195 protein-coding genes, 1 pseudogene and 1 riboswitch (1 of these 197 cut by a window edge) are annotated in these 230,686 nt (G+C 46.6%); of the genes and pseudogenes, 145 read left to right on the forward strand and 51 right to left on the reverse strand.

Annotation, left to right across the window (positions count from 1 at the left end; genetic code table 11):
- Nucleotides 1–13,482, forward strand: a 13,482-nt coding sequence (locus tag NLX73_RS18940) for an amino acid adenylation domain-containing protein (RefSeq protein ID WP_483311709.1), incomplete at its 5' end; no start/stop codon positions are given.
- Nucleotides 13,483–15,163: 1,681 nt separating this feature from the next.
- Here the strand turns inward: NLX73_RS18940 and NLX73_RS18945 are convergent.
- Nucleotides 15,164–16,174 carry an NADP-dependent oxidoreductase gene (locus NLX73_RS18945; RefSeq protein WP_254327009.1) on the reverse strand — a complete coding sequence of 337 codons (1,011 nt, stop codon included), beginning with the start codon at nt 16,172–16,174 and terminating at the stop codon, nt 15,164–15,166.
- Nucleotides 16,175–16,293: 119 nt separating this feature from the next.
- Between NLX73_RS18945 and NLX73_RS18950 the strand changes: the two genes are divergently transcribed.
- Both NLX73_RS18950 and NLX73_RS25175 read left to right on the forward strand, forming a co-directional pair.
- Nucleotides 16,294–16,875 carry a TetR/AcrR family transcriptional regulator gene (locus tag NLX73_RS18950; protein WP_254327010.1) on the forward strand — a complete coding sequence of 194 codons (582 nt, stop codon included), beginning with the start codon at nt 16,294–16,296 and terminating at the stop codon, nt 16,873–16,875.
- Between the two features lie 14 nt (nt 16,876–16,889).
- Nucleotides 16,890–16,985: a TetR family transcriptional regulator gene (locus NLX73_RS25175; protein WP_367997117.1), complete on the forward strand. Its 96-nt coding sequence runs from the start codon at nt 16,890–16,892 to the stop codon at nt 16,983–16,985.
- A 716-nt stretch (nt 16,986–17,701) separates the two neighbouring features.
- On the opposite strand, the gene bglS is transcribed toward NLX73_RS25175, so the two are convergent.
- Nucleotides 17,702–18,415 carry a beta-glucanase gene (bglS, locus tag NLX73_RS18955; protein ID WP_414126420.1) on the reverse strand — a complete coding sequence of 238 codons (714 nt, stop codon included), beginning with the start codon at nt 18,413–18,415 and terminating at the stop codon, nt 17,702–17,704.
- Nucleotides 18,416–18,799: 384 nt separating this feature from the next.
- On the opposite strand from bglS, the gene NLX73_RS18960 reads away from it, so the two are divergent.
- From NLX73_RS18960 to NLX73_RS18985, 6 genes are all read left to right on the forward strand, one after another.
- Nucleotides 18,800–20,140: a cellulase family glycosylhydrolase gene (locus tag NLX73_RS18960; protein WP_254327011.1), complete on the forward strand. Its 1,341-nt coding sequence runs from the start codon at nt 18,800–18,802 to the stop codon at nt 20,138–20,140.
- A 314-nt stretch (nt 20,141–20,454) separates the two neighbouring features.
- A complete protein-coding gene (locus tag NLX73_RS18965; protein WP_254327012.1) occupies nt 20,455–21,432 on the forward strand; it encodes a LacI family DNA-binding transcriptional regulator in 978 nt (325 codons plus the stop codon).
- A gap of 164 nt (nt 21,433–21,596) precedes the next feature.
- Nucleotides 21,597–22,922 carry an ABC transporter substrate-binding protein gene (locus NLX73_RS18970; protein ID WP_254327013.1) on the forward strand — a complete coding sequence of 442 codons (1,326 nt, stop codon included), beginning with the start codon at nt 21,597–21,599 and terminating at the stop codon, nt 22,920–22,922.
- Between the two features lie 59 nt (nt 22,923–22,981).
- Nucleotides 22,982–23,866, forward strand: coding sequence for a carbohydrate ABC transporter permease (locus tag NLX73_RS18975; RefSeq protein WP_254327014.1), 885 nt, complete (start codon nt 22,982–22,984; stop codon nt 23,864–23,866).
- Nucleotides 23,866–24,693 (forward strand): carbohydrate ABC transporter permease, encoded by an 828-nt coding sequence (locus tag NLX73_RS18980; RefSeq protein ID WP_023990432.1) that lies wholly within the window; start codon nt 23,866–23,868, stop codon nt 24,691–24,693. The genes NLX73_RS18975 and NLX73_RS18980 overlap by 1 nt, the downstream gene beginning before the upstream one ends.
- Nucleotides 24,694–24,776: 83 nt before the next feature.
- Complete coding sequence (locus NLX73_RS18985; protein WP_254327015.1) at nt 24,777–26,192, forward strand: glycoside hydrolase family 32 protein; 1,416 nt, start codon at nt 24,777–24,779, stop codon at nt 26,190–26,192.
- Nucleotides 26,193–26,267: 75 nt separating this feature from the next.
- On the opposite strand, the gene NLX73_RS18990 is transcribed toward NLX73_RS18985, so the two are convergent.
- Nucleotides 26,268–27,467: a macrolide family glycosyltransferase gene (locus tag NLX73_RS18990; protein WP_254327016.1), complete on the reverse strand. Its 1,200-nt coding sequence runs from the start codon at nt 27,465–27,467 to the stop codon at nt 26,268–26,270.
- A 199-nt stretch (nt 27,468–27,666) separates the two neighbouring features.
- Between NLX73_RS18990 and NLX73_RS18995 the strand changes: the two genes are divergently transcribed.
- From NLX73_RS18995 to NLX73_RS19075, 17 genes are all read left to right on the forward strand, one after another.
- Complete coding sequence (locus tag NLX73_RS18995) at nt 27,667–27,861, forward strand: H-type small acid-soluble spore protein (protein ID WP_254327017.1); 195 nt, start codon at nt 27,667–27,669, stop codon at nt 27,859–27,861.
- Between the two features lie 18 nt (nt 27,862–27,879).
- Nucleotides 27,880–28,050: a hypothetical protein gene (locus NLX73_RS19000; protein WP_176716844.1), complete on the forward strand. Its 171-nt coding sequence runs from the start codon at nt 27,880–27,882 to the stop codon at nt 28,048–28,050.
- A 246-nt stretch (nt 28,051–28,296) separates the two neighbouring features.
- Complete coding sequence (locus tag NLX73_RS19005) at nt 28,297–29,022, forward strand: FadR/GntR family transcriptional regulator (RefSeq protein ID WP_254327018.1); 726 nt, start codon at nt 28,297–28,299, stop codon at nt 29,020–29,022.
- A gap of 48 nt (nt 29,023–29,070) precedes the next feature.
- Nucleotides 29,071–30,255: a M20 metallopeptidase family protein gene (locus NLX73_RS19010; protein ID WP_254327019.1), complete on the forward strand. Its 1,185-nt coding sequence runs from the start codon at nt 29,071–29,073 to the stop codon at nt 30,253–30,255.
- Nucleotides 30,256–30,324: 69 nt separating this feature from the next.
- Entirely contained in the window at nt 30,325–31,872 is a 1,548-nt protein-coding gene (locus tag NLX73_RS19015) for an ABC transporter substrate-binding protein (protein WP_254327020.1), read from the forward strand.
- Between the two features lie 85 nt (nt 31,873–31,957).
- Nucleotides 31,958–32,875, forward strand: a complete 918-nt coding sequence (locus NLX73_RS19020; RefSeq protein WP_023990423.1) for an ABC transporter permease — start codon at nt 31,958–31,960, stop codon at nt 32,873–32,875.
- 15 nt (nt 32,876–32,890) lie between these two features.
- Nucleotides 32,891–33,823 (forward strand): ABC transporter permease, encoded by a 933-nt coding sequence (locus NLX73_RS19025; RefSeq protein WP_103048341.1) that lies wholly within the window; start codon nt 32,891–32,893, stop codon nt 33,821–33,823.
- 23 nt (nt 33,824–33,846) lie between these two features.
- The gene (locus NLX73_RS19030) at nt 33,847–34,824 is read left to right on the forward strand and encodes an ABC transporter ATP-binding protein (RefSeq protein ID WP_254327021.1); all 978 of its coding nucleotides are present in this window, start codon (nt 33,847–33,849) and stop codon (nt 34,822–34,824) included.
- Nucleotides 34,821–35,825 (forward strand): ABC transporter ATP-binding protein, encoded by a 1,005-nt coding sequence (locus NLX73_RS19035; RefSeq protein WP_254327022.1) that lies wholly within the window; start codon nt 34,821–34,823, stop codon nt 35,823–35,825. The genes NLX73_RS19030 and NLX73_RS19035 overlap by 4 nt, the downstream gene beginning before the upstream one ends.
- 44 nt (nt 35,826–35,869) lie before the next feature.
- Nucleotides 35,870–37,894, forward strand: a complete 2,025-nt coding sequence (locus tag NLX73_RS19040; protein ID WP_254327023.1) for a S9 family peptidase — start codon at nt 35,870–35,872, stop codon at nt 37,892–37,894.
- Nucleotides 37,887–38,354 carry a hypothetical protein gene (locus tag NLX73_RS19045; protein ID WP_254327024.1) on the forward strand — a complete coding sequence of 156 codons (468 nt, stop codon included), beginning with the start codon at nt 37,887–37,889 and terminating at the stop codon, nt 38,352–38,354. Before NLX73_RS19040 ends, NLX73_RS19045 begins: the two co-directional genes overlap by 8 nt.
- A gap of 184 nt (nt 38,355–38,538) precedes the next feature.
- Complete coding sequence (locus tag NLX73_RS19050) at nt 38,539–39,771, forward strand: sensor histidine kinase (protein ID WP_254327025.1); 1,233 nt, start codon at nt 38,539–38,541, stop codon at nt 39,769–39,771.
- A complete protein-coding gene (locus NLX73_RS19055) occupies nt 39,768–40,418 on the forward strand; it encodes a response regulator (RefSeq protein ID WP_254327026.1) in 651 nt (216 codons plus the stop codon). The genes NLX73_RS19050 and NLX73_RS19055 overlap by 4 nt, the downstream gene beginning before the upstream one ends.
- 201 nt (nt 40,419–40,619) lie before the next feature.
- On the forward strand, nt 40,620–42,011 hold the full coding sequence (locus NLX73_RS19060) for an efflux RND transporter periplasmic adaptor subunit (protein ID WP_367997119.1): 1,392 nt from the start codon (nt 40,620–40,622) through the stop codon (nt 42,009–42,011).
- Entirely contained in the window at nt 42,008–45,118 is a 3,111-nt protein-coding gene (locus NLX73_RS19065) for an efflux RND transporter permease subunit (protein ID WP_254327028.1), read from the forward strand. Before NLX73_RS19060 ends, NLX73_RS19065 begins: the two co-directional genes overlap by 4 nt.
- Before the next feature lie 141 nt (nt 45,119–45,259).
- Complete coding sequence (locus NLX73_RS19070; protein ID WP_025718002.1) at nt 45,260–45,721, forward strand: MarR family winged helix-turn-helix transcriptional regulator; 462 nt, start codon at nt 45,260–45,262, stop codon at nt 45,719–45,721.
- Nucleotides 45,708–46,745, forward strand: a complete 1,038-nt coding sequence (locus NLX73_RS19075; RefSeq protein WP_254327029.1) for a threonine aldolase family protein — start codon at nt 45,708–45,710, stop codon at nt 46,743–46,745. The genes NLX73_RS19070 and NLX73_RS19075 overlap by 14 nt, the downstream gene beginning before the upstream one ends.
- A gap of 223 nt (nt 46,746–46,968) precedes the next feature.
- Here NLX73_RS19075 and NLX73_RS19080 read toward each other — a convergent pair whose 3' ends face one another.
- Nucleotides 46,969–47,808 (reverse strand): helix-turn-helix transcriptional regulator, encoded by an 840-nt coding sequence (locus NLX73_RS19080; RefSeq protein WP_254327030.1) that lies wholly within the window; start codon nt 47,806–47,808, stop codon nt 46,969–46,971.
- A 188-nt stretch (nt 47,809–47,996) separates the two neighbouring features.
- Between NLX73_RS19080 and NLX73_RS19085 the strand changes: the two genes are divergently transcribed.
- On the forward strand, nt 47,997–51,305 hold the full coding sequence (locus tag NLX73_RS19085; protein ID WP_254327031.1) for a pectinesterase family protein: 3,309 nt from the start codon (nt 47,997–47,999) through the stop codon (nt 51,303–51,305).
- 189 nt (nt 51,306–51,494) lie between these two features.
- A complete protein-coding gene (locus NLX73_RS19090) occupies nt 51,495–52,712 on the forward strand; it encodes a macrolide family glycosyltransferase (RefSeq protein ID WP_165179267.1) in 1,218 nt (405 codons plus the stop codon).
- A 7-nt stretch (nt 52,713–52,719) separates the two neighbouring features.
- Here the strand turns inward: NLX73_RS19090 and NLX73_RS19095 are convergent, their stop codons facing one another.
- The 3 genes from NLX73_RS19095 to NLX73_RS19105 form a co-directional block, all read right to left on the reverse strand.
- Nucleotides 52,720–53,946, reverse strand: a complete 1,227-nt coding sequence (locus tag NLX73_RS19095) for a sugar efflux transporter (RefSeq protein ID WP_165179268.1) — start codon at nt 53,944–53,946, stop codon at nt 52,720–52,722.
- A 309-nt stretch (nt 53,947–54,255) separates the two neighbouring features.
- A complete protein-coding gene (locus tag NLX73_RS19100) occupies nt 54,256–54,429 on the reverse strand; it encodes a helix-turn-helix domain-containing protein (protein WP_231109398.1) in 174 nt (57 codons plus the stop codon).
- 88 nt (nt 54,430–54,517) lie between these two features.
- Nucleotides 54,518–56,023, reverse strand: a complete 1,506-nt coding sequence (locus tag NLX73_RS19105; protein ID WP_165179269.1) for an alpha/beta hydrolase family protein — start codon at nt 56,021–56,023, stop codon at nt 54,518–54,520.
- Nucleotides 56,024–56,136: 113 nt separating this feature from the next.
- On the opposite strand from NLX73_RS19105, the gene NLX73_RS25020 reads away from it, so the two are divergent.
- Nucleotides 56,137–56,265: a hypothetical protein gene (locus NLX73_RS25020; RefSeq protein WP_274597351.1), complete on the forward strand. Its 129-nt coding sequence runs from the start codon at nt 56,137–56,139 to the stop codon at nt 56,263–56,265.
- 54 nt (nt 56,266–56,319) lie between these two features.
- On the opposite strand, the gene NLX73_RS19110 is transcribed toward NLX73_RS25020, so the two are convergent.
- Nucleotides 56,320–57,093, reverse strand: a complete 774-nt coding sequence (locus NLX73_RS19110; protein WP_069290455.1) for an alpha/beta fold hydrolase — start codon at nt 57,091–57,093, stop codon at nt 56,320–56,322.
- A 185-nt stretch (nt 57,094–57,278) separates the two neighbouring features.
- Between NLX73_RS19110 and NLX73_RS19115 the strand changes: the two genes are divergently transcribed.
- The 4 genes from NLX73_RS19115 (at nt 57,279) to arsC (ending at nt 61,127) form a co-directional block, all read left to right on the forward strand.
- The gene (locus NLX73_RS19115) at nt 57,279–58,871 is read left to right on the forward strand and encodes an alkaline phosphatase family protein (RefSeq protein ID WP_165179270.1); all 1,593 of its coding nucleotides are present in this window, start codon (nt 57,279–57,281) and stop codon (nt 58,869–58,871) included.
- A gap of 79 nt (nt 58,872–58,950) precedes the next feature.
- Nucleotides 58,951–59,304: an ArsR/SmtB family transcription factor gene (locus NLX73_RS19120; protein ID WP_165179271.1), complete on the forward strand. Its 354-nt coding sequence runs from the start codon at nt 58,951–58,953 to the stop codon at nt 59,302–59,304.
- 88 nt (nt 59,305–59,392) lie between these two features.
- Nucleotides 59,393–60,682 (forward strand): arsenic transporter, encoded by a 1,290-nt coding sequence (locus NLX73_RS19125; RefSeq protein WP_302055486.1) that lies wholly within the window; start codon nt 59,393–59,395, stop codon nt 60,680–60,682.
- Between the two features lie 25 nt (nt 60,683–60,707).
- Nucleotides 60,708–61,127: an arsenate reductase (thioredoxin) gene (gene arsC / locus NLX73_RS19130; RefSeq protein ID WP_134902902.1), complete on the forward strand. Its 420-nt coding sequence runs from the start codon at nt 60,708–60,710 to the stop codon at nt 61,125–61,127.
- 41 nt (nt 61,128–61,168) lie between these two features.
- On the opposite strand, the gene NLX73_RS19135 is transcribed toward arsC, so the two are convergent.
- Nucleotides 61,169–61,564, reverse strand: a complete 396-nt coding sequence (locus NLX73_RS19135) for a winged helix-turn-helix transcriptional regulator (RefSeq protein ID WP_254327032.1) — start codon at nt 61,562–61,564, stop codon at nt 61,169–61,171.
- Nucleotides 61,565–61,723: 159 nt separating this feature from the next.
- Here NLX73_RS19135 and NLX73_RS19140 point away from each other — a divergent pair, with 159 nt between their 5' ends.
- Nucleotides 61,724–62,284 (forward strand): NAD(P)H oxidoreductase, encoded by a 561-nt coding sequence (locus NLX73_RS19140; RefSeq protein WP_254327033.1) that lies wholly within the window; start codon nt 61,724–61,726, stop codon nt 62,282–62,284.
- A gap of 96 nt (nt 62,285–62,380) precedes the next feature.
- Here the strand turns inward: NLX73_RS19140 and NLX73_RS19145 are convergent, their stop codons facing one another.
- From NLX73_RS19145 to NLX73_RS19155, 3 genes are all read right to left on the reverse strand, one after another.
- Nucleotides 62,381–63,631 carry an ABC transporter permease gene (locus NLX73_RS19145; RefSeq protein WP_254327034.1) on the reverse strand — a complete coding sequence of 417 codons (1,251 nt, stop codon included), beginning with the start codon at nt 63,629–63,631 and terminating at the stop codon, nt 62,381–62,383.
- Nucleotides 63,615–64,934: an HlyD family secretion protein gene (locus NLX73_RS19150; RefSeq protein WP_254327035.1), complete on the reverse strand. Its 1,320-nt coding sequence runs from the start codon at nt 64,932–64,934 to the stop codon at nt 63,615–63,617. Before NLX73_RS19150 ends, NLX73_RS19145 begins: the two co-directional genes overlap by 17 nt.
- Nucleotides 64,935–65,068: 134 nt before the next feature.
- On the reverse strand, nt 65,069–65,602 hold the full coding sequence (locus NLX73_RS19155; RefSeq protein ID WP_254327036.1) for a MarR family winged helix-turn-helix transcriptional regulator: 534 nt from the start codon (nt 65,600–65,602) through the stop codon (nt 65,069–65,071).
- A gap of 335 nt (nt 65,603–65,937) precedes the next feature.
- On the opposite strand from NLX73_RS19155, the gene NLX73_RS19160 reads away from it, so the two are divergent.
- The 4 genes from NLX73_RS19160 (at nt 65,938) to NLX73_RS19175 (ending at nt 69,932) form a co-directional block, all read left to right on the forward strand.
- On the forward strand, nt 65,938–66,504 hold the full coding sequence (locus NLX73_RS19160; RefSeq protein ID WP_023990398.1) for a helix-turn-helix domain-containing protein: 567 nt from the start codon (nt 65,938–65,940) through the stop codon (nt 66,502–66,504).
- Nucleotides 66,505–66,755: 251 nt separating this feature from the next.
- A complete protein-coding gene (locus NLX73_RS19165; protein WP_028541778.1) occupies nt 66,756–67,991 on the forward strand; it encodes a CynX/NimT family MFS transporter in 1,236 nt (411 codons plus the stop codon).
- Nucleotides 67,992–67,993: 2 nt separating this feature from the next.
- Entirely contained in the window at nt 67,994–68,425 is a 432-nt protein-coding gene (locus tag NLX73_RS19170) for a universal stress protein (protein WP_023990396.1), read from the forward strand.
- 331 nt (nt 68,426–68,756) lie between these two features.
- Nucleotides 68,757–69,932 (forward strand): alanyl-tRNA editing protein, encoded by a 1,176-nt coding sequence (locus NLX73_RS19175; RefSeq protein ID WP_254327037.1) that lies wholly within the window; start codon nt 68,757–68,759, stop codon nt 69,930–69,932.
- A 12-nt stretch (nt 69,933–69,944) separates the two neighbouring features.
- On the opposite strand, the gene NLX73_RS19180 is transcribed toward NLX73_RS19175, so the two are convergent.
- Nucleotides 69,945–70,646, reverse strand: a complete 702-nt coding sequence (locus tag NLX73_RS19180; protein WP_134904075.1) for a YoaK family protein — start codon at nt 70,644–70,646, stop codon at nt 69,945–69,947.
- A 196-nt stretch (nt 70,647–70,842) separates the two neighbouring features.
- Nucleotides 70,843–71,361, reverse strand: a complete 519-nt coding sequence (locus tag NLX73_RS19185) for a DJ-1/PfpI family protein (protein WP_165179278.1) — start codon at nt 71,359–71,361, stop codon at nt 70,843–70,845.
- A gap of 149 nt (nt 71,362–71,510) precedes the next feature.
- Between NLX73_RS19185 and NLX73_RS19190 the strand changes: the two genes are divergently transcribed.
- Nucleotides 71,511–71,903: a winged helix-turn-helix transcriptional regulator gene (locus NLX73_RS19190; RefSeq protein ID WP_039273904.1), complete on the forward strand. Its 393-nt coding sequence runs from the start codon at nt 71,511–71,513 to the stop codon at nt 71,901–71,903.
- A 138-nt stretch (nt 71,904–72,041) separates the two neighbouring features.
- On the opposite strand, the gene NLX73_RS19195 is transcribed toward NLX73_RS19190, so the two are convergent.
- Nucleotides 72,042–72,377, reverse strand: coding sequence for a winged helix-turn-helix transcriptional regulator (locus NLX73_RS19195; RefSeq protein ID WP_069290443.1), 336 nt, complete (start codon nt 72,375–72,377; stop codon nt 72,042–72,044).
- A gap of 256 nt (nt 72,378–72,633) precedes the next feature.
- Here NLX73_RS19195 and NLX73_RS19200 point away from each other — a divergent pair, with 256 nt between their 5' ends.
- The 6 genes from NLX73_RS19200 to NLX73_RS19225 all read left to right on the forward strand — a co-directional run bounded on the left by NLX73_RS19200 (nt 72,634) and on the right by NLX73_RS19225 (nt 80,946).
- Nucleotides 72,634–73,731 carry an FAD-dependent monooxygenase gene (locus tag NLX73_RS19200; protein ID WP_254327038.1) on the forward strand — a complete coding sequence of 366 codons (1,098 nt, stop codon included), beginning with the start codon at nt 72,634–72,636 and terminating at the stop codon, nt 73,729–73,731.
- 81 nt (nt 73,732–73,812) lie between these two features.
- On the forward strand, nt 73,813–74,577 hold the full coding sequence (locus tag NLX73_RS19205; protein WP_165179281.1) for a GTP cyclohydrolase II: 765 nt from the start codon (nt 73,813–73,815) through the stop codon (nt 74,575–74,577).
- On the forward strand, nt 74,574–75,674 hold the full coding sequence (ribD, locus tag NLX73_RS19210; protein ID WP_254327039.1) for a bifunctional diaminohydroxyphosphoribosylaminopyrimidine deaminase/5-amino-6-(5-phosphoribosylamino)uracil reductase RibD: 1,101 nt from the start codon (nt 74,574–74,576) through the stop codon (nt 75,672–75,674). The genes NLX73_RS19205 and ribD overlap by 4 nt, the downstream gene beginning before the upstream one ends.
- Nucleotides 75,675–76,180: 506 nt before the next feature.
- A complete protein-coding gene (locus tag NLX73_RS19215; RefSeq protein ID WP_254327040.1) occupies nt 76,181–79,099 on the forward strand; it encodes a glycosyl hydrolase in 2,919 nt (972 codons plus the stop codon).
- Nucleotides 79,100–79,444: 345 nt separating this feature from the next.
- Nucleotides 79,445–79,582, forward strand: coding sequence for a hypothetical protein (locus NLX73_RS19220; protein ID WP_254327041.1), 138 nt, complete (start codon nt 79,445–79,447; stop codon nt 79,580–79,582).
- Between the two features lie 245 nt (nt 79,583–79,827).
- The gene (locus NLX73_RS19225; protein WP_254327042.1) at nt 79,828–80,946 is read left to right on the forward strand and encodes a slipin family protein; all 1,119 of its coding nucleotides are present in this window, start codon (nt 79,828–79,830) and stop codon (nt 80,944–80,946) included.
- A gap of 60 nt (nt 80,947–81,006) precedes the next feature.
- Here NLX73_RS19225 and NLX73_RS19230 read toward each other — a convergent pair whose 3' ends face one another.
- On the reverse strand, nt 81,007–81,420 hold the full coding sequence (locus NLX73_RS19230) for a chemotaxis protein CheW (RefSeq protein WP_029519325.1): 414 nt from the start codon (nt 81,418–81,420) through the stop codon (nt 81,007–81,009).
- Nucleotides 81,421–81,695: 275 nt separating this feature from the next.
- Between NLX73_RS19230 and NLX73_RS19235 the strand changes: the two genes are divergently transcribed.
- From NLX73_RS19235 to NLX73_RS19300, 14 genes are all read left to right on the forward strand, one after another.
- Entirely contained in the window at nt 81,696–82,631 is a 936-nt protein-coding gene (locus NLX73_RS19235) for a DNA-binding transcriptional repressor DeoR (protein WP_039273918.1), read from the forward strand.
- A gap of 208 nt (nt 82,632–82,839) precedes the next feature.
- Nucleotides 82,840–83,502: a deoxyribose-phosphate aldolase gene (gene deoC, locus NLX73_RS19240; RefSeq protein WP_134903747.1), complete on the forward strand. Its 663-nt coding sequence runs from the start codon at nt 82,840–82,842 to the stop codon at nt 83,500–83,502.
- 31 nt (nt 83,503–83,533) lie between these two features.
- Nucleotides 83,534–83,929: a cytidine deaminase gene (locus tag NLX73_RS19245; protein ID WP_254327043.1), complete on the forward strand. Its 396-nt coding sequence runs from the start codon at nt 83,534–83,536 to the stop codon at nt 83,927–83,929.
- 74 nt (nt 83,930–84,003) lie between these two features.
- On the forward strand, nt 84,004–85,182 hold the full coding sequence (locus tag NLX73_RS19250) for a NupC/NupG family nucleoside CNT transporter (protein ID WP_254327044.1): 1,179 nt from the start codon (nt 84,004–84,006) through the stop codon (nt 85,180–85,182).
- Nucleotides 85,183–85,211: 29 nt separating this feature from the next.
- Nucleotides 85,212–86,396 (forward strand): phosphopentomutase, encoded by a 1,185-nt coding sequence (gene deoB, locus NLX73_RS19255; RefSeq protein ID WP_254327045.1) that lies wholly within the window; start codon nt 85,212–85,214, stop codon nt 86,394–86,396.
- An 88-nt stretch (nt 86,397–86,484) separates the two neighbouring features.
- Nucleotides 86,485–87,192, forward strand: coding sequence for a purine-nucleoside phosphorylase (deoD, locus tag NLX73_RS19260; RefSeq protein ID WP_013312036.1), 708 nt, complete (start codon nt 86,485–86,487; stop codon nt 87,190–87,192).
- Between the two features lie 32 nt (nt 87,193–87,224).
- Nucleotides 87,225–88,526 carry a pyrimidine-nucleoside phosphorylase gene (locus NLX73_RS19265; protein WP_254327046.1) on the forward strand — a complete coding sequence of 434 codons (1,302 nt, stop codon included), beginning with the start codon at nt 87,225–87,227 and terminating at the stop codon, nt 88,524–88,526.
- Nucleotides 88,527–88,655: 129 nt separating this feature from the next.
- Nucleotides 88,656–89,705: a leucine-rich repeat domain-containing protein gene (locus tag NLX73_RS19270; protein ID WP_254327047.1), complete on the forward strand. Its 1,050-nt coding sequence runs from the start codon at nt 88,656–88,658 to the stop codon at nt 89,703–89,705.
- 28 nt (nt 89,706–89,733) lie between these two features.
- Nucleotides 89,734–90,111 (forward strand): hypothetical protein, encoded by a 378-nt coding sequence (locus tag NLX73_RS19275; protein ID WP_254327048.1) that lies wholly within the window; start codon nt 89,734–89,736, stop codon nt 90,109–90,111.
- Nucleotides 90,112–90,343: 232 nt separating this feature from the next.
- Nucleotides 90,344–91,027, forward strand: a complete 684-nt coding sequence (locus NLX73_RS19280) for a hypothetical protein (protein WP_235306378.1) — start codon at nt 90,344–90,346, stop codon at nt 91,025–91,027.
- 354 nt (nt 91,028–91,381) lie between these two features.
- Complete coding sequence (locus NLX73_RS19285) at nt 91,382–92,446, forward strand: sulfate ABC transporter substrate-binding protein (protein ID WP_250260385.1); 1,065 nt, start codon at nt 91,382–91,384, stop codon at nt 92,444–92,446.
- Between the two features lie 78 nt (nt 92,447–92,524).
- Complete coding sequence (gene cysT / locus NLX73_RS19290; RefSeq protein WP_235306376.1) at nt 92,525–93,358, forward strand: sulfate ABC transporter permease subunit CysT; 834 nt, start codon at nt 92,525–92,527, stop codon at nt 93,356–93,358.
- A gap of 92 nt (nt 93,359–93,450) precedes the next feature.
- Entirely contained in the window at nt 93,451–94,326 is an 876-nt protein-coding gene (gene cysW / locus NLX73_RS19295; protein WP_069290433.1) for a sulfate ABC transporter permease subunit CysW, read from the forward strand.
- Between the two features lie 162 nt (nt 94,327–94,488).
- Nucleotides 94,489–95,619: an aminotransferase class V-fold PLP-dependent enzyme gene (locus NLX73_RS19300; RefSeq protein ID WP_254327049.1), complete on the forward strand. Its 1,131-nt coding sequence runs from the start codon at nt 94,489–94,491 to the stop codon at nt 95,617–95,619.
- 87 nt (nt 95,620–95,706) lie between these two features.
- On the opposite strand, the gene phnE (NLX73_RS19305) is transcribed toward NLX73_RS19300, so the two are convergent.
- The 4 genes from phnE (NLX73_RS19305) to NLX73_RS19320 form a co-directional block, all read right to left on the reverse strand.
- Entirely contained in the window at nt 95,707–96,504 is a 798-nt protein-coding gene (phnE, locus tag NLX73_RS19305; protein ID WP_013312028.1) for a phosphonate ABC transporter, permease protein PhnE, read from the reverse strand.
- A complete protein-coding gene (gene phnE, locus NLX73_RS19310) occupies nt 96,501–97,355 on the reverse strand; it encodes a phosphonate ABC transporter, permease protein PhnE (protein WP_254327050.1) in 855 nt (284 codons plus the stop codon). Before phnE (NLX73_RS19310) ends, phnE (NLX73_RS19305) begins: the two co-directional genes overlap by 4 nt.
- Nucleotides 97,352–98,122 carry a phosphonate ABC transporter ATP-binding protein gene (gene phnC, locus NLX73_RS19315; protein WP_039273947.1) on the reverse strand — a complete coding sequence of 257 codons (771 nt, stop codon included), beginning with the start codon at nt 98,120–98,122 and terminating at the stop codon, nt 97,352–97,354. Before phnC ends, phnE (NLX73_RS19310) begins: the two co-directional genes overlap by 4 nt.
- Before the next feature lie 133 nt (nt 98,123–98,255).
- A complete protein-coding gene (locus NLX73_RS19320; protein ID WP_025722520.1) occupies nt 98,256–99,224 on the reverse strand; it encodes a phosphate/phosphite/phosphonate ABC transporter substrate-binding protein in 969 nt (322 codons plus the stop codon).
- A 257-nt stretch (nt 99,225–99,481) separates the two neighbouring features.
- Here NLX73_RS19320 and NLX73_RS19325 point away from each other — a divergent pair, with 257 nt between their 5' ends.
- The 6 genes from NLX73_RS19325 to NLX73_RS19350 all read left to right on the forward strand — a co-directional run bounded on the left by NLX73_RS19325 (nt 99,482) and on the right by NLX73_RS19350 (nt 107,404).
- The gene (locus NLX73_RS19325; protein ID WP_254327051.1) at nt 99,482–101,392 is read left to right on the forward strand and encodes a bifunctional 2',3'-cyclic-nucleotide 2'-phosphodiesterase/3'-nucleotidase; all 1,911 of its coding nucleotides are present in this window, start codon (nt 99,482–99,484) and stop codon (nt 101,390–101,392) included.
- A gap of 246 nt (nt 101,393–101,638) precedes the next feature.
- Nucleotides 101,639–103,045: a DNA-binding protein gene (locus tag NLX73_RS19330; protein ID WP_165179296.1), complete on the forward strand. Its 1,407-nt coding sequence runs from the start codon at nt 101,639–101,641 to the stop codon at nt 103,043–103,045.
- Between the two features lie 197 nt (nt 103,046–103,242).
- Complete coding sequence (gene thiD / locus NLX73_RS19335) at nt 103,243–104,052, forward strand: bifunctional hydroxymethylpyrimidine kinase/phosphomethylpyrimidine kinase (protein WP_061828938.1); 810 nt, start codon at nt 103,243–103,245, stop codon at nt 104,050–104,052.
- A gap of 237 nt (nt 104,053–104,289) precedes the next feature.
- Nucleotides 104,290–105,987 carry a M3 family oligoendopeptidase gene (locus NLX73_RS19340; RefSeq protein WP_254327052.1) on the forward strand — a complete coding sequence of 566 codons (1,698 nt, stop codon included), beginning with the start codon at nt 104,290–104,292 and terminating at the stop codon, nt 105,985–105,987.
- Between the two features lie 76 nt (nt 105,988–106,063).
- A complete protein-coding gene (locus NLX73_RS19345; protein WP_254327053.1) occupies nt 106,064–106,267 on the forward strand; it encodes a hypothetical protein in 204 nt (67 codons plus the stop codon).
- A 459-nt stretch (nt 106,268–106,726) separates the two neighbouring features.
- Complete coding sequence (locus tag NLX73_RS19350; RefSeq protein WP_254327054.1) at nt 106,727–107,404, forward strand: hypothetical protein; 678 nt, start codon at nt 106,727–106,729, stop codon at nt 107,402–107,404.
- Nucleotides 107,405–107,669: 265 nt separating this feature from the next.
- Here NLX73_RS19350 and NLX73_RS19355 read toward each other — a convergent pair whose 3' ends face one another.
- Nucleotides 107,670–108,641, reverse strand: a complete 972-nt coding sequence (locus NLX73_RS19355) for a ring-cleaving dioxygenase (RefSeq protein WP_076295667.1) — start codon at nt 108,639–108,641, stop codon at nt 107,670–107,672.
- A gap of 249 nt (nt 108,642–108,890) precedes the next feature.
- Between NLX73_RS19355 and NLX73_RS19360 the strand changes: the two genes are divergently transcribed.
- Nucleotides 108,891–109,421 (forward strand): GNAT family N-acetyltransferase, encoded by a 531-nt coding sequence (locus tag NLX73_RS19360; RefSeq protein WP_254327055.1) that lies wholly within the window; start codon nt 108,891–108,893, stop codon nt 109,419–109,421.
- A 111-nt stretch (nt 109,422–109,532) separates the two neighbouring features.
- On the opposite strand, the gene NLX73_RS19365 is transcribed toward NLX73_RS19360, so the two are convergent.
- From NLX73_RS19365 to NLX73_RS19380, 4 genes are all read right to left on the reverse strand, one after another.
- Nucleotides 109,533–112,079 (reverse strand): ABC transporter permease, encoded by a 2,547-nt coding sequence (locus tag NLX73_RS19365; RefSeq protein ID WP_254327056.1) that lies wholly within the window; start codon nt 112,077–112,079, stop codon nt 109,533–109,535.
- Nucleotides 112,076–112,753: an ABC transporter ATP-binding protein gene (locus NLX73_RS19370; protein ID WP_254327057.1), complete on the reverse strand. Its 678-nt coding sequence runs from the start codon at nt 112,751–112,753 to the stop codon at nt 112,076–112,078. The genes NLX73_RS19365 and NLX73_RS19370 overlap by 4 nt, the downstream gene beginning before the upstream one ends.
- A gap of 108 nt (nt 112,754–112,861) precedes the next feature.
- Nucleotides 112,862–113,779, reverse strand: a complete 918-nt coding sequence (locus NLX73_RS19375; RefSeq protein ID WP_254327058.1) for a sensor histidine kinase — start codon at nt 113,777–113,779, stop codon at nt 112,862–112,864.
- Between the two features lies 1 nt (nt 113,780).
- Nucleotides 113,781–114,458 (reverse strand): response regulator transcription factor, encoded by a 678-nt coding sequence (locus NLX73_RS19380; RefSeq protein WP_254327059.1) that lies wholly within the window; start codon nt 114,456–114,458, stop codon nt 113,781–113,783.
- A gap of 327 nt (nt 114,459–114,785) precedes the next feature.
- Between NLX73_RS19380 and NLX73_RS19385 the strand changes: the two genes are divergently transcribed.
- From NLX73_RS19385 to NLX73_RS19415, 7 genes and pseudogenes are all read left to right on the forward strand, one after another.
- Nucleotides 114,786–115,739, forward strand: coding sequence for an ABC transporter permease (locus NLX73_RS19385; RefSeq protein ID WP_235309909.1), 954 nt, complete (start codon nt 114,786–114,788; stop codon nt 115,737–115,739).
- A pseudogene (locus tag NLX73_RS19390) lies at nt 115,729–116,680 on the forward strand (iron chelate uptake ABC transporter family permease subunit). The gene NLX73_RS19385 and the pseudogene NLX73_RS19390 overlap by 11 nt, the downstream one beginning before the upstream one ends.
- Nucleotides 116,674–117,432 (forward strand): iron ABC transporter ATP-binding protein, encoded by a 759-nt coding sequence (locus NLX73_RS19395; RefSeq protein WP_254327060.1) that lies wholly within the window; start codon nt 116,674–116,676, stop codon nt 117,430–117,432. The pseudogene NLX73_RS19390 and the gene NLX73_RS19395 overlap by 7 nt, the downstream one beginning before the upstream one ends.
- Before the next feature lie 12 nt (nt 117,433–117,444).
- On the forward strand, nt 117,445–118,425 hold the full coding sequence (locus NLX73_RS19400) for a siderophore ABC transporter substrate-binding protein (protein WP_061828929.1): 981 nt from the start codon (nt 117,445–117,447) through the stop codon (nt 118,423–118,425).
- Between the two features lie 33 nt (nt 118,426–118,458).
- Nucleotides 118,459–119,202 (forward strand): alpha/beta hydrolase, encoded by a 744-nt coding sequence (locus NLX73_RS19405; RefSeq protein ID WP_254327061.1) that lies wholly within the window; start codon nt 118,459–118,461, stop codon nt 119,200–119,202.
- A 157-nt stretch (nt 119,203–119,359) separates the two neighbouring features.
- The gene (locus NLX73_RS19410; protein WP_254327062.1) at nt 119,360–120,271 is read left to right on the forward strand and encodes an aldo/keto reductase; all 912 of its coding nucleotides are present in this window, start codon (nt 119,360–119,362) and stop codon (nt 120,269–120,271) included.
- Between the two features lie 210 nt (nt 120,272–120,481).
- On the forward strand, nt 120,482–120,808 hold the full coding sequence (locus NLX73_RS19415) for a thioredoxin family protein (RefSeq protein WP_013312008.1): 327 nt from the start codon (nt 120,482–120,484) through the stop codon (nt 120,806–120,808).
- Between the two features lie 134 nt (nt 120,809–120,942).
- Here the strand turns inward: NLX73_RS19415 and bacA are convergent, their stop codons facing one another.
- Complete coding sequence (bacA, locus tag NLX73_RS19420) at nt 120,943–121,740, reverse strand: undecaprenyl-diphosphate phosphatase (protein ID WP_081112421.1); 798 nt, start codon at nt 121,738–121,740, stop codon at nt 120,943–120,945.
- Nucleotides 121,741–121,867: 127 nt separating this feature from the next.
- Nucleotides 121,868–123,238 carry a hemolysin family protein gene (locus NLX73_RS19425; protein WP_061828973.1) on the reverse strand — a complete coding sequence of 457 codons (1,371 nt, stop codon included), beginning with the start codon at nt 123,236–123,238 and terminating at the stop codon, nt 121,868–121,870.
- Nucleotides 123,239–123,462: 224 nt separating this feature from the next.
- Between NLX73_RS19425 and NLX73_RS19430 the strand changes: the two genes are divergently transcribed.
- The 28 genes from NLX73_RS19430 (at nt 123,463) to NLX73_RS19565 (ending at nt 161,478) form a co-directional block, all read left to right on the forward strand.
- The gene (locus NLX73_RS19430; RefSeq protein WP_103048283.1) at nt 123,463–124,263 is read left to right on the forward strand and encodes a DUF1836 domain-containing protein; all 801 of its coding nucleotides are present in this window, start codon (nt 123,463–123,465) and stop codon (nt 124,261–124,263) included.
- Nucleotides 124,264–124,467: 204 nt separating this feature from the next.
- The gene (locus NLX73_RS19435) at nt 124,468–125,409 is read left to right on the forward strand and encodes a glycosyltransferase family 2 protein (RefSeq protein WP_235309915.1); all 942 of its coding nucleotides are present in this window, start codon (nt 124,468–124,470) and stop codon (nt 125,407–125,409) included.
- Nucleotides 125,410–125,448: 39 nt separating this feature from the next.
- Nucleotides 125,449–126,402, forward strand: a complete 954-nt coding sequence (locus NLX73_RS19440) for a glycosyltransferase family 2 protein (RefSeq protein WP_254329508.1) — start codon at nt 125,449–125,451, stop codon at nt 126,400–126,402.
- A 72-nt stretch (nt 126,403–126,474) separates the two neighbouring features.
- Complete coding sequence (locus tag NLX73_RS19445) at nt 126,475–127,854, forward strand: lipopolysaccharide biosynthesis protein (protein ID WP_023990346.1); 1,380 nt, start codon at nt 126,475–126,477, stop codon at nt 127,852–127,854.
- Nucleotides 127,829–128,803, forward strand: coding sequence for a polysaccharide pyruvyl transferase family protein (locus tag NLX73_RS19450; protein WP_250260397.1), 975 nt, complete (start codon nt 127,829–127,831; stop codon nt 128,801–128,803). Before NLX73_RS19445 ends, NLX73_RS19450 begins: the two co-directional genes overlap by 26 nt.
- Nucleotides 128,804–129,102: 299 nt before the next feature.
- Nucleotides 129,103–129,684: a peptide deformylase gene (gene def / locus NLX73_RS19455; protein ID WP_254327063.1), complete on the forward strand. Its 582-nt coding sequence runs from the start codon at nt 129,103–129,105 to the stop codon at nt 129,682–129,684.
- Between the two features lie 162 nt (nt 129,685–129,846).
- Complete coding sequence (locus tag NLX73_RS19460; protein WP_254327064.1) at nt 129,847–131,637, forward strand: cache domain-containing sensor histidine kinase; 1,791 nt, start codon at nt 129,847–129,849, stop codon at nt 131,635–131,637.
- On the forward strand, nt 131,630–133,288 hold the full coding sequence (locus NLX73_RS19465; protein WP_254327065.1) for a response regulator transcription factor: 1,659 nt from the start codon (nt 131,630–131,632) through the stop codon (nt 133,286–133,288). Before NLX73_RS19460 ends, NLX73_RS19465 begins: the two co-directional genes overlap by 8 nt.
- A 402-nt stretch (nt 133,289–133,690) precedes the next feature.
- The gene (locus NLX73_RS19470; protein WP_069290415.1) at nt 133,691–135,097 is read left to right on the forward strand and encodes a cytochrome ubiquinol oxidase subunit I; all 1,407 of its coding nucleotides are present in this window, start codon (nt 133,691–133,693) and stop codon (nt 135,095–135,097) included.
- The gene (cydB, locus tag NLX73_RS19475; RefSeq protein ID WP_061828918.1) at nt 135,084–136,097 is read left to right on the forward strand and encodes a cytochrome d ubiquinol oxidase subunit II; all 1,014 of its coding nucleotides are present in this window, start codon (nt 135,084–135,086) and stop codon (nt 136,095–136,097) included. The genes NLX73_RS19470 and cydB overlap by 14 nt, the downstream gene beginning before the upstream one ends.
- Nucleotides 136,097–137,857 carry a thiol reductant ABC exporter subunit CydD gene (cydD, locus tag NLX73_RS19480; protein WP_254327066.1) on the forward strand — a complete coding sequence of 587 codons (1,761 nt, stop codon included), beginning with the start codon at nt 136,097–136,099 and terminating at the stop codon, nt 137,855–137,857. Before cydB ends, cydD begins: the two co-directional genes overlap by 1 nt.
- Complete coding sequence (gene cydC, locus NLX73_RS19485; protein ID WP_254327067.1) at nt 137,838–139,604, forward strand: thiol reductant ABC exporter subunit CydC; 1,767 nt, start codon at nt 137,838–137,840, stop codon at nt 139,602–139,604. The genes cydD and cydC overlap by 20 nt, the downstream gene beginning before the upstream one ends.
- Nucleotides 139,605–139,708: 104 nt before the next feature.
- The gene (locus NLX73_RS19490) at nt 139,709–140,125 is read left to right on the forward strand and encodes a cupredoxin domain-containing protein (protein WP_235309924.1); all 417 of its coding nucleotides are present in this window, start codon (nt 139,709–139,711) and stop codon (nt 140,123–140,125) included.
- 446 nt (nt 140,126–140,571) lie between these two features.
- Nucleotides 140,572–141,585: an ABC transporter permease gene (locus NLX73_RS19495; protein ID WP_254327068.1), complete on the forward strand. Its 1,014-nt coding sequence runs from the start codon at nt 140,572–140,574 to the stop codon at nt 141,583–141,585.
- Nucleotides 141,586–141,600: 15 nt separating this feature from the next.
- Nucleotides 141,601–142,503: a carbohydrate ABC transporter permease gene (locus NLX73_RS19500; protein WP_254327069.1), complete on the forward strand. Its 903-nt coding sequence runs from the start codon at nt 141,601–141,603 to the stop codon at nt 142,501–142,503.
- Between the two features lie 74 nt (nt 142,504–142,577).
- Nucleotides 142,578–144,272: an ABC transporter substrate-binding protein gene (locus tag NLX73_RS19505; RefSeq protein WP_254327070.1), complete on the forward strand. Its 1,695-nt coding sequence runs from the start codon at nt 142,578–142,580 to the stop codon at nt 144,270–144,272.
- A gap of 106 nt (nt 144,273–144,378) precedes the next feature.
- Nucleotides 144,379–146,856 (forward strand): glycoside hydrolase family 95 protein, encoded by a 2,478-nt coding sequence (locus NLX73_RS19510; RefSeq protein WP_254327071.1) that lies wholly within the window; start codon nt 144,379–144,381, stop codon nt 146,854–146,856.
- A complete protein-coding gene (locus NLX73_RS19515; RefSeq protein ID WP_254327072.1) occupies nt 146,853–148,199 on the forward strand; it encodes a GH1 family beta-glucosidase in 1,347 nt (448 codons plus the stop codon). The genes NLX73_RS19510 and NLX73_RS19515 overlap by 4 nt, the downstream gene beginning before the upstream one ends.
- Nucleotides 148,200–148,422: 223 nt before the next feature.
- Nucleotides 148,423–148,671, forward strand: a complete 249-nt coding sequence (locus NLX73_RS19520) for a hypothetical protein (protein WP_061828909.1) — start codon at nt 148,423–148,425, stop codon at nt 148,669–148,671.
- Nucleotides 148,672–149,017: 346 nt separating this feature from the next.
- Complete coding sequence (cyoA, locus tag NLX73_RS19525; protein WP_061828908.1) at nt 149,018–150,001, forward strand: ubiquinol oxidase subunit II; 984 nt, start codon at nt 149,018–149,020, stop codon at nt 149,999–150,001.
- Nucleotides 150,002–150,026: 25 nt separating this feature from the next.
- Nucleotides 150,027–152,003, forward strand: a complete 1,977-nt coding sequence (locus tag NLX73_RS19530) for a cbb3-type cytochrome c oxidase subunit I (RefSeq protein ID WP_013311982.1) — start codon at nt 150,027–150,029, stop codon at nt 152,001–152,003.
- On the forward strand, nt 152,003–152,611 hold the full coding sequence (cyoC, locus tag NLX73_RS19535; protein ID WP_071643004.1) for a cytochrome o ubiquinol oxidase subunit III: 609 nt from the start codon (nt 152,003–152,005) through the stop codon (nt 152,609–152,611). Before NLX73_RS19530 ends, cyoC begins: the two co-directional genes overlap by 1 nt.
- Nucleotides 152,612–152,947 carry a cytochrome o ubiquinol oxidase subunit IV gene (gene cyoD, locus NLX73_RS19540; RefSeq protein WP_013311980.1) on the forward strand — a complete coding sequence of 112 codons (336 nt, stop codon included), beginning with the start codon at nt 152,612–152,614 and terminating at the stop codon, nt 152,945–152,947.
- Between the two features lie 203 nt (nt 152,948–153,150).
- Nucleotides 153,151–154,272: an NADH:flavin oxidoreductase gene (locus tag NLX73_RS19545; protein ID WP_254327073.1), complete on the forward strand. Its 1,122-nt coding sequence runs from the start codon at nt 153,151–153,153 to the stop codon at nt 154,270–154,272.
- 159 nt (nt 154,273–154,431) lie between these two features.
- Entirely contained in the window at nt 154,432–154,800 is a 369-nt protein-coding gene (locus NLX73_RS19550; RefSeq protein ID WP_007432172.1) for an ArsR/SmtB family transcription factor, read from the forward strand.
- 186 nt (nt 154,801–154,986) lie between these two features.
- On the forward strand, nt 154,987–157,428 hold the full coding sequence (locus tag NLX73_RS19555; protein WP_254327074.1) for a heavy metal translocating P-type ATPase: 2,442 nt from the start codon (nt 154,987–154,989) through the stop codon (nt 157,426–157,428).
- A 306-nt stretch (nt 157,429–157,734) separates the two neighbouring features.
- Entirely contained in the window at nt 157,735–159,186 is a 1,452-nt protein-coding gene (locus tag NLX73_RS19560) for a PEP-utilizing protein (RefSeq protein ID WP_250266690.1), read from the forward strand.
- Nucleotides 159,187–159,495: 309 nt separating this feature from the next.
- Nucleotides 159,496–161,478 carry a heavy metal translocating P-type ATPase gene (locus tag NLX73_RS19565; RefSeq protein WP_302055493.1) on the forward strand — a complete coding sequence of 661 codons (1,983 nt, stop codon included), beginning with the start codon at nt 159,496–159,498 and terminating at the stop codon, nt 161,476–161,478.
- 101 nt (nt 161,479–161,579) lie between these two features.
- Here the strand turns inward: NLX73_RS19565 and NLX73_RS19570 are convergent, their stop codons facing one another.
- Entirely contained in the window at nt 161,580–163,103 is a 1,524-nt protein-coding gene (locus tag NLX73_RS19570; RefSeq protein WP_061828902.1) for a DHA2 family efflux MFS transporter permease subunit, read from the reverse strand.
- Nucleotides 163,104–163,112: 9 nt separating this feature from the next.
- Nucleotides 163,113–163,748 (reverse strand): HlyD family secretion protein, encoded by a 636-nt coding sequence (locus tag NLX73_RS19575; protein ID WP_254327076.1) that lies wholly within the window; start codon nt 163,746–163,748, stop codon nt 163,113–163,115.
- A gap of 132 nt (nt 163,749–163,880) precedes the next feature.
- On the opposite strand from NLX73_RS19575, the gene NLX73_RS19580 reads away from it, so the two are divergent.
- Entirely contained in the window at nt 163,881–164,435 is a 555-nt protein-coding gene (locus NLX73_RS19580; RefSeq protein ID WP_061828901.1) for an NAD(P)H-dependent oxidoreductase, read from the forward strand.
- A 10-nt stretch (nt 164,436–164,445) separates the two neighbouring features.
- Nucleotides 164,446–164,907, forward strand: coding sequence for a hypothetical protein (locus tag NLX73_RS19585; RefSeq protein WP_254327077.1), 462 nt, complete (start codon nt 164,446–164,448; stop codon nt 164,905–164,907).
- An 81-nt stretch (nt 164,908–164,988) separates the two neighbouring features.
- On the opposite strand, the gene NLX73_RS19590 is transcribed toward NLX73_RS19585, so the two are convergent.
- Complete coding sequence (locus tag NLX73_RS19590; RefSeq protein ID WP_061828899.1) at nt 164,989–165,720, reverse strand: ZIP family metal transporter; 732 nt, start codon at nt 165,718–165,720, stop codon at nt 164,989–164,991.
- A gap of 281 nt (nt 165,721–166,001) precedes the next feature.
- Between NLX73_RS19590 and trxB the strand changes: the two genes are divergently transcribed.
- The 5 genes from trxB to NLX73_RS19615 all read left to right on the forward strand — a co-directional run bounded on the left by trxB (nt 166,002) and on the right by NLX73_RS19615 (nt 171,857).
- Nucleotides 166,002–166,943, forward strand: coding sequence for a thioredoxin-disulfide reductase (gene trxB, locus NLX73_RS19595; protein WP_023990316.1), 942 nt, complete (start codon nt 166,002–166,004; stop codon nt 166,941–166,943).
- A 58-nt stretch (nt 166,944–167,001) separates the two neighbouring features.
- The gene (locus tag NLX73_RS19600) at nt 167,002–167,232 is read left to right on the forward strand and encodes a glutaredoxin family protein (protein ID WP_007432162.1); all 231 of its coding nucleotides are present in this window, start codon (nt 167,002–167,004) and stop codon (nt 167,230–167,232) included.
- Nucleotides 167,233–167,605: 373 nt separating this feature from the next.
- Nucleotides 167,606–169,495, forward strand: coding sequence for a beta-glucoside-specific PTS transporter subunit IIABC (locus tag NLX73_RS19605; RefSeq protein WP_254327078.1), 1,890 nt, complete (start codon nt 167,606–167,608; stop codon nt 169,493–169,495).
- 51 nt (nt 169,496–169,546) lie between these two features.
- Nucleotides 169,547–170,383 carry a BglG family transcription antiterminator LicT gene (gene licT / locus NLX73_RS19610; protein ID WP_254327079.1) on the forward strand — a complete coding sequence of 279 codons (837 nt, stop codon included), beginning with the start codon at nt 169,547–169,549 and terminating at the stop codon, nt 170,381–170,383.
- Between the two features lie 16 nt (nt 170,384–170,399).
- Nucleotides 170,400–171,857, forward strand: coding sequence for a glycoside hydrolase family 1 protein (locus NLX73_RS19615; protein ID WP_254327080.1), 1,458 nt, complete (start codon nt 170,400–170,402; stop codon nt 171,855–171,857).
- A 72-nt stretch (nt 171,858–171,929) separates the two neighbouring features.
- Here the strand turns inward: NLX73_RS19615 and NLX73_RS19620 are convergent, their stop codons facing one another.
- Entirely contained in the window at nt 171,930–173,102 is a 1,173-nt protein-coding gene (locus tag NLX73_RS19620) for an ROK family transcriptional regulator (RefSeq protein ID WP_254327081.1), read from the reverse strand.
- A gap of 134 nt (nt 173,103–173,236) precedes the next feature.
- Here NLX73_RS19620 and xylA point away from each other — a divergent pair, with 134 nt between their 5' ends.
- Both xylA and xylB read left to right on the forward strand, forming a co-directional pair.
- On the forward strand, nt 173,237–174,553 hold the full coding sequence (xylA, locus tag NLX73_RS19625) for a xylose isomerase (RefSeq protein WP_254327082.1): 1,317 nt from the start codon (nt 173,237–173,239) through the stop codon (nt 174,551–174,553).
- A 57-nt stretch (nt 174,554–174,610) separates the two neighbouring features.
- Nucleotides 174,611–176,134 carry a xylulokinase gene (xylB, locus tag NLX73_RS19630; RefSeq protein WP_254327083.1) on the forward strand — a complete coding sequence of 508 codons (1,524 nt, stop codon included), beginning with the start codon at nt 174,611–174,613 and terminating at the stop codon, nt 176,132–176,134.
- Nucleotides 176,135–176,222: 88 nt separating this feature from the next.
- Here the strand turns inward: xylB and NLX73_RS19635 are convergent, their stop codons facing one another.
- Genes NLX73_RS19635 through NLX73_RS19645 form a run of 3 tightly spaced genes read right to left on the reverse strand, consistent with a single transcriptional unit; the run spans nt 176,223 to nt 178,681 of the window.
- Nucleotides 176,223–176,399: a FeoB-associated Cys-rich membrane protein gene (locus NLX73_RS19635; RefSeq protein WP_081112420.1), complete on the reverse strand. Its 177-nt coding sequence runs from the start codon at nt 176,397–176,399 to the stop codon at nt 176,223–176,225.
- A 36-nt stretch (nt 176,400–176,435) separates the two neighbouring features.
- Entirely contained in the window at nt 176,436–178,445 is a 2,010-nt protein-coding gene (feoB, locus tag NLX73_RS19640; protein ID WP_254327084.1) for a ferrous iron transport protein B, read from the reverse strand.
- Nucleotides 178,436–178,681 carry a FeoA family protein gene (locus NLX73_RS19645; protein ID WP_016820309.1) on the reverse strand — a complete coding sequence of 82 codons (246 nt, stop codon included), beginning with the start codon at nt 178,679–178,681 and terminating at the stop codon, nt 178,436–178,438. Before NLX73_RS19645 ends, feoB begins: the two co-directional genes overlap by 10 nt.
- 280 nt (nt 178,682–178,961) lie before the next feature.
- Here NLX73_RS19645 and NLX73_RS19650 point away from each other — a divergent pair, with 280 nt between their 5' ends.
- The gene (locus tag NLX73_RS19650; RefSeq protein WP_165179339.1) at nt 178,962–180,089 is read left to right on the forward strand and encodes a transglutaminase domain-containing protein; all 1,128 of its coding nucleotides are present in this window, start codon (nt 178,962–178,964) and stop codon (nt 180,087–180,089) included.
- Between the two features lie 47 nt (nt 180,090–180,136).
- Nucleotides 180,137–181,513 (forward strand): MFS transporter, encoded by a 1,377-nt coding sequence (locus tag NLX73_RS19655; RefSeq protein WP_254327085.1) that lies wholly within the window; start codon nt 180,137–180,139, stop codon nt 181,511–181,513.
- 118 nt (nt 181,514–181,631) lie between these two features.
- Here the strand turns inward: NLX73_RS19655 and NLX73_RS19660 are convergent, their stop codons facing one another.
- From NLX73_RS19660 to NLX73_RS19675, 4 genes are all read right to left on the reverse strand, one after another.
- Nucleotides 181,632–183,098 (reverse strand): amino acid permease, encoded by a 1,467-nt coding sequence (locus tag NLX73_RS19660; RefSeq protein ID WP_069290395.1) that lies wholly within the window; start codon nt 183,096–183,098, stop codon nt 181,632–181,634.
- Nucleotides 183,099–183,232: 134 nt separating this feature from the next.
- Nucleotides 183,233–183,435: riboswitch (Lysine riboswitch) on the reverse strand.
- A 121-nt stretch (nt 183,436–183,556) separates the two neighbouring features.
- Nucleotides 183,557–184,690 carry a virulence factor gene (locus tag NLX73_RS19665; RefSeq protein ID WP_254327086.1) on the reverse strand — a complete coding sequence of 378 codons (1,134 nt, stop codon included), beginning with the start codon at nt 184,688–184,690 and terminating at the stop codon, nt 183,557–183,559.
- A 392-nt stretch (nt 184,691–185,082) separates the two neighbouring features.
- Entirely contained in the window at nt 185,083–186,315 is a 1,233-nt protein-coding gene (locus NLX73_RS19670; protein ID WP_254327087.1) for an MFS transporter, read from the reverse strand.
- Between the two features lie 90 nt (nt 186,316–186,405).
- Nucleotides 186,406–186,960 (reverse strand): MarR family winged helix-turn-helix transcriptional regulator, encoded by a 555-nt coding sequence (locus NLX73_RS19675; protein WP_254327088.1) that lies wholly within the window; start codon nt 186,958–186,960, stop codon nt 186,406–186,408.
- A 351-nt stretch (nt 186,961–187,311) separates the two neighbouring features.
- Between NLX73_RS19675 and NLX73_RS19680 the strand changes: the two genes are divergently transcribed.
- From NLX73_RS19680 to NLX73_RS19690, 4 genes are all read left to right on the forward strand, one after another.
- A complete protein-coding gene (locus NLX73_RS19680) occupies nt 187,312–188,658 on the forward strand; it encodes a cytochrome ubiquinol oxidase subunit I (RefSeq protein WP_013373071.1) in 1,347 nt (448 codons plus the stop codon).
- Nucleotides 188,655–189,686, forward strand: a complete 1,032-nt coding sequence (locus tag NLX73_RS19685; RefSeq protein WP_254327089.1) for a cytochrome d ubiquinol oxidase subunit II — start codon at nt 188,655–188,657, stop codon at nt 189,684–189,686. The genes NLX73_RS19680 and NLX73_RS19685 overlap by 4 nt, the downstream gene beginning before the upstream one ends.
- A gap of 6 nt (nt 189,687–189,692) precedes the next feature.
- On the forward strand, nt 189,693–189,803 hold the full coding sequence (cydS, locus tag NLX73_RS25245; RefSeq protein ID WP_007432143.1) for a cytochrome bd oxidase small subunit CydS family protein: 111 nt from the start codon (nt 189,693–189,695) through the stop codon (nt 189,801–189,803).
- A 211-nt stretch (nt 189,804–190,014) separates the two neighbouring features.
- Nucleotides 190,015–191,025, forward strand: coding sequence for an MBL fold metallo-hydrolase (locus tag NLX73_RS19690; RefSeq protein ID WP_254327090.1), 1,011 nt, complete (start codon nt 190,015–190,017; stop codon nt 191,023–191,025).
- Nucleotides 191,026–191,244: 219 nt separating this feature from the next.
- On the opposite strand, the gene isdG is transcribed toward NLX73_RS19690, so the two are convergent.
- From isdG to NLX73_RS19710, 4 genes are read right to left on the reverse strand one after another with little or no spacing between them, the layout of a single operon-like run.
- Nucleotides 191,245–191,595: a heme oxygenase gene (isdG, locus tag NLX73_RS19695; protein WP_061831483.1), complete on the reverse strand. Its 351-nt coding sequence runs from the start codon at nt 191,593–191,595 to the stop codon at nt 191,245–191,247.
- Nucleotide 191,596: 1 nt separating this feature from the next.
- Nucleotides 191,597–192,388 (reverse strand): ABC transporter ATP-binding protein, encoded by a 792-nt coding sequence (locus NLX73_RS19700; RefSeq protein WP_254327091.1) that lies wholly within the window; start codon nt 192,386–192,388, stop codon nt 191,597–191,599.
- Nucleotides 192,385–193,383, reverse strand: coding sequence for a FecCD family ABC transporter permease (locus NLX73_RS19705; RefSeq protein WP_254327092.1), 999 nt, complete (start codon nt 193,381–193,383; stop codon nt 192,385–192,387). Before NLX73_RS19705 ends, NLX73_RS19700 begins: the two co-directional genes overlap by 4 nt.
- A 9-nt stretch (nt 193,384–193,392) precedes the next feature.
- The gene (locus NLX73_RS19710) at nt 193,393–194,373 is read right to left on the reverse strand and encodes an ABC transporter substrate-binding protein (protein WP_254327093.1); all 981 of its coding nucleotides are present in this window, start codon (nt 194,371–194,373) and stop codon (nt 193,393–193,395) included.
- Nucleotides 194,374–194,771: 398 nt separating this feature from the next.
- Between NLX73_RS19710 and isdC the strand changes: the two genes are divergently transcribed.
- The 8 genes from isdC (at nt 194,772) to NLX73_RS19750 (ending at nt 205,236) form a co-directional block, all read left to right on the forward strand.
- Entirely contained in the window at nt 194,772–195,287 is a 516-nt protein-coding gene (isdC, locus tag NLX73_RS19715) for a heme uptake protein IsdC (RefSeq protein WP_028541839.1), read from the forward strand.
- A 72-nt stretch (nt 195,288–195,359) separates the two neighbouring features.
- Entirely contained in the window at nt 195,360–195,827 is a 468-nt protein-coding gene (locus tag NLX73_RS19720; protein ID WP_025718712.1) for an NEAT domain-containing protein, read from the forward strand.
- Nucleotides 195,828–195,859: 32 nt separating this feature from the next.
- Nucleotides 195,860–196,357: an NEAT domain-containing protein gene (locus tag NLX73_RS19725; RefSeq protein WP_025718714.1), complete on the forward strand. Its 498-nt coding sequence runs from the start codon at nt 195,860–195,862 to the stop codon at nt 196,355–196,357.
- 89 nt (nt 196,358–196,446) lie between these two features.
- Nucleotides 196,447–200,439, forward strand: a complete 3,993-nt coding sequence (locus NLX73_RS19730; protein ID WP_254327094.1) for an NEAT domain-containing protein — start codon at nt 196,447–196,449, stop codon at nt 200,437–200,439.
- 158 nt (nt 200,440–200,597) lie between these two features.
- Nucleotides 200,598–201,557 (forward strand): heme ABC transporter substrate-binding protein IsdE, encoded by a 960-nt coding sequence (isdE, locus tag NLX73_RS19735; protein ID WP_254327095.1) that lies wholly within the window; start codon nt 200,598–200,600, stop codon nt 201,555–201,557.
- Nucleotides 201,558–201,571: 14 nt separating this feature from the next.
- Nucleotides 201,572–202,555: a FecCD family ABC transporter permease gene (locus NLX73_RS19740; RefSeq protein ID WP_069290386.1), complete on the forward strand. Its 984-nt coding sequence runs from the start codon at nt 201,572–201,574 to the stop codon at nt 202,553–202,555.
- Nucleotides 202,545–203,324, forward strand: coding sequence for an ABC transporter ATP-binding protein (locus NLX73_RS19745; protein ID WP_025718721.1), 780 nt, complete (start codon nt 202,545–202,547; stop codon nt 203,322–203,324). The genes NLX73_RS19740 and NLX73_RS19745 overlap by 11 nt, the downstream gene beginning before the upstream one ends.
- A gap of 283 nt (nt 203,325–203,607) precedes the next feature.
- On the forward strand, nt 203,608–205,236 hold the full coding sequence (locus NLX73_RS19750; protein WP_235309950.1) for an ABC-F family ATP-binding cassette domain-containing protein: 1,629 nt from the start codon (nt 203,608–203,610) through the stop codon (nt 205,234–205,236).
- 156 nt (nt 205,237–205,392) lie between these two features.
- Here the strand turns inward: NLX73_RS19750 and NLX73_RS19755 are convergent, their stop codons facing one another.
- Nucleotides 205,393–205,578 (reverse strand): hypothetical protein, encoded by a 186-nt coding sequence (locus NLX73_RS19755; protein WP_029517162.1) that lies wholly within the window; start codon nt 205,576–205,578, stop codon nt 205,393–205,395.
- A gap of 410 nt (nt 205,579–205,988) precedes the next feature.
- Between NLX73_RS19755 and NLX73_RS19760 the strand changes: the two genes are divergently transcribed.
- Together NLX73_RS19760 and NLX73_RS19765 are read left to right on the forward strand one after the other, a co-directional pair.
- On the forward strand, nt 205,989–206,858 hold the full coding sequence (locus NLX73_RS19760; RefSeq protein ID WP_254327096.1) for a cation diffusion facilitator family transporter: 870 nt from the start codon (nt 205,989–205,991) through the stop codon (nt 206,856–206,858).
- Nucleotides 206,859–207,049: 191 nt separating this feature from the next.
- Nucleotides 207,050–208,216, forward strand: coding sequence for a C40 family peptidase (locus NLX73_RS19765; RefSeq protein WP_254327097.1), 1,167 nt, complete (start codon nt 207,050–207,052; stop codon nt 208,214–208,216).
- A gap of 125 nt (nt 208,217–208,341) precedes the next feature.
- Here NLX73_RS19765 and NLX73_RS19770 read toward each other — a convergent pair whose 3' ends face one another.
- Nucleotides 208,342–208,509 carry a DUF1328 domain-containing protein gene (locus tag NLX73_RS19770; protein ID WP_028541846.1) on the reverse strand — a complete coding sequence of 56 codons (168 nt, stop codon included), beginning with the start codon at nt 208,507–208,509 and terminating at the stop codon, nt 208,342–208,344.
- 260 nt (nt 208,510–208,769) lie between these two features.
- On the opposite strand from NLX73_RS19770, the gene NLX73_RS19775 reads away from it, so the two are divergent.
- The 11 genes from NLX73_RS19775 to NLX73_RS19825 all read left to right on the forward strand — a co-directional run bounded on the left by NLX73_RS19775 (nt 208,770) and on the right by NLX73_RS19825 (nt 220,817).
- Nucleotides 208,770–209,291, forward strand: coding sequence for a DUF948 domain-containing protein (locus tag NLX73_RS19775; RefSeq protein WP_069290384.1), 522 nt, complete (start codon nt 208,770–208,772; stop codon nt 209,289–209,291).
- Between the two features lie 51 nt (nt 209,292–209,342).
- On the forward strand, nt 209,343–209,861 hold the full coding sequence (locus tag NLX73_RS19780) for a hypothetical protein (RefSeq protein WP_254327098.1): 519 nt from the start codon (nt 209,343–209,345) through the stop codon (nt 209,859–209,861).
- Nucleotides 209,862–209,957: 96 nt separating this feature from the next.
- Nucleotides 209,958–210,299 (forward strand): YflT domain-containing protein, encoded by a 342-nt coding sequence (locus NLX73_RS19785; protein ID WP_023990277.1) that lies wholly within the window; start codon nt 209,958–209,960, stop codon nt 210,297–210,299.
- A gap of 235 nt (nt 210,300–210,534) precedes the next feature.
- On the forward strand, nt 210,535–211,716 hold the full coding sequence (locus NLX73_RS19790) for a PP2C family protein-serine/threonine phosphatase (protein ID WP_190297954.1): 1,182 nt from the start codon (nt 210,535–210,537) through the stop codon (nt 211,714–211,716).
- On the forward strand, nt 211,700–215,419 hold the full coding sequence (locus tag NLX73_RS19795; RefSeq protein WP_254327099.1) for a response regulator: 3,720 nt from the start codon (nt 211,700–211,702) through the stop codon (nt 215,417–215,419). The genes NLX73_RS19790 and NLX73_RS19795 overlap by 17 nt, the downstream gene beginning before the upstream one ends.
- 79 nt (nt 215,420–215,498) lie before the next feature.
- A complete protein-coding gene (locus NLX73_RS19800; RefSeq protein ID WP_254327100.1) occupies nt 215,499–216,368 on the forward strand; it encodes a CheR family methyltransferase in 870 nt (289 codons plus the stop codon).
- 19 nt (nt 216,369–216,387) lie between these two features.
- Nucleotides 216,388–218,058 carry a response regulator gene (locus NLX73_RS19805; protein WP_254327101.1) on the forward strand — a complete coding sequence of 557 codons (1,671 nt, stop codon included), beginning with the start codon at nt 216,388–216,390 and terminating at the stop codon, nt 218,056–218,058.
- Nucleotides 218,059–218,157: 99 nt separating this feature from the next.
- Nucleotides 218,158–218,496, forward strand: coding sequence for an STAS domain-containing protein (locus NLX73_RS19810; RefSeq protein ID WP_023990272.1), 339 nt, complete (start codon nt 218,158–218,160; stop codon nt 218,494–218,496).
- A gap of 18 nt (nt 218,497–218,514) precedes the next feature.
- Complete coding sequence (rsbW, locus tag NLX73_RS19815) at nt 218,515–218,967, forward strand: anti-sigma B factor RsbW (protein WP_061831463.1); 453 nt, start codon at nt 218,515–218,517, stop codon at nt 218,965–218,967.
- Nucleotides 218,964–219,737 carry a sigma-70 family RNA polymerase sigma factor gene (locus NLX73_RS19820; RefSeq protein ID WP_013311929.1) on the forward strand — a complete coding sequence of 258 codons (774 nt, stop codon included), beginning with the start codon at nt 218,964–218,966 and terminating at the stop codon, nt 219,735–219,737. The genes rsbW and NLX73_RS19820 overlap by 4 nt, the downstream gene beginning before the upstream one ends.
- A gap of 120 nt (nt 219,738–219,857) precedes the next feature.
- Complete coding sequence (locus tag NLX73_RS19825; RefSeq protein WP_254327102.1) at nt 219,858–220,817, forward strand: magnesium transporter CorA family protein; 960 nt, start codon at nt 219,858–219,860, stop codon at nt 220,815–220,817.
- A gap of 115 nt (nt 220,818–220,932) precedes the next feature.
- Here the strand turns inward: NLX73_RS19825 and NLX73_RS19830 are convergent, their stop codons facing one another.
- The 4 genes from NLX73_RS19830 to NLX73_RS19845 form a co-directional block, all read right to left on the reverse strand.
- The gene (locus NLX73_RS19830; RefSeq protein ID WP_165179367.1) at nt 220,933–221,409 is read right to left on the reverse strand and encodes a DUF5665 domain-containing protein; all 477 of its coding nucleotides are present in this window, start codon (nt 221,407–221,409) and stop codon (nt 220,933–220,935) included.
- A gap of 92 nt (nt 221,410–221,501) precedes the next feature.
- Nucleotides 221,502–221,903 carry a YtxH domain-containing protein gene (locus NLX73_RS19835; RefSeq protein ID WP_023990268.1) on the reverse strand — a complete coding sequence of 134 codons (402 nt, stop codon included), beginning with the start codon at nt 221,901–221,903 and terminating at the stop codon, nt 221,502–221,504.
- 50 nt (nt 221,904–221,953) lie between these two features.
- Nucleotides 221,954–222,211, reverse strand: coding sequence for a GlsB/YeaQ/YmgE family stress response membrane protein (locus tag NLX73_RS19840; protein ID WP_013311925.1), 258 nt, complete (start codon nt 222,209–222,211; stop codon nt 221,954–221,956).
- 137 nt (nt 222,212–222,348) lie between these two features.
- Nucleotides 222,349–223,053 (reverse strand): phosphatase PAP2 family protein, encoded by a 705-nt coding sequence (locus NLX73_RS19845; RefSeq protein ID WP_254327103.1) that lies wholly within the window; start codon nt 223,051–223,053, stop codon nt 222,349–222,351.
- 231 nt (nt 223,054–223,284) lie between these two features.
- Here NLX73_RS19845 and NLX73_RS19850 point away from each other — a divergent pair, with 231 nt between their 5' ends.
- Complete coding sequence (locus tag NLX73_RS19850) at nt 223,285–224,004, forward strand: pirin family protein (protein ID WP_254327104.1); 720 nt, start codon at nt 223,285–223,287, stop codon at nt 224,002–224,004.
- A gap of 196 nt (nt 224,005–224,200) precedes the next feature.
- Here NLX73_RS19850 and NLX73_RS19855 read toward each other — a convergent pair whose 3' ends face one another.
- Nucleotides 224,201–224,428 carry a DUF1128 domain-containing protein gene (locus NLX73_RS19855; protein WP_254327105.1) on the reverse strand — a complete coding sequence of 76 codons (228 nt, stop codon included), beginning with the start codon at nt 224,426–224,428 and terminating at the stop codon, nt 224,201–224,203.
- A 126-nt stretch (nt 224,429–224,554) separates the two neighbouring features.
- Between NLX73_RS19855 and yyaC the strand changes: the two genes are divergently transcribed.
- Nucleotides 224,555–225,139 (forward strand): spore protease YyaC, encoded by a 585-nt coding sequence (gene yyaC, locus NLX73_RS19860; RefSeq protein ID WP_254327118.1) that lies wholly within the window; start codon nt 224,555–224,557, stop codon nt 225,137–225,139.
- Nucleotides 225,140–225,227: 88 nt separating this feature from the next.
- Entirely contained in the window at nt 225,228–226,022 is a 795-nt protein-coding gene (locus NLX73_RS19865; protein ID WP_254327106.1) for an alpha/beta fold hydrolase, read from the forward strand.
- 93 nt (nt 226,023–226,115) lie between these two features.
- Here the strand turns inward: NLX73_RS19865 and NLX73_RS19870 are convergent, their stop codons facing one another.
- Nucleotides 226,116–226,682 (reverse strand): pyridoxamine 5'-phosphate oxidase family protein, encoded by a 567-nt coding sequence (locus tag NLX73_RS19870; RefSeq protein WP_061831457.1) that lies wholly within the window; start codon nt 226,680–226,682, stop codon nt 226,116–226,118.
- A 394-nt stretch (nt 226,683–227,076) separates the two neighbouring features.
- Between NLX73_RS19870 and NLX73_RS19875 the strand changes: the two genes are divergently transcribed.
- Together NLX73_RS19875 and NLX73_RS19880 are read left to right on the forward strand one after the other, a co-directional pair.
- Nucleotides 227,077–227,733, forward strand: coding sequence for a DUF6483 family protein (locus NLX73_RS19875; RefSeq protein WP_254327107.1), 657 nt, complete (start codon nt 227,077–227,079; stop codon nt 227,731–227,733).
- Complete coding sequence (locus tag NLX73_RS19880; RefSeq protein WP_254327108.1) at nt 227,720–228,934, forward strand: class I SAM-dependent methyltransferase; 1,215 nt, start codon at nt 227,720–227,722, stop codon at nt 228,932–228,934. Before NLX73_RS19875 ends, NLX73_RS19880 begins: the two co-directional genes overlap by 14 nt.
- A gap of 80 nt (nt 228,935–229,014) precedes the next feature.
- Here the strand turns inward: NLX73_RS19880 and NLX73_RS19885 are convergent, their stop codons facing one another.
- Nucleotides 229,015–229,338 carry a dehydrogenase gene (locus tag NLX73_RS19885; RefSeq protein ID WP_254327109.1) on the reverse strand — a complete coding sequence of 108 codons (324 nt, stop codon included), beginning with the start codon at nt 229,336–229,338 and terminating at the stop codon, nt 229,015–229,017.
- A gap of 144 nt (nt 229,339–229,482) precedes the next feature.
- Here NLX73_RS19885 and uptA point away from each other — a divergent pair, with 144 nt between their 5' ends.
- The 3 genes in view from uptA to NLX73_RS19900 are tightly spaced (at most 3 nt apart) and all read left to right on the forward strand, a layout consistent with a single transcriptional unit that may run on beyond the window.
- A complete protein-coding gene (gene uptA / locus NLX73_RS19890) occupies nt 229,483–230,097 on the forward strand; it encodes an undecaprenyl phosphate transporter UptA (protein WP_013311915.1) in 615 nt (204 codons plus the stop codon).
- 1 nt (nt 230,098) lies between these two features.
- The gene (locus NLX73_RS19895; protein ID WP_061831455.1) at nt 230,099–230,668 is read left to right on the forward strand and encodes a thioredoxin family protein; all 570 of its coding nucleotides are present in this window, start codon (nt 230,099–230,101) and stop codon (nt 230,666–230,668) included.
- A gap of 3 nt (nt 230,669–230,671) precedes the next feature.
- Nucleotides 230,672–230,686, forward strand: the beginning of a protein-coding gene (locus NLX73_RS19900; RefSeq protein ID WP_061831454.1) for an MBL fold metallo-hydrolase. Its footprint extends 615 nt past the window's final position; the window shows 15 of its 630 coding nt (coding positions 1–15); it begins with the start codon at nt 230,672–230,674; the stop codon falls past the right edge of the window.

Here is a 230,686-nt window from a genome sequence, read left to right on the forward strand (position 1 = left end):
GCCGATTTCCTGGCGCTGCTGGGCCGCGAACAGGTCACGATTTTGAACCAGACGCCAACGTACTTCTACCAGCTGCTACGTGAGGTCTTGGCGGACCATCCGTACGATCTGCGGATTCGCAACGTCATCTTCGGGGGCGAAGCGCTCAGTCCGCTGCTGCTCAAGGGCTTCAAGACGAAGTACCCGGAGACGAAGCTGATTAATATGTACGGCATTACCGAGACGACGGTTCACGTTACGTATAAGGAAATTACGTGGGTCGAGATTGAGGCGGCGAAGAGCAATATCGGCAAGCCGATCCCGACGCTGAGCGTGTACGTCCTTGATGAAAACCGCCGCCCTGTGCCGATCGGCGTAGCGGGCGAAATGTACGTGGCCGGGGAAGGCCTTGCGAGAGGATACCTGAACCGTCCAGATCTGACGGCGGAGAAGTTCGTCGATTCCCCGTTTGTGGAGGGGGAGAAACTGTACCGCTCGGGCGACTTGGCGGCTTGGCTGCCGGACGGCAACATCGAATACCTGGGCCGGATCGACCACCAGGTCAAAATCCGCGGCTACCGGATCGAGCTGGACGAAATCGAGACGCAGCTACTGAACGTCGAGGGAGTGGAAGAAGCGGTGGTGCTCGCCCGTCAGGACGGCGGGGGCGAGAAGGCGCTTGTCGCCTACTTTGTGGCGGACCGGACGCTGACGGTCAGCGAAATGAGAACCTCGCTGGCCCAGGAAATGCCGGGGTACATGATCCCGTCGTACTTCGTGCAGCTGGAGCGCATGCCGCTGACGTCCAACGGAAAAGTGGACCGCAAAGCGCTGCCGGAGCCGCAAGGCGGCTTGCAAACGGGCGTCGAATACGTAGCGCCGCGTAACCGGACGGAGTCCCAGCTTGTGAAGATCTGGGAGGAAGTGCTGGGCTACTCCGGCATTGGAGTCCTGGACAATTTCTTCGAGCTCGGAGGCCACTCCTTGCGGGCGACGAACCTTGTCAGCAAGATTCAGAAGGAAATGAACGTCGAACTTCCGCTGCGCGATGTGTTCCGCTATACGACGATAGAGTCGATGGCCGGGGCTATTGCCAGCTTGGAAGAAACGCGGCACAGCTCGATTCCGAAAGCGGAAGATAAAGCGTACTATCCGGTTTCCTCCGCGCAAAAAAGGCTGTACGTCCTGCACCAGCTGGATGGCTCGGAGCTGAATTACAACCTCCCAAGTGCCTTGCAGTTGGAAGGGGCTTTGAACGAGGCCAAAGTGGAAAAGGCGCTGACAACTTTGGTGGCCCGGCATGATATGCTGCGCACCGGTTTTGAAATCGTGAATGGGGAGCCGGTTCAGCGTATTCATCCGCTCGTAGCTTTCAAGGTCGAGAAGCTTCAAGCAAGCGAAGATCAGGTTGCGGCCATTCTTGAAGGCTTCATTCAGCCTTTTGACTTGACCCAGCCGCCTTTGCTGCGCGCCCTGCTGATCGAACTGGAGAAAGAGAAATTCCTGCTCGCGCTGGATATTCATCATATTGGTTCCGACGGCCTTTCCATGGACGTGCTGCTGCGCGAATTCGTGCGGCTTTACAATGGGGAAGAATTGCCGGAGCTGCGGATTCAATATAAGGATTACGCCGTTTGGCAGCAATCCGAGGAGCAGCGCCAGCGCATCAAACGGCAGGAGGAATACTGGCGCGGGGTATTCAGCTCCGAGCTTCCGGTTCTTGAGCTGCCTCTCGACTTCTCCCGCCCGGCCGTCCAGCAGTTTGACGGTCAAACGCTCACGTTTACGCTGGATGCGGAGAAAAGCGAAGCTCTCAAACGGCTTGCCGGCGATTCGGGGGCGACGCTGTACATGCTTCTGCTGGCTGCGTACTCCGTATTGCTTCATAAATACGCGGGACAGGAAGATATAGTGGTCGGCACCCCGATTGCCGCCCGTTCTCACGCCGACCTGCAGCCGATTATCGGCATGTTCGTCAATACGCTGGCCCTTCGCTTGGGTCCGGCGGCGGAGCGGACGTTCCTGGATTACTTGCAGGAAGTGAAGGAAACGACGCTTGGAGCCTACGAGCACCAGGACTATCCGTTCGAGGAGCTGGTGGAAGCTCTTCAGGTGAGCCGGGATTTAAGCCGGAATCCTCTGTTTGACACCATGTTTTCTTTGCAAAAACACGAAAGCTTGGATTTAACCATGGAAGGCTTGCAATGGTCGCTGTTCGACATCGAGGAAAAGACGGCAAAGTTTGATCTTAGCCTTGATATCGTGGAAGCCGATAACGAGCTGGTTTGCAAGATCGAGTACGCTACCTCGTTGTTTAGACAGGAAACGATGGTACGGCTGGCGGGTCATTACGAGCAGCTATTGGCGTCGATCCTGGCTCAGCCGGGTGCGCGGATTTCGGATTTGGATATCTTGACGGGCAGCGAAAAGCATGATTTGCTGGTCGGGTTTGACGTGTCGTCTTCGGCTCTTGCGAAGCAACCCGCCGCAGAGGGTACAGCTTTGGAAGCGGATGAGTCGTGGAGAGAGAGAACGTTCCACGAGCTGTTCGAGGAGCAGGCGGAGCGCACTCCGGGAGCACTGGCGGTTGTCTACGAAGACAGCAAGCTGACGTATGCGGAGCTGAACGCCAAAGCGAATCGTCTGGCGTATGCACTGCGGGCGCGCGGGGTGAAGCCGGAGCAGGTGGTCGGCATTCTGGCCGGCCGTTCGGCGGAGCTGTTGATCGGGGTGCTCGCCGTATGGAAAGCGGGCGGCGCTTATGTGCCGCTCGACCCGGACTATCCGGCGGAGCGGATTGAGTATATGCTCGCGGACAGCGGGGCGTCGGTGCTGCTCACACAGACCCGCCTGCTGGAGCAGGCGGAAGCTTGGCGCAGCGACGGAGCTCTAGTTCTGCAAACGGTGCTTGCGCTTGACGACGCCGCGACGTACAGCCTCGGAGCGGCGGAAGCGGCTGCTGCCGAAACGTCCGCCACGGCAGAAGCCGAGAAGACCGTACTAGCGGCGGATCTCGCATCGAATCCGGCGAATGTGAACAAGCCACGCGATTTGGCTTACGTCATCTACACCTCCGGTACGACGGGCAAGCCGAAGGGCGTGATGATCGAGCACCGCAGCCTGGTGAACACGGCGGTGAGCTACCGGCGGGAATACCGCCTGGATCAGTTCCCGATCCGGCTGCTGCAGCTCGCCAGCTTCTCGTTCGACGTGTTCGTCGGCGACATTGCGCGGACGCTGTACAACGGCGGCACCATGGTCATCGTGCCGAAGGACGACCGGATTGATCCAACCCGCCTCTACGGCTGGATTCGCGACTACGCCGTGACGGTGTTCGAATCGACTCCGGCGCTGATCGTGCCGTTCATGGAGCATGTGCATGCCGAGGGTCTGGACCTCAGCTCGATGCAGCTGCTGATCACAAGCTCGGATGCGTGCAGCGTAGCGGATTACCGCACCTTGCAGGAGCGCTTCGGCTCGCAGTTCCGTATTATTAACAGCTACGGCGTAACGGAAGCGGCGATTGACTCCAGCTTCTATGACGAGCCGCTGGAGAAGCTGCCGAAGACGGGCAGCGTGCCGATCGGGAAAGCGTGGCTGAACGCCAAGTTCTACATCGTGGATGCGAATCTGAAGCCGGTGCCGATCGGGGTGTTGGGCGAGCTGGTTATCGGCGGAGCGGGTGTGGCCCGCGGTTACTTGAACCGCCCGGATTTGACGGCAGAGAAATTCGTAGACAGCCCGTTCGCCGCTGGGGAGCGGCTATACCGGACGGGCGACCTGGCGCGCTGGATGCCGGACGGCAATGTGGACTTCATCGGCCGGATCGACAACCAGGTGAAAATTCGCGGCTATCGGATCGAGCTTGGTGAAATTGAAGCGGCCATGAAAAATTTTGCCGGCGTGCGTCAAGCGCTTGTCATCGACCGGACGGACGAGCGGGGGCAGAAATATTTGTGCGGGTATGTCGTAGCGGATTCCAGCTTCGATCTGGAAGGGCTTGTGGCCCATCTGGACGCCGCGCTGCCTTCCCATATGGTGCCTTCGCGCATCATGCGCCTGGATCAAATGCCGCTTACGCCGAACGGGAAGATCGACCGTAAAGCGCTGCCTGTACCGGAAGGAAGCATTCGTGCCGAGGCTGCATACACGGCGCCTCGTACTCCTGCCGAGCAAGCACTTGCGTCGGTCTGGCAGTCGGTGCTGGGCGTGGATCAGGTCGGCACGATGGACAATTTCTTTGCGCTCGGCGGCGATTCGATCAAGGCCTTGCAGGTATCGTCCCGTCTTTTGCAAACGGGGTACAAGCTGGTCATGAAAGATTTGTTCCATTACCCGACGATTTCCGCCCTTAGTTTGCAGCTGCAAACGGCGGAGAGAACGGCAAGCCAGGCCGAAGTGACGGGAGAGGTCATCTTGACCCCGATTCAGCGCTGGTTCTTTGAACAAAATCCGGCCGACGTGCATCACAGCAACCAGGCGTTCATGCAGTTCTCCAAGCAAGGCTTTGACGAAGAAGCTTTACGCCAAGCGGTGCGTCAGCTTGTCGTGCATCACGATGCTCTCCGTACGGTTTACCGCCAAACCGAGAACGGCTATACCGCCTGGAACCGCGGCGCCGGGGAGAACGAAGCGCTGTTCGATCTGGAAGTTGTCGATTTCAAGGGAGTCGGCGACGTGAAAGAAGCGGTAGAGGCTAAGGCGAATGACATTCAAGCGAGCATCGATCTGGAAAACGGTCCGCTGGTGAAGCTCGGCTTGTTCCGCTGCGACGACGGCGACCACCTGCTCATCGCGATCCATCACTTGGTCGTAGACGGCGTATCCTGGCGGATTCTGCTTGAGGATTTTGCTGCCGGCTATGAGCAGGCGCTGCAAGGGCAGCCGATCCGTCTGCCGCTCAAAACGGATTCATTCCAAACGTGGGCGAAACAGCTCGCTGATTATGCGAACGGTCCGGCGATGGAAAGCGAGAGAGAATATTGGCAGCATATCGAGCAATTGACCTATGAGCCGCTTCCGAAAGATTTTGAACAAGGCAGATCCAAGCTGAAGGACAGCGGGCTCGTGACCGTTCGCTGGACGGCGGAGGAAACCGAACAGCTGCTGAAGCAGGCACACCGTGCTTACCATACGGAAATGAACGATTTGCTGCTTGCCGCGCTTGGCCTCGCGGTACAAGCTTGGAGCGGCCGGGAACGCGTGCTGGTGAATCTCGAAGGCCACGGCCGGGAAGATATTTTGCCAGATGTGGACATTACGCGCACGGTAGGCTGGTTTACAAGCCAGTTCCCTGTCGTTCTGGAGCCGGGTCACGCCCAGGCGCTCGGTCATCAGGTGAAACAGGTTAAAGAAAGCTTGCGCCGCATTCCGAACAAAGGAATCGGCTACGGCATCCTGCGTTATTTGTCGGCGCCGCGTGACGGCGAGCGCTTCGCTTTGGAGCCGGAGATAAGCTTTAACTATTTGGGGCAGTTCGACCAGGATTACGAAAGCAGCGGCTCGAGGCCGTCTCCGTTCAGCCCGGGCTCCGATTCAAGCCCGAATGCAGTGATGGATTATGTCCTCGATATCAACGGTATGGTGTCGGAAGGAGTGCAGGAACTCACGATCCGTTATGGGGAAACCCAGTATAAACGGGAAACGGTAGAGCGCCTGGGCACCCTGCTTCATTCGAGCTTGCGTGAAGTCATCAGCCATTGCGTATCGAAAGAGCGGCCGGAGCTTACGCCTAGCGACGTACTGCTTCAAGATGTGACGGTGGAGGAACTGGAGCGGCTGTCCGAACATACGGCGGCACTCGGCGAACTGGAGAATGTATACACCCTGACTCCACTGCAAAAAGGGATGTTGTTCCACAGCTTGCTGGATGCCGATTCGGAAGCTTACTTCGAACAGGTGACCTTTGATCTGTACGGAAGCCTGAATGTGGAAGCCTTCACCCGAGGATTGGATACGCTGGTGCAGCGGAATGAGGCGCTGCGGACCAACTTTATTACCGGCTGGAGAGACGAGCCGATTCAAGTGGTATTCCGCGAGCGGAAGTGTGAAGTGTACTTCGAAGATATTCGTTCGGCAAGCGATGAACACCCGGAGAATACGATAGCCGATTTTGTCAGCGCGGATAAAGCGAACAAGTTCGATCTGGCCCGAGGTCCTCTTATGCGTGTGACCGTTGTGCGCACAGGCGACGAGTCCTACCATGTGATCTGGAGTCATCATCACATTTTGATGGACGGCTGGTGTATGTCCTTCATGATCAAGGAAGTGTTCGACACTTACTTTGCGTTTCAGGAGAAGCGAGCGCTAGAGCTTCCTCCGGTTACCTCGTACTCCCGGTATATCGAATGGTTGGAAGCTCAAGATGCAACGAAAGCTTCGGGTTACTGGTCGGAGTATTTGACGGGTTACGATCAGCAGACCAAGCTGCCGCAGGAGAAAACGCAGCTGAAGCAGGGCGCTTTTGAAACGGCTGAAATCGATGTGGAACTCAGCAAGGAACTGACCGGGCAAATCGAGCGGGTGGCGCGCCAGCAGCAGGTGACGCTCAATACGTTCATGCAGACCGTATGGGGACTGGTTCTGCAGGTATATAACAACAGCGAGGATGTCGTATTCGGCTCCGTCGTATCCGGGCGTCCGGCGGAAATTCCGGGCATCGAAAGCATGATCGGCCTGTTTATTAATACGATCCCGGTCCGTATTCAAGGCAAAGCCGAGGAGACGGTAGCCGATATCTTGAGAAAAACCCAGGATCAAGCGCTGGCATCGGGAGCTTACGAAACGTTCCCGCTGTTCGAAATTCAGTCGCTGAGCGAGCAAAAGCGCGACTTGATCAACCATATCATGGTCTTTGAAAATTATCCGATGGAAGAACAGATTGAGCAGGTCGTCGGTGGAGACAAAGAAGCGCTGAAAATCGCTAATATCCAGTCGCCGGAGCAAACGAACTACGACCTGGACATTACCGTCATTCCGGAAGAGCATATTTTGCTGCGGTTTACGTACAACGCGCTGACGTTCAGAGAGGAAGACATCAGGCTGATCCACGGTCATTTTGCCCGGGCACTGGAGAAGGTTGCGGCTAACCCGAACATCCGCGTGAATCAGTTGGAGCTTTTGACGTCGGCGGAAAAAGAGCAAATTCTCGGCGCGTTTAACCCGGCGCAGCCGGAAGCGGCTCCTGCGGCCGCGTTCCACCAGCTGTTTGAGGAACAGGCGGAGCGCACGCCGGAAGCGGCGGCCGTCGTGTACGAGAACGACCGGCTGACGTATGCGGAGCTGAACGAGCGGGCGAACCGCTTGGCGGCTACGCTGCGCGCAAGCGGCATCGGCCGGGAGTCGATCGTCGGCATTCTCGCCGAGCGTTCGGTGGACTTGCTGGTGGCCGTGCTGGCCGTCTGGAAAGCGGGCGGGGCGTATGTGCCGCTCGACCCGGATTACCCGGCGGAGCGCGTGCGGTTCATGCTCGAAGACAGCGGAGCGAAGGTGCTGCTGACGCAAACGCCGCTGCGAGAGCGTGCCGAAGCCTGGCTCGGCGAAGAGGAGCTGGCGCTGGCGGCGGTGCTGTACCTGGACGACGAAGCGTCGTACAGCGAGGAGCGGGCGAATGCCAACAGCTTCCATGAAGCCCGTCCGGAGGATCTGGCGTACGTGATCTATACGTCGGGAACGACGGGCAAGCCGAAGGGCGTGATGATCGAGCACCGCAGCCTGGTGAACACGGCGGCGGGCTACCGGCGGGAATACCGGTTGGATCAGTTCCCGGTGCGGCTGCTGCAGCTCGCAAGCTTCTCGTTCGACGTGTTCGTGGGAGATATCGCGCGGACGTTGTACAACGGAGGCACGATGGTGATTGTGCCGAAGGACGACCGGATCGATCCGTCTCGTCTGCACCACTGGATTGAGCGGGAGCGGGTCACCATCTTCGAATCGACGCCGGCGCTGATCGTGCCGTTCCTGGAGTACGTGCACGAGCAGGGGCTGGATATGAGCTGGATGGAGCTGTTGATCACGAGCTCGGACAGCTGCAGCGTGGCGGATTACCGGACCTTGCAGGAGCGCTTCGGCTCGCAGTTCCGTATTATTAACAGCTACGGCGTAACGGAAGCGGCGATCGACTCCAGCTTCTACGACGAGGAGCTGGTGAAGCTGCCGCAGACAGGCAATGTGCCGATCGGTAAAGCGTGGCTGAATGCGAAATTCTACATCGTGGATGCGCATCTGAACCCGGTGCCGGTCGGGGTGCTGGGCGAGCTGGTCATCGGCGGAGTCGGAGTGGCGCGCGGGTACTTGAACCGTCCGGAGCTGACAGAAGAGAAGTTCGTAGACAGCCCGTTCGCCGCGGGCGAGCGGCTGTACCGCACAGGAGACTTGGCGCGGTGGATGGAGGACGGGAACGTGGACTTCATCGGCCGGATCGACAACCAGGCGAAAATCCGGGGGTACCGGATTGAGACGGGCGAAGTCGAAGCGAAGCTGCTGAGTGTAGGTGGCGTGAAGGAAGCGGTCGTCGTCGTCAGGGAAGATCAAGAAGGTCAGAAAGCTTTGTGCGCTTATTATACAGCGGAAGAAGGCTTGACGGCGGCGGACCTGAAGCGGGCGATTGCCAGCGAGCTGCCGGGGTACATGATCCCGTCGTACTTCGTGGAGCTGGAGCGCCTGCCTCTGACGCCGAACGGGAAAATCGACCGGAAGGCGCTGCCGGCACCGGAAGGGGGAGCAGGCGGAGGCCGCGAATACGTGGCGCCGCGCACCGAACTGGAGGCGAAGCTGGCCGCCATTTGGCAGGATGTGCTTGTTCGGGAGAAGGCGGTAGGCGTAACGGACAACTTCTTCGACCTCGGCGGACACTCCCTGCGGGCGACGACGCTTGTCAGCAAAATGCATAAGGAGCTAGGCGTTGAATTCCCGCTTCGCGACGTATTCCGCTACTCGACGGTTGAGGAAATGGCCGCGGCTATGGAGCGGCTGGAGATCGGCTCGTTCACGGCTATTCCGGCTGCGGAACCTAGCGAGTATTATCCGCTCTCTTCCGCTCAGAAACGTCTCTATATCTTGAACCAGCTGGAAGGAGCCGAGCTGAGCTACAACATACCGGGAGCTATGCTGCTCGAAGGGGAGCTCGACCGGCAGCGGTTTGAAGAAGCGTTCCGCGGGCTCGTAGCTCGTCATGAAACGCTGCGTACCGGTTTTGAGATGGTAAAAGGCGAAGCGGTTCAGCGGATTTACGAAGAAGCCGCCTTCCAGGTGGAATATGTGCAGATCAGCGGGGAGCAGGCGGAAGAAACGGTGCGCCAATTCGTTCGTCCGTTTGATCTAGCGAAGCCGCCACTTCTGCGGGTAGGCCTTGCCGAACTGGCGCCGGACCGGCACATTCTAATGTTCGATACGCATCATATCGTATCTGACGGCGTTTCGATTGACGTACTGATCGAAGAGTTCGTCCGCTTGTACAGCGGGGAGCAGTTGGAGCCGCTCCGCATTCAGTACAAAGATTATGCGGTATGGCAGCAATCGGACGAGCAGAAAGCTCAGCTTGCCAAGCAGGAAGCCTACTGGCTCGACATGTTCCGCGGAGAGCTGCCGGTTTTGGAATTGCCGACGGACTATCCGCGCCCGGCTATGCAGAGCTACGAGGGCCGCACGCTGCAATTGTTTATGCATAGCGAGAAAAGTGAGGGTCTGAAACGGCTTGCAGCCGAGAACGGCGCAACGCTTTACATGGTTCTGCTTGCTAGTTATACAATATTATTGCATAAATATACAGGACAAGAAGACGTGGTGGTGGGTACGCCGATTGCGGGAAGAAATCACAGCGACGTTCAGCCGCTGATCGGGATGTTCGTCAATACCCTGGCCATCCGCAGTTATCCGGCTGCCGGTAAGACGTTCCTTGACTACTTGAAGGAAATCAAGGAGACGACACTGGGCGCTTTTGAACATCAGAATTATCCGTTTGAGGAACTGGTGGATAAGGTGAACGTGGCTCGCGATTTAAGCCGCAATCCGCTGTTCGATACGATGTTTGCTTTGCAGAATACAGAGAATTTGGAAATCCAGCTTCCCGGACTCCATTTGTCGACGTATGCCAGCGAAGAAATTGTTTCTAAATTCGATCTCAGCTTGGACGTCACGGAGATCGAGGAAGGCTTGGAATATCTGTTTGAATACGCCACTGCTCTTTATAAAACCGAAACGGTGGAGAAATTGGCCGCTCACTACTTGCAGCTGCTTGAATCCATTCTTCGCAACCCGTCGGCGACTATTGCCGAGCTGGGCATTTTGACACCGGCGGAAAAAGAACAAATTCTCGGCGCGTTCCACCCGGCGCAGCCGGAAGCGGCTCCTGCGGCCGCGTTCCACCGGCTGTTCGAGGAACAGGCGGAGCGCACGCCGGAAGAGGCGGCCGTCGTGTACGAGAACGAGCGGCTGACGTATGTGGAGCTGAACGAGCGGGCGAACCGCTTGGCGGCTACGCTGCGCGCAAGCGGCATCGGCCGGGAGACGATCGTCGGCATTCTCGCCGAGCGTTCGGTGGACTTGCTGGTGGCCGTGCTGGCTGTCTGGAAAGCGGGCGGGGCGTATGTACCCCTCGACCCGGATTACCCGGCGGAGCGCGTGCGGTTCATGCTCGAAGATAGCGGAGCGAAGGTACTGCTGACGCAAACGGCGCTGCGAGAGCGTGCCGAAGCCTGGCTCGGCGAAGAGGAGCTGGCGCTGGCAGCGGTGCTGTACCTGGACGACGAAGCGTCGTTCAGCGAGGAGCGGACGAATGCCAACAGCTTCCATGAAGCCCGTCCGGAGGATCTGGCGTACGTGATCTATACGTCGGGAACGACGGGCAAGCCGAAGGGCGTGATGATCGAGCACCGCAGCCTGGTGAACACGGCGGCGGGCTACCGGCGGGAATACGGGTTGAATCAGTTCCCGGTGCGGCTGCTGCAGCTCGCAAGCTTCTCGTTTGACGTGTTCGTGGGAGATATCGCGCGGACGCTGTACAACGGAGGCACGATGGTGATTGTGCCGAAGGACGACCGGATCGATCCGTCTCGTCTGCACCACTGGATTGAGCGGGAGCGGGTCACCATCTTCGAATCGACGCCGGCGCTGATCGTGCCGTTCCTGGAGTACGTGCACGAGCAGGGGCTGGATATGAGCTGGATGGAGCTGTTGATCACGAGCTCGGACAGCTGCAGCGTGGCGGATTACCGGACCTTGCAGGAACGCTTCGGCTCGTTGTTCCGGATCATCAACGCATACGGCGTGACGGAAGCGGCGATCGACTCTAGCTTCTACGACGAGGAGCTGACGAAGCTGCCGCAGACAGGCAATGTGCCGATCGGCAAAGCGTGGCTAAATGCGAGATTCTACATCGTGGACGCGCATCTGAACCCGGTGCCGGTCGGGGTGCTGGGCGAGCTGGTCATCGGCGGAGTCGGAGTGGCGCGCGGGTACTTGAACCGTCCGGAGCTGACGGAAGAGAAGTTCGTAGACAGCCCGTTCGCCGCGGGCGAGCGGCTGTACCGCACGGGAGACTTGGCGCGGTGGATGGAAGACGGCAACGTGGACTTCATCGGCCGGATCGACAATCAGGCGAAAATCCGGGGCTACCGGATCGAGACGGGCGAGATCGAGTCGCAGCTGCTGCGGGTGGAAGGCGTGCGCGAAGCGGTGGTGCTGGTTCGAAGTGACGCGAACGGGCAGAAAGCGCTGTGCGCGTACTACACAACGGATGGCGAACTGACGGCGGCGGACCTGAAACGGGCGATCTCCAACGAGCTGCCGGGGTACATGATCCCGTCGTACTTCGTCGAGCTGGAGCGCCTGCCTCTGACGCCGAACGGGAAAATCGACCGGAAGGCGCTGCCGGCGCCGGAAGGGGGAGCAAGCGCAGGCCGCGAATACGTGGCGCCGCGCACCGAACTGGAGGCGAAACTGGTCGCCATCTGGCAGGACGTGCTCGGACCGGTCACGATTGGCGTGACGGACAACTTCTTCGACCTCGGCGGGCATTCCCTGCGGGCGACGACGCTGGTCAGCAAGGTGCACAAGGAGCTGAGCGTGGACCTGCCGCTGCGCGATGTGTTCCGGCACTCGACCATCGAAGCGATGGCCGAAGCGATCAGCCAATTGGAGCGGCAGGAACACCTCTCCATTCCGGTTCTGGATAAGAGGGATTACTATCCGCTTTCCTCCGTGCAAAAACGGCTGTACATCCAGCAGCAGATGGAAGGCGCCGAGCTTAGCTACAACATGTCCGGCATGACGGTTCTCGTCGGGCGCTTGGAACGGAATCAATTCGAGGCGGCGCTCAAAGGATTGATAGCTCGTCACGAAATTTTGCGAACCGGCTTCGAAATGGTCGACGGCGAACCGGTACAACGGATTTATCCGGACTTGAAGTTTGCCGTCGAGTATACGAAAGCGACGGAAAGTGAAACGAAGAGCATCGTAGACGGCTTTGTGCGCGTATTTGATTTGGAACGGCCGCCGCTGTTGCGTGTGGGCTTAGTCGAATGGGAAGCGGAACGGCATCTGCTCATGCTGGACATTCATCATATCGTCACGGATGGCATGTCGATGGGCATCTTCGTCGAAGAGCTGCTGCGCTTGTATAACGGCGAGACTCTGGAACCGCTTCGGATTCAATACAAGGAATTCGCCGCTTGGCAGCAGTCCGAACCTGTAAAAGAGCGGTTGAAACGTCAGGAAGCCTACTGGCTGGACGTGCTGGAAGGCGAACTGCCGACGCTTGAACTGCCTACGGACTTTGTCAGACCTGCCGCTCGCAGCTTTGAGGGAGATGTGCTGCCTTTCAGCATCGACAAGCAGATGACCGACAGCTTGCAGCGCATCGCCGATGAGAACGGTGCCACCCTTTATATGGTGTTATTGGCGGCCTATTCAATCCTGCTCAGCAAGTACTCGGGACAAGAAGACTTCATTGTAGGCATACCGGTTTCGGGCCGCACACATGCCGACCTGGAGCCGCTCATCGGAATGTTTGTCAACACTTTGGCGATTCGCCATTATCCGTCCGGGGAGAAGATGTTCCTCGCTTACTTGAACGAAGTCAAAGAAACGATGCTGGGGGCCTACGACCACCAGGATTATCCGTTCGAGGAGCTTGTGAAAAAGCTGCAGGCGCCGCGAGATCAAAGCCGCAATCCTGTATTCGATGTCATGTTTGCTCTGGAAACCAAGGAAGATAACGTTCAAAGCTTCGGGGATATCAAGATCGAATCTTATCCGGAAACTCATACGGTTTCCCAATTTGATCTTACCTTAGTCATTTCGTTGCTGGATGAGGGAATGAACGGGCAGTTTGAATATGCCACCAAGTTGTTTACGCTCAATCTGATCGACAATTTCGCTCAGGACCTGCTCGTGATCATCACCCAAATTTGCGAACAGCCTTCGGTGCTGTTGAAGGATATTCACCTGAACGGGCAATCCGAACAGGAGCAAGATGTGCTAGAGGCTATTGATATTATTTTCTAATCCCTTACCCGGCTTGGGTGTATGCCGTATTTCTCTCGGTACGCATCCTGCCGGGTGTTTTTTTCCAAATGAAAGGGAAAAATCCACCACAGGAATCTGACATCAAGTGCCGCTGAGTAACGATTTCAATTTATTGGAAAATCGACAAAACACAACAGAAATCGTAGTTTACCTTTGGTATACTAAGAATCAAACATCAAGCTATCATTCGAACAAAAAAAGAGAATTAATAAACTAGCTAGAGATATAATGGCACAGCACTTCTTGAACTCTCACGAACTACAGGGCGGTTAGTTCAAATATATGGACAATGGACTAAAGATGGACAGATTATTAGAGATAATTCTTTGAAAAAGAAAATTGATCATTTAAGCACGTTATATGCGACATTTAAGCACGTTATATGCGACATTCAGTATATTGAGGAAATGGTTATGAAAATTATATTATCGTAATAGTACAAGTTTCCAACTTTCTTTTTATGGTAATTTGTGGTGGTTTCAGACTTTTTATTTTTCGTGTTTATCACGTGCTCTGGCAAACGCAGTAAAATCAACAAAATTGGTTCACGACTTTTTTATCACCTGACACTTTTTTGCCATTATAAATACAACACCATTCTTAATTTGAAATATTACCTACAAGAAAATACAGTACCTTAACTCAAACAGTCTCGATGGAAAGTTTTTATATCGGGACTGTTTTTATTTTTTATAGATAAGTAGGTGGAACAATGAAGATATAGGAGAAAAAATAAAGTGTATTCGGAAAACGAATAAACTCAATCCAATTCGGTTCTCACAGATTATTGGCGTATCGCAAGGAATTGTATTGGTAGTTCAACAAGTGAAAGCACAGTCTACCGGACAACTGGAATGGAGAAACGCAATGTACTCGGCGTACTTAAAAACCTTAACGAAAATTTATGAGTAATCTATGCATATAGTTCTAAAGAAAGTTTAAAAAATGGGGAATTGAAATAAGAGGTTTAGGAAGCGGAGCTTCTCCGCATTCCATAGAAGTCTTTAGAAAAACTTTAATTGACACGGTTAGCTACTTGGGCTATTTTCAAAAGGCAATTTCAATTGGAAGCATAGTGGTTAATTAGATTTATTAAGTTATTACTGACCATTTTGAACTTCTCTCTTTTTCTTTCAGAAAGCATAGTAAAAAAACTAAGGAATTAATGAGTATATTTCTAAAGAAAATCTAAAGAATTTGTATAACTAAGTAATAACTTGAAATGGAATTCTTTCACTAACACTCTCCATCGTACCATGCTATTTAAAGTTGAACAGGACTTCCTACGCGAGTGCTCCAGTTGTAAGCTCCATGATTAAGCTTCAGCGCCCCCCATCTCGGATAAAATACGAAATTCAGTGTGAAAGCTTTAACTACGCATGAAGAGTTGAATATATTCTTGACTGAATCGTATTCAATTTATTGTTACTCGGATATTTTATTACTTTATGAATATAAAAAAATCCCATTTCCAATAAATGTAGTTATAAGTATAACCCGATGAGTAAGTATCATCGGGTTTTTATTTTCGTTAATGGATATCTATACGAGGGGGGTACAATTATTTCTCGAAGTTCGTCATTGCTCAGCCAAAAGAGTCCTGATATACGTAAATCTCACAATTGCCAGATGGATGAAGTTCAAGTATAAGGCCTTGTCCTTACACGACCGTGAGCACAATCTTGCCTTGAATGTGCCCACCGGCGGCTCGTTCATGCGCCTTGCGAGCATCGGCAAGTGGAAACGTGCTGTCGATGGCAACACGAACCGTCCCGGCATCGAGCAGGCGTCCGAATTCCGCCAGCTGCGGGCCGTTCGAGCGCACTTGGGTCATTGAGACCGTAACGCCCAGCTTCGCGGCCTCCTCGGCGTCGGAGAAGCCTAAGAACACCGGGAATAAAGCGCCGCCGCGCTTGAGCGTACGCAAGAAACGACCAGTGGTGGAACCGCCGAGAGTATCGAGGACGAGATCAACGTCATGGGCGATGTCCTCGGGAGGGCTCTTGGTGTAGTCGATGAATTCGTCGGAACCGAGCTCACGCAGGAACGACTCATGCTTGCCTGATGCCACCGCGATGACGTGCGCACCCTTCCATTTAGCCAGTTGCACCGCTAAGTGCCCCACGCCGCCCGCGGCACCATTGACGAGTACCGTCTTGCCGCTCAGCGGCACCGAGCGATGCGACTCCGGTTGAAACGGATTCGCTTCATTGTGGCCCAGCTCAATCAGGAACTGCCATCCAGTGAGACCTGCCATCGGCGCCCCTGCGGCGTGCACGTGATCGATGCCAGCCGGTTTGAGTGCAAGATCCGACGCTGGCGCGGCGACGTACTCGGCATAAGCAGCGCTTTCCCCCATGCTAGGAAAGCGAACCATGCCGAAAACTTCATCGCCGACGGAGAAGCGTTGCACATCCGTGGCTACCGCCTCGACGACCCCCGACACGTCCGACCCCAGAATGAAGGGAAAGGACACCGCCGGTTGCCACTCAGGAGGAAGATCCTTATACCCCTCGCGCAGGTACCAGTCGGGGGGATTGATGCCAACCGCGTGAACGCGGACAAGCACCTCACCTGGCTTCAACTCGGGAAGCGGCGCCTCCTCGTAACGCAGTACCTCAGGGCCGCCGAATTCATGCAGACGAATCGCCTTCATTGTATCTGTAGACATCTTGCTTTCTCCTTTCATGCAGATGAGTTATACTTACCAGAGCAGTGCTCCACATAAACGGATCATTGTTCCGTTTGTGATTATACGGAGCACCGCTCCAATTGTCAAGGAGGAAGCATATGCGAGTCGATGCGAAGAAAAACTATGAGCACATACTGGCAGTCGCAAACGTCGTTGTAACCCAGCACGGCGCCGATGCATCGCTACGCGATATCGCTCGCAGAGCTGGAGTCGGGCTCGGCACATTGTATCGTCATTTCCCGACCAGAGAGGCGCTGCTTGATGCATTACTCCGCGTAGGCTTTGACGAGCTGACGGCAAAGGCGTGTGAGCTCGAAACTGCGAGTTCACCCGATGATGCACTTGTGTCGTGGCTACGCGACGTCGTTACATTCACGGGCATCTATCAAGGTGTTGTGGCAGCTATGATTGCAGCTATGGAGGACACGGAGTCCGCACTCCATGCTTCGTGCGTCACGTTGCGCACGGCAGGCACGCGGCTTCTCACTCGCGCTCAAGCCGAGGGTCTAGCTCGTACCGACATGGATGGTGAAGACCTGTTCTCGCTAGCTGCTGCGCTCGCGTGGCTCGGCGACCAGCCCTCGTCCGCGCCACGAGCTGAGCATCACTTCAATATTATCGCGAGCGCGATCTTGACGAATCGAGCGAGCAGCGATTTCAGAGCTCAGCCGCCACTTTAGAGCAGGTCGCACGCGTGGCGGAGGTCGGCATCGGCACTATCTACCGTCACTTCCCGACGCGCAACGCACTGATCGAGGCGGTGTACCGAAAGGAGAGAGCGATACGCTGATTGATGCGGCCGTACAACTGATGATGGAGCGGGAGCTGGTGGTGGCGCTCCGCGAATGGCTGCTGCTATTCGTGGATTTTCTTGACGCCAAGAAGGCATGGCAGAGGCACTGAGTACGATGATCGGCGGCCCAGATGTCCTCTACAGCCGAACTCCGGCCCGCCTCGCCGCTCCTGTCACAGCGTTGACCGACCGCGCAGTCAAAATGGGCCCCCAAATTGCATTAGTAACTTACACGTTTAACTTACTGTTTTATCCGCAATAACGATAACGCTTTCACATATTTTTAATAACACTTTCACGACTTCTTCAGGTCGTCAGATCTGCGATGTTTAGTATGGTACCGCATATCCGTAGCTTTCGAGCTTACCGTCTACATCTGTGTCAAACAACAGCTTAGCGGACGTAGGTTCTCCAAGTGCTGAGAAATTACCCACAACAACTGGCTCCTACTTTACATGCAAAGAGCTTTCGATTCACTAAACTTCGAAAAACCATGTTTGATTTTTTAGATAGAAATAAAATTGAACACACCCGTTCTTTTTATGCAAATAGCTATGTATTCAAAATTTCTCAGTCGCTTTGGCAAAGAAATGATGTCGCGAATTGGATTTTTAGATCAGGAAATTATGTTTCTTTTCTTTATGTCCGGAACATGGCTGAATCAGTGCATCATCAAAAAAACAGCCCCTACAGGGCTGCTTTTGTACTACGGGCTAATTGCTCGTGTATTTTACCCAATCATATTCAGCGTATAGCGGATTCACTCCATTATACGAACCCAGCCAGTCGTCAACGCCAGTGCCATTCCATAAATTCATCATAATCTTGCCTGGCGTGCTTGGTAAGTTTGTAGTTGCCGTATGCTTTAAAACCCCGTCAACATACCACTTAATGTACCCTGGCTGCCAATCGAAAGCATAGGTGTGGAATCCTCTTGATGCATCAAAGCCCAGATCAACAATCTTCTCGTGACCACCGACCCCGTTTGTATAATAGTTGAATTGCACTTTTGTCGTGTCTTTGCCTAAAAATTCAATATCTATTTCGTCCCATTGCGTGCCATCAGTAGGTCCCGTATACGTAAAAAAGGAAGATACGATCCCTGTATTTTTAGCAGGCTTCATGCTGACCTCGTATAAGCCGTATCTGTAAGTGTTCGTCGATCGATACTCTCCACAGTCAAATTTATTGTACGCAGAACTTGTTAAGCCAAGCTTCATTTTGCCATCGTTCGTAAAATTGACATTATTGGCACGCCAAGTGCAATTAAACATGTTCCCATTGGAATATCCATCCGCCTTTTGCCATGCACCAGAATTGAAACCATTAAGTGGTTCCCAAAAAACATTCCCCGCATAAACGCTTACCGAAAAAAACAGAGAGACAATACCCGTGACCATTAAAGTGAACCAAGATTTCTTCTTCATTTTACACCTCCATAAAAGATTGACCAAACATGAAAGAAACGGCTGGCAATGATACATTATTTCAAGTATTGACTGGCTTATCAAAAAATATAAAGCGCTTCCATATTTGGCATCTTCATTGTAGCTTGAAATTGAGGCGTAGACTATAGCAAACTTAACGATTGAAAAATAATTTCAAAAAAACTGAATTTTATCAAGTTGTGGTTTGGAAATGTAAGTTATACAATTAGATGCAAGAAATACAAATAAACGTTATAATTTTCCATTAAGGGAGGTGATGATTTTGCAATAGGATAGACTCAGGAAGCGGAGCCACTACATGTTTATACCATTTTATTCTTTTGGCATAATAGTCAATTAAATTTTTGAGGAGGAGGCCTTTCTTTGAAAAAATTAGGTATGGTATGTAAAATAGTTCTGATACTTGTATTCATATTGCCTTTAAAACCGGTGTTTGACCAACATATAGATGCATGGTCAGGTATGCCCATGGGAGAGCTCCATGTCAGGGGCAATCAATTGGTGAACAGCAGCGGAAAACCTGTTGTTTTGAGTGGCTGGCATCAGCCGTCGGGAGCATACTGGACCTATCAAAACAGTAATTATTATCTCAAATTGAATGGTAACAATCGTCATGCAGCAATTTTGGCTTATTTGAAGGATATCACCGACACCTTTACGGACACCAGACCGAAGTATGGAAGCAACCACGGTTGGTATATGAATCAGGTCCGATTGTTTATTGACCGCCAGGATATGGGAGATGTGGCCGCAGGGTCATACAACTTCGCCGGTTTACAGGCAGTTACACAAAATGTGATTATTCCATACATCAATTATGCGAAAACAAAGGGCGTTTATGTTACCCTTGGTCTTGATTTCACTTTGGCTAACGACCAGGCTACAACACAATCCAATTTGGACAAATTTAATCAAATCTGGGGGTATCTTGCCTCGCAGCCGGCTATTAATAGCGCGGATAACGTCATGTTTGAACTGATCAACGAGCCAATTAAGTCGTATGCGAATGGGCATTGGGGAGGCTATCCCGGCGAGAATGATTTTCTTGACCATTGGAATGATCTGAGAAGATTCCAGAACTCTATCATTTCCACGATTCGAAGTAAAGGAGCGGATAATGTCATCTGGGCTGCAGGACTTGGATACAACCAATTTTACAGCCCGGTGGCAAAACACCCGCTGACAGACCCCTTGAACAACTACGGCTATGCTGTCCACTGGTATCCGGGCTACGGAGCTTATGATAACAAGGACAAGCTGCAATCGCAATGGGATTCCAACATTAAGGCGGCAGCTCAAGCCTATCCAATAAATGTTACAGAATTTACCTGGTTCAAAACACAACCCGGCGATTCAGAGTACTGGAATTTGTTTAACGGCTCTAATGATGGATTTGGGAAAAACACGAAGTCCATTTTTACAGCAGCCGGTAATGTCAGCATGACCGCACATATGAATGGCTTTCTGCTGGAATCTGGAGCAAGGAGTTCATTTGCGGACCCAACAGCAGGGTTAAAGTGGGATGGCGATACCCGACGTCAGGCGATGGCCCGCTTTTTGTTTGGCTGGTACTATGAGCGTGCACAGGCCTATCCGAGAGCACTACTCCAGAACAGTGAATCAGCAACGGATAATGTGCCTGCGGATGCACCGACTGATGTGCTTACAGATACATACATTAATGCACCGACTGACGCACAATAAGAATGATGTTAATACTTTCAGCTACCGACAGCCTGTCCAATTGGATAGGCTGTTGTATTATTTTATAGAAATGAGAACTCAAAATCACTTAGCAGGCGGTGAACAAATGGAAGAAGAAAGCTCTTCGCGAATTATGTATGATGATCAGTTTATATGAAGTTAGTAGAACTTGCTGTAACCTCTAATTTGGGATTCACAAAGTTCCGTCACCTAACATTTACGTCCATTTTTAGGCTTCCGTTATGTAAGGTTGTTGAAATGATGAGGAGAGAGTATAGTTTGTATGTATTTATTTTGTGCGGGAAGAGGTTAATATGGCGACAATTCATGATGTAGCATTAAAAGCGGGCGTGTCGGTCACAACAGTATCCCGTGTAATGAACAACCGGGGATATATCAGCGAAACTACACGCAAAAAAGTGTTCGACGCAATGGAGGAACTTAATTATCAACCGAATGAAATAGCACGATCCCTATTGCGCAAGCAGTCTAATATTATTGGCCTGATTATTCCCGATGTCTCGCATCCTTTCTTCAGTGAGCTTGCCAATCAGGTCGAGTTCTATGCCTATCAGCAAAACTGCAAGGTCCTGCTGTGCAATTCCCATATGGATCCCGTGAAGGAAAAAGTGTATATTGATATGTTGAAGCGGAACCGGGTGGATGGCATCATTATGGGTAGCCATACATTAGAAGTAGAAGAGTACCGACATTTGAATTCACCGATTGTGACATTTGATAGACAGATTGACCCGTGTATTCCTTACATATCCTCGGATAATTATCGCGGAGGCGAGCTGGCTACGGAGCTGCTCATCAGCAAAGGCTGCCAGAAAATTGCGCATATATGCGGAAATCTGGAGCTGAACATGCTGTCCAATGAGCGGACCAAAGCATTCCGGGATGTCGTGGGCAGGGATGGTGTCCAGCATGTGATCGTTCAAACAGACTTGAATGTGTTCGACCAGAAGGAGTACGAGCGAATCATTTCAAAACTCGTTCATGAACATCCCGATGTTGATGGAGTGTTCGCAACAAGTGATATTATTGCGGCTTTTGCGCTGAAAGAATATATTCGCGCTGGAAGGCATGTGCCAAAGAATGTGCGCATTGTAGGCTTCGATGATGTAAGCGTTGCTTCCTGGCTGACGCCGGAACTTACATCGGTAAGACAGCCGATTGCAGACATCGGCAGACTGGCGGTCGAGCTGATCCGCAGGCAGGCGGAAGGGGAGCAGGTACAACCTGTCAATCTGCTGCCTGTTGAACTAATTGAGCGTGCAACGACCTGAATGAAAATCTGTTCCTCTAACAAGGGGAACAGATTTTTTTTAGTACATGTTAAAAATTCAACATGTCAAACGATTGACACAAATTAAACCTTTGACATATAATCCGTTTGTAAGCGTTTTATTTAAGTGTTCAGAGCCATTATATAAATAAGGGGATGACAACAATGAGGAAATTCAAAAGAGTTCAATGGATGGTAATGCTGCTTCTTTTGGTTATGGTGGTGTCTGCATGCAGTGGCTCCGGAGGAGAAGGTAATTCGGCTTCTGGAGGGGGATCAGGGGATTCGAAAAATGTGAAAATTACGCTTTTGAACTCCAAAGGCGAAATCCTTCCACAGCTGGAGGAAGCCGCGAAGGCGTTCCAGAAAGACAATCCGGGCATTACTGTTGAAATCCAGCCGGTTCCGACTGGTGGATCTCCTTTTGAGCGTGCCTCTGCCTTGTATGCATCAGGAAACCCGCCGACCATGATCATGCTAGATACAGGCGATGTTGAGAAATTTAAGGACCGTATCCTCGATCTAAGCGGGGAAAAGTGGAATGCGGACACTGTTGAAAGCGCTACCACCGCTACGACAGTTGATGGTAAAAATTACGCGTTTCCACTGGCTGTTGAAGGCTACGGATTCATTTACAACAAAGCCGTTGTAGATAAAGCGGTAGGCGGAAGCTTTGATCCCACCACAATTAAAACCCGAAATGACCTTGAAAAACTGTTTCAGCAAATCGAGACATCCGGAAAGAAAGCACTGGTGATTTCATCAATGGACTGGTCCCTGGGCGCTCATTATTTGCCTCTTGCTTATGCAGGCCAGAACAAAGACATGGCTGAAGTGGACAAATTCATGGCGTCACTAAAAGCGGGCCAGGCGGACTTGGCTAATAATCCTGTATTTAACGGACTTATGGATACATTCGACGTCATGATGAAATACAATATCGATCAGGCTTCTCCGCTAGCAGGAACTTATGAACGCGGACCGGAACTGCTCGGCAAAGGTGAAGTTGGCATTTGGTTCATGGGCAACTGGGCATGGCCGCAAATCAACAGTTTTGATACCGCTAACAAAGAATATGGTTTTCTGCCTGTACCCATCAGCAACAATGCCGATGACTACGGCAATCAGGAGATTTCGTCTGCTGTATCCAAGCGCATTGTTATTGACAAGGAGAAGGCTACTCCAGAACAGCAAGAGGCGGCGAAGAAGTTCCTGAACTGGATCGTCTATGAAGAGAAAGGCCAGGATTTCCTCGTGAACCAAGCAAACATCATCCCGGCGTTCAAAAATATTACACTGCCTGCGGCCGATCCGCTTGGCAAGTCCATCCAGGATTATATCGCAAAAGGCAAGTCAGAGCAGTCGATGAGTATGCTGCCTGCCGACCACTGGTCCAAGACAGGATCTTCCATGCAAAAGTATCTGGCGAAACAGGGCGATCGAGCAACACTGGTTAAAGAAATCGAAAACTACTGGAAAACGGTTAAATAAGGTTGTTTTCAAATTACCTGGAATAGAGAGAGAAACCCGGAACAAAGGGAGGGATCATCATGATTACGGAAAAAGGAGTATGGAACCGGCTGCGGACGCGGCTACTGTTTACCGGCCCAACCTTGTTTGCCTTCATAACGGTAATGATTATTCCATTTTTGTATGGCATCTATCTGACGTTCACAAACTGGGATGGTATTTCCACCACACTATCGCTGGTTGGTATCCAAAACTATCTGGCTGTTTTTAGAGATATTGAGTTTTGGAAATCGTTCAGCTTGACGCTCAAGTATGTGTTTTATACCGTTGTTCTTATCAATGTGATCGCTTTTATGCTGGCTTATGTGCTGACAAAGGGGCTAAAAGGACAGAGTATTTTCCGGGCGGGATTTTTCCTGCCCAACCTTGTCGGCGGCATTGTACTCGGTTTTATATGGCAGTTTATATTCAACAACGTGCTTGTCTATTTGGGACAACATGCCAGCATACAGTCGCTCAGCACGACTTGGCTGGCTGATCCCGACAAAGCGTTCTGGGCACTCGTGATTGTAACCGTGTGGCAGAACGCGGGTTACATGATGGTCATTTACATCGCAGGGTTGACTGGTGTCCCGAATGATATTATGGAGGCCGCAAGCATTGATGGGGCAAACAGCTGGACCAGACTGCGGAAAATGGTGCTGCCCTTGATGGTTCCTTCTTTCATCGTATGTATATTCTTGTCCCTGCAGCGCGGATTTATGGTCTATGACGTGAACCTTGCGCTCACGAAAGGTGGGCCGTTCAGCAGTACTCAAATGGTGTCGATGCATGTGTATGAAAAGGCATTCCTTTCCCGTGATTATGGTGTGGGGCAGGCAGAAGCATTCGTGTTGTTCCTGATGGTTGCTCTCATCACTCTGCTTCAGGTTTATTTTAGCAAGAAGTTGGAGGTGGAGGCGTAATGACAAGAAAAAGAATTGCTTCCTCCGTGATCAAATTCATTGTGCTGACAGTCATACTCATATTGTTCATCGTACCTTTCGTCTTTTTGCTGATCAATTCGTTCAAGGAAAACATGGCCATCACCTCAAATCCGTTATCGCTTCCAGAGAGCTTCAGTATGGTCAATTATATGAATGCATTTGATAAAATGAATTACATCGCTGCCTTCACCAACTCATTGGTCATAACGGTGTTAAGTGTTCTGTTTATCTCACTGTTCGCGGCGATGACGGCTCATTATTTTGTCAGAAACAACACCAAGTTCAACCAATATACATTTATGCTGATGGTTGCATCCATGATCATTCCATTCCAGGCTATCATGATTCCATTGGTGAAAATCTACGGGTCACTTGATCTGCTGAACAGCAAGTGGTCGCTGATTTACATGTATATCGGTTTTGGCAGCTCGCTGGCCGTTTTCATTTATCATGGTTTTGTAAAGAGTATTCCAAAGGAACTGGAGGAAGCGGCGCTAATTGACGGCTGCACGCGGTTTCAGACATTCTTCCGGATTGTGTTTCCGGTACTGATGCCCACGACTGCCACCATTTCCATTCTCAATGTACTGTGGATCTGGAATGATTTTCTGTTGCCTTCCCTTATTTTGGTCGATCCGGAGCAAAGGACACTTCCGTTGTCCACGTACAACTTTTATGGAACCTATACAGTGGATTATGGTCCATTGATGGCAAGTTTGGTACTGACGATATTTCCGATCATTATCATCTATCTGTTCGCCCAGAAGTATATTATTCAGGGTGTTATGCAAGGCTCGATTAAATAACTGCAGGGGGAGGATGCTTTATCAAACAGACTAGAACGTATACGAGAGAGCGTGCAGATCAATTTATTTCCCAATCGAAGCATATGCTTCGGCCAGATTATCGGCTGCACTACCATTTAATGGCTGAATTGGGCTGGATGAATGATCCGAATGGCTTCATTCAATATAACGGGCAATATCACTTGTTCTATCAACATTACCCGTATAAATCAGTATGGGGACCGATGCACTGGGGACATGCAGTCAGCCGCGATCTTATGAAGTGGGATTATCTGCCGATCGCTTTGGCACCGGACGGTGAGTTCGACCAGGATGGCTGCTTCTCTGGCAGTGCGATTGAGCAGGACGGAAAGCTTGTCCTGATGTATACCGGACATGTTGTAACCGGGCCTGACAAAGATCAGGATTACAAGCAGTCGCAGGGAATTGCAGTATCAGAAGACGGAATAACGTTCGAAAAGTGGGAGGGCAACCCGGTCATCGGTTATGACGCTATACCGGACACGATCAGCCGTAAAGACTTCCGTGACCCTAAGGTGTTTAGGCACGAAGATCAATATTACGCCGTTCTCGGCTCTAATGATGCGAAAGGGAACGGACTTGTACTGCTTTACCGTTCTGAAGACCTGAAAAGCTGGACGTATGTCAATGTACTAGCCGTGAGTGACGGACGCTTCGGCGATAATTGGGAGTGTCCAGATCTGTTCCCGCTCGGTGGTCGGCACGTATTTATGCTATCCCCGCAGCGCATGCCTACACAGGGGGAGGCTTACCGCAATCTGCATTCAACCATGTACGGTATAGGTGATTTCAATTCCGCTGCCGGAACATTTACGGCAGAGCGGTATGCACAGGTGGATCACGGATTCGATTTCTATGCCCCACAGTCAACCTTGGATGATAAAGGGCGGCGTATCGTCATCGGATGGATGGATATGTGGGAATCGGAGATGCCGACTCAGGAGGGGCACCATTGGGCTGGTGCGATGAGTCTTCCGCGGGAAGCGGTGATCGACCACGACAGATTGCTGTTCCGTCCACTTGAAGAGGTAAAGAATTACCGATGCAATCTGTTCGAGCAGCGAGGTATCTTACTGACAGGTGAGCAGATTATGGACACGCGCGGAGATAGCTACGAACTGAAGGTCGTATTTGAGTTTGAGTCCAGTAACACCGATGAATTCGGTTTGAAACTGCGGGTGGGCGACGAAGAGGAGACTGTACTCTCGTACCGTCCCGATGATGGTCTGTTCCGTTTTAACCGTGAGCGTGCCGGTATCGGACCGGGCGGAGAGAGAAGAGTACCCTTGGAATTACAAGAGGGGCGTCTGGAGCTTCGGATTTTCGTCGATAAAAGCTCTGTGGAGATATTCATCGGCGACGGCGAATACGTTCTCACAGGAAGAGTGTATCCCGGAATGGAATCAACAGGTATTCGTGCATTTGCGAACGGAAACTGTACGATTGCCTCGTTCCAGAAGTGGGATATCCTCGCATAGAATCGCATACAAACAGGAACCTGACCGTGGATGGTCAGATTCCTGTTTTTTTGTGGCCATTTTGCTCGTGTGATTTTAGGCGCGCTTATGTTGCAGATAAGCATCAAGATAAGCATCAATTTTTGCGAGAGCTTCTTTTGTACCGCCGGATTGCTGGAAGCTGTCATTTATTTTTTGTACGCCCTCTTTATACGCTGCGTTTGACACTACCTCATGTACGGCATCTCTTAACGTTTGTGTATTGATTTGATCCTTAGTTATTCGATAGCCCGCTTGAAGTTCCGTTAACCGCTGTGCGACCATGGGCTGATCCTTGTCCTGAGGCAGTACGACCAAGGGTACATTAAAGTGAATTCCTTCATTTACACTGTTCATTCCACCATGAGTAATAAATACATCTGAATGACGTAATACCTCCAATTGAGGAACATAAGACGAGATGATAAAGTGCTCTGGAGCCGGGTTAATTTTGGTAAAGTCAGCTTTCTCGCCAGCTGCAATCACGACGATGCCTTCAAAATCGGAAAAAGCCTCAATGCAGGTGTTAAAAAAGTCTTCAGTGTGGTCCAGCACAGTTCCCATCGAAATATATAAAACCTTTTTACCCTGTAGTCTGTCCAGCGGGAATGAATTTTCTCCTTTGCGCTCCGGGAAGCTGGGGCCAATAAAAAGATGCTCCTCCCCAAATTGTTCACCATTCGGTTGAAAATATCTGCTCGTATATACAACATTCAAAGCTCCTGAATTGTTCATAAATTGAACCAGATCTTTGGGAGCAACACCGAACCTTTCTTTCATGAGATGCAGTGAAGACGTGACTTGTTCATCAGGCTGAAACGGTACTTTAGCGTCGGAGCGGAAGAGATTGGCAGCCATCAGATGATTTGAAATGAGAAAAGATGGGGATGAAGAAATGCCTGGAATATTCAAATAATCTCTTACTAATTCACCAGCTCCGAATCGATCATAGAACACCAAGTCAAATTGAATACGCTCGGACAGCTCCTGAGTGATGGCTAAGATGTCCATCGAAGTCTGGATATGAATATTCATAAATGCGTTCAGTCCTGCCGGAGTGTTGGTATCAATGGAAGCAGTCCTGACCAGATCAGGATGCAGGTGAACCTTCGCTCCAACTGCTTCGAGTCTATTCTTGTATTTCTCAGTTGTAATGTAATGTACTTGGTCCCCTCGTGCTGCAAAGGCTTGCGTGATCCCAAGCGTGGGGTTTACATGTCCTTCTGCCGGAAAGTTAACCATTAATACGTTTAACATTCATCATTACTCCTTTTCTCTACAATTAAGATCGCAGTTTTCACTGAATCTCTCAATCCATAATAACAATAATATTTATTTTTTCAAATGATATCCTTTCATGATCGTGAAACACATGTTGGCATGAAATGTGTATAACAAATATTTAACTCGTGCATAGTAAAGGCGAACTCTACTTAGCAAGGGAGGTTTTTTCTAAGTGAATGTTCAAAGAGCGCAAGAAATAGCGTCCTCTTCCATTATGGCGAATGTGTTGTGTGATGGGTTACCCATTTATATTCAGCATGTGAACGAGCAGAGTGAGACGGCACGCATTTATGCGCTGAGCAATCCAGAAGAGGAACGGGAAGTACCTTTATACACGTTAACAGAACGAGATCAAATCCTTGAATAGAAAGGAGCGACATGAAAAGTGAAACCGAATCAACAGAAAGAGATTGAGGCAGACCGCTTGAATTTTCGTGACCAGACGGATGATGTGGTTAGAGAAGTGCCGGCCACGACGGATGCCAGCGAAGCAGTCGCAGCAATGACCTCACATATCAATAAATACGATGTACCGGATGAGTTAGAGGAAAAATAGAGAATGACCAAGCGCGCACAGGGGAACCTGCTGCGTGCTTTTTATATGATGCATAATGAGTAACCAAAGATTTAGCAGCTCTGTAAGGGGCTGCTTCTTTTTTGGTTTCAAAATCATCATTAATGTTACAAAAAAAGTATTGCATATAGGTTTACTAGGTATTATGATAACAACAGATTTATATTTTTTTGTTTTTCACAAAGGTATAAGGTTTAGACCTTAAAGATTTATGATCGGAGTGTTCATATGTTAATCCAAACTCCTCTGCGCTTTGAAAAAGTATCGGCTAAAAAAGTGAGTGATTTTATTAGGGAGCAGTTGGAAGAGGCTATTATTTTAAAGGAATTGCTTAGCGAGGAGCAACTACCGACAGAGCGGGAACTCGCAGAAATATTTAATGCCAGTAGAATTACAGTCCGTGAGGCGTTATCCCAATTGGAATCCAAGGGACTCATTGAGAAGAGAGTAGGTGCCAAGGGAGGGACCTTTGTTCTTCCAGTGACAGCAAACTCTCATAAACGTACCCGAGAAGAAATTGCAAAAGATTGGGAAGCTATGCTGAAGGTCTTTGAATATCGGATGATTGTGGAGCCGGAGGGTGCTTTTTTAGCGGCTGCGCGGATCACCACGGATGAACTGGACCTGCTTCAGCATTACCTGGAACAGAGCATTGAAGCGGACTGTACCCGAGAATGGTTTCGGGCCTTGGATGTTAAATTCCATCTGGCCATTGCCAAAGCATCCGGTAATCCATTTTGTGAAAATGCGGTTAGGCAGATTCGGACCAAGATTAACCCAGCACTTGATCTCATGCCCTATGATGATCAGATTCGGACGGTGAATTACGACGTCCATACAGAAATTCTGAGTGCACTTCGGGCACGAGATGCTGAGAAGTCGCGGGAAATGATGAAGCATCATATCGGACATTCCGCAGATGCCATTTATGCAAGAGTGGTTGCAAAAGGCTAACGATATCATACAGAAAAAGAATACGATTCGAGTGGGGAGGGTGAAAACATGAACATACATGAGCTTTTGGCTTTATCTAGACCGCTTCAAGAGCAATTGATCACATGGCGAAGGGATTTTCATCGCCATCCTGAAACGGGTTATGAAGAGATTCGTACATCAGGCATTGTAGCTGAGCACTTGCGTAGTCTCGGGTTGGAGGTGACAACCCAGGTAGGGAAAACCGGGGTTGTGGGTCTGTTACGGGGAAAAAGCCCAGGGCCTACCATCGGTCTAAGGGCAGATATGGATGCATTACCGATTCAGGATCAAAAAACGGTTTCCTATCGTTCGGAGATCCCAGGTAAGGCCCATTTATGTGGGCATGATGCCCATACAGCCATACTGATGGGAACTGCACAGTTACTTGCTCATTTGGAGCGACCTGAAAGAGGAAACATCAAATTTGTCTTTCAGCCGGCTGAAGAAGGTTTGGCAGGAGCCAAGGCTATGATCGATGACGGTGTATTGGAGAATCCAAAAGTGGATGCGATGGCAGGACTACATATGTTCCCGGGTCTGAAGACAGGAACACTGGGGGTCAGCAAAGGGGTCGCTTTTGCATCGGCAGACAGCTTAACCATTAAGATTCTAGGCAAAGGCGGTCATGCTGCCCGTCCACATGAGGGAATAGATGCCATTGCCGTGTCCGCGCAGGTTATTTCTGCCCTGCAAAACATTTCAAGTCGTATGGTTGATCCCCTTGAAACCATTGTCATTACGATTGGCAAAATTAGTGGCGGGTATATGGGAGCGGCCATTGCACCGGAAGTAGAGATGATCGGTACCGTGCGCACCCTATCTGCGGAACTGCGTAACCGGATGCCTGAGCTGATCGAGCGGGTGGTCCGTGGGGTGTGTGAGTCGTTCGGGGCTGGATATGAGCTGAGCTATCAGCAGGGCTACCCGGTTGTGCAGAACGACCCGGATATGGTCGATCTGATGACGGAAACGAGTGAGCAATTGTTTGGCTCCAAGGAGTGGGACTACATCAAACCGTCAACAGGCGGGGAGGATTTTGCTTTTTATTGTGAACAGATACCCGGCGTGTTTTTCCGGTTGGGATGTGGGAGAGGTGATGAAGATACTAGCTATCCATTACATCATCCCAGATTTGATTTAGATGAAGTGGTACTGCCTTATGGGGTAGCCATGATGTCGGCCATCGCGCTGAATTTTTTGAAGACAACATAAAATCGGGATTAAGACGCTCAAATGCAGCTGTGTGGCAATATACAACCTTAATGGAGTGGAGTGGACAAGATGAAAAGACATAAGTGGTTTAGAGGCGGGATTACGTTACTGATTGCTGCGATGATCCTGGCAGGCTGCGGTACCCAATCCACAGGCGGTAGTAAAGACAGCGAAACGTCGACCGACAGTAAAGTATTGACAATTGCTAATGCTACGGATATTGAAAGTTTTGATCCACATAACAATAACAATACGGCGAGTGAAGCTGTTCTGGTTAACGTATTTGACTACTTATTGAAAAATGATAGTCAGCAGAAGAAAGTGCCTGGACTCGCTACTTCCTGGGAAAAGGTAGATGATACCACTTGGCGTTTTCATCTGCGCGAAGGGGTAACCTTCCATAACGGTGATCCGTTCACAGCGGAAGATGTGAAATACACGATAGAAAGAGTAGCGAAGGATAACACACTCAAACAAAATTCCTACTTTAAAAATATCAAAGAAGTGAAAGTGGTAGATGAACATACGGCAGACATCATAACAGATGGACCTGATCCGTTACTGTTGAATCGTTTATCCAAAATGGGAGCTGGCATCTTACCTTCCAAGTATATTGAGAAAAATGGGATAGAGGCATTCCTTAAAAATCCGATAGGTACAGGCCCTTATAAATTTAGCCAATGGATCAAGGATGACCGGGTGGTACTCGTTAAAAACGATAAGTATTACGAAGGTCAGCCCAAATGGGATCAAGTTGTCTTCCGCTCCATTCCAGAAGCCTCTACGCGTGTATCTGAACTGCTCGCAGGCTCGATTGACATTGCATCTGGTATCCCTTCCACGGATATAGAACGTGTTCAAGGCGAAGAGGGTAAAAAAATCGTCAAGGCTCCGATCCAGCGTGTACTGCAATTGATTTTACGTCAAAGTCAGGGCAGTGTTACGGCTGACTCCAAAGTGAGAGAAGCGATAGATCTCGCGATTGATAAAAAAGGAATCGTAGACAGCATCGCAGGCGGTGCTGGGATTGTAACCCGTACTTCCGTTACACCAGGTAACTTTGGTGCCGATCCTTCCTTATATGAGAAAACATTATATGATCCGGCTAAAGCCAAGGAACTGCTGAAGCAGGCCGGTTATGCTGGCGCAGGCCCGACATTGACCCTTTCAGTATCCTCAATATACAAAGAGTATGCCGAGGTCGTAGCCGCCATGTTAAATAAAGAAGGATTCAACATTAAATTGGACGTGCTGGAGCCAAGTGCTTTCAGTGAGCGTTACAGTTCCAAATCTTTCAAAGAAATGTTTATGATCGGCATTGGTAATTCTCTATTTGATGCTTCCAACAACTATAATCGCTATCTGGTAGAAGAGGCAAAAGGCGAAACGGATTATAACAATCCGAAGGTAGAGAAGCTGCTGCAGCATGCGCTGACGAATCTGGATACAGCCTCGCGTGAAAAAGAGTATCAGCAAGTGCAACAGATTTTAGCTGAAGATCGTCCAGCCGTATATTTGTTCCAAATGGAAGGGATTTATGGCACTGGTAACGGTGTGAACTTCCAACCGAGAAGCGATGAAATGTTCTATGCAGAGGATATTACACCTGCTAAATAAAGAAGAGAATTGAACGGGCGGGGACCTCAATGAAGGTTCCTGCCCGTCCTTTTAAAAAAAGCCTGCTGGTTACGGAGGTGACAGATTGAAAACGTATATCGCTAAATCACTGCTTCAGGTTATTCCTGTACTGCTGATTGTCTCCCTTATTGTATTCATCCTGGTGAGGGTAACCGGGGACCCTGTGGCCCTTATGCTGCCGGAGACCGCTACAGCTGAGGATCGTGCAGTGTTAACGCAGGCGCTCGGGCTAGATCAGCCCTTATATACGCAATACATTAAATTTATTGGCAGTGCCTTACAAGGAGATTTTGGTACCTCCTTTCGCTATGGTGAATCGGCTTTGCCGTTAGTATTGGAACGGCTGCCTGCCAGTTTTGAATTGGCAGTAGCCGCCATGATTTTTGCGGTCATCATTGCTGTGCCGTTGGGCGTCATCTCAGCAGTCAAACGGAATACCTTTACCGATTTAATCATTTCCAGTTTATCCGTAGTCGGCAAGGCCATGCCTAACTTTTGGATGGGGATTATGCTCATCTTATTATTTTCCGTCATGTTAGGGATGCTTCCGGTGTCCGGCCGGGGCGGGATGGATCATTTAATACTTCCGGCCTTTACACTGGGTGTCGGACTTTCTGCACAGATGACCCGACTCATTCGCTCCAGTATGCTGGACATTTTGAACCAGGACTATATTCGAACAGCCCGAAGTAAAGGGATTCTCGAAATCGTGGTTATCGGAAAACACGCTTTCCGCAATGGATTGATTCCGGTCGTTACGATTATGAGCTTGCAATTTACGAGCTTGATCGGCGGTACACTGATTACAGAGACGGTATTTGCATGGCCGGGTTTGGGACAGTTACTTGTCGTCGCTGTGAATACGCACGACATGGCTATCGTTCAGGCTGCTGTATTTGTGATTGCCTTTATTGTGGTGGTCAGCAATATTTTAACCGATGTCGTTTACCGACTGCTTGATCCAAGGATTAAATACAACTAGAGAGGGGGGGGAAGCGTGGCAGGCATTCATGATGTACAAGCCCTTGGTCCAGATCTAAACCTGGATGGCAAAAAGCAGACACAACCGTCTGGTATCGGACGTATATGGAAGCAACTGTTACGAAGTAAAACCGGAACGGTCGGTGCAGTGATCTTACTGCTCGTTTGTTTAACGGCATTATGTGCCCCTATGCTGGCCAGTCACAATCCTGCGGAAATTGACCCGCTTAACCGTCTGAAGCCGCCTATGTGGCTGGATGGTGGATTGCCGGAACATTGGCTTGGTACAGATAACCTAGGACGAGATATGTGGAGTCGTATCGTATATGGAGCGAGAGTTTCGCTTATCGTCGGTATTGGTGCAGTTCTGGTCTCAGGTACGATTGGCGCAATCCTCGGCCTCCTCGCCGGGTTTTATGGTAAATGGGTGGATGCCACCATAATGAGAGTTGCCGACGCCTTTTTGGCTATTCCGGCTATTCTGCTGATGCTGGTTGTCTTGGCCGTTGTAGGGCCTGGCATGACTACGCTCATTTTCGTCATTGGCGTTACAAATTGGGTTTCTTATACGAGGGTTGTCCGGGGCGAGGTATTGAGTATCAAGGAACGAGACTTTGTTAAAGCAGCCAAGGCGATTGGCTCTAAAAATAGTAGGATTTTGTTGAAGCACATTTTACCGAATGTCCTGTCTTCGTTTATCGTCATTTCCGGTATGAATGTAGCAACGACGATTATTATGGAAGCTTCTCTTAGTTTTCTCGGATTAGGGATTACACCGCCGGCAGTGTCCTGGGGTGGCATGCTGAGCGATGGGAGGCAGTATATAGCCACGAGCTGGTGGGTGGCAACGTTTCCCGGCCTGGCGATTACCATCACAGTCCTGGGCGTCATTTTTCTCGGTGACTGGCTTCGCGACGTGTTAGATCCCCATATGAAAGCGAAAGAATAACAGAAAGCGGGGGATCGGAAAAGATGACCACGAAATTGCTTGAAGTGAATCATTTGAAAACCTACTTTAAAACGGAGGATGGCATCGTTCCTTCGGTCAACGGTGTCAGCTTCACTGTGAATCCAGGTGAAACAGTAGCTATTGTTGGAGAGTCCGGTTCCGGTAAAAGTGTAACCTCCTTGTCTATTATGGGTTTAGTGGCTGCACCAGGTAAAGTCGTGGGCGGGGAGATTCTGCTTGAAGGACGAGACTTGCTCAAATTGTCCAAGGGAGAAATGCGCAAATATCGGGGAAACGAGGTATCCATGATTTTTCAGGAGCCAATGAGTTCGTTGAATCCTGTATTTACGATTGGCAACCAAATCAGTGAGGTCATCCGGCAGCATCAGAAGCTGAGCAAACCCGAAGCACGGCAGAAAAGTATAGAGATGCTGGAAAGGGTAGGTATACCTGGTGCGTCGAAAGTGGTAGGTTATTTCCCACATCAGTTGTCCGGAGGAATGCGTCAGCGGGTGATGATCGCAATAGCCTTGGCCTGCCAGCCAAAACTGCTCATCGCTGATGAGCCGACGACGGCCCTGGATGTAACGATACAGGCTCAAATTTTGAATTTAATCCACAAGCTGAGCAAGGAAGAGAATACAGGCATCATTCTCATTACCCACGATTTAGGTGTCGTCGCGGAAATGGCTGACCGGGTAGTCGTGATGTATGCCGGGGAAGTGGTCGAGGAAGCGGACGTATTTGAATTGTTCGAAAAGCCGGGCCATCCCTATACGATCGGACTGCTAGGATCACTCCCTAAGCTTACGGAACAGAGAGAATGGCTGGATTCCATTCCCGGTACCGTTCCTAATATGATGCAAATGCCGAATGGTTGTCCATTTCATCCCCGCTGTCCTTATGCCCAGGAACAGTGCACAAGGATTCATCCTGAAATACAGGCCAAGAATCCAGGACACTATGTCAGATGTTTACGGATGGAGGAGGTGTCAGTATGAACGAGACAGCAGAGAAAACACCGCTTCTCGAAGTGAATGGGCTTAAGAAATATTTTCCGATGAACAAGGGCTGGTTTTCCAGAAAGAGCGGTTATGTACGGGCGGTTGATGATTTGAGCTTTAAGGTGATGCCAGGGGAAACCTTAGGTATTGTAGGGGAATCGGGGTGCGGCAAATCAACAACAGGACAAATGATTACACAACTGCTAGAACCCACGGCAGGCGAAATTCGTTTTCAAGGACAAAGCCTGTCTGATTTAACGGACGAAGAAGTCCGCAAAGTCAGACGAGATTTGCAATTTGTATTTCAAGATCCATACTCTTCTTTGAATCCAAGAATGAAGGTTTTTGATATCGTCGCGGAACCGCTTCAGGTACACGGGATTGCTAGAGGCAAGGAGCTTAAAGCTGAAGTTTTTCGACTGTTGGAAACGGTAGGGTTAGGCGCGCATTTAGCGGATCGGCATCCCCATGAATTCAGTGGCGGGCAGCGGCAACGGATTGGTATAGCGAGAGCACTGGCTATGAAACCGAAGCTCATTGTTTGTGATGAACCTGTATCCGCGCTGGATGTGTCAATTCAGGCTCAAATTTTGAATTTGTTAAAGGAGCTTCAGCAGCAGTTCCAGCTTACCTACATTTTCATTGCCCACGGGTTGCCCTCCGTCAAGCATATTAGCGACCGCATCGCGGTGATGTACTTGGGTAAAATCGTGGAGCTTGCAGATCGTGATGAATTGTTTGCAAGACCGCAGCATCCGTATACAAAAGCATTGCTAGAGGCAGTGCCTGTTCCTGATCCGAGGCTGCGTAAAGAACGGATAACATTGACGGGGGAAATCCCCAATCCCGCCAATCCTCCTTCGGGCTGTACTTTTCACACGCGTTGCCCCTATGCACAAGAGATATGCCGACTACAGAGTCCATTGCTCGAAGAGCATACTCCAGGGCATATTGCTGCTTGTCATTTTCCTATGCATAAGCAGGTAGCTCACGAATAGATGAACTTTTGGAAGTAGGCGTTAACCAAAAAAGGAGGCTACTCATGAATAAACGATCAATTGTACCGGAGGATTTGTACGGATATCAGTGGATCAGTGATCCCACAATAAGCCCCGATGGAACGATTGCCTACGTAAATAAAAGCATAAATCGCCCAAAGAATGACTACCAAACACACATCCGTGTCGTATCCCTTCTTGAGAACGATGATCAGCCATTGACCGATGGTCATAAGGATTCGGCTCCTGCTTGGTCACCTGACGGATCGCAGCTTGCTTTTTTACGTGTGGCGAATGGAGGCAAACAGCTATGGACGATTCCGGCTGAAGGTGGAGAGGGGCAGCGGCAGACGGAGGTGAAGCGTGGAGTAAGTGCATTCGTCTGGTCGCCGGACGGGAAGTATATTGTATTCACAAGTATGGTGAGTATAAACGCCGAGCGGGAAGCCATGGAGCTTGAGGAATATAGCAAGCAATCCGGTGAGCGGGGACGTATAGTGGATCGTACCACTCCCAAAGCTGAAGGATCGGGCTGGTGGAACGGTCTATTTAGTCATTTATATGTATTGGAGCTTGAAAACGGCCGGATCACGCCAATAACGTCGGGACCTTGGAATGCATCTTACCCTGTATGGTCCACGGACAGCAAGCAGATTTCCTTCTTGTCCAAACGTGTAGACGACGACATGAAAGATGCGGACATGCTTTCGTTTTCGGATGTGTATACGATCGATTGCGACGGCGGTAATCTGGTGAAAGTTACGGATTCCAGCTTGGCGATTAGCCAATTTTCGTATGCCCCAGACGGAAAATCATTGACTCTGATCGCCAGTGATCGCATTTATGGAAGTGGTAGCCAGAATCGACTATATACCGTGCCTGTTACGGGGGGAGCCCCGGAACTATTGGTTCCTGAATTAGACATGCAAATCGGCAACTTCGCCTTAAGCGATATGAAATCATTTGGTCCGTCTCCATCTCCGTTATATGCTCCTGCGCGATTGAAGCCAGAAATGTATGTGCTTGGGACGTTACAGGGTGCTGTTCATATATACCGCATCACAATGGACGGGAATGTTCAAGCGGTGACTGGCGGAAGTGCTAGAGATATCTATCAGTACACGCTATCTGCTGACGGCCGCTATTTGGTTTTTGCTGCACTTGATGCGGACCGGCCTGGCGAGCTGTATCAAATGAATCTGGAGACAGGGGAAGAGAAACGACTTACGCACCATAACGACGAACATATGGCTTCCTTGCAAGTGAGTTCACCAGAGATGTTTTGGTTCGAGGCTTCGGATGGCTTCAAGATACAAGGATGGATTTTCAAACCAGCCGGAATGGTTCCGGGGGATCAAGTTCCTTTGATCTTACAAATTCACGGCGGACCCCATGCGATGTATACCGGCACGTATAGTCATGAAATGCAGACGCTTCTGGCACAGGGATATGCCGTGCTCATGACCAATCCGCGTGGTAGCTTTGGTTATGGTCAGGATTTTGCTCAGGCCTGCCGGGGGGACTTTGGGGGAGGAGATTATCGTGATCTGCTGGACGCCTTGGACTTTGCGCTGAGCCAGTTTGATTGTATAGATGAAACCAGGCTCGGGGTGGCTGGGGGCAGTTATGGCGGGCTGATGACCAACTGGATCATTTCTCACACGAACCGATTTCGAGCTGCCGTTACGCAACGTTGCATCTCCAACTGGCTCTCCTTCTATGGCTTGAGCGATATTGGTATTTCCTATACGGAGGGAATCGTTGGGGCTAACCCGTGGGAAGATCCTGATCTACTCTGGTCCAAATCCCCACTGGCACATGTAAATAGCATTGAAACTCCGTTGCTGATTTTACACGGCGAGGAAGACCTGCGCTGCCCTGTTAGCCAAGGGGATGAGTTGTTTACGGCTCTTAAGCGGTTGGGTAAAATAACACGCCTCATTCGATATCCCGGGTCGAATCATTCATTGCTAAAGAGCGGTAAACCGTCCCTTCGTGTGGATAACTTTGAACAAGTGGTGGCTTGGTTCAATTCCTACTTGAGTAAAGGAGTATACTCTAATGAGTAAAGTGAAATTGTCCATCCCAGTGGCATTTCTGATCGAGAACTTACTTACGAGTGGTGAACCGAAAGACGTCATCATTGAATGTATCAAAAAACAGGATTTCACTCCTTTGCTCGACAAGGTTAAAGAAAAAACAATGGATTTCAAAGAACGTTGTCAAACGGCAGAAGACATAGGAGACGAGTGGGAAGAAGCGATCCTTAGTGGTTATGAATTTAAGTTTTTACACATCAATGGATTGAAAAGGCTGCTTTATTTTCGTTTTGATCGAGCCATAGATCGCGATTATGAGCAGGATGGAATCACGTTGAAAAATCTGTATCTTGATCCTATCGAAATTGATACTTTACAAGGGCTCATCGGCAGACAGTGGCAGGTGATTACTGATGACAATGAAGCAGTAGGTAACGTGCAGAGGAGCGTATGCATTAAGCTTTTATACCAAAATGAAGATGATTCTTAAAAAGCAAATAGTATTTAATGCCCAAACGTACAAATGATATTGCCCATGTGTACGTTTTTTTCTGTTTGTTTTTTTGTAAAATAATATATAAATGATTTCTATTCAAACTAAATTGACCAGGTCGTCATAGCGGCGTTGTCTCTAATAAGTTGAAAAGCCGAATTCAGAATTGTAGGAGGGAATTATGAACGATGTATTCAATGAACAGATTCAAAATCTAGATCCGGAAATAAGTGAAGGTGAATTTGAGAAGAAAGATATTTCAAAAGTATTAACTATAATATGGATTTTTATAATTTATAGTGAGTCTGTAATTCTTCAACATTTGTCTAGTGGTCTAAATCTGCTGCAAAGTGTCTTATTCACTGTAATCATCATATTGCACATCCTCTTGTACTTGCATGCTCATAGAGTTGCAAAATATTTTTCATGGGCTTATTTTGTTGTGCAAGGGGGATTGATCTTTTCAAGTGCATTTCTTCTACCTGACAGTTTTTCGATTGTACTGGTTGGGTTAATGCCAATTTTGGTGGGTCAGAGTATAGGTATTTATTACAAGCCGTTTAAGGTCATTCTTGTATTTTTGATCTCCTATGTACTTTTTTGTGTGGCTGTGGTCTGGCATAATGATGGCAGGCAGTTTGTGTTGTTCATCCCGCTATTTTTTCTAATTGCAGTTGTTATAGTAGCTTATGCCGTTCTTTTTCTCAAACAAGTCAAAGCACGAATCCGAACGCAAAACGTTCTTAAAGAACTTGAAATCGCACATCAAAAGGTCGAAGAACTTACAATTGCTAACGAACGACAACGTATGGCCCGTGATCTTCATGATACGCTGGCTCAAGGGCTTGCTGGGCTAATCATGCAACTTGAAGCCATTGATGCCCATCTAACAAAAGGGAGTACGCAAAGAGCTCAGGAGATCGTCCAACAATCGATGTCACAAGTGCGAAGAACATTGTCTGATTCAAGGCGAGCTATAGACAATCTGCGTTCGAAAACCATCTCGGAAGTTGATTTTGCAGAAGCAGTGGAGGAAGAAATACAGCGATTTACAATGGCTACGAGCATTCGTGTAATACGCAATATCAAAATTAAAGCTTCCGTCCCCAGACTGTTGTTCGAACATGGATTGTTTATTATAAGCGAGTGTTTAACCAACGTAGCGAAACATTCACATGCTAATACCGTATGGATTCATATTTTAGATAATGAAGGCAAGATTGAAATTCAGGTTCGCGATGATGGAAAAGGATTTGATACAGATATTATTGCCAAGCAAACAGGGCATTACGGAATAATAGGCATACATGAACGTGTACGGATGCTGGGTGGAAAAATCAATATCAGCAGTATATTTCAAGAAGGTACAGCTATAAAAATAGAGGCGCCTCTTACTAAAGGAGACCTATCATGAAATACAAGATTTTAATCGTCGACGATCATTGGGTAGTTAGAGAAGGATTAAAGCTGGTGCTGGAGACCAATGACAGTTATGAAGTTATTGGTGAAGCTGGAGAAGGTGTAACGGCTCTTAAATTGATCGAAGAACTTCAGCCGCATGTCATATTATTGGATTTATATATGCCACAAATGAGTGGTTTGGAAACCATGAAAGCCCTCAGAGAAAAACAAAATGACACACCAGTCATTATCCTGACGACCTATAACGAAGATGATTTAATGATTAAGGGACTCTCTTTGGGGGCAAAAGGATATTTACTAAAAGATACCAGTCGAGAAAACTTATTTCGCACTATTGAGTCTGCGCTAAGGGGTGAAACGCTGCTTCAGCCAGAAATAACAGCAAGGGTATTTGCTGCTACGAATAAGAGAGAAGCTGAGATAGAATCACACGAAAGAAGCTTAGTTCTGACTGATAAGGAAAGACACATATTAAAGTCTGTTGCACATGGTTTTAAAAGTAAGGAAATTGCGTTTGATATGGGAATTTCCGAGCGTACCGTAAAGGCACATTTAACGAATATTTATAACAAGCTTGGTGTTGATTCCAGATCCGAAGCCGTTGCCGTTTCGTTGGAACGTGGTATTTTACAGCTTTAGAAATAATAACTGAAAATATGTTATTTATTTGCCCAGTCGTACATAAGGTGCTTGCCCCTTTGTACGATTTTTTTGTTTGTTCATTGTTATAACATGAAAAAAGAATGAAAAAGTTTACTTGACCCACGGGTTGCTGATAGCACCTTTAGAAGAGAGAATCAGAGAGGATGACATTAGTTGAAGAGAAAAGAAATCAGGATAATGATTGCAGGGGTTGCATTAGCCTTAGTAACTTCCGGTTGCTCCAGTGCATCGGAGAACTCTGTAACAGAAGCCAGTCACCCGGTAAAAATTGAGAAACTTGCAATGAAACCTTTGGCCAATGATTTTAATTTGGCGGGAACATTGCAGGCAAGTAATGAGGCCAATGTTTCCTTTGAAGCGGATGGACGTATATTGAACACTATGGTCGAAGTTGGGGATTCAGTAGAAAAAGGGAGTGTCCTTGCGAAGCTAGATACATCTGCTTACCAGTTACAGCTGGATCGGGCAAAGGCAACCATGGAAAAGGCAAAGGCTGGTGTTAGCCAAGCGGAGGCTACTGTCCAATCGGCCCAGGCGGGCATTCATAGTTCACAATCCCAGGTCAACGCGGCCCAATCCAAATTGCAGGAATTGAACAATGGCGCCAAAAAGCAGGAGATTGCACAGTCTCAAAATGCGGTTACTGTAGCAACTAATAATTATAACAAGAAGAAAGCGGATGCCGCACGGTCCCAAAGTCTATTCCAGGCAGGTGCAGTATCATTAACGGAAAATGAGAATGCGCAGCTGGAATTAGCAAACGCACAAAAAAGCTTAAGTGATGCGCAAGAGAAATTGTCTCTTTTGCTTGCAGGGGCATCCCAGGAACAGCGTGCCCAAGCTTCGGCCGGGGTAGATCAGGCCAGGGCAGGGCTGGAATCGGCTAGGGCTACTATACAACAAGGGCTAGCCAGTAAAGCTCAGGCGCAGGCTACCTATGAGGATGCATTGGCTGCTTATGAACAGTCATCCTTGTCACTGAAAAAAGCAACTTTAACTTCCCCGATCACGGGTGTTGTGATTGAAAAAAAGATATCTGATGGTCAACTGGGCTCCAGCGGGAGTGAGGCATTTGTTGTCGGAAATATCGAGACTTTAAAAGTACTCCTCCCCGTACCGGACAGTGAAATCTTATCGTGGAAGAAAAACCAAAAAGTAAATATCTCTCTCTATGATGAAATTAGAACAGGGACTGTTACCCAGATCTATCCATCGACTAACTCCAAAACGGGGAGCATCAATGTGGAAGTTAGCATTCCCAATCCCGAACTGAATTGGAAGCCTGGCCAAGTCATAAGCGCATCTAAAAGCATGAATCAAAACGAAGCGCTTTTAGTGCCCGTAGAGGCCGTAATTAGTACGGGAAATGACCCTTATGTCTTTAAAGCAGTAAACGGAAAAGCCGTCAAAACACCGATTAAACTGGGGAAAGTGACTAATAATCAGCTCGAAGTGGTCTCTGGATTACAGGCAGGCGATCAAATCGTTACACAAGGAGCAGGAACCTTATTTAATGGTGATTTAATTGGGAATGACGTACTTGAGAAATCGGAGGAGTCGTCCGAATGATTAAATATATCGTTAAAAAACAAAAAATTACACTCATTTTCTTTGGCATGTGCATTGTGCTAGGGCTCTACAATTTTACATCGTTACCTAAACAAGAGCAGCCCGATGTTATTCCCTTGTCAGCCAGTGTTACAACCATCTATCCGGGCGCCTCACCCGAAAGAATCGAGCAAACCATTACTAAGGTCATGGAACAGAAAATTAAAGCCGTACAAGGTGTCAAAACGATTTCTTCCACTTCATCTAAAGGCCAATCCAGTATAACTGTAGAAGCTTTTGAAGATGCAGACCCGACAAAGGTATGGGCTGATCTTCGTACAAAGGTACAGGATGCACAGTCCGAGCTTCCAGTTGATGCGATGCAGCCGGTTATCAACGATAGCATGACAAGCTCTTTCATTGGTTCATATGCGATTACTTCTGATAAAATTGAGAATTTATACTCGTTGAATGAATTGATGAACAAATGGAAAGATCAATTAAAAACGGTCTCGGGTGTTTCGCAAGTTAATATTCAAGGAATACCAGATCAAGAAGTACGAATCAGTTTAGACACACAAAAGATGCAACAATATAACATCTCCTGGGAGCAGGTTGTTCAAGCAATCAAAAATGAGAATGAAAGAGTTCCTACAGGTAGTATGGATTTCAATGAGCGTACTTATCAGCTGACGGTAAATGCCTCTACCGATCCATCCATTCTAAATAACGTCCAGATTTCAAGCAATGACGATGGATTCCCGATATCTCTGAAAGATGTAGGGACAGCCTCACTTGTTTTTAAAAAAGCAGCTAGTTATACGTATGTGAATAACAAGCCTGCTATTTCGATCAGTGTGAGTGGAGATACAGGCACAGACGTGCCAACGGTATCTAAAGCGACTACAGCCAAAATCAATGAACTTGTGAGCAGTTTGCCGAAGAATGTACATTTTGAGCCGCTTTTTGCGCAAAATGATCGAGTAGATGAAATGTTTGGAAACCTAACCAAAGAGATGATCATCGCTATTATATCGGTCATTGTTATATGTACATTAGGTTTGAATTTGCTGACTTCTGCATTTGTGGCCTTGGCCATTCCTGTTTCCATCGCCATCGGCTTTATTTTCTTGCCCACAACAGGAATCACGCTGAATCAAATTTCAGTCATCGGATTAATCATCGTGCTAGGGATATTGGTTGATGATGCCGTCGTGGTCAATGACAATATTGAACGCCGACGCACTGAATTTGGGGAAGATGCTACGGAGGCAGCCATTAAAGGAACGAAAGAGGTATCCTTATCAATCATTACAGCTACACTAGCTACGGTTGCAGCATTTGCCCCGCTTTTATTCCTGCCGGGCACCATTGGTGACTTTATTAAACCGATACCTACCGTTATTTCGTTAACGATGCTGGCTTCCATGATTATGTCATTAACGATCATTCCTATTTTCCGTCAATGGTATGATCAACGTCGTAAAGGAAAAGAGAATAATAGGACAGTTAAGCCACCTGGACTTCTGGGGAATCAAATCCAGTCTCTATCCAATGTGTACTCTAAAAACTGGATGCCAAGAATACTGCGACGCCCACTTTTAACAGCGCTTATTGGTCTTATGATGGGTACAGCAGCTTATGGACTACTTGCTGTTGTTCCTATTGAATTATTTCCGGATTCCGATCAAGCGGATGCCACGATCAGTGTAACGATGCCAGAAGGAACATCGTTGCAGGCAACCAATCAGGTTATTAACGAGATTGGCATGTGGGTCAAAAAACAGCCAGAAACAGAGCGGCTGGCGGCAACGGCAGGTGGAGGAGCGCCTCAGCTGTACAGCGATGTTGCAGGTGGTCACGGCTCTGGGGGAGCGGTAAACGGCCAAATTGCTGTCGTTGGAAAAGAGGGGCTATTTGATCTCAAAAAAACAGTGGATAACTGGACCCATACGCTACAAGCTAAATATCCATCTGCATTAATCAGCATTCGTGTTCCCCAATTAGGTATTCCGGTCGGCAGTGCGGTGTCTATCCGTATAAAAGGAGAAGACATGGATAAGCTGCAAAACATGACAACTAAAGTCAAAGAAATTGTTGCGGGAACCCCCGGAGCTGTAGATGTGACCGATAATATGGGTATGCAAAGCTATAATCTGAATTTCCAAATTAATCAGCAAGCCTTGGATAAATATCAGGTTAGCTATTCCGATTTAACGCGTACTTTGCTATTAATGGGTGACGGGGTGAACGTAACGGATTTTGATACGGGTAAGGAATTGCTTGATGTCAATATATACATGAACAAACCAAACCATGATCCTGAGGTATTATTCCAACAATTAAGTGTGAACAATGCGGCAAGGGAGCAAATCCCCTTATCCCAATTAGCCACGATGAAACCGGACTTTTCCATCCAACAAATCCACCGCTATGATCTGGAACGGACGGTAACGATCTCAGCCAATGGAAATGGGCGTACAGCTACAGAACTCACTAATGATATCCGTAGCAAACTTACAAATACCCAGTTTGAACCAGGCTACAGCTGGGAGATGGGAGGGGAAACATCCGCGCAGTCTGATATGTTTAAGGATTTGGGCAAATTAGCTGTGATTGTTATTTTTCTTATTCTCCTCTTAATCACCATGCAGTTTTACTCGGTTTCCACACCGCTCATTATTATGACCACTGTTTATCTGGCAGCGGCAGGGGGAATCCTTGGAAGTTTTATTTCAGGGATGCCAATTGGATTCATGAGTATTATGGGTATCATTTCACTTGCTGGTATCGTCGTGCGTAACGGTATCGTGTTGATAGAGTTTATTGAAGATGCGCGGCGTGAAGGCGCTGATTTAACAGACGCCATTCTAATGGCATGCTCTGCCCGTTTCCGTCCGATCTTGCTTACTTCGCTAACTGCGATTGTGGGTATGATCCCTATTGCCACAATAGGCGAGATCTTGTTCAAACCGTTGGCAACGACCATTATTTTCGGACTAATTTTTTCAACTATTTTAACATTGTTTGTAGTTCCGACGCTGTATATGGTCGTAGCTCATCTGAAGCTGAAACGGAAGCATAAGAAGGAAAAGGCTATAAATAGCGATAGCTCATTGACCTTGTAGGTAAATATATGAAATCGTGCATTAGACGAGTGTCTTAATGTACGATTTTTTCTTTTGTCGATATTGATTATTATTTCATTGACAGAGTCCACAAAAATCATTACTATAATTGTTGCAAAAGTCCACTAAATTGGGGGAGTTATGATCAATATAGATGCTAATATGATAGCGGATATGAGGCGTTTTAATCGGTTCTATACGAATATACTGGGTGTTTTAGATAGACATGTGTTGGATAGCGGATATTCCTTTACTGAGGCCCGTGTCATTATAGAGATCGGGTTGATCGAGCCATGTATTGCGAATACTCTAGTCGAATCTCTTAAAATTGATCGCAGCTATATGAGTAGGATCATTGCTAAATTTTGCAAAGAGGGCTTTCTTGTTAAGGAAAATTCAACGTTGGATAATAGAACAAATCTGATTCGTTTGACTCCTAAAGGAAAGGAGTTCTATAACCAACTGAATGAAAGGTCTGATGAACAAATTCTAAAATTAGTTCAAGGACTTTCAGAAGAAGAGATAAAGGAATTACATGCTTCTATGTTGTTAATTCAGAAGAAATTGGATAATTTGGAGAGGATACAGAATGATACGATTTGAATGCGACTATACCGAAGGTGCTCATGAGCGCATATTAAAGCGACTACTGGAGACTAATGATGAACAAACTCCAGGTTATGGTGTCGACGATCATTGTGAAAAAGCCAGAGCATATATTAAAGAAGCATGTGACTCCCCAAATGCGGATGTACACTTTTTGGTTGGAGGTACACAGACCAATACCACCGTCATTTCTTCTATTCTGCGTCCGCATCAAGGCGTCGTTGCTGCAGTTTCTGGACATATTGCCGTACATGAGACCGGAGCGATTGAAGCTATTGGGCATAAAGTACTTACTTTGCCAAGTGATGATGGGAAAATCCGGGCTGAGCAGGTAAAGGAGCTATATGACGCTCACTGGAATGATGCCGCTCCTGAGCATAGTGTACAGCCCGGGATGGTTTATATTTCCCAACCTACTGAAAATGGAACGATTTATAGCAAATCAGAGCTGGAAGCATTAAGTAGAGTCTGTCAAGAGTGTGGTTTACCACTGTTTATAGATGGAGCCCGATTAGGCTATGGCTTGGTGGCCGAAGATAGCGACGTATCTTTAGCAGATATAGCAAAGCTATGCGATGTATTTTATATTGGCGGGACCAAAATTGGAGCCTTGATGGGAGAAGCAGTAGTCATTCTAAATGATACATTGAAAAAAGATTTTCGATATATGATCAAGCAAAAAGGAGGACTGCTGGCTAAGGGAAGAATGTTGGGCATTCAATTCGAAACTTTGTTTGAAGACGGTTTATACGTTGAAATTTCCAAACACGCTATAGATATGGCAATGCTGCTTCAAAACGGATTATCTGAGCAAGGTTTTTCTTTTCAATACCGTTCTACAACTAATCAGCAGTTTCCGATTTTACCAGATCGTATACTAAAGGCATTGAGTGAAAAATATACTTACTCCTTTTGGGAAAAGGTTGATGATACACATAGTGCAGTTCGATTCTGTACCAGTTGGGCTACGAAGAAAGAAAATGTTGAATTGCTGATTCAGGATATTAAAGCATTGCGATAAAGGTCATAGCAAGATTAATTTATAATTTTAAAGATGTAAAATGACTATGGAATAGCCATACTTCGTTGCATGCATTGCAGCGAAGTATGGTTTTTTTTGTGCATTTTACTTATTCCAAAGCGGCTTGTCTTTAGTTCCATGAAAGAGCAAGTGGATATAAAAATGGAAAAACAAGACAAGAGCGGAGGTATAAAATCGGCGTCTAATTCTTTACACTGAATATCTACCGAACCTGCTTTCGGTACTGAAGAGGGGAGAGCCCAGTTATTTTTTTAAAGATTTTATTAAAGTGGGAAGTATGACCGAACCCCACTTCCTCTGCAATATGCTGGATTTTGTCTTTGGTGGTTCGAAGTCTTGTTTGGGCCGCTCTGACCCTCACTACGCGGATGTATTCGCTGAAATGAAAACCAGTCAACTTTAGAAAGATACGGCTTAGGTAAGCTGGACTGATGAAAAAGCACGCGGCCACTTGTTCGAGAGTTAACGGTTCATTGTAATGATCCTGAATAAAAGAAGAAATTTCCGTGATTTTCTGATGCATGGGATGAGAGGAAACAGGTTCACTTCGCTCGATCGCTTCCGATCGGTGCACCAGAATAAGCATTTCCAGCAGTAAATGCTGTACGCAACGGTCATGCAGAGGCTGCTTATTCCTGCATTCGGTATTCATCTGTAGGAATAAACGTTCAACCTCCACTTGCTCTCTCGCAGGTAAGCGAAGCAACGCGGATTGCTGATACGGAGGCAGGTCAAGAATGTCATGATCCTGCTGTGGGAGAAACGTCGGAGAAAAATGAATCAAAATGCGCTCCGTTTCCTGCAATTGCGTACTGGCGGTAGAGTGCAAGTCATGAGGAAGGATGAATATCAGATCCCCCTTGCGAGCGGTGTATACCTTGCCATTCATAAAATAGATGCGTTCGCCTCGCAGTAAGAGATACAGCTCATAGTTCTCGTGGACATGAGGCCGGGGCATAACTGTGAAACCGGTACGATAGATGTGATGAATGGAGAATTGTTGTTCTCCAATGACATATTTATCTTCTTTCATTTCATTCATGTGCTTCTTCCTTTGCAAATTAAGATAAGTAAGCGCATTCATATACCACCAGTATATATGACAACCTGCCAATGATAAAAGCAGAAAAGATTGATGAAAGGAGGTGAAGGCGCTTCTGAACGTCTCGGATCGTGTTTTTATAAAAATATGCGCTAATGTGGAAGAAAATCTTAGGGAGGAAACAGAATATGAGCAAGCAGCGTACATGGAAAAAGGTGCTATGTAATGTGGTTGTGGGTTCATTGTTGTTGACCTTGTGCCCACCACTAATCCAAGCGGAAACTGCGGTAGGAACAGAGAATGCAAAGGTGTCAAAAGTGGCGACGGATATTCCGGCGTTTCCGGGGGCTGAGGGTGGCGGTAAATATGTTACCGGTGGACGCGGAGGTGAAGTGTATGAGGTTACCACGCTGGCAGACTACGGCAAAGGGGAACAGATAATCCCCGGATCTCTTCGCGCAGCGGTCAGCTCCGATAATCGGACGGTCGTATTCCGGGTGGGTGGAACGATTCATCTCAAGGAGCCACTTAAAATCTTGGGAAACAACCTGACGGTTGCGGGTCAGACAGCTCCTGGCGATGGCATAACTGTAAGCGATTACACAACAGGGATTGATGCAGATAACGTCATTCTCCGTTACCTGCGTTTCCGATTGACCGACCGTTACCCCAGTGAGGATGACGCGTTAGGAGCCAGATACCATAAAAACATAATGATTGATCACTGTTCCTTTAGCTGGTCGGTGGATGAGGTACTGAGCCTGTATGACAACGTCAATACAACAGTACAATGGTCCATTGCGTCCGAAAGTATGCTAATGACCACGCATCAGAAAGGTCGCCACGGCTATGGCGGCATATGGGGCGGACGAAATTCCACCTATCATCATAATTTGTTGGCTCACAATGCAAGTCGTAATCCGCGTTTTCCAACCGATAAAAAACAAATCGACGCTGTGGAAATGACCAATAATGTCATTTATAACTGGGGATTTTTCTCTTCATACGGTGGCGGTGAAGGATCGTATAATGTGCTGAATAACTATTATAAGTATGGCCCCAACACATATGAGGACGTTCGCGGTCAAATTTTTGTAGACGTAGGTAGTAAAAAATATAAAACACGCATCTTTATTGGTGGTAACTACATGTACGGCAATGACTCGGTTACGAAAGACAACTGGCAGCTTGGCACATCCATTGGGTCAATTATTGATCCTTCCACCCGTTTGGCGGAGCCGATTGAAGTCAGAGGGGAATACGACAACGGAATTTCACCGGATGCGTATGGTCCATATCAAGCGACAGATGCACAAACCGCATATACGGAGGTGCTTGCCAGCTCAGGAGCCACGCTGCCAAGAAGAGATGCGGTGGACGCCCGAATTATGAATGATGTGAAGAATGGAACGGGTGCATTTATTAACTCTCCGCGTGAAGCAGGGTGGATTTACGACGATTCTAACGTAACGACGACGGAGCTTTCTGACAGTGACCATGATGGAATGCCGGATGAATGGGAACGTGCCCATGGGCTGGACCCCAAAAATGCAGATGACCGTAACGGTCAGGGGCTTGCCGGCACAGGGACGTATACTCATTTTGTCAAGGGATATACCAATTTGGAGGTCTATTTAAATGATCTTATTGAGAAGCTGTCGAATGGAAATGAGGTGGATAATCCAGAGGCCGTCGTTCAGGTGTCGGATGCAAACGGACGTTCACTAAAGCATAACGATATTTTAGAAGCAGGCAGTGATGCGACCATAACAGCAACAGCCAAGGACAAAGATGGTATTGCTCATGTTGAATTTATCATTGACGGCAAACTTGTTGGTAAAGTAGAGACCGCGCCTTATCATCTCGATTGGAATCATGTAACAGACGGTACCCATAATATTATTGTACGGGTGACCGACCGCAAGGGGACTGCTGCATTTTCCAATCCTGTTACCATTCACGTCAATACGACTGCGCCATCGGGAAGTTGGCTCAGCGAAGAAATTGGCTCTGAGGGCAACGATGGTTATATAAAAGGGCATACTCAGGTCTTAAAAGAAGATGCAAGCGGCAGCAGTATAAGACTGAAGTCAGCGGGAGACGTTGACGGTAAGGCAGATATTTTCCATTATGCTTATCAAAAATGGGAAGGTGACACTGAAATTACAGCCCGTGTGGAACAAATTACCCCGGTGGATGATAATGCCGAAGCGGGTGTAATGATTCGTGAATCGCTGAAGCCTGGATCAAAAATGGCTTTTATGTCTTTAGCATTTGTTAAATATGGCAAACAGGGTATTCTTATCAGTCGTGATCAAACGGATGGTAAGACGAAACGTGCTTCAATGGAGACTTTTATTGCAACGCCATATTCGGTTCGTCTGGTACGACAAGGACAAAAGGTTACCGGCTGGGTATCCGCAGATGGTGTGACGAACTGGGAGAAGGTTGGTGAAACTGTTATAGATGTGCCGAATAATCAGCCGCTATTGATCGGGTTGGCTACCGATGCATCCAAACAACAAAACGATGTATGGAATTACAATACGTCGGAATTCAGCAATGTCACCATCCGCAACCTGACAGACTCAGGAGGGACTCATCCCACTAGTGTGGTGGTAGCGACCTATGGCCCTGCTGACTTTAGATCTCTTCAGGCAGCGATTGACGCAGTCCCTGACGACAGCAACACAAGGACAGTTATCCATCTCAAAAATGGTACGTATCGTGAAAAAATAAAGGTGAATTCCTCCAAAAAAAATCTGAGCATTATCGGAGAAGATCGCGACAAAACGATCATTTCTTTTGATGATACGGCCAAAACCGTGGTGGACGGAAAAGAATTAGGAACAAGCAACAGCTATACAATGCGTGTGCAAAGTCCCGATTTTGTGTTGGAGAATGTCACGGTTGCCAATACAGAAGGAACCGGGCAGGTGCAGGCTGTAGCGTTATATGCCGAAGGCGATCGTGGTAAGTATCACAATGTCAAAATTACTGGCCTACAGGATACGTTGCTTGTGAACCGTGGCAGACAGTATTTCAAGGACAGCTACATCAGTGGCAGTGTAGATTTTATATTTGGCAATGCACCTGCCGTGTTTGATAATTCGATCATACACAGCCTGCGTGCTGGATATGTGACAGCAGCTTCAACAGAAGAGAACAAGCCGGGCTTTGTATTTATTCAATGTCGTCTGACAACAGAAAGTGGTTTGACAGGCAAGGTGGATCTCGGACGGCCATGGCGCCCTTACGCTCATGTTACTTTTTTGAAGACCTATATGGATGAACATATCAAGCCGGGCGGCTGGAATAATTGGGGCAAGGAATCCAATGAGCAGACCGCAAGATTTGGAGAGTTTGACAACTTTGGGCCAGGTGCAGAAAGTAGCGGGCGTGTACCTTGGGCCAAACAGCTTACCGCCGATGAAGCAAGCCAGTACACCGTTGAAGCTGTTCTGAGCGGGACAGATCATTGGGATTGGCGTCTTTAAATTTGATGTTCAATGGTTAAGCGGGGCAAGCGCTTCTAGCGTTCAGCCTCGCTTATTTCTATAGTTTGAGTAGAGGATACATACTTAATTTTCGGCATTGAAGAAACTTGTTTATATGGTAAATGTTTGCTATGTTAAAAGTGCATTTATTTCAAATTGTAATTTATTATTGATTTGGAGGTGTAAGGTATGGCACGTGTGTTAGTAGTGATCACGCCTGCTGAAGGCCATGTTAATCCGACATTAGGATTAGTGAAAAGGTTGGTAGACAGTGGGGAGTATGTTGACTATGTGTGTACGGAAGAATATCGTACGAGAATTCAACAGACAGGAGCACAGATGATAACCTACCCTTTTGTTGATGATGCTTTTTCTAAAGACTCTGATTTAAAGCCAGCAGAATACAAACATCATTATCAATTTGTGTACATGATGGTAAAAGGTATGATTCTTCCGATTATTCCAGAGGTTTTGAGAGTTATTGAAAACAGAACCTATGATTATTTAATCTATGATTCTTTGATGGGCTGGGGAGGCACGATTATTGCTGAGAAGCTAGGAATCCCTGCTGTGTGCTCTATCGCTTCTTTTGCTTTCGTAGAGCCATTGGGATCGGGGCAAGGCATGAATGACAATGATCCGGAGGTAAAGAAGTTGTACACGGCTACGATGCAAATAACGCATCAACTAGCTAATGAACTTCAGGTTGAGGCTCCAGCTATAGAAAAGATTGCTCCTCATGGCGGGCGCTTAAGAATCGTTTATACAAGCCGCTATTTTCAACCGCAAGCTGAAAAACTGGATCACAGTTTTATTTTTACAGGTCCTTCTATTGTACCGCGTAAAGATGCTCCATCTTTCCCGTTCGAACAACTTCGTGTTCTGCATCCACAGGCGGTTTACATTTCGATGGGTACTATTTTGAATAAAGACTTGGAATTTTATAAGCTTTGTTTTGCAGCATTTCGCGATTTGCCTGTGCAGTTTGTGCTGTCTTCAGGCAATTATACAGACATGGAGCCATTGGCCCCGTGTATCCCTGACAATTTTATAATCAAGCCTTATATTCCGCAATTGGAAATGCTTCAGCATGTGGATGCTTTTGTTACACATGCGGGGATGAACAGTACAAGTGAAGCCTTATATTACAATGTACCGCAGGTCATGATTCCTTTAACATCGGATCAGCCAATCGTAGCCAGTCGGGTGCAGGAACTGGGAGCGGGTGTTGTTGTGGATAAAAATAAGCTTACACCCGCTAGTTTGAGAGTAGCCTTATTAGAGGTATTGAGTCATCCAACCTATAAAGAACAGGCTTATGTGATCGGCGAATCATTACGTCAGGCTGGTGGGTATAGACATGCGGCAGATACAATTATGAGTCATTTCTCCACCATAGAAAAATAAGCGCAGTCTATATACTGTGATTCCTTTCTTTTAAAGCAGCAGATTTTTCAAACTCTAATTTCTTCGAAATTGCCAGGAGACCCAGGGAGCAGATGATTAGGGCCAAACATACCCAATAGGTGTTTCGGTAACCCATCCATTGAGCGGTTAATCCGCCCATTAAGCTCCCCACCAGTCTTCCGATAGTTGTCGCATTGGAATATAGCGTCGATGCGTACCCTGGAAGAGAGGGCAACAAATCCTGCATGTAACTAATGCCAATGGCAGAAATCACTGCAACAAAGAAGGCTAGAAGAAGTTGCCCCACGAATAGCTGCCACATCTCCGTAGACATAAGGACAAGGATATAATAGACAACTCCTGTTAATGCCCCTAAAAATACAAGCAAACGGTTGGAGTATTTAGCTGCTAGTACGCCTAGCATAAGCATCAAAGGTATTTCTAAAATGGCGCAAATACTGGATACTAGAGCAACGTCACTCGTGTCACCTTTTAAATTGTGAATGATGAACAAGGAAATATTTAAACTATTCATCCAGTGAGACGTATAGAGCAGAGTAAGAACTGAGAAAGGGATCAGAATCTCAATATTTTTATGTAATGTAATGTTATGAAGTGAAAGTTGATTTTTATGTTTAAGCTGAGCGGGAGGCTGCTGGATAAAAAAGAATAAAAGAACAGCAATGAGAACAAAAATAGAGGTCGTTCCCATAAAGATACCTTTAAAGCCCGTATGTGCAATCAAAAAGGAACCCAAAAGCGGCCCGGTAATAAAGCCGAGAGAAAACATAGACCGAAGCGTTGAATTAGCAAAGGCGTGATCCGCAGATTTACTGCGATCTACTGCTTCACGTGCACTGGCAAATAACTGCGGCATCCCAGGAGCACCAATGGCCGTAAAGATCGTCATATAAACAAAAAGTACATAAAAATTTTGGATTACAAGATATCCTGCAAAGGCTATGGCATTAAATAACGTACAAATCACCAAAATTTGTTTACGATCTAATCCGGTATCAGAACGTTTGGCAATCAGAGAGCTTATCCATATGCCACAAATCAAAGTTACCGCTGTAAACACACCAAAGGTTCCCACAGATACGCCAAGTGTACTTGTAAAATATACAGCTAAAAAAGGTGCGCTGATGGATATAGCCATGCCTTGCAATAACATGCAGATCATGAACAATGGGTAGTTAGGGATAACAAAAAGATTCTGAATACGCTTTAGCATTTCATTTTTACACTCCTTCCGAATACATACCTATCCCAACCAAACTATATATGACTTTAGCATAATTTGTATATTTACATGGTATAAAATATTATATATTATTTTTCACTTTGATGAGCAGGTCAATATACAGGCAAAGATACAGTAACAGGCTAAGCGTCAAACTCTCCACACCTTCAACTACTAACCTAGCTGTGAGATCATGAGATTAACCTGACTGTTCCGCTGTCTTCCGGTAGTCATGATCGTGGGCAAGACAGTGAAGAACAACGTCTATTCGTTCCTGATGATTGGTAGACCGCCCCTTGCTCATAGCTTTCGCTTCCCCATTCCGTACAACTCATAGCGATGTCGCCATTTCACTAAGGTGGTAACGCTGATGTTATGTTTTTTTGCTACTTCCACACGGCTGCTCTGTCCTGCTTTTAACTCCTGTATGATGGCTAGTTTCTCAATCGCATTGTATTCGTTCTTCTTAGACAAAGGAAAACTCCCCTTCAAGTAGCGGTTTATTTATTAAACCTGCCTACTTGAAGGGGAGCATATCAAAATCGGTAGCCTGTTCCGTAATTTATAATAGCGAGGTTACGAACTTCACCTCCGGAAAGCGGCTATCCGGTCCTTTCATTAAGATTCCGCCTTGATTTTTCAGATACCTATCGAAGAAATCCAGCATATAGGCATTGATAACGGAGTTCGCTCTTTCGGGCGCAATCTTTCCTGTAATGCCCAGCATTTTGAAAATCGGAGAAATGAACTGTACGTCGGCAAAATTCAAGTGCTCCGTATTTTCGATATAGAGGACTTGTCCCCCTTCGTTGACCGCTTCGCGCATCCGTTCAAGCTCCAACTTTTTATCTTCCGTTACTTGATCCTCCCACTCTCTTGTTGAGCCCATACGGTTAAGCTCTGCATCCGTGTAGACCCGGTTATCCATCACCATTTTTAATTTTTCGAAATAGCTTTCCGAGTTGATGAACAAAAACGGCTTTCGCAGACCCTCTCTGTCACGCAGTCGATAAAGCCCTCCATCAAGGTCTATTCCAACCGCGATTCGGGGATCGTAAGAAGCGTCATAGGCCGTCGCTCCGCCGATGGAATGACCGAACACCCCGACATGACCGAGATCAATCCTCCCTTTTAGATGACTTGTAATCTGCCCCGATTGGATGAGCTCGAATTGGTCCAGCGCAAACGCCACATCGCCGGTTAAAACTTTTCCCAACTTGTCGCGATTTCCTCTACTCGTCTGGTAATCATGGGCGGGCGAGAATAAGTCGTTGGTTGTGCTGGTCGTGATTCGCCCGTCCGGAAACTCGGTTGCAAATGTATTGTAGGTGTGGTCGATCACTGCCACGATATATCCATGACTCGCAAGATTTTCGGCTTGCGACGTATGGAGGAACCTGGAAGAGCCATTGCCGGGATTCGCAAGGATCAGCGGGTATGAAGTCTGTGCCGAAGAGACTTCGGCCCCCGAATAAGCATGACTGGATACGTACTTCAGGTGTTGAAAAGTAAACCCGGGAAGGCCATAGTCCGCGGCCATATAACGTAAAATCTGGGTATCGGGAATAAAGGGAGCGTACTTGTCGGTGCCAGCTTGAGCCGGATACCATACCTGAACCATCAATTCCCTTTTGCCTGTCGCAGTTTTGCCAAATGTCTCCTCCCGGCTTGGATCGATGAAATGAAAGACTTGCGTGCCTACCTTCAACTCGCCGGTTGGCGCCGGAAAGTCGAATACGGGAAACACATAGAGGAAGCACGCCGTTGCGATTAGCCCAATCACGATAAAAAGGCGGCCCAGCACCCTACGGATTCGCGAGGCAGTCCGAACGACTTTCTGCGTTATGAAAACGTCTATAAGCGAAAGCATAAGCATCAGGATCGTAAATACGTATAAAAATAAAAGCTGAACCCTGTATCCTTCGACAAGCAAATGTATCACTAAAAAAATGGAGCCTGCTCCGCTTGTCAGGAGCAAAGCTGGTCTTCGGATACGTTGATTGATAATGAACAGGAGTGCCAACAAACAAGCACTTGAAAAGAATAGCAGCATTTCAAAAAACCTCACGCCAACTCCCCCTTAAAAATAATCCTATCAATGGATTAGTATAGAGGAGCAGCTAGGTTGATACCATTGATCTAGATGACAATTGCCTAACACTCTTGTAAGGTTGCGCAACGATGGCGCAGAAAACGGCATGTAATGTACTGATTCCTGCCTTTCGGCCGGGGTCCGGAAAGGAATACCCCATCCGCCGCATGTCATGGCCAACGGATGTTGAACAGGTGGGGGGGCTATTTGACGCTTAACGTAACAGGAGTGGGATGTAGCTATGTATGTGGAATTATCCTGTAGGATTTGCTTTAAAGGCTGAACCGATCTACGAACTGCTTGATCAGTTCATTCAATAATCCGGCGGCCTTCGTAGGAAGGCGATGATCAGCTTTCTTAAGGAAAACCAGCTCACTATTTGGTAATTGTTGATGCAATATTTTGGCATAGGGATGAAAGTGCTTATCTTTTTCACCATAAACGAGCAGGACAGGAAGATGGATTTCCCCGAGCCGTGAGGTGCAGTTGTACTTCAAGCTGTATCGATAATATTGTTCGACATTCCTGGGATTTCCCTGCTTCGCATCGTTGAATAACTTACGGAATAAAGATAGCTGTTTCGTTTGTGACCAAGCATTAGAAAGGGCAATCGTACCGATTGTGCCGATTTTGGAAAGAGCAATGCCCAAAGAAATTTTATTTCTTAGTCGCCATTCGTTTACTTCCGACATTCCACTGATAACAATGCCTCCCCATGCCCGATCTGGATAAGTCAAGAGGAATTCAAGTACTATCGAGCCCCCGGTAGAATATCCACACAGAAATACTTTATCAAGGCTCATCCGGTCCATCAAATGTTTAATATCCAGGGCGATGAGAGGGTAAGTAACCGTTTGCTCGGAAGGCTGACTTTTACCGTGTCCTCTGATATCAAAAGCTATAGTTCGAAAATGGGGCGAGAGTCCTTGAATTTGGTATGTGAAATTTAAGCTTGTGAGTACTGGAGGGTGAATGAATAGGATGGCCATTCCTTCACCGGAATCCATATAATGCATGGAGTATTCGTTTATGTTTGTCGTAGTCATGGTTATGCTCCCTCCCTGAATGGTTTGATCTTAAATTTGGCCTATTAGATCCAAAAAATTCATGGAGGTCTAACTTTAATTGCTTGTATGAGATACCTTTGTCCCGATGATCCAATGCAGGAATAATATTTTAAGTACAAGAAAAAAATAAGAAGATCAAGTTTTTCTAAGAAAGGGACACATACATGGGCATGAAAAATAAAGTTACCATTGCAGTAGTGCTAAGTTTATTGTTGTTGATCTTGGGCTGTAGAGCGGACTCCAGTCAACAACTAAAACAACAGAGTGTGAAACCACCTATTACAGTAAATCAAATGAGCAAAAAACCTGTCATTGTGATCTTGATTGATTCGTTAATGGATAAGCCTTTGCAAGACGCGATTCAAGCAGGCCGCGCACCGGCAATGCAATATCTCCTGAAACATGGGCAATATTTCCCGCAGGTAGTGAGTTCATTTCCCACGATGTCTGTGACAATCGACAGTACATTATTAACGGGAACGTATGCAGACCAACATCATGTGCCTGGACTTGTTTGGTACAGCGACCAAAAGAAACGCATGATTCTCTACGGCAATGGTGCCAAAGAAGCCTTGAAGATAGACCAACTGCAAGTATTCTTAGACGCAATTTACCAATTAAACCAAGTTCATTTGAACAAAAAAACGAAAACCATACATGAGGAATTGGATGACAAAGGTAAAGAATCCGCTTCCATCAATGCTGTTGTCTTCAGAGGGAAAACGAAACATGCCTTAAAGGTGCCTGACTTCATAGCGAATAGCAACAGGGTGCCAGAAAAAATGATAGTAACAGGACCTAAATGGTTATCTTATGCAGCTCTGGCACAATTGAATCCGAAAAATAGCTGGAATACTCCTTTGTGGAAAAAATTTGGGATGAACGACGAATTTTCCGCAAAAGATACCGCTTTTCTAATAAGTCAGAAGAAACTCCCAGACGTAACCATCACATACTTTCCAGAGAATGATAATTTGGCGCATAGAAAGGGCCCGACTCAACTGGAGGGAATCGAAAAAGCGGATCAAGCACTGCAAACTGTGTTGAATGCATATGGTTCGTGGGAACAGGCTGTAAACAATGCGACATGGATTGTCATGGGTGACAGTGCGCAAAGCGCTATTTATAATGATCGACAGGTAGCAACGGTTGATTTAAAGTCGCTTTTGAATCATTACCGCATTGCAAAATTAAATCAACCAGTAAGAAACGATGACCAAATCGTGATTTCTGCTAATGAACGGATGGCTTATATCTATGCCATAAACGATGATGTGGAGTTATCCAATGTGGTGAAGTTTTTACAAAATGAGGACAAGCTCGACATTATCGCTATGAAAGATGGTAAAAACAATATTCATGTTACAAAGGGGAAAAAGGGTAAGCTATTTTCTTATCATCCTGGTGGAAAATACACCGATGAATATGGACAATCGTGGACATTGTCGGGCGAAGAAGACCTTGTGGATATTACGATAAATAACAACCGGATCAAATATGGAAAATATCCAGACGTTTTGGCGAGGCTGCACGGGGCAATGTATTCACATGAAGGAAGATATATTGTCGTCACGGTACAACCCGGATATGAACTCGTCGGTGAAAGTTCTCCCACCCACATCGGAGGGGGAGCTCATGGTTCGTTGCATGAAAAAGATTCCCTTGTCCCATTAATTATTTCCAGAACGAATACACGCCCCAAAACACTGCGAATCGTTGATATAAAAGACTGGATTATGCAATTGGTGAACGAATAAGTATTATTGTTCTTGATATTAAAAACGTACTCCATTAGTATATAAGCATACAGTTATATAAATGAAAGGAGGTTACACATTGGAGCAACTTGGTTATGTAGCCGATCATTTAAAGCTACTGGGGGATAAAACCCGCTTGGCTATGCTTTCCCTGCTAAGAGAAAGAGAATGGTGTGTTTGCGAATTTGTAGATATCTTTGATATGTCGCAGCCAGCAATTAGCCAACATTTGAGAAAATTAAAGTCGCAAGGAATTGTAAAAGAAGAACGACGAAGTCAGTGGGTATACTATTCCTTAAATGTAGACGACAAGCCGCATATTCAAGCCGTTCTTAAGCGTATGCCAGACTCCAAGCAGATTTTAAAATGGCTGAATAAAGAGGAGCCGATAGCATCTTGTGCACCGGATTCATCGGCTTGCTGCTCATCCTAAAGGCTGTTCCGTTTATCTCCTTGGGGGATAGACGGTGTTTTTAACATAATTATATGTTTATAAGGTAATGTGATGGAGGTTTAAAACATTGATTTTGTTGGCATGCATTATATTTTTAGCCACTTTAGTGCTGGTGATCTGGCAGCCTAGAAATCTGTCTATCGGCTGGTCTGCTTGCGGAGGTGCCATACTCGCCTTGCTGGTGGGTGTCGTCGATTTGCATGATGTTTGGGAAGTTACTCATATTGTCTGGAATGCGACACTGGCTTTTGTAGCCATTATTCTGATTTCGTTGGTGCTTGATAAAATCGGCTTCTTCGAATGGGCGGCGCTTCACATGGCACGAGCTGCACGAGGAAGCGGAACCCGGATGTTTGTTTATGTGACCCTTCTTGGCGCCGTTGTTGCTGCTTTTTTTGCGAATGACGGTGCGGCCTTAATACTGACACCGATTGTACTGGCGATGGTTCGGGCACTTAAATTGGATGAGAAAATGATTTTTCCTTTTATCATAGCGAGCGGTTTTATTTCAGACACGACGTCGCTTCCGCTTGTGGTCAGCAATTTGGTCAACATTGTGTCAGCCGATTTCTTTGGGATCACCTTTATGGAATATGCGAGTCGCATGATTGTACCTAATTTATTTTCTTTAGCAGCCAGTATAGGAGTACTGTATCTTTTTTTCCGCAAAAGAATTCCGAAAACGTTTGATACGGCACAATTAATCACGCCTGCAGAAGCGATTAAAGATCCAAAAATGTTCCGTATGTCTTGGATCGTTCTCGCGGTTTTGTTCGTTGGCTACTTTGCATGCGAATTTTTTAACATTCCCGTTTCGGTGGTGGCCGGTATTATTGCTATCTTTTTCTTATTGATGGCGCGTAGAAGCCCTGCAGTGCCGATGAAAGAAGTCATCAAGGGCGCTCCATGGGCCATCGTATTTTTCTCTATCGGGATGTATGTTGTGGTGTATGGTCTACGTAATGCCGGTTTGACGGATCTGCTGGCCCATGTGATTCAAGCGGCTGCCGATCAAGGTATGTTTGTGGCCACCATGGGCATGGGTTTTATTGCGGCGATTATCTCGTCGGTCATGAATAACATGCCTACGGTCATGATTAATGCGCTTGCCATTGATGCCACCCATACAACCGGTATGGTCAAAGAGGCGTTGATTTATGCTAACGTCATTGGTTCTGATCTGGGGCCGAAAATAACTCCGATCGGTTCATTAGCCACGTTGTTGTGGCTGCATGTGCTTCGTTCGAAAAACGTGAAAATTTCTTGGGGGACTTATTTTAAGACAGGCATTGTCTTAACCATTCCTACACTTTTTATGACCCTACTGGGCTTATATCTATGGCTAATCATTTCATAATTGAACATTGAAGGAGACGGTAATGATGGAAAAGAAGACAATTTACTTTTTATGCACTGGTAATTCTTGTCGCAGTCAAATGGCAGAAGGCTGGGCCCAAAAATACTTGGGAGACCGTTGGAATGTATACAGTGCGGGCATTGAGGCACACGGCCTTAACCCTAAAGCGGTGCAAGCGATGAATGAAATAGGGATCGATATCTCCGGTCAAACTTCAGATATTATAGATCCTGCTTTGCTGAACAGCGCGGATTTGGTTGTGACCTTGTGCGGAGATGCTGCAGATAAATGTCCTATCACACCTCCGCACGTTCGTCGTGAACATTGGGGATTTGATGATCCGGCTAAAGCACAAGGAACAGAAGAAGAGAAATGGAGCGTGTTCCAGCGTGTACGGGATGAAGTCGGGGCTCGTATTCGGAAATTTGCGGAGACTGGTGAATAAACAAGGTGCACAGCTATAGTATTTCAAACAAGCACGCCTCCTTAAAGAGGTGGTGCTTGTTTGGCGTTTTTTTCCTTCACAGAATACTCTTCCAGCACCTTTGTTTTATCTCCATAGATCCTATCCAAATGATCTTCTCCCCATAAACAAAAACGATCAAGCAGATCTTTAAAATCCAATCCATATTCACTAAGCTCGTACTCCACTTTGGGTGGGACCTGGTTATAAATGATGCGGTGGATGATTCCATCCTTTTCAAGCTCTCTAAGCTGTTGGGTAAGCACTTTTTGGGTGATTTTCGGAATGAGTTGACGAAGTTCGTATGTACGTTTTCTGCCGCTGGTTAAATGATGCAGGATGATGCCTTTCCACTTTCCACTGATGACCTCCAAAGTTGCCTCGATCCCGAGCATATAGGTTTTGGCGTTGTCTTCCATAAACTATCCCCCTCCAATTTATAGTACTAAAAGCACTAAGGAACCTTAAAGTACCTACGGTACATTGAAGTGCGTACTTCACACTTTCATATATATCAACCATAATAGCATCTGTAAACAGGGTACACCAATCACGAGGAGAAAGAAGGTTACGGATACATGAAAGTTCTATTGGTCGTCACGCATCCTAGAGAAGATTCACTTACCCTTGCAGTCATGAATCGTTTTGTAGAGGGATTGAAAGAGAATAAGCACGAGGTAGATATTTTGGACTTGGATCGGGATGGGTTTAATCCGGTATATAGCGCGGCAGATGAGCTGAATTGGAATACGCCTCATAAACAGTATGCTCCTGAAACGCGGAAAGAAATGGATAGAATTGCAGCTGCGGACGCTCTGGTCTTTGTGTTTCCTCTATGGTGGTACAGTGTGCCTTCCATGCTAAAAGGGTATCTGGATAAAGTGTGGAACATAGGTTTACTTCAGGAATTTACGAAGAAGCAGGTGTTGTGGATGTGCTTGGCGGGAGGGACGAAAGAACATCTGATCAAGTATGAATATCACGATTTGGTTACTAATTATTTGAATAAAGCCATTGCTGGTTACGCAAGAGTAAGAGAGTCCAAGGTGGAGTTCTTCTATGATACTTTGTCCGAGTCGAAAGAATACATTGAAGGTTTACTGGAGCACGCTTATCAATTAGGTCGGGCATATAAGTGAATTTTATTCTGATAACAATGGGAAGTTAATATTATTAAAAAAGGGTTAAGGCTCGTTAGACGGCACTTAACCCTTTTTTATTTTACAGACGAGACTCTATCCTTTTATAGGCTCGTGCATAGGTGCTGACGGTGCCCCTTGCATAGATAACCCGCGGCCAGTTGTGTTTGCTGGAACAACGGGATGTGGCGATCCCTTTTCAGAAGCAGAACCCGCAATTTGCTTGGCCAGCTTCTGTTTCTCCCACAGGGCTCTGGCGATCACCAGCATGGAGAGTACACCCACATATAGTAACAGAGAACCGAGTTCGGGAAGCATCTCCTGCAAAGGTGCACCACGCAGACCCATGGTGCGCAGGAATTTGTACATCCATACAAAGGGGAAGAAATCACCGATTTGAATCGCTAAAGGTGGAAACAGTGATCTGGAAAGAACAGCCCCCGATAGAACAAAAGCAGGCATGAGTATCATCACCATTCTGCCAATGGCTATTCCCGGATGTGCAGCGCCCCATGCAACCAGGACATTGATACAAACGGTACCGAATACATACAGGACAACTGGAATTATAAAGAGAATTGGATTGGCCTCGAAACGGCCTCCTCCAAACACTTTAAGCATCCCGAGAGAGAAGATCAAGCCAGCCGTCGAGAACAGCGTATAAGGAAGCATACGCAGCAGGATGTTGAATGGATTTTGCAGCTCAGCAGCCAGCCTCTTGGAAACCCGGAGTCTGGCGACCAGAGGTAAGCTATTTATATTCAGTATCATAAAAGAGAACATACAAGTGAATGCAAGTATCGTCGTATTCTGATAGTCATTAGTTGGATTAAACAGGGAACGCACTTCCAAGGCGATACCATTGAGGGCCCCTTGAGCCTGTTCTGCGTTCATCCCGGTTTTCAACATAGCTGGAACAGACAATTCCATATTCTCGGAAACGCTAATTTCCTGCATAGCTGTACGAATCGAAGTAATAGATTGAACATTGGTATTATCGAGAATGAGACCCATGCGGCTGGAAAGGGAGCGATTGTGATTATCCTCTAATCCATGCGGCAAGGAAATAACAGCCAAATATTGCTCGTGATAAAAATACTGTTCAGGGTTGTCCGTATACGAAACAATCTCAGCTACGTTCATATACGGGGAAGCATCTATTTTCTGAATGAACTCACGGCTGTAAGCTGTGTTATCTTGATCCACTACTACCACGTTAGCGTCGTTAATTTGGCTGCTTGGGAGCAACAGTGAATACCCCAGTACAGCAATCAACGGGAAGATAATAGCTATGATCGGATACTTGGAGTGAACCAGATACGACCATTCATCACGAAGAGATTTCATTTGTATTCACCTCAACTGTCATGCCTGGTAGCAAAGCTGCTTCTCTTGTTACATATACACGTACCTGGAATGTAGCGGTATCTGCTTCTCCTTTTTCACGGGACATCTTCACATTAGCGAATTGTGGTGCAGCAGTTACATAGCGTACCGTACCTTTCAGGTCCTTATTGAGACCAGAGATATGAGTTTTAATTTCTTGATTGGCCTTGAATTTCCCCGCTTGTTCTTCATTCACATAGAGATCGTAATATAAATCATTGGTTTCCAGGGTAATCACAGGAGCCCCTTGCGCCACATTTTCGCCGACTTTGGTACTAATCGAAGTAACCTTGCCATCCTGTGGTGCTTTTAACACCAAGCGTTCTTTTTTGAGCAGCAACGTTTTAAGCTGAACTTCCTGTGTGTCTTTTTGTTGCTTTAAGAGGTCAATAGCCAGCTTCTGATCTGCCAACTGTTGACGACTCTGCTGAATGGTTTCCAGCTGGGTCTTGGAACGATCGACGGACAATTGGGCACCGCGAATTTCTTCCTCGGCTTGTTTTACCGAAACGGCTGCTTGTGTCGTCTGTTCACTGGCCTGCATACGTTCTTCGGAAGTGGCACCATGAAGTAGTTTTTGAAGAGACTCTTTTTGCTGGCTCAACTGATTTGTCGCTAAAGTCAAAGAGGATTCGGCATCATCCAACGCTGCTTTGGATGCACTTCCTGCATCATAGAGTGCTTTATTACGCTTATAGTTGGTCTGCGCCGTCTGAACGTTTTTGGTGGCTGAAGCTACGGCAATTCGTTGCTGCTGAACATCTTCAGCCCGAGCCCCGTTATTGACCTGTTGTTCCGCAGCAGTGGCTTGACGCTCAGCCGCTTGTGCCCGCTGCAATGCCGCCTGACTTTTACGCTCAGTCACTTGAGCTTGCGCGATATCTAGCTGTGCCTGTTTTTCCTGAGTTGCTGTTCGTGTATACCCTAAATGGATGGATTGTTGTTGTTGGCTGATTTGCGTATTGAACTGGGCGATTTGTGTCCGCAGCTGGTCAATTTGCAGATCCACATCTGTGGAATCCAAAGTCATAAGGACAGTTCCTTTTTTCACCTTCGTTTCTTCTGTTACCGGGATGTTCAGGATTTTGCCTCCTACTTGTTCAAACGATACATGAATGCTATCCGCATTTAGTGTTGTGCCTTTAACGGATCGAGAAGCATTGACTTGATCTTGTCCGTTGGTCTGGAGCAGGAATCCCCCGCCGATAAGACAGGCAATAGAAATGAGAGGGATGATGAGGCTGGTGACTTGTGTGCGATTCATCAGTAATACACTCCTTAAATTCATAAAATGAGTTAAACATAGACTTGAATAAATATCCTGGTATGTACATTTTATTTATTCTTTTATTTAATAATTTAAAAGTTAGTCGGCTAACTAAAATGCAAAATTAAAACTTATTCTGGTTTTGCTGCTTTATATATCTCTTTTGCTTGAGGGATGCCGTTTTCTATTTTTTGCAGTAAAGTCAGGAGCAGCTCTTTTTCATCGGTAGACAGGTGGCTCATCAGTGTGGAAGTGCTTGTAAAATGTATAGGCAGCAGTCTTTCCATCATTTCTGTTCCTTGATCGGTCAGTTTAACAATGCTCATACGGCGGTCGGAAGGATGAACAGATCGAATAATAAGTCCATCGCGTTCCAGACGGTCAACGAGACCGGTAACGGTTGGCTTGCTAACCCCTACTTTCTCCGCAAGCTCTGTAGCCAGCAATCCTGTATGGATGTTGCGGTACAGAAGAATTAATATCGAAAATTTACCATGAGATATACCGAATTTCTCAAAACCCTCAAAGCTGACTTTAAAAACACTGGAAGATACTCGCATAAAAAATAACATAGCTTCCGTCGCTCTTACATCAATCTCGGGGATACGCTTAGAAAATTCTTGTAGCGCCTCACGAGTGGGCAAGTCCCGTAAATCAAAATCCATAAGGTTCTCCTTTCTTCTTACAGTATGTTCCAATCGACAAATTAGTTAGCCGACTAATCTTAATCTATTCAAAAATGAATTTCAAGCTAAATTTTGTTAATCGTCATGTGGATTTTTCACTATATGGAGGTTGTTGTCAAAAGAAAATAAAGTATTAGACTGAAAAATAAAGTGTTAGACTGACGATGCTTCATTAAGCTAACTGGCAGATTAGTTACATAGACGTCAGAATTTTGCATAGGAGTGTAGTCCACCATCCCATACTAATTGTATGGAAAAGAGTCTAGATAAACAGTATACTAGCTATAATTGTTTTTTGTTGAGGTGCATATCAAATGGATGAAATCGATGAATCAAAACAAATTGTATTACAAATCGGCGGTGTCTTGAAAAAGTACAGAAAAGAAAAAAACATGAGCTTAGACGACTTAGCGGAATTAACGGGTGTAAGCAAACTTACTCTGGGGAATATCGAACGTGGCGATACAAATCCAACTTTGGCGATTATATGGAAAATTTCAAAAGGCATATCTTTACCGCTATTAGCTTTGTTGAAATCAGAAGACCCTGTTAGTTTGTATCGAGCAGGCGAAGGACTGCGTTTTTCTAATGATCAAAAAAATTGGATCATTGAACCGGTCTTTAAAAACGCAAGCAACGATATTGAAATGTGTCGGGCTTACTTACAGCCGAATAGCTCGTATCACCCTGAAGGTCATCATGTGAATACAACTGAAATTGCGACAGTAATGACTGGTTCCATTGAAATTCAAGTCAATGGAGAGATTTACACATTGAATCAATATGATACGATCAGTTTTCGTGCAGATTGTCCTCACTCTTATACCAATCGTACGAATAGCGAAACAGTGCTCCATATATCCTTAAAGTATGGTTTCTAAAAGTCGAAAATTCCACTTATTAAATACAACTCCGAATTCCATGACGGGAATTCAGAGTTGTATTTTTGTTTTTAGATGAGTTAATGTGTGTTATAAAATACTTATTGTTAAAAATGATATATCATAAAATACTTATTGTTAAAAATAATATATTATACTATACTCTTATTGTTCGCGCGGATGTTATTTCATAGTTTTTCAATCAGCAGGAAACAAATTTTACGTATGAATTTAGTAAGGAGAAATGAAGAATGTCGAACAAACAAAATATAAAAGCCGTACCATCCTCTATAGGACTGATAATTCTCGGCATTATTATTATTGCAGCTAATTTACGTGCTCCCTTAACCTCAGTCGGTCCTTTAGTGAGTCTCATAAGGGATGACGTTCGTATTTCAAATACAGTAGCAGGCCTGATAACAACGCTACCTTTGCTTGCCTTTGCTTTATTATCACCTCTAGTACCCAAATTTGGACGAAGGTATGGGATTGAACGTATCATTTTGATTGCCCTAATCGTTCTGACTGTTGGCATTGTAATACGTTCTTTATCTGGCGCAGCTAATCTATATATTGGGACAGCAATTCTTGGATTCGCAATTGCCGTATGTAATGTATTATTGCCAAGTTTAATCAAAAGGGATATCCCAAATAAAATTGGCTCCATGACAGGTGTTTACTCAATTTCAATGAGTTTATTTGGAGCAATCGCATCGGGAATCAGTGTACCGCTAGCCGTGAACGCAGGTCTAAAATGGCAGGGAGCATTGGGAATATGGGGGATTCTAAGCTTTGTATCGATTCTCTGTTGGTTACCCCAATTAAGAAATCAAACGAAGCAAACAACCACGACGAGTCAACAGATGGCCAGCAACGATGTGAATGTTTGGCGATCCCCTCTTGCCTGGCAAGTAACCTTGTTTATGGGTATACAGTCCATGGTTTTCTATGTGTTGATCGCATGGTTGCCTGAAATTTTAAAGCAGCAAGGAATTGGCTCAAACCAATCAGGATGGTACCTCTCGATAATGCAGTTAGCTCTGCTTCCATTTACCTTTATTGTCCCCGTTATTGCTGGGCGCATGTCTAGCCAACGTTTGTTAGTGGTCATCACAATCATTTTGCTTTTAACGGGAACGCTCGGACTTCTATACGGAAGCTCCAATATCATTCTGTTGTGGATTATAATACTCGGAATTGGTGGAGGCTGCGCCTTTAGTTTGTCCATGATGTTTTTCGGTTTACGTACTGAAAATGCGCATCAAGCAGCGGAACTGTCTGGCATGGCGCAATCGATCGGATATCTTCTTGCCGCAATCGGTCCTGCCCTTATAGGATTTCTGCATGATGCGACAAATAGTTGGAATCTGCCACTTTTCATTCTGCTTGGCGCTTCGGTCTTACTCTTTTTAGTCGGTATAGGAGCAGCAAGAAACCGTTTTGTAGGTAGCCGAAATAGTTACGAGCTGCCACGGAAAGGACGATAAATATGTTTGACAAAATTATTGTGGCAATTGATAAAGCTGAAATAACGAACAAACTCCTCGATGCAACCGTTGAAATAGCTCGAAACAAACAAACTCAAGTTACCTTGGTTAATGTCAGCCAGGAATATGTATCGAATGGCATGACATATTTACCAGGGCATTTCTTGGAAGAAATATTGAACGAAATGGAGAAAGCGAGTTTGGAACAGTTGCAACAAGCCAAATCCAAATTAGAATCTGCGGGGATTAACCCGGAAACACTTCATCTTAAGGGAGATCCTGCACATGAAATATTAAATTATGCAAGAGATTCCAAGCAGCAACTCATTATTATTGGAAGCCGTGGGCTAAGTGGCATAAAAGAAATGATGCTTGGAAGTGTCAGCCACAAGGTTTCACAGCTATCAAGTTGCCCAGTCCTCATTGTGCATTAACTCCTTCGGGAACCGTAAAGATGATGCATTGTTATACTAACGGAGAACTTTAGTTCAATAAAACAGCGACAGTCTAGGACTTTATTTTCTCGTCCACGGCTGCCGCTGTTTTTATAGCTGGGGCCAGTCTAATACTTTTTTTACGAGATCTGACGGTTTTATAATTCGAAATGTCGCGTGGGACCAACATATCCAGTCTAGTACTTTATTTTCTTTCTACAGTTGTTCGTGCCATGGTTCAAGCTTTTCCCTACATTGATATTTACAATGAAGTGCTTGATAATAAGTGGATATCGTACGAGACAAAGAACCCAAAAGTGAGGAATCTGGAATGACGACAAAATTATACTACACTGCTCCAAATCTTACGGAGTGGGACACTCATATTACACAGAGCATGGAAAGAGACGGAAAATATTTGGTTATGCTGGAGGAAACGGCCTTTTATCCGCATGGCGGAGGTCAGCCTTGTGATACAGGAACAATTCAGGGCATCCGTGTATTAGATGTTGTTCTTGAGGATGGGGATATTTGGCATCAGGTAGAGCGTTTGCCGGAGGATCGGAAAGTAGCCTGCCGATTGGATTGGGAGCGCAGATTTGATCATATGCAGCAGCATAGCGGGCAGCACTTGCTGTCAGCCGTTTGTCTGGAATTGTTGGGTGCGCGTACTGAAAGCTTTCATCTGGGACAAGAATATGCCACGATTGATGTGAACTGTTCGGATGTAACGCCTGCGCAGCTATCGGCAATCGAGCAGGAAGTAAATCAGCAAATCTATAGTAATCGCAGCATAAAAAGTTTTTTTGTAACCCGTGAGCAATTAAAGGATATTCCGCTGGTGAAAACGCCCAAAGTGACAGAAAATATTCGGATTGTCGAGATCGAGGGCATTGAATATAATGCTTGCGGCGGCACACATGTAGCTCAGACCGGGGAAATTGGGATCATTAAGTGCTTAAAATGGGAGAAGCAGAAGGGGATGGCAAGAATCCATTTCAAATGTGGCGTTCGCGCACTCCAGGATTTTAACGATAGTGTTCAGATATTGGACGTGTTATCTACGAAGTTCAATACCGGGCGAAAAGATATTTTGACCCGATTCGAAAAGTGGGAGCAGGAGCATAGGCAGCTTAAGGCGCAAGTGGAGCTCCTACAAGAGGAAAATGCTTCGTACCAGGCGAAAGAGTTGCTATCTGCTGTGCAGGGGCATGTTCTTGCTCATGTATTCGAGCAAAAATCCCTTCAGGACATGCAGCAATTGGCTACCAAGCTAACAGCTGAGCATGATCTGCTTGTTTTATTTGCCACAACAGCAGAAAACAAAATCATTCTGGCACATAACGGCACCCAGTCTGTTGCCTGCGGAGCATTTTTGAAAGAGAATCTGGGCGCGTTTCACGGTAAGGGGGGCGGTAGCAACCAATCTGCTCAGGCAGCATTCTCGTCCCGCGAAGACCTTTTGAATTTCTTTGAAACGGCCCAGCGGCAGTTCATTCAGGGCTGATGTAATGGAGGATTAGTGGCGTAGGGGAAGCTTCCACTTTTCCTTTTCTGTAAATAAAATAAAAGAAAAAATAAGTGCAACAACAGCACCCCAAACGGCTTTATCTCCAATCGTCAAAGTCAGAAATCCCCCCAGCAAAGCCCCTACCAAGAAGGCTGCCAAGATGACACCATAACGCATCGCTCGAATGGCAGCGTTCGTGTCCTTGGTCGTTATGGCGATATACACAGCCTCTATAGCTGATCGGAGGTTGCCGGTGCTGACAGTAGAGGTGTACGGCACATCAATGAGCTTGCGGAAGGAAGTCATTTGTACGGAAGCGACGAACGAGACGATCACCACCACTACCGTATTGGGAACTCCTTGCGGAATCAGTCCCACGATGAAAAAAATTGCAATTTCCAATAAAATAATTGCGCGGGTCCAGTCCGGAGTTAGACGGTGGGTTGATTTTCGTTTAATCCCTTCAGCAACAAAAACGCCCAGTGAAAAGGCGATCAGGGGTGGGATATAGAATAACGCCTGAATCCAGTGCCCCTGAATGACTTTGACAGCCAGCAGCACGATATTGCCTGTCTGTGCGTTGGCGAAAACACCGCCTCTTCCAACAAAGGTATATGTGTCCAAAAAGCCCCCTACTAATGATAGTAAGGCGCCCAGTCGTAACGATTCGGACGTTACCTGATGTAAATGGATTTTGCCTTTCATAATCACGGCATATAAGCCTCCTATGCTAAACGTCGATTCTTTAAAGCTAACACGAAAATCCAGGACCATACAATTAAATTAGTCACTTTAGCATGAAAATGACACAAAGAAGCCACATCAGGTCCCATACAATAGAAAGGACGTGATGCGGCTTCTTTGGGGATGCTCGTTTTTAGTCCCCACACGGGACTTTAAAGGGTGCTTATCGCAGGGCTTGAACGAGCGCCTCGCCAAATGCCTGTGCGCCATCTGGACCGTCGGCCGTAATAATGTCGCTATGCGCAACCACATGCTGCGCCACATATTCGGCTTGATGCGATTGGAGCTGATCTTTTTGTACATCCACTGGATAGCATGTAGCCGTTCTGCCAGAGAGCAGTCCGGTTTGAGCCACGGCTACAGAGCCTGCGCAGATGCCAGCCAATAAAGTCTTTTGCTCATGAGTTTGTTTTAGCAGAGCTTGGAGATCCGCGTTATTCCACAGATGGTCATTCGTACCTGATCCGCCGATCACAGATACTACATCATAATCAGCCAGCACAGCGTCTGTAAAAACAAGATCAGCTGTCGCTTTACCGTTGTAGTCACCCGTGATTTCGCCTGTTTTTGTACTAGCTAGCGTCACAGTAACACCTGCTTGCTCCAGTGCTTCCTTTGGTTTAAACAATTCATCCTCATTAAAGCGCTCTGGGGGTATAATAAAAAGAGCTTTTTTACTCATACTTTATTCCTCCTTGAATGTGTAACGTTATCTACTATTGTAGGGCGGCTTCGTCAGGCTGTGAAGAATGCACTTTCAAGTACGGAGGTTACCTGCAGGTTACTATTAGAGTGCAAGACCATGATGGTTTAGAAGGAGTTAGTTGATATATGACTGATACGCTGAGAGAAGAAATACGGGAAAAGATCGTTAACGGAGACTATAACTGCGAAAAGGAACTAACCTTGTCAGTGTTAAGCGGAAAATGGAAGGTCGTCATTTTATGGCATCTGGGTGTGGAAGGAGCGCACCGTTTCAGTGACCTGCAAAGGCTGTTTCCGAAGCTGTCGCATAAAGTGCTGACCAATCAGTTGCGGGAGTTGATGGAGGACGGTATTGTGCACCGGGAAGTGTATCCCGAGGTACCTCCAAAGGTGGAGTATTCGATGACCGAGCTGGGAATGACGATTTTACCCATTGTGGAGATGATGTATGACTGGGGGAAAAAACGGGTGCAATCCATTCGTGAGGAAATGCAACGCAGCGGTGAGGGGAACGTTTAAAGTTCCTTCATATGAAAAATAGAACGCCTTGCACTATGAGTACAAATTGCACTTAGAGCAAAGGCGTTCTTTGGCATGTTAGCAGTCTGTGTGTGTTTATCATGTTAGTTTAGGAAAAATAGCTGTAGCCGATATGGATCATTGCTGTTCAATTGCTGGTAGAACCTCAATCCAGCGTGTAGCCCAAGTACCGATATGGTCAAACAAAGGAGCTAAATCGCGTCCCTTATCTGTAAGAGAGTATTCAATCCGTACAGGCTTCTCAGGATAAACCATACGTTGTATGATTCCTTCTTCCTCCAGCTCTTTCAAACGGTCCGAAAGGACCTTTCCACTTAAATTAGGAATTGAATTCTCAATAGCGACGAAACGTTGCGGACCATTGGTTAGTTGAAATACGATCAACACCGTCCAACGCTTGCTTAGTAGCTCCATAGCCTTTTCAAACCGTGGGCACATCTGCGGAATGTTCATATGATCACCTCATGCTCCTATTATTAACGATTCACTGTTAAAAGTAAATGATTTTACTTTACATAAATTTATTACTTGACGAAACGACATGATATAAATATACTTTGTTACATAAAGTAACTTATTAGCTCTGATACGGATATCCATATATGAATACTTAAAATTTGAACTTATTTTGATATTATTAATAATGTAATTAAATGGTCAGGTACGAACGAATCGTTGTGGTTATGGTTTGGGCGCAGGGGGAAGTCGGATGAAGCTGGAATGTGAAGTGTGTGTAGTTGGGGGAGGACCCGCAGGGACTTTGTTATCCTGTCTACTGGCGGAGCAGGGTGTTTCCACGATATTGGTTGAGCGGCAGAGCTTGCCCGGAAAGGCTTTCCGCGGTGAAATTTTAAATGATGAGGGTCAGGAAGTGATCCAAAAGCATAAGCTGCTCGAACAAATTCATGAGGATTATATTCTCGCCTCCACAAGAATCGAGTATTGGCAGCATCAGCAGCAGGTCAAAACGGTCGAGCCAGCTTCAAACCATGGTAATGTGGGAGTGCATATTCCACAACCTCGATTTTTGGAGGCTCTGCTCAAGCAGGCGTCAACCTACGAGTCCTTCCGTTACCTGGCGGGTACAACGGTGACTGCGTTGGAAGGTAATAGTGAGCAGGGGTACACGGGCTTGATCGCCCGCAATAAGAACGGTCATGAGATCACGATTGACAGTTCGTTGATTGTAGGGGCAGACGGTCGCTATTCGACTGTGCGCAAGCTGGCTCAGATGCCTGTGACGAACATTCGACACGGCTATGACCTGCTATGGGCGAAAATCACAGCACCTGCTGGGTGGGAGCCCGTCACTCGTCTGGCACAGGTCAACGGAGGGCAGTTGGCTTTATTCTCGCAGGCTGAGGGCTATATTCAAATTGGCTGGAATGTGGAGGAAGGTAGCTTTTCAACCCTGTTTAAGCAATCCTTTGAACCATTTATACAACTGTTTACCGAGGCTTTTCCAGATTTGAAGCATAGTGTGCATGATCACATTCGTTCATGGAAGGACTTCGTACCGTTGGATATTTTCAGCAGCCGCAGTGACACCTGGACGCAGAACGGACTGGTCCTTATTGGAGATGCGGCGCATACCATGACACCTACCGGAGCTTTTGGCTTGAATGCAGCTTTGAAGGATGCCGATGTGCTAGCCAGTGAGCTTCTTCGTTTACGACAGAAGAGTTGTACCGCAGAAGACTTAAAGGCGTTCGAAGACGGACGACGACAGGCTGTCACCGAGCTTCAGGAACGGCAGCTGACGATGGAATCCACGTTCCATGAACATTTCTTACACATAGTTCAATGATTTATACCCTGACAATAACGATTAGCCTTTGAAGAATAGGCATTTTCTATATAGAGCTCATATAAAGGATGGTGCAGAGAGATGAACCAAAAAGATGTAGCTACGCTACTTAACGATAAAATTCAAACCGTTCGCGGAGAGCAATCTTCGACGATTTTGGTAGGACCGATCAAGCTGCCAGTTAATATGGAAGGAGAAACGGTTGTTTTTCAGTGGTACTGCTGGTTGCCTGTACGGGATGAGGAAGATCGTCAGGACTTACTGAATGCCACCGCTGAGACGATTGTGAAGCGATTGTCCACACTGGATTTGGCAGAGGGACAACAGTCAAGCGTTTTGGTGTATGGCGATCTTGAACAGTCGGAAAATGCATTAGTTCGCATGCATAGTATTTGCCATACTGGAGATATTTTTGGTAGCAAGCGTTGTGATTGCGGATTTCAACTCCACCAGTCCATGAAAATGATCGTGGAGCATGGAACGGGTGCATTGTTCTATCTGGCTAACCATGAAGGCCGCGGAATCGGTTTGTTTAGTAAAGCAATGGCTTATATTCTGCAGGAAGAAGGCATGGATACTGTCGAAGCCAATCATCAATTGGGTTTTGAAGATGATACACGCAACTATGCGGATGCCATTAGTGTGCTCCGTCACCTGAGACAAAAACCGGTCACTTTGATTACAAATAATCCTAAAAAAATGGATGCTTTGAAGAAGTCGGGTATGAATGTGGCGGGTCGCATGCCGCTCTGGGGTGATGTGTCGCAATATAATGAACGGTATTTGAATACAAAAGTGGAACGATCCGGCCATTTGCGGGATTCCGATCTCAGGGAGGTTCTATGACCACTCACGAAAAATATATGCGCCTGGCACTGGAAAATGCCAGAAGTGCTAAAGGGCAAACAGAACCGAATCCGCTCGTCGGATCAGTCATTGTCAACAACGGTCGTATCGTTGGGATCGGCGCTCATCTGAAGCCCGGCGAGCCACATGCCGAGATTCATGCGTTGCGTATGGCGGGTGAACACGCTCAGGGAGCGACGATTTACGTAACGCTGGAGCCGTGTTCCCATCACGGCCGGACAGGCCCGTGCGCGGAAGCGATTGTGAAGGCTGGCATTCGTCGAGTGGTGATTGCAGCGCTGGACCCGAACCCGCTGGTTTCCGGCAGAGGGGTACAGATTTTGAAAGATGCGGGCATTGAGGTCATTGTCGGAGTCTGTGAGCAGGAATCCATCCGCATGAATGAAGTGTTCAATCAATATATCGTGAGCAAGCGTCCTTTTATTACGATCAAATCGGCAGTAACGCTGGACGGTAAAATTGCGACCCGGACCTCGGAAAGCAAGTGGATTACATCTGAGGCTGCACGGGAGGATGTGCATCGTCTTCGTAACGAGCATGTGGGAATCCTGGTCGGTGTACAGACGGTGATTCACGATAATCCTCAGCTTACGACTCGTCTACCGGAAGGACGGAATCCGATTCGTATCATTTTGGATAGCAAGCTTCGAATTCCATTGGATGCCCGTGTCATTACAGATGGGGAGGCACCTACCTGGATATTCACAGGACGCACTTATGATGAAAGCAAGCGAAGCCAGCTGGAACAGCTTGGTGTGACGATATATCCGACACAGGATGAAAACAGCGATCGGGTGAACCTGCCGCAAATGCTGGATATTCTGGGTGCGGCGGAGGTATCATCGGTGTTCGTGGAAGGCGGAGCCGAGGTGAACGCTTCGTTCGTGCAGCAAGGGCTGGCAGACAAGCTGGTGCTGTACATTGCACCAAAGCTGGTTGGAGGGCGCGCAGCCCCGGGCTTTCTCGGGGGAGAGGGCGTGTCTGCGATGAGCGATGCGGTGGCATTGCAGGATTTGAGCGTGACACAGGTTGGTGTAGACTGGAAACTAGAAGGGTATTTTGAGCGGGAAAAATGAGTGAATTGAGGGTGAAGGAGGCTCCGCGAAGGGGTTGATCTTCCGAACGCTTACGCTTCTCCAGATTCAACCCCTTCGCTCCGCTACTTCCCACGCAAAGTTACTCATTTTCCGAAATGGTGTGGAGTATAGGAAGGGCAAAAGGACTTAAATACTCAAAAGCTTATATACTTAAAAGAACAGAGAATCTGAAGGGCTAAAAGGCCTGGAGGATTCTTTTTTATATGCTAAACGTTTATTAGGGTGAATGGTTAATGGGATGAATAACTCATAGGGTGAATGTCTTATGGGGTGAAGTCGAGATAACATAATTACGCATGCTTGGGTTTTTCGTCCTGGTTTCTTATGTATTTTTAGAGACTTTCGCCTCGTTTAGTTATAATATAGAAATAAAAGGATTGACCTGGAAATTGAGATCAAGCACAATGAAGTTGAATTCAACTTGGAAGAGAAGGGAAAAGCCCTGCAGTGAAAGGGATTATAGAATTCAAAGGAGGATGTAGGTTGTGAAAAAAACGATATTATGCTTGTTAAGTGCCAGTCTGATATTTTTAGCTGCACCAGTTTCTACTAAAGCCTTTTCGGGTGAGGTCACACAAGGCGCTGGCTCATATTCAACCACACTACCTACCGGAGCAGCAACACCGCAAAACGAGATTTACAAAACAGCGAATGTAACCAGCCCAATGCCTACCAATGATTGGTGGAGCAGCCTGGCCTGGGTACCGTACTCCGAGGCTCAATATCCGCATCCCCTTGCCTTGAAAAATCAGCAAAACGGTTTACGCATCTTTAACCCGAGTGGGAAAATTACAGTAAATCCTGGATACATCGCAGGCTGGATGGATGATGTGAACGATTTTACCGTCGGTCATTCTGTAAGCGCTTCATTTCCAGATGCCAAGGTGGACGGTTTCAGCGACTGGTTTGTCAAATCATTATTTCAAAGCGGCAGCAATAAAATGAGTGCTACCTATGGACACGGCTCCCCCTATGTTTTTTTTGAGTTTAGCGGTGGCAATCCCAAGCTTTCATTTAATGGGGTGCCAGAGGTATGGTCTGGGTCAGCTAGTTCTCCTGTGCTTGGCATTACGGTTAATGGCTCACACTATGGTCTGTTTGGTCCTTCCGGCACCACCTGGTCTGGCCTCGGAACGAGTACTCTGATCAATCAATTGAACGGGAAAAACTATTTTACAGTGGCGGCTTTGCCTGACAAAACAAAAGCGACATTGGACAAGTTTCAGCAATACGCTTATTCTTTCGTTACAAGCTCCAAAGCACAGTACAGCTATAACGAAGCTTCTTCCGAGGTAACGACCACCTTTAACGTTGCAACCACAGCGAAGGAAGGCACACAAAGCGGCACTATTTTTGCCTTATACCCGCATCAGTGGAAAAATTCATCACAACCCCTGCTAGGCTATACGTACAATTCTGTGCGCGGTCTGATGAAAACAGCAGAGGGTGCGTCTTTTCAAACGAAAATGAAATTTACAGGAGTACTGCCTTCCTTGCCCGACTTGGGGTCCTACGATAAAAATACGCTCAACAATTATATAAACGAAGCGAAAGCAGAAGTCTACTCCGGCGATAGAGATACGTACTGGACTGGAAAACATCTGGGCAAGCTAGCAGCGCTGGCGCCGATTGCCGACCAGGCTGGCAATACCGCAGCAGCGACCCAGTTCCGCAATGAGATCAAAAGCCGACTGCAGGACTGGTTTAAGGCCAGTGACAGCTCGGGGAATCTGAAAAGCTCCAGTCTATTTGTGTATAACAACAATTGGGGGACATTGATCGGTTATCCTGACAGCTTTGGCAGTGCGGTAGAATTAAATGACCATCACTTCCATTATGGATACTTTATCAAGGCCGCAGCCGAAATTGCACGTGTGGACAAGAGCTGGGCATCCGATTCCCAATGGGGACAAATGGTGCAGCTGCTCATTCGCGACATTGCCAATACCGACAGGTCTGATTCAAAATTTCCGTATTTGCGTAATTTTGATCCCTACGCCGGGCACACCTGGGCTTCCGGCCATGCCAAATTTGGCGACGGCAACAACAATGAATCCTCCTCGGAGGCGATGAATGCTTGGGCCGGTCTTATTTTATGGGGCGAGGCGACGGGAAATGCTCAAACTCGTGATCTCGGCATCTATCTATACACAACGGAAATGAATGCGATTAACGAATACTGGTTTGATGTGCATGGCACAAACACCCCTGCTGGGATGCAAAGCGCGACGGCAAGCATGATCTGGGGCGGTAAAACGGTAGGGAATGCAACATGGTGGACCGATAATGCCACAGAGGTGCATGGTATCAACTGGCTCCCGATTACCTCGGCCTCCTTGTATCTGACGCAATATTCGGAGTATGCGGCTAAAAATTATAACGATCTCCTGAGAAAAAGCGGTGGGAATTTCAGTCCATGGGAAGATATTGTGTATATGTACAGAGCGATCTCGGACCCGTCCGATGCCAAGGCCAAATTCAGTGCACGCGTAGCGGCCATGACACCGGAAGCGGGGAATTCCAAGGCGAATGCCTACCACTGGATCTACAATTTGGATGCTTTAGGCAACATCGACCGCAGCATCACCGCTAATTCACCTATTTATGCTGTATTTCATAAAAACGGTGTGAAAACTTATGTGGCCTACAATTTTACAAACCAGGTCAAAACGGTAACCTTCTCAGATGGGCACAGTATTACCGTGCAGCCGAATAGCTTTAATACCGGAAATGGAAGCGGCGGTGGCAATCCGCAGCCTGATACGGAGGCTCCATCCATCCCGGCGAATGTTCGAGCTACGACCAAAACGGCTTCGGTAGTCACTCTGGAGTGGGATGCAGCTACAGACAATGTTGGCGTTACGAGTTATATCGTTTATAAGGACGGGGCTCAGGCAGCAGAGGTAAGCGGTACTTCCGCTTCAATTTCAGGGCTGAGTGCAGCTTCCACTTACAGCTTTACCGTTAAGGCTCGCGATGCAGCTGGTAACCTATCTGCAGCAAGCAATGCGGTAGAGGTAACGACAGAGCCAGCATCTGGTGGTAATGAGGGTGGCGGAGAAACGGAAGATTATAAAGTAGGAGCTCGCTTTGTTAGCGATCGTGAAGCATTGCTTCAATTTACACCTAAAACAGCCTCAGCCTATGTTGACGTGCATTATACTTTAACGGGTGGACAACAGCTCAATTACCGGATGACAAATAACGGCGGTGTCTGGGAGCAGCGGGTTACAGACCTCGATATCGGGAAGGCTGTCAGCTATTGGTTTACCTATGAAAAGGCGGGATTGCAATACGAGACCCCTTCATTCAGCTATACACACCAGCAGACTTCTTCTACAACAACAGACGTTCCACAACTTCCACTACCGAGCGTTGATCCCGTTTTCGAAAAAACATCCTAGTGGATCAGACCTAAGATACGAACGCGACAGTTAACTATAGAAAGAAAGACACAAGGGAAGCACATACGCTTCTCCTGTGTCTTTTTTTATAGGGTCGTAATACTTTCGCCATGTTCGTGAGTTCCAGGTTGCGCGATAATGATAAAGGCTGATACAGGAAGATATTACCGAGGCGTGGATTTCCAAAGGTCCCGCAGTGCCTACCCTGATGGGGTCAGGTATCCTGTAAATCTGATGTATCCACCAACATTAGGGTTCAATTCCCAATCGCCTTCCACGCGACTTCTGGTAGAGTATTCGAATGATCGAATAAAAACAATGAAAAGACCCGGATGAGAGCATCCCATGTCTGGTCTAGATGACAGATATCGGGGCGATGGCTATGCGGCCAGTGGATACCGGAGAGAGCAAGCGCCGACAGGCTCCGAAGCTTCGGGAGATGCGAGTTCACAGTCGAAGTCGGACTGCTGGACACCATCTTAGGAACACGGGAACAGGCGGTATCTTCCTTTCTCCTCAAGCTCGGCTCCGCCATCCACCCCGAAGGAATGCTCTGCAAGGGTCCTACCCCTACTACAACGAATAAAAATAAAAAATCCTCATTTTAAAAATGTGTGTTGGTTTTAAGGCGGGCAACAGCGATCGGAAGATCAAATGGACCGCGGAGCCGCCACACATAGAAAGAAGCATACTTTTAAGTGGAGGATTTTAATACTAGGAGTGATACGATGTTTAAGAAGATAACGATTAAATCTGATGAGCGCGGGCTGCTGTTCAAAAAAGGAAGCTACCACAAGTTGTTGCATCCAGGAACTTACCTATTGAAGACATTTCAGCAGGAAGCAGTTGAAATTTTGAATGTAGCCGAACCATTTTTTGTACCGGATCATGATATTCGTTTGTTTTTGACAGATCCCCTATTGCTTGAACAATTGAATGTCATCGATGTAGAGGACCATGAATATGTATTGCATTATGAGGATAATCGGTTTGTGGGGCTTCTGACGGCTGGGAAATATGCTTTTTGGAACATGCTTAAGGAGCATCGTTTTGTTCGTGCAGATACTCGGCAGCCTGCAATTGATAAGGCATTGGGGCAAGCATTCTTGTCCAAGACACCGGGCTTCTGGAAGGCACTTCAGGTGGCCAGCTATGAAATGGGCTTTTTGTATTACGATAATGTGTTGCAAGGTGAGCTAAAACCGGGCAAATATTATTTCTGGATGTCCACAGTGAATACAGAGATCAAAACGATAGATATGCGACAGCAGCAGTTGGACCTGATGGGACAGGAAATCATGACAGAGGACAAAATCACACTGCGCCTCAACTTCGTCTGTCAGTACCGTATCATTGACCCGTTGCGGGCGTTGGAATTCCGAGCATACGAGGAACAAATGTACATTATGCTTCAACTGCTGCTGCGCGAGTACGTTGGCACGATGAAGCTGGATGATTTGCTGAAAATGAAGCAGGAGATTGCGGAATATGTTTTGACTCGACTAAATGAGCAGAGCGGCGAATATGGAGTGACTTTTACGTCAGCAGGGGTGAAGGATATTATTTTGCCAGGGGATATCAAGGATATTCTGAATACCGTGCTGTTGGCAGAGAAGAAGGCACAGGCCAACCTCATCACACGACGTGAAGAGACGGCATCCACTCGTAGTTTGCTCAATACGGCCAAGCTGATGGACGAGAATGCCACCCTCTATCGTCTTAAAGAACTGGAATTCATGGAAAAAATCTGCGAGAAGATTGGCACGATTTCGCTGACTGGCGGGAATACGTTGCTGGAGCAACTGAACACGCTGGTTCACATGAAAGAGGGGCAGGGACTCCAATAACGGAAAATACTCCCGAACGATGAGTGCAAGCCAGCTCAAGGTTAGGGAGTATTTTGCGTTTTAGTTCGTCTTGGTGGATGCAAGAAAAGCGTCCATATCGATCACCGGAATGAGGGTACCCTGATGCTCCATCACAGTAGGGAACAACTCGCGCTGCCACTCTTCCTCATTGCTTTGTAGCTGACTGTCCTCGGCAGAAGCCGTGTCCTCCACCTGATCGACAAGCAGAGCAATCTTCGCACGGCTGAGCAAAATCATTTTGTCCTCGGAGGAATCGCTTGATGCAGGAAGAAGCAGCTTTTTGCGTAAATTAAGAATCGTAAATACATTGCCGCGAATAGTTACCATTCCTTCATGCCACGCCTCGGAAAAGGGAAGTGGGGTCCCTTTTTTGGCATTCATGACTTCTTCTACTTCCACAAAGTTTAAAGCGAACTTTTTGTCCGCCAGACTGCACACAATAAATTCAGACATAGCAATTCTCCTTACATATTCAGATAAGCCATCACAGGTTGTGAATGAGCGGTAAAATGGGTTAGCTATTGCGTTTTGATAGATGGAACGATAAAGTTGAGGATGCGGTAAAGTAGTTGTAGTTAATCACAGAATATCACAAACGAGCAGTTAAATCTTCCAAAATAACAACTATACGGCCAAGGCGTGGCTTCAAGTTTCCCTTCATATATAATGTTGGGGACTAAAGCTGTGTCCGATGGCACTACATTTTAAGATAAGCGGGTTGAGGTAGAATGGATCATGAAAAGCAGCGATTAAGTATCGAGGCAGCCAGATTATACTATCTAAACGACTACAGTCAGCAAGATATCGCGGTCAGACTCGGGGTTTCGCGTCCTACGGTATCGCGGTTACTTCAGGCTGCCAAGGAACAGGGATACGTGCGGATCAGTATTGTGGACCCGATGGAGGATATGGACGCGCTCGGAGAGCAGGTGAAGAAGAAATTCGGACTGGATACCGTGTTAGTCTGTTATTCGCCGTTAAATGAATATCAGGAGATTAAGAAGCATATTAGCAAAAAAGCAGCCGATTATTTGCATGAAACGGTACAGGATGCTGATATTATTGGAGTGACATGGGGAACAACAATGCATGCCGTGGCGCTTCATCTCCAACAAAAGCAGGTCAAGGGTGTTGAGGTGGTTCAGCTCAAAGGAGGCGTGAGCCATTCACATGTCAACACATATGCCGTGGAAACCGTGAATTTGTTCGCAGAAGCCTTTCATACCATAGCAAGGTATTTGCCGCTGCCTGTGATTTTCGACAGTCACGCAGTTAAGAAAATGGTTGAAGAGGATCGGCATATCCAGCGCATCATCGAACTTGGCAAGCAGGCGAACATCGCTGTGTTTACGGTGGGGACGGTCAAGGAGGATGCGTTGCTGTTCCGATTGGGTTATTTTAACGGGGAAGAGCAGAAGCTACTGCAAAGAATTGGCAAGGGCGATATTTGCTCGCGCTTTTTTGACGCTGAGGGCAATATATGCAGTCAGGAAATCAATAGCCGTACCGTCGGGATTGATTTGCCTGATTTGCGAAAGAAGGAGAAGTCTATTCTCGTCGCTGGAGGCCAGCGTAAAGTGGAGGCCATTCGGGCATCGCTGCGTGGCAAGTATGCGAATATTTTGGTGACGGATCAGTTTACGGCTCAAGCACTTTTACAATAGAGCAAGTCGTCTCAACCCAGCAAAATATACGGTTATGGCACGTCCCTACAGGGTAATATGAATTGTAGGTGACGCTTTGTGTATAAGCTTGAACATAATTTCAAAATGTGTTTTACATATGTTCAAAGCCGTGCTATGATGGTCTCATCACAGAGAAATAAATGACTTTTGTCTTCACACTATTTATCTAATGAAGGAGCTTTTAGATATGAACATTGCAGCATTAATCGACCATACATTGTTGCGTGCAGATGCGACGAAGGATGAAATTACGAAATTGACTGCCGAAGCCAAAAAATATCAGTTTGCTTCTGTATGTGTGAACCCGGCGTGGGTAGCTTATGCAGCAGAACAGCTCGCAGGCACAGGCGTAGCCATCTGTACAGTTATCGGTTTCCCGCTGGGAGCGAGCACGTCCGCAACGAAAGCATTTGAAACGAAAGATGCTATTGCTAACGGTGCGACTGAAATTGATATGGTTATTAACATAGGCGCTTTGAAGGCACGTGATGTACAGCTCGTCGAGCAGGACATCCGTGCGGTCGTGGAGGCAGCTGCCGGTACACTGGTAAAAGTGATTATCGAAACTTGCTTGCTGACAGACGAAGAGAAGGTACTGGCATGTGAGCTGTCCGTCAAAGCGGGAGCGAATTTTGTGAAAACCTCGACAGGCTTCTCAACAGGTGGAGCTACTGCGGAAGATGTGGCTTTGATGCGCAAAACGGTAGGACCTGAGATTGGTGTTAAGGCTTCAGGTGGTGTACGCAGTCTGGAAGACGTGCAAAAATTAGTAGAAGCTGGCGCAAGTCGGATCGGTGCAAGTTCCGGTGTGAAGATCATCGAGGGCGAGCAGTCTACATCTTCCTACTAAGTTTCATTTTAAAGTCATGGAGGGATTCGCGATGAAGGATCAATTGATTCAAAAAGCGCTTGATGCGCGTAAACAGGCATATGTTCCGTATTCGAATTTTCAGGTGGGTGCTGCGGTTCTCGGAAGCGATGGCGCGATTTATCACGGATGTAATGTGGAAAATGCCTCCTACGGCTTATGCAATTGTGCAGAGCGGACAGCGATTTTTAAAATGGTATCCGAGGGCTGCCGTCAAATTGATTCGATTGCGGTTGTAGCTGATACGGAAGGGCCTGTGTCTCCATGTGGGGCCTGTCGTCAGGTTATTTCCGAATTTGCTCATCAAGATACCAAAATTTATCTGACAAACCTTCATGGCAACACGGAAGAGTGGACGGTAGATCAATTACTGCCGGGTGCTTTTCGACCTGCGGATCTGGGCAAATAAAAAAAGAATGCCTCTTTGGAGCGCATTCTTTTTATAGGGAATGTAAGCGCTTAATGTAATGAGGGGGAAATTAAATGAAATATGTAATCGCTCTGGTGGGACTGCTCGTTGTATTTGCACTTACTTACGTTGCCAGCAGTGACAAACGTAAAATCAGGTATCGTCCGCTGATAGTTATGGTTGTTTTGCAAGCAGCGCTTGCTTTCGTATTGTTGCATACAGGAATTGGCGAATTTTTGGTCAAAGGCTTTGCAGAAGGTTTTAATAGTCTTTTGGCATATGCAACTGAAGGGATTAACTTCGTATTTGGCGGAATTGCGAATGAAGGAGCAGCACCGTTCTTTATCGGTGTACTGCTGCCAATCGTGTTCATATCCGCGCTGATTGGTATCTTGCAATATGTAAAAGTGTTACCTTTTATTATTAAATATATCGGGCTTGTCTTGAGCAAAGTAAACGGAATGGGTAAACTGGAATCCTACAACGCTGTAGCTTCGGCTATCTTGGGTCAATCCGAGGTGTTTATTTCCGTTAAGAAGCAAATTGGTCTGCTGCAAAAACATCGGTTGTATACGCTGTGTGCGTCTGCGATGTCTACAGTGTCCATGTCGATTGTGGGAGCTTACATGCAAATGTTAAATCCCAAATATGTGGTCACAGCTTTGGTATTGAACCTGTTCGGCGGCTTTATTATCGCTTCCATTATTAATCCGTACAAGATTGAGAAGGAAGACGATTTACTGGAGGTTCAGGAGGAAGAGAAGCAGTCCTTCTTCGAAATGCTCGGGGAATATATTATGGACGGTTTCAAGGTTGCTATTACGGTAGCTGCAATGCTGATCGGTTTTGTGGCGCTGATTGCCATGGTTAACGGGATTTTCTCCTGGTTGTTTGGAATCAGCTTTCAGGCGCTGCTTGGATATGTGTTTGCGCCTTTCGCTTTTGTCATGGGTATTCCGTGGAACGAAGCCGTTCAGGCAGGCAGCATTATGGCTACCAAACTCGTATCCAACGAATTCGTGGCCATGCTGGATCTGACCAAGCAAACAGGCTTGTCGGAGCGCACGGTCGGGATCGTATCGGTATTCCTCGTATCCTTTGCTAACTTCTCATCCATCGGTATCATTTCCGGGGCTGTGAAGGGTCTGCATGAAAAACAGGGAAATGTGGTGGCCCGCTTTGGTCTGAAGCTGTTGTACGGAGCAACGCTGGTTAGCGTGCTGTCGGCAACGATTGCAGGGTTGTTTTTGTAAAAAAAACAGCGAGTCAGGAAAGGATTTTTATGATGTCTAAATTCAAACGGATTCACTTGGTGGTTATGGACTCGGTTGGTATCGGCGAAGCGCCGGATGCTGCCCAGTTTGATGATTACGATGTAGATACACTCGGTCATATTGCCCGCGAACGCGGTGGCCTGAAGATGCCGAATATGGGTAAGCTCGGTCTGTCCAATATTCGTTCCATAGAAGGGGTAGCAGCGGCCGACAAGCCGCTCGCGTATCACACTAAGATGCAGGAAGCGTCCAATGGCAAGGATACGATGACGGGCCATTGGGAAATCATGGGCTTGAACATTGCGGTTCCTTTCCGTGTATTTCCTGATGGGTTCCCGGATGAGCTGATTCAACGCATTGAGGAGCACACAGGTCGCAAAGTTATTGGTAATAAGCCTGCTAGCGGAACGGAAATCATTGATGAGCTGGGCGAAGAACACGTGAAAACTGGAGCGCTCATCATCTATACCTCAGCGGACTCTGTGCTGCAAATTGCGGCGCACGAGGAAGTTGTACCTTTGAAGGAGCTCTATGAGATTTGCGAGTTCTGCCGTAAAATCACGCTGGAAGATCCGTACATGCTGGGTCGCATTATTGCACGTCCGTTCGTAGGCGAGGCAGGGAACTTCTCCCGTACCTCCAATCGACATGATTATGCGCTCAAGCCGTTTGGTCGCACCACCATGAACGAGCTGAAGGATGCAGGTCTGGATGTGATCGCCTTGGGTAAAATCTCTGACATTTATGACGGTGAGGGTGTGACGAAGGCGGTGCGTACGGTGTCCAATATGGACGGCATGGATAAGCTGGTGGCTACGCTCGATGAGAATTTCACCGGATTAAGCTTTCTGAATTTGGTGGACTTTGACGCTGTATACGGTCACCGTCGTGATCCGCAGGGATATGGTCAAGCTTTGGACGATTACGATGCGCGTCTGCCAGAGGTTTTTGCCAAAATGACCGATGACGATCTGCTAATCATCACTGCAGATCATGGGAATGACCCGACGTATCGTGGAACGGATCACACCCGCGAATATGTACCTTTGCTGGCCTATTCCCCGCGTTTTAAAGCTGGGGGCAAGGAGCTTGGGGTTCGTAAAACCTTTGCTGATATTGGAGCGACTGTAGCAGATAACTTTGGTGTAAAACTGCCTGAACACGGAACGAGCTTTTTGGCAGAGCTTCAGTAATCAAGGACCAGCAAGAGTAAGCAAGATTACTAGTAACCATATAAATAACGATACAAGCATGGACAAATGGGACGGAGGAATAAAAAATATGAGTGTACACATTGGAGCCAAACCCGGAGAAATTGCAGAAACGATTTTGCTGCCAGGAGACCCGCTACGGGCAAAATTTATTGCTGAAACGTATCTGGAGGACGTGACCTGCTACAACGAGGTACGCGGAATGCTCGGATTCACGGGGACGTACCAAGGCAAACGCCTATCTGTGCAGGGAACCGGGATGGGGCTGCCTTCCATCAGTATTTATGTCAACGAACTGATTAGCGAATACGGTGTGAAAAACCTGTTCCGCGTAGGTACATGCGGCGGAATGAAGGAGCATGTGCACGTTCGTGACGTCATTTTGGCACAAGCATCCTGTACGGATTCCGGTATGAACCGCCATATCTTTGGCGGCTACGACTACTCGCCGATTGCCAGCTTCGATCTATTGAAGGGCGCTTATGATCGTGGTGTTGCCAAAGGCCTGAACATGCATGTCGGTAATGTATTCAGCTCAGACAGCTTCTACCGTGATGACAAATCAGTGGTACAAAAGCTGATGGAATACGGCGTGCTGGGTGTAGAGATGGAAACTTCGGCTTTATATACGTTGGCAGCCAAGTTTGGCGTAAACGCACTGACGATTCTGACGGTAAGCGATCATTTGCTGACGGGGGAAGAAACGACCGCAGAAGAACGGCAAACAACCTTTAAAGAAATGATGGAAGTTGCACTGGATACAGCAGTATCTCTGTAAACGATCATACGCACAGTGAGGAGAAATGACATATGAGAATGGTAGACTTGATTGAGAAAAAACGTGACGGAAAAGAACTGAGTACGGAGGAAATTAATTTTATTATCCAAGGCTACACTCAGGGTGAAATTCCCGATTATCAAGTCAGTGCATTGGCGATGTCCATTTTCTTCAAAGATATGACTGAACGCGAACGCGCTGATCTGACGATGGCGATGGTTCATTCGGGTGATACCATTGATCTGTCCGCGATTGAAGGTGTAAAGGTCGATAAGCATTCCACTGGCGGTGTGGGTGATACAACAACGCTGGTACTGGCTCCGCTCGTAGCGGCCTTGGACATTCCGGTAGCCAAAATGTCAGGCCGCGGCCTCGGACATACCGGAGGAACAATCGACAAGCTGGAGGCTATTGCAGGCTTCCACGTCGAAATCAGCAAGGACGAATTTGTGGATTTGGTGAATCGCAGCAAAATTGCGGTCATCGGACAAAGCGGCAACCTGACACCTGCGGACAAAAAGCTGTATGCCTTGCGTGACGTTACGGCGACGGTCAACTCGATCCCGCTGATTGCCAGCTCGATTATGAGTAAGAAAATCGCTGCCGGCTCCGATGCTATCGTACTCGATGTAAAAACAGGTGCAGGCGCATTTATGAAAACCGTAGATGATGCCAAAGCACTGGCACATGCCATGGTGAGCATCGGTAACAATGTGGGTCGCAAAACGATGGCAGTCATTTCCGATATGAGTCAGCCGCTGGGTCTGGCCATCGGTAACTCGCTGGAAGTGAAAGAAGCGATTGATACGCTGCGCGGCCAAGGACCGAAAGATCTGGAAGAGCTGTGTATGGCTTTGGGCAGTCAGATGGTATTTTTAGCAGGGAAAGCAGAATCCCTTGAAAACGCCGAAGAGAAGCTCAGAGAAGTCATTCGCAATGGCAAAGCGCTGGAGAAATTCAAAGAGTTTATTGCGAATCAGGGCGGTGATGCTTCTGTAGTGGATCATCCTGAACGCTTGCCACAAGCACAGTACCTTATTGAGGTGCCTGCGAAGCAGGATGGTGTGGTAGCTGAAATCGTGGCTGACGAAATTGGTACCGCAGCGATGTTGCTTGGAGCAGGACGTGCGACCAAAGAATCCGAGATTGATCTGGCTGTCGGCTTGATGCTGAACAAAAAGGTCGGGGATGCTGTTCAAAAAGGCGATTCACTGGTTACCATCCATGCGAACCGTGAAGATGTAGCTCAAGTGCTGGAGAAAATCTACGCGAATATCCGTATTGCGGATCATGCGGAAGCACCAGTGCTGATCTATGGAACAGTGACAGAGTAAGCGGTAACCTATTCAGAAAGTTGTATTGGGTGTCTTTGATCAAGTTTGAAAAATATGACAGCTGGACTCATAATAGATATGAGTTCGGCTTTTTTTATTGTAAGGCGGAGGGCACAGAGGGGGAGAGACATGTTCAGATTATACAGCGATGTTCGGGGAGCAGCCTATGAAGGACTGATTGATTATGCTATGGAACGGGCAGACACGTTTATGCTAGGCATACATAAATGGGCGACAGAGGATGAGAATGGAGTGATCGACCAGGATACTCTGTTCAAGGAATTACTACAGCAATTGAAACCTTTTTTACTGTCCACACACTCATATGAGGAAATTAGGGGCATGCATTCCATTGCCTACACACAAGGAACATTTTACCGATACCAGTGTGCGCCTGAGGCAGGGGGACTATTAAAGCAGGCGGCGTCTAGTTTGTTTTCTTGGGTACATCCCCAATTGCCTGAAGATTTGTGCTTCCAGAATGCGGATGGAGAGGATTGGATCATTAACATAGCTCACGAACGAATAGGTAGACTAAACATGGCTACAGAAGAAGCGGATGAATTGGAGAAGCTTATTCCCGGTGTGTTTATTCACAAACCTGAATATCATCAGAATATAGATGTTTTTCTGGACGATGCTATTCGGCATCAACCGGATCGAGTGGAGCTTATGTCGTTTGGTTTGAGGGAGATACCGGAACGGATTAGAGAACTGCATTCTCTGAAGCATCTGACCATTTTCGAGCAGGATATACGAACACTACCGCATGCCTTGTTCGAATTGGAATCGTTGGAGTCACTGACGATACAAGTAGCGGATTTGGAAGAGCTACCGGCTGATATTGCCAAGCTGACCCGGCTCAAAAGCCTGAGGATCAGCTGTGGATGTTATGATCGCCCGGCACCAGATGTCAAAGTAATACCCAAAGAGGAGCTGGCATTCCGGCATTTGCCTCCTGAAATTGGAGAGCTGCAACAACTGGAGTATCTGGATATCCAGTATAGCGGAATCCGTACGTTGCCTCCTGAAATACAAAACTTGAACAATCTACGCTCTTTGGACATTGTGAACGGATTCATCGAATCGGCACCCGATTTTATATATAAAATGACTTGGCTTGATCGCTTCCTTATAGAAGATAAGCCGTTCCATCTGTGCAATCACGGTGACGACTGAAGGATAGATAAGAAAAGGAGGAAATCAAATGGTGGAGAAATGGGTTTGGATCGGGGTTGCAGGGGCAATTGTGGGTTATGCCACTTTTGCTAATATGAGCGTTCCTACATCAACTATTACAGAAGTAAATCAGAGTCATTCGACTGTTCCGCTTAGTATGCAGAGTAAGCAAGGAAGTGCAGCGAAACGCGTTGTACATGACCAGGAGATGCAATTTGGAGGACAAGGACAAACGAGCTTTAGATTTGAAGAGGGGCACAAGTTGTACATCAGTATCAAGAATACAGGCAAGCAACCCGTACAATACAAGCTCAATAGTGCAAATGGATTAGACTTGCAAGGGTCAACGAGCGGGTTTTCCAGCAAACGTTGCAGCCGGGAGAACGCCACGATCTGCTGTTTGTAAAGCCAGAGGGGCAGGATGAAGCTGTAAGTGACTCCTTGAAAGAGATGATTTTGAAAGTAAGTACGGACGATGGATCGCAAGGAAACGTTAAAACCTTCGCATATATTACACTGTAAGCTCCTTCCAGAAAGGGTGCGACATGCGGTCATTAGTCTACTTATGTTACAATAGAACGGTTGAAGACTTAATGAACAGAATAGGTCAGAGCAGAAAGCAGAAAGGATGACCCGTTGTGCCCAAAAACCATGAATTCGGTAATCAAAAGATGTCACGGAGGCTGTCACTCACAGCCATTTTACTTACACTTACTTTTGTAGCACTTACTGGCTGTGGTCAGGATAAGAATGCTGAAACCATTGATACTGGAAGCAGTACAAGCGTGATCGAGAACGGAGCCGGTGGTAATCGTAGCGGTTCAGCCCAAAGTGACAAAGCAGCGAAAGAGAGCGAGAGTGCAGAAAACAGCGGTACGGATGCACAAAAGTCAGCTCCTTCGGCTCCAGCTGCTTCATCGGATACATCTTCTTCTCCGGCAGTCTCCAATCCATCGCAAAATCCATTTGAGGTAGCAGGTATTCAAGATCCTAAAGCGTTTTTGAACACGTTCAAAGCGCTGCAGAAGGCAGTTGCCGACAATGACAAGGAGAAAGTGGCCGATTATATTTTGTACCCTCTGCGTGTTAATGATAGTGAAAAGTCGCTAACGATTCCGAATAAGAAAGATTTTATGGCCAAGTATGATCAGATTTTTACGGACGCAATTCGCGAGGCGCTGGTGAATCAAAAGACAGATGATTTGTTTGTTAATTATCAGGGAGTCATGGTGGGTTCCGGTGAACTGTGGTTGAGAAGAGCTACGGACAATCCCAAGCTTTTTGGAGTCTTTTCGATTAATCTTGAAACGGTTGCCAACTAAGTCGTACTCCGTGTGTAAATGACCTCTAAACGGTCGGAAACATATATCATGTTTCTGACTGCCCCCCTTTAAAGAAAGAAAAATACAGATGATACATACCAAAAAAAGGTTTGACATCACTCCTAAACTCTCGTATTATATCCATATAACTCATTAAACAGGTAGGAATTAAAGAATTAAAGTATGATCTCGCCATTTTGGCGGAGAACCTCTAGGAACAGCAGGCAGACACTGTCCACGCGACAGGTTTGACCTATCAGAGCTGCATCAGGGAATTCTCCGCTCTTTTTTTGATTATGTCTGTAAATAACAGGCGTAAATGAATACAAATTACATAGAATTCGGGGTGTCTTGATGAAAAGGCAATGGAAAAGTGGACTTATTCTCGGACTATCTTTGGTTTTAACGATTATGCTGAGCGCTTGCGGGGCAAGCAAGGGAGGGACGCAGGCGGATGGTAGTTCTGCTGCCGGTTCCAAGGAAGTGGAGTTGCTCAATGTTTCTTATGATCCGACCCGTGAGCTGTATGAGGCATATAATAAAGCGTTTGCCGCCCATTGGGAGAAGGAGAAAGGACAGAAGGTTACGATCAAGCAATCTCATGGAGGATCTGGCAAGCAAAGTCGTTCTGTACAAGACGGGCTGGATGCGGACGTGGTAACTCTGGCCCTGGGCTACGATATTGATGCGCTACAGGAAAAAGGACTTGTTAAAGAGGGGTGGCAAAGTAAATATGAGCATAACAGCGCCCCGTACACTTCAACCATCGTGTTACTGGTGCGCAAAGGGAACCCGAAAGGGATCAAGGACTGGGACGATTTAATCCGTGGCGATGTGCAAGTTATTACACCGAATCCTAAAACTTCGGGTGGAGCACGTTGGAACTATCTTGCAGCCTGGGCCTATGCGCTCAAGAAGAACAATAACGATGAAGCTAAAGCCCAGCAGTTTGTACAGGACCTGTATAAGCATGTGCCGGTACTGGATAGCGGAGCACGTGGAGCGACAACGACTTTCGTAGAGCGTGGAATTGGCGATGTGCTGATTGCATGGGAAAATGAAGCATTGCTCTCCGTGAAGGAGCTGGGTGCGGATAAATTCGATATCGTATATCCATCGATCAGTATATTGGCTGAACCTCCGGTAGCAGTAGTCGATAAGGTGGTAGATAAAAAAGGTACACGCGAGGTGGCGGACGCGTACCTGAAATATTTGTACAGTGAAGAAGGGCAGACCATTGCTGCCGAAAATTATTATCGCCCAACACTGGAGAGTGTGACGGCAAAGTTCAAGGATCAATTTCCTAACTTGGAGCTCGTAACCTTGAAGGATGTATTCGGGACATGGAAGGAGACGCAGCAGAAGCATTTCAGCGACAAAGGCATTTTTGACCAGATTTATGTACCCGGCAGTTCATAAAATAGGTGGGCTGTGTAGGCGATTGATCGGTAGCCGCGAGTGTCATAGTGAATGGATTCAGAGAGGGATGAACAGAACATGAGTCAAGTGCAAGCCACCCGAAAACGCGTACTTCCCGGGTTCGGGTTAACAATGGGTTATAGTGTGCTGTATCTCAGTCTGGTGGTGCTGGTGCCTTTATCGGCACTGCTTCTGAATTCAACTGGACTGACGTGGGAAAAATTTTGGGACGTGGCGACTGATGTCAGGGTGCTGGCTTCCTACAAGGTAAGCTTTTTGTGTGCCGCGGCTGCGGCGCTGATCGACCTGTTTCTCGGTTTATTGATAGCCTGGGTGCTGGTGCGTTATGAGTTTCCGGGGAAACGAATTTTTGATGCGGTGATTGATCTGCCCTTTGCTTTGCCTACTGCCGTAGCGGGGGTTGCTTTGACTGCTCTGTATGCGCAGAACGGCTGGATCGGTTCATTGTTTGAACCGCTTGGATGGAGGCTGGCATACTCACAGACGGGAATTACGCTAGCATTGATGTTTATTGGCATTCCGTTCGTCGTACGGACAGTGCAGCCGGTTTTGGAGGAGCTGGATAAGGACGAGGAGGAGGTCGCTGCTACGCTGGGAGCTGGCAGATGGCGTATCTTCTGTAGCGTTATTGTGCCGGAGCTGGTGCCGCCGCTGCTGACGGGTTTTGCGCTCGCCTTTGCCCGTGGTATTGGCGAGTACGGTTCTGTCGTATTCATCTCTGGCAATATGCCGATGAAAACGGAAATTGCTCCACTGCTCATCATGTCCAAGCTGGAGCAAAATGACTATGCAGGAGCTACGGCGGTAGCGTTGATGCTGTTGGTGATTTCATTCGTGCTGCTACTCGTGATTAACAGCATTCAGCGCTGGTCACGGCGCCGTGCAGTTTAACGTAACTGCCTAAACGCAACTGTCTAATGTAATTATCTAACGTTAACATGCAGGGCTGCGCATGATACCCGCATTCTAAGGAGGGATACACCATGTCACAAGCAATAACTGGGCAGGAGCTTGCTTCTGCACCAGTGCCTTCATCCGCACCGCCCAACAGGGTCACGACCGAGGCCACTTGGGTGAAGTGGACGCTGATTGGTGCTGCTTTTTTAGCTTTGCTCTGGGTGCTGGTATTGCCGCTAATCGTCGTGCTTACCGAAGCGCTCAAGCAAGGATGGGGCGTCTACGTCGAAGCGTTACGGGACCCAGATGCCATGTCTGCATTGCGGTTGACGCTGCTGGTGGCAGCGATAACGGTACCGCTGAATACGGTATTTGGTGTAGCTGCCGCTTGGCTGATCACGAAATTTCAATTTCGCGGCAAAGGCTTGCTGGTCACCTTGATTGATTTACCCTTTGCCATCTCTCCTGTCGTTGGAGGGCTGATGTATGTATTAGTGTTCGGCGCACAGGGCTGGCTTGGACCGTGGTTGGACGAGCATGATATTAAAATTATATTTGCTCTGCCTGGTATTATTTTAGCGACGCTGTTCATTACCTTTCCATTTGTGGCGCGAGAACTCATTCCAATGATGGAAGATCAGGGACAGCAGGAGGAAGAAGCGGCGGTCACGTTGGGCGCGCGCGGCTGGCGCATTTTCTGGAAAGTGACGCTGCCGAATATCAAGTGGGGTCTGCTGTATGGCATCATTTTGTGTAATGCGCGAGCCATGGGTGAGTTCGGTGCAGTGTCCGTCGTCTCTGGACATATCCGGGGAGAGACGAATACACTGCCGCTGCATGTAGAAATTTTGTATAACGAATATCAGTTCTCGGCATCTTTTGCGGTGGCCTCGTTGTTATTGTTACTAGCTCTGGCTACTTTGGTGCTTAAAAGCTGGTTTGGACGCAAACGCGTGCATTAATTTATGATTTTGTATATGATCCCTCAGGGCCTCTCTTTGCGTCTATCGTCTGTTAACGGCGAGAAGATGGGAAGAGAGGCCCTTGTTCTAAGGTGGCTTATATGGATAATAAAATGATTATATCAAGGCACGTTGGTGTGCCCAGGAGGAGCGAAGGGAAAAATGAAACATCCGTTTCAGTCCTACCGTCAGCTGTTTCCAGTGCTGTCCTCACATATCCATGTAGGGAGTTGTTCCCAGGGGGCCGTATCGAGGCCGGTTTCCGCTGCCATTGAGGAATATCATCGAAGTTTGCTGCAACACGGTCATAACGGCGATCTGTCTATGGCACGTTTGGAGGAGGCTAGAGGGCATTTTGCCAAGCTCATTGGGGCGGAGCCTGACGAAATTGCGGTCCTGTCCTCAGCCTCTGAGGCGATTGCCGGGGTGGCCACAGCCCTTCCTTATGTACCGGGAAAAGAAGGCATTGTGTATGCGGACACCGACTTTCCGACGGTGGGACACATCTGGCAGGCACAGGAGATGTTCCGGGATCACATCTGCTGTATCCCCTCCATCGAGGGAGAAGTGACGATAGAGCAGTATGAGGAGCATGTTACGGAGAAAACTGCGCTCGTTATGGTGTCACAAGTGAACTATACCAACGGATTTCAGCAGGATTTAAAATCCATTGCCGATATAGCCCACCGAAATCAGGCGTTGCTATTTGTGGATGCTTATCAGTCTGCAGGGATCATTCCAGTGGATGTAAAGGCAATGGGCGTAGATATTTTGGTCGCGGGAGCACGCAAATATATGCTTGGAATTCCGGGCGTGGCTTTTCTTTATGTAAGCAAGGACCGAATAGACCGCTTCAAGCCCCGTCTTACAGGCTGGCTTGGGCAGGAGCCCGCTTCCCGGTTTGATATTGCTCACCCGGTTCCGGCGGCGGGAGCCCGACGCTTTGAGACGGGATTGCCTTCTTTCATTAGCATTTTTGCCGCCAATGCGGCCTTAAAGCTGCTGCTGGAGATTGGAGTCACGAGTATTCAGTCCTATATGAGTGAGTTGTTGGATTTTTCCGTTGAATATGGACGGCGCAAAGGGTTACACATACGTGTACCTTACAGGGGAGGCACATTACCAAGCCTGCTCGCTGTTGAAGTAGCCGACGTGTCGGCTATGGAAAGGAATTTGAGAAGCCAAAATATGATCGTTTCAGCACGAAAGGATGTTATCCGTGTGGCTCCGCATTTTTACAATACGGCTGAGGAAGTCCGACGGGTCATAGATGAATTGGCAGGGCGATGTTGAACGAACGGCAAAAGCCTCTTCCGAGTGAATGGGAGTATAACATCCCTTTTTACACAGGAGAGGCTTTTTGGACGTTTAGAATTCTAATTATACGATCCGTTTGCGTAGCCAGCCGGAAATCAGATCCGTCAAAATGATCAGGACCACAATGCCGAGCAAGATAACGCCTACACGGTTCCAGTTGCGCATTTGGAGTGCAAACAGTAGCGGAGTACCGATACCCCCTGCACCGACCAGACCGAGCGTGGTAGCAGAACGGATATTAATTTCAAAACGGTAAAGCGAATACGAAAGAAACTGTGGAATCACCTGCGGTAGCACGGCGAAGAAAATCACCTGCCAACGGTTGGCACCGCACGCGATCAAAGCCTCTTGAGGCCCGTGATCGACACTTTCGATCGTTTCCGAGAAAAGCTTCGCCAGCATGCCGATGGAGTGAATGCCGAGGGCAAGCACACCCGCAAACGAGCCGGGGCCAACGGCTTTGATAAACAAGATGGCGACGATCATTTCGGGAAAAACCCGGATGACACTAAGCACAAATTTCCCGCTACCCGATAAGGGACGTAGACGGGTCATATTGCTGGACGCCCAAAAGGCGAACGGAAGGCAGACAAATGCGGACACGAAGGTTCCGAGTACTGAAATGACCAGCGTATCCAGCAACCCGCGCAGTAAATCCTCTCCCTCAGGGATGTAGACGAACGACCAGTCGGGATGAAGGAAGCCGTCCAATATAGCGACAGAGACACTTTTAGCCGTTCCCTGTAATCCTTCAAACTGCATCCCGCGAAAAGCCCAAATATAAATGATGATTAGCAGAATAGCTATCGCCCATAGGCGCAGGCGGGAGCCAATAGGTCTGCGAAGCGTAGGATCATTCATAATAATTTCCTCCGTAGCAGGTTACTGCCGTAATCAATCGCAAGGACGATGACGAGGGTCAGTAGAATAATGATGCTTGCCCGATCATATCGGAACAGCCCCAGAGAACGGTCAAGCAACAGACCGATACCGCCAGCCCCGACCAGGCCCAGAACGGAAGCCGCGCGCACATTAACCTCAAAGGTATACAGTAAGTACGACACAAAATAAGGAAGAGCCTGCGGAACCACACCAAAGGCGATGACTTGAATGCGGCTCGCGCCAACAGCGGTCATGGCTTCCAGCGGCCCGGGATCAATGGCTTCAATCGCCTCAAAGGTCAGCTTGGCTATGATGCCAAAGGAGAAGAAGAGCAGGGCGAGCATCCCTGCAAACGGCCCGATGCCGAACACCGCCACAAAGATTGAGGCAAACAGCAAATCAGGAATCGTACGTACTAGGTTCAGGATCGTGCGCATCGGCAGCGAAATCAGTTTGCGCGGCATCACATTATAGGCACACAGCAACGCGACAGGGATCGCCAATATGGCTCCCAGTGTCGTGCCAACAATGGCGATCTGGATCGTTTCCAGCATGGGTTTCCAGATGGTAGGCAGATAGCTCCAGTCGGGTGGAAACATTTCGCCCAACAATTTGCCCATCTCCGGCAAGCCGACGATCAACTGGTAAGGTGTGGCATCCGTATGAATGGAGCAGGCTACCAGCACCACGATAAAAATCATCCAGGTGGCATAACGCTTGTAACGTCCTGGCAAAGATGGCCCTGCGGGCGGCTTGCCTGGCTGCGGCGGTCCAGCATGCGGTGACGGTTGCGTCGAAGAGAGCGGCTGGGCAGTAGAGTCGGGCTTCATGATCCCACTCCCAGCAGTTCATCATGCTTGATGGCTCGGCCGTAGATCTCCGCAAAGGCCTCATCCGTAGCTTCCTCCGGTGTGCCGTCAAAGACCACTTCCCCGGCGCGCAATCCGATGATCCGCGTTGCATATTCGCGCGCGAGATCAATGAAATGCAGATTGACGATGGTCGTAATCTGCATTTCACGGTTGATGCGCTGGAGGTCATCCATGACCTGGCGGGTGGTCAGCGGGTCCAGCGATGCGACAGGCTCGTCCGCCAGAATGATTTTAGCCTCCTGCGCCAGGGCGCGAGCGATGGATACGCGCTGCTGTTGGCCACCGGACAGTTCATCTGCCCGGCTGTAAGCTTTTTCGCGGATGTTCACGCGCTCCAGCGCTGTTAGTGCCAGTTCGATATCCTCCTTCGGGAAGAGACCGAGAATGGTCCGCAGCGTCGAATGATAGCCGACGCGGCCGGAAAGTACATTGCGGAGCACTGTCGAACGCTTAACCAGATTGAAGCTTTGAAAGATCATACCGATATCACGGCGAATACGCCGCAGCTCGCTGCTTCCAGCAGACGTGACGGACCTGCCACCCACGACAATGTCGCCGGACGTAATGTCATGCAGTCGGTTAATGGAACGCAGCAGGGTAGACTTACCTGCACCGGATAAGCCGACGATGACGACCATTTCTCCCTCCTGAATCGTCAAATTAATATGGTTCAACCCTTTAGTGCCGTTCGGGTATGTTTTCGATACGTTACGGAATTCGATCATATGCTCCCAACTTTCTCCCCCGATGGGGTGGAATGAAAACAACACCGCCATGAATACATGGACGGTGCTGCCCTGTCATTCGTAAAGCCTGTTTCGTAGCTGTTACTTCATTACAGTATCTTGTTTGCTCCGATTACTTAACCGCTTGGCCAACGGCTTCGGCGTATTCACGCACGGAGTCGAAGTTTTTATCGTCGCCCTTTTCATAACCTACATGGGTGTAAATTTCTTTAATGATCTCGCCGCCTGCAGGGTCTTTGGCAATGTCAATAAAGGCTTGGCTGATCTTGTCTCTCCACGCTTGATCCATATCAGAACGTACGCTGACGGTGTCATTTGGAATTTTAGCTGTGTAATGAATGACGCGAGTTTTTTCAAATACATCCGGGATTTCCTTCTTCACCGTGTTACGTGCATCCTGGAAAACAGCTACCGCATCAACTTGACCGTTCAGCAACGCCAGAATAGCAGCATCGTGGCCTTTGATCGTCACACCCTGCACATCCGTGTCCGGGTCCACGCCAGCTTTTTTCAGTTCTGCTGCAGGGTACACGTAGCCTGCGGAGGAGGTTACATTTTGCCAGCCAACCTTCTTGCCTTTCAGATCAGCTAGGCTTTGAATCGGAGAATCCTTTTTCACCACGATCATTGCTTTATAAAAGTTTACTTTTTCAGTTGTGTCCTTGCCTGTAGCATCTTCAATGCCGTAGCGTTGAGCTTGCAACAGCAAATCGGCTGCTTTACGGTTATCGTGGGCCAGTACATAAGCATTCGGCGGAAGGAATCCTACATCTACCTGCTTGGAAGACATGGCTTCCACAATTGTATTGTAGTCAGGAGATACGGTTACTTTCACCGGGATTCCAAGCTTGTCACCCAGTAGATTTTCGAGCGGTTTGGCTTTGGCTTCGAGCGTATCTGCATTTTGAGAAGGAACGAACTGTACCTTTAACTCCTTAGGAACATAGGCTGTGCTTTCGTTTTTAGAGCCATCTGTACCCGGAGTGGACGCGCTGTTGTTATTGCTTGCATTGGAGCCACAAGCGGCTAGACCCGCTGCCAGTGTGAAGGTCATGCACAAGGTCAGTGCTTTTTTGAACAAAATAATTTCCCCCTAAACATCGTAATAACGAAAATAAAATTAAAAACCTGTAAATGCTGTGACAAACCAAATCTTAACAGCTAGTCCCACAGCTAGGGTAAAAACCACTCCTGACTTTGGTAAAAATGATGTAAAATTTATCGTATGGTAAAAACCATTTTCTGGATTTATGCGAAATACTTATTTTAACATTCTCTTAACAGTGCTCTGTTAGACTTGTTCAAGCTCTATGACCGAAGCTGAGGGAGAGAACAAGAGTGGATATTTTGGATATTAACGAAAAGGCAGACCAAGACAATGTAAGCCTTGTGAGAGTGAAATTCCGCATTATGGTTACAACCGATTTGCATGTCAGTTTGTGGAATTACGATTATTATACGGATCAGGAAACGCTGCATTACGGTCTGGCGCAAACAGCCAGCTTGATTCAAATAGCCCGGGCGGAGGTGCACAATCACCTGCTGCTGGATAACGGAGATGTGATTCAGGGGAATCCAATGGGAGATTATGCTGTACAGCGAATCCAACAGGACCCAAGCGCGGTGCATCCCGCCTATAAAGCCATGAATCTGCTTGGATATGAGGCAGGTAATATCGGGAATCATGAATTTAACTATGGACTGGAATACTTGCAGACTTGCCTTCGAGGAGCGCAATTTCCTTATGTGAATGCCAATATTTATATAGCAGGAGAACAAGAACGAAATTACTTTACACCTTATCTATTGCTGGATAAGACGGTAGAGGATGAAGCAGGTGGTAAGCATTTGTTGAAGGTGGGGGTCATCGGCTTTGTCCCTCCGCAAATTATGCAATGGGACAAGGCGTGGCTGGAGGGAAAAATCATTGTCAAAGATATGCTGGAAACGGCAAGACGGTTTATTCCACAAATGAAGGCGGCGGGAGCCGATCTGATCATTGCCATGCCCCATGCAGGCTTAGAGGATATTCCCGAAACGCTTGATATGGAAAATGCGGTGCTGCATCTGAGCAGGGTGGAAGGGATCGATGCCATTGTGTTTGGTCATGCACATAAAGTATTTCCCGGACCTTCGTTTATAGGGAAAACAGGTGTTGATGTAGAGCGAGGTACCATCCACGATATTCCAGCAGTGGAGTCGGGCTTTTGGGGGGATCATCTGGGTATCATTGATCTGGAGCTGGACTTTAGTGGAGGGAAGTGGCAAGTGGCTGCATCTGCTGCCGAGGTACGCCCGGTGTATGATCCGATACGCAAGGAGGCGCTGGTACAACCGGATACTGCCATTCAGTTGGCGGTAGCAGAAGAGCACGCCGGAACACTGGAGTATATTCGTGCACCTGTAGGTCAGACGACGATGGCGGTGAACAGCTTTTTTGCTCAGGTGATGGATGATGCTTCGGTTCAGCTGGTGAATGATGCGCAAATGTGGTATGTGAAGCAGCAGATGCAAGGAAGCGAGTACGAAGGATTGCCCGTTCTGTCGGCAGCAGCTCCTTTTAAAACAGGCGGCAGATATGGCCCATCATACTATACCCATATTCCGGCGGGGACGTTGGCGATCAAGCATATCGCCGATCTGTACAATTTTCCGAATACACTGCATGTCGTTCGACTGACCGGAACGGAAATTCGGGAATGGCTAGAGTGGTCTGCTGGACAATTCCGGCAAATTGATCCTTCAGCAGAACAAGAGCAAGAGCTAATTAATTCTGATTTTCCAAGCTTTAATTTTGATATCATCGACGGCATCAGGTATCAGATTGATGTAACACAGCCAGCCAGATATGATGCTGACGGAGGCCTAAAGGACCCAGATGCACACAGAATCATTCAGATGTCTTTTGATGGCGAACCGATGGATATGCAGCGAAATTATCTGGTTGTTACGAATAACTATCGCGCGTTTTCCTCTGCGCTGGTCAATCCGGGTGGAGAGCGAATTATACTTGCTTCACCGGATGAGAACCGTCATGTGCTGACCGAATATGTGCGGCATATGAAGACGTTGACGCCAAAAGCTGACGGCCATTGGTCCCTCGCCCCATGGTCAGGGCGTCCGCATGTGACGTTCCTGACCTCGCCGCAAGCAACGGATGCCGCTAATGCCTATTCGGAGTTGCTTTATGAAGGGTTAACAGTAGAGGGATATGCTAAGTTTGCCATCGATTTCGGAAGTTCACGGTAGAACTGCTAACTAGTTTTTGTCCTATAAGTCCACAGCATCAAAATAATAGAAATAGACTGTCCCGCAGAGGACGGTCTTTTTTCATAAAACAGTTTTAAAATCGTACAAAATTCGTGATTTTATATGTCCTGAGTCGTGTTTAAAGTTATTGACCTCTCGTATAAATAGACATATACTTTGATTAAACAAATTTTGGTTTAAAAGGTAATGAAAAAGTCACCATCATTCGTTTGAGGGGGTGTCCCTTTGGAAAAAAACACCACGATACGCGCAGAAATAGAAAAGTATATTCAAAGTGAAGGCATTTCAATGCAATGTTTTGCAGATGCTTCCAAGGTAAATCCGGGTACACTTAGCGGTATACTTAATCGAAACCCGCCACGGCCTATCTCAGTCAATCAGCTTGATCTGATTACCGAGGCCATGGGATTGGAAGAAGGATCTTTGTTCGAGATGTATGTGGATGAATGTTTTATTCATTCCTTACCACACTGGAGGAGGTTGCGTCCGTTTCTCCTGCGTTGCTCAGAGTTGAATAAGCTGGAGTGTATACGCAGTGTACTTGGCTATTTGATGGACGATTTATCGAACGTTCCTGCTATTTTTGAGACCGCAGAAGCGATGTTTGAGGATGGCAGACATGAAGCCGCCATGCTTCTGTATGATTGTGTCATCGAGAGTGAGAAGTATACCCACTCTGAACGGTTGGCGATCAGCTATTTCCGTATATTCCAGATTCAGATTAAGGATAACCAACGGAACTTGAAGGCTGCTGTACAATTCCATTTGTACCGTAGTCGTCTACCGGAAATTTACGCACTGGAAGGCTTACATATGCTATCTCAAGTGTTTGCTTTAAAAATGCAATGGTCCGAGATGGAAATGTATGCGGACGAGCTAAGAGAGCTGGCGCAGGCATTGTATCGCAATCGGAACCGTTTTGGAGATGAGCACCTGGAGCTGCTTAAGCCGCTCGTTTATTACTATGCTCAAGGGCATCTGCTCAAGGCCAGCTGCTATGAGTTTCAGGGCAGATATGAGGAATCCAAGCAATGGATTGAGGGTTATGCAGATTTGAGCTGGTTTGAGGGTTTAGACGAAGAAGGCTGGAAAGTGGTCAACCTACATCGTGTATATGCACAGGGCAACCGACTTTGTATTGAAATTAAAATGGGCAACACTTCTGCAATCTATGAATATATTACTTACCTGCGTGAGCATCCGGATGAGACACTGGAAGGCTTGAACACCTTGCTCGAATCGGCGAACCGGTTCGGTTATTTCGTGGATGCCGAACTGGGACTGTTTAGTCAGCAACTCAAGAGCTTCTGGGAGCTTGCACCGGAACGATGGGACACTCATTATCGCAAGCACTTTAATGCATTTCGCTTTGCATCCTTTTGTAAGGTGTATGCGGAATATTATTTCCGAAAAGGCGATTACCCCGAGGGAGTGGGACAAATACTGCATTGCTTGCAACTGTCTGTCGATAATAGCTATACCGAACATATCATTGGTTGTATGGCTTTATTTGAGCAGCATCGGAATTTTGCTACACCGGAACAGCAGCAGCTGTATCAGAGTCTGTGTCTGGGCGTACGTGCAAATGAAAAGAATCATGCCTATGATCACAGTACCGGTGGATATTTATAATTCCAAATTTCATTCGAATTCTTCATATAACACGTTATTGCGAGGATGTTCCTGTTTCAAAAGGGGATGTTCTCGTTTTTTAGTTGCTGCTGTCGCTTGTGACTTTTAACATAGAGAGGACCGTTTTGCGCGTTGACAAGTTTCGCAAGCGGGATTAGGATAAATGCAGCACAGAAAGTGAAGGAGAGCATGTACAAATGACGATTCCCAAAACATTAACGATAGCCGGCTCCGACACAAGCGGTGGAGCGGGTATTCAGGCAGACCTGAAAACCTTTCAGGAGCTTGGCGTATATGGTATGACCGTATTGACAACCGTAGTAGCGATGGGTCCTAAAACCTGGGATCATCTTGTATATCCTGTTGCGTTGGATGTGGTAGAAGCGCAGCTGCGTACTGTATTGGAAGGTATCGGTTTTGATGCGATGAAAACCGGTATGCTTGGTTCCGTTGAAATTATCGAGCTGGTAGCCAGCCATTTGAAAAAGCATGATCTGAAGCGGATCGTAATTGACCCGGTCATGGTCTGCAAAGGCACGGATGAAGTGCTTCAGCCGGAAAATACAGAGGCGATGCTGGAATTGTTGATTCCTGGCGCTGACCTGGTGACACCGAACTTGTTCGAGGCTTCGCAACTGGCGAAGAATGGACCGATCACGACACTGGAGCAGATGCAGGAAGCGGCTTCGATTATCCATGAGCGTGGAGCTAAGCATGTACTGATCAAGGACCGTGGCAAAATTCGCGCAGGTAAAGCGATGGATCTGCTATATGACGGAATCACTTTTGACTGGTTTGAAGCCGATGTTGTAAAAACAAACTTTACCCACGGTGCAGGCTGCACCACTTCGGCAGCGGTAACGGCTGGTTTGGCACAAGGGCTGACTGTACGCGAAGCAGTGGATCAGGCCAAGAGATTTATTACACAGGCCATTGAAGGTAGCTTCAAGCTGAATGAATTCGTCGGTCCGACCCTGCATGCGGCACATCGTTTGCAAAATCAATAAAGCATGAAGATCTGCGATCTTAGAAAGACTTATAAATCTCCATCAGGCTGAATATATATTAGATTGTTTTAGATCATGACTTTTTTGATATATAGAGTTAGATGAGGCTCAAAAGCCGCAATACATAGTATTGCGGCTTTTGAGGTTGTATTTTTTTGGAATTGCAGCTTCCAGTTTGGTCTAATCGTACTGTATAATAGGCATCAGATTTATTACATTTAAGGAGGAACCGAAGCAATGACATTATTCAGCCAAATGGCTTACAGTCGACCAGAGCAACCTGAAATTGAACAGCGGTTTAAAACGCTGTTGCAGCAGTTTCGTGAAGCAGACAGCGTAGAACGTCAAAATGAAGTGATTCATGCGATTAACAAGCTGCGCAGTAATGTGGAAACACAATTGCAATTGGTGGAAGTTCGGCACTCCATTAATACGGAGGATGCCTTTTACAAAGCGGAGCAAGAGTACGCTGATGATTTCATGCCGGTTATTCAGGAGTATGTAACCGATTACTACCGGGCATTGGTGGATTCTCCATTCCGAACCGAGTTGGAGAGTCAATGGGGCAGCCAGCTTTTCAGTATTGCTGAGGTAGCACTCAAGTCGTTCCATCCGGATATTATTGAGGATTTACAGCAGGAAAATAAGCTGACCTCGGAATATGCTCAATTGATTGCTTCAGCGAAGATCCCGTTCGAGGGAGAAGAACGCACATTGTCGCAGCTCCTGCCTTTTGAAATGGCTACCAACCGGGAGACGCGCAAACAGGCCTCCGAGGCTAAATATCAATTTATGAGTGAGCATGAGGACGAGCTGGACCGGATTTATGATGAACTGGTGAAGGTACGCACGCGCATGGCACACAAGTTGGGCTATGACAACTTCGTAGAATTGGGCTATGCCCGCTTGGGACGTACAGATTACAATGCCGAAATGGTAGCCAATTTCCGCGAGCAGGTGCTGAAGCACATCGTTCCTCTGGCAACCAAGCTGAAGGAGCGGCAGCGCGAACGGATCGGAGTAGATCAGCTTCGCTATTATGACGAGGGTTTCAACTTCCTGTCAGGCAATCCTACGCCTAAAGGTGACCCGGAGTGGATCATTCGTAATGGAGCACGTATGTATGAGGAACTTTCAGCGGAAACACATGAATTTTTTAGCTTTATGATCGAACGTGGACTGATGGATTTGATCAGCAAAAAGGGCAAGCAAAGCGGAGGCTATTGTACATTTTTGAGCGAATATGGCACACCGTTTATTTTCTCAAATTTCAATGGTACATCCGGTGATATCGACGTATTGACGCATGAAGCAGGTCATGCCTTCCAGGTCTATGAAAGCCGACATTTTGAAATTCCTGAGTACCATTGGCCAACCATGGAGGCGGCTGAGATCCACTCTATGAGCATGGAGTTTTTCGCATGGCCTTGGATGAATCTGTTCTTCGAAGAAGATACGGACAAGTATCACTTTGAACATCTATCTTCATCATTGCTGTTTGTGCCTTACGGTGTAGCCGTGGACGAATTCCAGCATGCCGTATACGAACATCCGGACTGGACCCCAGCCGAACGTAAAAGCGCATGGCGCTCCATTGAACGTAAGTATAAACCGCATCTGGATTATGAAGGCAACGAGTATCTGGAGCAGGGCGGGTTTTGGCACAAACAGGGTCATATTTTTCAATCCCCGTTCTACTATATTGACTATACACTCGCGCAACTGTGCGCGTTCCAATTCTGGAAACGCATGAGTATCGACCGGACAGCTGCGTGGGAAGATTATTTGAAGTTATGCCGTGCCGGGGGAAGTCAATCTTTTACCGGATTGGTTGAGCTGGCTGGATTGATCTCGCCGTTCCAAGATGGCTGTATCGCCTCTGTAATCGGAGAAATCGAAGCATGGCTGAACAGTGTGGATGATAAAAAGCTGTAAGCATAACTAAAAAGGGCATTTCGCTTACCTGTCAAAGCTGAAAAGCTTGCAGATAGCGGAATGCCCTTTTGTGTAAATGGTTAATAAGTATGCGAGAACTCTTGAAGAAGCTGGCTATGCGTTTGCTAAGGATGAAAAAAAACATCAAGCCTTTGTAGATCACGACATTGTAGCCTTTAGTGAGCTGCTGGACTTCCTGAATCGTGGCGTTGAGTATCAGTGCGCCATAAATGCTGTCGTGGAGCAGTATAGGCCGATTCCGGGATTGGTGACCAGATAAATGGTGTCCTGGAGAAAGCAGAGATCAGCTAGATAGTCAAATCTCTGCTTTTTTACATTGTTCCATGGAAGGCTAGACATATATATGCCATCTAGGTAATGCGATAACGCTGTATTGTGTGATGTAATTATATAAATCAGTCCAAGAGAGCTGGAACACTCGCGGTTTCCGATTTCGTGTTAAATCATTTACGCCTTTTCTTTATTAAATATATAGCCAGATATCCTACTGCTACTATTCCTGCGCTTAAAAAGCAAACTAGTAAACCATTTAGTTCTACTTTTCCAGTAAGTATAAATATAGTCAAGATTCCAGTAAAAAATCCAATGATCAATATTTTTGAAAAGTTTTTCAAAATTGACAACTCCTTCTAAAAAAATGTACCAAAAATATCTCATGTATGGTACTATATATATTGTTATTACAATTATATCATATTATTGGGAGGAAAGTGGTAAAATGAAGAAATTTGTATCGGCTTTGATGGCATCAGTTATGTTAATGCTTGTTATCAGCAGTACAGCAGCACTGGCAGCAGCAGCGCCAAATGCAGTACAGGGAGAATCAACCTCCGAACTCAGCCAAGAATTAATTAACAAAGCAAATCCCTACATAAAACTACAGTCACAAACATTCACTTTAAGTGAAGAGGCTTCAAAAAATTTAACTGAAGATGAACTTGGACTCGTTAATAAAGCTTTAGATTCGGCAAATAATCAAGCGAAAAATATCTCAGGTGATGTAACAGTTACTACAACGGATAATAACAGTTTAAAAGTAGTACCTACTAATAAATTCTCTACAGCTTCGATTAACACTTCCTCTTATTGGGATTATGAATTACTTTGGTGGGGATACCGTATCTATTTTTCTCATCAATTAATAAATGATATCAAATCAAAAGCCCTTTACGCTGGGGGAATTGGTGCAATATCCGGATCAACTCTTACCGGTATTCTTTCGTCTTTGGGTCTACCAGGCTGGATTGGAGGTATTGTTGTAGGGATATTTTTAGTTAAAGGTGCAAGCATTGTTTATGCGGATAATGGCAGAGGGGTTTATTTTGATGCATTTTGGGCTGGTGATCCTGCTAGCCAAGCAGTAAACTTCGTTACAGCTAAAGTGTATGGTGCTTGATGTTAAGTAAAGCGCGATAAACAAAGAAAGCTTCAGGCCTTCATCGGTCTGAAGCTTTCTTTGTTTATTTATCGGATCATTTTGAAATTTAAGGAAGAATAATCCTTTATATCCGGTAGATGGTATGGTGTGTTCGATCTGCTCTGTCATTCGTGGCTGGTCGTTCCATGCACAATAAACGGTCACAATTCATGAGTTGAATAACATGAAATATAAATATTTATGGGGCGAATTGACCATACCTGATCGTATCCTTAAACTTCAATTAATGTTTGGTGTTGAGCGGTTTGAGATTGGCTTCAATAGAGGCACGGCGCGATTCCAAAAATGGCGGTAACGCCAGCGATTCACCCAGAAACTCTAGTTCTTCATCCGTATCAAAGCCGGGTCCATCGGTTGCTAATTCAAACAGAATGCCGTTCGGCTCACGGAAATACAATGAACGGAAGTAAAAGCGATCTACAAAGCCTGAGTTGGAAATTTGCAGCTGCCCAATACGGTCTACCCATTGTTTGAGCTCTTCCTCAGTTTCAACACGGAAGGCTACGTGATGCACACTGCCGCGTCCTGGTCGCTCTTGTGGCAGATCGTTGCGCTCTTCCAGATGAACTTCGGTTCCTGTACCGCCTTCACCCGTTTCATAGATGACCACATCCGGTTGTCCAGCAACAGGAGAAGGATAGGAGCCCTTTTTGCGGAAGCCCATAACCTGTTCAAGAATAAGAATGGTATTCTCCGCTTTGGGAATAGTCAGATGAACCGGTCCAAGCCCTACAATGCCGTACTCGGCAGGGACAGGGCTTTTCTCCCAAGGCGTGCCGCCGCGCATTCCGTTATCATGCTCATCTGAAACGAGGAAGAAGCGTTGTCCTTCAAAATCCTCGAACGAAAGTGCCAGGCGTCCCGCTTGATCCGTAATTTCGCCATGTTTTACATCCAGCTGCTCGAAGCGGTTTTTCCAATAATCCAGTGCCTTGTCATTTGGTACCCGTAGGGAGAGAGCTGAAATGCTGTTATTTCCTGTACGAGTTTGTCCCGCATGTGGAATTTCAAAGAAAGTGACTTCTGTACCCGCAGTTCCACGCTCATCTCCGTAAAAAAGGTGATATACACTAACATCATCTTGGTTCACCGTTTTCTTGATCAACCGAAGTCCCATTACCTGAGTATAAAAATCAACATTTTTAGCCGCTGCCGCTGTAATCGCCGAAACGTGATGCAATCCTAATAGTTTCATGTCATTATCCTCCTTGGTTTTTATATGATTAGGTTTTTCGAAGCAAAATAAACAGTCGAAAAACTTTTCTTTATATTTATTATCTTGATATTAAGATATATGTTTTTTGATTGTTTGTCAACTTGAATTTGCACTGGCTCTAAAGACGGACAAAAATAGAAATTCGAAATAATGCAAAATCAGATACAATGAAGCTCAATATAGCCCAAAGTAGATAGAATGAATTTTATTATAAAAGGAGTGTACTCGATGTATACGGATAAGGATTTAACGATTAGGCCTGTTACAGAAGAAGACCTGCATGCCCTTTGGACATTAACTTACAAGGAAGAAGCACCGGAATGGAAGCAGTGGGATGCACCTTACTATGAACATAAGCCACTTTCTTTTGATGATTATTTAAAAGAGAAGGAAAAGCGAATCGGACAAGATGACTTTTGGATCATTGAAGTGGAAGGCAAGGTCATTGGATCTGTGAGCTATTATTGGGAGCATCAGCCTTCCCAATGGCTTGAAATGGGGATAGGTATCTTTGATTCGCGGTATTGGAGCGGTGGGTACGGTACGAGGGCGCTTCGACTGTGGATCACGCATTTGTTTAATACATTACCTCTAGTAAGAGTAGGCTTTACAACCTGGTCAGGAAACCATCGGATGATGAAGGTTGGGGAGAAGCTGGGCATGACCCTCGAAGCCAGGCTTCGAAAGTGCAGATATTATAATGGAGAGTATTATGATTCGATCCGAATGGGGCTTCTACGGGAAGAGTGGAGGTTATAGGTATTCTGTAAAATAAGGCCTTACTAAGCATAAAAAGATGACTTCTGAATGGATCAGGAGTCATCTTTTTTGACGCGCATGGGTATTTTACTTTCTTATTTTTAGGTGCATCTACTCTGATTCTCGAAGTCGCTCCACAATACTTTGTTTGTTGTTCATAGAATAGACTGCTACTGGAATAAGTATCCCCAGCAATAATAGTACAGGCAATGAGACAAACAGTGGCCAAATTATAAAGTGATAGCTTAAAAGCCATAGCAGGCTACATAACGGTTTCACAATCAAAAGAGAAAATAAGATTGCCAATAGAATAGAGGTTAGGCTAGTAGCCCCAACATAATATAGTCCTTCATAAATCAGCATTCCGCGCAATTGCTTTTTGGTCATGCCGATACTTTGCAGCATAGCGAATTCATTGCGGCGGGTCAGTATGCTGGTTAAAATCGCATTAATAAAGTTCAGGATACCAATCAAGCCAATAATCAAGCTGAGCAGGCCGCCGATCATTATAACAGTAGTTTGCATACCTGATAAAGCGTTTCTGGATGTAATCTTGGATTCATAGCTCATCATTGGTTCAATTGTTTCTGTGTATCGCTTCAAAAAGCTCTGCATGGACGTTTCCTGATTTGAAGATACATTAAAGGCATAGCTCATCATAGCAGGCTCTTTTACAAGTGATTTGTATATTTCCGCCGGGAGGTAAAAGCTATTATAGCTCGAAATGCGATTTGAATTGGTGGATTTGATACCCACATGGCCAAGTACTGTAAACTTTTGTGTTAAATACTCTCTACCCAATGGAGCATCATTTGCTGTTCTCACATAACTATGCAAAGTAACGTTCTCGCCCACTTTATGATGAATGCTTTCCATGTAAGGCTTGTCGTTGTCGTTCAGTTCGACTCCCTCCAGAATATACTTACCTGAGGCCATTTTCTTAAAATCAAGCTCACCATCAATCAACTGCAGCCGATGCAGGGGCAAATCTTCCAGCCCATACACGTCTACAAGGAAGTTGCCGTGAGCGTCAGTGTTCTGGGTATCATCCGTAATTCCCTTTGTATTTTCAGCCGTGAAAGCTGTTGGGTCACCGTATAATCGGCCGCCTTCTTCGAAGCCTGGTTGTGCCTGTACAGCCTTAATAAAACTTTCAGTGGTTTCATTTTCATGCCCACTAAAACTACTCGGAACCTGGAAATATCCAGCATGAGCAATGAGAAAATCGGTATCATTAAATTTGGCTAAAAATTTATCCATATCAAAACTCTGAGACAGCGTGAATACTGTATTTAGAAGCACCAAGCTTAAAGAAAGACTAATCACCACTAAAATAGTACGTTTTTTATTACGCCCCAGGTTGGAACGAGCCATGAGGCGGATTTTTGCACCTCCGGTTGATTTTTTCAGCTTACGGCCACCCTTGGTATTTCCGTCTGTGTATCTTACTGCCTCAACCGGCGAAACAGCAGCTGCAATTCTGCCTGGCTTGAAAGTGCTGATCATTACGGTAATGAGTGCGAACAAAGCCGATCCGACAAAAATCCATGGGTTAGGAGATACCGATATCTCAGTACCGTTATATACACTCATATTTATAATAAAAGGTACGAGCGATTTACCGATAAAAAAACCTGCTATTAATCCAACCGGGATTCCTAACACTGATAGAATCAGCGCTTGTCTGCGAATAATCCGACGGATTTGTTTGCCGCTTGTACCAATCGTCTTTAAAAGACCGTAAAAACGAATATCTCGCATCACTGATATTTGGAAAATATTATAAATAATCAAATAACCGGTAAACATGATCAGTAACAGGGCAGAAGTTAACGCTATGATTGTCTCTGTATCTAGACTAAAATTGGTTGAGATGTATGCCCAACTTACATTATTCGCGATATAGTTTGGTGCATCTTCGTCAAGTGAATAACCGCTTTCGGTAATCACTTTATTGAGCTTTCCTCGCAAATCAAAACTATTGTCGAACATCATAGATGCACTAATCGTTCCAGTATGGAAGTGATCCTTTTTATAGTTGCTTTGTAATTCCTTGGCATGAGCATCGACATAGGCTTTAGAAGCGAATATTTGTCCTACGTTAAATACAGGATCACTTTTCCACCAGCCAGAGAGGACAAAATCCCGCTGTACTTCTTTACCTCGTATGTTAAGCTTTAATCTCAAAGGTGCTCCAATCTTCGGTGGAACATCCAATAGCTGCAACGTCTTGGAGTCTGCAATCACTTCATTTTCTGCGACAGGCTTGTGCCCCTCTTTAAGCTCAATAAAACCTAGCTTCAACCCTACATCATCGTAATACCAGAACTCCGTATGGCGTTTTAGGAATTTATCGTTTATAACTCGGTCGCTTAATATACGGTTATAAGCTATTTCCTTGATCAATGGATGATCCTTGACATGATTAAATTCGTCATCCGTTATATATTTAAGTACGGCATGTCCATCTCCACCGACCTGTCGCATGGTCGCCCGTTGTAAGCTTTCCACAGCGCCAATCCCCATAGTGAACAGTGTTGTAAATAACAATGAAGTGAGAGCTATGGCAACAATAGCAAAGAGGTTACGGGTTTTGTTTACTTTGAAGCTCTTATCTGCCAGCTTGCGGATTACTTTTTTGTTCTTTACCTTGATCATTTACCTTCACCGCCGACCATTTTACCGTCCTCAATTCGGATGATCCGGTCTGCCATTTGCGCAATTTCCTCGTTGTGAGTAATCATCACTATCGTTTGGCGGAACTGCTGGCTGGATACCTTGATCAATCCCATCACATCCAGACTGGTTTTACTATCCAGGTTCCCAGTGGGTTCATCTGCTAAAACAATCGCAGGTTTCGCTGCCAATGATCTGGCGATGGCTACGCGCTGCTGCTGGCCCCCCGATAGATGGTTGGGCAGGTTATCCAACTTTTGATCAAGACCCAAGGTATGTACAATTTTGTCTATGTGGGTTTTGTCTGGCTCTTTACCATCTAGTTCAATAGGAAGCACAATATTCTCGTAGACATTTAAAACGGGCACCAGGTTGTAATTTTGAAAAACGAACCCAATCTTTCGTCTGCGAAAAATAGTCAATTCTTCGTCCTTCAATGTAAAAATATCTTTGCCGTCAATCGTAACGTCTCCACTTGTTGGACGATCAAGTCCACCTAGCATATGCAGAAGGGTAGATTTGCCGCTCCCGGATGTACCGACAATAGCGACAAATTCTCCGCTTTCCACCTCCAGATTTACGCCGTCTAAGGCATGAACAGCAGTATCTCCATTACCGTAATGCTTCTTTAATGCCTGAGTTTTTAATAGAGCCATATACGTTCTCCTTCACAAAAAAATGTCTGGATCGTAGTCATCTACAGTACAGACATTAACACACTAATCTTTCCACAATCTTTCTGAAATCTAACAGTGTTGAAAGAATTAAGTATCCATAGAAAGAAAAATCGAGAAGGTGGAGCCACTGCCGTAGCATGACCGTACCTTGATGTAACCACCCTCCGCAGCGATGATTTCTCTAGCTAAAAACAGTCCAATACCTACACCCTCTTGCGAGTTAACAGTGGGGGAGCGATAGAAGCGGGTAAAGATTTTACCTTGTTCTTCTTCTGCAATACCTATGCCGTTGTCGATAATATCAATTCGGCAAAACAAATCGTATGCCATTACTTTTATATTCATGTTTCCGCCTGTCTCTGTATATTTTATGGCGTTATCCATAATGTTATAGATAGCTTCACTCGTCCACTTTAGGTCAAAATAAGCATGGATAACTGTATCCTCCATAACAACTGAAATCCCTTTGGCCTCTGCTTTTGGCATAATTTGCCTTAGTGCAGCATCAAGGAGCTTTTGAACAGATTCCCGCCTTGGCGATACCGTGATAATCCCCGTTTCAAGCCTCGAAGTTTTCACTAATGCATGGATCAGGAAGTTAAGCTTTTCGGCCTGTGCAGAGAGAGCTTTCACACAAGTGAATGCATCCTGCGATAATTCGTATTCACTAAGCAGTTGGGAATACAGCAAGATATTAGCAACAGGCGTTTTCGTTTGATGCGAAATATCAGAAATAAGCTCATTTATTTTATTTTTTTCCGCAAGTAAATTTTTGGAGGAAACAGTACAAATGGAAAGAAACCGTGCCAGCTTTGTCTCTACTGCAGATAAAACGGACTCGTCGAAAACATGCTCTGAAAAGTTGCCATCTATTGCAGTATCAATCATTTCCTGAATGGTTTTCATGGTTTTATGTACGTTTTTGCGATATAGAAGAATAGCAGTCCCGACAGCGAATAAAGCAATAATGGTAATTCCCACACATATGTAATTAAGTACTGCCAAATTATCTCACCGCCCATGTGTAGCCAATACCATAAACCGTCTTAATGTATCGAGGAGAGGAGGGGGAATCCTCCAATTTATCCCGCAGCCTTTTTACTGTAACTGACAAGGCATTTTCACCTACATATTCAGCTCCATCAGTCCAGATGCTATCTATCAAATGATTGCGCGAAACGGTATTGCCTCGATTATCGACTAGGATACGCAACAATTTTTGCTCAGTTTTACTTAATTCAATGAGTGTATCATTCTTGAAAAATTCCAATTTGTTAAAAGAAAAAGAAAAACCATCAAGCTGGAAGGAATCGGCAAGTGGATACCTAGCTCTTTTTAGCTGAACACCAACTCTTGCTCTCAGTACCATAAGACTAAAAGGTTTGGTGATATAGTCGTCAGCACCCAGCTCAAAACCAGTGACGACATCTGTTTCCATATCATTCGCAGTCAGAACAATGACTGGTAAAGCTTTTGTTTTACGTATATGGGTTAAAAGGTCGAGTCCACTTCCATCCGGCAAATTTACATCAAGAATCACTAGGTCAAAGGCAGTAACATTCAATTGTTCTTTTGCAGTAGCTATGTCATGCGTTTGCGTAAATACGTTGTTAGGTTCTTTAAGGGCAAGAACAATACCGTTACTCAAGGCGATATCGTCCTCGATGATTAATATGTGATTCATCATTCTCCTCCTATTTTTTTACTAACCCAAGTCATTGAACTCGATTTCCAGAACTACTCATCATAAACATAAAAAAGGGGCTCCCAAACTCTCCATTTCCAGTTTACCGGATTTTACTCTTATTTGCTCCTTGGATTGCCTAGGCGGGATGTCGAGAAAGTTCTCAGCAGCTTTTTTTGTCCTACTTTAAAACCTCCTCACATTGACAGATACGAGTTGACTGATATAATTTATGCTAGTTGATTTTTGATAATGATTATCATTATTGGAGGGGAGGACAGGGCCGAAGCTTGGTACAGGTTATTGGACAGGCTCCCTTAGTTAGAGATGAAATTGCGTTATTTAATACTGGTTTTTCTGATACTGGCTTTCGCCTCGGTGTTTATTGGTGTTCATGATGTAACTCCACTTGATTTGTTCCACTTAACCAACGATCAGGCGCAGGTGCTCCTGATTAGCAGATTCCCACGATTGATCAGTATCATTATCGCAGGGGCGAGTATGAGTATCTGTGGATTGATCATGCAGCAGCTTACCCGGAACCGATTTGTTTCTCCCACCACTGCAGGGACGATGGATGCGGCACGATTGGGTGTGCTGATGGCTATTATGGTGTTTGGAGCGGCGGGATTCTGGACGAAGATGCTGACGGCTTTCGGATTTGCTCTAGGGGGAACACTGATTTTCATGAAAATACTGGATAAAATCCGTTTCAAGGACCCGGTATTTATCCCGCTTGTCGGTTTGATGTTTGGAGGCATTTTAAATTCGGTAACGACCTTTTTTGCTTACAAATACAACCTGATCCAGGGCATCTCTTCGTGGATGCAGGGGGATTTTTCTCTAATCATGAGTGGTCGCTACGAGATGCTATATCTTAGTGTTCCTTTGGTTGCATTGGCGTACATATATGCGAATCGTTTTACAATTGCAGGCATGGGTGAGGATTTTGCGGCCAACTTGGGTGTACATTACAAGCGCACTGTCAATGTCGGTTTGGTGATCGTGGCTTTGGTATCCTCTGTTGTCATCTTAACCGTCGGGACGATTCCCTTTTTGGGGCTGGTTGTACCCAATCTGGTCAGCATGTATATGGGGGATAATCTGAAAAAAAGCCTGGCCCATACAGCGATCTTGGGCGCCGTCTTTGTGTTGTTTTGCGATATTTTGGGACGGGTGATCATTTATCCGTATGAAATTTCTGTAGGGCTTACGGTTGGTGTGATCGGGAGCGCGTTGTTCTTGTATTTGCTGCTGAGGAGAAGGGCTTATGAATCCTAAATTAAAAATCGGAATATTAGCCGCTGCCGCGCTTGTGTTGATTGCTGCTTTCGTGTTTATAGATCTTCCGCATACCTGGCATTACGCGCTGCCACGACGATTAAAAAAGATCGCAGCCTTCATTCTGACAGGTGGCTCCATTGCTTTTGCAACCGTTATTTTCCAGACGGTTACGAATAATAAGATTTTGACTCCCGGTATTATCGGACTGGATTCACTGTATATGCTGATTCAGACGACGATTATTTTTGCATTTGGTTCCGTCCCTTTCATTTCGACCAGCAAAGAATTGAACTTTTTGATATCGGTGGGGCTGATGGTGCTGTTCGCAGGACTGCTATACAAATTAATTTTCCGCAAAGATGGACGCGGGATTTATGTACTTTTGCTGATTGGTCTGGTGTTCGGCACGCTGTTTAACAGTTTATCTACCTTTATGGAGGTACTGATTGATCCGAACGAATTTGCGAAAATTCAGGACAAGAGCTTTGCTAGCTTCAGCAACGTAAATACCGAGCTATTGTGGCTTTCTGTATTCATTCTTGTTCTCGTATTCGCTTATGCTTGGAGATTCATCAAGTATCTGGACGTGCTGTCGCTCGGACGGGAGCATGCGATTAACCTGGGTCTTCCTTATGGTTTTATCATTAAAAGGCTGCTGGTAATTGTAGCGATTCTCATTTCCATTTCTACAGCGCTTGTCGGGCCGATTACATTTCTCGGATTAATTGTCGCCAATGTGGCTTATCAGGTGATGAAAACCTATCAGCATCGTTATATTATTCCGGCCTCTATCTGTGTCAGCGTCATTGCGTTGGCAGGATGCCAACTGCTGGCAGAAAGAGTATTTGACTTGTCGACAACGGTCAGCGTCATTATTAACTTTATCGGGGGGGGTGTACTTCCTGTACCTTTTGCTGCGGGAGAATAAATCATGGTAGAAGTCAAAAACGTATCCAAACGCTATGGGAATAAAAATGTGGTGGATCAGGTATCCGTCACTGTATCTAAAGGCACCATTACCTCCTTTATTGGACCTAACGGCGCTGGAAAAAGCACCTTGTTGTCGATGATCAGTCGCCTGACTGACAGTGATGAGGGGGAAATCCTCATTGATGGACAGGCCGTGAGCCTGACCAAAAGTGAGGAGCTAGCCCGCAAGATATCCATTTTAAAACAGACCAATGATGTCAACATCCGCTTAACCGTGAAGGAGCTGGTCAGCTTCGGCCGTTTTCCGTATTCCAAGGGCAGATTGAACAGCGAGGATCGCAAAATGGTGGAGCAGTCTATGGCCTACATGGGGCTGGAGGATATGAAGGATAAGCATATTGATTTGCTTAGTGGGGGACAGCGACAGCGGGCTTTTATTGCCATGATTCTGGCTCAGGACACAGAATACATCCTATTGGATGAGCCGCTGAACAATCTGGATATGAAGCATTCGGTTCAGATTATGAAGACGCTGCGCGGTTTGGTGAATGATCTCGGCAAAACGATTCTGGTTGTGTTGCACGACATTAATTTTGCCTCCTGCTATTCAGACTATATTGTAGGGATGAAGGATGGCAGGTTGCTAAAACAAGGAACGGCTGACGAGATGATTGATAGTCAGGTATTAAAGGATTTGTACGATATGGATATTCCGATTCAACAGATCGGTGACCATAAAATTTGCGTTTATTTCACTTAGGGGGAATGTTAAATGAAGAAAAATATGATGTTTTTAACGCTAATGCTTGCATTGGTACTGATTGTGTCGGCCTGTGGCACAGCAGCTCCGGCAACACCGGAAGCGACTGGAAACGGCTCCTCTGCTGCAACAACGGAATCCAAAACCATCTCGGTCAAACACGCATTGGATGAAAACCCGGTCCAAGTCAAAGTTAATCCCAAAAATGTCGTTGTCTTTGATTTCGGTTCATTGGATACGCTGGATAAGCTGGGTGTTGACGTTGCGGCAGTAGCGCAGCAGGATCTTCCTACGTATTTGAGCAAATTTAAAGATTCCAAATATGCAAGTGCGGGCACGCTGTTTGAACCGGATTACGAGAAAATCAGTGATCTGTCTCCTGAGCTGATCATCATCGGTGGCAGACAAGCTGATGCATATAAAGAGTTGAGTAAAATTGCACCGACCATTTCGATGGCTGTAGACACCAAGGATTATATCAATTCCTTTAAGAAAAACGTTGAAACACTGGGTCAAATCTTCGACAAAGAAGATGCTGCCAAGCAGGAACTGGCTGCGATTGATAGCTCCATCAAAGCCGTACATGACAAGGCTGTAGCGAGTAAAGCTAAAGGACTGATCGTGCTGACGAATGAAGGAAGCCTGAGCGCATATGGCTCACAATCTCGCTTCGGTATCATTCATGATGCTTTTGGCGTAACCCCTGTAGATCCTGGCATTAAAGTATCCACGCATGGTCAAAAGGTTTCTTTTGAATATGTACAGCAAAAAAATCCGGATTATATTTTTGTCGTTGACCGTGGGGCTGTGGTGGTCGAAGAAGGCAAGGAACAGGTTACAGGCAAACAAACCATGGAGAATGAACTGGTGAAGAAAACCAATGCGTTCAAAAACGGTCATATTGTATACCTTGATCCTAACTACTGGTACCTGTCAGGTAATGGTCTGGAATCCGTATCTGAAATGATCAAGGAAATGGATGCTGCATTGTAATGAATACATTCACATCATGGAGGATTGTGTAGGATGAAAGGTCATATAGCTGAAATTCCATTAGATGGGTACCTTGTACACATCTATACACCTCCCGTCTCCGTGAATCATAATGAGCTGTATCCTGTGCTGTATGTGCAGGATGGCAGCTCTTTATTTCTAAGCGGGTTGGATGAGCTGGAGAGAGGTTTTTCTACGGGAGAGCTGCCCCGTGTGGTGCTGGTAGGTATTGATCCCGTAAATCGACTGGATGATTACACGCCTTGGAAGGCAGCTGCTTTAGTAGAAGGAAGACCTGCTTTTGGCGGTGGTGGAGATGCCTATCTGGCGTTTGTGGTTACAAAAGTAATGCCGTACGTCGAGGCAAGATATCCAGTGCGCACTGGATCGGAGCATACGGGGATCATTGGCGCCTCATTGGGCGGATTAATTTCCATGTATGCCGTATTCAAGTATAAGGACGTATTCGGACGCGTCGGTTCCATCTCAGGCTCGTATTGGTATCCGGGTATGATTGATTATATGCAATCTGCATCTTGTGCAACTGTGAGGGATGGGCCACATCGTTTGTATATATCTGTCGGGACCCGTGAAGGTGAAGGGAAGACGAATGTACAAAAAGATATGGTTCCGCTGACTCTTCAGGCACACGAGGTGCTGCGGACACAGGGACTTGACGCAAAAGATGTGCTTCTTGAGCTGGATCAGGATGCGGTGCATCGTGTGGATTGTTTTCAGCGTCAATTTCCTAAGGCCGTCCAATGGCTGTTCGGATAGCATGAATGGAATACGAATCTCATACAACAACCTCAAAGGATTGGAGAGCGTGGAGTCTCTATGTCTTTGGGGTTGTTTTTTTTGTATATTTTTTTCGTATAATAAAGGAATATTAAAAATTTAAAGTTATACGTTGTTGGAAGTGAGGGGAGCATAAATGAAAAAAAACCGCCTGGGATCATCCGATTTGCTGGTAGGTGAGATTGGTTTGGGATGTATGTCGGTCGGTACGGAGGAGCAGCAAGGTGTTTACTTGATTCATGAAGCGCTAGACAGGGGCGTAAACCTGTTGGATACGGCGGATTTGTACCAGCACGGACGCAATGAAGAAATCGTGGGTGCAGCGATCCGTGGACGACGACAGGATGTCATCCTGGCGACCAAGGTCGGCAATCGGCGTCTATCGGGGCAGGAGGGCTGGGGATGGGACCCATCCAAGAAATATATTCTGTCTGCTGTTAAAGAGAGCTTGCGTCGCCTTGGAACGGACTACATCGACCTGTATCAGCTGCACGGAGGGACGATTGACGATCCGATGGACGAAACCATAGAGGCTTTTGAGCAACTACAGCGGGAGGGCGTTATTCGTTACTATGGTATTTCCTCCATTCGCCCTCATGTCATCCGTGAATATGTTGAACGTTCGAATATCGTTAGTGTTATGAATCAGTATAGTTTACTGGATCGGCGTGCAGAGGAGGAGGTACTGTCTTTGCTTCAGGAGCGGGGAATTAGCGTGATTGCACGTGGGCCAGTGGCCAGTGGTGTATTGGCTGACGAAGGGGAAGGGAAGATAGCTAAGGGATATCTGGACTACAATGAAGCAGAGCTGCTGGATGTGCGTAAGCAATTAAAGGCATTTGCAGGGTCGGACCGTAGTATGGGTCAGACAGCGATTCGTTATAGCCTTTCACATCCGACTGTCGCTGCTGTGATCCCGGGTGCAAGCTCTTTGGGACAATTGGAGCATAATATTTCTGCTGCGGATATTGCACCGCTAACTCAACAAGAGCGGCAGACGCTACAGCAAATCAGCCGAGCCAATCGTTATGATGCGCAATACCGCTGATAAGGGCAATGATGGTACAAAAGCGTGTTCATCTGTTGCTCCTAGCTATAAACGCTACATTTCAGTCTATAACCGAAGTACACGCTTGAACATGTACCCATCCCAGTTGCAATTTATAAAAGAACCATTACAATATAAGAATAAGCCTCGGTTTATAATTCATATGTGAATATTGAGACGTTATAAATACACTCTAGGAGGGACCAACGAATGGAACGCATCGAATCTCAGCAGCAATATCAGGATTTAATTAACGGTGACGGTCTGACTGTCGTGAAATTTGATACAACCTGGTGTCCGGATTGCAAGACACTGGATAAATTTATGGACGGTATTATTGAGGAAAACGCGGATAAGCGTTTCTTTGCGCTTGATGCAGAGAAATTCCAGCCGATTGCCGAAGAAAATCAAGTGCGCGGCATTCCGAGTCTGCTCGTGTTCCGTAATGGCGAAAAAATTGCTCATTTGCACAGCAAATACGCTAAAACGCCAGCTCAAATTTCGGAATATTTGACTACGCTAGAATCCAAACAATAATCAGAACGCATGATAGGGATAGTTCAGTAAGATCTATCCTTTCTGCAAAATAGTAAAAGGGATATCCAAGACTGATCATTCAGACCCTATGGATATCCCTTTTTAGTTATTGGTTATGGGTACCAAACAATGGCTTATAAAATAATGAAAAAGAACACAGCCGCCAGCACGAAGCGGTAAATGGCGAACGTAGTCAGACTCAAGCGTTTGAGCAGACCAAGGAATGTTTTGATCGCCAGCATCCCGACGATAAAGGCCGTAATAAAGCCGGCCGCGAACACTGGAAAATCACTCATAGACAGATGATCCATACTTTTGATCATATCAATACCCGATGCACCCAGCATGATCGGAACCGATACGAGGAATGTAAATTCCGCGGCTGCCGTATGACTTACACGTGCGAATAGGCCCCCAGACATGGTTGAGCCTGAACGGGAGAAGCCTGGCCACAGAGCTAGGACTTGGAACACACCGATGGTAAATGCTTGTTTGTACGTGATCTCATCCAGCGTATGTGATCTAATAGGCGGATGGAATTTTTCAGCTGCGATCATGAGCAGGCCCCCGATCACCAAACTGTATAAAACCGTTTCAGGACCAAACAGGTATTGCTTAATTACATCACGGAACAGTACGCCAATCAGGCCCGCAGGGATCATGGCTAAAATAATATGTAACAGGTTTAGACGTGGCTGACTTGAGATTTTGCGTCTGAAATCAAACAGACTCAGGAATCTGCGCCAGTATAATACGACGACCGCCAGCACAGCACCTAATTGCACGATAACCTCAAACGTTTTGACCGTATCATTCTCTGTGTTTAATCCTAGAAGATTAGCCGTGAGGATCATGTGACCCGTCGAAGAGACCGGCAAAAACTCTGTTAGTCCTTCAATAATTCCCATAATAATTGAAGATAAAATATCCACTTTACTAGCTCCTCCTTACACGCGTGCAGGGCAAACGACCTAAGTCGTCTGCCCTGGGAATATGTCATTTCAGTAGGAGTGAACGCAAGTGTCACAAGTGCAAAGATAAACGCTCAGGTCACACGGTTCACTCCCGGGAAGAAGTGTCCGATTCTGCTTCCAATTCAGATGCGGGGGATGTGTGGTGTAAAATAATCTCCACCCGACGAATACGATTTTTACCCATTTCACGAATGATAAATTTCACATCATCTTCTATGAATTCCTTGCCCTGTCTAGGTTCCGGAACCCGGCTATACACCCACCCTCCGACAGTATCCACGTCTTCATTGTCCAATGTCAAGCCAGTCAGATCACTCAGATCGGAAAGCATTACTTTACCATCCATCAAATAACTGTTCTCCGTCAGTTTCTCGATTTCCTTCCGTTCATCCTTATCAAATTCGTCCCGAATTTCGCCAACAATCTCCTCCAAAATGTCCTCAATGGTGATGAGGCCGGAGGTTCCGCCGTATTCATCGACCAGGAGAGCAATATGAACCTGCTCCTTCTGCATACGTTTCAGCAGCGTGTTGACGGGGATAACTTCTGGAACGGTCAAGATCGGTTGAATCAGGCTGTCGAAAACAAGCTCGGGATTGCGATCATACTCAAGGAATAGCTGTTTGGTATTAATCATACCAATGATCTGATCCTTGCTATCTGTCGCCACCGGAAAACGGGTATACTGCTCTTCGTGAATAGTCAGCATGTTTTCTTGTAGCGAGCGATTCGTAAACAAGCATACCATATCTGTACGTGGCACCATAATTTCTTTGGCAACGGTCTCGTCAAAAGCAAAGATACGATTTACGTAGCCATATTCGGTGTTATTGATCTTACCACTTTCCACGCTTTCGGACAAAATGATCTGAATTTCTTCCTGAGAGTGTGCTTCTTCATGCTCACTAGCTGGCTGAAGACCAAACAGACGAACCAGACGATTGGCCGAGCCGTTAAGGAGCCAAATAAACGGATACATAATCCGGTTAAACCACACGATAACTGGAGAGGTTAACAGACTGACAGCTTCCGCCTTGCGGATTGCCAATGTTTTGGGAGCCAGTTCACCGATTACCACGTGCAGGTAAGTTACAATGACGAATGAAATAATAAAGGCCAGGATATGTGAAAAATCCCCATTGATGTTGAGCTGTTGAAAGAGAGGCTCCAGCAATTTGACTACGGTCGGTTCACCGAGCCAGCCGAGTCCCAACGCTGTAATCGTAATACCAAGCTGACAGGCGGACAGGTAGCCGTCTAGATTATTGACGACTTTTTGTAGCGCCAGTGCGTTTTTACGGTTCTCCACGACCAGCTGATCGACCCGGCTGGAACGGATTTTAATAATCGCAAACTCGGTAGCCACGAAGAAAGCACTAAATAAAATCAACACCGCAAACAAAAATAGACTGACACCTATACCCATATAATTTTCACTCATCCCTTTTTCGTTCAATTTTTTAAGGAACTCCATTTTAAGTTCACTTGAACTTATTTTAAGAACTTAAAAGAAAATATACAAGGTTCATATGGAATCGTAGCAGGTCACCTATCTCCAATTTACACGGAAAATAAGGCATAATAGAACCCGCACGGCTCATTGCTTCGCTTTACAAGCCTAGTTTGAGAGCGTATGATGAGTTCAAATGAACTTGAAATGTAAGAAAGGGAGGAAAGCAGATGGAGTCTTTTACCCTTACTCGTCGTGATATGGCCCATTTGCTGCTGGCCATGGAAGGTCGCCGCGAATTGCAGCCTTTGGCCGTTCTGCAGGACGCCTGGAGGCGCACTCATAGCCATCTCGCCCGCTCCGGGAGCACGATGCCGACATTTTTATACACCGACGTGACACCTGTGCTAGATAAAATTATCAAGGGTAAGCACAGCGCAGCCTTTTCGCTGCAGGAGATTGTTTCCCTGGGTCAACTGGTCGAATACAGCCATGTCTCACTGGCATCTATGCAAAATTGGGTCAAACGCGACTTCAAGGAATTTCTCGGCGCTCCGAAGATCGGCAAAAAATACTCGGTCAACCAGGCAGCTATATTGCTCATTGTGGAAGATTTAAAATCATGTCTTGATTTTGAATCCATTCGTCAGCTATTTCATATCCTGTTCCAACAACCCGAAGATGATACGGACGATCTGATTCAGCCGGTCGATTTGTACGCGGCCTATTCAACTTTGTTTGAGGAGCTGGATGCGAATGGAGACCAAATGCTCGATGTTGCTGGAGCAGGCTATGCAAAGGACAACGGAAATTCCATTACAGGACAGCAGCGTCAAGAAGGTGCGACAGAGGAGCTGCTGGTTCAGGCGGCTGATCAATACACCAGTCGTTTACAGCATTTGACCCCTAACCAGTGTGAAGCAGTGCGTAATACTTTGTTGGTGGCAGCAGTAGCGGTGCAAAATAGTTATTTTTTGTCCATGGCACGTCGGTATGTGAATGCGACGTTGTTTCTGGACTTCCAAGGGTAAATCAGGATTGGCACTAGAAGCCAATCCTATTTTTTTGCTCTTTTTAGAGGATTGTCTACCCTTTTGGAGACTGAAAAAGTATACAAAAGAGGTATATACACTAAAACGCTGTCAAAGATACAATAAACATATATAATCCAGCAATTGGAAAAACTTTGAATATCTCTTCCAAAGCATCTGGATACACACACAGGAGGTAATGGCATGTCCGATGTCTCCATCATCATTTGTACCCGCAACCGGATCGAAGACCTGACACGCTGTATACAATCTATTGCAGTACAGCAGCAATTGGAGCATACGGCTGTAGAACTGCTAATTGTTGATGACGGCGATATTTCCGACCAACAGATCGAGCAGTACCGTCACATGGTATCCGGATTGCCTCAAAGCGTTTTGAAATATTATAAAAAAAGTCGTCCCGGCGTTTGGTTATCCCGCTATGAGGCCTTGTCCCTTGTGCGGTATGATATTGTGCTGTATTTTGACGATGATGCAGAACTGGACGATAAACTCTATATCCGGCGCTTGCTCGATACCTATGATCAGGATGAAACGATTGTGGGTGTTGGAGGGATTGCAAAGGGATTACATTCGAGCCGGGCAGGAAAGCTGCTGGGCGTTTTGACATTTCAGATGTCTCCATCCCTCGGCAAGCTCTCGCCTAGTAGTCTGGCAGGTTCTTTGCTGCGTTGGGGCGAAGCAACGGAGGTTTTCGATACAGAATTTTTCCATGGCTGCAATATGTCATTTCGGAGGGATGCGCTTCGGGACATGAAGCCGTATCCGTGGATGACCAGTTATGCCGTGGCTGACGATTTGTACATGTGCCAGTTGGCGAGCCGTTACGGCAAATTGGTTATCAATCCTGACTTAACCATCATTCATCATGAATCCCCAAGCTCGCGCGATAAGGCGGGCAAAGTAGCCAAGGCTACAGCGATTAACCACTATTATTTTCTTGCCTTGAAAAAGGCTGGAGTGATTCAGTATGGAGCCCTTTTATGGACCTTATCCTACTTGATGCTCAAAGAAACGCTGCGTCGCAATTTTAATGCCGCAGATGGATACAAGCAGGGGGTGTTGTTCATTCTGAACCCGCGCAAGCAAAAATATAACGAATATTTAGGCCCGGCGGTTCAGTAATCCGTTTTATACACATTGACAGGATAAAGGGGGAGTATGATGTTAAGCTTGTCCATTGCTCTGTGCACCCGAAATCGGGTTGATGATCTGACCCGATGCATCAATTCAATTGCCATTGGGGGAGCACCGGAGGCATGTGAAACCGAGCTATGGATTATTGACGACGGAGAACTGCCGAAACATGTGCTGGAACGTTATGAGCGTCAGTTGGGCAGAGCGGGAATTACCTACCGATATCATCGTAAGGAGCAGCCGGGATTATGGTTATCTCGTGTAAAGACAGCTGAACTTGCGCAGGGTGACATCATTTTGTTCCTTGACGATGACGTTGAGCTGCCGAGCAGCTACTTGAATGAGTTGATGCGTACCTATGAGGCTTACCCGCAGGCCGCTGGTGTCGGCGGTATCGCACAGGGAATGAGTAACAGCTTCATGGGAACAATTCGATGCTTGCTGTCATTCCAGCAGTCTTTGTCCAAAGGAAGGCTATCCCTCAGCGGTCAGTCCGGCTCGATGTATAACTGGCATAAGGCCAAGAAGACGTTTAGAACCCAGTTTTTCCATGGCTGTAATATGTCATTTCGTCGTGAAGCGATTCGCGGTCTGGAGCCGGTACCTTGGTTGCAAAGCTATAGCGTAGGCGAGGACTTATTACTTTCGCGCATCGCGATGAAAAGCGGTCCGTTATACATTAACCCGGCGCTTACGCTGCTTCATCACGAATCGCCGTCCTCACGCGACAATATGGAGCAGGTTACTTATATGCGGGTGATGAATCATATTCATTTGCTGCGTGACGAGGGATCTGGGCCTATCGGTTATGCAGCACTATACTGGACGACGTTGTATCAGATTTTGAGAGAAAAGCCCAAGAAAAATCATACTGCCATTCAAGGCTATAGAAGAGCGCTGAAAGCGATCTTTTCAAGCCCGAAGGAGCCTGTTGGCGGGGGACAGTTGCCTGAACGTAATTCCAAAAAAACGGTAGGCTGATGGAGGTGCGTCATAAGACGCGATTGAGCATAGAGACGAGAGGCTTAATAAGGAACAGGAGTTGGACGTAACATGAGCACATGGACAGCAGCAAGGAAAGTATTCACGGGTGACAGTCTCGCTAAAACGATCATGCGCACGAGCTTTAACAATTTTTTTGTGCTAATCGTCACGACCCTGACTTCCATCCTGACCGCACGTATGCTCGGAGTAGAGGGGAAAGGAGAACTGGCGGCAGTTCTGTTCTGGCCTACACTGATCGGCAGTGTGTTGAGCTTCGGATTACCAACGTCGTTAATTTACAACATCAAGAAGAAAACAGGCACGACGGAAGAACTGCTGGCGTTGTCGCTCTGGATTCAGTTGCCTGCCAGCTTGTTGGCAGGGGCTGTGGCCTGGATATGCATGCCGCTGTGGCTGAATGGTTATGGTGCGGACATCATCCAACTGTCCCAGCTTTATTGTGCGGCAGCCATACCACTGGCAGTGCTTACAGCGCTGACGACAGCATTGTCGCAAGGACTGGATCGGTTTAGCGTATATAATGGTCTGTTGTTTTACTACCCGTTACTGAATTTCATCGGTCTGGTGACACTGTGGCTGATGGGCTTGCTCAATGTGCAGCTGGCAGGAGCAGTGAATTTTGCCGCGAGTTTCCTTGCATTAGTGTGGGCGTTCCTCCGTTTGCGCAAGTATATGAATGTGCGTGCTTTCCGCCCATTTACCAGCCGCCAAGTGCTTCGTCCTTATTATAGCTATGGAGCGAGGGTTTACGGGATGGAGCTGATGGGGACGCTGTCCACACAAACGGACAAAATCGTTATAGTGGCGCTGCTATCACCCAAAGCGTTCGGCCTGTACTCTGTCGTCTACGCCTTGTCTCGTGTGTTCAATGTGGTGCAAAATGCCGTCACTAACGTTACCTTTCCAAAAGTGACGGGGATGGAGCATAGCAAGATTGTCGAAACGGTAGGACGTGCTTTTCGCATCTCTATGGCTGCGATGCTAATCGTCATTGTGCCTGCTCTCTTCATTGGACGATACATGCTGGGTTTGCTGTACGGCCCCGCTTTCCTGGAAGCATCGCTAACGTTCTATCTGCTGTCACTGGAATGTATCATTGGTGGCGGCTCATGGATTCTGGCTTCGGCCTTTAACGCGCTGGGACGTCCGGGACTGGTATTGTTCCGGCAAATTGTAGCCTATGCGATCACCGTCGGTCTATTTTTTATTTGTACACCGATCTTCGGTCTGGACGGCATTGCGATTGCTTTGCTTGTAGGCGCTTGTGTACGATTGGCGTTCTCACTGTTCTCATTCCCGATGTTTTTCAATGTTCCGCTATCACGGATCATTTTTGATAAAAGTGATATTACATTTGTCATTCAGACTATACAAAAGAAGCGCAGGAAGGGAGAACTGAAAGATGCCGAATTTGCATCCCATGGCTAAACTGAAAAATAAGCTGAGCGTCATTCTCGACGTAGTCCCCCAAGGTTCGAATATCATTTATGTCGATTATCCCGTCTATAATAACGGTGGGGATGTACTCATCATGAAAGGCACCGAGGCGTTCTTCAAGGATAATGGCATCCATGTCCGCGCCCGTTATAGCGCTATGGATATTCCCGATCGGCTTCAAATTCCGGGTGACTGGATTATCGTGTGCCACGGCGGCGGCAACTTCGGCGATCTCTATTCAAATCACCAAAATTTGCGAGAACGCATCGTTCGCGATTTCCCTAACCACCGAATTGTGATTATGCCGCAGACGATCCACTTTCAATCTGAACAGAAGGCTAATGAAGTCGCTGCCTTGTTCAATGCTCATCCGGATCTACATATGTTTGTGCGGGATACACGCTCTTATCAGTGGGCTAAGGACAAGCTGAACCAGTGCAGTATCACACTATGTCCTGATATGGCACACCAGCTCTGGCCATTGAAGCCGACTACGGAAACCGTGAAGGATGTATTGTATTTCCTGCGCACAGATATTGAAACGGTGGGTGGACAAAAGAAGTTCGATGACGAGGCAGATGCCGCTCACCGTCTGGACTGGGATACTTTGTTCACTCCGCTGGAAGTGAAGGGAATTGTCTATTTCCAGAAGTTTTATCGACTGGATAAGAAAATTGGTGGCCCGTTGCCTACGCGTACATTCTGGTACAAGTATACAGACCATCTCATGAACAAGGCGGTTACGCTGTTCAGCTCTTATCGAGAGGTTCGCACTTCACGGCTGCACGGTCACATTCTGGCCTGTCTGCTTGATATGCCGCACGTTGTCATTGACAATTCCTACGGCAAGAACTCGCAATATTATAATACCTGGACACAGCCGAATCCAAAGGCGCAGCTGTTTAGTGAAGCTCCAAGTGCGTTGGAGCAGCCATCTTAATAGTAAGAAAAGATACGTAGATTAATTTCAAAGGTATGATAACGGCAAAAAATCTCCTGACCACTTCATTGGTTAAGGGGGTTTTTCGTTTAAGGATATATAGAGCATCAGTATAATTGTTAATTAGATAAACCATTAAGGCAATGAATATTTAATGGCTTAAATACCACTTCATTTTGACAATCCATTTCATGAATAGATATAATTTATGGGATAAAACTTGTAGGAATATTGGGAACTCCCTAACTTTTGCAGAATAACATGAAAGTATATTTATTTAAATGAATCGAGGCTGACGAATGAGTAATCAATCGATGGACATGCTTCTCACGAAGGATATCGTGCGTGAAGGGGAACCGATTTTGCGCACAAAGGTTGAGCCGGTATGCCTGCCGCTGTCTGAAGAGGACCTGCAACAGATGCAATGGATGCTAGATTATCTGAAAAATAGCCAAAATGAAGAGCTGGCTGGCCGCTATGATCTGCGCCCGGGTGTGGGGTTATCTGCGAACCAGGTAGGTTTGAACAAAAGAATGTGCGCTATTTATTATAAAGATGGAGACAAAACGGTAGAGTATGCATTGTTTAATCCGAAGCTGGTCAGCCACTCCACGTCCATGATTTATTTGGAACAGGGTGAGGGGTGCTTGTCTGTAGATCGGTACGTAGCCGGATATGTACCGCGTTACGAAAAAATTCGTATTAAGGCCACTTTACCAGACGGAACACAGGAGCTATTGACTTTCAAAGGTTATGCAGCGATTGTCGTGCAGCATGAAATGGACCATTTGGACGGCATTATGTTCTATGACCATATCAACCTGGAAGATCCGCATAAGCTGCCGCAGGGTGTGCATATCGAACCTTTTGTACGTAAATAGTTTAGGAATTGTAAAGTGTGGTGACTCCGTTCGCCACATTTTTAAATTTTGCAAAAATATAGATATAGAGGTTACGAAGCATTAAACTGGATACATATAGGGCGAGATAGAGAATGTGAAAATACATAAAAATGTAAGCGCTTATCTTATGGGAGGGATGGCATGAATCGTGGAGTACGGCTTTTGATGAATAATATGCGTATGCGGAATAAGCTGCTGTTCTCCTACGTACTGATTGTCATGATCCCGGTGCTGGTGGTGGGCGGTTGCGTTACTTTTTATTTGCGAGAGCAGGCATTGAATAGTGCAATTGCCCAGACGGTAAACAATGTGGAAAAGATCAAGAGCCAGACGGCAAATTTACTGCGTGTGCCAACGGATATTTCAAATGGGCTCATGTTCGATAAAAGGCTGAGGGAGATGGCGAACCGACGGTATCCGGGTATGGTAGAGCTGATGAATGCGTATCATCAATACAAGGATTTTAATGAGTATACTCAGCAATATAGAGAAGTTGCTACCATCCGGTTCTATTCGTACAATCCGACGCTTGTCAATAATCTGGAGTTTATTCCAGTGGACTCTAACATTGAGCGGCAGCCGTGGTTCCAGACGGCTTTGAAGGGGACGGCGATTAACTGGTTTTACATTCAGGATAAGGAGGATAACCCGGTTAATCGCCTGAGCCTGGTACGGCAAATTCCATTTCCCGAATACAATACCAAGGGAGTTCTGATGATATCGCTGAGCCAGACCGAGTTGAATCATATGCTGAGCAAGGAGCCTTTTGAAACATTGATTACAGATCGTAACGGGATTGTGGTCGCGGCTACTCGTCCACAGTCGGTGGGCCAAACGTTGAGCGATTTACATTTGGGCTTTGACGTCCAGCGTGCGGGTAAGGGAATATATGAAGCGAAAATCAACGGAGTGCCCTCCAACATCATCGTGGATGAGCTGCTGCCCGCCTCCAGTGTGAGCGGATTTACGATTATTTCAGTGTTTTCGACGGAGCATATTGTACAGGGAGCCAACCGAATCAGCCTGATTGGTGCTTTATGTGTTCTTGCAGTGCTGGTTATGGCGCTGATTCTGATCACCATCATTTCCTGGCTGATTACCAAACGACTACAGCGGTTGAGCTATGAGCTGGGTAAGGTAGCCGCGGGCGATTTTCATGTGGTATCGAGTGTGGAGGGAAAGGACGAGATCGGGGATTTATCCCGCCGTTTCAACTATATGGTGAGTAGTATTCGCCAACTCATGGCGCAGGTTTATGAGACGAGTGAGCACAACAACAGGCTGGAATTGGCACAAAAGGATATCAAGCTAAAAATGATGGCCAGCCAAATTAATCCGCACTTTCTGTTTAATGCGTTAGAGTCCATTCGAATGAAAGCACATCTGAATGGGGAAGCGGAAATTGCAACGACGGTGCGTTTGCTTGGCAGGCTGATGCGCCGGAATCTGGAGATTGGCAGTGGTAAAACGACGGTACTACAGGAGCTGGATATGGTGCGATCCTATTTGCAAATTCAGCAGTTCAGATTTGGAAATCGTTTGATCTATGAAGTGAATTTGGAAGAAAGCGCGACGGACATGTCGATTCCTCCCTTAATCATACAACCGCTGGTGGAAAATGCAGTCATTCATGGCCTGGAAAATAAGGAAGAGCCAGTTACCGTGAAGGTAGATATTACAATAGAACAAAGAGAGTTGAAAATTAAAGTAGAAGATGACGGGATCGGCATGGAAGCTGGGCAACTGACCCGTCTGCTAGATCGGATCAGGGGGGCGGATGAGCCGGAAGGGAGCAGTATTGGCCTGCGTAATGTGCATCAACGTCTGACATTGATGTACGGCGAACGTTATGGACTGCATATTGAAAGCGCATTACAAGTAGGAACAACCGTATACTTTTCCATACCAAGGGAGGAAGAGTCAAATGTATAAAGCAATGATTGTAGATGATGAGCCTGCGATTCGTGAAGGATTGTCCTCTATTATTGACTGGGGGAATTGTGGCTTCCGTATTGTCGATACGGCAGGGAACGGACGCGAGGCTCTGGATAAGTTCGGAGAGCATCGGCCGGAGTTGGTCATTGTAGATATTCGTATGCCCGGGATGAGTGGACTGGAGGTCATACGAAGCATACGTGAAAAGAACGGAGAGCCGTTTCATTTTCTCATATTAAGCGGATATGCAGACTTTGATTATGCACGGCAAGCCATGGGCTTCGGGGTAGATGGCTATCTACTGAAGCCAGTTGATGAGGAAGAAATGACGACAGAGTTGAAACGGGTATGGCAAAACATTGAGGACGAGAAAGAAGACGGTAAATGGGGAAGTACGCCTTCCCATGAGCGTAATTGGATCGAAGCATTATTGTTTCCGGTTCATCGAGAGCATGCTCGTAATGCCGTAGAAGGCAGCGATTCTCTGCACAAAGCATCCGAGCAAGCTGAACATCAAAGCGGTAACGGAAAACATGGACAACAGCCCGCGTTACCAGCGTTGGACTGGAGTAGCTATCAGGTTATTCTGCTGGATTTACGTATTCCTGACTGGGATCGGCAAGCTCGGCAGTCGGCAGCAAAGCAGCGGCTAACAGAATTGTGCCATGAGCAGGGCAGAGGTATCGTGTTTGAGGCTGGAATATATATGGGTCTTTTGCTTCCCGCCACGTTAAAAACGGAGAAAGATGCTGTTCAGTTACTGGCTACTTGGCGACAGGAGCTAAAGCCGTGGGCAACGGAAATTTATGTGGCTGCCGGTGATCCTGTATCCATTCTTAACGACATTCCCAGATCTTTTGAGCAGGCACTACGATTGTTAGAACGTACGTTTTTGTTCCGGGCAGAAAGAGTCATGCTTTCCGGAGACCTATACGAATTGGAGACAGTTGAGTCTGAAATGAGTGGAGCGTCTGATCGTGCTACAAATGATCCCCTACGTTATGCGGAAAAGCTGTACTATGCGCTAGATATGGCTAATAGTGAAGCTGCAACCCGTGTCATTAAGGAAATGGAAGACCAATTTCCACGGATTTATCGCACAGAATCTGCAATCAAGGCGGCGTTCGCCCAAACATTCACACTGGCGTTGAACAAGTATGCAGCCGGACAGGATCACAGCCGAACCGTGCTGGAGGAGCACTCCAGCTTTATAACCGATGTATATGCTTATTCCACATTGGGCGAGCTGGTGGATCACTCGCTGGAGCATGTGTTGCAATGGATTGGCCAGACTGAATCTGGTGGCAAGGGCATCATCATGAAACAAATGATTGACTTTATACATAGTCATTATGATGAAAATTTGCGACTGGAGTTACTGGCAGATATGTTCAATTACAATAGTGGCTATTTGGGCAAACTGTTCAAAAGTCATACTGGCGAGGCCTTTAATGCCTACCTGGATAAGGTGAGGATTGAGCGAGCAAGGGAATTGCTTGCACAAGGAATTAAGGTACACCAGGTGGCGGAACGCGTGGGATATGCGAATGCAGATTATTTTCATAGTAAGTTTAAAAAGTATGCTGGAATGTCACCTTCCTCCTACCGTAATCGGGTTCAAAAGAACGGAGGAACAGATGGCTGTTGATAGATTCCTAGGTTTACGCTATGAAGTCTCTCTTGCAGATGTCGGAGGTATAACCTTCGAACGAAGAGAGGCTCTTTTTTATGGTGAAAAAATGGATAGATCAATCGAAAATGTCACATTTATTATGGAGTTTAGGGCGTTTTCATCAAATCGACACCATTATGACACAGCTTCGACACGATGTTCACATTTTCGATTCTATTTCATTTAAATTTATTCTATATAATGGGGATAATCTGAAGCCGGATCATGACAGCCATGGTGAAGGTACGGAGTGAGTCATTTTCTAAAAAGTGACCGCTGCATATGTAAGAATGTGAATACTATCACAAATGTAGAAAACTTCAGATTATAATACTATAAATCATTGTTAAGAGAAGTGCAGGGGGAGGGAGCAACATCATGGACGTATTGGATTTGGCACGGTTGCAGTTTGCAACCACAACGATTCTTCACTTTGTTTATGTGCCGATCTCTATTGGATTGTCGTTATTGGTGGCAATTATGGAGACTATGTATGTTATCAAGAAAAATGACTTGTACAAAAAAATGGCTCAATTCTGGGGAACGTTTCTGCTGATTAACTTTGCACTGGGCGTAGTCACCGGGATTTTGCAAGAATTCCAGTTCGGGATGAACTGGTCGGACTTTTCCCGTTTTGTCGGTGATGTATTCGGTACGCCGCTGGCGATTGAAGCATTGCTTGCATTTTTTCTAGAATCGACGTTTATCGGATTATGGGTATTCGGTTGGGAAAGATTGTCCAAAACGGTCCATTTAATCTGTATGTGGTTGGTATCTATCGGTACGATGTTATCGGCATTGTGGATTCTAGCTGCTAATTCATTCATGCAGCGTCCCGTAGGATATGAGATTCAAAATGGACGTGCAGAAATGAAAGATTTTGCCGCTCTGCTAACGAACGAACAACTGCTATGGGAATTTCCGCATACGCTGTTTGCTGCTTTTGCGACAGGAGCATTTCTGATCGCGGGTATCAGTGCATGGAAGCTGATGCAAAAAAAGAATATGGACTTTTTTAAACCTTCTTTCAAATTGAGCATTATTGTTGCCTTAATCAGCGCCATAGCTATTCCTTTGTTTGGTCATGGTCAGGCTCAATATTTAGTGAAAACACAACCGATGAAGATGGCTGCCAGTGAGGGCTTATGGGAGAACAGCGGTGACCCCGCTCCTTGGACAGTTATCGCATGGATTGATCCTGGAAAAAAGGAAAATACCTTTGAGATTAAAGTTCCTTTTGCTTTGAGTTTTCTATCCTATAGTAAATTTACCGGCTCTGTGCCTGGTATGAATGAGCTTCAGGCAGAATATGAGAAAACCTATGGTCCGGGAGATTATATCCCGCCAGTAAGAACCACGTTCTGGAGCTTCCGCATTATGATTGCGGCGGGATGTGGCATGATTGCACTCGCTTTATACGGAGCTTACCTGACGTTCCGTAAAAAGTTGGAAGGTTCACATCGCTGGTTCTTCCGTCTTATGATATGGGGGATATCCCTTCCATTCATTGGGAATACTTCAGGTTGGATCATGACTGAAATAGGTCGCCAACCGTGGACTGTATTTGGTTTACTTCAAACGAAAGATTCTGTTTCGCCTACTGTTGTGGCTGGAGAAGTGTTGTTCTCGTTCATCTCATTTACCACATTGTATTTAATTTTAACAGGTGTGCTGGCGTTTCTGTTTTACCGTACGGCTCGCAAAGGTCCAGATATTGAGCCGCATCAACAAACGGTAATTCATGATCCTTTTGCTCAAGGGGGTGACACCATTGTCGCTAAATGATTTATGGTTCCTATTGATTGCTGTGCTGTTTACTGGCTTCTTTTTTCTGGAAGGCTTTGATTTTGGCGTAGGAATGGCCACAGGATTGGTGCCGCGTAATGACCAACAAAAACGTTTGATGATCAATACGATTGGTCCATTCTGGGATGCCAACGAAGTGTGGCTGATTACAGCAGCAGGTGCGATGTTTGCCGCATTCCCGCATTTTTATGCAACCATGTTCAGCGGATATTATCTGGTATTTGTCTTTATTTTGCTAGGTTTGATCTTGCGTGGAGTTTCTTTTGAGTTCCGCGGCAAGGCTGAAGGGAAATGGTGGACTGGAACGTGGGATGCCTGCATTCTGATTGGCAGCTTTCTACCGCCGATGCTGTTCGGTATGGCTTTTGCGGCTTTGGTGAAAGGTGTACCTATTCAACAAAACATGGATTTGAAAGCTGGATTTTCCGATGTATTCAATGGATACACCGTATGGATTGGACTGACAGTGGTCGGAATGTGTCTAATGCACGGACTGACGTTTATTTCCCTGCGGACGATTGGAGAAGTACGGGATCGCGCTCGTGTGATCGCGTCCAAGTTTCTTCCGGTATTGGGCATTTTACTCGCGGGCATGGTGGTATGGACTTATTTTGCAACGGATTTATTTGCACGTCGCGGTCCCTTTATGTATGCTGCGGTTGCGGTGGGAATTGTCGCCTATGTGCTGACATGGTACTTCCTGAAGCAGCGCCGTGAAGGATGGGCCTTCGGGATGACAGGTGCAGTGATTTTACTGACCTTCGTTTCGTTATTCGTCGGTTTGTTCCCAAGATTTATGGTGAGCTCGATTAACAGTGCTTTTGATTTAACGATTTATAATGCAAGCTCCAGTCATTACACACTGAAAGCCATGACGATTGTTGCAGCAACGCTTTTACCCTTTGTGTTGGCTTATCAGGCATGGAGCTATTTTGTTTTCCATAAGCGTCTCAGTGAGAAGGATCATTTGGAATACTAATGGATAAGGCATGGTTTGAATTAAAGGGCATTCGGCCAGTGATGCTGCTACTGGCTGCCCTTTCCCTGCTCCAGGGGGCCGCAGTGATTGCACAAGCAGTCTACTTGGCAAAGGCTATTACGATTTTATTTGATAAAAATCCGCTGGTGATGGTTTGGCCTTCACTGGCGTTGTTTTTCGCTGCTTTTGCAACGAGGCATACGGCGATCTGGCTGCAACGCCGGACAGCCGGCCGTTTTGCCGAAGCTTCAGGCGCTTCCTTACGGGAGCGTCTGCTTGCACGTTTGTTCGAACGGGGGCCGGGTTTTGCAGCGCAGGAAGGCAGCGGCAAATTGGTGACGCTGGCGCTGGACGGCATGGATCGTTTTCGCACGTATTTGGAACTGTCCATTCCTCGTATGATTGACATGATGGCTGTAACTATACTTGTGCTTGTGTATGTTTTCACATTGGATGTCATTTCAGGTGTGATTTTGACGACTACGATGCCAATCCTGGTGGGCTTCTTTATTTTGCTCGGCTTGGCGGCACGGAAGCAGGCAGACAAGCAGTGGCGTTCCTATCGTCTGTTATCTCATCATTTCACGGATTCGCTGCGTGGACTTCAGACACTAAGGTTTTTGGGTCGTAGCCAAGAGCATGGGGAAACGGTTGGGAAGGTCAGCGACCAATACCGCACGGCAACGATGCGCACGCTGCGGGTAGCGTTTCTTTCCTCATTTGCCCTTGATTTTTTTAGTATGCTATCGGTCGCTTTTGTCGCGGTAGGCTTGGGTTTGCGCCTGATTAGTGGCTCGGTGGGTTTGGAGGCAGCGCTTGCGGTGCTTATTTTGGCGCCAGAATATTTTATGCCTATACGCCAGTTGGGATCAGACTATCATGCTTCACTGGATGGTAAGGAGGCTTGGGGAGCAATACGCTCCATTCTCAGTACAGAAGATGATGCGACCAAGCCGAATAAACAGGCAGCTAACGATAAAGGATTGGACATCACGGGACAGGACATTCTTGAGCTGTCTGATGTGTGCCTTCTTAATGAAGACGGTTCGGCTCGGCTTGAACATGTGTCTGCACATGTTGAACCGCACATGAACATGATCGGCATCGTTGGAGCTAGCGGTGCAGGTAAAACGACGCTGCTTAGTCTGCTTGGCGGCTTTGCTGATCCGACTTCAGGCGAGCTACTCCTGAATGGATGCGGATTGGCTGGGGAAGCCAAAGCTGAATGGCAGCGTCATATTGCCTATATTCCACAGCATCCTTACCTGTTTAGCGCTTCTTTGGCAGATAATATCCGCTTTTATGAACCTGAGGCATCCAGCCAGCAGGTAGAGTGGGCGATTGACGCGGTTGGACTGCGTGAACTGGTAGACGGTCTTCCGGGTGGAATGAATGAGCCCATTGGTGAAGCAGGTAGGACACTGAGCGGAGGGCAGGCGCAGCGGATTGCATTGGCACGGGCCTTGCTCAGTAACCGTCCGGTCATTTTATTGGATGAGCCTACGGCGCATCTGGATATTGAGACAGAGTGGGAGCTAAAACAGACGATTTTATCGGTTTTGAAACACAAAAGAGTGTTTCTTGCCACCCACCGGCTACATTGGATGCCAGATATGGACTGTGTCTGGATGATGAATCAAGGTCGTCTGGAAGAAGTAGGTTCCCATCAACAATTGATTGCCCGTAAGGGGGCATATTACCGATTGCTGACGGGGATGTCGGAAGGAGGGAACGGACGATATGAGAGTAACGGACAATAGCAGACAAGGCTGGTTTGCGACGTATCTGAGACAATATTTTTGGGCCTTTCTGGTAGCTGCTCTTTTGGGTGCATTGGCCATTGGATGTGCGGGCGCGTTGCTCTTTACGTCCGGTCATCTGATTACCCGTTCGGCCTTAAAACCGGAAAATATATTAATGGTGTACGTTCCAATTGTGCTTGTGCGAACATTTGGCTTTAGTAAAGCGGTTATTCAGTACCTGGAGCGCTTGGTAGGACATGATGCAGCATTGCGCCTTGTCTCGCGTATGCGGGTACGCTTATATCGGGCAGTGGAACCGCAGGCGCTGATGATTCGCAGCAAATTCCGTACAGGGGACCTTTTGGGACTGCTGGCAGAGGATATTGAGCAGCTTCAAAACATCTATTTGAAGCTAGTTTTGCCTGCGTTATCGGCTTTGCTAATTTATGCAGCAGGCATCTGGGCACTTGGACGGATGGACGGAACCTTTGCCTTGCTCATGGCGCTATATGGCGGATTTTTGCTTTTTATTGCCCCAGCTATCTCACTATGGACCTCACTCGCCAAACGGCGAGTGTTCAAGCAGGAACGGAGTAAAGCCTATCAGGAACTGACAGATGCTCTGTTCGGCATGAGTGATCTGTTGCTGAGCGGACGGACTGGGCATTTCCTGAGCACCTTTACACAACGACACAATAGGGCTGCCGTAATGGAAAATTCACTTCGCCGGAGCGAGTGGCGTTCTCATTGGATCGCACAATGCGTTGTAGGTTGCGGGGTTGTGATTATGACTGTGTGGGCCGGAGGACTGGTAGCACAGAATCGTATAGAAGCCACATGGCTGGCATCCTTTGCCCTTGTGGCTTTTCCATTGCTGGATGCCTTCGTTCGCGCTGGAGAAGCGGTGGTTCATGCGCCGGAGTATCAGGATTCACTTCGACGGTTAAAGGATTCGGAGAAAGACACACCTACACCTGGAGCAGGCGGAACAGCAGATATTCTAGAGGAACAGACTACCGCTATGCGATTGGGCCACGGAGGAGGCCTGCTGCTGAGCAACGTAAGCTACCGCTATGCGGCAACACAGGAATGGAGCGTTCGTGATATCTCTTTGCACGTACCACAGGGGGGAAAGGTTGCATTGCTTGGTCGCAGTGGTGCGGGCAAGTCCACGCTACTGAACCTGATTCAGGGAGCATTGCAGCCTGATGAAGGTAGCGTCACTGTCGCAGGGATTCCCGTATATACAGGTGGAGCATACTCCAGTCTATTTGCAGTGCTAAACCAGCAGCCGTATTTATTCGACACAACGGTAGCGAACAATATTCGGCTGGGACGACCCGATGCTACGCTGGATGAGGTTCGTGCAGTAACAGAGCAGGTAGGGCTTGAAGCCCTGATTGATTCTTTGCCAGAGGGCTACGATACCCGAATGCAGGAGACGGGTCTTCGTTTTTCCGGTGGAGAAAAACAGCGAATTGCACTGGCGCGGATTTTGCTGCAAAATCACCCGATTGTTTTACTGGATGAGCCGACAGTGGGGCTTGACCCGCTGACAGAGCATGAGCTCATGCAGACGATGTTTCGTGTGCTGGAGGATAAAACGCTCATCTGGATCACGCATCATCTCACAGGAATGGAGCATATGGACGAGGTGATCTTTATGGAAAAAGGGGTCATTTCCATGCGAGGAAGCCATGAACAGCTGTGGCAGGAGCAGTCCCGATACCGCAACCTGTATGAGCTGGATCATCCGAGCCTGTGAAATGAGGTGTTTAAAATTTTGATTAACTTTTATATACTGGTTAGAGTTGATGCGTCACATGTAGACACTCAACTGTAGACACTCAACTGGAGGGGCTGATATGAATGAAAGCACTTATCTCTAAGCATTGGCATTTGATGCTGATTGGTTTTGTAGCCCTGAGCATGGGCGGGTTTGTCTTGTTTTATTTTCAGGGGAGCGTGTCGTCGTTTCCGGCCAGTCAACCTAAACAAGCTCAGGAAGAGCCAGACAAGACCAAATATGAGATTGTTACAGTGGGTGTAAAAGGGGACGGTTTCTATCCTAAAAATATTGAAGTGAAAGCCGGCGTTCCAACCAAAATCAATTTCAAGAAAATGACATCCTTTACTTGCATTGATGAAGTGCAGTCGTTGAAGATCGGAATGGACGTTTATCTGGATCACGAAAATAATTATTTTACCGTCAAGGACTTGAAGCCGGGGGTATATGAGTATAATTGTGGTATGTACATGTACTACGGGACGATCACGGTAAAATAAATCAAAATAGCTTTCTAGCACATTGATGCTAGAAAGCTATTTTTTTCCTTTAATCAATTAGGTTAATTGCGACAGTCTGTATATATACCATCATCCACCTGTGGTGCAATATGCACTATCCTTTACCTCTGATCAGCTTACATTGCTGATCTTTTGTTTTTTACAAGACTTCTCTCAGAAAATTTACATGAGAACGGAGCAGGCGGAATGGTGCTGGACAAGCGAAGCGGTCGCCTTTGTCCCCGGATTTCTACCTTAGGTTGCTTATTCAAGAAATCCGGGGACAACAGCGAGGGAAGCACCATCCGCATGCGTAGTGGCACGAATGTAATTTTTTTCATCCCATATATCTAATTTTGAACTGATTTTTCTCCTAATTCGTCGGGTACCCGCTTTCAAGCCAGCAAAGTATGATAATAGTATCTAGAGATGAGGAGGAGCTTGTTATGGAATCTTCAACTGAAACCGCTTCCAACAATGGTGCTGTGATTCCTGAATCCAACCGGGGAAGACCGCGCAAGGCTCGCGGCCCGAAGCCTGAACGTGGTAGAAAAGGCTTGTGGGACAGTGTGAAGCAGCAAAAGTATCTTTATTTTATGTCTATTCCTTTCGTCATATGGGTATTTGTTTTCAGCTATCTTCCGCTCTGGGGCTGGACGATGGCGTTTCAAAATTATAAGCCAGCCAAATCTTTTTCGGACCAGAAATGGGTAGGGCTGAATAACTTTATTGAGCTATTTCAGGATGAACGATTTTATCTGGTATTACGCAATACGCTAGCGATGAGCCTAATGGGGATTATATTTGGTTTTGTCGTACCGATCTTCTTTGCAATTCTGTTAAATGAGCTACGTGGTATGCTGTTCAAACGGTTTGTGCAGACAATATCCTACCTCCCACATTTTGTATCCTGGGTAGTTGTAGCCGGTTTGGTCACCAAGATGCTGTCCATTGACGGAGGCATTGTCAACGATATATTGGTAGCGCTTCATATTGTGGATGAACCAATTCAGTTCATGGCAAAGGGGAGCTGGTTCTGGTACATTGTAACCGCTTCCGACATATGGAAAGAGACAGGTTGGAATACGATTATTTATTTAGCTGCAATCACCGGAATTGATCAAGAACAGTATGAAGCATCGCGCGTGGATGGAGCGAGCCGCTGGAGACAGATGTGGCATATTACACTTCCGGGTATCCGCTCGACGATTGCGGTTCTGTTCATTATGGCGATTGGACATCTGGTGAGCAATGGTTTTGAAAAGCAGTTCTTGCTTGGCAATAGTCTCGTGACGGATTATTCCGAGGTGTTGGATCTGTACGCGCTCAATTATGGGATTAATTTGGGTCGCTTCTCTTATGGGACGGCAATTGGTATTTTCAACTCGCTGGTTAGCATTCTGCTGTTGTTTACGGCGAACGGTATATTCAAAAAACTAACTAAAGAAAGCATCATGTAGGGAGGGAGAAGCGAAATGACAAATAGGGCATTTAATGCTACCCGGTCTGAGAAGCTGTTTGATCTGTTCAACTATATCCTCATGGCTCTGATCGTGGTGTTGACGCTGTACCCGTTTCTGAACGTACTTGCGATTTCCCTGAACAATTCAACGGACACGGTTCGCGGCGGTATTTATATATGGCCCCGCCAATTTACGCTCGAAAATTACAAAACGATTTTCCAGTACGATGGCCTTCTTCAGGGACTGCAAATATCTATTCTTCGTACTTTGGTCGGGACGGTACTCGGATTGATCTGCGCGTCTATGCTTGCTTTTACATTGAGTCGGGTCGAGTTTCGCGCTCGTAAGTTTATTTCTACGTTTTTGGCGTTGACGATGTATTTTTCCGGCGGGATGGTGCCCGTGTTTATTTTGATGCGTGATCTGCATCTGCTGGGTTCGTTTTGGGTGTACATTTTTCCAGGCTTAATTAGCGCATTTAACGTGTTTGTTATTCGTTCCTTTATGGACGGTTTGCCGTATGCGCTGCAGGAGTCTGCCAAACTCGATGGGGCGAATGATTTTACGATTTACTGGAAGATTATTTTGCCGCTGTGCAAACCAGTATTGGCAACGATTGCTCTTTTTCTGGCAGTAGGTCAGTGGAATGCTTGGTTTGATACGTATTTGTATAATGGTGGGGCGCCGCAATGGACGACGCTACAGTATGAGCTGATGAAGATACTGCAAAGTACGCAGCAAGGCGGCTCCAGTATGACGAATAGTAACGATATGGCTAAGCAAATGGCTCAAATTTCACCAGAGTCGATTAAAATGGCAATCACGATTACGGTTACGCTCCCCATCCTGATGGTGTATCCGTTCTTGCAAAAATATTTTGTAGGCGGTATGACGCTGGGGGCAGTGAAATCATAAAAATCGGGATACCGGTAGTGAAATAGAAGTTATTTGCAGGAGAAGTCATCATAGGAATATAGGAGGATTTATACATGAACAAACACTGGTCCAGATTTGCACTGATTCCCTTGCTCGCGGTGTCTCTTACCGCACTCGCAGGTTGTGGAGGAAGCGATAAAGCAGCGAAGGAAGGCATGTCCAGCGGCACAGACCCGATTACGTTTAGCTTCTTCGGAGCAGATACAAGCCCGCAATGGAATGGAATGAAGGATGAAATAGGCAAGGAAATCACCAAGAAAACAGGTGTAACCTTGAATGCGGAATTTGATGTCAGCGGCGGAGGTGGAGATGACCGAATTGCTTTGATGGCAGCAAGTGGAGAATACCCGGACTTGGTTTCTCCTAAAGCGAATATTAACAAGCTTGTGGATGCGGGGGCCATGATTGATCTGACAGATCTGATCAACGATCACGCACCCAATCTCAAAAAGCTATATGGACCCTATATGGATCGTTTGAAATACAGTAATAAAGATCAATCCATCTATGTCCTTCCTACGTATGCAGGTGTGGGACAGGAGAGTTTTGACGCGACGGGCGGATTTGAAATTCAGCATAAGGTGCTCAAGGAGTTAGGATATCCAAAGGTAAGAACGCTACAGGATTATGAAAACGTACTCAAAACCTATACAGCCAAGCACCCAACGATCAATGGCAAAAAAACGATCCCACTCACGCTGGATGCAGACGACTGGAGAATTATGATTACCGTAACGAATCCTGCCTTCCAGACGACTGGAGCGCCAGATGATGGTGAATATTTTATTGATCCCACAACATTTGAAGCGAAGCTTCATTACAAACGTCCTGAAGAAAAGGAATATTTCCGCTGGTTGAACCACATGTACAATGAAGGGCTGCTCGATAAAGATTCGTTTGTGCAAAAAAGTGATCAATACAAATCCAAAATTGCCAGCGGCCGTGTCCTCGGTCTGATTGATCAGGAGTGGGGGTATCAGGATGCCGAAAATGCATTAAAAGCTTCAGGCAAGGCCGATTCCAGCTACGCGCATTTTCCAGTTACACTTTCGGAGAAATACAAGGATAGCTCCTTTCAGGATACGGGCTTCGCGTCCGGTTATGGTGTAGGGATTACGGAAAATTGCAAGGACCCGGTGCGGGCTATTAAATTCCTTGATTATTTAGCTTCCGATGAAGGACAGGTGCTAGTGAACTGGGGGATCGAGGGCAAGCATTATGAGATCAAAGACGGCAAACGCGTCATTCCGGCTGATGTACTGGAGCAAAAGACGAACAATACAACCAACTTCAACAAATCCACGGGTATAGATTTGTACACGCTTATGAGCGGACACTATGGTGACGGCGTGAAGGACCCTACAGGTAACTACTATACAGCCAAATTCCCGGAACAAATTATCGCGGCTTATTCGAAGCCAGAGAAAGAATCACTTAAAGCGTATGGCGTAAAAACGTGGAAAGATCTGTTCCCGGACAAGAAAGAATTTGATGTAAAGCCTTGGGGCGCAGCCTATAACCTGACAACAGACAATGAATCCAACTATAACGTTACATTCAAAAAAACGACAGACATTATCCGCAAACGTATACCCGAAGCTATTTTAGCACCAGCTTCCAATTTTGATACGGTATACGACAACATGATTAAAGAACTGGATGCCGCCGGAGCTGTCCAAATGGAACAGCAGTACACGCAACTGGTGAAGGACAGAGTGGAGTTATGGAGCGGTAAGGCTTCTAAATAGCTGACTGCTTTTAACGAAATTTTGAATGCCGGAATGACAGAGCGCTTGTCCTTATGGTCCATACGGGATTAGCGCTCTGTTTCATCTTGATGGGGGAGGGTTTGATGTGACGAAAGGCAAAAGACCACAGTCCCTGCGTTTATGGTATCGCCAGCCTGCTGAGGTATGGGAGGAAGCATTGCCAGTCGGCAATGGAAGACTGGGAGCTATGGTATTTGGCGGAATCAGAGAGGAGCATTTGCAATTAAACGAGGATACGCTCTGGTCCGGGTTTCCCAGAGACGGCGTTCAGTATGATGCTTTGCGATATTTGCAGCCTATCAGAAAACTGATTGCAGATGGAAAATACAAGGAAGCGGAACAACTGATTAATGCGAATATGCTAGGTCGCGATACGGAAGCCTATCAGCCTTTGGGAGATTTGTGGATTACGCAGGAGGGCCTAGGGGAAATTGTGCATTATGAGCGGGAACTGGATTTGCTGACCGGAACGGCAGCGGTCACTTTTCAAAGTGATGGAGTCCGCTATACCCGTGAAGTTATCGCCAGTGCGCCAGATGCAATCATGATGGTGTCACTGACTGCGAATAAACTTGGGAAGATCCATGCATCTGTGCGCATCACTTCCCCCCATCCTTGTGAAGACGAGGTTGGAGAGGATGCACATTTTGGTGATTCATCCAAATGGGATAGCGATAATGGCGATCCATCCGATGAGCCGATCAGGGACTTTATTACGTTGACTGGACGAGCGCCCAGTCATGTGGAATCTAATTATCACGGCGATCATCCACAGTCTGTCGTTTATGAAAATGATTTGGGGATGGCTTTTGCAGTTCAGGCGAGGGTTATTCCTGAGGGAGGAACCTTGACGAAGGGTGCTGATGGAGCACTGATCATCTCGGGCGCGGATAAAATCACGGTATATTTGGCAGCAGCTACCGGATTTCAGGAATTTCACGCTATGCCGAATAGTGATGCAACGGAATCAGTAGAAGCATGTCAATTCACTTTAGACGAAGCAATTTCGCTGGGAAGTGAGCAGGTGCGGCAACGCCATGAACAGGATCATCGAAAGCTGTTTGACCGCGTTGCATTAGAACTGGGAGGTGATACTCTAACTAACGAGTCCGTTCTACCGACCGATCTGCGATTAGAACGTTATCAGAAAGGTCAGGCTGACCCGGGACTGGAGGTGCTGTTATTTCAGTATGGCCGTTATTTGCTCATGGGCAGCTCGCGTCCGGGGAGTCAGTCCGCCAATCTTCAGGGCATCTGGAATGACCGGGTGCAGCCGCCGTGGAACAGTAATTATACAACCAATATCAATACGCAGATGAACTATTGGCCCGCAGAGGTATGCAATCTTGCCGAGTGCCATGAACCATTGCTGCACATGATTGGAGAAGTGGCTCGTACGGGACGGAGGGTAGCCTCCATCCATTATGGTGCTCAAGGGTGGGCAGCTCATCACAATGTAGATGTGTGGAGATACGCCGGACCTTCAGGGGGCCATGCCAGTTGGGCGTTTTGGCCGCTTGGGGGTGTATGGCTCACTGCTCACCTATGGGAGCGCTATCTGTTTACCCTGGATACAGCCTATCTGGCAGAACAAGCTTATCCCCTCATGAAGGGGGCGGCAGCCTTTTGCATGGACTGGCTCGTGGAAGGCCCGGAGGGTCGGCTTGTGACATGTCCATCTACATCACCTGAAAATAAATTCAAAACGCCGGACGGCGAGGATTGCAGTATCTCTATGGGCTCCACCATGGATATGACGCTGATTCGGGAGCTGTTGGATAACTGCATTCAAGCTGCGGACCTGCTGGAATTAGACGATGAGTTCCGCACCCGCTGCGAGGAGACACGGGACAGGTTGATGCCCTATCAAATCGGACGTCACGGCCAGTTACAGGAATGGTTTGTCGATTTTGAGGAAGCGGAGCCTGGGCATCGACATGTTTCGCATCTATATGGGTTATATCCCGGTCGACAAATTCACATCCGTGATACCCCGGAACTGGCTGAGGCAGCCCGTATATCGCTACGTCGACGGCTTGATCACGGTGGTGGTCATACCGGATGGAGCTGTGCCTGGTTGATTAACCTGTACGCTCGGCTGGAAGATGGCGACGCCGCACATCGGTATGTTCGCACGTTGCTGTCGCGATCGACCTATCCTAATTTATTCGACGCTCACCCGCCTTTTCAGATCGACGGTAATTTTGGTGCGACGGCGGGGATTGCAGAAATGCTGCTACAAAGCCGTCCGGGAGAGCTGACGTTACTGCCTGCCTTGCCAACGGCATGGTCGGAGGGAAGGGTCAGTGGATTGAAGGGGCGTGGCGGGATGACGGTCGGCATGGAATGGTCTGGTTCCAGGCTCGTCCGTGCTGAATTGACCGCGTCTGTCCAGACGGGAAGTTGCACGATCCGCTATTCACATCCGTTTAGCGCAGATGCTCGTCAGGCTCTGCCTGATCCTGAGCATGGAGGATTTATTTTGTCATGGATTTTTACCAAAGAGCAGGAAATAACGAACCAACATACGATTATAATTGAAGGAGAGGAAGAGACAATATGACCATTTTTCAATTTCCGCAGGACTTTATGTGGGGGACCGCGACGGCAGCCTATCAAATCGAGGGAGCTTATGAGGAGGATGGGAGAGGTTTGTCGATCTGGGATACCTTTGCCCATACACCTGGCAAAGTATTCAACGGTGATAACGGCAATGTAGCTTGTGACAGCTATCATCGCTACGAGGAAGATATCCGTCTAATGAAAGAACTGGGCATTCGTACATACCGTTTTTCAGTGTCCTGGCCGCGTATATTTCCCAATGGTGACGGTGAAGTCAATCAAGGAGGATTGGACTATTATCATCGCGTAGTCGATTTGTTAAACGAAAATGGGATTGAACCGTTTTGTACACTGTACCATTGGGATCTGCCTCAAGCGCTTCAGGATGCTGGAGGATGGGAGAATCGTCGCACGATTCAAGCGTTTGTCCAGTTTGCAGAAACGATGTTCCGCGAGTTTCACGGTAAAATACACCATTGGCTAACATTCAATGAACCATGGTGCATCGCCTTTTTATCTAATATGCTGGGTGCTCATGCTCCGGGTCTGACAAATCTTCAGACAGCCATTGATGTAGGACATCATTTGCTAGTTGCGCATGGTCTTTCTGTGCGCCGTTTCCGCGAGCTGGGCACCAGTGGTCAGATCGGTATCGCTCCCAATGTCTCCTGGGCTGTTCCTTACAGCACATCTGAGGAAGATAAAGCCGCTTGTGCGCGCACCATTTCCCTGCACAGTGACTGGTTTCTTCAACCTATTTATCAAGGCTCGTATCCTCAGTTTTTGGTAGACTGGTTTGCGGAGCAGGGAGCCACCGTGCCTATTCAGGATGGGGATATGGATATTATCGGCGAGCCTATTGATATGATCGGTATCAATTACTATGCTATGTCAGTTAATCGTTTTAATCCTGAAGCCGGGTTTCTTCAATCTGAAGAAATCAATATGGGGCTACCTGTAACGGATATCGGTTGGCCAGTGGAGTCGCGTGGGCTGTACGAGGTACTGCATTATTTGCAAAAATACGGTAACCTCGATATTTATATCACTGAGAATGGGGCTTGCATCAACGATGATGTCGTGAATGGCAAGGTTCAGGATGACCGTCGTATTTCGTATATGCAGCAGCATTTGGTGCAGGTACACCGGGCTATTCATGACGGCCTTCATGTCAAAGGATATATGGCATGGTCACTTATGGACAATTTTGAGTGGGCAGAGGGATATAATATGAGATTTGGCATGATTCATGTCGATTTCCGCACACAGGTCCGCACCCCGAAGGAAAGTTACTATTGGTATCGAAATGTAGTAAGTAATAACTGGTTGGAGACTAGACGTTAAACGATAAACGAAGAGATGTTTTGAAAATAAGGCAGATTTAGGCCTGTCTCTGCTCCCTTTTGTTTGAACACTGGGTCTTCCGGGGTAATAATAGTCAAGATATGCAGAGGGTTGTTTCAGGTATGTAGAGACCAAGGGAATAAAGAAGCAAGATATGTGCATACTGACAAAAATACCGGACGAGGGCGCTAAAAATTATTTTAGACCGAAGGGAGTGGAGGGTATGGCTGCAAATTTTAGGAAATCAGGATCAACTGACGGGCAAATGAGCCGGACGGTATCTGTTATCGCTTGGATCGCCTGTATTGCAGGTATTATCCTTATTTTGCTTGATATAGGTAATTTAACTGATCGGAATATATATTTAATGACAGGCATTGGCTGCGTTGTTGCCGGGATTTTTATTTTTCTAGTTGGGAAATCATTTGTCATTGCACGCAAGAAGGAAGACCAGGAAAACGGCCGCAGTTAATACAATTTAAAAATGATTTAAAGCAAATATATGCCGAAAACAACAATGTGGGGCTTCGAGCAGTGTAGGATGATAACTGTAAGGAGTCCCGCTTTTTTCTTTAATATAACTTCTTTAAGATACACAAATAACGTTTTTATTATGTCATCTTTGTATTAATAAGAAATTTTGAATTTGCAAGAGAAATTTTATTTTTAGAGATGTTTTTCACAAAAAACGGACAAATAATCGACAATTCTGTTAACAATAAAAAAAGTGGCCACTTTTCTGCTATCTTATATAGGGGCAACATTACAGGAGTTCGTAAAGTTTTGAGTAATTTATTATTTAAGGAGAGGGGAACAACATGAACAAAAAACCAAAAGCGATTATTGCGTTGGTTTTGACCGTGCTCACGGTAGCATTGCTCATTTGGACGTGTTTTTATGCTGGCGGAAAATACGTTGTTTTCGATCCGAAAGGACCCGTTGGGCAAGCACAAAAAGAGCTGATCATTCTTACAACGGCATTGTCTGCGCTAATAATTGTACCGGTCATGATTTTGACTTTCTTCATCATTTGGCGGTATCGTGATACACCGACAAACAAGGTGAAGTATCAACCCCACTGGGATGACAGCAAAAAGCTGGAGACCACATGGTGGGCTATTCCAATTATCGTTATCTGTATTATTGCTGTCATTACTGCAAGATATACCTACTTGCTGGAGCCTTCCAAGCCGTTGGCAAGTACGCAAAAGCCAGTAACCATTCAAGTGACTTCACTGGACTGGAAATGGCTCTTTATGTACCCAGAGGAAGGTATAGCTACAGTTAACCAAGTTCACATTCCTAAAGGTGTTCCAGTCCGTTTTGAACTGACTGCTGACGCCCCGATGAACTCGTTCTGGATTCCGCAATTGGGCGGACAAATCTACACCATGTCAGGCATGGCTATGAAACTGCATTTGCAGGCCGATCACGAAGGAACTTACTTTGGTTCGGGTGCAAACTTTAGCGGTGAGCATTTTGGACAAATGCGTTTTGATGTAGAAGTCCAGTCGGATGAAGAGTATAAAAACTGGGTCGCTGACATCAAAAAGCAGTCTAAGCCGCTGACGAAAGACGGCTATTTGGCGCTTGCAAAACCAGGTTTGTCCCAGCCTGATGAGTATTCTTCGATTCCAGATGGCTTGTTCAAAGACATTGTTAACAAGTATGTAGTGGAGGGCGCTTCTAACCCACATGCTGGACATGGTGAAGCTACATCCACAGAAGGTTCTTCTCAGTCCGGCACAGAAGATCATGCGGCAATGGACATGAGTCATATGAATATGAGCGGACACAATTAAATGATTATAGGGAAGGAGGCCCCCAATGCTTGACAAAATAAAAGAGTTTGCATCCACTTTCTTCGTTACTGGAGACCCAATGATCTATGGAGCGGACGTCTCCATCGCATTAGCGACGATCGGGATCGTGTTTGTGCTCACTTATTTCAAAAAATGGGGCTGGCTTTGGAAAAACTGGTTGACTACCGTTGACCATAAAAAAGTCGGTATTATGTATATTCTTGCGGCCATCTTGATGTTATTCCGCGGAGGCGTGGATGCATTATTGATGCGTGTTCAACTGGCTACACCGGATGTTACACTACTGCATCCTGAGCATTACAACCAGATTTTCACAACACATGGCACGATCATGATCCTGTTTATGGCGATGCCGTTGATGTTTGGTTTGTTTAACATTGCCGTACCACTTCAAATTGGTGCGCGCGACGTTGCGTTCCCTTTCCTGAACGCATTGAGCTTCTGGCTTTTCTTTATGGGAGCGATGTTGTTCAACCTGTCCTTCGTTATCGGTGGTTCGCCAGACGCAGGTTGGTTGAGTTATCCACCGCTTTCAGAACTGCAATTTAGTCCTGGCGTCGGTCAGAACTTCTATATCTGGGGTATTCAGATTTCGGGTATAGGTTCATTGGCTACGGGGATCAACTTTATTGTGACCATTATTAAAATGCGTGCACCTGGTATGACTTGGATGAAAATGCCTGTCTTTACGTGGTCCGTATTTTCGTCATGTGTTATTATCATTTTCGCATTCCCGATTCTGACGGTTACTTTGGCATTGCTGTTCCTTGACCGCTTCGGAGGAGGACACTTCTTTACGCTTGATTTCGGCGGTAACCCGATGATGTATATCAACTTGATCTGGATGTGGGGTCACCCTGAGGTATACATTGTAGTTTTGCCTGCCTTCGGTATCTATTCCGAGGTTATCAGCGTATTCTCCAAAAAGAAATTGTTTGGATACAAGTCCATGGTTTACGCCATGTTCATTATTGCGATCTTGTCCTTCTTCACCTGGGCGCATCACTTCTTCACGATGGGATCAGGCGCAGATGTTAATGCATTCTTTGCGATTTCGACGATGGTTATCGCAATACCGACAGGGGTTAAAGTATTTAACTGGCTGTTCACGATGTATCGGGGTAAGATTACATTCAAGACTCCTATGATGTGGTCAATTGCTTTTATTCCGAACTTCTTGATTGCTGGTTTGACGGGCGTCATGTTGTCTGTAGCGCCTGCTGACTTCCAGTTCCATAACAGTTACTTCCTGATCGCTCACTTTCACTCCGCTCTGATTGGTGGTGTAGTGTTCGGTTACTTGGCAGGTCTGTACTATTGGTGGCCTAAAATGTTCGGTTTCACATTGCCTGAAACGCCTGGTAAATGGGCTTTCTGGTTCTGGAACATCGGTTTCTATGTATGTTTTATTCCACAATATTCTCTCGGTCTGATGGGTATGACGCGTCGTCTGAGCACTTACGGCTGGGATACCGGTTGGCAGCCGCTTAACCTCGTTTCGACCGTTGGGGCATTCTTGATGGGGATTGGTTTCTTGTTCCAGGTTCTTCAAATTCTTCTGGGCATCAAGAATTACCGTAAGCTGAAGGATACAACAGGCGATCCTTGGGGTGGCCATACGTTGGAATGGTCGATTCCTTCACCTGCACCGGAGTACAATTTTGCTACCATTCCACAAGTAGAAGAACGTGATGACTGGTGGGCAGAAAAAGATAAACGTGCAAAAGGTATTTTCAGAAAGCAACCGCCAATTGAAGCGATTCATATGCCGAAGAACTCGGCGATTCCATTCATTATGTCGGTATTCTTTTTCATTGCAGGTTTCGGGTTCGTATTCGGATGGTCGTTCTTCTATATTCCAGGACTGATCGGTGTGGCAATTTGTATGATTTGCCGTTCGTTCTTCTCCTATGATGGCGACTACTATATCCCTGCGGATGAAGTAAAACGCACGGAAGCGGCAATAAGGGGGTCTGTATAATGGCACAAGCTACAGCACACCAAAGCCATGATCATGACCACGGGCATCACGATCCGCAAGAATTGAAGATGCTTGGTTTTTGGATCTTCCTCGTAACGGACGTAATCCTGTTCAGTACCTTGTTCGCAACCTTCGTCGTCCTTCGGAACAACACAGCCGGAGGACCGGGTGGCGCAGAGCTGTTTAACATGACGGGCGTTATTATTGAAACGTTCCTCTTGCTCACGAGCAGCTTCACAAGTGGTCTGGCTGTGTTGGCCATGAACAAAGGAAGCATGAAGGGATTAATCAACTGGTTAATCGTGACGGCGATCCTGGGTCTTGGTTTTATCGGTTTTGAGGTTTACGAGTTTGTTGAGTTGGTACACGAAGGAGCCAATTTTGGAACCAGTGCGTTCTTGTCGGCATTCTTCACTTTAGTCGGAACGCACGGACTTCACGTTTCGTTAGGTCTGGTTTGGATGATTGGACTCATGTTCCAGTTGAAAAAACGCGGGCTTACACCAGAGACGAAGGGGAAAGTTTCCGCATTGAGCTTGTACTGGCACTTTTTGGACGCTGTCTGGATCTTCTTGCTGACAGTCGTCTATTTGATGGGGGTGATGTAGATGGCACAGCATCAAACAGGAGCGGGTTCGCATGGTCATGATGATTCTCACGGTTCAGTGAAATCCTATGTTATCGGGTTTATTCTGTCCATCGTACTGACCATCATTCCTCTCGGTGTGGTTATGAATCATATGTTGAGCCGCACTTCGACCATGGTTGTTATTTTAGCCGCGGCAGTGCTGCAATTTCTGGTTCAGCTTTTCTTCTTCATGCACATTCGTGAAAGCAATGGACCACGCTGGAATGTCATGACTTTGATTTTCGGGGTAGTTATCCTGTTGACCGTTGTTGGTGGTTCTGTATGGATTATGGAATACAACATGGTAGCACACTAATAAGTCAGGATTTTTGCAAAATCACTCAAGTACAAACGAATTAGGAAAGAAGAAGCGGACTTAGAGCCGCTTCTTCTTTTTTTGTGTAGCTTATTAAAATAAAAACTGTGGCTTATTGAACTCAAGTTTACATATGTGTAAAATGGAATTGTATAACAGTAGAGTGAAAACGATAATACTAGTGGAGAGCGGAGGAAAAAGTAATGAACACAGAATTACTGTTTAAACCTTTTAAGTTAGGTAATTTATCTCTTCCTAATCGGATTGTTATGGCGCCAATGACACGGAATTTTTCTCCTCAAGGTATTCCAGGGCCTGACGTGGCCGCGTATTATCGTCGCCGTGCGGAAAATGCAGTTGGATTGATTATTACAGAGGGAACTGCTATTAATCATCCCGCAGCTGTGGAGCACACAAGCATTCCTAATTTTTATGGTGAGGGATTAAAGGGGTGGGCCAAGGTAGTTGAGGAGGTTCATGCGGTAGGTGGCAAGATTATACCGCAGCTCTGGCATGTGGGTACGGCCCGTAAAATAGGTGCAGATAATCAACCGAATCCCGAGGCATTGCCTGTCGGTCCATCCGGTATCTCTCCCGCCGGCGAAAAGGTGGTTGAGCCATTGACGGAGGCTGAGATTGCGGATATTATCTCCGCTTATGCTCAGGCCGCTGCTGATGCCCAGCGAGTGGGCTTTGACGGCATTGAGCTTCATGGAGCACATGGTTATTTAATCGATCAATTTTTCTGGGACAAAACCAATAAGCGTACCGATCAATACGGAGGCAATTTGGTCCAGCGTACTCGGTTTGCGGTGGAGGTCATTGAGGCTTGTCGTCGTGCAGTAGGGCCGAATTTCCCAATTGTATTGCGATTCTCCCAGTGGAAGATGTACCATTATGAAGAAAAGCTGGCCCAAACACCACAGGAACTTGAACAGTTTCTCACTCCATTAGTGAAGGCCGGGGTGGATGTATTCCATTGCTCAAACCGCCGTTTTTGGGAACCGGAATTTGAAGGGTCTGATCTAAATTTGGCAGCTTGGACGAAAAAGATAACAGGCAAGCCAGTGATTACTGTGGGCTCGATTGGTTTGGAGAAGGCCTTTTTGAGTGATTTGGAAAATAATAATCGTCAAACCGATCAATCCAGTAATGTAGAGGCAAGATTAGAACAACTCGTGGGGCAAGTAGAACGAGAGGAAGCTGATCTGGTTGCGGTTGGGCGTGCTTTGCTGGTTGATCCAGCGTTTGCGGTGAAGTTACGTGATCAACAAATAGATGAAATTATTCCTTACAGTGATGAAGTGTTAAAAACGTTGAATTAAGCTTTAATTAAGCTCTAAGTAGTGTAAAGCTATAGTGTTAGGCAAGCATCGAGACTTGGAAGTTTTCTGTTACAGGGCAAGCTGTAATATAAGCTATTCGTAAACTCTACGAATTTGCTATAATAGGAGCATCAAGTCGAAATACACGGGGTGAAAAGGATGAATTCTGAAACGGAAGCTTTGGATTGCGAGCCGGCTTGTCACGGTTCAGATCAGGAAATTGAGCGCATAAAATCTTCCCTTGTTGAGGATTCCATCGCATACAAAATGTCGGAGCTGTTCAAAGCACTGGGTGACCCGACACGAATCAAGCTGATTTATGCCCTGGCACAAAAAGAACTGTGTGTTCATGATCTGACCCAGGTGTTGAACATGGGACAATCTGCGGTATCCCACCAGCTTCGTTATTTGCGCAACCTGCGTATTGTCAAACGACGCAAAGAAGGCAAGACGGTGTTTTATTCACTGGATGATAATCATGTGGAGCAGATCTTTTTGCAAACCCATCAGCACATATCACATCAATAATTTTTGGGATAAAACAACAGAGGGCGCCAAGCGATTGGCGCTCTTTTGGCGTTTGTCCGTTGAAGTCGATTTTTTTGTTAAAAAGGGCTAGAGTCATTGACTTTTGACCCTGATCCTGAATATAATGGCCTTAACAAATAATATATGAACAGTTGCTCATATATAGTTAATTGGAGGCCAATGACTATGGATGCTCTAAAAAGAACGGAACGGCATGAATGGATTTTGGAAGGTTTGGATTGCGCCAACTGTGCTCTCAAGATTGAAAATGGAGTCAGTAAAATAGAAGGGGTCATGGATTGCTCGGTCAATTTTGTTACGAAAACGTTGACGATGACCACAAGTTCGGATCAAAAAGAAGAGATATTTCGTCAAGCCGAACGGAAAGTTCACAGACTCGAGCCGCATGTTCGAATGGTTGTAAAAAATGCTCGTGGACGCCTGCGTGAAGACAGCCGAAGCAATGCTGGTGCAGTACAGCCAGACTGCACAGATGGTTGTGCATGCGGTCATGAGCATCATGGTGAAGGTGAAGGGCATACACACGAGGTCGGGCAACATGCTTCTCACAGCCACGCTGGTCATCATCATGGAGCACATGGCAAGCAAGCCCATACGCACGATGGACACGACCACGGGGATCATGCACACGAGCATCACAACCACCATGCAGAGCACGAACATGGTGAAGCCACCCACACTCATTCACATTCGCATGGAGATGATAGCCACGCTGGGCATACGCATGATCACGGTACGGACGGTATGCGCCGCATGATTGCGCGTTTGGCTATTGGTGCGGTCGTTGCGGCTGTTGCCTGGTGGTTACCTGTCGAAGGTGTAGGCAAGCTGGCCCTATTTTTACTGGCATATATCATCGTTGGCGGTGATGTTGTCTTGCAGGCTGCACGCAGTTTGGTACGTGGAATGGCCTTTGACGAATACTTCCTGATGACGCTGGCTACAGTTGGTGCATTTGCGATTGGGGAATACCCGGAAGGCGTAGCTGTCATGTTCTTTTATCAAATCGGAGAACTGTTTCAAGGCATTGCAGTTAACCGTTCACGTAAATCCATCAGTGATCTGATGGATATTAGACCGGACTATGCCAACCTGAAGACGGCTGAGTCCGTACGGAGAGTGTCCCCAGAAGACGTTCGCATTGGGGATTTGATTGTGATTAAGCCGGGCGAGAAGATCCCGCTGGATGGTAAAGTTATAGATGGTAAATCGCATGTGGATACCTCTGCGTTGACTGGTGAATCGGTGCCTCGTACCGTAGAACCGGGAAGCAACGTGTTGAGTGGATTTATCAATACGAACGGACTTCTAACGGTAGAGGTTAGCAAAGAATTTAGTGAATCGGCGGTCTCGAAAATTTTGGAATTAGTGCAAAATGCGAGTGCCAAAAAAGCGCCGACTGAAAAGTTTATCACGAAATTTTCCAGATACTATACTCCAGTAGTGGTTATTGTAGCGCTGTTGTTGGCGGTTGTTCCACCGCTTGTTGTGCCAGATGCACAATTTGCAGATTGGGTATACCGTGCGCTTGTTTTCCTCGTTATTTCTTGTCCTTGTGCGCTGGTAGTATCCATTCCACTGGGCTTCTTTGGGGGAATTGGGGCAGCCTCCCGTTCAGGTGTCCTGATCAAGGGCGGGAACTATCTTGAAGCTCTGAATCATGTGAAATACGCTGTTTTTGATAAAACAGGTACACTCACCAAAGGTGTTTTCCGTGTAACAGGGATTTATCCCGCCGGAGATTTTACAAACGAAACCCTGCTCGAAACCGCCGCTTTGGCCGAGCTGCATTCCACACATCCTATTGCTGCGTCTCTGCGTGAATCCTACGGTAAAGAACTCAGAGCAGAACGGGTTCAGCAATATAGTGAAATATCCGGTCACGGGATTCAGGCACAAATTGATGGTCGTCTGGTATCAGCCGGGAACGCCAAGCTGATGGAGCGGGAGCATGTGGCTTTTAACGTGGCGCAGCAAGCAGGGACGCTGGATGAAGGAACGGTCGTACATGTGGCTGTAGACGGAACGTATGCCGGGTGCATTCTGATTTCAGATGAGGTTAAGGAAGACGCAGCCCAAACGGTTGCTTCACTGAAAAAGTTGGGTGTGGTGAAAACTATCATGCTGACGGGTGACAATCGGACTGTTGCCGAGGCCGTAGGACGACAGTTGGGTTTGGATGAAGTACGGGCAGAACTGTTACCTCAGCACAAAGCCGAAGCCATCGAGCAGTTGTCTGCAAGTAAAAAAACGAGCGACAAAATTTTGTTCGTAGGCGATGGGATTAATGATACACCCGTACTGGCGCTGGCAGATGTCGGTGTAGCGATGGGCGGTTTGGGATCGGATGCTGCGATTGAGGCGGCAGATATCGTAATCATGAACGACGAGCCTTCAAGGTTGGTTACGGCGATCCATATCGCCAAGCGCACACGTCGTATCGTATGGCAAAACATTATATTTGCGCTAGGTGTCAAAGCTGTGTTTCTTACGCTGGGAGCATTCGGTATTGCTACGATGTGGGAGGCTGTATTTTCCGATGTAGGTGTAACATTGCTAGCCGTATTGAATGTGATGCGTGTATTGAAGGTTCGTTCTTACGAGTAAAAAAATAAACACCCCCGGGTTAACAACGGATGTAGGCATCCTGTGAAGACCGGGGGTGTTTATTTTATAGGTTCCTTTTTCGAGTGGTCTTGTACCAGCAGGATAGAGATTTATTTTGGGATGTAGGGTAGTTGTGCCGAAATGTATAAATGTGTGGCGTGCCTAATACGTTAAGGTAGGGGCTTTACAAGTAAGGCCCATGTAAGATTCGGTTGCTCCATTATGGGTAAGCGTTTTCTTTGTTTGGAGGGGTACTCGAATTCGTGTGTGCCAACTTGCTGACGGAAGAAAGGATGGATTAATAGCATGGAGGCTAAACTGATGCATGTATTCGCAGAGCTGTTGGGTGGCAAAAATAGCCGGGATCTCAAAGTTCCAGAGCCGGGTATGGAGGCTGCTGCACAGAGGTTGGCTATGGAGACGCTAAAGGCAGGCAGCCATGAAGTATCTGCTACGCAGGAGGAAGATCCGTTGGGCTGGCTGGTTGGTTTAGCTGAGCAGGGCGTAATCAGTCGAGCAGAGGCTTTGATGGCTGCGAATCCGGAATTACTTGGGGAAACGATGCTGAATAACGGCAACGATATTGGGCAAGCAATGGGCACACTCCTAAAATGGAGCGATGAATACAGGCGCACCTCCATACGGATTTATGCCGATGCTCCTGCAAGTTTGAGTCGTATAAGCACAGAGACAGCATCAGAAATAGGCAGTTATGACGGTTATAGTCTTCTGCATGGTCCCTTGTCACAGGCATCTGGCCGTGTAGGGAAACTATGCTATGCCTATCTGGACGTAGCAGAGTCTGGACAGACGATTCATGCCCCTGACGGGGAGCCTGATCCCATCCTTATTCCCGGTTCACGTGCATCTGACACGTACAAAACCTTTAACCAGGCATCTGGCCTGCCTGGATTGTGTGAGCATTTGTCCCGCCGAATTATCAGTTTGCTGGAAACACAATATGAAAGCTTATTCGAGTCTTTGAACGGATCACCACTCACTATAGCCCTAATTGAGCAGAACAATGCAGTGGGTATTGGAAGCTTGCAAGATATGCAGCTGGAGGCATTACTGCGTGCGGCGTTGCGGAGCGTGCGGCAGGGGGGAGAACCCAAGCTGGAGATTATAGTGCGCAATCCGGCTGACGTGGACGAATTCCGGGCAGCGCGAGACTGGATTGACGGCGTTGCAGAGCAGACTTTATGCGGGCGTCTTCGGTGCATTCCATATCGGGTAGGCGTGCTTTTGACAGTTGACCCGTCTTTGGTGCCTAACGTAAGCCAAACAGGGAACAGGCAAGCCGCACGGTCGGGGGAGTCAGCCAATTCCAATAACATGTCCGAAGTGAGCGCACGGCAGATCAAGCAGGTGGCTCAAGCTGCAGATCTGGCACGTTTTGCCGATACGGTCATTTTAGAAGTCATACCAACTCCATCCGATGACATTAGGGCTGAGGAGCAGTTGATTCCATCCGGTGTCGATGGTCATGAGAATAATAGTGATACGATAAAATGCATAATGGAAGCTGTTCGACGTGTAAAGCCTGAGCTTCCTTTATGGGTAGCAATAGATGAAATTAACCATTCTCTGGATAGGATTTCGATCTGGGAGAATGAGCTGACGGGGGTCATTTGCCCGGACACAGCGGTTCCCACTGCACGCCTTGCGGCTGCGCGTTTGGGATTGCAACAGCCCGCAGATCGTCAGCACACTTCAGGAACTGCACACAATCATGCGTGGAAGTTTCCTTTAGCCTGAAGATAACCGGAATTCTTGGAATAGGATGCTTTAAATATGGAGGATACCTGCGGTGTTTGCGTGGGTATCTTTTTTTTATTTAGGCCATTGCTGGTTTACAAGTGGAAAAGAAAAGGTATATAATAAAACAAAAGTTTCTCTAATCCAAAATAATTGTATAGATGAAAAAATGATTATCATTCTCATTGTCAAACATGCTGCTTCGGGCTTCCCGAAGCAGCATGTGCTATTTTAGGGCACTTAACAATGGATATCATTCTCAATGAAATGCTAGTACAAGGAACAAAATATGGAAAGGAACGTGACATGATGCAAGCTGCTCAACGATTACAAGATACATTGTCTCCCTCTAACCGAACCCTTTCAAAAAACAGTGGCAGCGGACGACCCGGTCCGAATCGCAAGCCGCAATTTCAGCTTAAAAGCATGCTGAAAAATAAGGAGATGCAAGCTGCTCTAGGTAGTGGATTGCTGATGCTGATGGCATGGGGAGTCTCACATTGGTGGCAATGGCTATCGGTCATTCTGTATGTAGTGTCCTATGCCCTTGGGGGCTGGTCCAAAGCCAGAGAAGGGGTCGAAACACTGATCCGAGAACATGATCTGGATGTTAATCTGCTCATGATCGCTGCCTCCCTAGGAGCTGCGGCCATTGGCTATTGGAATGAAGGAGCCATGTTGATCTTTATTTTTGCACTCAGCGGTGCGCTGGAGAGCTATACCACCGAGCGTAGTAGTAAGGATATTTCTGAGCTCATGGCGTTGAAGCCGGAAACGGCTTTGCGCTTGTCTCGCGAGGGGACGGAAACAGTCGGCATTGAGCAACTGTTGCCAGGCGACCTGCTGCTGGTGAAGCCGGGCGAACTGATTCCGGCGGACGGCCGAATCTCCAAGGGCGTTTCGGCAGTGAATCAGGCATCGATTACCGGGGAGTCTGTTCCGGTAAATAAGGTGGAAGGTGACGAAGTATATGCCGGCACCATTAATGGAGAAGGTGTACTATATGTAGAGGTTAGTCAGTCCTCGGAGGACACTTTATTTTCAAAAATCATTCGTATGGTGGAAGAGGCTCAGACCGAAGTTCCTGATTCCCAGCGGTTTATTAAAACGTTCGAATCGGTGTACGCCCGAATTGTTGTTGCTGTCACGCTGATGGTCATTGTCGGTGCACCCATCGCATTAGGCTGGACGTGGGCAGCAGCGTTCTACAAGGCTATGGTGTTCCTCGTCGTGGCTTCACCCTGTGCGCTCGTGTCATCCATTATGCCAGTGATGCTATCGGCCATCTCCAACCGTGCCCGACGGGGCATTCTGTTCAAAGGTGGCGCACATGTGGAGAATATGGCATTGACTTCTGTTGTTGCTTTTGACAAAACAGGCACGTTAACGATGGGGTCACCTGTCGTCACGGATTGGATTACCGCCGCAGAATACGATGCCGATGAGCTATTGCAGATTGTTGCCACAATTGAAAGTTATTCTTTGCATCCGCTGGCGCGAGCGATTGTAGCCAAAGCTGAAACTGAATGGGGACAGAGAGAGCTTCTCCCAACTGAGCAAGTGCAGGCACTCACTGGATGGGGGATGGAAGGCATCATAAACGGGGTGAAATGGAAAATCGGTCGCACAGATGTGCTGGATGGACCTAGTCCTCTGGCAGAGCCAGAGTGGATGGAGAGTCGGGCCCGGCTGGAAGCTGAGGGCAAAACCGTATCCATCATCCTCGCGGATGATCGGATTGCCGGAATGCTGGCACTACGCGATGAGCTGCGTCCGCAGGCTCAAGAGTCCGTGAAACGCCTGCAAGCGCAGGGTATCCGGGTTGTCATGCTAACCGGAGACCGTCCAGAAACGGCCGCTGTAATCGCGGAGCAGGCCGGAGTCGACGCTGTATATGCTGGCTTAATGCCGGAGGACAAAGTCAGCCATATTCGCATGCTGCGGGAGCAGTACGGGCATGTCGTCATGGTCGGCGACGGTGTGAACGACGCCCCTGCGTTGACAGCGGCAACCGTAGGACTAGGCATGGGGATGCATGGCAGCGGAGCAGCGCTAGAGGTCGCAGACGTGGTACTGATGAATGATGGAATCGAGGAGATCGCTCCGACGATAGCACTGGCGCGCAAGGCGCAGCGGGTGGTCAAACAAAATATGATCTTCGCGGTAAGTGTCATTTTGCTGCTTGTGATCAGCAACTTTGTGCAGGATATAGCCTTGCCATTTGGGGTTATTGGGCATGAAGGCAGCACATTACTGGTCATTTTGAATGGCCTGCGCTTATTGCGGTCATAGGACTAATAATTACAAGATGACAAACAGGAAGGAGCATTCATACCTCTTAAAATCCAAGGGGGTGAATGCTCCTTCTTTTGCAGCCTCGCAACGCTGTACGTCTATCTTCGGCGCGGTGTAGACCGTCGTAAGAACAAGGAAAATAATAGCCCCGCCAGCGCAATCCCTGTAGCAATGATGAAGGCATCATTAATGCCATGGATCGTCGATTCTGTAACGGCACTTCGGTACACCTGTTGTAGCGCCAACGATGAACCACTTTCTGTTGAAATGCCCGCCGTTTGCGCGAGGGTTTGTCCCAACTGTGCTACTCCTTCGGTTAAAGGAACATTGGCGGTGGTAGCGACATTCGCATAATCCGCTACATGAATTGTCGTTCGGCTGCTCATTACAGTAATGAGCCAAGCGGTACCGATAGACCCGGCAATTTGCCGTACTGTATTGGACATGGCTGTACCGTGGCTACCGAGATGGGCAGGTAGCTGGTTTAGCCCTTCCGTCTGGACGGACATCATCAGCAATGACATTCCGAAGCTGCGAATCGTATAGATGATCATAATATGTCCGTAGGTGGTGGCATCGGTCAGCAGACTGAATTCCCAGGTTGTGACTGCTGTAATAATCAGTCCAATGATCGCCAACGGCCTTGCGCCTACACGGTCAAATACTGCCCCTGATATCGGTGACATCACACCCATCAGCAGTGCACCCGGCAACAGCAGCAGACCGGATTGCAGCGGTGTAAAGCCGCGTATATTTTGCAAATAGATCGGTAGCAGCAGCATCCCGCCAAACATCGTCATGTTGACGGTAGCCCCAACTAAGGTCGATACGGTAAAAATATCATATTTAAACACACGGAACTCCAGCATCGGCTGTACCATATTCAGCTCGCGCACGATAAACAATACAATAAACACAACCCCGGCAGCGAGTGTAAGTATTACCGTATTGCTGTCCCAGCCCTTGTCTCCCGCTGAACTAAAGCCATACAGCAGGAAGCCAAAGCCCAGTGTGGAAAAGATGGTTCCCAACAGATCAAAGTTCGGTTTCGTTAGCTTGGATACATTTTTGAGCCAGCGTATGGCAAACAGAATATCAATGATTGCCAACGGAATCACCAGCAAAAATAGCAGTCTCCAACTATAGTGCTCCACAATCCAACCGGATAAAGTCGGTCCAACCGCCGGGGCAAACATCATGGCAATCCCCATGGTCCCCATAGCAGCGCCTCGTTTTTCGGGAGGAAATACAGTCAGGAACACGTTCATGACCACAGGCATGATAATGCCCGCTCCGCTGGCCTGAATAACGCGTCCAACCAGCATAGGCGCAAAGCCGGTACTGGCAGCACAGACGACAGACCCGGCAGTAAATAACCCCATCGCAGAGATGAATAGCGCACGTGTTCCGAATGACTCAATCAGAAAAGCGGTGATAGGAATCAAAATCCCGTTGGTTAGCATATATCCGGTGGATAGCCATTGAACGGTCGTGGCAGACACATTGAAATCATTCATCAAGTGTGGAATGGCCACGTTAAGCAGCGTTTGATTCAAAATCGAAATGAAGGCGCCTAGCAGCAGCACGGACAGAATACGTCCGACGGACATTTTTTGATCCATGACAGCCTCCTACTTGTGAACTCTGATGGTCGCACTCATTCCCGGGATAATACCCAGCCCCTTGTAACCTTGAATGGAAATATTGACAGGTACGACCTGCGTCACCTTGGTATAGTTGGCAGTGGTATTGGAAACGGGCAGTAGTGAAAAAGTTGATGCGGTCGCCAGGCCGATCTTTTCGAGTTTACCGCTCAGGGACGTATCCGGGTAAGCATCAATATATACATCTACCGTCTGTCCTACTTGAAGATCTTGTACAGCCGTTTCGTCAATATTGGCGGTAATCCATAAATTGTTTAGATCAAAAGCCTTCGCTAAGGGTGTGCCTGCCCCAACAATCGAGTTGTTAACTGCAGATTGCTGTACGATGGTACCATCGGTTGGAATCGTAACGCTAATTCGGCTTCCTCCCCCTTCTACACTACCAAGCGTGCTTCCAGCGGTGTAGGTCTTACCAACTTCAGCATTCCAGCCTGTGAGTTTGCCAGCGCCTGGAGAGGCAACGGTAACTGCTTGTCCGCTCACTTGGGCATTATCGGTTTTTATGTAGTTGGCGGATTGATTGTAGTAATAGGCGGCGGCTCCACCACCTGCCAGAATAATGATAATAACTAGCAGGTTGACTAATATGGCGCGTGAATTCATGTTTACATGCCTCCCTAGTTCTTGGATTTTCAAAGTATGCGTCAAATGATTCATAATATTCAGATGGGTTTTGGGCAAGGTTAAGAGCGCATGCGAAAAAGATGATTTTGCTGACAAAGGATGATGCGCATAATGACGACCAGAATCATGATTGTATATGACAGTGAAAATGGGCATACCGAACGTCTCGCTCGCTCGATCGCAGAAGGAGCACACCTTGAGCATACGGAAGTGTTGTTAAAGCATGTGAATGAGGCTGATGTGAATGAGCTAGTGAGTGTGGACGCGATTATATGGGGCTGCCCAGGCCATTTTGGTACGATCAGCAGCGGTCTGAAAAGCTGGATTGATAAGCTGGGATATCTGTGGGCGCAGGGCAAGCTGGTGGACAAAATTGGCGCTGTGTTTTGCACAACCGCTACCGTTCATGGTGGATTGGAATCTACGCTTCTGAATTTGATTACTCCGATGCTTCATCAAGGCATGATTATTGTAGGACTGCCCGCTAATATTACGGAAAATGCATTATACGGCTCCTATTACGGCGTAGGGGTAACATGTCCAGTGGAGACAGACCCCAATGGTCCGCCTAATCTTCCAACGGGTGATGATCTTGCACTAGGTCGTTCTTTGGGCAAACGGGTCGCTGAGATAGCGGGACGGTACCGTAGCGCTGAAAGAGAATAGGAGGCTACCGATGACCATTGCTTTTATCGTAGTAGCTGCGGTTGCCTTTATTTTTTTGCTGGTATTTAATACAAAGATGACGCGCAAATCCTCTCCCAAAACTCGCTCCACGGAAGAGGAGTCACGGCAAAGAAGCAAACGTCCTTATCCTGTACAGGTGGAACCCGAGGCACGTGAAAGGATAGATTCTACGCGAGAGATGCCGCATAAGGATATCGACGTCGAAGAACGTTATGCGGAGGAACAACACAAGGTGCCTGATATCCAGACGGATAAGAAGGTAGAAAAGGATCGCGAGAATATCAAAGATGCTTACGGAGATCAGGATTATCGTGCGGCTTTACGTGGTTTTGCCAGGAAGGACGAAGAAAAGGATGGACGTTCCCAAATATCCAATGGAGAGAAGGAGACTCACAAAAGTGAGGACGAGCAGTATCGTGAAGCACTGCGCTCCATGAACCAAAAAAAATGAGGTATCTCCATGTGAACATACTAAAAAGGCTGCTTATCTGTCTGGATTACAGGCAGAAGGCAGCCTTTTTGTGTTGCTCGGCTATAGCCATTCGGTTAGCCCAATCATCGTAATTAAGCCGAGAATAAAAGAGAATGTGGCGATCCGCTGGTTGCCATCCCCGTGACTCTCGGGAATCAATTCCTTGTAGACAATAAACATCATGGCTCCGGCGGCAAAAGCAAGGCCGTAAGGTACCAGTCCGTTCACCCAGCTGCTCAAATAAAACCCGATCAGACTCGTAATGATTTCCACGGCTCCGGTGAGGGTAGCAATGCCCAAGGCCTTGAAACGGCCGATATTTTGATTCACAAGGAACAACGCTACGATAAAGCCTTCCGGGGCATTTTGCAGGCCGATAGAGAAGGCGATCAGATTGCCGAGATTTTGAGTTTCACTTGCATAGCTGACCCCAACAGAGAGTCCTTCTGGCAAATTGTGCAATGTAATAGCTGCGATAATGAGAAAAGATTTGGACTCCAGTTGAAAGGTCTTGGAGTCTGGGTCCTCCAAATCCGCATGGGGAATGTACATTTCCATCACCAGTAATACGAGACAGCCGAGCAGGATTCCCGCAGTCAGCACGAACCAATTGGAATGCTGGATTGCTTCGGGAATGAGGTTATACACGGATGCAGAGGTCATAATTCCTGCGGCATAAGCCAACAGAACATCGCGAAGTCGATGCGTGATATTGCGCATAAACAGTATGGGCACGGCGCCGAGTCCAGTGGACAGGGCAGAAATAAAGCTACCTAAAAAAACGTCATTCATAATCGGGATAATCCCTCCATACCTGATTTATCTTTATACTTCGCTTCATGAAAACTTCATTTGACTGTTTACAGCTATTTCCGCATAATGAAATTAGGATTTAGAATCAGTCTAAGTCATAAGAAGCTACAAAACAAGTGATTCGTTTTTGCAATATCCGGGTGTCCACATTTTGGGATAAGCTTCTGGTGGAATTACTTTTAGAGTATATGCAGCTGCCCAGCGCCCGGTGCCGAAAACTCGTTATATAATACTTATGATATTTTAGGAGGAACCAAGATATGTACAAGTCCATTATTATAGGTACCGGCCCTGCCGGTTTGACCGCTGCAATTTATCTGGCACGCGCTAACATGAGCCCACTGGTGATCGAAGGACCACAGCCAGGCGGACAATTAACCACGACTACGGAAGTCGAAAATTTCCCAGGTTTTCCTGAAGGAATCATGGGACCCGATTTGATGGATAATATGCGTAAGCAAGCGGAGCGTTTTGGCGCTGAATTCCGCACAGGCTGGGTAAACAAAGTAGACACAACGGCTCGTCCATTTACATTGGATGTAGAAGGTTTGGGTGAACTGGTTACTGATACGCTGATTATTTCCACAGGGGCGACTGCCAAATATCTGGGTATTCCCGGTGAACAGGATAATATCGGACGTGGCGTAAGCACTTGCGCAACATGCGACGGCTTCTTTTTCCGTGGCAAAGAAATTGTTGTCATCGGCGGTGGAGACTCTGCATTGGAAGAAGCCAATTTCCTGACTCGATTTGCCTCCAAAGTGACATTGGTGCATCGTCGTGAAGAAATGCGCGCCTCCAAAATTATGCAGGATCGTGCTCGTGCGAACAACAAAATTGAATGGGCGCTTAATCGTACTCCTGTAGAAGTGATTGCGGACGAGAATGGAGTCACTGGCTTGAAAGTACTGAATAATGCAACAGGTGAAGAGGAAATCATTACAGTTAGCGGCGTATTCGTGGCGATTGGTCATCATCCGAATACAGGCTTCCTCGAGGGGCAAATTACAACGGATGCGAACGGTTATATCGTCGTAAATCCGGGTACTTCCGAAACAAACGTGCCAGGCGTATTCGCTTGTGGCGACGTACAGGATACACGCTACAGACAAGCAATTACCGCAGCAGGTAGTGGCTGCATGGCTGCTATGGACAGCGAGAAATACATCGAAAGCTTGGAACACAGCGCACTGGCCCTGTAATGATCCTTGGAAATATGAATAAATATGTTGTAACAAAATAAATGATGAGGTGATATTCATGGAAAAAGCAATAGTATACACATCTACAAACTGCCCGCATTGCCGTCAAGTAAAAAGCTATTTGAGTGAAAAAGGTGTAGAGTACGAAGAACGCAACATTGAAACCAATGAAGCTTTTGCACAAGAGGTTTGGGATATGGGCATTCGTGCCGTTCCATTGACTTTGATCGGGGAAGAACGTATTTCCGGTATGAACAAAACCAAGTTTGAAAAAGTATTGAACGCTTAATCCAACCTAAGAGCAGACGACGGTCCTGTGGATCGTTATAGGGTATAGATAAGGCCTCCATCGCAGTTACATACTGCGGAGGGGGCCTTTTATAGTCCCTAATCTTTTTACAAAGAGAGAATTTTGTCGAAAAGTATTGCATCTGTAGATAATCGGTGCTATATTTTAATTGTAAGCGCTTAAAACCCGGGTTGCTTTTATGTAACAATTCATCAATGCACCATCAATTATGACTTCTAATTAACTAAATAGCACAATATCCAATAAAGGCGTGTTACTGTTCGGCAGGCAAGACCTAGATTGGGTAGGATATTTTTCCCTACCCTTTTTAGGTCTTTTTTTGTTCCTTATTTTAAGAAGGTAGGTGTAACTCATGAATTACAAAGATATCGCACAATCCATTTTTAACAAAGTGGGCGGGAACGATAATATTAACAGTGTCATTCATTGCTCTACTCGATTGCGGATGACGCTTCGTAAGCCGGAATTAGCACAAACAGATGAAATTAAAGCTTTGGACGGAGTTATGGGAGCCGTGAATAGCGGTGGACAATATCAGGTCATTATAGGAAATGATGTAGGCTATGTCTACAATGAGCTAGTCAAATTGCTGGACCCGAATCAATCGTCTTCTGATGAAGCCGAAAAAGTGAAGATGGATCGAAGCTTTAAGGGACTGTTCAATAGTTTTGCGAGCATGATTGCAGGTATTTTCCAGCCTATTATCCCGGCCATTGCTGCATCAGGGATGTTAAAAGCACTGCTCTTGCTATGCACAGTAACCGGAATCATGAGCAAGGAAAGCCAAACGTATATGATCCTTAGTGTAATCTCAGATGCGGCATTTTATTTTCTGCCTATGCTGCTGGCTTTCTCCAGCGCGCAGAAATTCAAGACTAATCCATTCGTATCCGTACTCCTAGGGGGTGTGTTACTTCATCCGAACTTAATCAGTTTGCTAGGAGGTGAGAAAGCTGTCACATTTGCCGGCCTGCCCGTAGCATCGGTACAATACGCTACCTCCGTTATTCCTATTATTTTGACCATATGGCTTATGTCATACATTGAGAAATTTGCTGATAAAATCTCTCCCGGACCTGTGAAAATATTTCTAAAACCATTAATCGTCATTCTGATTGTCGCACCTGTTTCTCTCATTGCCTTAGGACCTCTAGGTACGTATTTGGGCTTAGGTATGTCCAACGGTGTATTCTGGATTCAGGAACGAATCGGCTGGCTTACAGTCGTATTGATGTCTATCGTGATGCCGCTAATCGTCATGTTCGGCATGCACAAAGTATTCTATCCTATTATTTTTGCTGCCCTGGCTTCACCAGGATATGAAACATTGGTACTGGTTGCCATGTTGGCTTCCAATATGGCCCAAGGCGCGGGTGCATTTGCCGTCTCGCTGAAAACGAAAGATCCCAAGTTCAAACAAATTGCTTTGTCCGCAGGTATTTCAGGGGTATTCGGCATTACGGAACCCGCTTTGTATGGCGTACATTTACGCCTGAAAAAAACACTGTTCGCCTGTATGATTGGAGCCGGGGTTGCCGGGTTGTTTGCAGGTCTTATGAATTTAAAAGCTTATGCAGCTGTGGGTCCAGGTTTTGCATCACTGCCGATGTTTATCAGTGAAGATCACTCTAACCTGGTATATGCGCTTATTACGATGGCCATTTCGATCATTGTGACGTTTATTGCAGTTTATGTGATCGGCTTTCAAGATACGGTTACCGAACCGGCTAAAATAGAAGCTCGTCCCGAGCCTGCTAAAGTACAAAGTATAAGTAAAAGCTTCAAGTCTAAAACCGTTATTTTCGCACCTATGGAGGGCACCGTTATTCCCTTACAGCAGGTTAAAGATGAAGCATTCTCTCAGGAAGCGATGGGCAAAGGGATGGCTATTCAACCAAGTAGCGGAAAAGTGGTCGCACCTTTTGACGGCATCGTAGCAAATGTATTCCGCACCAAGCATTCTATAGCCCTAAAATCAGTTGAAGGCGTAGAACTGCTCATTCACATCGGTTTGGATACTGTTAAGCTGAAGGGCCAGCATTTTACTGTGCATGTACAGGAAGGGGACGAAATTAAGCATGGACAACTTCTGATTGAATTTGAACTTGAAGCCATACAAAGAGCGGGGTATGATACGATAACTCCGATTATTGTGACCAACACGGCGGACTATCTGGAAATCATGGGTCATGAAAGTTCAGAAAAGACAGGGCCGGAGAAGCCTCTGATTACTGTACTTTAACAGTTGTGTTTGTTGGGGGAATCAAGCCTGGAAAGTGAGAGGTCGTTGGATATGAAAGTAATTAAAGTTCTCAATACGAGTATTGTTCTTGCCAAACGTGAGGATCACAAAGAAATTATCGTGATGGGGAAAGGTATCGGCTTTAAAAGCAAACCTGGTGACTTCGTCGATGAGAACGAGATTGAAAAGATATATGTTCTTGAAAATGAAAGCATGTCTTCCGATCTGACAGCGCTAATGAAGGAAACGCCCAAAGAGTATTTGATTCTGGCAGACGAAATCATCTCTTATGCCAAAAATACACTATCCAGTCACTTGAATGAGCATTTATATGTATCCCTGACAGACCATCTGTATATGGCAACCAAACGATTTAAAGAAAATATGAAGATTCAGAATCGGATGTTGTGGGAGGTCAAAAAGTTTTATCCAGAAGAGTTCGGTATTGGCTTGTATGCGCTCACCTTGATTGAAAAGCGTATTGGTCTAGATCTGCCTGAAGAGGAAGCGGCGAATATCGCCTTTCATTTGGTTAATGCTCAACAGACCGATAACAATATGAACCAGGTTTTATTGATGACCAATACGGTCAAAGACATTTTGAACATCATTAAACTGCATTACCAAATCGAACTGGATACCCACAGCATCAACTATTCGCGTTTTCTAACGCACCTTCAATTTTTTGTTCAGAGATTACTCGAACATAAAATGTTGGATTCTCAAGATCCAGAATTAATGAGCCAAATTGTGAACAAGTACCCTGAAGAAGAGAAGTGTGCGTTATCGATTCAACAATATATTGAAGCCAAATTCGAACTTTTGATCCCAGATGAAGAACTCATGTATCTGATCATTCACTTAAAACGAGTCATAAGTAGAAATTAAAGAGGAGGAGCTAGAGATGACAGAAATGAAAAGAACATTTCCGAAAGGTTTTTTATGGGGAGGTGCGGTAGCCGCAAATCAGGTGGAGGGCGCCTGGAATGTCGATGGTAAAGGGATATCTACAGCAGATATGGCTATTTACAAAAAGAATGTGAGCAAAGCTGATTATAAAAAACACAATTCAATGACTGAGGAACATATCCAAAAGGCGATGCAGGACACGTCAGATCATGATTATCCCAAACGTCAGGGAATTGATTTTTATCACCGCTATCCCGAAGATTTAGCATTGTTTGGTGAAATGGGATTTAAAACATTGCGAGTTTCTATTGCTTGGACGCGTATTTTTCCCAACGGAGATGAGGACAAGCCTAACGAGGCAGGACTGCAATTTTATGATCGGCTGTTTGATGAAATGCATAAAAACGGGATAGAGCCACTTGTCACCCTGTCCCATTACGAAATGCCGATGTATCTTGTAAACCATTACGGGGGCTGGACCCAACGGAAAGTTGTAGATTTCTTTATCCATTTTTGTAAGACTGTATTTAAAAGATACCAAAATAAAGTAAAGTACTGGATCACTTTTAATGAAATAGATAGTATCGTGCGCCATCCGTTTACGAGCGGTGGTATTTTACCAGAGCGCTTTGAAAATGTAGAGCTAGCGGTTTATCAGGGTCTGCATCATCAATTTATAGCTAGTGCTCTGGCCGTAAAATACTGCCACGAAATCATTCCGGATTCTAAAATCGGTTGTATGTTAACCCGGCTAACGACGTATCCGCACACCTGTAATCCGCAGGATATTCTGGCAGCATTTAAAGATAATCAATTCAACTATTTTTTCACGGATGTACAGGTTCGCGGAGTGTATCCCCATTATATGAAACGCTTCTTCCGTGAAAAGGAAATCGTGATTGAAAAGCTCGAGGGTGACGATGAAATTTTGAAAACACATCCGGTGGATTTCATTTCCTTTAGTTACTATATGTCGTTGGTTGCTAGTGCGGATAGTGAAGGCATGGAAAAAGTCAGTGGGAATACGATTGGCGGCGTTAAAAATCCTTATCTGGAAACGAGTGATTGGGGCTGGCAGGTTGACCCGGTCGGCTTGAGACTTTCTCTGAATGAGCTCTACAGCCGCTATGAAGTACCGTTGTTCATTGTAGAAAATGGCTTGGGGGCATACGACAAGGTGGAGGAAGATGGTAGTATTCAGGATGATTATCGTATTGATTACTTCCGCGCACATTTTGAACAAATGCATGAAGCGATTCTAGACGGGGTTGAACTCATGGGTTACACCAGCTGGGGAGCGATCGACTTGGTCAGTTATTCCTCATCTGAAATGGAAAAAAGATACGGATTTATATATGTGGACAAAGACAATGACGGTAACGGGACACTTGAAAGAAAACGAAAAAAGAGCTTCTACTGGTATAAGGATGTTATCTCCAATAACGGGTTGTAAGAAGAAAATTTTCCGAAATTCCGAGAAAAGTGGGCGTACAGGAACCTAAGTGTTCCCGTACGCTTTTTTTTCTTATAAAGACACGCGTACTCGCCCCAGAAAAGGAGCTGTTGCTGCATAGGCGGCACCTAGCATCGTCGAACGGCTGCCAAGCGTGGAGAAACGAATCTGTAGTTGCCGACGGTGATAGGGCAGGGCACGTTCGTCAATCACATCACGCATGCTTTGCTCCAACCAAGGTCTGGCTTCCGCCAGTGGACCGCCGATGATAAGCATTCCGGGGTTGAGGCTGTTCACAATGTTGGTAATACCCACACCCAAATATCGCCCAATATCATCAAGGACGCTTAATGTAATTGCTTCACCTTGCTGAGCAAATGGCAGTAATTCCGCTGTATTCTGTGCAGGCAGTTTCAATGTGGATGCTACATACGCCTTCTCTGAAGCATAGAGTTCCCAGCAGCCGCGACTACCGCAGGAGCAGAGTCGTCCGTTCCAATCAATGGTCATATGACCCGTCTCTCCGGCGTACCCCCAAGCTCCTTGATACGGTTTGCCATCAATGATAATCCCGGCCCCGATCCCGGACCCTGCACTGATGTAGACCAGATCCCGCACCTGCTGTCGGTGATCGCCGTCCATACCATAGTACAACTCGCCCTGTGCGCCGACGTTAGCTTCGTTATCCACTACGACGGGCAGACCTAGCTCGGCCTCAAGTTGCTGCCGCAGCGGAACCTCTTCCCAGCCCAGATTGGGTGCAAACAAAACGGTTCCGGTTTCATCTACCATACCCGGCACCCCCAGCCCAATGCCGACAATACCGTGAGGGGAGGGAGGAGTGGCCTGCATGAGCTCCTGAACGAGCTTTCGAATCTGTTCCATAACAAAGGCGGGATCATGCTGAGTAAGGGAAAGGGTAAGCTCAGTTTCAATGGTACCTGCCAGATCAGTCAGAGCGCCCTTGATGTACTGTACGCTCACCTCAATACCGAGTACAAAGCCTGCACGGCTGTTGAACAGCAGCATTAAAGGCTTACGCCCGCCGCTGGATTCCCCTAATCCCGTCTCATATACAAGTCCATCGGTGATGAGCTCTGCCACCAGATTGGAAACGGTAGCCTTGTTTAATCCAGTTTGACTGGATAACTGTGCCCGGGATAGCGGAGCATGAAGGCGAATACGCTCCAGCACAATAGATTTATTTAGCTTTTTGACAAGCGCCTGATCGCCAGTGACATTCATGGTTAATTCACTTCCTGTTGGTGTAATTCCTAATATTATATCATAAAAACAAACTTAGTTTAAGCAATAGACAAAGTCTTTTGGCTGTGCTAGAATCGTTTTTGTAAACGTTTACTACAAAGGAGGAACTTATAATGGCTTATTTCGAACAGGTATCTAAAATTAACTTTGAGGGCAAGCAATCCGACAATCCTTTTGCGTTCAAATTTTATAATCCACAGGAAATTGTAGCGGGAAAAACGATGGAGGAGCATTTGCGTTTTAGCATGGCCTATTGGCATACACTGGTTGCAGGCGGCTCCGATCCTTTTGGTGTAGAAACAGCGGAACGTCCATGGTCCAAGTTTACCGGGCTGGATTTGGCGAAGGCACGTGTGGAGGCTGCCTTTGAGCTGCTGGATAAGCTGAATTTACCTTATTTTGCTTTTCATGATGTGGATATTGCACCAGAAGGCGCGTCATTGAAGGAATTTTACAGCAATCTGGATACCATCGTGGATCTGATTGAGGAACATATGAAAACTACAGGGAAAAAACTGCTGTGGAACACGGCAAACATGTTTAGCCATCCACGTTATTTGCATGGGGCTGCGTCGACTTGCAATGCAGATGTATACGCACACGCAGCTGCTCAGATTAAAAAAGGACTGGAAGTGGGCAAACGTCTGGGCGCAGATAACTATGTTTTCTGGGGAGGCCGTGAAGGCTACGAAACACTGCTGAACACGGATTTGAAGCTGGAGCAGGACAATTTGGGACGTATGTTCCATATGGCCGTAGACTATGCGCGTGAAATTGGCTTTGACGCCCAGTTCCTGATTGAGCCAAAACCGAAGGAGCCAACGAAGCATCAGTATGATTTTGATGCGGCGACGACGATTGCCTTCCTGCAAAAATATGATTTGGATCAGCATTTCAAGCTTAATCTGGAAGCTAATCATGCAACTTTGGCAGGTCATACTTTTGATCATGAAGTACGTGTAGCACGGATTAATGGCATGCTGGGATCACTGGATGCAAATCAGGGAGATTTGCTGCTGGGCTGGGATACGGACGAATTCCCGGTTGATCTGTATGATGCCACACTAACCATGTATGAAGTGCTGCAAAATGAAGGCTTGGGCCGTGGCGGTATCAACTTTGATGCCAAGGTGCGCAGAGCATCATTTGAGCCGGAAGACTTGTTCCTTGCGCACATCGCAGGTATGGATACGTATGCGAAGGGGTTGAAGGTAGCTGCCAAACTGATCGAGGATCGTGTGTTTGAGGACTTTATTGAGAAGCGCTACAGCAGCTTTAAAGAAGGTATTGGAGCAGACATCGTATCTGGAAAAGCAACGCTTGCTTCTCTGGCTGAATATGCTCTGGCGAACGAAACACCACGCAAAAACGTATCCGGTCGTCAGGAATATTTAAAAGCAACATTAAATCAGTACATTTTGGCTGACTAATACCAGGACTTATATATGAAACAACGGCTGCACGATGACAAGGAAGGAGGAACTCCAATGCACGAGAAGCTAAATCAGGAGCAGGAACGCTATGTCATTGGCGTAGATTTGGGTACCAGCGCGGTCAAAACGGTGCTGGTTAACCGCAAGGGGCAGGTAGCTTATGAAACCTCCCAGTCTTATCCGCTCTATCAGCCGAAGGCAGGGTATAGCGAACAGCACCCTGAGGACTGGGTCAGTGGCACGTTAGCATCACTGAAACAGCTTGTGGAGAAGGCTGGAATCGGCGGCACAGATGTCGTGGACGGTATTAGCTTTTCGGGACAGATGCACGGGCTTGTGCTGACTGACAAGGAAGGCCAAGTGCTTCGTCCGGCTATTCTGTGGAATGACACGCGTACAACAGCACAATGCCGTCGTATTGAAGAAAAGCTCGGATCGGAGCTGCTGAACATCGCACGTAATCGCGCGCTGGAAGGCTTCACGCTACCCAAGCTGCTGTGGGTGCAGGAGCATGAGCCAGACGTGCTGGCCCGTGCGGCACATTTTATGCTGCCCAAAGATTATGTGCGCTACTGTCTGACAGGAGAGCTGGCAACGGAGTATTCGGATGCGGCGGGCACGCTGCTGCTGGATATTGCGAACAAGCAGTGGAGCGAAGAGATCGCTGCCGCGTTTGACCTACCGTTGTCGCTGTTCCCGCCGTTGGTGGAATCCTTTGATCAGACGGGTACACTGTTGCCGGAGATTGCGGAGCAGAGCGGGCTTTCGCCTGAAACGAAGGTCTTTGCAGGTGGTGCGGACAACGCATGTGGCGCGATTGGCGCTGGCATTTTGAGCGAAGGCCGCACCCTGTGCAGCATCGGCACCTCAGGGGTTGTACTTTCCTATGAGGAACGCAAGGATATTGATGTACAGGGACGGGCACATTTTTTTAATCATAGTGAGCAGGATGCTTATTATATTATGGGGGTTACGCTCGCGGCCGGATACAGCTTGACTTGGTTTAAGGATACCTTTGCACCAGAGCATTCTTTTGATGCACTGTTGGCAGATGTGAACTCTATTGAACCAGGCAGCCGAGGGCTGCTGTTCACGCCTTATATCGTCGGCGAGCGTACACCTCATCCAGATGCAACCATTCGAGGTAGCTTTATCGGGATGGATGCGGGGCATAAGCTTGCGCATTTTACACGAGCGGTGCTGGAGGGAATTACGTTTTCGCTCAAGGAATCCATTGATATTCTGAGAGGAACGGGCAAAACGGTGAATGAAGTGATTTCCATCGGCGGCGGTGCGCGTAATGAGGCATGGCTGCAAATGCAGGCAGATATTTTTAACGCGGATATCATTAAGCTGGAAAGCGAACAGGGACCTGCCTTGGGAGCGGCCATGCTGGCTGCTTATGGTAGCGGCTGGTTTGAATCTCTGCAAGCGTGCGCTGAAGCTTTTCTGCGTGAAGCAGCGAGATATTCCCCGAACCCAGAACGTGTGGCACAGTATGAAGGCCTATACGAGCTGTACCGTGAAGTTTACTTGCACACGCGAGAGCTAAGTGAGCATTTGGCAGTATATCGCTGAATACGGTGAGCTTTAAGTGTAAATAAGAAGCGGCTTCGGGTGGAAGAACCCCCCCGAGCCGCTTTTTTCATGTGATGATGAGCATGAATTAAATACTTTTCTTGATTTTCGCATGATCTTCATTCATAGAACTTACGGCACAGCCAGGACATGACTTGCTCGACGAACACCCCGCACAGGCGCCTTGACGGCTTTTTCGCAAAAATCGTACCAGCACCCATGCACTATAACCGAGGATCGCCAATAAAATGATGATATTGATCATGGAATTCACTTCCTTTTATTTACTATAGGGCCTGACTTAACCCCAACCTAATAATCTGCCACATTGATAGATCAAAACGGTGATGATATATGCGACGGTCAAAGGATAGATCACAGAAAATGCGGTCCAACGCCACGAAAGGGTTTCTTTTCGAATGACCGCTACCGTAGCCAGACACGGAACATACAGCAGAATGAACACCATAAAGCTAAAAGAGGCAAGCGGTGTAAAGGCCTGTCTGACTTGTAGTTCAAGTCCCTGCATATCGGGAACGTGGTAAATAATATTCATCGTTGATACGACAACTTCCTTGGCCATAAAGCCTGTGAGCAGGGAAGCTCCTGCTTGCCAGGTGCCAAAACCGAGAGGGGCCAGTAATGGAGCGAACCAACCCCCAACGGTGGCAAGCAGGCTGTCATTCATTTCTGCCCCGAAGCCCTGCGGACCGAAATTGGACAAGAGCCAGATGCCAACGGAACCTGCAAGAATAATGGTTCCGGCTTTACGGACGAAGCCTTTGACCTTCTCCCATGTGCTGCGGAATAGTGTAAGAGCCTGCGGCACTCGATAGGGAGGAAGTTCCACGATGAAGAGGGAGGGCTCACCCGACAAAATGGATACTTTGGAAAAAATTTTGGCAAGTATAAGTGAAACGATGATTCCTAACACATACATCAGCATGATGATGCTTGCCGCATGTGTTGGGAAAAACACACCCGCAAACAACGCATATACCGGCAGGCGGGCTGAACACGACATAAAGGGCACCAGCAACGTGGTAATGAGACGTTCTCTGGGCTGTTCAATGGTGCGTGCCGCCATAATCGCAGGGACATTGCAGCCAAATCCGATGATGAAGGGAATGAAGCTTTTCCCGTTCAAGCCTACAGCTTGCATCAGGCGATCCATGAGTATCGTGACCCGTGCCATATACCCGGAGTCTTCAATCACTGAAATTATCAGAAATAAAATAGCAATTTGAGGCAGAAAAACAAGCACACCCCCGACTCCAGCCACGATGCCATCCACGACTAGACTTTGCGTAAAAGCGGACGCGTTCAAGTGAACGAGTAACTCAGAAATCCAAGTGCTGAGTGTCCCTGAAAAAAATCCATCCAGCATATCTGAAAGGATCGTACCCGCCCAATCGAAGGTGAACTTGAAGGTAGCGTACATCAGCAGCAAAAAGATCGGAATCCCCAGATATCGGTGAGTTAATAGTGCATCCAGCCTATCCGTCAGGCTGTGCGGTCTGAGTTTGGAGGTGTCGAGTGCCTTGGTGCACAGATCAGCAATCCATGCTGTTCGTACAGAACGAATACGCTGAGCAGGGGTGATGGCATGGCCTTCACCGAGAAGTTCTTCCTCGCAACGGTGGATGCGTGCAGTTACTTGTTCACGCTGTACCTCATTCGTCATCCATTCCATGACGACAGGATTGCCTTCCAGACATTGCAGTGCGGCCCACCGCAGTTGCGGCACAGGTGCATTTGGCAGCAAGTCGCAAATATCGGTAATAGCAGCTTCAACGGTAGGGCCGTAGTCCAATTGAAAAGCATTGGATGTACGTCTTACCTCCCGAAGAGAAGCGAGCATTTGCTTACTTCCACTGCCTGTACGCGCCACCATAGGAATGATGGGAACGTTCAATTGATCGGCTAACAATTCCTTGTTTACACGAAGACCCGTGGCATCGGCTACGTCAGTCATGTTTAAGCCAAGTACAAGCGGACGGCCATACTCCAGTAGTTGTACGGTCAGATAGAGATTACGCTGGAGCTGGGAGGCATCCACAATGTTGATCAGGGCCGTAGGAGGTTCTTCCAGCAAATATCGAGTTGCGACACCTTCATCCAGCGAAAGAGGGAGTAAAGAGTAGGCGCCCGGCAAATCCACCAATACGGCAGACTTGTCACGCAGGATTCCTGTTTTCTTTTCCACTGTGACGCCGGACCAGTTTCCTACTTCTGCATACGTACGAGTCAGCTTGTTAAATAATGAGGTTTTTCCTGTGTTGGGATTACCGAATAGAGCGATCATGTCCATGTTGGAACAACCTCCAGTTGTTTCACCTGATTTTGACGAAGGCCGACCAGCTGGCCGTTGCATTCAATGACAATAGGACCGCCCAATAAACTGATTTTTTTTAACCGTATGATGGAACCTTCGTTAATGCCCATGTCTGTTAAGCGGCGGCGTAATGAGGGATGAAGAGGGGCGAGAGATTGCAAACGCACAGTCTGACCCAGTGGCGTACGAAGGAGTGAGATACATTCTGGCATGGTGCTCAGCCTTTCTGATCTAGAATGAGAATCAATATCATTTACTTCCGATGCCAGTACCATATCATGAGGAAATCTAGATTGCTGTGATAAAACTCTCTACGAACGAGATGTTTGCTCATTATCCGATCTGTTATATAGCCGAGTATGATGTCATAACCTGTCTTGAACTGCACCCTTACTCGTCTGCAACCGACAAAACTAGAGCGTTTGGGGCAACTGTTTTTATGGTAAGATATAGCTGTTTACAACTATGCTAAGAAGGGCAGGAACGCTCTGTATGAACAGAAAAATCGGGGTTAGGCTTGTAAAATGTCTGGTTGCGGGTGCAGCGCTGGCTGTGTTGCTGCCGCAGGCTGTGGAGTGGGGCAGCAATGTGTATGCGACGTCGGTTAAGCCGGCTCCATCCGTATCATCGCAGCAGCTTCAGAACAAGCTTTTACAGGCAATGGCTACGCGGAGTGAAACGCTGACCTTTACATATCAAGGGCGAGTGAACGGTCTCAAGCAGCAATTACAGACGGCCATCCAACAGGCCATGGAGAGCGATCCGTATGTAAATTATACGATCAAAAGCTACGCATTCAGCTATACAGGCACAACGACCTCCGCTCAGGTTACGATTCGTCTAAGCTACCGGGAGACGAAGGAACAGACAGCATATGTGGATAGCACAGTTAAAGCGGTGCTGGGGGATATTATTACGAAGGGAATGACGGATCATGAGAAGGTAAAGGCCATTCATGATTGGATCGTCGTTCGCCTGAAGTATGATGAAGCACAGCAAAAGTACACAGCCTATGATGGCCTGAAAACGGGAAGCACGGTCTGTCAGGGTTATTCACTGCTGGCCTATAAAATGCTGGAACGTGCAGGCATTACGAACCGGATTGTGGAAGGAAGAGCAGGGGGCCAGCTGCATGCATGGAATCTGGTTTTATTAGATGGTCGATGGTATCACATGGATACGACATGGGATGATCCAACCCCGGATCGCGCGAACGAGGTAAGCACTTCATATTATCTGCTGACGGATACCGAAATGCGGCGGGATCACTCATGGGTTAAGCCGTATCCTCAAGCGAATACATCGTATCGGGAAACCTTATCAGCACTGGTAACTGCCGGAGGATCAAAGGCTGCTGTGTATCAAAAACTGTACAATACCCTCGAATATCCGCTGCAAGACGGCAAGGGTCTGGTTAAATCATCTGCCGACATTAAGGAACAGGTACGTAAGATTGTAAATAAGGGAGGGACGACACTTACCTTTGCCTATCAGGGAACGGAGCGAAGTCTCAAGGAGGATTTACAATCCTTATATCAACTCGGTTTGAAATCCATTTCCTATCAGATTACGGATCTAGGAAGTACCGGCAATCTTCGTGTAACCCTGAAATGGACCTAATCATCTTGCTGTAAAAAGCTACATCAACAAAGGAGTATTTTATTTATATGCACAAGCGTTCCTTTACCTATTTGCTTGGCACGCAGACCATGTCTAATGCGGCCGACATTCTTTACATTATGGCACTTGTGTCTCTGGTTTTTCATGAAACGGACTCCATCTTCTCTTCGGTGCTCGTTCCGTTGCTGCGAATGGGAGCACAGATGATCAGCGGCTTTTTAGCACCGCTCATTTTGGCCCGATTCCAGCTTCCTTTTATTTTATTCGTTTCTCAGTTCGGACAGCTGGTTTTCTTCGCTATTCTGCTGGGCCACTTGTGGTCAGCGGGCACGGAGCCGATATGGGTGATTGTGTTTACGTTGGTGGCAGCCATGTCCTTTCTGGACGGCTGGACCACGCCTGCACGTAATGCGCTGATTCCCCGCCTTGCGTCCGGGGAAGGACTCATGCGGGCAAACAGTCTGGTATCGGTCAGCGATCAGACGGTGCAATTAGCGGGGTGGGGGCTTAGTGGGGTGCTCGTAGCCATGCTAGGCTCGGAAAAAACACTGCTAGTGGCTGGCGGACTCTATATGGTAGCAATGATCTTCACCAGCTTGATTCGAGATCCACTAGAGGGTAAAGCCCATTATTTACTGCAACCTGGAACAAGGGTGCGAGGTGGAGATGTTTCGGTTTCCGAAGCTGGTACTGAGCCCGGGCAAGGGCATCATGACTTGCCCCCTTCACAGTTGGAAGATACATTGTATGGCCCGGAATCAGAGAGCCCCGCACTACCTCCCAAACGTAAAAAGGAAATACTTCGTGAAGGCTGGAGCCTTATCGGAGCCAGTCGCAGACTGAAAGCTCTTATTTTTATGGATATGATTGACCTTCTAGGGGGTTCGGTTTGGGTAGGCGCGTTCACGCTTGCTTTCGCCCAGCAGGTTTTGCACAAGAGCGAGGCATGGTGGGGATACATCAATGCAGCGTATTTTGCAGGAGCGATTGGCGGCGGCATCGTTGTCCTCGCCTGCGTCAAGCATTTGCAGCGCAGGCTGCTACCCGCCATGTTGGCGGGGATGGCAGGCTACGGGCTGCTGACAGCATGGTATGCACTGAACACATTACCGCCGCTGACGTTGCTTATCGTGTTGTTGATGGGACTACCTGCGGAAATGTCTGTCGTATCCCGCCGCACGATGATGCAGATGAGTGTGTCTGTACATGATTTGCCCAAGGTGCTGTCTGCCCAGGCCACACTGACAAGTTTGACCTTTTGTATTTCGCTCCTGTTAATGGGCTGGATTGCAGATCATCTAGGCATCGTTAATTTGTACTTGTTTTCTGCAGTGCTGACGCTGATTGCTGTTATATACGGTGTTTTTAGTCGTCGTGCCTTATCCATGTCTTTGTCAGCTTCATTGCAACCTTCCTCCAAATAAACAGAAAAAGCCCGTCTCCGGGCATATACAGGTGAAAATGCGGATAAATGGTCTTGGACCAGGTTTATCAGCGTGTTTTCCCTGATATGTGGAGAACGGGCTTTTTTTAGTTTTTCTATTATTTATCCGAAGAAGCATCTGGACTCAAATCACATTCTTTTAACGGAACGATTTTAGTACGTTTGATCCATTTGTAGCCGAGCCACAGCAGAAGGAACAGCGGCACACTCATATACGTAGCGATCATCGTTTTCCAGTCAATCTCCTGTCCGGTGAAGGCATCCGCCCCTTGCCCGATAATGACAATGATACACAGAGCGAAGGCAAACAACGGCCCAAACGGGAACCAGCGGGCTTTGTATGGAAGCTCACTCAGACTGTGGCCCTGTGCAGTAAAGGCACGGCGGAAACGATAATGGCTGACTGCAATCCCGACCCACGTAATAAATCCGCACATTCCAGAAGCATTCAGCAGCCAGTTATAGACTACACCGTCTCCATACAGGGAGGCGAGAAAGGCTAGCATACCGACAGCGGTCGTGATCAGCAGCGCATTCATAGGAATGCCGCGTCTATTGATACGTCCGAGGAAACGCGGGGCTTTACCTTCCCGTGCCAAAGCGTATAGTACCCGAGTTGCCGCGTACATACCCGAGTTACCTGCCGACAATACGGAAGTCAAAATAACGGCGTTCATAACAGAAGCAGCAATCGCAAGCCCTGCTTTTTCAAATACGAGCGTGAACGGGCTGACCCCGATGTCACTGATATCTCCCCGCAGCAGATTTGGATTGGTGTATGGAATGATCAATCCAATCACGAGAATCGCGAGAATATAAAAGAACAGGATGCGCCAAAAGATTTGACGGATGGCGCGCGGCACATTTTCACGTGGATTTTCGCTCTCTCCAGCGGCTACCCCAATCAGCTCCGTTCCCTGAAAGGAAAAGCCCGCTGCCATGAATACGCCCAATACAGCAAAGAATCCGCCATGGAACGGGGCGTCTCCTACCGTGAAGTTGGCAAATCCGACTGCAGGACCACCCATAATGCCGAAGATCATCAGCACACCTACGGTCAAAAAGATAACCACGGTCACAATTTTAATCATGGCGAACCAGTATTCAGACTCACCGTAGCCTTTGACTGTCAATGCGTTCAACGCGAAGATTACGGCTAGGAATAATAGACTCCACCAGGCAGAGTGGCTTTCCGGGAACCAATATTTGATGAGCACGGTCGCTGCTGCTAATTCGGCAGCAATCGTCACCGCCCAGTTGTACCAGAAGTTCCAGCCCATGGCGAAACCAAAAGCCGGATCGACGAAGCGACCTGCATAGGTGTTAAAAGAGCCGGATTCAGGCATAAATGTAGCCAACTCACCGAGGCTGGTCATAAGGAAGTAGACCATGAGGCCAACTGCTGCATAAGCCAGCAGTGCACCGCCCGGTCCAGCTTCGGCAACCGCGCCTCCACTGGCGAGGAACAGGCCCGTACCGATAGAGCCGCCGAGGGCGATCATCGTCATATGGCGGGCTTTGAGACTTTTACGCAAGGTTGCGTCAGGTGTTGCTTTGTGTTGCACATTCAAACACTCCTTCATGAAATTGTATTTCATGTCAGGGCAAGAGCCAGAAGGAGGGGGAGTATATAAATCAAAAAACCGCAGGGAATACGCCTGCGGTTTTGTCTATGCATTCCGCACCATACCTTCTTCTATAACAAGATAGCTCAACACACGTGTCTGTGTTAGGACAGCGTGTGACAGTTCTGCTCCTTTCGGTTAGCAGCCCCAGCATTCGGAGTATTTACAAAGAGTCAGCTCCGCATACTTCGGCGGGTGTACCTTTCCACTGGAATCTCAGACGGCTCTTATCGTCTCCTCCGGTGTACTGATTACATCCGCGACCTCTACCTCATCATAAAACAGGGTTGATGAGGTGTATGACATGATATTTTATTGTATAGCGAACTACAGTATATCGTACCTGTACATCTTCTGACAATCGACAATTTTTTGAAAATCACTCGTAGAATCTTAAATTAAGAGTTCCGCTTGGCCATCTGCTGCCAAACTGTGCCCGCGGCTTGTTCGCCTGATTCGATGCGTTCCAGCGCCATTTTAGCCTGCAGACTAACCTCGAATTCGGGATCATCGACAGCCTTCTCCAGCGCATCACGTGCATCCTCGGTTCCAACCTCGTATAAAAAACGTGCCGCCCGCCAGCGCACCAACTTGCTGCTATCCGACAGGGCTCCGATCATTGCGCTGGTAGCGACCGGGTCGCCGATGTCCGACAACGTGTCGCCTGCGGTGCGGCGTACTGCCGCTGAAGGATCGCGCAGCGCCTCGGCTAGCAGATCCATCGCCTCCGGTGAGCGAATATCGCCCAGATAGACGACGCCCAGCCGCCGCAGCTGCATTTTGTCGTCATGCAGCGCTTGCCGGATAAGCGGCAAATGCTCAGGCGTCGGCTCCAGCCGATCCAGCGCAGCGTAGCGTGTGCGCCAATCCTCGTGTTGCAGGGCCTTCTCCAGCTCGGCATCGCTCCATTCGCGGCGTTCCTCTACGAATTCGCTGTTGTTTGCGCCGTGGGCAATCGCCTGTTGGATAATCTGCTCCAGCCGATCCTGTGGAAAGGCTGCCTCCAATTCCTGCTCGACCTCGCGTGCAATGTCCGGCAGTTCACCGTAGCGGACGCCGTAATCGCTCAGCTTGCGTTCCTTGATCAGCGTTGCACTCGCTACACGGGTGACGGCCTGCACGAAGCGGTCGGACAAGGAAATTCGTTCCTCCTGCTGCCCCGCCTTGACTCGAATTTGCATTGGAATACCACGGAAAAATTGCACAAAGACCTGTGCCTCGCCAAATGCTTCTCCAGAGGTTTCCTCTGGCAAATCCCAATTGGCGTCAGCGCCTTCCTCGCCTAGCTGATCCCGGACTTGACCCAGAATGGTGGACCAATCTGCATTCCCTTTGCGGTCAAGGGCTACAAAGTCAGTCGTATGAAACACGCTTTTGACCCCTTCAATGCCCAGCATGCGCCGGATAAATGGGGGAGCGGAACGCTCATTGTCCCGTGTATATGTTCTGCGGATACCCGCTTCCAGTCGCTCATCCAGATGCAGCATCATGGTGTTCGGACTGGGAGTAGGCTCGATAGATGTTATTTTCATAGCTCAGTACAGCCTCCTGTTCAAAAGTTCTCCATATATAGCTTATCTGTATTGTAACTCATTCTGCGAATGTCTCCAAAGATAAGTTCGCGTATACAGGAAAAAACACAATGACATATCTCACACTAATTCAGGTAAACATGTCTGATGAATATAGAGGTTTTTTTAATAAAAACAGGATGCTATATAAGCCGAACTCGGAAAATTAACATGAAAACGGAGTAGGCGGAATGGTGCTGTACAAGCGTAGCGGTCGCTTTTGTCCCCGGATTTTTACCCTAGTCATAGGCTTTATTCTAGAAATCCGGGGGCGGTGGCGATGGGAAGCACCATCCGACTGCGCAGTGGCACTATAGGTAGCTTTTAAGTTCGGTTTATAGTTTGATGCTGTACTATGCATCCCGCTTCAGCGGATCGTTCTGCTGTTGGCGAATGAGCAGGGAGGCGATAAAGCCCACAGACAGAACAGCTGCCAGCATCATAAATGTAGTTGTCTGATTACTGCCATTTCCCATCAAACGAATGGAAAGCGTAGGGGCTAGACTCGTACCGGCAAACAGGACGAAGGTATACAGTGAGACGGCTATAGCCCTTGCTGCACCGCCGAGCTGGCCGACGATTGCTATAAGTGAAGGGACACTCAGGGCAATACCGCTGACAAAACATACACTCAATACTACGATAGCTATCAGAGAATGCGTCATTCCCATTAGTGCCAAACTGAGGATAGCAAGAATAAGGGCTGTACGTAATATAATATGCACACCGAATTTCTGGCCCAGCTTTCCGGCGAATGGTGAAAGGAGCATGCCGATGATACCAGCGGATCTGACATAAAGCATCTGTCGGCTATTCAGGCCAAATTCAGGGCCGCTAAGATAGCTACCCAAAACCGTATACATGCTCACAAAGGACATCAGGAGAACAAAAGCGACCGTGTAGGTTAACCATAAAGGATACGAGCGCAGGACGGTCCCTAATTGACTGAAAGCTGACCAAATGCGAACACCTCGTTGAGGGGAAGGGGTTTTAGGTAGGAAAAAAAGGACGATTAGGAAGGTAATTGCATACAAAACGCCTAGCATCCGAAATACCGTATTCCATCCCATTTGTTCGCTGATGACAATACTAAATACCTGTCCAGCAATGCCCGCTACTAGAAAACCGGTGCTGATAAAGCCGATAGCTGTTACCCGTTTTTCGACCGGAAACATATCGACGGCGTATGCGAGAGCAACGGGAGAAAAGGTGGCTGCAGCCAAACCTTGAAGCAAGCGCAGTATAACCAATACAGAATACTGACTGGTTAAACTGATGGACAAAGAAAAAATCGTTAGTGCGAGCAGTCCGGTGACGATAACCTGCTTTCGTCCAAAGCGGTCAGACAATCCACCATAAACAAGACATCCTGCCGCAAAGCCTAAGGAAAAGATACTGCCCGGCAGGGCTGCTTCAGCAAGCGTTTTTCCAAATACTTTAGCAAAGAAAGGGAGCAAAGGGATCGTCACATACAGGCTGGACATGACGACAACCGCCGACCAACATAGGATTACAGTCATCCATGCATAAGGGAGAGCAACATTTCCTTTCTGTATAACGGTATGACGGGTTCGTAATTTACTCATTAATTAAACACTCCTTAATCATAAAATAAGCAACTTGTTAATACAAACAATTAAATATATTAGATAACCTAATTATATGTTTAAAAAAATTTATCTGCCCACCCCCAGTCTGCCTTCCATATAATGATGGATTTTTTCTATAATCCGTGAAAAAACGACCTGCTCCTCAGGCTCCAAAATACTCGCTAGTGAAGCACAGGAAGACCAAAAAACAGGGAGCACCTGCTGTACAAGATGAGAACCCGCTTCTGTAATGCGTACATGAATTTTGCGTCGATCTGTAGAATTATGTTCTCTGATAATCCATCCTCGTTGCTCTGTCCAGTCCAGGAGGGATGTAACAGATGCACGCCGGATTCCTAGACGGTCGGCAATCATAGAGGGGCTCATCTGAGCCTGAGATTGGTGCAGTGTCAACAGCAACAACAGATCGAGCTTACTCTCTGTGAGACCGTAAGCAGATAGATCTAGATCGATCGCGTCGAGCACGTTATCGCTCGTCCATAGCAAGAAGAGACCCATGCGGGCAAGTTGTCGATCCGTTCCTGCAAGGGCAGTTTGATCCATTAACTCCAGATAAGGTTCTGGGCCCAGACGGGGAAGAGGTTGCTGGACGGTGTCCCGCTTACTTTGTTTTGGTGGCATACATTCACTCTTTTCATATAATTAGGTTATCTAACTATATATCAATATAGCGTATTGAAATGCATAAAACAATATCTAAAAAGAAATACTGCTACATTCAATGCAGAAGCAGGGTTAAAACTCAATAGAATGAACCAAACTGTGAATAGGTTACCAAAATGCGCCAATAGATAAGTGAAGGAGGCGTTCCTATGTTCCGCAAGCAGGAAAGAACGCTCATTATTGTATGTATAGTAATTGCGGCCATTATGCTATACGCCGTAATTAAAAGCATAGCTCGCTTGACTCCTTAGTTGGTAATCCAGAGTGATCCGCGATGTTTAAAATGTGAAATGAAGGAGTGAAACCCATTTGTCTTCACTGGACCCTGTATTGCTAAGCCGGATGCTGACCGGAATTACCCTGTTTGTTCATATCGTATTTGCATCCATCGGCGTTGGCGTACCCTTAATGATTGCACTAGCAGAATGGCGCGGGCTACGAACTGGTGATCCGCATTATACACTGCTGGCCCGACGGTGGGCGCGAGGGTTTGTCATTACCGTTGCCGTGGGTGTCGTTACAGGCACCTCCATTGGTCTGCAACTCAGCTTGCTTTGGCCCACCTTTATGCGGGTGGCTGGACAAGCGATTGCGCTGCCTCTATTTTTGGAGACGTTTGCTTTTTTCATCGAAGCTATATTCCTGGGCATCTACTTGTATACCTGGGATCGGTTTAAAAGCAAATATTTTCACCTGATGCTGCTCATCCCGGTAGCGATTGCCTCGTCTGCCTCAGCGGTTTTTATTACGACTGTGAACTCGTTCATGAACCAACCTCAAGGCTTTACACTCAAAAATGGAGTCATGACAAATATTCATCCCATCGAGGCTATGCTAAATCCGGCTACGCCAACCAAAGTGTCCCATGTATTGGCTTCTTCGTATACATTGAGCGCTGGTGTGCTGATGGGGCTGGCTGCTTACAGCATGCTGCGAGGGCGTAATCACCCTTATTTTAAAAAGGCGCTAAAGCTGACTGCCACCTGTACCATTGTGTTTGCCATCAGCACCGTGATGATCGGAGACGCATCCGGTAAATTTCTGGCCAAATATCAGCCGGAGAAGCTGGCTGCCGCCGAATGGCATTTTGATACGATGACGCACGCCCCCTTTGTATATGGTGGCTTTATGGATGAAAACGGTGAAATCAAATATGCCTTGAAAGTGCCTTATGCACTTAGTGTGCTGGCTGGTAATTTGCCCAGTACGGAGGTTAAGGGATTAAATGACTATCCGGTGGAGGAGCGTCCGCCGCTGTCTATTCATTATATGTTTGACCTCAAAATCACCACAGGAGTGCTGATTCTCGTCATTCCGCTGTTATATCTGATCCGCAAGCGTTTGCCAGGCCGCAAACCATACCCCAGATGGCTGCTGTTGGCGCTCATTCTGGTGGGGCCGATGGCGATGGTAGCTATTGAGCTCGGATGGATGTTTGCGGAGGTCGGTAGACAGCCGTGGATTTTACGCGGATATATGAAGGTCTCCGAAGCAGCGACCACTTCTACGAGTGTCGGGTGGATGCTGGTGTTGTTTGTTATTTTGTATCTGGTGTTGTGTTTCTCGGCCATTAAGGTACTCAGCAAGCTATTCCGCAATAAGGATGCGGTGGAAGAGATAAGGCAGCTGGGCCTGGAAGGGGCTGAAGGCAAGTGAGCTATGAAATTGTAGGTATCGCCATTTTGTGGACGTTCCTATTCGGATATTTGCTTGTGGCATCCATTGATTTTGGTGCAGGGTTTTTCAGCTTTTACAGTGTGTTAACAGGCCACCAGAACAAAATCCACAATATCATTCAACGGTATCTATCCCCAGTGTGGGAGGTAACAAACGTATTTCTCATCTTTTTTGTGGTGGGATTAAACGGGTTCTTCCCGGATGCGGCATATTACTATGGTACGGCGTTACTCGTTCCCGGCAGTATTGCGATTGTGCTTCTTGCCATCCGGGGAGTGTACTATGCATACAATACGTATGGGCATTCCGGTAAAAATAATATCGTCTACATGGCGTTGTACGGTGCGACAGGGTTGCTGATTCCGGCGGCACTGTCCACAGTTCTCGCTATTTCGGAGGGCGGCATTATTGTAGAAAACAGTACAGGTTTACACCTGCAATGGGGTCAGCTATTAAGTAATCCCTACACGTGGGCGGTTATTATTCTGGCGCTGGTGAGCGTGCTGTATATCTCGGCGATGTTTTTGGCCTATTATGCCAAAAGGGCGGGAGACAAGGTCGCTTTTGAAATTGTACGGGGATATGCGCTGCTTTGGAGCGGCCCAACGATTGTTGCGAGTCTGCTCGCATTTTTTCAGATTAACAAACAAAATCCAGATCATTTTACCAATATGCTGAACATAGCCTGGATGTTTGTTGCATCCTTCATATGCTTTGCAGGAGCAGTTTATCTGGTATGGCAGCGGCGGCATCTGGGGGTTTCATTCATATTGGTGATGTTGCAATTTGCATTTGCCTGGTATGGCTACGGCCGCTCGCATCTCCCGTATGTTCTGTATCCCTATATTAATGTCTACGACAGCTTTACAAATTCTACGATGGCGTATGCGTTGATTACGGCGTTTGTTGCGGGTCTGCTGGTGCTGATCCCTTCGCTGATCCTGATATTAAGATTGTTTCTGTTCGATGCAAAATATGTGCGCGGACATGAAGGGAAGAAAGGGTGAGTTAGAGTGGCTGCTTTCGAGCATTTTACGATTATGTACGAGTCACCTATCATTATTGTCGTGGCGATTGTGTTTTTGTTTATTTATTCGGCACGCTTTAAAAATCCACAGGACTGACAACTACAGGTGGAACAGGCCTTCCTGATTGATCCGGGAGGTCTGTTTTTGCTGTATTATCGCAGAATTTCCTTTACAGACGTGATTGAATTATACTTTACATATATCAGGATGTTGCATCATTTCATGTTCACACTCGAGTGACAATATATAGTTAAATTGAACCGCTGTGTTTTTTGGAGAACGGGTTCATCAGGGAGGGAGCTGCATCATGCCCAAAGTACGTTTTAACAATATGGATCATGTAAATACCGATAAAACAATCAAGCAATTCAGACAATGGCGGCAGGAGCGACGCAGCAAAATAAAGGATTATACGTTCGTTGTGCCAAACCATCCCCCGGAGCTGGAATTTCTGCATAGCAATCGGGAGATGGCGACAGCCACCTGGGTGGGACATTCCACCTTTTTCATCCAGTATCTTGGGCTGAATATCGTCACCGATCCGGTATGGGCAGAGCGTATGGCTTTTGATAAAAGGTTGGCTCCGCCCGGCATTCGTATTCAGGATGTACCACCACTGGACATCATTCTGCTGTCTCATTCCCATTACGATCATTTACATTTAGAATCGTTGCGGAAATTATATCGTGCAGATACGTTGATGCTTGTCCCCTCGGGGTTAAAGGCGAAAATGATCCGCAAAGGTTTTCGAAACTGTCATGAGCTGCAATGGTGGGAGCATTTTACGGTAGGGGGGGTACGATTTACGTTTGTTCCAGCCCAGCATTGGACACGACGCACGCCGTTTGATACCAATACTTCGCATTGGGGTGGATACGTTCTGCAAAGTGAACAGCAGGTGATTGGCTCTGCCACGTCCGTCACGGAATCCCATCCTCATTCTAGTGCAGACTCAGAGGATGCACCAACGTTGTATTTTGTGGGAGACACCGGATATTTTCGTGGGTTTAAGGAGATTGGCGAGCGCTTTGCCATTGACCTGACCTTTATGCCGATTGGCGCGTACGAACCGGAATGGTTCATGACCTCGCAGCACGTGACACCGGAGGAGGCATTGCAAGGGTTTGTAGATTGTGGTGCAGATCAGATGATTCCGATGCACTACGGAGCCTTCAAGCTGGCGGATGATACGCCAAGAGAGGCGCTGGACCGGCTCGAAGCGGAGCGTGAGCGTATGGGTATTGCGAAGGAACGCATTCATGTTCTTGGGCACGGAGAGACGCTGAAAATTGGACGTCGCTGCTCAACTACAATTTGAGGAATTCGACATAATCCTTATATAAGAGGATTTTGCAAAAATCCAATAAGCGACTTCCAATGAATAAGATATAGATCGAAATGTTTTAGTTCGTCTATATCTTGTACTTCGGAGCGACTGGAATCGAATTTTGCAAAATCCTGATAAAAAAAGCGGCTCGGCGGACAATTAATTTTGCCTGCCAAGCCGCTTTTTTTGGTTTTTAGCTATAATGCATGATTAAACTGCTTCGGAATCACTTGCCAAAGAGGAATCGCTGTTGGCGATGGGATGACGAACGATTTTAACTTCATAGAACGTGATTTTATTTTCAATAATATAGTCCGGAATTTGACGATGGCTATGGGATTCGCGGAATGCTTCGCTTTTCGTCCAGCCTTGGAAGTTCTCTTTTTCTTTCCAGCGTGTACTGATGGTTACTTCCTCATAATCTTTCGTGTTTTCAGTCAGCAGTACTTCCAGACCGAGAAAGCCCTCCATTTTTTCAACTTTTCCTTCTTTGTTAAATCTTTCGATGAGTAAATGTGCATTGCCCGGTGTGATTTTAGATGTATTTGTAACGATAACCATATTAAATTCCTCCTGAATGATGTGGTATGGTCGGTATAATAACCGGATAGCCATCCTCAAATTTGATGGTAGCGTTCATTTCATAAATGTCGCGAAGAAAAGCAGACGTCAAAATCTCACGGGGTTCGCCGGCAACGGCGATTCGTCCCTTTTTAAGTGCAATCATATGATGACAATAGGCCGCAGCTTGCTGCAAATCATGCAGTACCATAACAATCGTCAAGCCGGACTCGTGATTGATACGCCGCAGCATATCCATAACTTCAAATTGGTGGGCGATATCCAGAAAAGTGGTCGGTTCATCGAGCAAAAGAATACCTGTTTGTTGGGCCAAAGCCATTGCAATTCGCGCTTTTTGTTGTTCACCTCCTGATAGAGTATGGAACATTCGATCTGCATAGGGCTGGATGCCCGTGATCTTCATGACATGGTCCACGATTTGCTGGTCCTGTCCGGTATGGCGTACCCTCAAGCCTTTGGCATGAGGAGATCTCCCGTAAGCGACCAGCTCGCGGACCGTCAATAACGGCAGCATATCCTTCATTTGCGGCAGCATTGTAATCGTCTGGGCAAAATCACGCCGCTTGTATTCCTGCACGGGTTTGCCCAGCACGGAAATCTGACCCTGATCCTGCTTGAGCAACCGGGTCATAATCCGCAAAAGCGTGGACTTGCCTGAACCGTTCGGTCCGACGATCGCGGTGAGCTGACCAGCAGGCAAGGTGATATTCACATCGTCCAGCTGGAAATACCCACGTTGTAAGGAGATATGCTCACTCTGAATGGCTGTCATCCGAAACTCCCCCGTTTCTTGAGCAGGATTAAGAAGAACGGTGCCCCGATGACGGCTAACAAAATACCTACAGGCAGTTCAATCGGGTCAAACCAGGATCGTGCCACTGTATCTGCGAGGACAACCAGCGTTCCACCGCCTACAATGGAAAGGGGGAGGAGGAAACGATAATCTTCCCCGATTAGCAGCCGTATGACATGGGGAACGACCAGCCCTACAAAGCCGATTAGCCCGGCTACACTGACCGCTGTACCGGCGAGCAGGGCAGACAGCAGGATAATGAGCATACGTTGAAGCTCTACTCGCTGACCAAGCAGCTGTGCTGAATCGTCGCCCAGCAGCAGTAAATTAGCAGGTTTAATTGCAAAGAAAGAGGCGATTAATCCAATGATGGCGTAAGGCGCCATAAACTCTAGATGATGCCAGCTTCTTCCGTTTAATCCGCCGGATAGCCAAGGAAGAACGGCCTGTACGCGGTCGCTGTACATGACCATTATGCCGTTGGTGAGTGCGCCCAGCAGCGCGTTGATCGCAACGCCAGCGAGCACAATTTTGACAGGCGATGCCCCTCGGTCCCAAGCCAGCAGATAAATGACGATTGCGCTCAGAAAGGCTCCCAAAAAGGCGGTTATCGGAAGAAGGTAGCTGAGCTGTGGAAGCATCACCATCGTAATGACGGCGGCAAGTCCACCTCCAGCCGATACACCAATAATGCCAGGGTCAGCCAATGGATTTTTCATCACACCTTGAAGAAGTGCTCCGGAAGCTGCAAGACAAGCTCCCACCAGTAAACCTACTAATACTCTAGGTAGCCGGAGATCCATCAGGATCGTGCGATAGGTAGATTCATCATTATGTAGCAAAACATGATTGATTTCTTGAAGTGGAATCGACACCGAACCGTAGGCCAGACCGTACACAGAGACGGCCAGCAGTAGAATCGGAAGGGTAATCCAGGCGATGGTGCGTCTTCTGGCGCGCTGTAGTTTGTTCATCTCCATCGCCTATTTCGCCGGATACAGCTTTTGATGCATCAAATCCAGCGCTTTAGTGACACGTGTGCCCGGATTCGTACCGAACAGATCTGAAGGTAAAACCTCGACCTGATTGTTTTTGACTGCTCGGATTCCGTTCCAAGCTGCATTTTCCTGCATTTCCTTTATAAATGCGGCTTTAACATCTTCCGTATTGCCATGGGTCATGATGAAGATGTAGTCAGGGTCAGCCTGTATGATGCGTTCTGTGTTCAGCTGCGCATATTGCGGGAAATTTTGCAGGCCCGGAAAATCAGCGGCGATGTTCGAGCCACCCGCAGCTTCCAGAATGTTTCCACTTAGTGAATTTGGCAGTGCCGCCATATACGTAGCCGGGGCTCCGTAGACCAGCAACACCTTCGGTTTGGAGGCAGAAGCGGTTTCCTTTTGCAGCTTAGCTACTTGTTGGTCAATTTGCTGGTTCAGCTTCACGGCCTGAGCCTGCTTTTGCAGTAATTGTCCGAACAGCGTAATTTGCGACTGAATATCGTGAACTGAATTGGCTCCCGTCAGCAGCAGCTGTGAACCGACTCCTTCAATGGCTGGAATGTCTTTTTCATTCATAGGATAATTGCCTAGCACGACATCCGGTTTGAGCATCGTAATTTTCTCCAGATCAACTTCGTGAGTGGAGCCTATTTGCTGAACGTTTTCAGCAGCAGGTACGACGGAGGGTCCATTGGAGTTGGGCCTGCCCACGGCTGTCCCGCCCAATGCGTAAATAATATCCAGATCGCCATTGCTGAGCGCAACGATATGTTGAGGGACCTTTTGAAAGGCCAACATCCGGTTTGAGAAATCAGTAACTTGAATCGTCGCGCCACTTGTCGTGCTTGAAGCGGTAGATACGGAAGCACTGGCTTGTTTGTGATCTGCGGTCGAGGCACCATTACTACATCCGGTAACTGCCAATAAAAGCGCTGCGGACGACCACAACACATAAGATTTCATATTATTCCTCCTGCAATTTTCGAGTTAAACAATAATGATAATCATTTTCATTTATGTATAAGAGAATGATAATGAATATCACTGGGGATTGTCAATTGAAAAAAGCAAATTTTTAAATAAATTTTGAACTAAAAATAAAAGAGAGTAATTCGAATTATAGAAGAAGGAACTACAAATTTTTATTAAAAAATAGCATATATCAAGGGATTACGTACACACAAATACATATTGACATTTTCGAAAAGTGTAAGATATATTGGTGATGGGTTTACTTGATTTTGCGAAATTATGGAATAGAGAGGTGGGGAGACAAGCTCGAAAAGAGCTATTTTTTTTAAATTATCAATTGAGAATGATAATCAATTAGTTTATTCTCGTGGGGAGGGACTGCTGTCAAAATGAAGAAGGGGTATTCTGCAATTATTGCTGTGTTTCTGCTGGTGAGTGTGCTGAGCTTTTGGCCAACTTCGTCATCTGTAGTAGCCGCTGCGGCTTCTCCAAAATTGGCGGATGGTACATACACGCTCAAATACAATATCCTCAAGGCAGAAAATGATTCGGTGTCCATGGCTAATGATTATTTTGAAAAACCAGCTAAGTTGTATGTAAAAAAAGGTCAAATGACCATGCAAATTAAGCTGAATCATAGCGAATGGACAACTGGGTTTAAAGTAGATTACAAAGGCAAAATCATCGATACAAAGGTCATCCATAAAGATGCCAAAACCGATACCCGCACCGTACAATTTCCAATTACGAGTGTGAACAGCCCGCTAATCTCTAAAATTCATGTTACTGTCCCTGCGTATAACTACGATCATGACTATACGATCCGCTTCGCTTTTGATTCCAAAAGCGTCAAAAAAATAGCAGCCGTCCAGTCAGCGAAATCAACTAAATCTTCCAAGAAGTAAATTCAAGCCATCTTTATCGTTCATAAAATCAACACAAATTGAAGCATAAAAAATTGAGGAGTGTGTGTAGATATGAATATGGTAATGAATCGCTTTGAGCAATTTTCTTTTAAGAAGGTATTTGTAGCATTGATCATGACAGCGCTTGTTTTTGCACTCGTTGCTCCATTCTCAGCTAAAGCGGCAGCAGCCGACGGCACGTATAACGTAGATTATACCGTTCTGAAGGATCAAACCAATGAAACTTCTCGATTGGATAGCTACCTGACGAAGCCTGCTCAGGTTACGGTAGCTAATGGCAAAAATGTCGTTCGTCTGACTGTGAAAAGCAGCAATCTGATTACAACGTTCAAAGTAGAGCAAAATGGCGTACTGCAAGATGCGACTGTGGTAAGCACAGATACTGCGAACAACACTCGTGTAGTGGAATTCGAAGTTGCTGATCTGAATGCAAAAGTGAATGCTTACGCTGAAATCACAATTCCAGTAATCGGCTACACAGGCAAGTACGATGTACAACTGCAATTCGACGAAATCTAATCCAAAATAAAACGTAAAAGGAGATTAAGAACATGAACATGATTATGAATCGTATGGAAAAATTGTCTTTGAAAAAAGTAATGCTTACTGTACTGATGGCAGCGCTTGTTTTTGTGGTACTAGCTCCATTTTCTGCCAATAAAGCGAATGCGGCTTTGCCTAATGGAACGTATAACGTTGATTATACAGTGTACAAAGATGGTACCAATGAAACCTCATACATGGACTCAAACGGTTATGTCGCCAAACCCGCTACATTAATCGCTAATAATGGTCAATACAAAGTTAGAGTAGCTATTACTAAAAGTGCTTGGGTCACTGAATTCAAAACGCAACAAAACGGCCAGTATGTGAATGCGACTGTGGTAAGTACCTCAGGTGATACAAGAATAGTAGAGTTCCCTGTAAGTAGTTTTTCCCAAAAATTGAATGTTAAGTTGCATGTAAGTGTGCCTAAAGAATACACTGGCGGCATTCCATATGATCACGATTACACTGTTCAATTTTTATTTGACGAAGATTCCATCTAATAGTGGAGTAATTATACATTGATCTTATACTCATTTGGAATTCTATTGAGCTCCAAATGAGTATATTTTAAGTAGGGGGATTAATACACTTGAAAAGGCAATTGAAAAAATACTTAATGACGTTTGCAGCTATTGTTATGCTGCTCTCAGTTGTTTTCCCATTTGCTCCGACCGTATCTGCTTCTGATGAGACAAGCTCATCAACTGAATCTGGTGTATCCGAGCCCTCTGTGACGCAAGATGTATATCCGATAGAGCCAAGTCCAGAAGAAGTGGTTCCAACAGTAGATGTGGCAAGTGCGTACACAGTAGCAGCCGCAGACTCACAGAGTTCCAGCACTGTGAAGGATACTAATGAATATTCTATTAGCTACGTTGTTAAAAGTGAAAGCAAGGTGTCAGGGGTAGTGACTTCCCCTTATAATGATATGTTCCTAAAGCCAGCTACGTTGACGGTTGAACAGAGTTCTACTGTAGGGCAGGCTACGTATCATGTTTCTTTAATTCTCGACAATCCTAATACTCCCTTTACAGATATCGAATTTAGACAAAACGGAGAAACCGTTCCTGCCCATATTTCAGATTTAGTAAAAGGGGAAAAGACGTATGAACCACGAATAGTAACATTTGATGTGTATAATTTGGAACAGAAAATTGATGTGAATTACAATTTAAATAATAGACTCAGACAAAACTGGATTGAATTTGATCCATCAACTATAGCTGTAAAAGAGGGACCCGTAACTCCCCCTACCCCTTCACCTGAGCCGGAAGTTCCCTTGAAACCGGGTGTCCTTAATTTTACAATACTGAAGGACAAATCAGAAGAAGTTTCTGTGATGGACGGTTACGCCTCAAAGCCTGCAAAGCTCGTTCAAAAAGGAGATAAATGGTATATTCAACTGACATTTAATAACAGCAGCTGGATTCCTTCATTTCAAACAGAGCAAAACGGTAAATTTGTAGAAGCAGCAACTATTTCAGAGGTTAGTGACGCTAATCAGCGTACGGTTGAGTTTGAAGTAAGCAACTTATCCAATAAATTGAATGCTTACACTCATGTGATTGTGCCTGGTTTGGAACTGGGAGGAGTACCATACGATCATTGGTATCATGTTCAAATCAAGTTTGACACAAGTATTACACCTGACCCTAGTGCACCACCGACCTTGGCGGATGGAATGTACTCTATTAACTTTAATGTGCTGGATGCAACAAAAGATCAAGCATCGAGAATGGCGCAATATCTGGTGTCTCCAGGGACTTTGACGGTATTGAAGGGGCAAAAAGAAGTTTCCTTCACCATTAAAGACAGCACTACAGTAACGGAATTCAAAACAGAACAAAATGGAACGTTGACGGATGCGGATATTGTAAGTGAGGACAAAACAGACAATACCCGTGTGGTGAAATTCAAGGTAGCGAATCTGGATACAGTTTTGAACGCACAAGTCCATATTCTTATGGGTACGTATAGTGCAGACCACAAAATACGCCTTAAATTTGACCAGCCAGGAACGGACAACGGTTCAACTCCAGTAACGTCAAATCTGGACTTTACGCTGTTAAAAGACGGTTCAAGTGAAAAGTCCATGATGGATGGATATACAGAAAAACCGGGTACCCTGGTTGAACGTAAGGGCAGGAAATATGTACAGTTCACTTTGAAAAAGAGCAAACAGATTGACGGCTTTAAAGTAGAACAAAACGGAGTATTGACCAATACGGCCGTAGTAAGCGAAAATCAAACGGCGAATACACGTGTTATCGAATTTGAGGTTAAAGAAGTGCCTGCCAAGCTGAACGCATGGGTAAGCATCAACTGGCCTGAGTTAAATTATGTGGAAACATATAATGTCGATCTCCAATTAGGATCGGCAACATCCCCGGTTGATCCTGGGACGCCAGGTACGCCCGGGAAGGTTTTAGCTGATGGAACGTATTCAATCCAATTCGATGCATTGCACGCAACAAAGGATCAAAAATCGGCAATGGCGCAATATTTATTATCTCCAGCGACACTGACGGCATTGAAAGGCAAGTATGAAGCCTCCTTTACCATCAAAGACAGCGCCACAGTGACGGAGTTCAAAACAGAACAAAACGGAACGTTGACAGATGCAGATATCGTAAGTGAGGACAAGAATGCTAATACACGTGTTGTGAAATTCAAGGTAGCGGATCTGGATGCTATTCTGAATGCACAGGTACATGTGAGCACGACCTATCCAGGTGGGGTTTATGAGATGGATCATAAGCTTCGTCTGCAATTTGACCGCAGCAGCATTGCGGTAAAAGGAACAGACGGCGGCACAACTCCCGTGACTGAAACCGGCAGATACAGCATTGATTTCTCCGTCCTCAAAAATGGAAGCAATGAAATATCTGTGATGGATGGCTATATGCAAAAACCAGCCACGCTGCTAAGACAGTCCGGTAAAAATGTGATTCAGATCAAAATGGACAAGAGCAGCTGGATCAAAACCTTTAAAGTAAATGGTGCAGAAGCTCCGGTGGTTGAGCAATCGACCTCCGCAGATACACGAACAGTACAATTTGAAGTGCCAAATCTCTCGGATAAAGTGACAGTGAATACACATGTGATCGTACCTGGATTGGATTTGGGTGGCATCCCATATGATCACGTATATGATGTACAATTTCAATTCGAGCCTGCTACTATTCGCAGCTTTGTCGAGCCTTCCTCTACAGGAGCTACAGATCCTATCGTCAAATTGGATTTTGACAAGCTTGTCAATGGCAAATATGCTTTGAAATTCAGTATCGTATTGTCAGATGGCTCAACAGCAGTGGATTCTCCGGTTCAACGCTTCATCACTCACGAATCGGCGCAATTGGTCGTGGAAGGCGACAAACGGTTTGTAGGTCTGAAGCTGCAAAACAGTAATGAAGTGAAGGCGTTGCGCATTTGGGACAACGCAAGCGGGGACTACCGAGACGCAGAAGTGACCCAGGAAGATGCAGCAAGCAATACGAAGCACGTTCGTTTTAGCGTAAATGACTTTAAAAACAATGTGAAAGGCCAACTGGTTGTCTATGAAGCCCCTAAAGTGGCAAGTGCCACTCCGATGGTCTTTAAGACTGAGGATCGGGTAGAGAAGGTATACGATTTTGAATTTAAATTCGATACCAGTAATGTATCTTATCACAACGAAACCAAAGCAGACGAAGTAGAACAGGGGAAAAATAACTTAGCCGATGGAGAGTACACTGCGAACTTCCGTGTGCTTGCAAACGGAACGGATAAGGATTCTTTGGTGGCTCCATTTGTACAGAGTCTGGCGAAGTTGATTGTAAAAAATGGTAAGGTCCAGGCCCATGTAACCGTAACGGACAATCAGGCTTTGAAATTATTCCAAACGGACTTTGAAGGCCGCTATGCTAATCCAACGATTGTGGCTTCCGACACAAAAGGTGACACGCACACTATTGCGTTTGAAGTGCCTGATCTGGATAAAAAGTTGAGTGTGTACACACAGGTATATCTGCCTGAGAAATACATTCTAAATGAGAAATTCGGCGGACAGATTCAATTTGACCGTGCATCGCTTAAAGGTGAGGGAGTCAATGCAGCTACAACTGCAACCGCAACTGAACCAACAGCAGCTTCTACGGACAAGGCAGCAGAAACAACTGCATCTGTGGCTGAAACAAAACCAGTAGTTGAGCAACCGGTTCAAACGGCTTCCGAGAAGCAATACACGATTAATTACAATGTATTTAAAGATAAAACGAGTGAAGCTTCCGTTATGGACGGTTATCTCGACAAGCCAGCTACACTGATTGAAAAGGGAGACAAGCGCTATATTCAAATTACTTTGAAAAATAGTTCCTGGATGCCAGCTCTCCAAGTAGAGCAAAACGGTACCCTGAAAGATGTGGAAGTAATCTCGACATCCGGCGATACACGTGTCGTTCAATTCGAGGTAGGGGACTTGTCTCAGAAAATTGGTGCTTACACACACGTCATTGTGCCTGGTTTGGTCCTTGGCGGAGTGCCGTATGATCACTGGTATACAGTTCAGTTCCAATTTGATGAAGAAAGCCTAAAAGCGAAGTAGCATCAGGTTGTGATAATCAATGAAGTCTGAATAACAGCAAAGTTTGTATGCGAGCAAGTCTTGGTGCCCCGGCATCAAGACTTGTCAGCATTTACATACCCGAAAAGTTGGGGCTCCTACTGTTTTTCTATATTTTGAATTGAGGTGACTGGATTTTCATGAAACGGTATATAGCATTGGCTCAAGGAAAAACATTTGGTTTGTATATGTTAATCGGCATCGTGATCTTGTTGCTGGCTGGATGTTCGGGAGGGGCACAGCCCGGGCAGAACCAGAGCGATGGTTCGAAATCAGCGGCAACATCTAATGCAACCGGAAAGTCGTCTGACGGTAAAGCTCAAGCTCCTCGTATTGTGGCGACTACGGTAGCCATTGCGGAAATCACGGATGCACTGGGCCTGGATTTGGCAGGCAAGCCGACAAGCACGAAAGTGCTGCCTGACCGTTACAAGGATGTGCCTGATGTGGGTAATCCGATGAGTCCTGATATGGAAAAAGTGATGTCATTGAAGCCGACGGACGTACTGTCGGTGACGACACTGAAATATGATCTGGAGCCTAAATTTAAAGATTTGAAAATCAATGCCGAATTTTTAAATTTTGAAAGTCTCGCGAATATGCAAAAAGAAATTCAAAAGCTGGGAGACACGTTTGGCAAAGCCGATAAGGCCAAAGAGATTAATGGAGCTTTGGATGCGAAAGTAGCCGAGATTCAACAAAAGATCAAAGGGAAGAAATCCCCTAAAGTATTGATTTTGCTGGGAGTACCGGGAAGCTATCTGGTGGCTACCGAGCATTCCTATATTGGGGATCTGGTTAAAATTGCAGGCGGAACCAATGTGGTTCAGGGCGAGAAGGTGGAGTTCATTGCCCACAATACCGAAGCCTTGCAGCAATCCAACCCCGATATCATTTTGCGCGCTGCACACGGGATGCCGGATGAAGTAGTGAAAATGTTCGATGAAGAGTTCAAAACTAACGATATCTGGAAGCATTTCAACGCTGTGAAAAATGGGCATGTCTATGATCTGCCTGAACCGTTGTTTGGCACAACAGGGAATTTAGCGGCAAACTCGGCGCTGGATGAGCTGATGAAAATGCTGTATCCTTCGAATTAAAGGAAGCTGATGACATGTCCAAAAAAGGTTGGAGCCTTATTGTTGTAATTGTCTTGCTCGTTGGCGTCATGCTGTATTCAGCGATGACAGGCAGTCTCAAGGTGGATTTGAGTCAGTTGGTGACCGGATTGTGGACAGGTACAGATGATCAGGTGAATGTGGTCAAGGACCTGAGACTACCGAGAATTTTCGTGTCCGTAATGGCAGGTGCAGCACTTGCAGTAGCGGGTGTTTTGCTGCAAGCCGTCATGAAAAATCCGCTGGCGGATGCTGGGGTTATCGGCATTTCTTCGGGAGCGGCATTGATCTCGCTGATTGCGGTGACGGTCTTTCCGGCGCTTTATTTCTGGATGCCGTTCTTTTCATTTATTGGCGGTGCGTTAGCCTGCCTAATGGTTTATGGGTTTTCATGGAAATCCGGCTTGCATCCGATTCGTCTCATTCTGATCGGGGTAGCTGTGAACGCTATTTTTTCCGGTCTAGGTCAGTCGTTTAACTATCGAGGCAGTTATGCGGTCACTAGCATTAACCAGGTTACTACATCAACCTTGTCTATGAAAAAATGGGTAGATGTCGAGGTTATTGTGACCTATGGTGGGATTGGGCTAATTTTAGCCATGCTCGTGTTCTCTTGGTGCAATTTCTTGTCTCTTCAAGATAAAACAGCTAAAAATCTAGGATTCAATGTAACGCGCGCACGACTTTTGATTTCTGTGATTGCAGTGCTGCTTGCAGCAACGGCTACAGCCATCGCGGGAGTAATTGCCTTTATCGGCCTGCTCGTTCCGCATTGTGCCCGCTACCTAGTTGGCTCGGATCATAAGTGGCTGATTCCATTTTCCGCATTATGCGGCGGCTTGCTGTTGCTGCTCGCGGATACACTGGGGCGGACAGTGCTTGCTCCCAATGAAATCCCGGCTTCTATTATTATGGCCGTCATTGGCGGGCCGTTCCTGATATTCCTGATCAGAAAGGCGGATCGCACCTATGGACATTAAGGATATAACCTTCTCATATGATCGGAAAACGGATCGTCTGCACGCTATTAATGCTGTTATTGAGTCGGGACGGATTACGACCATAATTGGTCCCAACGGATGCGGCAAATCGACGCTGCTCAGCGTGATGTCCAACAATGCTGTTCCCCGCTTGGGTCAGGTGATTCTGGACGGCAAGGAGATAGCCCACTACAAGCCCAAGGAGCTGGCCCGTCAACTGGCGGTAGTCCATCAGCAGAATGAGGCACCTTCCGACTTGACTGTAGAAAAACTCGTCAGCTTCGGCAGGTTGCCCCATAAGAACATGTTCACAGCGAGACGTGATGAGGATGAGGAAGCGATCGAGTGGGCGATAGCCTGTACTAATCTGAACGAACGTAGAACTCGCACGTTGGATCAGCTCTCAGGAGGAGAACGGCAGCGTGTATGGATTGCAATGGCCTTGGCACAGCGGACGCCAATTTTATTTTTGGATGAGCCGACCACCTATTTGGATATGTACTACCAGCTTGAAATTTTAGAGCTCATTCGGCAGTTAAACCAGGAACATGGACTGACCATCGTGATGGTGCTGCATGATATCAATCAGGCTATTCGGTATAGCGATGTGATGATTGCCATGAAGGAAGGGCGTATTATAGCGAACGGCCCACCTACAGAGGTCGTTACATCTGAGCTGATCCAGGCGGTCTATGACGTGGAGGTCGTAATCAAACAGGATGATGAAGCGGGCATGTATCTCATTCCGATAGGTGTCGGGGTTTCCTGACGTTTACAAGCGCACAGAACAATCAATGTTGCGACTGAATAACGCGTCTGTCCTCACGGCATCTCAACGAATTTAAAACATGAAAATGGTTCTGGTCCATGTGTTCGTCAGGTGACAATCGTGGAGACAGAAGCATTTTTTATTTTATTTATAAGATATTGGATGAGATTCAGGGACGGTTATGCTTATACTACGGTTCGAATCCGATCTTTTGTGTGTTATACTATTGCCGTCGGTAATTTTGTGTTTAGCACTTTACTAATGATAAGGATGGTATGCTTATATGATCAGTACAAGCGGCGTAACGCTTCGTTATGGTAAACGCCCACTTTTTGAAGACGTAAATATCAAATTTACTCCTGGGAACTGCTACGGCCTGATTGGGGCGAATGGCGCGGGTAAATCCACCTTTTTGAAAATTCTTTCCGGTGAAATCGAAGCCAATTCTGGTGAGGTTCACATGACACCGGGCGAACGGATGGCAGTCCTCAAGCAGAACCATTATGAATACGATGAATTCCCGGTTCTGGAAACCGTTATTATGGGTCACACGCGTCTGTATGAAATCATGAAGGAAAAGGATGCGCTGTACGCTAAAACGGAGTTTTCCGAAGCAGACGGTTTGCGTGCCGGTGAACTGGAAGGCGAATTTGCAGAGCTGAACGGTTGGGATGCCGAGCCGGATGCAGCTGCATTGCTGATCGGTCTTGGTATTCCGCGTGACCTGCATGATAAAAATATGTCTGAGATGAGCGGGAACGACAAGGTACGCGTTCTCTTGGCTCAAGCGTTGTTTGGTCGTCCGAACAATTTGCTGCTTGATGAGCCTACCAACCATTTGGATCTCGAATCCATTCAATGGCTGGAAAATTTCTTGATGGACTATGAAGGCACCGTCATCGTTGTATCCCATGACCGTCACTTCCTGAATAAGGTATGTACGCATATTGCGGATATCGATTTTGGTAAAATCCAGATGTACGTCGGCAACTATGACTTCTGGTACGAGTCCAGCCAGCTTGCGCTTGCATTGACTCGTGATGCGAACAAGAAGAAGGAAGAAAAGATCAAGGAACTGCAAGCCTTTATTCAGCGCTTTTCCGCGAATGCTTCCAAGTCCAAACAGGCAACTTCACGTAAAAAGCAACTGGATAAAATTACGCTGGACGATATCCGTCCTTCAAACCGTAAATATCCGTTCATTAACTTCAAGCCTGAGCGTGAAGCGGGCAAACAGCTGCTGACCGTAGACAGTCTCAGTAAAACCGTTGAAGGCGAGCAAGTGTTGAACGAGTTCAGTCTGGTTGTGAACAAGGGCGATAAAATCGCGTTTGTGGGTCCGAACGGTTTGCCTAAATCGACGCTCTTCCAGGTGTTGATGAACGAGATTGAAGCAGACAGCGGAGAATTTTCTTGGGGGATTACAACTAGCCAGGCTTATTTCCCGAAAGATAATTCCACCTATTTTGAAGGTGTGGACATGAATCTTGTGGAATGGCTCCGTCAATATTCCAAGGATCAGGACGAAACGTTCCTGCGTGGATTCTTGGGACGTATGCTTTTCTCTGGAGAAGAAGCGCTTAAGAAAGCAAGTGTGCTGTCCGGGGGCGAAAAGGTTCGCTGTATGCTGGCGAAAATGATGCTGAACGGTGCCAATGTGTTGCTGCTGGAAGAACCGACCAACCACTTGGATCTGGAGTCCATCACAGCGCTGAACAATGGTCTGATTGATTTTGATGGTACTATATTGTTCACATCGCATGACCACCAGTTTATTCAAACGATCGCGAACCGCATCGTGGAAATTACACCAAACGGCGTAATCGACCGTACGATGAGCTATGATGAGTACTTGGAAAATGAAGAAATCACAAAGTTGCGTGAACGTATGTATCCGGTAGAAATCGGCTAACTTCAGCAACTAGATAAACGAAAGAGGAGCTCCTTTAGGCCATTAAAATGGCAGGGAGACTCCTCTTTTTCGTTTTTGTACCATGCCCATAGCTTACTTGGTTCTGGCAGTGAGGTACGCCAGACTTTTGATACCCTATAAAGGCTATGAGGTGGATTATGACCCGCCTGTACGACGGCGTTGGTTGTTCGGCTTCTTCGTATTTTGGCTTTTCAGTGTTTTGGTGGAACCGCCTTGAAAGCCGCCCTGCTGTGAAGCGCCGGACTGCTGTTTTTTTTGTGCCAGCTTTTCCCGAATGGCATCTGCGAGATTAACTTTACGTGGTTCATTAGCATCGCTCATGAATAAATTCCTCCTGTTGCCGCCAGATTCATGTCAATCATGCTGGATTGAAGAAAAACGCGGCTGTGTCCTCATTTTATACGTTTTTAAAAGAAGGGACAAGGGCAACAATGATAACACACATCTTGGGTGGGGTGGAAGAGAAAACATCTGTTTTTTGTGTGAAGGAAAAAATGTTTTGTGTAACCTACAGGAATGGGGTCTGGCAATACTTTTTCGTTGTTACTACAGCGATGCAGAGCGGAAAGACTGTTTCTCTAGACCCACACAAAGTTCGTCTGCTATCCTGAAAATAACAGTCAACCAAAGACAAATTGTTATTATTCAGGGCAGCGATTCTGCTATTTTTATTTTGGGCCCGGTGAGATCGTTCTGCTGGAAACTATATATTTGAAGGAGTGTCCTACGTTGTGGTAAATGTCTATGAAGAAATACGAAAAGGTGAGCGTGGGGCGTGGGTAAGCATTGCTGCTTATCTCTTGCTGTCCGCCTTTAAGCTGATTAGCGGATATATATTTGCTTCTAGCGCGTTGCGGGCGGATGGCTTCAATAATGTCACCGATATTGTAGTGTCGGTTGCTGTACTGGTAGGGCTGAGAATTTCCCAAAAACCACCGGACTCTGACCATGCCTATGGACATTTTCGGGCAGAAACGATCGCGGCGCTGCTGGCGTCCTTTATTATGGCTGTCGTCGGTTTGCAGGTGCTTATTGATGGGATCGGGAGCATTTTTAAGGGCGGAAAGCAAATACCGGATATCACCTCCGCGGGTGTAGCTGTGATTTGTGCGGTGATTATGCTGGGAGTGTACCTTTACAATAACAGACTGGCACGGCAAATTAATAATAAGGCTTTGCTGGCAGCGGCCAAGGATAATCTATCGGATGCACTTGTCAGTGTTGGGGCAGCAGTTGGCATTATCGGCGCACAGTTCGGGCTACCCTGGCTGGATACTGTAGCTGCGATCGCGGTAGGATTCATCATATGTAAAACAGCGTGGGATATTTTTAAGGATTCCACGCACAGCTTGACCGATGGATTTGATGAGCAAGAGCTGTCTGACTTACGGAGTACGATTGCCTGTATACCTGGAGTAGAGGGGATTCGGGACGTTAAGGCACGTGTACACGGCAATCATGCGCTGGTGGATGTGGTCATTGAGGTAGATCCGCAACTCAGCCTGATTGAAGGGCATCGGATCAGCGACCGGATTGAGGAACGCCTGCAAGAGGTTCATAACACGATACATGTCCATGTCCATGTAGAACCCAAATTATAGATTAATTATTAAATAGTTAGTATTAAAAGTGACTTTAGACCTATATGCAAAAGGCGTATACGCTTCCTTTTGTGACGTTTGGATTATATCTCTCTTCCTGCTGCTTTTACTATAATGAAGGCATGTCCGGCTATATTCGTCGGAATTGGATATGCTCTTCAAATTCGTAAAAACAGCCAGGAGGTGCAACATTGAGAAGACGCGTGATGGGAATGCTCATGACGTCAGCCGCGCTGTTGGCAGCAATTCATGTGGCGCCGGGTCAGGTTGACGCAGCGGCATCAACAGCATCCACAGGACAGAAGGCGGTTATTCAGGCGGCTGTAAAGCTTAGATCCGGTCCTTCGACTACAGGGGATGTAGTCAGCTTTATGAAGCAGGGAGAGGCCGTAACGGTATTGGAGAAAACCAACAGCTATTGGTATAAGATCAAGACTTCTGATGGAGTAACCGGATACACTAGCAGCTCCGACAAGTACATAAAAATTGGCGCTACCAGCGTCGCTGCTGCTGTCACCCCGTCTACCACTCGTAAATCGGAAGCCACAGAGTCAGTTAAAAATGTTTCAGCTAAAGAGGCAGTGGCCTCAGTGAATAGTTCTGCCGGTCAAACGAAAGCCACGATTCAAACGTCCGTTCGTTTGCGGGCGGAGGCATCCACTTCTTCCGAGGTTTTGGGCTATTTGAATGCAGGGGATGTCGTTACGATTACCGACCCAAGTAATGCTTATTGGTTCAAGGTTACCAATGCTGATGGTACGGTGGGCTACGTCAGCTCGTCTCCACAGTATATTCGTATTGGTGAGGGCGTTGTTGTGCAGCAGCCTGTGTCTGCTCCGGTGACAACCACTCCTGATACTACCGCAATACCTGCGGCAGCCTCTCCTGTGTCAACTATGAACATGTTTTCCGGTGATGCAGCGGCTGCAATAGAGCAGGTTATTAACACGGGGATGACTTATCTCGGAACTCCATATGAATATGGTTCAGATCGCAACAGTACGGCTACTTTTGATTGCTCGGCATTTACCCGTCAAATTTTCCGTCAGGCTGTAGGTATCCAGCTTCCGGCAGATTCTCGTTCACAGGGTGAGTGGATCAAGCAAAACAGTCAGCCGAATACGGACATGACTACGCTGAAGCGTGGCGATTTGCTCTTCTTTACAAATTATAATGCATCTTCCGGGGCGTACACGTCCTTGGATAATTCCTCCCAAACGATTACACACGTAGCTGTATATTTGGGAGACAACAAGCTTCTCCATACGTTTTCTGTAGCGGGTGGCGGTGTAAAAGTTACGGATTTCAGTAAGCCTTGGCAGGATCGTTTCCTGTTTGGGGGCAGCGTGATTCAATAGAGCGCTGCTAACTGTTAAAAAGCTACATCAAAAAAGGATGTTCCACAGCCCTGTTAACCAGGGTGGGAACATCCTTTTTTTATAAACATTTAGAATATTGCTCTTGTGCAGCTAGCATCCGATAATTATGAAACCCGTTTTCTTCCGGTAAAGAGTGAAATGACGAACAATACCAGAAATATCACAAATAATATTTTAGCGATTGTAGCAGCTATGGACACGACGATACCAAAAAAACCTAAGATCCCGGCGATCACAGCAAAAATTAAGAATAAAGCGGACCATTTTAGCATGTTCTGTATCCTCCTTTAATTGTATATAATGTGGCATACTCACGCTCCGATAGAGCGTGGTTGCAGATGACAATGACTTCTATAGATTATTCGTGGCTGTGCCATCATTATATGGTGTTTTAAACGGTGCGAGAGTCCGTGAATCATAACGTTTGGAGCGGAGAAGAAGCCAGCTTGGACGTTGTTTCGTGTCTGAATCTAAAGGGTAACTATGCAGTAATCATAAACATCATCGTGAAAGACGAAAGAGAGGTTACGCTATGTTAACACAGGTCAGCATTTTTATTATTGCTATCGCATTTGCAGTTCTCGTTATTTTCCTCATCAAAACGTTAAAAGCAGCACAAGGCTCTCTGGATAAGGTGACTCAAACCTTGCAGGATGTACAAAAAACGATAGATGAACTGAGTTATGAAGTAAAACAAACGGTTCGACATGCGAATGACATCACCGCAGACGTTGATCATAAATTGAAGCAAGTGGAGCCAGTGATGGAATCGGTTAGAAACTTGGGAGAGGTACTCAGTGAAGTGACGCTGGCTGCCAAGCAGGCTTCAACAGCGTTAATGACACGGTTTCAGAAATCGCATAGCGCTGCGAGTAATACTTCCAGAACAGATCACGCGATCAAGGCAACGACACCGAATAGACCTTTGACCGCAACGGAGCGGACGGTTCAGAGCTACAATGCGACTTATGAGGAGCCTGCGGCCAAACCGGGTAAAAACTGGTTGGGTTATGTAGACATCGCTGCTGGAGTGTGGCAGAAAATGCGTCAGTAGCATAGTGGCTGAACCGTAAACTACAGGAAATTCATTGAAAGGGTGAGATTTATGATGAAGACGTTATTACTAGCTGCTGGTTTGCTCACTCCCTTTTCCGGACAGGATACGGTTCAGCAAACCGTTTCCCCGCAAACAGCGGGGCATATGGCTAGGACTGTGCAGACGATACCCGCTCCACATGCTGTACCAGCAGATTTTCATACCTTAAATGGCATATCTCTGGATGATACCCGTGCGGATGTATTAAAAAAACTGGGTAAGCCACAACGAGTCAAAAAGGATATGCTGCTGCTTTCTACAGAATACCAATATCCAGATGTTGTCGTAGGTATGCGTGAGGACGTCGTTTCTTATGTGCATGTAGATCCTGCTGCTGGTCGAATCAAGGTAAATGATAAGTGGCTGCCGCTGCAACGGAAGACGCTGGATCAGGCGCTGGGTGGCTCTCAATTCACGGCGGAAGACGGAGAGGTCTATGTACGCGGACAACGTGCAATCAAAGTGTTTATGGATGAGACGTCTGATAAACCTAAGTATGTTGAGTTTTTTGATGAAACGGAGTGGTAATCGATTTTTTTGAGGCGTGACATAACATGGAAGTTTCAAATGAATATGTGAAGTGTAATAGTCAGAGAAGTCAATCCTTAAAGGAGCGTGAGAAACATGAATCAGACCAATCATAAATCTTATGCCAAAGTGGTAGATAACGGTGTACAAGCCGTTGAAGCAGTAAATGAGTTGCGTAACACGGGCTATCGTTATGAGGATGTGTTCGTGCTCGCTCATGATCAGGATCGGACAGATCGTATTGCCGATACGGTGGATGCCAAGGAAATCGGGATTAAGGAAGAGGGCGTTTTCGATTCATTAGCCAACTTGTTCCGTTCCCGTGGCGATGAGCTTCGCGCTAAAATTACTTCTTTGGGATTTACAGATACCGAAGCTGACTTTTATGAAAAAGAACTGGATCAGGGTAAAGTGCTGGTCATTGCTAAAAAAGCGTGATATTGCTGTTCACCATAAAAGCTGAGTGACATTAGATTCGAAAAAGAGGAAGTTGACCGCACCACAAGTGTTTCGCGGGTCCTCCAAAAACATAGATAAGGAATGGGGTTTTAGCCTCATTCCTTATCTATGTTTTTGGAATGCCTTCTTACGGAAACACTACTTCCAATCAACAAGGGTGTTGCCGTATAAGCAGGTATAGTATAATACATGAGTTACAGATAAGGAGAGGCCAATGAGAATTCTAATTGTTGACGATAACCCGACGAATGTCATTATTATTCGTGAAATACTGAAAAAAGAAAATTATCGGGATGTGATCTCTGCTAGCTCGGCCGCAGAAATGTTGGAGCATCTGGGAATCGGCGACCGTACCATTAGTCTTCGACCCCGTCCTTCAGATATTGATCTGGTGCTGTTGGATATGATGATGCCTGAAATGGACGGCATTGAAGCTTGCAGTATTGTGCAGGAATATGAGCATTTAAAAGATATCCCGATTATTATGGTAACGGCGGTAGGCGATTCCAAAAAATTGGCCGAAGCTCTAGATGTGGGAGCCGTCGATTACGTCACGAAGCCGATCAACAAGGTAGAGCTCATGGCGCGAATCCGGTCTGCCTTGCGTCTCAAACAGGAGAAGGATTGGCATAAGGATCGGGATCAGCGAATTCAGGATGAGTTGAAGCTGGCCGCGATGGTGCAGCAGGCGGTGCTTAGTCCTGCCATCCAGGACCCAGTGCTGCAAGTGAATGCGCTCTATCAGCCTTCCTTTGAACTGGCAGGGGATTTATATTCATGGTATCCGTTAGGGGAGGGGCGATATGCCATCATTTTGCTTGATATGATGGGGCATGGCATTTCTTCCTCGTTGTTCTGCATGTTCATTGCGTCTGTACTTAAGGATACGGTGACCACATATGTGGAGCCTGAGAAAGTCATACAAGAGCTGAATCGTCGTTTTAACCAACTGGATCTGGGCAAGCAGCTGGTACAGTATTATTTTACGGCGATTTATATGGTGATTGATACCCGTTCACGGCGAATTGACTATGTAAATGCGGGACATCCTCCCGGTTTGCTGTTCAACCAGGATGGCAGCATTACCAAATTTGACCGTGCATGTAGCCCGGTTGGTTTGTTTGATAAGATTGATGCAGAAATGCACACGATTCATTATGAAGGAACTGGACATATCGCTTTGTATACGGATGGCTTGCTGGAAGCGGTGGAAGGTGAATATGAGGAGCAGTTGGAGTATCTGACTGAGTGTCTACGTAAGTATGAGGAATGGAACGAAGAAGCGATGCTGGATGCATTTTTTCGTAATGAGACGCCACAGGATCGCGATGATGATAAGTGCCTGATCTGGATTTCATTGAAAGAGGGAGAGAGCTTGCATGAAAATCAGAAATAAACTGCTGATCGGCTTTGGATCGCTTATGGCGATCCTCCTTGTGCTGACGCTAATCAGCTATGACCGTATGGGGAACCTGAATGAGCAGCTGAATCAGGTTTACCAGGACCGATATGTGAAGGTCCGGAAAACAACGGCTATTCGCGGTCAGGTGAATGATATGGCTAAAGTTATGGCCAACCTGATTTTAAATCCGGGCTCCTCCGTCGGCGAGGCCAAACGTGAGCTTGATGATATTTCTGCTACTGGAACGAAAGTGCTGGCAAGTTTGCAAACAAATTCAGGCACCAGTGAAGAGCAGCAGCAGGTTGATCGGGTAGCCGTCGCCTGGAATGAATTTCTAAGTTACGAGCAAAGGTTAGTTTCCTTACTGGGACAAGATCGCATTGATGAGGCTAACGCTTTCCGCAATAGTACTGGTTTGCCTGCTCAAGAGGAGGCAATGGATAGCATTAATGCCCTTGCCGTTTTTCAGGATCGGGAGATTGATAACGACATGAAGCAAGCCAATCAGGCTTATGAGGAATCTGTGCAGATTACCACAATTCTGATGGCCGCCGGTCTGATCATGGGCTTACTGGTTATTTTGTGGGTGCTCCCAAGCATTGCCAAAGGTCTAAATATCGTTAATCTCATGATTAATGGTTTTGGCAAGGGAAAATACAGGGCCATTAGCCGAATGAGTGTTTCTTCCAAGGATGAAATCGGGGAGGTCGCTCGTGTATTTCAACAAATGGCCGGAGACTTGGAAGAAAAGCGGAGATTCGAGCATTCCGTCCTTCAAACGCAGAAGGATCAAACTTGGCTTAATGCCAATACTGCTCGGGTAACTGAGCTGTTCCGTGGTGTGAATTCACTGGAGCAGGTTGCTCAGATGTTCATTAGTGAGTTTACGCCCATCTTGGGAGGCAGCTATGGAGCCATCTATTTGCAAGGGAAAGATGTAGAAGATACCCGTTTTAAGTTATACGGCTCCTATGCAAAGGTGACTGGCGAAAATTCGATTAGGGACGTTATCCATGTGGGCGAAGGCTTGCTCGGACAATGTGTTCTGGATCGTAAGCCGATCTTGATTACAGAGGCTCCTGACGGATATTTGTCCATAGGCTCTGCCTTAGGAGAAAGTAAGCCCGTGGGAATTATGATTTTTCCTATTTTGTTCGAGGATGAGTGTATCGGTGCTGTAGAAATAGCGTCACTGGATCGCTTCAGTGATCTGGAAACGAAGCTGTTTGCTCAATTAGTAGAGAGCTTGGGGATCATTCTGAACAACATCAAGGGACGGATGCGTGTAGAGCAATTGCTGCGCGAATCTCAGGCACTTACTGAGGAATTGCAATGCCAATCCGAGGAACTACAAACTCAGCAAGAGGAACTCAAGCGCTCCAACGAAAATTTGGAGGAGCAAACAGAAGAACTCAAGCGTTCAGAGGAATTGTTACAACGTCAACAAGAAGAATTGGAGCATTTTAATACTGAACTGATTGCCAAAACGAGAGCGCTAGAAGAACAGGTTCGAGAAGTGGAAGAAAAGAACGACGAGATCGAACGTGCACGAGCTCAGTTGGAGCAACAGGCAATGCAGCTAGGAATCACAAGCAAATACAAATCCGAGTTTTTGGCCAATATGTCTCATGAGCTGCGTACTCCGCTAAATAGCTTGCTTATTCTTTCTCAGCTTTTGTCTGAGAACAAGGAAGGCAATCTCAAGCCAAAGCAAGTGGAATATGCACAAACCATTTATATGTCAGGCGCCGATTTGTTGAAAATGATTGATGAAATTCTGGATTTATCCAAAGTGGACGCTGGAAAAATGGATATTAACCATGAAGCGGTCCACTTGAAGGAACTGGAACTGTTTGTGGAGCAGAATTTTGCTCCGGTCGCAGCCCAACGTGAGCTTCAACTGCATACCGAAATCGAAGAGAACCTGCCTGATGCCATTATCAGTGACGGTTATCGTCTCAAACAAATTTTACGTAATTTGCTGTCCAATGCGTTTAAGTTCACCACGGAAGGTTCTATTAGTTTCAATGTATCCCGGGCAAACGGAGAGCAGCTTCCTGGTCTGCTAAATCCACGAAGATCCTATCTGGCTCTATCCGTGCGTGATACGGGCATTGGGATTGCTTCCGATAAAACGGATCTGATCTTCGAAGCCTTTCAGCAGGTAGACGGTACAACCAGCCGGAAGTACGGAGGGACAGGACTAGGTCTGTCGATCAGCCGCGAGCTTTCCAGATTGTTGGGCGGCGTTATTACGGTGGAATCCGAGCAGGGACAGGGCAGTTGCTTCACACTGTATTTGCCGGAACAAACGCCAACGGCTGAGGATATGGATTCTCATTCGAGAGAGGAATTTAACGGTACGGTTGTGAATTCGGATTTTGAGAATGTCGCAGCCTCGGCAGAAACGGATCTTCCCATGATTATGCCTGCTAAACGGTTGCCATTATATCAGATGCCTTTGAAAAACAAAGCGGAGGACATTATACATCCGGGGGACGACCGAAACGATATTACCTCGCAGGATAAAGTGCTGCTGATTATTGAGGATGATATTAATTTTGCTAATATTTTGTACGATATGGCCCGTAGTCGGGGCTTTAAGGCCCTGATCGCTCTCCAAGGAGACGATGGGCTCAACATGGCTCGGTCTTATTTGCCGGACGCTATTATATTAGATATTCAATTACCTGTGATGGATGGCTGGTCCATTTTGGGCGAGCTAAAAGGAAATTCATCGACACGTCATATTCCAGTGCATGTTATTTCGGTCATAGATGATGTGAAGCAGGGCTTGATGATGGGCGCGATTGCCTATCTCAAAAAGCCATCTTCGAAGGAAAGTCTGGATAAGGCATTTTCACATATCAAATCGTATACGGACCAGATGGTCAAACGTCTTCTTGTGGTTGAAGATGATGATAATCAGCGTAAATCCATTATTGAGCTGATCGATCATGATGATGTTGCCATTACGGCGGTATCGACAGGTCAGGAAGCACTAAATGAGCTGGCTACCCAGCGGTATGACTGCATGGTACTGGATCTGATGCTGAGCGACATGACTGGTTTTGAACTGCTGGATCGTATTCGAGAGAATGAGCAGCTAACTGATCTGCCGATCATTATTTATACAGGCAAAGATCTGGATAGCAAAGAAGAAACGCAACTTCGTAAATATGCAGAGTCTATTATTATTAAGGATGTTAAATCGCCGGAACGGCTTTTGGACGAAACAACGTTGTTCTTGCATCGTGTAGAGGCGAACCTTCCTGAGGACAAACGCAAAATTTTGCAGAAGCTATACAACAAGGAAGAGCTGTTTGAAGGTAAAAAAATATTGTTGGTAGACGATGATATTCGCAATGTATTTGCTCTGTCCAGTGTGCTGGAAAGCTATCGTATGGAGGTTACCTTTGCGGAAAATGGAAGAGAAGCACTGGAACTGCTGGAACAGACACCTGATTTTGATCTGGTGCTGATGGATATGATGATGCCGGAAATGGATGGATATGAAGCGATGCGACGTATCCGGCTAATGCCACAATTCGAGAAAATGCCTATTATTGCCCTGACAGCCAAGGCCATGAAGGATGATCGTTCCAAGTGTATTGAGGCAGGCGCTTCCGATTATGTAAAAAAACCGATTCAAACCGAACAGCTTTTATCATTAATGCGGGTGTGGTTGTATTCGTAACCCAAAAAAATGGGTAATATAAATCGACACATGATTGGAGCGGCACAGGCAAAACCTATTAACGAATTGGAGAGAGATTATGACATCTAAGGATATGGCGGATAATGCTGCTAAGGAAATAAAATCGAACGACGCTGAGCGAGAAATGATTGAGATTGAGCTGTTGCTGGAAGGTATACATCGGCTGTACGGCTACGATTTTCGTAACTATGCTCTACCTTCGATTAAGCGGCGTGTTTATTATCATGCGCAGTCCGAGAATGTAAGCACGATATCAGGACTTCAGGAGAAGGTGCTGCATGATCGCAGCGCCTTCGATAGACTGGTACAAAGCCTTTCCATTCCGGTGACCGAGATGTTCCGTGACCCGGAGCTGTTTCTGAAATTCAGGCAGAAAATCATTCCTATTTTGCGAACGTATCCGTACATTCGAATCTGGCATGCAGGTTGTTCCACTGGTGAGGAAGTATATTCTATGGCGATCTTGCTGCATGAAGAAGGCTTATATGATAAGGCTCGCATTTATGCGACGGATATGAATAACCTGTCTTTACAGCAGGCGAAGGAAGGCGTATACGGGATCGACCGAATGAAGCTGTATACCAAAAATTATTTGGAGTCCGGGGGCACACAATCGTTCTCTGAATATTATACAGCCAAGTATGATTCAGTGATGTTTCATCCTTTTTTACGGAAGAATATTATTTTTGCGGAGCACAACTTAGCGACAGACCGGTCCTTTAACGAGTTCAATGTGATTTTTTGCCGGAATGTCATGATCTATTTTAACGACGAACTTCGCAACCATGTACATGGGTTGTTTTATGATAGCTTGAGTCACTTTGGTGTGTTGGTGCTTGGGGCCAAGGAATCCATACATTTTACCGATTATAGTGATTCCTACGAGCCGCTGGACCGGATAGAAAAAATATACCGGAAGATTAAATAGAGATGCTTAGGAGGATTCCATGGGGCTTCATGAACCGATTCATATATTGCTGGTAGATGACAGACCTGAGAACCTGCTCGCTCTTGAGGCAGTGCTGGAGAGTGAACAATATAATCTGGTAAAAGCCACATCCGGGGAAGAAGCGCTGCGATGTCTATTAAAAGATGAATTCGCACTTGTAGTCCTTGATGTGCAGATGCCGGGTATGGATGGAATTGAGACTGCGAAGTTAATCAAGGCCAGAGAGAAAACAAAGGATATTCCGATTATCTTTATTTCAGCTAACAGCAAGGAAGCGGAGCATTTGTTTGCGGGATATTCAGCTGGTGGTATTGATTATATGGTGAAGCCGTTCATCCCTCAAATTCTCAAGTCTAAAATTGAAGGCTTCGTGCAAATGTATCTGACAAACAAACGCTTGAAGACACAGTCCATGCTGCTTCACCACAAGACGCAGGAGCTCGAGAAGATGAACAGCGAACTGATTGCCGCCAAGGAGGCAGCAGAGATTGCTGCCAATGCCAAAACGGAATTTCTGGCAATGATGAGCCATGAGATCCGCACACCTATGAACGGCGTTATTGGCATGATTGATCTGCTGATGGAGACAGAGCTGCAGACCGATCAGCAGGAATATGCTGATATCATCCGTCGTAGCGCAGACGCGCTGGTAGCGGTCATTAATGATATTCTGGACTTTACCAAGCTGGAGTCAGGCAAAATGGAGGTAGAGGAATATCCTTTTGATCTGGTTTCCTGTATCAAGGAAGTTTTCAGCCTGTTTACGGTAGAAGTCAACCGAAAGAATTTGGAGCTGGTTTATTTTCTCGATGAACAGATGCCACCGGTGTTATATGGAGATATGGGGCGATTGCGACAAGTATTGATTAACCTGGTATCCAATGCCGTCAAATTTACAGACCAAGGCGGGGTATATGTCTTCGCATCTGTCAAAGAGCAAAGTGACAATGGACTTACCGTTGAGTTTTCTGTGAAGGATACAGGCATTGGCATTGATTCGGCTAAGGTCGGAAGGCTATTTCAGCCCTTTTCCCAACTGGATTCTTCAATGACGCGTAAATATGGTGGTACCGGGTTAGGACTTGCCATTTGTAAAACCTTGGTGAATATGATGGGCGGAGATATTCGTGTAGATACGAGTGGAGAACAAGGCGTGACGTTTCATTTTACAATGAAGCTTGGCTTTGCTGAGGAAAATGAACTGGAGGGGGAGTCCAGCCACGATTGGGAAATTCCACATCAGGAGTCTCCAAGTCGTAAACCTGTACTGGTGGTGGATGACCATCCGATCAACCAGAAGCTAATGGTTAATATACTGGATAAGCTCGGTTTAGCTTCAGATGTGGCAGCAGATGGGCAACAGGCGCTTGATATGGTCATGGCGAATCAGGACTATGACTATATCTTTATGGACTTGCAAATGCCTGTGATGGACGGTCTGGAGTGTACGGGTAGAGTGCGTGAACAATTGGCGGGAAGATCCCAACCTGCCATTATCGCCATGACGGCTAACGTCATGGAGGGTATTCAGCCTCGATGTATTGAAGCTGGGATGAACGATTATATTAGTAAGCCCGTTAAAATCAGCAGTGTAAAACAGGCGTTGCTAAGGCATTCTCCGGACCATTTTCCAATGCAGCCGGGTAAAGATCAAATCAATGAAGCCTAGATGGTGGCATTTGGTAGTGTTTAAAAAGTTATACCGTGATTCAAACGCTCGTATAATGGGTTAGTATGTAGGGAAATCTTTTTTCGGGAGAGTAGGCCTATGAATACAAATAAAAATGAGAAATTTAATGCAATTACAGAAACAACCGATGGCGTAAATACCGTTTATCTGAGTGGAGAGTTGGATCTTTCGGTAGCACCTGATTTTCGTCTGGTGATGGAGCCTTTGGTGGGGGAGTCCAGCCAAGATTTGATTATTAACTTGAGAGACCTTAAATACATTGACAGCACGGGTATTGGTATCTTGTTATCCATTTTAAAAGCAAGGCATGGGATGGAGTCTCGCTTTGCTGTTCAAGAGGTACCGCCTCAAATTCAAAAGCTGTTTGATATGACCGGTATTGCCAAATTCTTTGTCCCCCAGGAGAATTCCCAATAGGAAAGGAAAGAAAAAGAAATGAATGCTCAAATTCAAAAAGTAGTTCTTAATTTGCCGGCAACTGCTGACTTTGTTGATATTGTAAGATTAAATTTATACGGTATTGCCGCGAAAATGGGATTCTCTTATGAGGATATTGAAGACATGAAAGTGGCTGTATCGGAAGCCTGTAATAACTCTGTCCTTTATGCATATGGTCATGAGGGGGGAGTCGTGGAAGTGACATTTGAATTTGATGAAGCTTCGTTGTCCATTCGTGTCAAAGATGAAGGGGAGAGCTTTGAACGTGTGGAGGACCCGTCCCGTATCGCATCCTTGCATGACAAGGAGTTGAATGATGCGCAGATAGGCGGATTAGGCTTTTATCTCATGCAGGCGCTTATGGACGATGTCCATATCTTGAATGAGACAGGAAAAGGCACCGAAGTGGTGCTGGTAAAGCGCCTAACCAGAAGTGAGGAAAGAGTATGAATGAAAAGGTAACTCCCCCGGAGTCGATGGATGAAGCCGTTGGTCTAATCTGGGAGTACCAGCAAACAAAAGATAACGAGATTGCTACCGTGCTGATCCGCAAGTATGAGCCGATGGTTAAGATGGCTGCCGGGAAGATCTCCCGTAACCGTCCGGACTTATACGAGGATTTATATCAGACCGGTCAGATGGCTTTGATACGTCTGCTTCAGCAATACGATATCAGCTTGGGTATCCCATTTGAACCGTATGCTATGAAAAGTATGTTGGGACATATGAAAAATTATTTGCGCGACAAATCCTGGTACATCCAGGTTCCTCGCCGTATTAAGGAAAAGGGTGCGCTTGTTCAACATGCTATTGATGAACTGACCGTTAAATTGGAACGCTCACCCAATGTGGATGAGATTGCGACCTATTTGGATCTTACCGTAGAAGAAACGATCGAGGTGCTGGCTGGCCGTGAGTGCTATCACTATGTTTCACTGGACTCGCCTTTATCCCAGGAAGAGAGTGCAGCTACGTTAGGCGAGCTCATTAGCTCGGATGCTAACGATTATGACACTGTGGAAAAACGAATGGATTTGCAGCAGGCTTTAAGCCAACTGAAGGAGCAGGAACAAAAGGTGCTTCTTCTGGCATTTCAGGACGGTCAATCTCAACGTGCGATTGCACAGACGTTGGGCGTATCGCAGATGAGCGTTTCCCGTATTCAGAAGCGAGCAACGGAAAAGCTGAAGCAGATTATGTCTAATTCCTCTATTTCATGAGAAGACCGCGGAATTCTTGGCTTAACATATTTGACGTCACATCGTAAGGACACGTTATTCCGATATGGGAAGCGTGTCCTTTTTATAAAGGGAAAAAGGTTGGGAGGAAGGCTGGAATCCATGACAGCATTTGAACAGATTTCTTCCTTTCGTGGAGGATGGGAATGGTGGGACATCAGTGCTGGGAATTGGCAAGATTCGGTCATACAGCACTTGAAGGAGAAGCTCCCAGAAGCCGCAGAATGGCTGGACAAGGTAGAGGACATTCCATCCAGCTTTATATCTGTGCGCTTTCCAGATGGCAATCAGCCCTTAATGTACGGGTCGCTGATCTACTCCGTTCAGGAGGAGATCGACAGTCAGCGTAATTGCAACAAGTTTTATTTTCTGGTTCTAAACCAAAAGTTAGTGACGCTAAATTTGGATCAAAATACCCGTGAAATTATGCACACCGCGGAACGCCAAAAAATGCTGGAACAGTGTGAGGGTGCAGCTGACGGCATGTTTGTATTGGCGAGAGCCGTGCTTCATTACTTTCATACAGGTATGGATAAGTTCGAGATCAACCTGAGAAGACTGGAAGAGGACATGGAGAAAAGGAATGCTCGTACGCTAATGGATTCTATATTGAATGCACGTTTCGAGCTGTTGTATTGGAGCAATATGTTCATTCCTTTTTCAGAGTTGGTAACGGCTTCTCGGGAGGCATATCTGGATCAACTGGAGGAGAATCGTTTTTTTAAGCAGTTACTTTACCGTGTTACTCGGATGGAAGGACTTTTCCTGCATTATGAAAAGGAAATCGACACATTGATCTCCATTGACGACGCCATTTCCGCATTTAGGGGGAATGAGATTACGAAGACGCTCACCATTGTCACCGCCGTATTTACACCAGCAACCGTAGTGGGCGCTATATGGGGCATGAACTTTGAAAATCTGCCTTGGATTAAAACAGGCTGGGGTTTTACCACCGTGATTATTGCCACATTGCTAAGTATGGCGGGAATGTACGGCTGGCTGATGATGAAGGGGTGGACAGGAGACTTATTGAAGGCTAACAAGCGCAACAAATTGTAGCGGCTGACTACAGCTGTTACAATTTACAAATAAAAAACGATCCATCGTAACTGGAGGCTCTTTGAGGAGTCTGTTACCGGTTACGATGGATCGTTTTTAAATGAGATAGGGACAATTACTTAGTACCTTGGCTCATTTTGATATATCCTAATAATTCGGCGATGAAATCTCCGATGACCGGAAGATTTAATTGCACCAGGAAACTGAGCAACCAAGCGAGCAAGGCGAGTATGACCACTGTACCCAGCGTAAGACCGAGACCACGTGCAATGCCTGCGGTCAGATTGCTCATAATTCTTCTTTTAGTGCTGGAGTAGTTCTCCAGAATATCTTTGAATTCTGCTCTTTCGAGCGTATCTGCTATTTGATCTAAGCGTTTGTTAAGCCGCTTGACCTCATGGCGCAGCTCAAAAGGATGCTCATTTACATCAAAGTCTCTCTCCTGATCATGTGTTTTAACATGATTATGAGTAGAAGAAGTCTGCTTGGATGAAACTTCATCTGGCTGATCTTGAGCCTGTAGGGGATGAAAGGTTCTTTTGTTGTTCGCGGTAAGATCATCTCCATAGGAATTTGGCTTGTTCATTGTCATCCCAGCCTTTCTATCATTTAAAAACAGCCAGCTTCTTGCATGCTGGCTGTTCAGTGTAGGGCTTATTTTTTTGCCATCAGAATGTGTAGCTATTAGGAATTTGCATTCAATTGTTTTTGTGTATCCTTGGCCGCTTGAGCCGTTGCATCCATAACTTCTTTATCCGCTTTGGCTGCTTCATTAGCGACATCTGCAGAAGCTTTGGTTACGCTGGATACGATATTGTCTTTGCTCTCGGATACCGTTTTGGCTACATCTGCTGTTTTGGTGGAAACGGTTTTGGCCAAATCTGTCGCTTTGCTGCTCACTACAGATGCCACGTCCTTTGTTTTATCAGAGACAACTGTAATTTTATCAGACAGATCACTACGCAAATCACGACCCGGCTTCGGCGCGAACAGCAGGGCTGCGGCAGCACCAATCAAACCTCCAATAAATAAACCTTTTGCAAAACCTGAAGTACTTGCCATATTTTGATTGTCAATGTTACTCATGTTATATCACTCCTCTTATAGAATTAAAGAATAAAAGATATATATAAATGTTAGGTAGCCCTTCTTAATAGCCTGGACACCAGTCCGAGCAAGAACACGAACAATGCGGTTCCGAGTATGGCTGGAATGACTGCAAAATCTCCGATGACCGGGCCCCAGTCTCCCAATAGCATGACACCTAGCCAAGCTCCTACAAATCCAGCAATCATAGAGCCCGCAATACCGCCAGGCATTTCATGACCAGCCAGTGCATCGCCAATCAATCCGATAATAATAGCCATTACAATACTTAGTACAATTCCCCACACAAGGATCGCCTCCCTTATCCTAAGTTCACAAAACCATAACGTTTTTGATGAATGCTGAGCTTCGATATTGCTGTGCCTTGCTTACTTCGTATATAAACGTCGTGACCCGGAGTGAAACAAAAAGCCGTCTCGGACATTTACCGGTGGGGGGTGGAAGGAAGCTGCATGCGCGCTTGCCAATAGATCACAGGAACGGTAAACACCAGCCAAATTATACCTGCAATATAGCCACCCACAATATCTGTAGGAAAGTGAACGCCTAGATATACGCGGCTTAATCCAATCAAGAGAATCAGCAGTGCACCCAGAACGCACGGAAGAAAGAGCGAACGCCCACGAATCTTTCGTTCTATGGCCCAAATGGCAAATATCATTCCGAAAAATCCCATGGAAATCATCGCATGACCGCTGGGAAAACTATAACCCCCGGCTTCAACCAAATGTTGAAGTGACGGGCGTTCCCGTTGCAAAATTTCCTTGATGAGCGTATTCAGCACCCACATCGCCGTAAAGCTGCTTAGGATCGCAAAGGAATAAGCTTTTGAACGAAGACTGACCCAACACAAGGTAGCAGCACCGAGGGCGATGATCAACGACATGCGGAGTGAACCTAAAGATGTAATGAATATAGCGATGGTTAGCAGTTGGTAGCGAGCAGCTGCTGTGTCTGGAAAAATGGCATCCTGTATGCGTTCATCCCAATATAGAAAAGGAGCTGTGCCAATCCACTTCACAGAGTAGGCGATGAGAAGCAACACAGCGATCATGATAATAGATGCATACAGACTACGGCGCAAATAGCTTGGTAGGAACCGGGATGGTTGGGGTTCATGAGATAGCATATGTAATAAATCTCCTCCTTATGGCTGTGATAGATTCAATTTTTCGTACTATTAACTTAACTAATAATGAACTTAAGAGCAAAACCCGACGGAGACGACAGGCTGATTGAGGCATATAAGCCCGGGGTAAAGGGATCGTATCACAGCGTTTGTAATGCCAGGGCCGGAAGTGGAATAGTCATCACGAAGCAAAGCTGCTTTACGGAACTGTAATCCATGGAGGTGTTAAGGATGATTAAAATAGTGACATCGGCAGAAAGACATACCTCAAATAAAGGATGGATTCATAGTGAGTTTAGCTTTTCGTTTGCCGATTATGAAGATCCGAGCAATGCCCATTTTGGCTGTATGCTAGCCCATAATGATAACGAGCTTGAACCGCAGCAAGGCTTCAAAAGACATCCGCATCACGATTTGGAAATCGTCACCTATGTAATTGAAGGCCAATTGCATCATAGCGACAGCTTAGGACATGAGCAGGATTTGAAAAGCGGCTCGATCCAGGTTCTGAGTGCAGGCACCGGAATTGAACATGAAGAGCGAAATACTGGGGATGAAAGACCGGTTCGTTTTTTGCAAATGTGGTTTTTACCCGAGAGTCCTGGCATTCAGCCTTCTTATCAGGTGCAAAGATTCAAGCACAGTGAACGTCTAAATCGGCTTCAGCCTGTTGTGTCTGGTTCAGAAGTGGAGGGAGCGTTATCCATCGCGCAGGATATAAATCTGTATCTGAGCAGATTGGAAAAAGGACAGCAGCTTGAATATCCGCAGCAAGAGGAGCGCCGTACCCACATCTATGTAGTTAACGGTCATGTGGAAGTTACGTGCCAGGATGGGGATTTTCAGTTAGGGCCTGGCGATGCCGCGCGAATTCAAAAAAGCTGTACATTAAAGATCCGAGCTACAGGCAATGAGGATATATCTGAATTGGTGTTAGCGGATTTGCCTTGAAGCATCCTTGAGTGAGTGAAGAAGTGTATGGAAATGCGTATATGCAATCGAAAAAATAAAGCTCGTATCCCGTTGCACGTCTGTTGAGACGAGCGGGAATACGAGCTTTATTTACGCTGACAGGGCCACTATCATGAAGGCTGTTGTTCATGATGATAGGTTGGAATACAGCTAAGCTGTATTCCTATAAGCTAATTCAGGAGGACTTACGCAATCTACCCAGTTCAGAAACAATAGCTTCAACCTCTGAAATGCTCAGGTTAGGCTTGCTTATCACCATATCATAGACATCATAGATGTCCTCGTATTGCTCCAGCGAGAAAGCGGATGCCTGCATAGCAGCACCACTCGCCATACGAAGCTTGGTTTTAATACCCTCAATCATATACTCAATGTTGGCATGAGACGGTACAGACAAATCCATCGTTAATGTTCCATCCTTTCATAACAGGGGAAGTTGCCTGTATTGTATCATGTTTTTGTTGTAGAATGTACTGAAAGCCAGATTACCGATATATAACCGAATCAAGGAGGATGGACAAAGTTGTCTTTGTATAATCGAGCTTCCGCACCCGGTCGCTCGTCCTTAGAACATAATGTAAAGAAAACAGATCGAGGTGGACTCGCGCCGTTTTTCCGAGAAATTCATCATCAGCATGCTATAGATAAGTTGACTTTTGTTTGCATCGGTACAGATCGCTCATCGGGTGATTCACTCGGGCCACTGGTAGGCACCATGCTCAAGGAGCAAGGCTTTCCGCACGTGATTGGCACAATGACGGAGCCCTGTGATGCAGATCATCTGGTTTCATACTTGGAGTGCATTCCCCAAGATCATCATGTGATCGCCATAGATGCTTGTCTTGGACAGCACGGCTCAACGGGAATGTTTCTTATTGCGCGTGAACCGCTAACTCCTGCGCGATCGGTGGGGCTGTCTCTGCCGTCTGTTGGTCATTATAGTGTTGCAGCGATTGTGAATGAGCGCAGTCCCAAACCCTATTGGACACTCCAAATGACGTCGCTTCACTTGGTCATGACCATGGCTGCGCATATTGCTAATGCGGCGGCTTATGAATTTAGTTTAAAAACAGCTTCGCAAGATTTTCCAGAGGGTTACCGTTTCAGATATTGATGGTCTGCTTAATAATATACATCAGCATGTTCTACTCACTAATATATTCAGATCCAATAGATTATATACAGAGAAGGAAGGGTTCCACATGGAAAAGGTATTATGCGAAGGAACGACGATCTGCTATGCCGAACAGGGAAAAGGAGATCCGATCATTCTATTGCACGGATTTTGCGGAAGCTCTTCCTACTGGGATGAGGTTGTTCCCTTGCTATCCCCAAGCTATCGTTGTATTGTTCCAGACTTGCGTGGACACGGACGCAGCGATGCTCCACTAGGAGCCTATACTATTGATCAAATGGCAGATGATGTGCTTAAACTTCAAGAACAATTGGACATTCCTCAGGCTGCCTGGTTTGGTCACTCCCTAGGAGGCTATCTTGCCCTTTCGGCAGTGCAGAGACATGCAGAACGCCTGACAGCCTTTGGACTGATTCATTCCACAGCATATGCAGATACGGATGAAGGTAAAGAAAAGCGGAATAAGGCTGTATCCACCATCCAAACGGAGGGGATTACGACCTTTGTAGATGGACTCGTACCGGGACTGTTTGCTCCTGATCATGTGGAGTCGATGTCCAGCCAATTACTTAAAGTCAAAGAAATTGGCTACAAAACACCACCACAAGGAGCCGTAGGAGCATCACTGGCTATGCGCGAGCGTACTGATCGGCGGGATGTGTTGTCGGCTTCTGCATTGCCAGTCCTTTTAGTAGCGGGTGAGCAGGATCAGGCGGTTCCTCCAGCGCGGACGTTTACAACAGATCGGGCCGGAGTAACTCAGGTTACCCTACCGGAAGCAGGTCACATGAGCCTGTTCGAGGCACCGGAGTTATTAGCGAACACCATCTTGACATTTTTAGAGCAAAACTTGAAAAGGTAGACTAAGGTAAGCCCAAAAACCGGAACCTTCTGATGTGATAAACAGAAGGTTCCGGTTTTTGGGTAGTCAATTATTTTTAGGTGTGTAAGGTGTCTAATTTATATTGCTTTTGTTAAAGGCAAACGCTGTCGGCAAACCGTCAATACTCTCCAGATTTTTCTCATAGGCATATTTTTTAAGTGCTTCTTCTCCCATCTGAATCGAGACTTCCTTCAGCTTTTCCCGTTCGCTCGTGTATGTCATAAAGGGAACCGCAAAACCACATGAATTCTGCACCATGTGAACGTCCACAACAATGATTTGTCTTGCACCGGGAAGCGGGTTGAAGAGAGGGTACAGTTCATTCCATTGCTTAGTATCGGGCAGCGCGACGGTACCAGTACCATAGAGCTTTAGTACACTGGGAGCGCCCTCAAATGCACAAAACATGATTGTTACCCGTCCGTTCTCGATAATGTGAGCGCTTGTCTCGTTGCCGCTTCCCGCCAAGTCGAGATAGGCTACCCTTTGGTCCGATAGAATACGAAAGGAATCATATCCCTTGGGGGAAAGGTTAACGTGCCCTGTCTTGGATAGCGGTGCTGATCCTACAAAGAAAATGTGCTGCCGCTGTATAAACTCTTGATGTTCCGGTAATATCGAGCTAAATTGTTTACCCAAACTCCATCATCCTTTCTCACAAAAATATTCATATAAATTTTGTTTCCAAAGAAAATAATTATTATAAATAATTTTATGGAATGTTTAAATATACTGATTATTTTTTGTTTCGTATGAAACAAAAATATCACAACACTAACGAAGAAGCAATATTGATTTAAAAAAACCTGTCATTCGCTAGTCACATGATCAGCTACAAAGTGCTGTACCGTAGGAATTCACTGCCATACGTGAGCATTCTGACTTCCTGATCATTGATGTTATTAACTGAGGGTGAAGGTTATAAGTGGTCTTTCTGCATGGTAGGGCATTTGGCTTTTAGACAAGGATGTCATACAATCAGAAGACAGAGTTTCTGGTTGTCTAGGCATCGGGATGAAAGGAAGGGAACGGCTTGCTTAGAAAAGATTATTTGCTCAGTATGATGGAAGAATTGACATCCGCAGTAGCATCAGTGCTCGGTCTAAGGCGTGAAAATAAACATGTCGAAGCGCTAAAACAGCTAGATGACCTGCTCAACAAGCAGTTTCGTCTTCGTTCAGATCTGCTCAGACGATTGCCGCCGGAACAAATTATTGAGCTTTTCCGATTGGGCCCTGGAATTGAAGCGGACAAGCTCCAGCAGGTGGCTCGCATTTTAGAGGAAGAAGCCGTGATTTACCTGGAAACCAGTAGAACAGACGAGGGCATACGAATCTTGATGAAATCTCTCCATTTATATTTGTACAGCGATTTGAATGGCGCGACTCGTAATCTACAGGTCCTGCCTGAACGAATAGCGTGTATTGTGAAACTGGTGCATGAATATGAGCTTCCCCCTGAATCCAGCAAGCTGTTGGCTGTTCATTATGAGCGGGAAAACAGGCTGGACGAAGCCGCCGATGTCTGGTTTGGATTGGCATGGGAGCAGCCAGAGCTGCTAGCGGAAGCGGAGACGTTTTATAGTCAATTACTGGATAAGACCAATGCAGAGCTGGAGCTGGGTGGAATTTCACGCCAGGAAGTCACCGAGGGTTTGACCGAGATCACCCAATTACATGAAAGAAAGTGAGATGTACCTTTTGGATTCACTGCGCGAACTTATATACCAATTGACCACGGGAGGATCCCTCATAACAGCGACGCTGAGTCAGCTTCGCAAACGGGAGGATGCTTCTTTTACTAAAGTGCAAATCAAACCTGTAGAATTGAAAAATAAGCTGCATTACCAGTTTGCTTTTCATTATAGCAACAAAGTCATTCATGAAAATCTGACCCCTGACGAAGCTAATGAGCGTATGACTGCCTTGTTTGAGGACACGTTCCGCCAAGGACTTCTATGCGCCAAGGATGCAGACTACCAAGTGCTGATCAGTAAAAAATATAAAGTATCCATTCTGACAAAGTCACCGAGCAAAAGTAAAGCCGACCTGTCTCATAATCGCAAAAAGCAATATGTGCTCGAAGAAGGGGAGCGAATTCCTTTCCTGATTGAGCTGGGGATTATGAATGAGGACGGTAAGGTACTGGCCCGCAAGTACGATAAGTTTCGTCAGATTAACCGGTTTCTCGAAATGGTGCAGGATGTATTGCCTAGCCTTCCGGTAGGCCGCCCATTGACGATTGTGGATTTTGGTTGTGGCAAATCGTATTTGACCTTTGCGCTGTATCACTATTTGGCTGTACAGCAAAAGCGACCATTGCAGATCGTTGGTTTGGACTTGAAGGCAGATGTCATTGAAACCTGTAATGTTCTGGCTCAAAAGCTGCAATATCGACAGTTGGAGTTTCTGGTCGGTGATATCGCAGACTATAACGAACTGGAACAGGTGGATATGGTTGTTACCTTGCACGCTTGTGATACAGCAACAGATGCGGCGCTGGAAAAGGCCGTCCGCTGGGGAGCATCCGTTATTTTGTCGGTTCCGTGTTGCCAGCATGAGCTGTTCAGCCAACTAGAAAATCCGGTATTGGAGCCTTTGCTATCTCACGGTATTTTAAAGGAGCGTTTTTCTGCACTGGCAACGGATGGAATCCGGGCCAAACTGCTGGATATGATGGGATATCGGACACAGCTATTGGAATTTATCGACATGGAGCATACACCTAAAAATATTCTGATTCGTGCCGTCAAAGGGCAGGCGGGAGAACAATCCGTTTTGTGGTGTGAATACACAGCATTTCGGGATTTTATTCATGCTGATCCTTATTTGGAACGCGCTTGTGCGGATTTGCTTCCCGAAGGAGCAGGGAAGAAGCAGACACATAGCTAACAATATAGTAAAAGTGGAGCCACTGCGGGGTGGCTCCACTTTTTTGTAGTTTACAGTTCATGGTTGCAGTACGCCAATATCTATCCGCCATAGGCGCTTCTAAAAGCGGTGCACAAGACATCGCGATCCACCTTCCACAATGCCGCGAGCTCCTCGCTGACATCTTCGTCCCACCAGTCGCATAGTAGTTTGCGATTACTATGGTTTTCCGCAATCCAGACAAGGTGTCCGACGACCTTGCGGCAGTATAGCTCCTCGCCCTGCTTGACCAGATCAGGAGCAATGTGAACAGGCAGACGTTTGCAGGTTCGGTACAGCTCTTTGCTGCACGCGCGGCGGATACCACGAGCCGTGGGTAAACGGGATTGTGAATTGTCATGTTTGGGGAATTTGCCGGGAGGCATATTGTACCCCCTCCTCTCTCTCCCAACTTATGCGGGCAGAGGAGCCGGGGTCACTGACCTCCCTATTTGGGCGAAGTGGCGACTTGTTCTGCCGCTGTGATACACTAATGAAAATAGAGAAACAGGCAGGGAGTGGGAAGAGAATTGGACCAAATATCTAGTATCATTAATTATTTGTTTGAGATCATTCGTAGTCTTGGGTATTTTGGTATTATGCTAGGCTTGATGGTTGAGGTCATTCCAAGCGAAATTGTCCTCGCTTATGGTGGCTTTTTAGTATCCTCGGGTCATATTAATTTTTTTGGCGCAGTCGTTTTTGGAACGATTGGCGGGGTTCTGGCCCAGTTGTTCATTTACTGGATTGGACGCTATGGCGGCAGACCGGTATTAGATAAGTACGGGAAATACATACTTATCAAAAAAAGTCATGTCGACCATGCTGAAGCCTGGTTTAACAAATACGGCACAGGGGTCATTTTCACAGCTCGCTTTATTCCTGTTGTGCGTCATGCCATCTCAATCCCTGCCGGGTTGGCTCGAATGAACGTATGGCGTTTTACTATTTTGACAACGCTAGCGATTATACCTTGGTCTGTTTTGTTTATATATTTAGGTATGCTGCTAGGAGACAAGTGGGAGCAAATTGACGAAGTGGCAGCACCTTACATCAAACCGATTTTGCTGGTTGCCCTTGCGCTCTTGATCATTTATTTTGTTATCAAATGGATTTTGTCCAAAAACAAAAAAGGAAGTGTATAACATGAGCCGTACTAATGTATCGCAATACTTCGGAAAGGGCTTAAGCCCTGAACAGTTTATGGAGGGCATGGAAAAGAACAAAGAAGCCTTCCGCTCTGGGTACGATCAGTTTGTGTGGAATCGCGAAGAGGATCGAGAGTATTTTGAAAGCCTGAACCATCGGGATGATCTGCGCGTGCTTATTTTGGCTGCCGACTGGTGTGGGGATGTGGTACGCAATGTGCCAGTTGTGTTCCGTGCCCTGGAGAATAGCGGGATTCCGACCGAAGTATTAATCTTGGAAAACCATCAGGCGCTGATGGATGACTTCCTGACAATGGGCGGACGTGCTGTACCGATTGTGATTTTTGCGGATACAGGAGGTCACGTACTTGGCCACTGGGGACCACGCCCTGCACATGTCCAACAAATTATGATCGAATTCAAACGTGAAAATCCAGATCGGGAAGCCGATGATTATCAAGAAAAAATCGCAGTTGCTCGTAAAGAAATGGCTGAAAAATATGGGGAGGGAACCGAGGTCCATCCTGTGATTGTTCAGGAATTACGTGAGCTGATCTCGGGATTTTAACTTATGGTGCTATCTATT

This window comes from Paenibacillus sp. CH40, assembly GCF_024213605.1.
GTDB classification, from domain to species: Bacteria; Bacillota; Bacilli; order Paenibacillales; family Paenibacillaceae; genus Paenibacillus; species Paenibacillus polymyxa_B.

Bases quoted from the DNA above. Each gene is read 5' to 3' on its own strand.
- NLX73_RS18945 (WP_254327009.1), bottom strand. From the start codon at position 16,174: ATGTCTACAGATACAATGAAGGCGATTCGTCTGCATGAATTCGGCGGC.
- NLX73_RS18950 (WP_254327010.1), top strand. From the start codon at position 16,294: ATGCGAGTCGATGCGAAGAAAAACTATGAGCACATACTGGCAGTCGCA.
- bglS (WP_414126420.1), bottom strand. From the start codon at position 18,415: ATGAAGAAGAAATCTTGGTTCACTTTAATGGTCACGGGTATTGTCTCT.
- NLX73_RS18965 (WP_254327012.1), top strand. From the start codon at position 20,455: ATGGCGACAATTCATGATGTAGCATTAAAAGCGGGCGTGTCGGTCACA.
- NLX73_RS18970 (WP_254327013.1), top strand. From the start codon at position 21,597: ATGAGGAAATTCAAAAGAGTTCAATGGATGGTAATGCTGCTTCTTTTG.
- NLX73_RS18975 (WP_254327014.1), top strand. From the start codon at position 22,982: ATGATTACGGAAAAAGGAGTATGGAACCGGCTGCGGACGCGGCTACTG.
- NLX73_RS18980 (WP_023990432.1), top strand. From the start codon at position 23,866: ATGACAAGAAAAAGAATTGCTTCCTCCGTGATCAAATTCATTGTGCTG.
- NLX73_RS18985 (WP_254327015.1), top strand. From the start codon at position 24,777: ATGCTTCGGCCAGATTATCGGCTGCACTACCATTTAATGGCTGAATTG.
- NLX73_RS18990 (WP_254327016.1), bottom strand. From the start codon at position 27,467: ATGTTAAACGTATTAATGGTTAACTTTCCGGCAGAAGGACATGTAAAC.
- NLX73_RS19005 (WP_254327018.1), top strand. From the start codon at position 28,297: ATGTTAATCCAAACTCCTCTGCGCTTTGAAAAAGTATCGGCTAAAAAA.
- NLX73_RS19010 (WP_254327019.1), top strand. From the start codon at position 29,071: ATGAACATACATGAGCTTTTGGCTTTATCTAGACCGCTTCAAGAGCAA.
- NLX73_RS19015 (WP_254327020.1), top strand. From the start codon at position 30,325: ATGAAAAGACATAAGTGGTTTAGAGGCGGGATTACGTTACTGATTGCT.
- NLX73_RS19030 (WP_254327021.1), top strand. From the start codon at position 33,847: ATGACCACGAAATTGCTTGAAGTGAATCATTTGAAAACCTACTTTAAA.
- NLX73_RS19035 (WP_254327022.1), top strand. From the start codon at position 34,821: ATGAACGAGACAGCAGAGAAAACACCGCTTCTCGAAGTGAATGGGCTT.
- NLX73_RS19040 (WP_254327023.1), top strand. From the start codon at position 35,870: ATGAATAAACGATCAATTGTACCGGAGGATTTGTACGGATATCAGTGG.
- NLX73_RS19045 (WP_254327024.1), top strand. From the start codon at position 37,887: ATGAGTAAAGTGAAATTGTCCATCCCAGTGGCATTTCTGATCGAGAAC.
- NLX73_RS19050 (WP_254327025.1), top strand. From the start codon at position 38,539: ATGAACGATGTATTCAATGAACAGATTCAAAATCTAGATCCGGAAATA.
- NLX73_RS19055 (WP_254327026.1), top strand. From the start codon at position 39,768: ATGAAATACAAGATTTTAATCGTCGACGATCATTGGGTAGTTAGAGAA.
- NLX73_RS19060 (WP_367997119.1), top strand. From the start codon at position 40,620: ATGATTGCAGGGGTTGCATTAGCCTTAGTAACTTCCGGTTGCTCCAGT.
- NLX73_RS19065 (WP_254327028.1), top strand. From the start codon at position 42,008: ATGATTAAATATATCGTTAAAAAACAAAAAATTACACTCATTTTCTTT.
- NLX73_RS19070 (WP_025718002.1), top strand. From the start codon at position 45,260: ATGATCAATATAGATGCTAATATGATAGCGGATATGAGGCGTTTTAAT.
- NLX73_RS19075 (WP_254327029.1), top strand. From the start codon at position 45,708: ATGATACGATTTGAATGCGACTATACCGAAGGTGCTCATGAGCGCATA.
- NLX73_RS19080 (WP_254327030.1), bottom strand. From the start codon at position 47,808: ATGAATGAAATGAAAGAAGATAAATATGTCATTGGAGAACAACAATTC.
- NLX73_RS19085 (WP_254327031.1), top strand. From the start codon at position 47,997: ATGAGCAAGCAGCGTACATGGAAAAAGGTGCTATGTAATGTGGTTGTG.
- NLX73_RS19090 (WP_165179267.1), top strand. From the start codon at position 51,495: ATGGCACGTGTGTTAGTAGTGATCACGCCTGCTGAAGGCCATGTTAAT.
- NLX73_RS19095 (WP_165179268.1), bottom strand. From the start codon at position 53,946: ATGCTAAAGCGTATTCAGAATCTTTTTGTTATCCCTAACTACCCATTG.
- NLX73_RS25020 (WP_274597351.1), top strand. From the start codon at position 56,137: ATGGCGCAGAAAACGGCATGTAATGTACTGATTCCTGCCTTTCGGCCG.
- NLX73_RS19110 (WP_069290455.1), bottom strand. From the start codon at position 57,093: ATGACTACGACAAACATAAACGAATACTCCATGCATTATATGGATTCC.
- NLX73_RS19115 (WP_165179270.1), top strand. From the start codon at position 57,279: ATGGGCATGAAAAATAAAGTTACCATTGCAGTAGTGCTAAGTTTATTG.
- arsC (WP_134902902.1), top strand. From the start codon at position 60,708: ATGGAAAAGAAGACAATTTACTTTTTATGCACTGGTAATTCTTGTCGC.
- NLX73_RS19135 (WP_254327032.1), bottom strand. From the start codon at position 61,564: ATGGAAGACAACGCCAAAACCTATATGCTCGGGATCGAGGCAACTTTG.
- NLX73_RS19140 (WP_254327033.1), top strand. From the start codon at position 61,724: ATGAAAGTTCTATTGGTCGTCACGCATCCTAGAGAAGATTCACTTACC.
- NLX73_RS19145 (WP_254327034.1), bottom strand. From the start codon at position 63,631: ATGAAATCTCTTCGTGATGAATGGTCGTATCTGGTTCACTCCAAGTAT.
- NLX73_RS19150 (WP_254327035.1), bottom strand. From the start codon at position 64,934: ATGAATCGCACACAAGTCACCAGCCTCATCATCCCTCTCATTTCTATT.
- NLX73_RS19155 (WP_254327036.1), bottom strand. From the start codon at position 65,602: ATGGATTTTGATTTACGGGACTTGCCCACTCGTGAGGCGCTACAAGAA.
- NLX73_RS19160 (WP_023990398.1), top strand. From the start codon at position 65,938: ATGGATGAAATCGATGAATCAAAACAAATTGTATTACAAATCGGCGGT.
- NLX73_RS19165 (WP_028541778.1), top strand. From the start codon at position 66,756: ATGTCGAACAAACAAAATATAAAAGCCGTACCATCCTCTATAGGACTG.
- NLX73_RS19170 (WP_023990396.1), top strand. From the start codon at position 67,994: ATGTTTGACAAAATTATTGTGGCAATTGATAAAGCTGAAATAACGAAC.
- NLX73_RS19175 (WP_254327037.1), top strand. From the start codon at position 68,757: ATGACGACAAAATTATACTACACTGCTCCAAATCTTACGGAGTGGGAC.
- NLX73_RS19185 (WP_165179278.1), bottom strand. From the start codon at position 71,361: ATGAGTAAAAAAGCTCTTTTTATTATACCCCCAGAGCGCTTTAATGAG.
- NLX73_RS19190 (WP_039273904.1), top strand. From the start codon at position 71,511: ATGACTGATACGCTGAGAGAAGAAATACGGGAAAAGATCGTTAACGGA.
- NLX73_RS19195 (WP_069290443.1), bottom strand. From the start codon at position 72,377: ATGAACATTCCGCAGATGTGCCCACGGTTTGAAAAGGCTATGGAGCTA.
- NLX73_RS19200 (WP_254327038.1), top strand. From the start codon at position 72,634: ATGAAGCTGGAATGTGAAGTGTGTGTAGTTGGGGGAGGACCCGCAGGG.
- NLX73_RS19205 (WP_165179281.1), top strand. From the start codon at position 73,813: ATGAACCAAAAAGATGTAGCTACGCTACTTAACGATAAAATTCAAACC.
- ribD (WP_254327039.1), top strand. From the start codon at position 74,574: ATGACCACTCACGAAAAATATATGCGCCTGGCACTGGAAAATGCCAGA.
- NLX73_RS19220 (WP_254327041.1), top strand. From the start codon at position 79,445: ATGTCTGGTCTAGATGACAGATATCGGGGCGATGGCTATGCGGCCAGT.
- NLX73_RS19225 (WP_254327042.1), top strand. From the start codon at position 79,828: ATGTTTAAGAAGATAACGATTAAATCTGATGAGCGCGGGCTGCTGTTC.
- NLX73_RS19230 (WP_029519325.1), bottom strand. From the start codon at position 81,420: ATGTCTGAATTTATTGTGTGCAGTCTGGCGGACAAAAAGTTCGCTTTA.
- NLX73_RS19235 (WP_039273918.1), top strand. From the start codon at position 81,696: ATGGATCATGAAAAGCAGCGATTAAGTATCGAGGCAGCCAGATTATAC.
- deoC (WP_134903747.1), top strand. From the start codon at position 82,840: ATGAACATTGCAGCATTAATCGACCATACATTGTTGCGTGCAGATGCG.
- NLX73_RS19245 (WP_254327043.1), top strand. From the start codon at position 83,534: ATGAAGGATCAATTGATTCAAAAAGCGCTTGATGCGCGTAAACAGGCA.
- NLX73_RS19250 (WP_254327044.1), top strand. From the start codon at position 84,004: ATGAAATATGTAATCGCTCTGGTGGGACTGCTCGTTGTATTTGCACTT.
- deoB (WP_254327045.1), top strand. From the start codon at position 85,212: ATGATGTCTAAATTCAAACGGATTCACTTGGTGGTTATGGACTCGGTT.
- deoD (WP_013312036.1), top strand. From the start codon at position 86,485: ATGAGTGTACACATTGGAGCCAAACCCGGAGAAATTGCAGAAACGATT.
- NLX73_RS19265 (WP_254327046.1), top strand. From the start codon at position 87,225: ATGAGAATGGTAGACTTGATTGAGAAAAAACGTGACGGAAAAGAACTG.
- NLX73_RS19270 (WP_254327047.1), top strand. From the start codon at position 88,656: ATGTTCAGATTATACAGCGATGTTCGGGGAGCAGCCTATGAAGGACTG.
- NLX73_RS19275 (WP_254327048.1), top strand. From the start codon at position 89,734: ATGGTGGAGAAATGGGTTTGGATCGGGGTTGCAGGGGCAATTGTGGGT.
- NLX73_RS19285 (WP_250260385.1), top strand. From the start codon at position 91,382: ATGAAAAGGCAATGGAAAAGTGGACTTATTCTCGGACTATCTTTGGTT.
- cysT (WP_235306376.1), top strand. From the start codon at position 92,525: ATGAGTCAAGTGCAAGCCACCCGAAAACGCGTACTTCCCGGGTTCGGG.
- cysW (WP_069290433.1), top strand. From the start codon at position 93,451: ATGTCACAAGCAATAACTGGGCAGGAGCTTGCTTCTGCACCAGTGCCT.
- NLX73_RS19300 (WP_254327049.1), top strand. From the start codon at position 94,489: ATGAAACATCCGTTTCAGTCCTACCGTCAGCTGTTTCCAGTGCTGTCC.
- phnE (WP_013312028.1), bottom strand. From the start codon at position 96,504: ATGAATGATCCTACGCTTCGCAGACCTATTGGCTCCCGCCTGCGCCTA.
- phnE (WP_254327050.1), bottom strand. From the start codon at position 97,355: ATGAAGCCCGACTCTACTGCCCAGCCGCTCTCTTCGACGCAACCGTCA.
- phnC (WP_039273947.1), bottom strand. From the start codon at position 98,122: ATGATCGAATTCCGTAACGTATCGAAAACATACCCGAACGGCACTAAA.
- thiD (WP_061828938.1), top strand. From the start codon at position 103,243: ATGACGATTCCCAAAACATTAACGATAGCCGGCTCCGACACAAGCGGT.
- NLX73_RS19340 (WP_254327052.1), top strand. From the start codon at position 104,290: ATGACATTATTCAGCCAAATGGCTTACAGTCGACCAGAGCAACCTGAA.
- NLX73_RS19345 (WP_254327053.1), top strand. From the start codon at position 106,064: ATGGTTAATAAGTATGCGAGAACTCTTGAAGAAGCTGGCTATGCGTTT.
- NLX73_RS19350 (WP_254327054.1), top strand. From the start codon at position 106,727: ATGAAGAAATTTGTATCGGCTTTGATGGCATCAGTTATGTTAATGCTT.
- NLX73_RS19355 (WP_076295667.1), bottom strand. From the start codon at position 108,641: ATGAAACTATTAGGATTGCATCACGTTTCGGCGATTACAGCGGCAGCG.
- NLX73_RS19360 (WP_254327055.1), top strand. From the start codon at position 108,891: ATGTATACGGATAAGGATTTAACGATTAGGCCTGTTACAGAAGAAGAC.
- NLX73_RS19365 (WP_254327056.1), bottom strand. From the start codon at position 112,079: ATGATCAAGGTAAAGAACAAAAAAGTAATCCGCAAGCTGGCAGATAAG.
- NLX73_RS19370 (WP_254327057.1), bottom strand. From the start codon at position 112,753: ATGGCTCTATTAAAAACTCAGGCATTAAAGAAGCATTACGGTAATGGA.
- NLX73_RS19380 (WP_254327059.1), bottom strand. From the start codon at position 114,458: ATGAATCACATATTAATCATCGAGGACGATATCGCCTTGAGTAACGGT.
- NLX73_RS19385 (WP_235309909.1), top strand. From the start codon at position 114,786: ATGAAATTGCGTTATTTAATACTGGTTTTTCTGATACTGGCTTTCGCC.
- NLX73_RS19395 (WP_254327060.1), top strand. From the start codon at position 116,674: ATGGTAGAAGTCAAAAACGTATCCAAACGCTATGGGAATAAAAATGTG.
- NLX73_RS19400 (WP_061828929.1), top strand. From the start codon at position 117,445: ATGAAGAAAAATATGATGTTTTTAACGCTAATGCTTGCATTGGTACTG.
- NLX73_RS19405 (WP_254327061.1), top strand. From the start codon at position 118,459: ATGAAAGGTCATATAGCTGAAATTCCATTAGATGGGTACCTTGTACAC.
- NLX73_RS19410 (WP_254327062.1), top strand. From the start codon at position 119,360: ATGAAAAAAAACCGCCTGGGATCATCCGATTTGCTGGTAGGTGAGATT.
- NLX73_RS19415 (WP_013312008.1), top strand. From the start codon at position 120,482: ATGGAACGCATCGAATCTCAGCAGCAATATCAGGATTTAATTAACGGT.
- NLX73_RS19430 (WP_103048283.1), top strand. From the start codon at position 123,463: ATGGAGTCTTTTACCCTTACTCGTCGTGATATGGCCCATTTGCTGCTG.
- NLX73_RS19435 (WP_235309915.1), top strand. From the start codon at position 124,468: ATGTCCGATGTCTCCATCATCATTTGTACCCGCAACCGGATCGAAGAC.
- NLX73_RS19440 (WP_254329508.1), top strand. From the start codon at position 125,449: ATGTTAAGCTTGTCCATTGCTCTGTGCACCCGAAATCGGGTTGATGAT.
- NLX73_RS19445 (WP_023990346.1), top strand. From the start codon at position 126,475: ATGAGCACATGGACAGCAGCAAGGAAAGTATTCACGGGTGACAGTCTC.
- NLX73_RS19450 (WP_250260397.1), top strand. From the start codon at position 127,829: ATGCCGAATTTGCATCCCATGGCTAAACTGAAAAATAAGCTGAGCGTC.
- def (WP_254327063.1), top strand. From the start codon at position 129,103: ATGAGTAATCAATCGATGGACATGCTTCTCACGAAGGATATCGTGCGT.
- NLX73_RS19460 (WP_254327064.1), top strand. From the start codon at position 129,847: ATGAATCGTGGAGTACGGCTTTTGATGAATAATATGCGTATGCGGAAT.
- NLX73_RS19465 (WP_254327065.1), top strand. From the start codon at position 131,630: ATGTATAAAGCAATGATTGTAGATGATGAGCCTGCGATTCGTGAAGGA.
- NLX73_RS19470 (WP_069290415.1), top strand. From the start codon at position 133,691: ATGGACGTATTGGATTTGGCACGGTTGCAGTTTGCAACCACAACGATT.
- cydD (WP_254327066.1), top strand. From the start codon at position 136,097: ATGGATAAGGCATGGTTTGAATTAAAGGGCATTCGGCCAGTGATGCTG.
- cydC (WP_254327067.1), top strand. From the start codon at position 137,838: ATGAGAGTAACGGACAATAGCAGACAAGGCTGGTTTGCGACGTATCTG.
- NLX73_RS19490 (WP_235309924.1), top strand. From the start codon at position 139,709: ATGAAAGCACTTATCTCTAAGCATTGGCATTTGATGCTGATTGGTTTT.
- NLX73_RS19495 (WP_254327068.1), top strand. From the start codon at position 140,572: ATGGAATCTTCAACTGAAACCGCTTCCAACAATGGTGCTGTGATTCCT.
- NLX73_RS19500 (WP_254327069.1), top strand. From the start codon at position 141,601: ATGACAAATAGGGCATTTAATGCTACCCGGTCTGAGAAGCTGTTTGAT.
- NLX73_RS19505 (WP_254327070.1), top strand. From the start codon at position 142,578: ATGAACAAACACTGGTCCAGATTTGCACTGATTCCCTTGCTCGCGGTG.
- NLX73_RS19515 (WP_254327072.1), top strand. From the start codon at position 146,853: ATGACCATTTTTCAATTTCCGCAGGACTTTATGTGGGGGACCGCGACG.
- NLX73_RS19520 (WP_061828909.1), top strand. From the start codon at position 148,423: ATGGCTGCAAATTTTAGGAAATCAGGATCAACTGACGGGCAAATGAGC.
- cyoA (WP_061828908.1), top strand. From the start codon at position 149,018: ATGAACAAAAAACCAAAAGCGATTATTGCGTTGGTTTTGACCGTGCTC.
- NLX73_RS19530 (WP_013311982.1), top strand. From the start codon at position 150,027: ATGCTTGACAAAATAAAAGAGTTTGCATCCACTTTCTTCGTTACTGGA.
- cyoC (WP_071643004.1), top strand. From the start codon at position 152,003: ATGGCACAAGCTACAGCACACCAAAGCCATGATCATGACCACGGGCAT.
- cyoD (WP_013311980.1), top strand. From the start codon at position 152,612: ATGGCACAGCATCAAACAGGAGCGGGTTCGCATGGTCATGATGATTCT.
- NLX73_RS19545 (WP_254327073.1), top strand. From the start codon at position 153,151: ATGAACACAGAATTACTGTTTAAACCTTTTAAGTTAGGTAATTTATCT.
- NLX73_RS19550 (WP_007432172.1), top strand. From the start codon at position 154,432: ATGAATTCTGAAACGGAAGCTTTGGATTGCGAGCCGGCTTGTCACGGT.
- NLX73_RS19555 (WP_254327074.1), top strand. From the start codon at position 154,987: ATGGATGCTCTAAAAAGAACGGAACGGCATGAATGGATTTTGGAAGGT.
- NLX73_RS19560 (WP_250266690.1), top strand. From the start codon at position 157,735: ATGGAGGCTAAACTGATGCATGTATTCGCAGAGCTGTTGGGTGGCAAA.
- NLX73_RS19565 (WP_302055493.1), top strand. From the start codon at position 159,496: ATGCAAGCTGCTCAACGATTACAAGATACATTGTCTCCCTCTAACCGA.
- NLX73_RS19570 (WP_061828902.1), bottom strand. From the start codon at position 163,103: ATGGATCAAAAAATGTCCGTCGGACGTATTCTGTCCGTGCTGCTGCTA.
- NLX73_RS19575 (WP_254327076.1), bottom strand. From the start codon at position 163,748: ATGAATTCACGCGCCATATTAGTCAACCTGCTAGTTATTATCATTATT.
- NLX73_RS19580 (WP_061828901.1), top strand. From the start codon at position 163,881: ATGACGACCAGAATCATGATTGTATATGACAGTGAAAATGGGCATACC.
- NLX73_RS19585 (WP_254327077.1), top strand. From the start codon at position 164,446: ATGACCATTGCTTTTATCGTAGTAGCTGCGGTTGCCTTTATTTTTTTG.
- NLX73_RS19590 (WP_061828899.1), bottom strand. From the start codon at position 165,720: ATGAATGACGTTTTTTTAGGTAGCTTTATTTCTGCCCTGTCCACTGGA.
- trxB (WP_023990316.1), top strand. From the start codon at position 166,002: ATGTACAAGTCCATTATTATAGGTACCGGCCCTGCCGGTTTGACCGCT.
- NLX73_RS19600 (WP_007432162.1), top strand. From the start codon at position 167,002: ATGGAAAAAGCAATAGTATACACATCTACAAACTGCCCGCATTGCCGT.
- NLX73_RS19605 (WP_254327078.1), top strand. From the start codon at position 167,606: ATGAATTACAAAGATATCGCACAATCCATTTTTAACAAAGTGGGCGGG.
- licT (WP_254327079.1), top strand. From the start codon at position 169,547: ATGAAAGTAATTAAAGTTCTCAATACGAGTATTGTTCTTGCCAAACGT.
- NLX73_RS19615 (WP_254327080.1), top strand. From the start codon at position 170,400: ATGACAGAAATGAAAAGAACATTTCCGAAAGGTTTTTTATGGGGAGGT.
- NLX73_RS19620 (WP_254327081.1), bottom strand. From the start codon at position 173,102: ATGAATGTCACTGGCGATCAGGCGCTTGTCAAAAAGCTAAATAAATCT.
- xylA (WP_254327082.1), top strand. From the start codon at position 173,237: ATGGCTTATTTCGAACAGGTATCTAAAATTAACTTTGAGGGCAAGCAA.
- xylB (WP_254327083.1), top strand. From the start codon at position 174,611: ATGCACGAGAAGCTAAATCAGGAGCAGGAACGCTATGTCATTGGCGTA.
- NLX73_RS19635 (WP_081112420.1), bottom strand. From the start codon at position 176,399: ATGATCAATATCATCATTTTATTGGCGATCCTCGGTTATAGTGCATGG.
- feoB (WP_254327084.1), bottom strand. From the start codon at position 178,445: ATGGACATGATCGCTCTATTCGGTAATCCCAACACAGGAAAAACCTCA.
- NLX73_RS19645 (WP_016820309.1), bottom strand. From the start codon at position 178,681: ATGCCAGAATGTATCTCACTCCTTCGTACGCCACTGGGTCAGACTGTG.
- NLX73_RS19650 (WP_165179339.1), top strand. From the start codon at position 178,962: ATGAACAGAAAAATCGGGGTTAGGCTTGTAAAATGTCTGGTTGCGGGT.
- NLX73_RS19655 (WP_254327085.1), top strand. From the start codon at position 180,137: ATGCACAAGCGTTCCTTTACCTATTTGCTTGGCACGCAGACCATGTCT.
- NLX73_RS19665 (WP_254327086.1), bottom strand. From the start codon at position 184,690: ATGAAAATAACATCTATCGAGCCTACTCCCAGTCCGAACACCATGATG.
- NLX73_RS19670 (WP_254327087.1), bottom strand. From the start codon at position 186,315: ATGAGTAAATTACGAACCCGTCATACCGTTATACAGAAAGGAAATGTT.
- NLX73_RS19675 (WP_254327088.1), bottom strand. From the start codon at position 186,960: ATGCCACCAAAACAAAGTAAGCGGGACACCGTCCAGCAACCTCTTCCC.
- NLX73_RS19690 (WP_254327090.1), top strand. From the start codon at position 190,015: ATGCCCAAAGTACGTTTTAACAATATGGATCATGTAAATACCGATAAA.
- isdG (WP_061831483.1), bottom strand. From the start codon at position 191,595: ATGGTTATCGTTACAAATACATCTAAAATCACACCGGGCAATGCACAT.
- NLX73_RS19700 (WP_254327091.1), bottom strand. From the start codon at position 192,388: ATGACAGCCATTCAGAGTGAGCATATCTCCTTACAACGTGGGTATTTC.
- NLX73_RS19705 (WP_254327092.1), bottom strand. From the start codon at position 193,383: ATGAACAAACTACAGCGCGCCAGAAGACGCACCATCGCCTGGATTACC.
- NLX73_RS19710 (WP_254327093.1), bottom strand. From the start codon at position 194,373: ATGAAATCTTATGTGTTGTGGTCGTCCGCAGCGCTTTTATTGGCAGTT.
- isdC (WP_028541839.1), top strand. From the start codon at position 194,772: ATGAAGAAGGGGTATTCTGCAATTATTGCTGTGTTTCTGCTGGTGAGT.
- NLX73_RS19720 (WP_025718712.1), top strand. From the start codon at position 195,360: ATGAATATGGTAATGAATCGCTTTGAGCAATTTTCTTTTAAGAAGGTA.
- NLX73_RS19725 (WP_025718714.1), top strand. From the start codon at position 195,860: ATGAACATGATTATGAATCGTATGGAAAAATTGTCTTTGAAAAAAGTA.
- isdE (WP_254327095.1), top strand. From the start codon at position 200,598: ATGAAACGGTATATAGCATTGGCTCAAGGAAAAACATTTGGTTTGTAT.
- NLX73_RS19740 (WP_069290386.1), top strand. From the start codon at position 201,572: ATGTCCAAAAAAGGTTGGAGCCTTATTGTTGTAATTGTCTTGCTCGTT.
- NLX73_RS19745 (WP_025718721.1), top strand. From the start codon at position 202,545: ATGGACATTAAGGATATAACCTTCTCATATGATCGGAAAACGGATCGT.
- NLX73_RS19750 (WP_235309950.1), top strand. From the start codon at position 203,608: ATGATCAGTACAAGCGGCGTAACGCTTCGTTATGGTAAACGCCCACTT.
- NLX73_RS19755 (WP_029517162.1), bottom strand. From the start codon at position 205,578: ATGAGCGATGCTAATGAACCACGTAAAGTTAATCTCGCAGATGCCATT.
- NLX73_RS19770 (WP_028541846.1), bottom strand. From the start codon at position 208,509: ATGCTAAAATGGTCCGCTTTATTCTTAATTTTTGCTGTGATCGCCGGG.
- NLX73_RS19775 (WP_069290384.1), top strand. From the start codon at position 208,770: ATGTTAACACAGGTCAGCATTTTTATTATTGCTATCGCATTTGCAGTT.
- NLX73_RS19780 (WP_254327098.1), top strand. From the start codon at position 209,343: ATGATGAAGACGTTATTACTAGCTGCTGGTTTGCTCACTCCCTTTTCC.
- NLX73_RS19785 (WP_023990277.1), top strand. From the start codon at position 209,958: ATGAATCAGACCAATCATAAATCTTATGCCAAAGTGGTAGATAACGGT.
- NLX73_RS19790 (WP_190297954.1), top strand. From the start codon at position 210,535: ATGAGAATTCTAATTGTTGACGATAACCCGACGAATGTCATTATTATT.
- NLX73_RS19795 (WP_254327099.1), top strand. From the start codon at position 211,700: ATGAAAATCAGAAATAAACTGCTGATCGGCTTTGGATCGCTTATGGCG.
- NLX73_RS19800 (WP_254327100.1), top strand. From the start codon at position 215,499: ATGACATCTAAGGATATGGCGGATAATGCTGCTAAGGAAATAAAATCG.
- NLX73_RS19805 (WP_254327101.1), top strand. From the start codon at position 216,388: ATGGGGCTTCATGAACCGATTCATATATTGCTGGTAGATGACAGACCT.
- NLX73_RS19810 (WP_023990272.1), top strand. From the start codon at position 218,158: ATGAATACAAATAAAAATGAGAAATTTAATGCAATTACAGAAACAACC.
- rsbW (WP_061831463.1), top strand. From the start codon at position 218,515: ATGAATGCTCAAATTCAAAAAGTAGTTCTTAATTTGCCGGCAACTGCT.
- NLX73_RS19820 (WP_013311929.1), top strand. From the start codon at position 218,964: ATGAATGAAAAGGTAACTCCCCCGGAGTCGATGGATGAAGCCGTTGGT.
- NLX73_RS19825 (WP_254327102.1), top strand. From the start codon at position 219,858: ATGACAGCATTTGAACAGATTTCTTCCTTTCGTGGAGGATGGGAATGG.
- NLX73_RS19830 (WP_165179367.1), bottom strand. From the start codon at position 221,409: ATGACAATGAACAAGCCAAATTCCTATGGAGATGATCTTACCGCGAAC.
- NLX73_RS19835 (WP_023990268.1), bottom strand. From the start codon at position 221,903: ATGAGTAACATTGACAATCAAAATATGGCAAGTACTTCAGGTTTTGCA.
- NLX73_RS19845 (WP_254327103.1), bottom strand. From the start codon at position 223,053: ATGCTATCTCATGAACCCCAACCATCCCGGTTCCTACCAAGCTATTTG.
- NLX73_RS19850 (WP_254327104.1), top strand. From the start codon at position 223,285: ATGATTAAAATAGTGACATCGGCAGAAAGACATACCTCAAATAAAGGA.
- NLX73_RS19855 (WP_254327105.1), bottom strand. From the start codon at position 224,428: ATGGATTTGTCTGTACCGTCTCATGCCAACATTGAGTATATGATTGAG.
- NLX73_RS19865 (WP_254327106.1), top strand. From the start codon at position 225,228: ATGGAAAAGGTATTATGCGAAGGAACGACGATCTGCTATGCCGAACAG.
- NLX73_RS19880 (WP_254327108.1), top strand. From the start codon at position 227,720: ATGAAAGAAAGTGAGATGTACCTTTTGGATTCACTGCGCGAACTTATA.
- NLX73_RS19885 (WP_254327109.1), bottom strand. From the start codon at position 229,338: ATGCCTCCCGGCAAATTCCCCAAACATGACAATTCACAATCCCGTTTA.
- NLX73_RS19895 (WP_061831455.1), top strand. From the start codon at position 230,099: ATGAGCCGTACTAATGTATCGCAATACTTCGGAAAGGGCTTAAGCCCT.